Origin of the sequence: Nocardioides alkalitolerans (assembly GCA_038184435.1) — a bacterium.
Taxonomy (GTDB): Bacteria; Actinomycetota; Actinomycetes; order Propionibacteriales; family Nocardioidaceae; genus Nocardioides; species Nocardioides alkalitolerans_A.
In genome coordinates, this window is sequence record CP116227.1 from 1,573,759 (window position 1) to 1,804,444 (window position 230,686).

204 protein-coding genes, 1 tRNA gene and 1 pseudogene (2 of these 206 running past the window's edge) are annotated in these 230,686 nt (G+C 73.8%); 78 read left to right on the forward strand and 128 right to left on the reverse strand.

The genetic code is table 11. The features are described from left to right. From carB to aroC, 13 genes are all read right to left on the reverse strand, one after another. Window positions 1–251: the start of a carbamoyl-phosphate synthase large subunit gene (gene carB / locus PIR53_07595; protein WZH53848.1), read on the reverse strand. Its footprint begins 3,214 nt before the window's first position; only the first 251 of its 3,465 coding nucleotides appear in the window; it begins with the start codon at window positions 249–251; the stop codon falls past the left edge of the window. Between the two features lie 3 nt (window positions 252–254). Further along, complete coding sequence (gene carA / locus PIR53_07600; GenBank protein WZH53849.1) at window positions 255–1,391, reverse strand: glutamine-hydrolyzing carbamoyl-phosphate synthase small subunit; 1,137 nt, start codon at window positions 1,389–1,391, stop codon at window positions 255–257. Continuing rightward, window positions 1,388–2,737: a dihydroorotase gene (locus tag PIR53_07605; GenBank protein WZH53850.1), complete on the reverse strand. Its 1,350-nt coding sequence runs from the start codon at window positions 2,735–2,737 to the stop codon at window positions 1,388–1,390. Before PIR53_07605 ends, carA begins: the two co-directional genes overlap by 4 nt. Further along, on the reverse strand, window positions 2,734–3,684 hold the full coding sequence (locus tag PIR53_07610) for an aspartate carbamoyltransferase catalytic subunit (GenBank protein WZH53851.1): 951 nt from the start codon (window positions 3,682–3,684) through the stop codon (window positions 2,734–2,736). Before PIR53_07610 ends, PIR53_07605 begins: the two co-directional genes overlap by 4 nt. Next, window positions 3,681–4,280, reverse strand: a complete 600-nt coding sequence (gene pyrR / locus PIR53_07615; GenBank protein WZH53852.1) for a bifunctional pyr operon transcriptional regulator/uracil phosphoribosyltransferase PyrR — start codon at window positions 4,278–4,280, stop codon at window positions 3,681–3,683. The genes PIR53_07610 and pyrR overlap by 4 nt, the downstream gene beginning before the upstream one ends. Before the next feature lie 160 nt (window positions 4,281–4,440). Then, the gene (locus PIR53_07620; protein ID WZH53853.1) at window positions 4,441–5,451 is read right to left on the reverse strand and encodes an NADPH:quinone reductase; all 1,011 of its coding nucleotides are present in this window, start codon (window positions 5,449–5,451) and stop codon (window positions 4,441–4,443) included. A gap of 429 nt (window positions 5,452–5,880) precedes the next feature. Then, window positions 5,881–7,173 carry a hypothetical protein gene (locus tag PIR53_07625; protein ID WZH53854.1) on the reverse strand — a complete coding sequence of 431 codons (1,293 nt, stop codon included), beginning with the start codon at window positions 7,171–7,173 and terminating at the stop codon, window positions 5,881–5,883. A gap of 117 nt (window positions 7,174–7,290) precedes the next feature. Beyond that, window positions 7,291–7,692, reverse strand: a complete 402-nt coding sequence (gene nusB / locus PIR53_07630) for a transcription antitermination factor NusB (GenBank protein WZH53855.1) — start codon at window positions 7,690–7,692, stop codon at window positions 7,291–7,293. Continuing rightward, the gene (efp, locus tag PIR53_07635) at window positions 7,692–8,255 is read right to left on the reverse strand and encodes an elongation factor P (protein WZH53856.1); all 564 of its coding nucleotides are present in this window, start codon (window positions 8,253–8,255) and stop codon (window positions 7,692–7,694) included. Before efp ends, nusB begins: the two co-directional genes overlap by 1 nt. 86 nt (window positions 8,256–8,341) lie before the next feature. Beyond that, window positions 8,342–8,788 carry a 3-dehydroquinate dehydratase gene (locus tag PIR53_07640; GenBank protein WZH53857.1) on the reverse strand — a complete coding sequence of 149 codons (447 nt, stop codon included), beginning with the start codon at window positions 8,786–8,788 and terminating at the stop codon, window positions 8,342–8,344. Window positions 8,789–8,811: 23 nt separating this feature from the next. Beyond that, window positions 8,812–9,930 (reverse strand): 3-dehydroquinate synthase, encoded by a 1,119-nt coding sequence (gene aroB / locus PIR53_07645; protein WZH53858.1) that lies wholly within the window; start codon window positions 9,928–9,930, stop codon window positions 8,812–8,814. Next, complete coding sequence (locus PIR53_07650; GenBank protein ID WZH54417.1) at window positions 9,923–10,408, reverse strand: shikimate kinase; 486 nt, start codon at window positions 10,406–10,408, stop codon at window positions 9,923–9,925. Before PIR53_07650 ends, aroB begins: the two co-directional genes overlap by 8 nt. Window positions 10,409–10,443: 35 nt before the next feature. Beyond that, complete coding sequence (gene aroC / locus PIR53_07655; protein ID WZH53859.1) at window positions 10,444–11,643, reverse strand: chorismate synthase; 1,200 nt, start codon at window positions 11,641–11,643, stop codon at window positions 10,444–10,446. Window positions 11,644–11,768: 125 nt separating this feature from the next. Between aroC and PIR53_07660 the strand changes: the two genes are divergently transcribed. Beyond that, window positions 11,769–12,209 carry a hypothetical protein gene (locus PIR53_07660; protein ID WZH53860.1) on the forward strand — a complete coding sequence of 147 codons (441 nt, stop codon included), beginning with the start codon at window positions 11,769–11,771 and terminating at the stop codon, window positions 12,207–12,209. A 13-nt stretch (window positions 12,210–12,222) separates the two neighbouring features. Then, a complete protein-coding gene (locus PIR53_07665) occupies window positions 12,223–13,026 on the forward strand; it encodes a helix-turn-helix domain-containing protein (GenBank protein ID WZH53861.1) in 804 nt (267 codons plus the stop codon). A gap of 9 nt (window positions 13,027–13,035) precedes the next feature. On the opposite strand, the gene PIR53_07670 is transcribed toward PIR53_07665, so the two are convergent. The 12 genes from PIR53_07670 to dut are packed head-to-tail and all read right to left on the reverse strand — an operon-like array spanning window position 13,036 to window position 23,806. Next, window positions 13,036–13,770: an A24 family peptidase gene (locus PIR53_07670; GenBank protein ID WZH53862.1), complete on the reverse strand. Its 735-nt coding sequence runs from the start codon at window positions 13,768–13,770 to the stop codon at window positions 13,036–13,038. A gap of 1 nt (window position 13,771) precedes the next feature. Next, window positions 13,772–14,617, reverse strand: a complete 846-nt coding sequence (locus tag PIR53_07675; protein WZH53863.1) for a shikimate dehydrogenase — start codon at window positions 14,615–14,617, stop codon at window positions 13,772–13,774. Between the two features lie 4 nt (window positions 14,618–14,621). Next, window positions 14,622–15,848, reverse strand: a complete 1,227-nt coding sequence (gene mltG / locus PIR53_07680; GenBank protein WZH53864.1) for an endolytic transglycosylase MltG — start codon at window positions 15,846–15,848, stop codon at window positions 14,622–14,624. Continuing rightward, the gene (gene ruvX, locus PIR53_07685; protein WZH53865.1) at window positions 15,841–16,299 is read right to left on the reverse strand and encodes a Holliday junction resolvase RuvX; all 459 of its coding nucleotides are present in this window, start codon (window positions 16,297–16,299) and stop codon (window positions 15,841–15,843) included. Before ruvX ends, mltG begins: the two co-directional genes overlap by 8 nt. A 7-nt stretch (window positions 16,300–16,306) precedes the next feature. After that, a complete protein-coding gene (gene alaS, locus PIR53_07690; protein WZH53866.1) occupies window positions 16,307–19,003 on the reverse strand; it encodes an alanine--tRNA ligase in 2,697 nt (898 codons plus the stop codon). Then, a complete protein-coding gene (locus PIR53_07695) occupies window positions 19,003–19,425 on the reverse strand; it encodes a DUF6167 family protein (GenBank protein WZH54418.1) in 423 nt (140 codons plus the stop codon). Before PIR53_07695 ends, alaS begins: the two co-directional genes overlap by 1 nt. A gap of 8 nt (window positions 19,426–19,433) precedes the next feature. Continuing rightward, on the reverse strand, window positions 19,434–20,105 hold the full coding sequence (locus PIR53_07700) for a hypothetical protein (GenBank protein ID WZH53867.1): 672 nt from the start codon (window positions 20,103–20,105) through the stop codon (window positions 19,434–19,436). Window positions 20,106–20,116: 11 nt separating this feature from the next. Then, on the reverse strand, window positions 20,117–21,487 hold the full coding sequence (locus tag PIR53_07705) for a replication-associated recombination protein A (protein WZH53868.1): 1,371 nt from the start codon (window positions 21,485–21,487) through the stop codon (window positions 20,117–20,119). Next, complete coding sequence (locus PIR53_07710) at window positions 21,484–22,272, reverse strand: DUF3159 domain-containing protein (protein WZH53869.1); 789 nt, start codon at window positions 22,270–22,272, stop codon at window positions 21,484–21,486. The genes PIR53_07705 and PIR53_07710 overlap by 4 nt, the downstream gene beginning before the upstream one ends. Next, window positions 22,272–22,649: an OB-fold nucleic acid binding domain-containing protein gene (locus PIR53_07715; GenBank protein WZH53870.1), complete on the reverse strand. Its 378-nt coding sequence runs from the start codon at window positions 22,647–22,649 to the stop codon at window positions 22,272–22,274. Before PIR53_07715 ends, PIR53_07710 begins: the two co-directional genes overlap by 1 nt. A 30-nt stretch (window positions 22,650–22,679) precedes the next feature. Next, window positions 22,680–23,342: a DUF3710 domain-containing protein gene (locus PIR53_07720; GenBank protein WZH53871.1), complete on the reverse strand. Its 663-nt coding sequence runs from the start codon at window positions 23,340–23,342 to the stop codon at window positions 22,680–22,682. Next, window positions 23,339–23,806 (reverse strand): dUTP diphosphatase, encoded by a 468-nt coding sequence (dut, locus tag PIR53_07725; GenBank protein WZH54419.1) that lies wholly within the window; start codon window positions 23,804–23,806, stop codon window positions 23,339–23,341. Before dut ends, PIR53_07720 begins: the two co-directional genes overlap by 4 nt. 110 nt (window positions 23,807–23,916) lie before the next feature. On the opposite strand from dut, the gene PIR53_07730 reads away from it, so the two are divergent. Continuing rightward, the gene (locus PIR53_07730) at window positions 23,917–24,372 is read left to right on the forward strand and encodes a DUF3093 domain-containing protein (GenBank protein WZH53872.1); all 456 of its coding nucleotides are present in this window, start codon (window positions 23,917–23,919) and stop codon (window positions 24,370–24,372) included. Between the two features lie 106 nt (window positions 24,373–24,478). Then, entirely contained in the window at window positions 24,479–24,811 is a 333-nt protein-coding gene (locus PIR53_07735) for a DUF4235 domain-containing protein (protein WZH53873.1), read from the forward strand. A gap of 136 nt (window positions 24,812–24,947) precedes the next feature. On the opposite strand, the gene PIR53_07740 is transcribed toward PIR53_07735, so the two are convergent. The 3 genes from PIR53_07740 to PIR53_07750 all read right to left on the reverse strand — a co-directional run bounded on the left by PIR53_07740 (window position 24,948) and on the right by PIR53_07750 (window position 27,401). Continuing rightward, window positions 24,948–25,238 (reverse strand): DUF4193 domain-containing protein, encoded by a 291-nt coding sequence (locus PIR53_07740; GenBank protein WZH53874.1) that lies wholly within the window; start codon window positions 25,236–25,238, stop codon window positions 24,948–24,950. A 145-nt stretch (window positions 25,239–25,383) separates the two neighbouring features. Further along, window positions 25,384–26,250: an inositol monophosphatase family protein gene (locus tag PIR53_07745; protein ID WZH53875.1), complete on the reverse strand. Its 867-nt coding sequence runs from the start codon at window positions 26,248–26,250 to the stop codon at window positions 25,384–25,386. Beyond that, window positions 26,247–27,401, reverse strand: coding sequence for a ferrochelatase (locus PIR53_07750; protein WZH53876.1), 1,155 nt, complete (start codon window positions 27,399–27,401; stop codon window positions 26,247–26,249). Before PIR53_07750 ends, PIR53_07745 begins: the two co-directional genes overlap by 4 nt. Window positions 27,402–27,473: 72 nt before the next feature. Between PIR53_07750 and PIR53_07755 the strand changes: the two genes are divergently transcribed. Both PIR53_07755 and PIR53_07760 read left to right on the forward strand, forming a co-directional pair. Next, window positions 27,474–28,703 carry an MFS transporter gene (locus PIR53_07755; GenBank protein WZH53877.1) on the forward strand — a complete coding sequence of 410 codons (1,230 nt, stop codon included), beginning with the start codon at window positions 27,474–27,476 and terminating at the stop codon, window positions 28,701–28,703. Window positions 28,704–28,714: 11 nt separating this feature from the next. Continuing rightward, on the forward strand, window positions 28,715–30,037 hold the full coding sequence (locus PIR53_07760) for a D-arabinono-1,4-lactone oxidase (protein WZH53878.1): 1,323 nt from the start codon (window positions 28,715–28,717) through the stop codon (window positions 30,035–30,037). A 153-nt stretch (window positions 30,038–30,190) separates the two neighbouring features. On the opposite strand, the gene PIR53_07765 is transcribed toward PIR53_07760, so the two are convergent. Together PIR53_07765 and PIR53_07770 are read right to left on the reverse strand one after the other, a co-directional pair. Next, window positions 30,191–30,832, reverse strand: a complete 642-nt coding sequence (locus PIR53_07765) for a trimeric intracellular cation channel family protein (protein WZH53879.1) — start codon at window positions 30,830–30,832, stop codon at window positions 30,191–30,193. A gap of 31 nt (window positions 30,833–30,863) precedes the next feature. Next, complete coding sequence (locus PIR53_07770; protein ID WZH53880.1) at window positions 30,864–31,439, reverse strand: helix-turn-helix transcriptional regulator; 576 nt, start codon at window positions 31,437–31,439, stop codon at window positions 30,864–30,866. A gap of 97 nt (window positions 31,440–31,536) precedes the next feature. Here PIR53_07770 and PIR53_07775 point away from each other — a divergent pair, with 97 nt between their 5' ends. From PIR53_07775 to PIR53_07785, 3 genes are read left to right on the forward strand one after another with little or no spacing between them, the layout of a single operon-like run. Further along, window positions 31,537–32,949, forward strand: a complete 1,413-nt coding sequence (locus tag PIR53_07775; GenBank protein ID WZH53881.1) for an MFS transporter — start codon at window positions 31,537–31,539, stop codon at window positions 32,947–32,949. A gap of 60 nt (window positions 32,950–33,009) precedes the next feature. Beyond that, window positions 33,010–34,104 (forward strand): septation protein SepH, encoded by a 1,095-nt coding sequence (gene sepH, locus PIR53_07780; GenBank protein WZH53882.1) that lies wholly within the window; start codon window positions 33,010–33,012, stop codon window positions 34,102–34,104. Between the two features lie 40 nt (window positions 34,105–34,144). Continuing rightward, window positions 34,145–36,178 (forward strand): SDR family oxidoreductase, encoded by a 2,034-nt coding sequence (locus PIR53_07785; protein ID WZH53883.1) that lies wholly within the window; start codon window positions 34,145–34,147, stop codon window positions 36,176–36,178. A gap of 21 nt (window positions 36,179–36,199) precedes the next feature. On the opposite strand, the gene PIR53_07790 is transcribed toward PIR53_07785, so the two are convergent. The 4 genes from PIR53_07790 to PIR53_07805 all read right to left on the reverse strand — a co-directional run bounded on the left by PIR53_07790 (window position 36,200) and on the right by PIR53_07805 (window position 39,461). Further along, window positions 36,200–37,240, reverse strand: a complete 1,041-nt coding sequence (locus PIR53_07790) for an NAD(P)-binding domain-containing protein (protein ID WZH53884.1) — start codon at window positions 37,238–37,240, stop codon at window positions 36,200–36,202. Between the two features lie 100 nt (window positions 37,241–37,340). Continuing rightward, on the reverse strand, window positions 37,341–38,192 hold the full coding sequence (locus PIR53_07795; protein ID WZH53885.1) for a hypothetical protein: 852 nt from the start codon (window positions 38,190–38,192) through the stop codon (window positions 37,341–37,343). Then, complete coding sequence (locus PIR53_07800) at window positions 38,189–38,689, reverse strand: SigE family RNA polymerase sigma factor (protein ID WZH53886.1); 501 nt, start codon at window positions 38,687–38,689, stop codon at window positions 38,189–38,191. The genes PIR53_07795 and PIR53_07800 overlap by 4 nt, the downstream gene beginning before the upstream one ends. 115 nt (window positions 38,690–38,804) lie before the next feature. After that, window positions 38,805–39,461: a thymidine kinase gene (locus PIR53_07805; protein ID WZH53887.1), complete on the reverse strand. Its 657-nt coding sequence runs from the start codon at window positions 39,459–39,461 to the stop codon at window positions 38,805–38,807. A 99-nt stretch (window positions 39,462–39,560) separates the two neighbouring features. On the opposite strand from PIR53_07805, the gene PIR53_07810 reads away from it, so the two are divergent. The 3 genes from PIR53_07810 to PIR53_07820 all read left to right on the forward strand — a co-directional run bounded on the left by PIR53_07810 (window position 39,561) and on the right by PIR53_07820 (window position 42,394). After that, window positions 39,561–40,238: a response regulator transcription factor gene (locus PIR53_07810; GenBank protein WZH53888.1), complete on the forward strand. Its 678-nt coding sequence runs from the start codon at window positions 39,561–39,563 to the stop codon at window positions 40,236–40,238. 1 nt (window position 40,239) lies between these two features. Then, complete coding sequence (locus PIR53_07815; GenBank protein ID WZH53889.1) at window positions 40,240–41,625, forward strand: HAMP domain-containing sensor histidine kinase; 1,386 nt, start codon at window positions 40,240–40,242, stop codon at window positions 41,623–41,625. Window positions 41,626–41,725: 100 nt separating this feature from the next. After that, window positions 41,726–42,394: a PepSY domain-containing protein gene (locus PIR53_07820; protein ID WZH53890.1), complete on the forward strand. Its 669-nt coding sequence runs from the start codon at window positions 41,726–41,728 to the stop codon at window positions 42,392–42,394. Between the two features lie 114 nt (window positions 42,395–42,508). On the opposite strand, the gene PIR53_07825 is transcribed toward PIR53_07820, so the two are convergent. The 5 genes from PIR53_07825 to PIR53_07845 all read right to left on the reverse strand — a co-directional run bounded on the left by PIR53_07825 (window position 42,509) and on the right by PIR53_07845 (window position 48,842). Next, the gene (locus tag PIR53_07825; protein ID WZH53891.1) at window positions 42,509–43,657 is read right to left on the reverse strand and encodes an alkaline phosphatase family protein; all 1,149 of its coding nucleotides are present in this window, start codon (window positions 43,655–43,657) and stop codon (window positions 42,509–42,511) included. Then, window positions 43,657–44,241 (reverse strand): DUF5998 family protein, encoded by a 585-nt coding sequence (locus PIR53_07830; GenBank protein ID WZH53892.1) that lies wholly within the window; start codon window positions 44,239–44,241, stop codon window positions 43,657–43,659. Before PIR53_07830 ends, PIR53_07825 begins: the two co-directional genes overlap by 1 nt. 110 nt (window positions 44,242–44,351) lie before the next feature. Further along, window positions 44,352–44,972 (reverse strand): class F sortase, encoded by a 621-nt coding sequence (locus PIR53_07835; protein WZH53893.1) that lies wholly within the window; start codon window positions 44,970–44,972, stop codon window positions 44,352–44,354. A gap of 7 nt (window positions 44,973–44,979) precedes the next feature. Further along, window positions 44,980–45,984: a hypothetical protein gene (locus tag PIR53_07840; protein ID WZH53894.1), complete on the reverse strand. Its 1,005-nt coding sequence runs from the start codon at window positions 45,982–45,984 to the stop codon at window positions 44,980–44,982. A gap of 137 nt (window positions 45,985–46,121) precedes the next feature. Then, window positions 46,122–48,842, reverse strand: a complete 2,721-nt coding sequence (locus PIR53_07845; GenBank protein ID WZH53895.1) for a GNAT family N-acetyltransferase — start codon at window positions 48,840–48,842, stop codon at window positions 46,122–46,124. Window positions 48,843–48,921: 79 nt separating this feature from the next. On the opposite strand from PIR53_07845, the gene PIR53_07850 reads away from it, so the two are divergent. From PIR53_07850 to PIR53_07865, 4 genes are read left to right on the forward strand one after another with little or no spacing between them, the layout of a single operon-like run. Next, window positions 48,922–51,450 carry a DNA topoisomerase IV subunit A gene (locus PIR53_07850; GenBank protein ID WZH53896.1) on the forward strand — a complete coding sequence of 843 codons (2,529 nt, stop codon included), beginning with the start codon at window positions 48,922–48,924 and terminating at the stop codon, window positions 51,448–51,450. 6 nt (window positions 51,451–51,456) lie between these two features. After that, window positions 51,457–52,272, forward strand: coding sequence for an LppX_LprAFG lipoprotein (locus PIR53_07855; GenBank protein ID WZH53897.1), 816 nt, complete (start codon window positions 51,457–51,459; stop codon window positions 52,270–52,272). Continuing rightward, complete coding sequence (locus PIR53_07860) at window positions 52,269–54,032, forward strand: MFS transporter (GenBank protein WZH53898.1); 1,764 nt, start codon at window positions 52,269–52,271, stop codon at window positions 54,030–54,032. The genes PIR53_07855 and PIR53_07860 overlap by 4 nt, the downstream gene beginning before the upstream one ends. A gap of 11 nt (window positions 54,033–54,043) precedes the next feature. After that, window positions 54,044–54,538, forward strand: coding sequence for a carbonic anhydrase (locus PIR53_07865; protein WZH53899.1), 495 nt, complete (start codon window positions 54,044–54,046; stop codon window positions 54,536–54,538). Between the two features lie 82 nt (window positions 54,539–54,620). Here PIR53_07865 and PIR53_07870 read toward each other — a convergent pair whose 3' ends face one another. Both PIR53_07870 and PIR53_07875 read right to left on the reverse strand, forming a co-directional pair. After that, window positions 54,621–55,094 carry a hypothetical protein gene (locus PIR53_07870; GenBank protein ID WZH53900.1) on the reverse strand — a complete coding sequence of 158 codons (474 nt, stop codon included), beginning with the start codon at window positions 55,092–55,094 and terminating at the stop codon, window positions 54,621–54,623. Window positions 55,095–55,182: 88 nt separating this feature from the next. After that, the gene (locus PIR53_07875) at window positions 55,183–57,255 is read right to left on the reverse strand and encodes a DNA topoisomerase IV subunit B (GenBank protein ID WZH54420.1); all 2,073 of its coding nucleotides are present in this window, start codon (window positions 57,253–57,255) and stop codon (window positions 55,183–55,185) included. Between the two features lie 328 nt (window positions 57,256–57,583). On the opposite strand from PIR53_07875, the gene PIR53_07880 reads away from it, so the two are divergent. Beyond that, window positions 57,584–57,817 carry a hypothetical protein gene (locus PIR53_07880; protein WZH53901.1) on the forward strand — a complete coding sequence of 78 codons (234 nt, stop codon included), beginning with the start codon at window positions 57,584–57,586 and terminating at the stop codon, window positions 57,815–57,817. A gap of 102 nt (window positions 57,818–57,919) precedes the next feature. Beyond that, window positions 57,920–58,393 carry a DUF456 domain-containing protein gene (locus PIR53_07885; protein WZH53902.1) on the forward strand — a complete coding sequence of 158 codons (474 nt, stop codon included), beginning with the start codon at window positions 57,920–57,922 and terminating at the stop codon, window positions 58,391–58,393. 73 nt (window positions 58,394–58,466) lie between these two features. Here PIR53_07885 and PIR53_07890 read toward each other — a convergent pair whose 3' ends face one another. After that, on the reverse strand, window positions 58,467–59,984 hold the full coding sequence (locus PIR53_07890) for an RNA polymerase sigma factor (protein WZH53903.1): 1,518 nt from the start codon (window positions 59,982–59,984) through the stop codon (window positions 58,467–58,469). 236 nt (window positions 59,985–60,220) lie between these two features. On the opposite strand from PIR53_07890, the gene PIR53_07895 reads away from it, so the two are divergent. The 3 genes from PIR53_07895 to PIR53_07905 are packed head-to-tail and all read left to right on the forward strand — an operon-like array spanning window position 60,221 to window position 62,408. Beyond that, window positions 60,221–61,402 (forward strand): alcohol dehydrogenase catalytic domain-containing protein, encoded by a 1,182-nt coding sequence (locus PIR53_07895; GenBank protein ID WZH53904.1) that lies wholly within the window; start codon window positions 60,221–60,223, stop codon window positions 61,400–61,402. Beyond that, complete coding sequence (locus PIR53_07900; GenBank protein WZH53905.1) at window positions 61,399–61,923, forward strand: hypothetical protein; 525 nt, start codon at window positions 61,399–61,401, stop codon at window positions 61,921–61,923. Before PIR53_07895 ends, PIR53_07900 begins: the two co-directional genes overlap by 4 nt. 23 nt (window positions 61,924–61,946) lie before the next feature. Then, a complete protein-coding gene (locus PIR53_07905; GenBank protein WZH53906.1) occupies window positions 61,947–62,408 on the forward strand; it encodes a DUF421 domain-containing protein in 462 nt (153 codons plus the stop codon). Between the two features lie 12 nt (window positions 62,409–62,420). Here PIR53_07905 and PIR53_07910 read toward each other — a convergent pair whose 3' ends face one another. Continuing rightward, a complete protein-coding gene (locus PIR53_07910) occupies window positions 62,421–63,152 on the reverse strand; it encodes a GAF and ANTAR domain-containing protein (protein WZH53907.1) in 732 nt (243 codons plus the stop codon). Then, complete coding sequence (locus tag PIR53_07915; GenBank protein WZH53908.1) at window positions 63,149–63,751, reverse strand: cysteine hydrolase; 603 nt, start codon at window positions 63,749–63,751, stop codon at window positions 63,149–63,151. Before PIR53_07915 ends, PIR53_07910 begins: the two co-directional genes overlap by 4 nt. A gap of 124 nt (window positions 63,752–63,875) precedes the next feature. Here PIR53_07915 and PIR53_07920 point away from each other — a divergent pair, with 124 nt between their 5' ends. Together PIR53_07920 and PIR53_07925 are read left to right on the forward strand one after the other, a co-directional pair. Beyond that, entirely contained in the window at window positions 63,876–64,745 is an 870-nt protein-coding gene (locus tag PIR53_07920) for an SDR family oxidoreductase (GenBank protein WZH53909.1), read from the forward strand. 48 nt (window positions 64,746–64,793) lie between these two features. Next, window positions 64,794–65,507 carry a class I SAM-dependent methyltransferase gene (locus PIR53_07925; protein WZH53910.1) on the forward strand — a complete coding sequence of 238 codons (714 nt, stop codon included), beginning with the start codon at window positions 64,794–64,796 and terminating at the stop codon, window positions 65,505–65,507. Window positions 65,508–65,510: 3 nt separating this feature from the next. Here the strand turns inward: PIR53_07925 and PIR53_07930 are convergent, their stop codons facing one another. Then, complete coding sequence (locus tag PIR53_07930) at window positions 65,511–65,717, reverse strand: CDGSH iron-sulfur domain-containing protein (protein WZH53911.1); 207 nt, start codon at window positions 65,715–65,717, stop codon at window positions 65,511–65,513. After that, on the reverse strand, window positions 65,714–66,736 hold the full coding sequence (locus PIR53_07935) for an iron-containing redox enzyme family protein (protein ID WZH53912.1): 1,023 nt from the start codon (window positions 66,734–66,736) through the stop codon (window positions 65,714–65,716). The genes PIR53_07930 and PIR53_07935 overlap by 4 nt, the downstream gene beginning before the upstream one ends. A gap of 170 nt (window positions 66,737–66,906) precedes the next feature. On the opposite strand from PIR53_07935, the gene PIR53_07940 reads away from it, so the two are divergent. Next, on the forward strand, window positions 66,907–67,380 hold the full coding sequence (locus PIR53_07940; protein ID WZH53913.1) for a DUF6328 family protein: 474 nt from the start codon (window positions 66,907–66,909) through the stop codon (window positions 67,378–67,380). A gap of 166 nt (window positions 67,381–67,546) precedes the next feature. Next, a complete protein-coding gene (locus PIR53_07945; protein ID WZH53914.1) occupies window positions 67,547–68,404 on the forward strand; it encodes a sigma-70 family RNA polymerase sigma factor in 858 nt (285 codons plus the stop codon). Window positions 68,405–68,493: 89 nt separating this feature from the next. Here the strand turns inward: PIR53_07945 and PIR53_07950 are convergent, their stop codons facing one another. Continuing rightward, window positions 68,494–69,054, reverse strand: coding sequence for a Fe-S cluster assembly protein HesB (locus tag PIR53_07950; GenBank protein ID WZH53915.1), 561 nt, complete (start codon window positions 69,052–69,054; stop codon window positions 68,494–68,496). A gap of 51 nt (window positions 69,055–69,105) precedes the next feature. After that, a complete protein-coding gene (locus PIR53_07955) occupies window positions 69,106–69,483 on the reverse strand; it encodes a universal stress protein (protein ID WZH53916.1) in 378 nt (125 codons plus the stop codon). A gap of 122 nt (window positions 69,484–69,605) precedes the next feature. Between PIR53_07955 and PIR53_07960 the strand changes: the two genes are divergently transcribed. Further along, entirely contained in the window at window positions 69,606–70,034 is a 429-nt protein-coding gene (locus PIR53_07960; protein WZH53917.1) for a hypothetical protein, read from the forward strand. A gap of 6 nt (window positions 70,035–70,040) precedes the next feature. Here the strand turns inward: PIR53_07960 and PIR53_07965 are convergent, their stop codons facing one another. After that, entirely contained in the window at window positions 70,041–71,537 is a 1,497-nt protein-coding gene (locus PIR53_07965) for a glutamate-cysteine ligase family protein (GenBank protein ID WZH53918.1), read from the reverse strand. A gap of 88 nt (window positions 71,538–71,625) precedes the next feature. Next, window positions 71,626–72,663: a DUF4192 domain-containing protein gene (locus tag PIR53_07970; protein ID WZH53919.1), complete on the reverse strand. Its 1,038-nt coding sequence runs from the start codon at window positions 72,661–72,663 to the stop codon at window positions 71,626–71,628. Window positions 72,664–72,776: 113 nt separating this feature from the next. On the opposite strand from PIR53_07970, the gene PIR53_07975 reads away from it, so the two are divergent. The 3 genes from PIR53_07975 (at window position 72,777) to PIR53_07985 (ending at window position 77,724) form a co-directional block, all read left to right on the forward strand. Beyond that, window positions 72,777–74,321 carry a DNA polymerase IV gene (locus PIR53_07975; GenBank protein WZH53920.1) on the forward strand — a complete coding sequence of 515 codons (1,545 nt, stop codon included), beginning with the start codon at window positions 72,777–72,779 and terminating at the stop codon, window positions 74,319–74,321. 9 nt (window positions 74,322–74,330) lie between these two features. After that, window positions 74,331–76,553, forward strand: a complete 2,223-nt coding sequence (locus tag PIR53_07980; protein WZH53921.1) for a S9 family peptidase — start codon at window positions 74,331–74,333, stop codon at window positions 76,551–76,553. A 205-nt stretch (window positions 76,554–76,758) separates the two neighbouring features. Continuing rightward, window positions 76,759–77,724 carry a sigma-70 family RNA polymerase sigma factor gene (locus PIR53_07985; GenBank protein WZH53922.1) on the forward strand — a complete coding sequence of 322 codons (966 nt, stop codon included), beginning with the start codon at window positions 76,759–76,761 and terminating at the stop codon, window positions 77,722–77,724. Window positions 77,725–77,727: 3 nt separating this feature from the next. On the opposite strand, the gene coaE is transcribed toward PIR53_07985, so the two are convergent. Further along, window positions 77,728–78,321, reverse strand: coding sequence for a dephospho-CoA kinase (coaE, locus tag PIR53_07990; GenBank protein ID WZH53923.1), 594 nt, complete (start codon window positions 78,319–78,321; stop codon window positions 77,728–77,730). A 93-nt stretch (window positions 78,322–78,414) separates the two neighbouring features. Then, window positions 78,415–79,389: a helix-turn-helix domain-containing protein gene (locus tag PIR53_07995; protein WZH53924.1), complete on the reverse strand. Its 975-nt coding sequence runs from the start codon at window positions 79,387–79,389 to the stop codon at window positions 78,415–78,417. A 93-nt stretch (window positions 79,390–79,482) separates the two neighbouring features. Here PIR53_07995 and PIR53_08000 point away from each other — a divergent pair, with 93 nt between their 5' ends. Next, window positions 79,483–79,629 carry a hypothetical protein gene (locus PIR53_08000; protein ID WZH53925.1) on the forward strand — a complete coding sequence of 49 codons (147 nt, stop codon included), beginning with the start codon at window positions 79,483–79,485 and terminating at the stop codon, window positions 79,627–79,629. 455 nt (window positions 79,630–80,084) lie between these two features. Here the strand turns inward: PIR53_08000 and rpsA are convergent, their stop codons facing one another. Further along, complete coding sequence (gene rpsA / locus PIR53_08005) at window positions 80,085–81,551, reverse strand: 30S ribosomal protein S1 (protein ID WZH53926.1); 1,467 nt, start codon at window positions 81,549–81,551, stop codon at window positions 80,085–80,087. 220 nt (window positions 81,552–81,771) lie between these two features. Between rpsA and PIR53_08010 the strand changes: the two genes are divergently transcribed. Beyond that, window positions 81,772–82,611 carry a class I SAM-dependent methyltransferase gene (locus PIR53_08010; protein ID WZH53927.1) on the forward strand — a complete coding sequence of 280 codons (840 nt, stop codon included), beginning with the start codon at window positions 81,772–81,774 and terminating at the stop codon, window positions 82,609–82,611. Window positions 82,612–82,758: 147 nt separating this feature from the next. Beyond that, entirely contained in the window at window positions 82,759–84,075 is a 1,317-nt protein-coding gene (locus PIR53_08015; GenBank protein ID WZH53928.1) for an acyltransferase, read from the forward strand. Window positions 84,076–84,137: 62 nt separating this feature from the next. On the opposite strand, the gene PIR53_08020 is transcribed toward PIR53_08015, so the two are convergent. Continuing rightward, complete coding sequence (locus PIR53_08020) at window positions 84,138–85,043, reverse strand: DUF3068 domain-containing protein (protein ID WZH53929.1); 906 nt, start codon at window positions 85,041–85,043, stop codon at window positions 84,138–84,140. Between the two features lie 86 nt (window positions 85,044–85,129). Then, window positions 85,130–85,828 carry a class I SAM-dependent methyltransferase gene (locus tag PIR53_08025; protein ID WZH53930.1) on the reverse strand — a complete coding sequence of 233 codons (699 nt, stop codon included), beginning with the start codon at window positions 85,826–85,828 and terminating at the stop codon, window positions 85,130–85,132. Window positions 85,829–85,981: 153 nt separating this feature from the next. Here PIR53_08025 and PIR53_08030 point away from each other — a divergent pair, with 153 nt between their 5' ends. After that, on the forward strand, window positions 85,982–87,091 hold the full coding sequence (locus PIR53_08030; protein ID WZH53931.1) for a glycosyltransferase family 4 protein: 1,110 nt from the start codon (window positions 85,982–85,984) through the stop codon (window positions 87,089–87,091). Window positions 87,092–87,191: 100 nt separating this feature from the next. Here the strand turns inward: PIR53_08030 and PIR53_08035 are convergent, their stop codons facing one another. The 4 genes from PIR53_08035 to PIR53_08050 form a co-directional block, all read right to left on the reverse strand. Then, a complete protein-coding gene (locus PIR53_08035) occupies window positions 87,192–87,356 on the reverse strand; it encodes a hypothetical protein (GenBank protein ID WZH53932.1) in 165 nt (54 codons plus the stop codon). Between the two features lie 69 nt (window positions 87,357–87,425). Then, window positions 87,426–89,315: a hypothetical protein gene (locus tag PIR53_08040; protein ID WZH53933.1), complete on the reverse strand. Its 1,890-nt coding sequence runs from the start codon at window positions 89,313–89,315 to the stop codon at window positions 87,426–87,428. 2 nt (window positions 89,316–89,317) lie between these two features. Continuing rightward, window positions 89,318–91,162: a hypothetical protein gene (locus tag PIR53_08045; protein WZH53934.1), complete on the reverse strand. Its 1,845-nt coding sequence runs from the start codon at window positions 91,160–91,162 to the stop codon at window positions 89,318–89,320. Further along, complete coding sequence (locus PIR53_08050) at window positions 91,159–95,145, reverse strand: alpha-(1->3)-arabinofuranosyltransferase family protein (GenBank protein WZH54421.1); 3,987 nt, start codon at window positions 95,143–95,145, stop codon at window positions 91,159–91,161. Before PIR53_08050 ends, PIR53_08045 begins: the two co-directional genes overlap by 4 nt. Window positions 95,146–95,251: 106 nt before the next feature. Here PIR53_08050 and PIR53_08055 point away from each other — a divergent pair, with 106 nt between their 5' ends. Continuing rightward, window positions 95,252–96,001: a class I SAM-dependent methyltransferase gene (locus PIR53_08055; protein ID WZH53935.1), complete on the forward strand. Its 750-nt coding sequence runs from the start codon at window positions 95,252–95,254 to the stop codon at window positions 95,999–96,001. Here PIR53_08055 and PIR53_08060 read toward each other — a convergent pair. Then, complete coding sequence (locus tag PIR53_08060) at window positions 95,995–96,852, reverse strand: methyltransferase domain-containing protein (protein ID WZH53936.1); 858 nt, start codon at window positions 96,850–96,852, stop codon at window positions 95,995–95,997. The genes PIR53_08055 and PIR53_08060 overlap by 7 nt on opposite strands. Before the next feature lie 62 nt (window positions 96,853–96,914). Here PIR53_08060 and PIR53_08065 point away from each other — a divergent pair, with 62 nt between their 5' ends. Further along, on the forward strand, window positions 96,915–98,318 hold the full coding sequence (locus PIR53_08065; GenBank protein ID WZH53937.1) for an oligosaccharide flippase family protein: 1,404 nt from the start codon (window positions 96,915–96,917) through the stop codon (window positions 98,316–98,318). On the opposite strand, the gene polA is transcribed toward PIR53_08065, so the two are convergent. Further along, window positions 98,256–100,967, reverse strand: coding sequence for a DNA polymerase I (polA, locus tag PIR53_08070; GenBank protein ID WZH53938.1), 2,712 nt, complete (start codon window positions 100,965–100,967; stop codon window positions 98,256–98,258). The genes PIR53_08065 and polA overlap by 63 nt on opposite strands. A gap of 112 nt (window positions 100,968–101,079) precedes the next feature. On the opposite strand from polA, the gene PIR53_08075 reads away from it, so the two are divergent. After that, window positions 101,080–101,478, forward strand: coding sequence for a hotdog fold thioesterase (locus tag PIR53_08075; GenBank protein ID WZH54422.1), 399 nt, complete (start codon window positions 101,080–101,082; stop codon window positions 101,476–101,478). Window positions 101,479–101,519: 41 nt separating this feature from the next. On the opposite strand, the gene PIR53_08080 is transcribed toward PIR53_08075, so the two are convergent. Then, complete coding sequence (locus PIR53_08080) at window positions 101,520–102,086, reverse strand: GNAT family N-acetyltransferase (GenBank protein WZH53939.1); 567 nt, start codon at window positions 102,084–102,086, stop codon at window positions 101,520–101,522. Between the two features lie 185 nt (window positions 102,087–102,271). Between PIR53_08080 and PIR53_08085 the strand changes: the two genes are divergently transcribed. From PIR53_08085 to PIR53_08105, 5 genes are all read left to right on the forward strand, one after another. Further along, window positions 102,272–103,045, forward strand: coding sequence for a DUF554 domain-containing protein (locus PIR53_08085; GenBank protein ID WZH53940.1), 774 nt, complete (start codon window positions 102,272–102,274; stop codon window positions 103,043–103,045). Window positions 103,046–103,183: 138 nt separating this feature from the next. Continuing rightward, the gene (locus PIR53_08090; protein ID WZH53941.1) at window positions 103,184–104,545 is read left to right on the forward strand and encodes a branched-chain amino acid ABC transporter permease; all 1,362 of its coding nucleotides are present in this window, start codon (window positions 103,184–103,186) and stop codon (window positions 104,543–104,545) included. A 10-nt stretch (window positions 104,546–104,555) separates the two neighbouring features. Continuing rightward, a complete protein-coding gene (locus tag PIR53_08095; GenBank protein WZH53942.1) occupies window positions 104,556–105,524 on the forward strand; it encodes a branched-chain amino acid ABC transporter permease in 969 nt (322 codons plus the stop codon). Further along, a complete protein-coding gene (locus PIR53_08100) occupies window positions 105,514–106,440 on the forward strand; it encodes an ABC transporter ATP-binding protein (protein ID WZH53943.1) in 927 nt (308 codons plus the stop codon). Before PIR53_08095 ends, PIR53_08100 begins: the two co-directional genes overlap by 11 nt. Then, window positions 106,437–107,246, forward strand: a complete 810-nt coding sequence (locus tag PIR53_08105) for an ABC transporter ATP-binding protein (protein ID WZH53944.1) — start codon at window positions 106,437–106,439, stop codon at window positions 107,244–107,246. Before PIR53_08100 ends, PIR53_08105 begins: the two co-directional genes overlap by 4 nt. Window positions 107,247–107,649: 403 nt before the next feature. Here PIR53_08105 and PIR53_08110 read toward each other — a convergent pair whose 3' ends face one another. Together PIR53_08110 and PIR53_08115 are read right to left on the reverse strand one after the other, a co-directional pair. Beyond that, window positions 107,650–108,972, reverse strand: coding sequence for an ABC transporter substrate-binding protein (locus tag PIR53_08110; GenBank protein ID WZH53945.1), 1,323 nt, complete (start codon window positions 108,970–108,972; stop codon window positions 107,650–107,652). 157 nt (window positions 108,973–109,129) lie between these two features. Further along, window positions 109,130–109,732, reverse strand: a complete 603-nt coding sequence (locus PIR53_08115) for a response regulator (protein WZH53946.1) — start codon at window positions 109,730–109,732, stop codon at window positions 109,130–109,132. Between the two features lie 112 nt (window positions 109,733–109,844). Between PIR53_08115 and PIR53_08120 the strand changes: the two genes are divergently transcribed. Both PIR53_08120 and PIR53_08125 read left to right on the forward strand, forming a co-directional pair. After that, window positions 109,845–109,928, forward strand: a tRNA-Leu gene (locus PIR53_08120). Between the two features lie 47 nt (window positions 109,929–109,975). After that, a complete protein-coding gene (locus PIR53_08125; GenBank protein ID WZH53947.1) occupies window positions 109,976–110,758 on the forward strand; it encodes a transcriptional regulator in 783 nt (260 codons plus the stop codon). An 11-nt stretch (window positions 110,759–110,769) separates the two neighbouring features. Here the strand turns inward: PIR53_08125 and pyk are convergent, their stop codons facing one another. The 13 genes from pyk to PIR53_08190 all read right to left on the reverse strand — a co-directional run bounded on the left by pyk (window position 110,770) and on the right by PIR53_08190 (window position 128,150). Continuing rightward, on the reverse strand, window positions 110,770–112,215 hold the full coding sequence (pyk, locus tag PIR53_08130) for a pyruvate kinase (protein WZH53948.1): 1,446 nt from the start codon (window positions 112,213–112,215) through the stop codon (window positions 110,770–110,772). A gap of 126 nt (window positions 112,216–112,341) precedes the next feature. Beyond that, window positions 112,342–113,808: a glutamate synthase subunit beta gene (locus tag PIR53_08135; GenBank protein ID WZH53949.1), complete on the reverse strand. Its 1,467-nt coding sequence runs from the start codon at window positions 113,806–113,808 to the stop codon at window positions 112,342–112,344. Then, window positions 113,801–118,348, reverse strand: a complete 4,548-nt coding sequence (gene gltB / locus PIR53_08140; GenBank protein WZH53950.1) for a glutamate synthase large subunit — start codon at window positions 118,346–118,348, stop codon at window positions 113,801–113,803. The genes PIR53_08135 and gltB overlap by 8 nt, the downstream gene beginning before the upstream one ends. 227 nt (window positions 118,349–118,575) lie before the next feature. Then, window positions 118,576–119,562: a prolipoprotein diacylglyceryl transferase gene (lgt, locus tag PIR53_08145; GenBank protein WZH53951.1), complete on the reverse strand. Its 987-nt coding sequence runs from the start codon at window positions 119,560–119,562 to the stop codon at window positions 118,576–118,578. 18 nt (window positions 119,563–119,580) lie between these two features. Beyond that, window positions 119,581–120,264, reverse strand: a complete 684-nt coding sequence (locus PIR53_08150) for an SCO family protein (protein ID WZH53952.1) — start codon at window positions 120,262–120,264, stop codon at window positions 119,581–119,583. Continuing rightward, window positions 120,257–121,081 carry a tryptophan synthase subunit alpha gene (gene trpA, locus PIR53_08155; GenBank protein ID WZH53953.1) on the reverse strand — a complete coding sequence of 275 codons (825 nt, stop codon included), beginning with the start codon at window positions 121,079–121,081 and terminating at the stop codon, window positions 120,257–120,259. The genes PIR53_08150 and trpA overlap by 8 nt, the downstream gene beginning before the upstream one ends. After that, the gene (gene trpB / locus PIR53_08160; protein WZH53954.1) at window positions 121,078–122,322 is read right to left on the reverse strand and encodes a tryptophan synthase subunit beta; all 1,245 of its coding nucleotides are present in this window, start codon (window positions 122,320–122,322) and stop codon (window positions 121,078–121,080) included. Before trpB ends, trpA begins: the two co-directional genes overlap by 4 nt. Next, window positions 122,319–123,119, reverse strand: coding sequence for an indole-3-glycerol phosphate synthase TrpC (gene trpC, locus PIR53_08165; protein WZH53955.1), 801 nt, complete (start codon window positions 123,117–123,119; stop codon window positions 122,319–122,321). Before trpC ends, trpB begins: the two co-directional genes overlap by 4 nt. Before the next feature lie 5 nt (window positions 123,120–123,124). Continuing rightward, the gene (locus PIR53_08170) at window positions 123,125–123,325 is read right to left on the reverse strand and encodes a hypothetical protein (protein ID WZH53956.1); all 201 of its coding nucleotides are present in this window, start codon (window positions 123,323–123,325) and stop codon (window positions 123,125–123,127) included. A 106-nt stretch (window positions 123,326–123,431) separates the two neighbouring features. Continuing rightward, window positions 123,432–124,067 carry a Trp biosynthesis-associated membrane protein gene (locus PIR53_08175; protein WZH53957.1) on the reverse strand — a complete coding sequence of 212 codons (636 nt, stop codon included), beginning with the start codon at window positions 124,065–124,067 and terminating at the stop codon, window positions 123,432–123,434. Continuing rightward, a complete protein-coding gene (hisI, locus tag PIR53_08180) occupies window positions 124,064–124,408 on the reverse strand; it encodes a phosphoribosyl-AMP cyclohydrolase (GenBank protein ID WZH53958.1) in 345 nt (114 codons plus the stop codon). The genes PIR53_08175 and hisI overlap by 4 nt, the downstream gene beginning before the upstream one ends. Window positions 124,409–124,449: 41 nt before the next feature. Continuing rightward, window positions 124,450–126,276 (reverse strand): ABC transporter ATP-binding protein, encoded by a 1,827-nt coding sequence (locus PIR53_08185; protein ID WZH53959.1) that lies wholly within the window; start codon window positions 126,274–126,276, stop codon window positions 124,450–124,452. Beyond that, entirely contained in the window at window positions 126,273–128,150 is a 1,878-nt protein-coding gene (locus PIR53_08190) for an ABC transporter ATP-binding protein (protein WZH53960.1), read from the reverse strand. Before PIR53_08190 ends, PIR53_08185 begins: the two co-directional genes overlap by 4 nt. Window positions 128,151–128,262: 112 nt before the next feature. Between PIR53_08190 and PIR53_08195 the strand changes: the two genes are divergently transcribed. Then, window positions 128,263–128,874 carry a Maf family protein gene (locus tag PIR53_08195; GenBank protein WZH53961.1) on the forward strand — a complete coding sequence of 204 codons (612 nt, stop codon included), beginning with the start codon at window positions 128,263–128,265 and terminating at the stop codon, window positions 128,872–128,874. On the opposite strand, the gene PIR53_08200 is transcribed toward PIR53_08195, so the two are convergent. After that, window positions 128,819–129,325 (reverse strand): GtrA family protein, encoded by a 507-nt coding sequence (locus PIR53_08200; GenBank protein ID WZH53962.1) that lies wholly within the window; start codon window positions 129,323–129,325, stop codon window positions 128,819–128,821. The two genes, PIR53_08195 and PIR53_08200, sit on opposite strands and share 56 nt — an antisense overlap. 198 nt (window positions 129,326–129,523) lie before the next feature. Here PIR53_08200 and PIR53_08205 point away from each other — a divergent pair, with 198 nt between their 5' ends. From PIR53_08205 to PIR53_08240, 8 genes and pseudogenes are all read left to right on the forward strand, one after another. After that, window positions 129,524–131,314, forward strand: coding sequence for a biotin carboxylase N-terminal domain-containing protein (locus PIR53_08205; protein WZH53963.1), 1,791 nt, complete (start codon window positions 129,524–129,526; stop codon window positions 131,312–131,314). A gap of 365 nt (window positions 131,315–131,679) precedes the next feature. Further along, a pseudogene (locus PIR53_08210) lies at window positions 131,680–132,276 on the forward strand (TIGR03557 family F420-dependent LLM class oxidoreductase). Window positions 132,277–132,349: 73 nt separating this feature from the next. Continuing rightward, window positions 132,350–132,643 (forward strand): hypothetical protein, encoded by a 294-nt coding sequence (locus PIR53_08215; protein ID WZH54489.1) that lies wholly within the window; start codon window positions 132,350–132,352, stop codon window positions 132,641–132,643. Between the two features lie 82 nt (window positions 132,644–132,725). After that, window positions 132,726–134,108: a hypothetical protein gene (locus PIR53_08220; GenBank protein WZH53964.1), complete on the forward strand. Its 1,383-nt coding sequence runs from the start codon at window positions 132,726–132,728 to the stop codon at window positions 134,106–134,108. Next, entirely contained in the window at window positions 134,105–135,370 is a 1,266-nt protein-coding gene (locus tag PIR53_08225; protein WZH53965.1) for a hypothetical protein, read from the forward strand. Before PIR53_08220 ends, PIR53_08225 begins: the two co-directional genes overlap by 4 nt. Then, window positions 135,367–136,053, forward strand: a complete 687-nt coding sequence (locus PIR53_08230; protein ID WZH53966.1) for a hypothetical protein — start codon at window positions 135,367–135,369, stop codon at window positions 136,051–136,053. Before PIR53_08225 ends, PIR53_08230 begins: the two co-directional genes overlap by 4 nt. A 67-nt stretch (window positions 136,054–136,120) precedes the next feature. Further along, complete coding sequence (locus tag PIR53_08235; protein ID WZH53967.1) at window positions 136,121–139,540, forward strand: pyruvate carboxylase; 3,420 nt, start codon at window positions 136,121–136,123, stop codon at window positions 139,538–139,540. Window positions 139,541–139,562: 22 nt separating this feature from the next. Then, the gene (locus tag PIR53_08240; protein WZH53968.1) at window positions 139,563–140,681 is read left to right on the forward strand and encodes an FHA domain-containing protein; all 1,119 of its coding nucleotides are present in this window, start codon (window positions 139,563–139,565) and stop codon (window positions 140,679–140,681) included. Window positions 140,682–140,729: 48 nt separating this feature from the next. On the opposite strand, the gene PIR53_08245 is transcribed toward PIR53_08240, so the two are convergent. The 4 genes from PIR53_08245 to lpdA form a co-directional block, all read right to left on the reverse strand. Continuing rightward, window positions 140,730–141,962 (reverse strand): SpoIID/LytB domain-containing protein, encoded by a 1,233-nt coding sequence (locus tag PIR53_08245; GenBank protein WZH53969.1) that lies wholly within the window; start codon window positions 141,960–141,962, stop codon window positions 140,730–140,732. A 141-nt stretch (window positions 141,963–142,103) separates the two neighbouring features. Then, on the reverse strand, window positions 142,104–143,567 hold the full coding sequence (locus PIR53_08250) for an NAD(P)/FAD-dependent oxidoreductase (GenBank protein WZH53970.1): 1,464 nt from the start codon (window positions 143,565–143,567) through the stop codon (window positions 142,104–142,106). Next, the gene (locus PIR53_08255) at window positions 143,564–144,991 is read right to left on the reverse strand and encodes an NAD(P)H-quinone dehydrogenase (protein WZH54423.1); all 1,428 of its coding nucleotides are present in this window, start codon (window positions 144,989–144,991) and stop codon (window positions 143,564–143,566) included. Before PIR53_08255 ends, PIR53_08250 begins: the two co-directional genes overlap by 4 nt. An 11-nt stretch (window positions 144,992–145,002) precedes the next feature. Continuing rightward, window positions 145,003–146,400 carry a dihydrolipoyl dehydrogenase gene (gene lpdA / locus PIR53_08260; protein ID WZH53971.1) on the reverse strand — a complete coding sequence of 466 codons (1,398 nt, stop codon included), beginning with the start codon at window positions 146,398–146,400 and terminating at the stop codon, window positions 145,003–145,005. 175 nt (window positions 146,401–146,575) lie between these two features. Here lpdA and PIR53_08265 point away from each other — a divergent pair, with 175 nt between their 5' ends. Continuing rightward, entirely contained in the window at window positions 146,576–147,397 is an 822-nt protein-coding gene (locus tag PIR53_08265) for a purine-nucleoside phosphorylase (GenBank protein WZH53972.1), read from the forward strand. A gap of 18 nt (window positions 147,398–147,415) precedes the next feature. Beyond that, the gene (locus tag PIR53_08270; protein ID WZH53973.1) at window positions 147,416–147,991 is read left to right on the forward strand and encodes a TetR/AcrR family transcriptional regulator; all 576 of its coding nucleotides are present in this window, start codon (window positions 147,416–147,418) and stop codon (window positions 147,989–147,991) included. Here PIR53_08270 and PIR53_08275 read toward each other — a convergent pair. The 7 genes from PIR53_08275 to PIR53_08305 all read right to left on the reverse strand — a co-directional run bounded on the left by PIR53_08275 (window position 147,978) and on the right by PIR53_08305 (window position 156,756). After that, on the reverse strand, window positions 147,978–149,075 hold the full coding sequence (locus tag PIR53_08275; protein ID WZH53974.1) for a hypothetical protein: 1,098 nt from the start codon (window positions 149,073–149,075) through the stop codon (window positions 147,978–147,980). The genes PIR53_08270 and PIR53_08275 overlap by 14 nt on opposite strands. A gap of 246 nt (window positions 149,076–149,321) precedes the next feature. Next, window positions 149,322–151,046 carry an HtaA domain-containing protein gene (locus PIR53_08280; GenBank protein WZH53975.1) on the reverse strand — a complete coding sequence of 575 codons (1,725 nt, stop codon included), beginning with the start codon at window positions 151,044–151,046 and terminating at the stop codon, window positions 149,322–149,324. A 35-nt stretch (window positions 151,047–151,081) separates the two neighbouring features. After that, the gene (locus tag PIR53_08285) at window positions 151,082–152,557 is read right to left on the reverse strand and encodes a hypothetical protein (GenBank protein WZH53976.1); all 1,476 of its coding nucleotides are present in this window, start codon (window positions 152,555–152,557) and stop codon (window positions 151,082–151,084) included. After that, window positions 152,554–153,690, reverse strand: coding sequence for a hypothetical protein (locus PIR53_08290; GenBank protein WZH53977.1), 1,137 nt, complete (start codon window positions 153,688–153,690; stop codon window positions 152,554–152,556). The genes PIR53_08285 and PIR53_08290 overlap by 4 nt, the downstream gene beginning before the upstream one ends. Further along, window positions 153,675–154,523 (reverse strand): heme ABC transporter ATP-binding protein, encoded by an 849-nt coding sequence (locus PIR53_08295; GenBank protein ID WZH53978.1) that lies wholly within the window; start codon window positions 154,521–154,523, stop codon window positions 153,675–153,677. The genes PIR53_08290 and PIR53_08295 overlap by 16 nt, the downstream gene beginning before the upstream one ends. Further along, window positions 154,520–155,629, reverse strand: a complete 1,110-nt coding sequence (locus PIR53_08300) for an iron ABC transporter permease (GenBank protein WZH53979.1) — start codon at window positions 155,627–155,629, stop codon at window positions 154,520–154,522. The genes PIR53_08295 and PIR53_08300 overlap by 4 nt, the downstream gene beginning before the upstream one ends. Beyond that, window positions 155,626–156,756: an ABC transporter substrate-binding protein gene (locus tag PIR53_08305; protein ID WZH53980.1), complete on the reverse strand. Its 1,131-nt coding sequence runs from the start codon at window positions 156,754–156,756 to the stop codon at window positions 155,626–155,628. The genes PIR53_08300 and PIR53_08305 overlap by 4 nt, the downstream gene beginning before the upstream one ends. Window positions 156,757–156,964: 208 nt before the next feature. Between PIR53_08305 and PIR53_08310 the strand changes: the two genes are divergently transcribed. From PIR53_08310 to PIR53_08320, 3 genes are read left to right on the forward strand one after another with little or no spacing between them, the layout of a single operon-like run. After that, a complete protein-coding gene (locus PIR53_08310) occupies window positions 156,965–157,624 on the forward strand; it encodes a biliverdin-producing heme oxygenase (GenBank protein ID WZH53981.1) in 660 nt (219 codons plus the stop codon). A 52-nt stretch (window positions 157,625–157,676) separates the two neighbouring features. Then, entirely contained in the window at window positions 157,677–158,495 is an 819-nt protein-coding gene (locus tag PIR53_08315) for an NAD(P)-dependent oxidoreductase (protein ID WZH53982.1), read from the forward strand. 53 nt (window positions 158,496–158,548) lie between these two features. Then, entirely contained in the window at window positions 158,549–159,565 is a 1,017-nt protein-coding gene (locus PIR53_08320) for an aldo/keto reductase (GenBank protein ID WZH53983.1), read from the forward strand. A gap of 63 nt (window positions 159,566–159,628) precedes the next feature. On the opposite strand, the gene PIR53_08325 is transcribed toward PIR53_08320, so the two are convergent. Next, a complete protein-coding gene (locus PIR53_08325) occupies window positions 159,629–160,078 on the reverse strand; it encodes a polyketide cyclase (protein WZH53984.1) in 450 nt (149 codons plus the stop codon). 7 nt (window positions 160,079–160,085) lie between these two features. After that, a complete protein-coding gene (locus PIR53_08330; protein WZH53985.1) occupies window positions 160,086–161,060 on the reverse strand; it encodes a GNAT family N-acetyltransferase in 975 nt (324 codons plus the stop codon). A gap of 32 nt (window positions 161,061–161,092) precedes the next feature. Here PIR53_08330 and PIR53_08335 point away from each other — a divergent pair, with 32 nt between their 5' ends. From PIR53_08335 to PIR53_08345, 3 genes are read left to right on the forward strand one after another with little or no spacing between them, the layout of a single operon-like run. Continuing rightward, entirely contained in the window at window positions 161,093–162,790 is a 1,698-nt protein-coding gene (locus tag PIR53_08335; protein ID WZH53986.1) for a phospho-sugar mutase, read from the forward strand. A 52-nt stretch (window positions 162,791–162,842) separates the two neighbouring features. After that, window positions 162,843–163,550, forward strand: a complete 708-nt coding sequence (deoC, locus tag PIR53_08340) for a deoxyribose-phosphate aldolase (protein WZH53987.1) — start codon at window positions 162,843–162,845, stop codon at window positions 163,548–163,550. Between the two features lie 23 nt (window positions 163,551–163,573). Then, a complete protein-coding gene (locus tag PIR53_08345; protein WZH53988.1) occupies window positions 163,574–164,863 on the forward strand; it encodes a hypothetical protein in 1,290 nt (429 codons plus the stop codon). On the opposite strand, the gene PIR53_08350 is transcribed toward PIR53_08345, so the two are convergent. After that, entirely contained in the window at window positions 164,835–165,941 is a 1,107-nt protein-coding gene (locus PIR53_08350) for an adenosine deaminase (protein WZH53989.1), read from the reverse strand. The genes PIR53_08345 and PIR53_08350 overlap by 29 nt on opposite strands. A 74-nt stretch (window positions 165,942–166,015) precedes the next feature. Between PIR53_08350 and PIR53_08355 the strand changes: the two genes are divergently transcribed. Further along, the gene (locus PIR53_08355; protein WZH53990.1) at window positions 166,016–166,468 is read left to right on the forward strand and encodes a MaoC family dehydratase; all 453 of its coding nucleotides are present in this window, start codon (window positions 166,016–166,018) and stop codon (window positions 166,466–166,468) included. 86 nt (window positions 166,469–166,554) lie between these two features. Here the strand turns inward: PIR53_08355 and PIR53_08360 are convergent, their stop codons facing one another. The 11 genes from PIR53_08360 to PIR53_08410 all read right to left on the reverse strand — a co-directional run bounded on the left by PIR53_08360 (window position 166,555) and on the right by PIR53_08410 (window position 181,154). Beyond that, window positions 166,555–167,838 carry a thymidine phosphorylase gene (locus tag PIR53_08360; GenBank protein WZH53991.1) on the reverse strand — a complete coding sequence of 428 codons (1,284 nt, stop codon included), beginning with the start codon at window positions 167,836–167,838 and terminating at the stop codon, window positions 166,555–166,557. A gap of 28 nt (window positions 167,839–167,866) precedes the next feature. Next, window positions 167,867–169,099: a cytochrome P450 gene (locus PIR53_08365; GenBank protein ID WZH53992.1), complete on the reverse strand. Its 1,233-nt coding sequence runs from the start codon at window positions 169,097–169,099 to the stop codon at window positions 167,867–167,869. Continuing rightward, window positions 169,056–169,436: a cytidine deaminase gene (locus PIR53_08370; protein WZH54424.1), complete on the reverse strand. Its 381-nt coding sequence runs from the start codon at window positions 169,434–169,436 to the stop codon at window positions 169,056–169,058. Before PIR53_08370 ends, PIR53_08365 begins: the two co-directional genes overlap by 44 nt. A gap of 59 nt (window positions 169,437–169,495) precedes the next feature. After that, complete coding sequence (locus PIR53_08375) at window positions 169,496–170,761, reverse strand: ABC transporter permease (protein ID WZH53993.1); 1,266 nt, start codon at window positions 170,759–170,761, stop codon at window positions 169,496–169,498. After that, window positions 170,758–171,951 carry an ABC transporter permease gene (locus PIR53_08380; protein WZH53994.1) on the reverse strand — a complete coding sequence of 398 codons (1,194 nt, stop codon included), beginning with the start codon at window positions 171,949–171,951 and terminating at the stop codon, window positions 170,758–170,760. Before PIR53_08380 ends, PIR53_08375 begins: the two co-directional genes overlap by 4 nt. Continuing rightward, a complete protein-coding gene (locus tag PIR53_08385) occupies window positions 171,948–173,513 on the reverse strand; it encodes an ABC transporter ATP-binding protein (protein WZH53995.1) in 1,566 nt (521 codons plus the stop codon). Before PIR53_08385 ends, PIR53_08380 begins: the two co-directional genes overlap by 4 nt. 183 nt (window positions 173,514–173,696) lie before the next feature. Then, a complete protein-coding gene (locus PIR53_08390; protein WZH53996.1) occupies window positions 173,697–174,746 on the reverse strand; it encodes a BMP family ABC transporter substrate-binding protein in 1,050 nt (349 codons plus the stop codon). A 115-nt stretch (window positions 174,747–174,861) separates the two neighbouring features. Then, window positions 174,862–176,052 carry an amidohydrolase gene (locus tag PIR53_08395; GenBank protein ID WZH53997.1) on the reverse strand — a complete coding sequence of 397 codons (1,191 nt, stop codon included), beginning with the start codon at window positions 176,050–176,052 and terminating at the stop codon, window positions 174,862–174,864. 82 nt (window positions 176,053–176,134) lie between these two features. Continuing rightward, window positions 176,135–177,136: a methylmalonyl Co-A mutase-associated GTPase MeaB gene (gene meaB, locus PIR53_08400; GenBank protein WZH53998.1), complete on the reverse strand. Its 1,002-nt coding sequence runs from the start codon at window positions 177,134–177,136 to the stop codon at window positions 176,135–176,137. Continuing rightward, window positions 177,136–179,256, reverse strand: a complete 2,121-nt coding sequence (scpA, locus tag PIR53_08405; protein ID WZH54425.1) for a methylmalonyl-CoA mutase — start codon at window positions 179,254–179,256, stop codon at window positions 177,136–177,138. Before scpA ends, meaB begins: the two co-directional genes overlap by 1 nt. Before the next feature lie 50 nt (window positions 179,257–179,306). Then, on the reverse strand, window positions 179,307–181,154 hold the full coding sequence (locus tag PIR53_08410; protein WZH53999.1) for a methylmalonyl-CoA mutase family protein: 1,848 nt from the start codon (window positions 181,152–181,154) through the stop codon (window positions 179,307–179,309). A 174-nt stretch (window positions 181,155–181,328) separates the two neighbouring features. Here PIR53_08410 and PIR53_08415 point away from each other — a divergent pair, with 174 nt between their 5' ends. The 4 genes from PIR53_08415 (at window position 181,329) to PIR53_08430 (ending at window position 186,113) form a co-directional block, all read left to right on the forward strand. Further along, complete coding sequence (locus tag PIR53_08415; protein WZH54000.1) at window positions 181,329–182,444, forward strand: glycosyltransferase; 1,116 nt, start codon at window positions 181,329–181,331, stop codon at window positions 182,442–182,444. A 148-nt stretch (window positions 182,445–182,592) separates the two neighbouring features. After that, entirely contained in the window at window positions 182,593–183,306 is a 714-nt protein-coding gene (locus PIR53_08420) for a succinate dehydrogenase cytochrome b subunit (protein ID WZH54001.1), read from the forward strand. Between the two features lie 15 nt (window positions 183,307–183,321). Then, complete coding sequence (locus tag PIR53_08425) at window positions 183,322–185,373, forward strand: fumarate reductase/succinate dehydrogenase flavoprotein subunit (protein ID WZH54002.1); 2,052 nt, start codon at window positions 183,322–183,324, stop codon at window positions 185,371–185,373. Continuing rightward, a complete protein-coding gene (locus tag PIR53_08430; GenBank protein ID WZH54003.1) occupies window positions 185,370–186,113 on the forward strand; it encodes a succinate dehydrogenase/fumarate reductase iron-sulfur subunit in 744 nt (247 codons plus the stop codon). Before PIR53_08425 ends, PIR53_08430 begins: the two co-directional genes overlap by 4 nt. Window positions 186,114–186,249: 136 nt before the next feature. Here the strand turns inward: PIR53_08430 and PIR53_08435 are convergent, their stop codons facing one another. The 14 genes from PIR53_08435 to PIR53_08500 form a co-directional block, all read right to left on the reverse strand. Then, window positions 186,250–186,477, reverse strand: coding sequence for a hypothetical protein (locus PIR53_08435; GenBank protein WZH54004.1), 228 nt, complete (start codon window positions 186,475–186,477; stop codon window positions 186,250–186,252). A 43-nt stretch (window positions 186,478–186,520) separates the two neighbouring features. Beyond that, window positions 186,521–187,567 carry a YihY/virulence factor BrkB family protein gene (locus PIR53_08440; protein ID WZH54005.1) on the reverse strand — a complete coding sequence of 349 codons (1,047 nt, stop codon included), beginning with the start codon at window positions 187,565–187,567 and terminating at the stop codon, window positions 186,521–186,523. A gap of 23 nt (window positions 187,568–187,590) precedes the next feature. Then, window positions 187,591–188,112 (reverse strand): 2'-5' RNA ligase family protein, encoded by a 522-nt coding sequence (locus PIR53_08445; protein ID WZH54006.1) that lies wholly within the window; start codon window positions 188,110–188,112, stop codon window positions 187,591–187,593. A 10-nt stretch (window positions 188,113–188,122) separates the two neighbouring features. Beyond that, complete coding sequence (gene trpS, locus PIR53_08450) at window positions 188,123–189,163, reverse strand: tryptophan--tRNA ligase (protein WZH54007.1); 1,041 nt, start codon at window positions 189,161–189,163, stop codon at window positions 188,123–188,125. A gap of 62 nt (window positions 189,164–189,225) precedes the next feature. Continuing rightward, window positions 189,226–190,482, reverse strand: coding sequence for an MFS transporter (locus tag PIR53_08455; GenBank protein ID WZH54008.1), 1,257 nt, complete (start codon window positions 190,480–190,482; stop codon window positions 189,226–189,228). 303 nt (window positions 190,483–190,785) lie between these two features. Further along, window positions 190,786–194,361, reverse strand: coding sequence for an ABC transporter ATP-binding protein (locus PIR53_08460; protein ID WZH54009.1), 3,576 nt, complete (start codon window positions 194,359–194,361; stop codon window positions 190,786–190,788). A 95-nt stretch (window positions 194,362–194,456) separates the two neighbouring features. After that, a complete protein-coding gene (locus PIR53_08465) occupies window positions 194,457–194,891 on the reverse strand; it encodes a hypothetical protein (protein WZH54010.1) in 435 nt (144 codons plus the stop codon). 79 nt (window positions 194,892–194,970) lie between these two features. Continuing rightward, window positions 194,971–197,181 carry an NADP-dependent isocitrate dehydrogenase gene (locus tag PIR53_08470; protein WZH54011.1) on the reverse strand — a complete coding sequence of 737 codons (2,211 nt, stop codon included), beginning with the start codon at window positions 197,179–197,181 and terminating at the stop codon, window positions 194,971–194,973. A 126-nt stretch (window positions 197,182–197,307) separates the two neighbouring features. Further along, window positions 197,308–198,081 carry a hypothetical protein gene (locus PIR53_08475; GenBank protein ID WZH54012.1) on the reverse strand — a complete coding sequence of 258 codons (774 nt, stop codon included), beginning with the start codon at window positions 198,079–198,081 and terminating at the stop codon, window positions 197,308–197,310. Beyond that, window positions 198,078–198,371, reverse strand: a complete 294-nt coding sequence (locus tag PIR53_08480; protein WZH54013.1) for a DUF3017 domain-containing protein — start codon at window positions 198,369–198,371, stop codon at window positions 198,078–198,080. The genes PIR53_08475 and PIR53_08480 overlap by 4 nt, the downstream gene beginning before the upstream one ends. 1 nt (window position 198,372) lies before the next feature. Continuing rightward, window positions 198,373–199,221 (reverse strand): bifunctional methylenetetrahydrofolate dehydrogenase/methenyltetrahydrofolate cyclohydrolase, encoded by an 849-nt coding sequence (locus tag PIR53_08485; protein WZH54014.1) that lies wholly within the window; start codon window positions 199,219–199,221, stop codon window positions 198,373–198,375. A gap of 46 nt (window positions 199,222–199,267) precedes the next feature. Then, window positions 199,268–200,812, reverse strand: a complete 1,545-nt coding sequence (purH, locus tag PIR53_08490; protein WZH54015.1) for a bifunctional phosphoribosylaminoimidazolecarboxamide formyltransferase/IMP cyclohydrolase — start codon at window positions 200,810–200,812, stop codon at window positions 199,268–199,270. A 113-nt stretch (window positions 200,813–200,925) separates the two neighbouring features. Next, window positions 200,926–201,531, reverse strand: a complete 606-nt coding sequence (gene purN, locus PIR53_08495) for a phosphoribosylglycinamide formyltransferase (protein WZH54426.1) — start codon at window positions 201,529–201,531, stop codon at window positions 200,926–200,928. An 83-nt stretch (window positions 201,532–201,614) separates the two neighbouring features. Beyond that, window positions 201,615–202,844, reverse strand: a complete 1,230-nt coding sequence (locus PIR53_08500) for a DUF6350 family protein (GenBank protein ID WZH54016.1) — start codon at window positions 202,842–202,844, stop codon at window positions 201,615–201,617. A gap of 137 nt (window positions 202,845–202,981) precedes the next feature. Between PIR53_08500 and PIR53_08505 the strand changes: the two genes are divergently transcribed. The 3 genes from PIR53_08505 (at window position 202,982) to PIR53_08515 (ending at window position 206,981) form a co-directional block, all read left to right on the forward strand. After that, entirely contained in the window at window positions 202,982–204,823 is a 1,842-nt protein-coding gene (locus PIR53_08505) for a hypothetical protein (GenBank protein ID WZH54017.1), read from the forward strand. Window positions 204,824–204,949: 126 nt separating this feature from the next. Then, window positions 204,950–205,459: a SigE family RNA polymerase sigma factor gene (locus tag PIR53_08510; GenBank protein ID WZH54018.1), complete on the forward strand. Its 510-nt coding sequence runs from the start codon at window positions 204,950–204,952 to the stop codon at window positions 205,457–205,459. Then, on the forward strand, window positions 205,452–206,981 hold the full coding sequence (locus PIR53_08515) for a hypothetical protein (GenBank protein ID WZH54019.1): 1,530 nt from the start codon (window positions 205,452–205,454) through the stop codon (window positions 206,979–206,981). Before PIR53_08510 ends, PIR53_08515 begins: the two co-directional genes overlap by 8 nt. A gap of 210 nt (window positions 206,982–207,191) precedes the next feature. Here the strand turns inward: PIR53_08515 and sucD are convergent, their stop codons facing one another. Next, complete coding sequence (sucD, locus tag PIR53_08520; GenBank protein ID WZH54020.1) at window positions 207,192–208,088, reverse strand: succinate--CoA ligase subunit alpha; 897 nt, start codon at window positions 208,086–208,088, stop codon at window positions 207,192–207,194. A gap of 28 nt (window positions 208,089–208,116) precedes the next feature. Next, window positions 208,117–209,283: an ADP-forming succinate--CoA ligase subunit beta gene (sucC, locus tag PIR53_08525; protein ID WZH54021.1), complete on the reverse strand. Its 1,167-nt coding sequence runs from the start codon at window positions 209,281–209,283 to the stop codon at window positions 208,117–208,119. 331 nt (window positions 209,284–209,614) lie between these two features. On the opposite strand from sucC, the gene PIR53_08530 reads away from it, so the two are divergent. Next, window positions 209,615–210,808, forward strand: coding sequence for a M23 family metallopeptidase (locus PIR53_08530; GenBank protein WZH54022.1), 1,194 nt, complete (start codon window positions 209,615–209,617; stop codon window positions 210,806–210,808). A 108-nt stretch (window positions 210,809–210,916) separates the two neighbouring features. Here PIR53_08530 and pcrA read toward each other — a convergent pair whose 3' ends face one another. The 3 genes from pcrA to PIR53_08545 all read right to left on the reverse strand — a co-directional run bounded on the left by pcrA (window position 210,917) and on the right by PIR53_08545 (window position 215,137). Next, window positions 210,917–213,469, reverse strand: coding sequence for a DNA helicase PcrA (gene pcrA, locus PIR53_08535; GenBank protein WZH54023.1), 2,553 nt, complete (start codon window positions 213,467–213,469; stop codon window positions 210,917–210,919). Window positions 213,470–213,546: 77 nt separating this feature from the next. Further along, a complete protein-coding gene (locus PIR53_08540) occupies window positions 213,547–213,906 on the reverse strand; it encodes a hypothetical protein (GenBank protein ID WZH54024.1) in 360 nt (119 codons plus the stop codon). 10 nt (window positions 213,907–213,916) lie between these two features. Next, window positions 213,917–215,137, reverse strand: a complete 1,221-nt coding sequence (locus PIR53_08545; GenBank protein WZH54025.1) for a GAF domain-containing protein — start codon at window positions 215,135–215,137, stop codon at window positions 213,917–213,919. Between the two features lie 231 nt (window positions 215,138–215,368). On the opposite strand from PIR53_08545, the gene PIR53_08550 reads away from it, so the two are divergent. Next, window positions 215,369–217,216, forward strand: coding sequence for an NAD(P)/FAD-dependent oxidoreductase (locus tag PIR53_08550; protein WZH54026.1), 1,848 nt, complete (start codon window positions 215,369–215,371; stop codon window positions 217,214–217,216). 116 nt (window positions 217,217–217,332) lie between these two features. Here PIR53_08550 and PIR53_08555 read toward each other — a convergent pair whose 3' ends face one another. The 4 genes from PIR53_08555 to PIR53_08570 form a co-directional block, all read right to left on the reverse strand. Next, window positions 217,333–217,803, reverse strand: coding sequence for a universal stress protein (locus tag PIR53_08555; GenBank protein ID WZH54027.1), 471 nt, complete (start codon window positions 217,801–217,803; stop codon window positions 217,333–217,335). After that, complete coding sequence (locus tag PIR53_08560) at window positions 217,800–219,287, reverse strand: APC family permease (protein ID WZH54028.1); 1,488 nt, start codon at window positions 219,285–219,287, stop codon at window positions 217,800–217,802. Before PIR53_08560 ends, PIR53_08555 begins: the two co-directional genes overlap by 4 nt. Before the next feature lie 108 nt (window positions 219,288–219,395). Continuing rightward, a complete protein-coding gene (locus tag PIR53_08565; GenBank protein WZH54427.1) occupies window positions 219,396–220,037 on the reverse strand; it encodes a response regulator transcription factor in 642 nt (213 codons plus the stop codon). Window positions 220,038–220,132: 95 nt separating this feature from the next. Beyond that, complete coding sequence (locus PIR53_08570) at window positions 220,133–221,542, reverse strand: PspC domain-containing protein (GenBank protein WZH54029.1); 1,410 nt, start codon at window positions 221,540–221,542, stop codon at window positions 220,133–220,135. 179 nt (window positions 221,543–221,721) lie between these two features. Between PIR53_08570 and PIR53_08575 the strand changes: the two genes are divergently transcribed. Both PIR53_08575 and PIR53_08580 read left to right on the forward strand, forming a co-directional pair. After that, window positions 221,722–223,128, forward strand: a complete 1,407-nt coding sequence (locus PIR53_08575) for a PspC domain-containing protein (protein ID WZH54030.1) — start codon at window positions 221,722–221,724, stop codon at window positions 223,126–223,128. Next, window positions 223,125–223,502 (forward strand): hypothetical protein, encoded by a 378-nt coding sequence (locus PIR53_08580; protein WZH54031.1) that lies wholly within the window; start codon window positions 223,125–223,127, stop codon window positions 223,500–223,502. Before PIR53_08575 ends, PIR53_08580 begins: the two co-directional genes overlap by 4 nt. Before the next feature lie 3 nt (window positions 223,503–223,505). Here the strand turns inward: PIR53_08580 and PIR53_08585 are convergent, their stop codons facing one another. Then, window positions 223,506–224,726 (reverse strand): glycerophosphodiester phosphodiesterase, encoded by a 1,221-nt coding sequence (locus PIR53_08585; GenBank protein WZH54032.1) that lies wholly within the window; start codon window positions 224,724–224,726, stop codon window positions 223,506–223,508. A gap of 88 nt (window positions 224,727–224,814) precedes the next feature. Further along, window positions 224,815–225,453, reverse strand: coding sequence for a DUF4245 family protein (locus PIR53_08590; protein WZH54033.1), 639 nt, complete (start codon window positions 225,451–225,453; stop codon window positions 224,815–224,817). 99 nt (window positions 225,454–225,552) lie between these two features. Between PIR53_08590 and PIR53_08595 the strand changes: the two genes are divergently transcribed. The 6 genes from PIR53_08595 to PIR53_08620 all read left to right on the forward strand — a co-directional run. After that, on the forward strand, window positions 225,553–225,951 hold the full coding sequence (locus PIR53_08595; protein WZH54428.1) for a helix-turn-helix domain-containing protein: 399 nt from the start codon (window positions 225,553–225,555) through the stop codon (window positions 225,949–225,951). Window positions 225,952–225,989: 38 nt separating this feature from the next. Then, a complete protein-coding gene (gene modA / locus PIR53_08600; protein ID WZH54034.1) occupies window positions 225,990–226,763 on the forward strand; it encodes a molybdate ABC transporter substrate-binding protein in 774 nt (257 codons plus the stop codon). Window positions 226,764–226,779: 16 nt separating this feature from the next. Beyond that, a complete protein-coding gene (locus PIR53_08605) occupies window positions 226,780–227,586 on the forward strand; it encodes an ABC transporter permease (protein WZH54035.1) in 807 nt (268 codons plus the stop codon). Beyond that, complete coding sequence (locus PIR53_08610; GenBank protein WZH54036.1) at window positions 227,583–228,569, forward strand: ABC transporter ATP-binding protein; 987 nt, start codon at window positions 227,583–227,585, stop codon at window positions 228,567–228,569. Before PIR53_08605 ends, PIR53_08610 begins: the two co-directional genes overlap by 4 nt. Window positions 228,570–228,621: 52 nt before the next feature. Next, window positions 228,622–229,668, forward strand: a complete 1,047-nt coding sequence (gene glpX, locus PIR53_08615) for a class II fructose-bisphosphatase (protein ID WZH54037.1) — start codon at window positions 228,622–228,624, stop codon at window positions 229,666–229,668. Window positions 229,669–229,748: 80 nt separating this feature from the next. Then, window positions 229,749–230,686, forward strand: the 5' portion of a protein-coding gene (locus PIR53_08620) for an alpha/beta fold hydrolase (protein WZH54038.1). The gene runs 73 nt beyond the window's last position; the window shows 938 of its 1,011 coding nt (coding positions 1–938); the start codon lies at window positions 229,749–229,751; its stop codon lies off the right edge, out of view.

Genomic DNA, 230,686 nt, shown 5'->3' on the forward strand with positions numbered 1-230,686 from the left:
TCGGGGCGCTCCTTGGCGATGACGCGCTCGACGAACTCGGGGGTGATGGGCTCGACGTAGGTCGCGTCGGCGAACTCCGGGTCGGTCATGATCGTCGCCGGGTTGGAGTTCACCAGCACGACCCGCAGGCCCTCGGCCTTGAGCACCCGGCACGCCTGGGTGCCGGAGTAGTCGAACTCGCACGCCTGGCCGATCACGATCGGGCCGGACCCGATCACCATGACGCTCGTGATGTCGTCGCGCTTCGGCATGGTTCAGGCCCTCCGGTCGTTCATGAGGTCGAGGAAACGGTCGAACAGGTACGCCGCGTCGTGCGGCCCGGCGGCGGCCTCCGGGTGGTACTGCACCGAGAAGCTCTTGAGCGCCCCGCCCTCGCCGTCGCGCAGCTCGAGGCCCTCGACCACGTCGTCGTTGAGGCAGACGTGGCTGACGCTCGCCGCGCCGTACGGGGTCGCGGTCGTGCCCTCGAGCGGGGCGTCGACGGCGAAGCCGTGGTTGTGCGCCGTCACCTCGACCTTGCCGGTCGTGCGGTCCATGACGGGCTGGTTGATGCCGCGGTGGCCGTACTTCAGCTTGTAGGTGCCGAAGCCGAGCGCCCGCCCGAACAGCTGGTTGCCGAAGCAGATCCCGAAGTACGGCAGGTCGCGGCCGAGCGCCTCCTGCAGCAGCGCCACCTGGTCGGTGGTGGCCGCCGGGTCGCCGGGGCCGTTGGAGAAGAACAGCCCGTCGGGCCCGTCCTCACCCACCGCCAGCACGTCGTCGATGGACGCGGTCGCCGGCAGCACGTGCACCTCGATGCCGCGCTCGCTCATCATGCGCGGCGTGTTGGCCTTGATGCCGAGGTCGACCGCCGCGACGGTGAACCGCTTCTCGCCGACCGCGGGCACGACGTACGCCGCCGTGGTCGTGACCTCGTCGGAGAGCTCGGTGCCCGCCATCTCGCCCGACGCGCGGACGCGCTCGAGGAGGCGGGCCGGGTCGGTCTCCGTCGTCGAGATGCCGACGCGCATGGCGCCGCGCTCGCGCAGGTGCCGGGTGAGGGCGCGCGTGTCGACGCCGGAGATCCCGACGACGCCCTGGTCGCGCAGCTCGTCGTCGAGCGTGCGCGTGCTGCGCCAGCTCGACGACACGCGGGCGGGGTCGCGCACGACGTAGCCGGCGACCCAGATGCGGGCCGACTCCCGGTCCTCGTCGTTCATGCCCGTGTTGCCGACGTGCGGGGCGGTCATGACGACGACCTGGCGGTGGTAGGAGGGGTCGGTGAGGGTCTCCTGGTAGCCGGTCATGCCGGTGGAGAAGACCGCCTCGCCGAAGGTCTCCCCGGTCGCGCCGTAGGCCTCGCCGTGGAACGTGCGTCCGTCCTCGAGGACGAGCAGGGCGGGGGTGCTCATGTGAGGCTTCCTTCCGTGGTGGCGCCGATCTCGACGAGCTGTCCGTCCAGCACGGTGGGGGTGCCGCGCAGGAACGTCGCGCGGACCGCCGCGGAGAGCGTGCGGCCGTGCCAGGGGTTGTTGCGGGAGAGCGACGCCGAGTCGTCGCGGTCGACCACGACCGAGGCGGCCGGGTCGACGAGGGTGAGGTTGGCGGGCTCGCCCACGGCGACGGGGCGGCCGTGGCCCTGGTCGCCGCGGCCGGCGAGCCCGGCGATCTCCGCCGGACGCGTCGACATGACCCGGGCGACGTCGCCCCAGCCCATCCGACCCGACTCGACCATCACCGTGGCGACGACCCCGAGGGCGGTCTCCAGGCCGAGCATGCCGAAGGCGGCGTCGACGAATGCGTGCTCCTTGTCGTGCCGCGCGTGGGGCGCGTGGTCGGTGGCGACCGCGTCGATCGTGCCGTCGGCGAGCGCGTCGCGCAGCGCCTCGACGTCCTCCGCGGGGCGCAGCGGCGGGTTGACCTTGAAGGTCGGGTCGTAGCCTCCGAGCAGGTCGGTGGTCAGCAGCAGGTGGTGCGGCGTGACCTCGGCCGTGACCTGGATGCCCAGGCTCTTCGCCCAGCGCAGCACCTCGACGGTGCCGGCCGTCGAGGCGTGGGCGACGTGCACCCGGCTGCCCGTGTGGCGGGCGAGCATGACGTCGCGGGCGACGATGACCTCCTCCGCGACGCCCGGCCAGCCCGGCAGCCCGAGGCGGCCCGACAGCTCCCCCTCGTGGCAGCAGGCGGTCGCGCCGGCGAGCGTGGGCTCCTGGGCGTGCTGGGAGACGACGCCGCCGAAGGCCTTGACATACTCCAGCGCCCGGCGCATGACCCGCGCGTCGGCGACGCACTTCCCGTCGTCGGAGAAGACCCGGACCCCGGCGCGGCTGCGGGCCATGAGCCCCAGCTCGGCGAGCTCCTCGCCGCGCAGGCCCTTGGTGACGGCCCCGACCGGCTGCACGTCGACGATCCCGGCAGCGCGACCCAGCGAGTGGACGCGCTCGGCGGCCTCGGCCGTGTCGGTCACGGGGCTGGTGTTGGCCATGGCGAGCACGGCCGTGTAGCCGCCGCGTGCCGCGGCCGCGGAACCGGTGCGCACCGTCTCCGCGTCCTCGCGGCCCGGCTCCCGAAGGTGGGTGTGGAGGTCGACGAGGCCCGGGAGCAGCACGAGGCCGTCGGCCTCGACCACCCGCGCGTCGGAGGGGGCGTCGACGCGCGCCGTACCGAGCTCGGCGATGACGCCGTCGACCAGCAGGACGTCGGCGGTCTGCTCGCCCAGGAGCGACGCGCCCCTGACGAGGACTGGCTGGTGGGTCATGCGGTTCCCTCCCCGGCGAGCAGGTGGTAGAGCACGGACATGCGGACCGCGACGCCCGCGGAGACCTGCTCGAGGATGAGCGACTGCGCCGCGTCGGCGGCGTCGGCGGCGATCTCGAGGCCGCGGTTCATCGGGCCGGGGTGACAGATCGGCACCTCGGGCCCGAGCACGCGCAGGCGGTCGCGGGTGAGGCCGTAGCCGACCGTGTACTCCCGGCTCGTCGGGAAGAACCCGCCGCTCATCCGCTCCTTCTGGACGCGCAGCATCATCACGGCGTCGGCCGTGGGGAGCACCTCGTCGAGGTCGTACGACGTGGCGAACCCCGCGCTCGAGCTCCAGCTCGCGATGCCCGCGGGCATGAGCGTCGGCGGCGCCACCACGGTCACCCGGGCGCCGAGCCGGGTCAGCGTGATGACGTTGCTGCGAAAGACCCGGCTGTGGGTGAGGTCGCCGACGAGCACGACGTGGCGGCCCTCCAGGCTGCCGAGCCGGTCGCCCTCGCCGAAGTGGCGGGACAGCGCGTAGGCGTCGAGCAGGGCCTGCGTCGGGTGCTCGTGGGTGCCGTCCCCGGCGTTGACCACGGCGGCGTCGATCCACTGGGAGACCTGCTGGGCCGCACCGCTCGCGCCGTGGCGCATGACGACCGCGTCGACGCCCATCGAGGCGATGGTGAGGACGGTGTCGCGCAGGCTCTCGCCCTTCGAGGCGGACGAGCCCTTGCCCGTGATGTTGATGGTGTCCGCGGAGAGCCACTTGCCGGCGATCTCGAAGCTCGACCGCGTGCGGGTGGAGTCCTCGAAGAACAGGTTGATGATCGTGCGGCCGCGGAGGGCCGGCAGCTTCTTCACCTCGCGCCGCTGCACGTCGTGCATCTCGGCGGCGGTGGCGAAGAGGGTGGCCATGTCGTCGGCCGTCAGGTCGTCCGACGAGAGCAGGTGCTTCTTCACCGGGCCACCTCCTCGGCCGGGCGGGCGGCGTCCGGGCTGTCCGCGATGCGCACGACGTCGAGGCCGTCGGTCTCCTCGAGGCGCACCATGACGCGCTCGCTGCGGGCGCTCGGCAGGTTCTTGCCCACGTGGTCGGCGCGGATCGGCAGCTCGCGGTGGCCGCGGTCGACCAGCACCGCGAGGCGCACGACAGCGGGCCGGCCGATGTCGGCGAGCGCGTCGAGCGCCGCCCGCACGGTGCGACCCGAGTAGAGGACGTCGTCGACGAGCACGACGGTCTTGCCGTCGATGCCACCCGCGGGGATCGCCGTGGGCTGCGGTGCGCGGGCCGGGTGCCGGCGCAGGTCGTCGCGGTAGAGCGTGATGTCGAGGGCTCCGACGGGGATCGACACACCCTCCGTCTCGGCGATCCGGGCCGCGATGCGCTGGGCGAGGCCCACGCCGCGGGTCGGGACGCCGAGGAGGACGAGGCCCTCGTGGCCCTTGTTCCGCTCGAGGATCTCGTGGGAGATGCGGGTCAGCGCCCGGGCGATGTCACGGGCGTCGAGGACGGTGCGGCCGGGTGGGCCGACTGCGGGCTCAGTCGTCGCAGGCATGCCTGCAGAGACCTCCTTCTCCGCCTCACGGGACGGCTCGTTAAAGGATGTCGAACGGGCGGGACTCTAGCAGCAGCCCGACCCTCCTGCGACGTGTGCCGCGGGCGGTGCTCGTCACGTGGACGCCCGCCCGCGGCGTACCTTCCCGGGTCTCCCGGGCTCAGGCCGTCGTGACCTGCACGAGCACCTTGCCGACGGTCCTGTCCTCGACGGCGTCGTGGGCCGCGGCGAGCTCCTCGAGCCGGAAGTGGTGCAGCGGGAGGCCCGCGTCCTCGCCCACCCGGAGGGCGCCGGCGGCGACCGCGGCGGTGACGTCCTCCGCGCCGGCCCGCAGGAGCACCGGCGCGACCTGGTAGAGGAAGACGCCCTGCAGGCGGAGGTTCTTCGCGAACGCCTGGCGCACGGGCAGGGTGACCTCGTCGCCGCCGTCGTTGGCGTAGTAGGCCACCGTGCCGTGGTTGCGCACGACGGCGAGGTCGATGCCGATGTTGGTGGCCGGGGCGACCTCGACGACGAGGTCGACGCCGTCGGGGGCGATCGCGCGGACCGCGGCGACGACGTCCTCCGTGCGGTAGTCGACGACGTGGTGGGCGCCGGCCGCGCGCGCCAGGGCGGCCTTCGCCGGGCTGCTCACGGTCGTGACCACCGTCGCGCCCGACCAGACGGCGAGCTGGATCGCGGCGTTGCCCACCGCACCGGCGCCGCCGGCGACGAGGACCGTCGTGCCCGCGAGGGTGCCGGGGGCGAGGCGGGGAACGTCGCCGGAGGTCAGGGCACGGTGCGCGGTGAGGGCGGGGACCCCGAGGCTCGCGCCCAGGTCGAAGGACGCGCCGTCGGGCAGCGGCACGACGCGGTCCGCCGCCTGCACGGTCAGCTCGGCCGCCGCGCCGATGCCCTTCTCGTGCTGCGCCAGGTAGAGCCAGACCCGGTCGCCGACCGCCAGGTGGTCGACACCCTCCCCGACCGCGTCGACGACCCCGGCGCCGTCCTGGCCGGGGGCGACCTCGGGGTGCGTCGGCCCCATGACCGCGCGGAACTTCCAGTCGGTGGGGTTGACGCCCGCGGTCACGACGCGGACGCGCACCTCGCCCGGACCGGGCTCGGGGGCGTCGCGCTCGACGACGCGCAGGACGGAGGAGGGACCGGTCTCGGTGTAGACGACTGCTCGCATGGTGGGGCAACCCGGCGGGCGGGGGTGGTGTTCCCGGGGCGGTCGGTTCCCCGGCTGACCGGGGAACACTCCGCTTCGACCATCAACGTTGATGGTCAAAGCGGTCGGTTCGGTGCAGACGACGGACGAACTGTGCTCCGCTGGGCTGGTCGGTGGGTCCGCGAGGCTGTGGATCGAGGTGGTCTCGGTCGCCCCGGATCGCCCCTGGGCAAGGAGAACGCGGACCGGCGTGCGCGACACGCCGAGGCGCAGGAGAGTCCGGTCCGCGTTCTGTTCCTCCGGAACCGGCCTCCCCGAGCCCGAGCCCCGAGCCGAGCTCCCAGCCGAGCCCCGACGAAGCCCCGACAGAGCCCCACGACTGTGCGGCTGGGGCACCCCGGATCGCGCCCGACCCGCACCAGCTGCACCTTCCGTGGGCCGGCCTGCGCCTCAGAGCGCCTCCGCCATCCCCGCGCAGGCGCGCAGCCAGGCCCGCTGGGTCGCGACGGACAGCCGCGCGTAGGGCACCACCGACCCCGACACGAGCACCGGGTCGTAGGGCACCCGGTAGACGGCGCGGGTGCGCTGCTCGTAGACCCCCACCAGGTCGGACGCCAGCTGCTCGTCGACCTTCGGGGACGGGTCGGAGAGCACGGTGACGGTGCGGCGCTGGAGGTCGGCGTACCCCGCGTCGGCCAGCGCGTCGAGCATCCACAGGCCGCTGTAGCCCGTGTCCTCGCGGACCGTGCTCGTGACGACGAGCAGGTCCGCCGCGTGGGCCGCGGCCAGCCAGTTCTCGGCGCGCAGGTTGTTGCCGGTGTCGACGATGACGAGCCGGTAGAACCGCTGCAGCAGCGCGTGCACCGAACGGAAGTCGTCGGCGCGGATCGTGCCGCTGACGTCGGGCCGCTCGTCGGAGGCGAGCACGTCGAAGTGGGCGTCGCCCTGCGAGCGCACGAAGGCGCCGAGGTCGCCGATGCGCGACTGGTAGACGTCGTTGAACTTCTCCAGGTCCTCGAGCAGCTCCCGCGTCGTGTTGCGGTGCTCGCCTCGCACGCCGCGGATGCCGAGCGTGCCGCGGGTCTCGTTGTTGTCCCAAGCGACGACGCCGCCTCCGCGGACGGTGCCGAAGGTGTAGCCCGCCATCAGCACGCCCGTCGTCTTCGCCGCGCCGCCTTTCGGGTTGAGGAAGACGATGGTGCGCGGCCCGTCGAGGTCGCGCTGGACCGCGCGTCGCTGCAGCTCGTGCTCGTGCTCCGCGCGCCCCATCGCCACCTTCATCGCTCCCCCGCTCCAGCGGTTGAGCCGACCGCGCCAGCCCCACGACGCGGGCCCGAACGGCTCCTCGCCCACGCGGCGGTCGAGGAAGTCGGTGGCGGTCATGAACCGCGGCACGCTCGGCTCCGCAGGAGCACCGGGAGCACCGGGACCGACCGGCGCGCCGGCCGGACGCACCGCGGGCGGCCCGGTCTCCGGGCGGGGCGGGAGGGCGCCGTACGCCGCGGGCTGGGCCGGCAGCGCCACGTCGGCCCGGCGGCGGCCGCCGCCGGCGGACGGGACCGGCGGCACAGCGGGCACGGGCGGGACGACCCGCGTGTCGTCGTCGCCCGCCCATCCGGGGGCCGCGGCGCGGCGCTGGTCCTGCTGCGCCGCGTAGGCCTCGAGCTCGTCCGTCGTGTAGAGCCGCTCACTGGTCGAGTCGGGCAGCGGGCCGACACCGGGGTGGTCGGGGGGCACGTTCACCGAGAGGCCTCCGAGACGGGACGGGGACAGGACCGACCCCGACCGGGACGACCGCGGGCGGGGCACGGCCTGCGCCGTTACCCCGCCCGCGAGCGTGACAAACCCTGCTGTGACCCGTCAGGCCCGCTGTCCGCGCACGATGGCGCCGAGGACCCCGTTGACGAAGCCCGGCGAGTCGTCGGTCGACAGGTCGCCGACGAGCACGAGGGCCTCGCTGACCGCGACGGCCGCGTCGACGTCGTCCGCGTGGAGGATCTCCCAGACCGCGATGCGCAGCACGTTGCGGTCGACCGCGGGCATGCGCTCGAGGCTCCACCCGTCAGCGCTGTCGCGGAGGAGCTGGTCGATCTCGGCCTGGTGCTCGACCACGCCGCGCACGATCACGGCGGAGTAGGGGTTGGTGGGCCCCTCGCCCCCGGCGATGTCCGCCTCGAGCTGCTCGACCGCGCTCTGCCCCCGCATCTCGGAGGCGAACAGCACGTCGAGGGCCCGCTTGCGGGCCTTGGTGCGGGCTCCCATCAGGACTTGACGCGGCCCAGGTAGGACGAGTCGCGCGTGTCGACCTTGACCTTCTCGCCGGAGCTCAGGAACAGCGGCACCTGGATCTCGTGGCCGGTCTCGAGGGTGGCCGGCTTCGTGCCGCCCGTCGAGCGGTCGCCCTGCAGGCCCGGGTCGGTGTGGGTGATGAGGAGCTCGACCGAGGCGGGGAGCTCGACGAAGAGCACGCGGCCCTCGTTGGTGGCCACGATGGCCTCCTGGTTCTCCAGGAGGAAGTTCTTGGCGCTGCCGACGATCTCGGGGGCGATCTCGAGCTGGTCGTAGGTTCCCGTGTCCATGAAGACGTAGTTCGAGCCGTCGTTGTAGAGGTACTGCATCGTGCGGCGGTCGACCGTCGCGGTCTCGACCTTGGTGCCGGCGTTGAACGTCTTGTCGACGACCTTGTTGGACTCGACGTTCTTCAGCTTGGTGCGCACGAACGCCGGGCCCTTGCCGGGCTTGACGTGCTGGAACTCGACCACGGACCAGAGCTGGCCCTCCAGGTTGAGAACCATGCCGTTCTTCAGGTCGTTCGTGGATGCCATGCGCGCGTCAGCCTCACAGAGTCGTGGATGGAGCGGGATCGAGAAGGTGCGGGCGCAGCCGCTGGGGCGCGCGCCGACGGAGGAGTCTATCCAGCCAGCTGCGCGGCGACGAACTCCAGTGCCTCGCGGTAGCCGTCGACGCCCTTGCCCTTCACCACCGCCGCGGCGTGGGGCCGCACCACCGAGGTGTGCCGCCACTCCTCCGGACGGGCCTCCGGGTCGGAGAGGTGCACCTCGACCAGGGTCGCCTCGAGCTGGGCGCACGCGTCGTACACCGCGTAGGAGTAGTGGGTCCACGCCGCCGCGTTGAGCACGACCGGCACCCGCTCGTCGGCCGCGGCGTTGAGCCAGTCGACGAGCTCCCCCTCGTGGTTGGTCTGCCGCGTCTCGACGTCGAGACCCAGGTCGGCGCCCCACGACCGGCACCGCTCGACGAGGTCCGCGTAGGTCGTCGTGCCGTAGATCTCCGGCTGCCGCCGACCGAGCCGACCGAGGTTCGGCCCGTTGAGCACGAGCACCGTCGTCACCGTCATCGCTGCTCTCCTCCGCGGCGCCGTCAGGCGCCGCGCATCCTCTCGTACGCCGCGCGCAGGTGCTCCTCGGCCGGTCCGGCCAGCACGCGTGGCCGGGCGAGGCCGTCGAGCACGACGAACCGGAGCTGGTCGCCGCGCGACTTCTTGTCCACCTTCATCGCCGCGTGCAGCTCCTCGTAGGGCGCCCCGTCGTACCGGGTCGGCAGCCCGACCGCCGCGAGCGTGGACACGTGGCGGGCCGCCGTCGCGTCGTCGAGGTGGCCGGTGCGGCGGGCGAGCTCGGCGATGAAGACCATGCCGATGGCGACGGCCTCGCCGTGGCGCATCGTGTAGTCCTCCGCCCGCTCGATCGCGTGCGCCATCGTGTGGCCGTAGTTGAGCGCCTCGCGACCGGGGTGTCCCCCGCCGCCGGCGAACCCGGCCGTCTCCTTGAGGTCCCCGACGACGACGTCGACCTTCACCTGCACCGAGCGCCGCACGAGCTCGGCGAGCACCGGGCTGGCCGGGTCGGCCGCACCCGCCGGGTCCTCCTCGACGAGCCGCAGGATCTCGGGGTCGGCGATGAAGCCGCACTTGACGACCTCGCCGAGGCCGCTGACGAGCTCGTCGTGCGGCAGGGTCGCCAGGGTCGCGAGGTCGCAGACCACGCCCGCGGGCTCGTGGAACGAGCCGACGAGGTTCTTGCCGGCCGCGGTGTTCATGCCGGTCTTGCCGCCGACGGCCGCGTCGACCATCCCGAGGAGCGTGGTGGGCACGTGCACGACGGGCACGCCGCGCAGCCAGGTCGCGGCGACGAAGCCGCCCATGTCGGTGGTCGCACCGCCTCCGACGGTGACGACCGCGTCGGAGCGGGTGAAGCCCGCCTCGCCCAGGGCGTCCCAGGCGGCGACCGCCACGGCCGCGGTCTTCGCGCCCTCGCCCTCGGGCAGGGGCAGCTCCAGCACGGCGAGGCCGGCGGCCTCAAGGTCGGTGATGACGGGCTCGGCCAGGTGGCGCAGCCCGTCGGGGAAGAGCACGGCCACGCGCCGCACGGCGTCCCCCAGCATCGGGAGCACCCGGTCGCCGATCCCGTGGCCGATGACGACGTCGTACGGCGCGGCTCCCCCGACGTGGATCGCGACCGGTCCCTCGCGCTCAGGCACGGGCTTCCTCCTCGAGACGGGCCCCGATCGTGGCCGCGACCTCCGCCGGCTCGCGGCCGTCGGTCGGGACGACGAGCGTGGCGAGCTCCGTGTAGACCGGGGTGCGCTCGTCGAGCAGCGCCTTGATGCGGGCGCGCACACCGCCGAGCAGCAGCGGCCGCGACGTGCCGAGGCCGACCCGCTGCACGGCGTCCGCCAGCCCGACCTGGAGGAAGACGACCGTGTGGTCGGCCAGCAGCGCCCGCGTGCCGGGGTCCAGCACGGCGCCGCCACCGAGCGCGAGCACGCCCGCGTGCTCGGCGAGTGCGGTGCGCACGGCCTCCCGCTCGAGCGCGCGGAAGTGGGCCTCGCCGTCCTCGACGAAGATGTCGGCGATCGCGCGCCCCTCGGCCGCGACCACGTCGGCGTCCGTGTCGCGAAAGCCCACGTCCCATCGCTGGGCCAGCAGCTCGCCGACGGTCGTCTTGCCGGCCCCCATGGAGCCGATCAGGACGACCCGCGGGCGGGTGGGGGTCACCGGAACCTCAGCGCAGCCAGGTAGCTCTCGACGTTGCGGGCGGTCTCCCCCACCGAGTCGCCGCCGAACTTCTCCGTGACGGCGTCGGCGAGCACGAGGGCCACCATCGCCTCCGCGACGATGCCGGCGGCCGGCACGGCGCACACGTCGGAGCGCTGGTGGTGGGCGGCGGTGGGCTCACCGGTGGCGACGTCCACGGTGCGCAGCGCCCGCGGCACGGTCGCGATGGGCTTCATGGCGGCCCGCACGCGGAGCGCCTCACCCGTCGACATGCCGCCCTCGGTGCCACCGGCGCGGCCCGACGCGCGGCGCAGGCCGAGCGCGTCGCCGGCCGAGCCCGGCGCGTCGGCGACGATCTCGTCGTGCGCCAGCGAGCCGGGGGTGGCCGCCAGGTCGAAACCGTCGCCCACCTCGACGCCCTTGATGGCCTGGATGCCCATGAGGGCACCGGCCAGCCGTGCGTCGAGGCGACGGTCCCAGTGCACGTGCGAGCCGAGGCCCGGCGGCAGGCCGTGCACGACGACCTCGACGACGCCACCGAGGGTGTCGCCGTCCTTGTGGGCCTGGTCGATCCGCGCGACCATCTGCGCGCTGGCCTCGGGGTCGAGGCAGCGCACCGGGTCCGCGTCGAGACGCTCGACGTCGTCGGCCGACGGCACGCTGCCCTTCGGCGCGGGCACCCCGCCGAGCTCCACCACGTGGGAGACGATCCGTGCGCCGGTGGTCTGCTCGAGGAACGCCGCGGCGACGGTGCCGAGCGCGACGCGCGCGGCCGTCTCCCGGGCCGACGCCCGCTCGAGGATGGGCCGGGCCTCGTCGAAGTCGTACTTCTGCATGCCCACCAGGTCCGCGTGGCCCGGACGGGGGCGCGTGAGCGGAGCGTTGCGCGCGCTGCTCTCCAGCTCGGCCGGGTCGACCGGGTCGGCCGCCATGACCTTCTCCCACTTCGGCCACTCGGTGTTGCCCACCTCGATGGCCACGGGGCCGCCCTGCGTCTCGCCGTGACGGACGCCGCCGATGAAGCGCACCTCGTCCTGCTCGAACTTCATGCGCGCCCCGCGGCCGTAGCCGAGGCGGCGACGGGCGAGGGCGTCGGCGACGTCACCGGAGGTGACACGGACGTGGGCGGGGAGACCTTCGAGGATCGCGACCAGACTGGGGCCGTGCGACTCGCCGGCGGTGAGCCATCGGAGCATGGGGCGGATTGTTCCACGCACCGACTGCAGGTCCGTGGCCGGTCGCACCACCTGGACAGCCGTGGCCGATGACCATGACCTCGGAGGTCATGGTCATCCGGCGCCCCCGGGCCCACGCTCGGGTCATGACCACGACCCCCGCCGCCACCCCCGCTGCCACCCCCGCCGCGACCGCCACCTCGCCCCGATCCCCCGGCGTGACAGCCCCCCGGGCACGCCGCTTCCTCCTCCTCGACGCCTGGCTCACCGGCGCCAACGGGCTCCTGTACGCCGCCGGCGGCGACTGGATCGCCGGGTGGAGCGGTGCGCCTGCCGTGCTCGTCCACGGGCTCGGCGCCTTCCTGCTCCTGGTCGCCGCCGCGGTCGCGGTGCTCGCCACCCGGCGCCCCGTCCCCCGGCGGTGGCTCGTCGCGCTCGCCGGCTTCAACGGCGTGTGGGTCGTCGCGAGCCTCGACTACGCCGTCGTGGGCGGGCTCGACGCTCCGGGCGTGGCCTGGACCGTCGTCCAGGCCGCGGTCGTCGCCGCTTTCGCCGCCGAGCAGCTCCGCCTGGCGCGGCGGGGGTGACAGAGTGGCGCTCATGAGCCTCGACCCGGTCCCCCGCGACGTCGGACAGGATGCTGCTCCCGCCGTCGGGACGCTCGTGCGGCACTGGCGGCTCCGGCGGCGACTGTCCCAGCAGGCGCTCTCGGACCGGTGCGGCGTGTCCACCCGGCACCTGTCCTCCGTCGAGACCGGGCGGGCGCGCCCGAGCGCGACCATGGTCGCCCGGCTCAGCGAGGCGCTGTCCGTGCCCCTGCGGGAACGTCGCCGCCTCTTCGCCTCCGCCGGGTTCGTGCCTGACACCACGGAGCTGCCGCTCGGGACGCCCGGCCTGGACCAGGTGAACCATGCGCTCGAGCTCATCCTGGCGGGCCACGAGCCCTACCCCGCGCTCGTGATCGACGGCGGCTGGGACCTGGTGACGGCCAACGACGCGGCGTACGCCCTGCTCGAGGGGGTGCCCGCCGACCTGCTGGAGCCCCCGGTCAACCTCGTCCGGCTGAGCCTCGACCCCCGCGGCCTCGCACCACGGATCACGAACCTCGACGCCTGGCGGACCGCGATCCTCGCCCGGATCCGCCACGAGCACGACGTGTCCGCCGACCCGCGGCTCGCGGCCCTGCTCGCCGAGCTCGACGCACCCGTCGTGTCGGCGACGTCCGCGTCGGCGGACATCGTCCTCACGCTGCGCCTGCAGGTCGGTGCGGACGAGCTCGCGTTCGTCACGACCACGACCGTGTTCGGCACGCCCGGCGACGTCACCGTGGCCGAACTGGCGATCGAGGCGCTCTATCCCGCCGACGCCGCCACTCGCGCGGCGCTCACGTCACGCGTGCCGTGAAGCACAGGCTCACCCCGCCAGGCCGGGCAGCAGCAGCGGGCCGGCCCACAGCCCCACCAGCGTGCCGACGAACATGAACGGCCCCAGCGGGTAGGCGCCGCGCGCGACCAGCCGCAGCAGCATGAGGAGGCCGGCCACCACGCCGCCGAGCAGGAACGGCAGGTAGAGCCCGAGCGCCACCTCGGCCCACCCGGCCCAACCGAGCACGCCGGCGAGCAGGCCCGAGAGCCGCACGTCGCCGAACCCCATCCAGCTCGCACTGATGCGCCATGGCAGCCAGTAGCAGACGAGGCCGACGAGCGCCGCGATCCCCGCGCGGCGCAGGTCGTCGGTCGCCCCCGTGGCCAGCGCCGCCGTCACCATGAGGGCCGCCACCGCGGCGTACGCCGGGTAGATCACCCGCGTCGGCAGCAGGAGCGTGCGCCAGTCCACGTAGCTCAGCAGCACCCCCACCGGCACGAGCACGAGCAGCCACGCCAGCGGCCAGCTCCAGCCGGCGTAGGCGCCGACCAGCGCACCGACGACTGCGCCCGCGACGCTGAACCCGAGCGGCAGACCGGGCCGGCGGGCGAGCTCGCCGAAGGTGGGGTACGTCGGTCGGCCCGGGTCCGGCTCCGACGCGGGTCCGTCATCGTCCTCGTACGTCGGGGGGTCGGGCACGCGCGCCAGCACCGCCGGCATCACCGCGCTCGCGGCTGCACCGAGGGTGGCGGCGACGAGGACGGCGCCGAGCTCGACGGCCACGTCAGGCCCCGGTTCCAGCGCCCGCCGTGCGGGCGGCGAGGGCGGCGCGACCGGCGTCGCGCATGACGGCCACACCGACGGTCTCCCCCGTGAACTGCTCGAGCTGCAGCAGCGCCTGGTGGGCGAGGAGGTCGAGGCCGTCGACGACGGTCGCGCCCGCCACGGCGGCCGCGGCGGCGAGCGGGGTGGGCCAGGGGTCGTAGACCACCTCGAACACCACCGGGGCGGGGGCCAGGAGCTCCACGAGGTCCGGCGTCTGGCCCGCGACCGGCACGGTCGCGACGACCACGTCACCGACGACCAGCCCGGCCGGGACGTCGCCGGTCGCGACGACCTCCACGTGCGGGGCCGTCGGGTGCGCCCGCACCGCGGCGACGGCCTCGGCGGCCCGCTCCGGCGAGCGGACCAGCACCGTGAGGTGGCGCGCGCCCAGCTCGGTGAGGGCGAGCGCCGTGGAGGCGGCCGTGGCCCCGCCGCCGAGCACCGTCGCACGGTCCACGGCGGTGACGCCACGCTCGCGCAGCGCCGCGACGGCGCCGGGCACGTCGGTGTTGTCGGCCTGCACCCCGTCGGGGCCGAGCACGAGCGTGTTCGCTCCCCCGGCCGCCACCGCGAGGGGCGTACGTCGGTCGGCGAGCGCCAGGGCCTCGCGCTTGTGCGGCATCGTCACCGACAGCCCGCGCCACGCCGGCCCGAGGGCCGCCACGTGGGCGGTCAGGCCGCCGGCGGGGACGCGCACGGCGTCGTACGTGACGTCGGTGAGGCCGAGGGCCGCGTACGCCGCGCGGTGCAGCACCGGCGAGAGCGAGTGCTCGACCGGGTCGCCGACGACGGCGCAGCGGCGCACCGGCTCAGCCGTTGCGGTTGCTGTTGGCGCGGTCGACATTCTCGAGGTGGTCGGCGTACTCCGACGCGAAGTAGGACGAGTTCGAGCCGTCGCCGGCCGCGACGAAGTAGCAGTAGCCCTCGGAGCTGGGGTTGACCGCCGCCTCCATGGTGGCCTCGCTCGGCGCGCCGATGGGGCCGGGCGGGAGGCCGGGGTACTTGTAGGTGTTGTAGGGGTCGTCGATCTGCCGATCCTCCTCGGTGGTGAACGGCGTCCCCGTGTTCGCGCCCTTGATGAAGTTCACCGTCGAGTCCATCTGCAGCATCCCGGCGGGCACGCCGGCGCACTCCCCGGCCAGGCGGTCGTAGATGACCTCGGCGACCTGGGGACGCTCCTCCGGCAGCAGCACCTCCTTCTGGATGATGCTCGCCAGCGTCAGCAGCTCGTGCTGCGTGAAGCCCGGCACGGCGTCGTCGACGAGGCCCGCCCCGGTGGCCGCCTCGCTCCAGCGCTCGACCATCTGGGTGAGGATCGAGACCGCCGTCGGGTCGGAGCCGAAGTCGTAGCTGTCGGGGTAGAGGTAGCCCTCCACGTCGCCGCCGGCCTCCGCGGGGAGCGGCAGCGACGGGTCCTCGGCCGCGGCCTCGAAGTCGGCGACGGGGATGCCCGTCGCGCCCGCCAGCAGGTCGAAGGTCTGGCCCTTCGTGTAGCCCGCGGTGATGGTGATGCCGCCACCGCCGATGTAGTCGGCGTTGGTCATCAGCTCGGCTGCCTGGGCACCCGTCATGCCCTCGCACATCGAGCGCGTGCCGTCGCGGACGCTGTCGTTGGCGACGGCGGCGGTGAAGGCGCCCGAGGAGGCCACGACGCCCTTCTCGGCGAGGAGGCTGCCGATCTGGCCGGCGCTGTAGCCCGCCGGCACGGTGATCTCCACGTCGCCGCCGGTGGCGCACTCCTCGACGGACGCGACGCCCTCGAAGTCGTCGGGCTCGCCGCTGCCGTTGATGCGGTCGGCGACCCAGCTGACCCCGGCGTAGAGACCACCCACGACGCCTGCGATCAGCACGAGGGCGACCAGCAGGCACCCGAGGCCCTTGCCGCGCTTCTTCTTCGGGGCCCGGCGCGAGCCGCCCGCCGCCCGCCGCCCGTCGACGGCGGGCTGCTCACCCGTCACGTAGGGATCGGGATCCCCCGGCAGGAGCGAGTCGTCGTCGTGGCCCGCAGGGCCGGACGATGGGTGGAGGTCAGACATCGGTCTCCTCGAGGAGTTGGCCAGGCGCAGCCCCCGTACGGCGCTCGGTGTCCAGGACGTGCTGCAGGATGAGCACGGCGGCCGCCTGATCGACGACCGACCGCTGGTTCTTCGCCGTGCGACCGCTCGCGCGGAGCATCGACTCCGCCGACACGGTGGTGAGCCGCTCGTCGACGAGCCGCACGGGCACGTCGCCGAGCCGGCGGGCCAGCTTGCGGGCGAAGGTGCGCACCTTCGCCGCCGCCGGCCCCTCCTTGCCGGAGAGCGAGCGCGGCAGACCGACGACGACCTCGACGGCCTCGTGTTCCGCGCGGAGCTCCGCGATCCGGTCGAGGTCACCCCGACCCCGGCGGACCGTCTCCACCGGTGTCGCGAGGATCCCGGCGGCGTCGCAGCGCGCGACCCCGATCCGGGCGTCGCCCGGGTCGATGCCGAGCCGCACTCCAGTCATCGGGGGATCAGGCCCCCACCACGCGGGCGACCTCGGCGCTGACCGCAGCCAGCGCCGCGTCGACGCCGGCGACGTCGGTGCCGCCGCCCTGCGCGACGTCGGCCTTGCCGCCGCCCTTGCCGCCCACGAGCGGGCCGACGGCCTTCACGAGCGCACCGGCCGAGAGGCCGGCGGCCTGGCCGGCCTCGTTGACCGCCGCGACGACCGCCACCTTGCCGTCGGCGACGCCGAGCACGACGACGACGCCCGGGTCGGCCGCCGCGAGCCGCGCGCGGACGTCGAGGGCGAGCGTGCGCACGTCCCCGCCGCCGGCCCCGTCGACCCGGTGGGCCACGACGTTGGCCGAGCCGACCCGCGTCGCGGCCGCGGCGACCTCGCCGGCCGCGGCGAGGAGCTGCGCCACGCGGGCGCGCTCGATCTCCTTCTCGGCCGCACGCAGCCGCTCGACCAGGTCGCTCACCCGGCCGACCAGGTCGTCCGGCTTGGTCTTGAGGAGCCCGGTGAGCTGCCCGACCACGTCGCGCTCGCGCGCCAGGTAGGCGAAGCCCTCGACGCCCGTGTACGCCTCGATCCGGCGGTTGCCGGAGCCGATGGAGGCCTCGCCGGTGACGACGATGGTGCCGATCTGCGACGAGTGGTCGACGTGGGTGCCACCGCACAGCTCGCGCGACCAGGGGCCGCCGATCTCCACGACGCGCACCTTCGTCTCGTCGTACGTCTCCCCGAAGAGCGCGACCGCGCCCCAGGCGCGGGCCTCCTCGAGCGTCATGTACTGCCAGCCGACGGGCAGGTCCGCACGCAGCGCCTGGTTGGAGACCTGCTCGACGTCGTGCACCTGGGCCGGGGTCAGTCCCTGCGTCCAGCCGAAGTCGAGGCGCAGGTAGCCCGGGCGGTTGTAGGAGCCCGACTGCAGCGCGGAGGGACCGAGCACCTCGCGGAGCGCGGCGTGCACGACGTGGGTGCCCGAGTGGGCCTGCCGGGCGCCGATCCGCCACTCGGGGTCGACCCGCGCCTGCAGCGCGCGCGAGGCGGCGGCGTCCAGGGCGAACTCGCCGTCGACGACCCGCACCTGGTGCACGACGAGACCCTTGACCGGGCGCTGCACGTCGAGCACCTCGAGGCGTCCGCCGTCGAACTCGATGGTGCCGGCGTCGGCGGCCTGGCCACCGGACTCGGCGTAGAACGGTGTGCGGTCGAGGACCAGCTCGCCCACCTCGCCGGCGCCGAGCACCGCGGCCGGAGCGCCCCCGCTCAGCAGGGCGACGGGCCGCGACTCGGTCTCCAGCGTCTCGTAGGCCAGCCACTCCGTGGGGCCGTTGGCGTCGAGGATGCCGCGGTACGCCGTGGTGTCGGCGTGCTGCCCCTTCTTGCGGCGGGCGTCCTCCTTCGACTTCTCGCGGGCCTCGGCCATCAGGCCGCGGAAACCCTGCTCGTCGACGTCGATGCCGGCCTCGGAGGCCATCTCGAGCGTGAGGTCGATCGGGAACCCGTAGGTGTCGTGCAGCGCGAACGCCTTGGCGCCGGACAGCTGCGTGCCCCCCGACTGCTTCACCTCGCCAGCGGCGAGGTCGAAGATCTGCGTGCCCGCCTGGAGCGTCTTGCGGAACGCCTCCTCCTCGGCGAAGGCGACGCGGCTGATGCGGTCCCAGCTGGTGCGGAGCTCCGGGTAGCCCTCCGCCATCTTGTCGCGGCTCACCGGCAGCAGCTCCGGCAGCGCCGGGTCGCCGTAGCCCAGCAGGCGCATGGACCGCACGGCGCGGCGCAGCAGGCGGCGCAGCACGTAGCCGCGGCCCTCGTTGCCCGGCGTGACGCCGTCGTTGATGAGCATCATCGAGGAGCGCACGTGGTCGGCGACCACGCGGAAGCGCACGTCGTCGACCGGGTCCGCGCCGTACCGGCGGCCCGTGAGCTCCTGGGCCCGCTCGATGACGGGGAAGACCACGTCGATCTCGTACATGTTGTCCTTGCCCTGGAGCAGGTAGGCCACCCGCTCCAGGCCGAGGCCCGTGTCGATGTTCTTGTTCGGCAGCGAGCCCGCGATGTCGAAGTCCGACTTGCTGCGCACGGCGGACAGCTCGTCCTGCATGAAGACCAGGTTCCAGAACTCGAGGTAGCGGTCGCCCGCGTCCCAGTCGCGGTCGGCGCCGAACTCCGGGCCGCGGTCGATGAGGATCTCCGAGCACGGACCGCCGGGGCCGGGAACGCCCATCGACCAGTAGTTCTCGGACTTGCCGAGACGGACGATGCGGTCGTCGGGCAGGCCGGTGATGCGCTTCCAGAGCGCCACCGCCTCCGGGTCGTCCTCGTAGACGCTCGGGTAGAGCAGCGACTCGTCGAAGCCGAAGCCGCCGTCGGCGACCGACTTCGTGACCAGCTCCCAGGCGAGCGTGATCGCGCCCTCCTTGAAGTAGTCGCCGAAGGAGAAGTTGCCGCACATCTCGAAGAACGTGCCGTGGCGGGTCGTCTTGCCGACCTCCTCGATGTCGAGGGTGCGCACGCACTTCTGGATGCTCGTCGCCCGCGGGAAGCCCGCGGTCTCCTGGCCGAGGAAGTAGGGCTTGAACGGCACCATGCCCGCGTTGACGAACAGCAGGTTGGGGTCGTCGAGCAGCAGCGACGCCGAGGGGACGACGGTGTGCTCGCCCACCGTGGTGTTCTGGGCGAAGTGGTTCGTGAACCGGCGGCGGATCTCCGCGGTGTCCATCAGCTCGTGCCTTCCTCGGTGGCGCGGTCGTCCGCACCGGGGCTTCGGTGGTGGGAATGCTGATCAGGGTGCTCAGGAGCGGCGATCGTGCCAGGCACCCCGGCGCCGGTGACATCCGGGGTGACATCCGGGGTGACATCCGGGGTGACATCCGGGGTGACATCCGGGGTGACATCCGGGGTGACATCCGGGGTCGCACCGGGGGCCAGCTCGGGGACGCCGTGGGGCACGAGCCCGAGCCGGTCCCGGAGCTCGGCGTCGCGTTCCGCCGCGCCCGACGTGAACTCCTCCGCCATGAGGCGCGCGCCGAGACGCAGGCCGGCCAGGCGGTCACGGACGCCGTCGGGCGTGAAGGCCTCGGCGACCCGACGGGCGCGGACGACGGCGTACACGCCGACCCCGGTGCCGGCCGCGAACCACACCGCCCGGTTCACGCGGCGCCCTTCGCGACGTCGCCGGCGCCCTCGCCGACCCCCTGGGCCTCACGCCGCTGACGTGCGTGCAGCTCGCGGCGTGCCTGACGCACCTCGGCGCGGCGCTCCTTGCGGGAGCGCTTCACCTCGCGGCGCATCTCGAAGCGGATGCGGTTGCGGGTCTCGGGGGCCAGCGCGCGGCGAGCGCCGTGGGCGACCGCGCCCACCCGCACCAGGGTCTCCCGGAGCAGGAGGTCGGCGAAGAGCTTGCCGTCGACGCGCCCCGCGACCTCGACCGTGCGGCGCGGCCCGGTCGCCGTCGCGTCGTCGCCCTGCGCGCCCGCCGTCTCGGGGAGGCCGCCCCCGAGGCGGGTGATGACGTAGCTCGGTGGCGCCGGGGCGTGCCGCGACCGGGCCGCGCGAGCCGCGTCGCGCGGCTCGTCGGCGCCCGTGGGTCCGCCCTGCTCGCCTGCCTCGCCGGAGCCGGGCGCGACGCCGGCGGCGACCGTGCGACGGACGGCCTCGATCTCGGTGCGCAACGCCGCGGCCTCCGCGTGGGCCCGGTCGAGCGCGGCAGAGGTGCGCCGCTGCCGGCGCAGTGCCAGCAGACCGACGACGAGCGCGACGGCGACGAGCGCTGCGAGCACGACGCCCAGCAGCACGACGGGCGTCGTCAGTTCGTCGGTCATGGGCCCCGACCCTATCGCGGCTCGCCGCGCACGATCCGGCGGATGCGGGCCCACCGCTCCCCCACCCCGGCCTCCGCGCCGTTGGCCGTCGGCACGTAGTAGGCGCGGTCCGCCACCACCTCGGGTGCGTACACCTGCGTCGCGATCCCGTACGGCGCGTCGTGCGCGTAGACGTAGGTCTCGCCGTGCCCGATCTTCGACGCCCCCGCGTAGTGGGCGTCGCGCAGGTGCGGCGGCACCGTGCCGATCTTCCCGGCGCGCACGTCGGCCTGGGCCGCGTTGATCGCGGCGTACACGGCGTTGGACTTCGGCGCGACCGCGAGGGCGACCGTCGCCTGGGCCAGGTTGAGCCGGGCCTCGGGCATGCCGATCAGCTGCACGGCCTGGGCCGCGGCCACCGCGGTCGTGAGCGCGGTCGGGTCGGCGAGCCCGATGTCCTCGCTCGCGAGGATGACGAGACGGCGGGCGATGAAGCGGGGGTCCTCCCCCGCCTCGACCATGCGCGCGAGGTAGTGCAGCGCGGCGTCGGCGTCGGAGCCGCGCACCGACTTGATGAAGGCGCTGATGACGTCGTAGTGCTGGTCGCCCTGCCGGTCGTAGCGCACCGCGGCCTGGTCGACTGCCGTCTCCGTCGTCGACAGGTCGATGACCGTGGCCTCGCGGGCGAGCGCGGCGCCGGCCGCGGCCTCCAGGTAGGTCAGCGACCGCCGGGCGTCGCCCCCCGCCATCCGGACCAGGTGGGCCCTCGCGTCGTCGTCGATCGTGAGCGCGCCAGCGAGTCCGCGCTCGTCCGCCAGCGCGCGGTCGATGACGCCGGCGACGTCGGCGTCGGTCAGCGACTCGAGCCGCAGCAGCAGCGAGCGCGACAGCAGCGGCGAGATCACCGAGAAGTAGGGGTTCTCCGTCGTCGCGGCCACCAGGGTCACCCAGCGGTTCTCGACGCCGGGGAGCAGCGCGTCCTGCTGGGCCTTGGAGAAGCGGTGGACCTCGTCGACGAACAGCACCGTCTCCGTGCCCGTGCGCACCAGGTCGGAGCGGGCGGCCTCGATCGCGGCCCGCACCTCCTTCACGCCCGCCGACACGGCCGACACCTCGACGAACCGGCGCTGCGTCTGCTGGGACACGATCGAGGCGATGGTCGTCTTCCCGGTGCCCGGAGGGCCCCACAGCAGGAGGCTGAGGGACTTGTCGCCCTCGATCAGCTGCCGCAACGGCGAGCCCGGGGCACGGAGCTGGTCCTGGCCCGCCAGCTCGTCGAGGGTGCGGGGCCGCATCCGCACGGCGAGGGGCGCGGCCGCGTGCTGGGCGGCGCTGAGCGAGCCACCGCCGCCGGTGGCCGGCGCGCCGGGGCCGCCCGGGAGGTCGAAGAGCCCGTCGCTCACGTCGCGGTCGGGGTGCTCGGGGCGGCCGAGGACGCCGGCGGCTCACCGTCGGCGGCCAGCGGCGTGCGGTCGCGGGAGAGGAGCCAGATCATGGCGGCGAAGGAGGCGATGCGCAACGGCCAGCCCAGCCCGAGCCGGAGGCCGGCGAGCAGCGCCACGGCCGTGCCCGCGCCCATCGCCCCGGAGTGCCCGGCGAGCCACACCGGCCCCTGCAGCAGGACGCCGATCGCGCCCGGCAGCACCAGCAGCCACGTCAGGCGGGTGCAGAGGCGCACCACCTGGTCGTTGTCCCGCCAGCCCGTGAGGTCGCCGGTCACCGTGCCGATGAGGAAGCCCATGAGGGGCCACCGGACGAGGCAGCTCAGGCCGACCACGACCGTGTAGCCCGCGCTGTAGAGGATGCCCGGCAGGAAGTAGGCCAGCGCCTGGTCGTCGACGGAGCCGCCCGAGCGGGCGGACAGGTGCACGAACAGCCAGCCGACGCCGATGCCGACGAGGGCGTTCATGACGTACTGCACCGTCGACCGCTGCACGATGCGGGCCACCAGGAGCACGACCGTCGCGGCCACGCTCACGACCAGGCCGAGCTGCAGGTCGCGCGTGGACAGCCAGAGGATGGTGAAGAGGAGGGTCGGGACGGCGGCCTCCGCGAAGCCGCGCACCCCGCCGAACGCGTCCGAGAGCTGCTGGCGCACCAGCGCCTCGACGGTGTCGACGCTGACCGGCGGCCGCGACGGCTTCCCCGGCTCCCCCTGCTCGACGGGCTCGGGCTGGGCGGACGACATCAGGGCCTCAGCTCGTAGCGCGGGTTGAACATGACCCGCACGCCGTCCTGCAGTCCCGTGCGTCCCGACACGGAGATGCTGCGTCCGGCCGCGATCCCGCGGATGGACCGGCGGCCCAGCCAGATGAGGGTCAGCACGCCGGTGCCGTCGCTGAGCTCCGCCTCGAGGGCGGGCACGCCGCCGCGCGGCGCGAGCGTCACCGCACGCAGGGTGCCGAACAGCTCGACGGGCTCCCGGTCGGGCGCCTCGGCGATCGTCACCCGCCCGATCGCGCCGTGGTCGCGCCGCAGGTCGGAGGTGTGCTGGTCCACCAGCTGTCCCTCGCGCCCGCGGCCCCGGAAGAGCGAGCGTCGCCGCTCGCCGTGCCCCGTGCTCATCGTGCGTCCGCCCCGGTGGTCATCCGCGGGTCACTGCACCCGGCGGGCGGTCTCGGGCACCGTGATGGGGAGCGCGTCCCCGACCGCCATGGCGGCGTCGCCGCGGCGTACGACGACCTGCTCGAGCACCGCCGCCCAGGCAGCACCGGCGGCCTCGTCCACGACGGGCGTGCCGAGGAACGTCGCCCGCAGGAGCCACCGGGGTCCGTTGACGCCGACGACGCGCGAGTGCTGGACGGCCGTGGTGCCGTCGGGCTTCTTGACGGTCGTCTGCACGCGCAGCTCCGTGCCGAACGGCCCCTCCTGCTCCTCGGCCGTGCCACCGCGACGGGTCGTCTCCGCCGCGATCCGCGGCCGCGTCTCGCCCCAGAGGTCGCCGTTGCGGGGGGCGGCGAAGGCACGCAGCTCGATCGCGCCCTCGGGGCTCGCGATGAGCACCGCCTGCACGCGGTTGGTCTTCTGGTCCACCTGGAGCCGCACGTCCCGACCCGCGCCGGGGGTGATGAGCAGGGAGCCGAGGTCGACCCGCTCGACGCCGTCCTCCAGGTCGACGTCCTTGACGTCGAACGGACCGGTCGTCACCTGCTCGACGCGCTCGGGGTCACCGAACGACGGGGTCAGCGCGGTCGGACCGGCCACTCCCTGGTCGGCGCTCGCCGGGCCGCCCGCAGGGCGCTTGCGACGGAACTTCAACTCAACTTCTCCTCTTCCGGCCGGTCGGCCCCGGAGGCCCCGGCGAATCCACCCGTAGAACCGTAGCCCCCGACGCCCCGCGCCGACGGCGCCAGGTCGTCGACGGCCACGAACCGCACCCGCTCGACGCGCTGCACCACCAGCTGCGCGATCCGGTCGCCACGCTGCAGACGCACCGGGGTCGCCGGGTCGAGGTTCACCAGGAGCACCTTGATCTCGCCACGGTAGCCCGCGTCGACCGTCCCCGGCGTGTTGACGATGGAGAGCCCGTGCCGGTGGGCGAGCCCGGAGCGGGGGTGGACGAGCGCGACGTACCCCTCCGGGAGCGCGATCGCCACGCCGGTGGGCACGAGGCGCCGCTCGCCGGGGGCGAGCTCGACGTCCTCCGTGGTGCGCAGGTCCGCGCCGGCGTCGCCGGGGTGCGCGTAGGCGGGCGGCTCGAGGCCGCGGTCGAGGAGGTGGATCTCGACGTCGACGGTCGACGGGACGGGTGGGGTGGTCACGTCCGCGCAATCTACGCGGCCCCGGTGGGGCGGTGGCCGTCCACGTCGCGCCGGATGGGAAACTCGTCCGCGTGTACGCCGAACGTCTCACCGTCCCCCTGCGGTGGTGGGCCCAGGGCACGATGCTGGTCGCGACGTTCTGGCTGGCGGCGATCGTCGCCTTCCCCGCCCACCTCTGGTGGGTCCCCACCCTCGTGACCGCCGTGGTGCTGGCCCTGCTGGCCCTCGCGCTCACCTCGTACGGCCGGGTGCAGGTGGCCGTGACGGAGCGACGCACGCTGGTGGCCGGTCCCGCCGAGGTCGGGCTCGAGCACGTCGGCGACGTCGTGGCGCTCGACGCGGAGCAGACCCGCCTGGTCGCCGGACGCGACGCGGACGCCCGCGCGTTCCTCCTGCTGCGCCCCTACCTGCGGCGCAGCGTGAAGGTGAGCATCACCGACCCGGCCGACCCCACGCCGTACTGGCTCGTCAGCTGCCGGCACCCCGAGAAGGTCGCCGCGGCGCTCGCCGCCGCCCGCCAGCACTGATCGACCGATCCGCGTCGTGGCCCGGCGCCCCGGAGAACGGCGCGCTGGGGCCACGACTCTAAGGTGGGGCGGACCACCGGACGAACCACCGCCGAGGAGGCGCACGATGTCCAAGAAGAAGAAGGCCAAGAACCCGAAGGTCTTCTCCGCCGGCACCGCGGTCGCGACGATCGTGGCGGGCATGGCCGCCAAGACCGCGCTCACCACCGCGTGGCGTGCCTCGACCGGGAAGAACCCTCCTGCCAACCCCGCCGACCCCGACGTGGAGCTGTGGGAGGCCGTGGCGTGGGCCGTGGCGTCCGGCACCGTCATGGCCCTGGCCCGCATGCTGGCGGCGCGGAAGACGGCGGAGTACTACGCGCGCTCGACCGGCCACCTGCCGCCCGAGCTGCAGAAGGACGGCCAGGACGCGAGCAAGGCGTCCGCCCCGGCCCACTGAGGGCCACCGTCGACCCACCACCGGGTACGACCCCAGGACCACACCGAGAACGACACAGGCGCCGGTCACCCGCGGGTGATCGGCGCCTGTCGTGTCCGCCGCCCCGGACGGGGCGGCGGTGCTGCTGCTGCTGCGCTCAGACGCAGTCGCGGCAGATGAGCCGCGTGGAGTCGGCGAGCTGGCTGCGGTGGTGGACCAGGAAGCAGCTCATGCAGGTGAACTCGTCCTCCTGGCGCGGCTTCACCTCCACCGCGAGCTCCTCGTGCGAGAGGTCGGCGCCGGGGAGCTCGAACGACTCCGCGGCCTCCGTCTCGTCCTCGTCGACCTTGCCCGAGTTCTTGTCGTGCCGACGCGCCTTGAGCTCCTCGATGCTCTCCTCGCTCTGGTCCTCTTCGTTCTTGCGAGGTGCGTCGTAGTCGGTTGCCATCAGTCCCCATCCCCGGAAAAGTCGCTGCGTGCGGTGTTGCTGGCCCGTGCCGGGCGCGGCAGATTGTGCACCATCGCTCCCGTCCGCCGAACACCGGTGTCCCCTCGGAGGGCCACCGGCCGCGAGAACAGCGCGGGAGGTCGGGCTATTCCGTCGCCGGCTCGCTCGCCGTGAAGCCCGCGCCGACGACGGCCCGGTGCAGCTCGTCCCAGCCGCCGGCCGGGGCGCACAGCAGCAGCGGGCGGCCGCCGACCCCCGGCAGCAGCTCCCAACGGGCGCCGGCCTCGCTGGCGACGAGCACGCCGGCGGCGTGGTCCCACAGCCGCGTGCCCTCCTCGAGGTAGGCGTCGGCCCGGCCCGCAGCGACGGCACAGAGGTCGAGCGCCGCGGATCCCATGCGCCGCACGTCGCGCACCTGGGGCAGCAGCCCGACGAGGGCCTCGGCCTGCCGGCGGCGCTGCTCCGCGTCGTACGAGAAGCCGGTGAGCACCAGGCGCTGCGCGAGCGGGACCGTGCGGCGCACCTGCAGCGGCACCCCGCCCCGGCGGGCGCCGCCGCCCTCGACGGCCTCGAACAGGTCGCCGGTGGCGACGTTGACGACGACGCCGGCCACGGTGCGCCAGCCGTCGCCGAGCGGGCTGTCGGCGTCGGGCACCTGCGCGGCCAGGGAGACCGCGTACTCCGGGATGCCGTAGAGGAAGTTGACCGTGCCGTCGATGGGGTCGACGACCCAGCGCACGCCGCTCGTGCCCTCCCGCGGGTCGTCCTCCTCCCCCACGACGCCGTCGTCGGGTCGGAGGCGGGCGAGGAGGTCGCGCACGAGGGCCTCGCTGGCCGCGTCGGTCGCGGTGACGATGTCGATGGAGCTCGTCTTGGTGGAGGTCACCTCGACGCCCACCGCGCGCTCGCGGCGCACGAGCCCGGCCGCCTGCAGGGCGATGCCCGAGGCCAGGTCGCGCAGGTCGGCGAAGGACGTGCCGTCGGGCGCCAGCCCGGGACGCGGGGCGCTCACTTGTCGAACCCCGGACGCGGGGCGGCCGAGCCGACGACCGGCAGGTCGCGGCGCGCGTTGGCGCAGCAGTCCGGCTGGCAGCGGTCCCAGCGCGGGCCCAGCGACCCGCACACCGCGCGCTCCGGCGAGCCGCCCCGCTCCACCGCGGCGCGCTCGAGCAGGAGGTCCCGCACGAGGGCGACGAAGTCGGGGTGGACGCCCGCCGTGCCGGCCCGCGTCGCGGGCAGGCCCAGCTCGCGGGCCGTCTCCATGGCCTCGGTGTCGAGGTCGTAGATGACCTCCATGTGGTCGGAGACGAAGCCGATGGGGGCCATGACGACGCCCGGCACCCCGTCGGCGTGGAGGGCCTCGAGGTGGTCGTTGACGTCAGGCTCCAGCCACGGCACCTGCGGCGGGCCGGAGCGCGAGCAGTAGACGAGGTCCCAGCCGTGCTCGACGCCCGTGCGGGCGGCGACCTCGGCCACGATCACCTCGGCGAGGTCGAGGTGCTGCGTGCGGTAGGCGTCGCCGTCGGGGCCGCTGCTGTCGTTCATCGTGGTCGGGATGGAGTGGGTGACGAAGACCAGCCGCGCCGCGTCGCGCACCTCGGCGGGCAGTCCCTCGAGCGCGGTCAGCACGGCCTCGACGTTGGGGCCGACGAAGCCGGGGTGGTTGAAGTAGACCCGGAAGCGGTCCAGCACGGGCGCCTCGAGCCCCGCCTCCTCCGCGGCGATCCGGGCGCCGGCGAGGTTCTCGCGGTACTGCCGGCAGGAGGAGTACGACGAGTACGCGGACGTCACGAAGGCCGCCGCCCGGCGCACCCCGTCACGCGCCATCTGGGTGACCACGTCGTCGAGGTAGGGGTCCCAGTTCCGGTTGCCCCAGTAGACCGGCAGGTCGATGCCCGCCGCGGCGAGGTCCTCGCGGATGGCCGCGAGCAGCGCGCGGTTCTGGTCGTTGATCGGGGAGCGACCGCCGAAGAGCTGGTAGTGCTGGCCCACCTCGACGAGACGCTCCCGCGGGATGCCGCGGCCTCGTGTGACGTTCTCCAGGAACGGGACCACGTCGTCCGGGCCCTCCGGACCGCCGAAGCCGACGAGCAGCAGCGCGTCGTAGGGCGAGACGTCGGGGGCGGCTCCGGGAGCCAGATCGGGGGTCACGTCAGCGGGCATGCGCCCATCGTAGGGACGCCCCGATGGGCGGCGGATGCGGCCCGGACGGCCCCCGCGTCCTAGGCTCCTGCGGTGCTGTCCTCCGCGCTCTCGCCCTACGCGCGGATCCTGGCCACCCCCGGCGCGCTGGCGTTCTCCGCGACCGGGCTCGTGGCCCGGATCCCGATCTCCACCATGTCCCTCGGCATCGTGCTCCTCGTCTCCCAGCAGACCGGCTCCTACGGCCTGGCCGGAGCGATCTCGGCCGTGTACGTGCTCGCCAACGCCCTGCTCGCGGTCGTCCACGGCCGCCTGGCCGACCGCCTCGGCCAGGCCCGCGCCCTCGGCCCCGCCATCGTCGTCTTCGGCGTCGCCGGCATCGCCGTCGTCCTGACGGTGACCTCCGGTGCGCCGACGTGGACGACGTACGCCGCGGCCGCGGTCGCCGGCGGCGCGCTGCCGCAGGTCGGGTCCTGCGTCCGGGCGCGCTGGGCCCACGTGCTGCGGGGCGACGCACCCGGCGTGCAGACGGCCTTCGCGCTGGAGGCCGTGGTCGACGAGGCGGTCTTCATCACCGGGCCGATCATCGTCACGTTCCTCGCGACGCTGTGGCACCCCGCGGCCGGCATCCTCGCCGCCGTCGTCACCGGCCTCGTCGGCACGCTGGCGCTGACCGCCCAGCGCCGCACCCAGCCGCCGGCGGCCCCGCACGACGCCAGCGCGGGCGCGCGTCCGCCGCTGCCCGTGGCCACCATGGTGGCGCTGACCGCGCTCTGCTTCGGCCTCGGCAGCATCTTCGGCTCGGCCGAGGTCGCGACCGTCGCCTTCGCGGAGGAGCAGGACGCCAAGGCCTGGGCCGGCGTGCTGCTCGCCCTCTGGGCACTGGGCAGCCTCGCGGCGGGCGTCGTCGTCGGCGCCGTGGCGTGGCGGGTCGGCCCCGCCGTGCGCATGCGGTGGTCCGCGGCCGCCCTGACGCTCGCCATGGCGCCCCTCATCGTGGCCCCGTCCGTCTGGGTGCTCGGCCTGGTCCTCCTCGTCGCGGGCGCGGCCATCTCCCCCACCCTCATCAGCACGATGAGCCTCATCGAGCAGGCGGCGCCCCGCGAGCGGGTCACCGAGGCGATGGCCGTGCTGCACACCGGCATGGCGGCGGGCATCGCCCCGGGCGCGGCCCTCGCGGGCCTGTGCATCGACACCTGGGGTGCGCACGCGGCGTACGTCGTGCCGGTGGTCTCGGGCGTCATCGCGGTCACCGCGGCCTGGCTCGCGCCGGCCGGCGACACCCGCTCCGAGCCGGTGCCGGTGGACGTCCCGGCACCGTAGGCTCCCCCGCCATGGGACGCACGCAGGCCGACACCACCTGGCGCAACTGGGCGGGCACGGCGACGGCGCGGCCGCGGCGCACGAGCACCCCGGCCTCGGTCGCCGACGTCGTCGCGGCCGTCGAGCGCGCCCGTGCCGAGCGGTCGACCACCCGCATGGTCGGCACCGGCCACAGCTTCACCGACATCGCGGTCACCGACGGCGAGCTGCTCCTGCCGCACGGCCTGACCGGTGTCGTGGACGTCGACCACGACGCCCTCACGGTGACCGCGCTGGCGGGCACCCCGCTCAAGGAGCTCAACGCCACGCTGGAGCGGTTCGGCCTGAGCCTCCACAACATGGGCGACATCGCCGAGCAGACCCTGGCGGGCGCGACCGCGACGGGCACCCACGGCAGCGGCGGCACGTTCGCGGGGCTGGCCCCGCAGGTCGTCGGCATCGAGCTCGTCACCGGCACCGGGGAGGTCCTGCGGGCCACCGCCGAGGAGAACCCTGACGTGCTCGCGCTCGGTCGCGTCGGTCTCGGCGCCCTCGGCGTCGTCACGGCGCTGACCTTCGCCGTCGAGCCGCTGTTCCTCCTCGAGGCGGTCGAGCAGCCGATGACGTGGGACGAGGCCATCGGGTCGCTCGACGCGCTGCTCGACGAGAACCACCACGTCGACCTGCACTGGTTCCCCCACACCGACCGACTGCTCACCAAGCGCAACAACCGGCTCGACGCGCCGCTCGCCGACGCCCGCCCGCTCGGCCGGGTGCGTGGCTTCGTGGACGACGAGCTGTTGGCCAACGGCGCCTTCGGGGCGCTGGTGGCCGCCAGCAACCGGCGACCGGCCGTCGTCCCGCGGATGAACCAGCTCACCTCGCGCGTGCTCTCGGCCCGCACGTTCTCCGACGTCGCGCACCGCGTGCTCACCTCCCCGCGGCGGGTGCGGTTCCGCGAGATGGAGTACGCCGTGCCCCGCGAGGTCGGCGTGCAGGTGCTCACCGAGGTACGCCGCGTGATCGACGCGTCCGGCTGGAACCTCAGCTTCCCCGTGGAGATCCGCTCGGCCCGCGCGGACGACGTGGCGCTGTCGACGGGCTACGGTCGCGACTCGCTCTACCTGGCCTTCCACGTGCCGGCGGCGGTCGACCACACGGCGTACTTCGCCGGCGTCGAGCCGATCCTCCGCGCCCACGACGGGCGGCCGCACTGGGGCAAGCTGCACACGCGGACGGCGGCCGACCTCGCCCCGGCGTACCCCCGGTTCGAGGATTTCCTCGCCCTGCGCGACCGGCTCGACCCCGAGCGGGTGCTGACCAACGACTACCTGCGGCGGGTGCTGGGGAGCTGAGGGGCGGCGTCGGAGGGCGCTGAGCCGGGGCCCGGCGGGCTCGCCGGGCACCGGCGAAATGTGCGGACGGGACCGGTCCCACGCACTCGAGGCAGCACCAACCGCACAGTTCCGCGCGCCCCGCACGGCCCGGCGAACGCGGTGCTCGAGGCCTCAGACGCTGGCCGGGCCGGTGGGCATGGGCGCCTGCCAGCCGCGCCACAGCGCGAGCAGGCGCCACACGAGGCACACGGCCGCACCGGCGACCGCGACCGGCAGGAGGGGTGCGCCCAGCTCGAGGCCCACGACGGCCACGCCCCCGCCCGCGAGGGCCGGGGTCGCGTAGAGCTCCCCGCGGAAGACGACGGGGACGCGGCCGGCGAGCACGTCCCGGAGCATGCCGCCACCGATGCCGGTGACCATGCCGAGCAGGGCGGCCGGGACCGGTCCGAGGCCGTACTCCAGGGCCTTGACCGCCCCCGCCACGCAGAAGACGGCGAGGCCGAACGCGTCGAACACCGTGACGCGGCGCTCGAGTCGGCCGAGGGTGGGGTGGAAGAAGAACGTGAGGAGCCCGGCGCCGATGGGCGCGAGGAGGTAGCGCCAGTCCGCGAGCGCCGCCGGCGGTGTGGCGCCGATGAGCACGTCTCGGAGGAAGCCGCCACCGAGGCCGGTCGTGCCCGCGAGCACGAGGACGGCGAAGAGGTCCAGCTCCTTGCGCACCGCGACGAGCGCGCCGGAGATCGCGAAGACGAAGATGCCGACGAGGTCGAGGACGACCAGCAGGGTCGTCGCTTCCAGGTCCCAGTGCGGCACCGCGGGAGCCTAACCGCCCCGCCCGGCCCGGTCAGTCCCGGTCCACCCCGGGCAGCCGTGGCCGGTCGCCGTGCGGACCGAAGAGGTGGAGCAGCTCGACGGGTTCGTCGGCGGCCGGCCCGAACCAGTGCGGCCGCGTGGCCTCGAAGGCGGCCACGTCCCCCGGGCGCAGGAGGCTCTCGTCGTCGTCCACCACCAGCCGCACGGTGCCGGCGAGGACGCAGAACCAGGCCCGCCCGTCGTGGGTCGTGAGGCGCTGGGGGCGGGGGTGCAGCACCTGCTTGAACACGTGCAGGCGGCCCGGGTAGTCGGTCAGCGGCACCAGCACCGAGCCTGTGCGGTGGCGGAACGGGCGGAGGTGCACCCGCGGGTCACCGGTCGCCGGAGCCCCGACGAGGTCGTCGAGCGCGACCCGGAAGGTGCGGGCGAGCGGCAGCAGCAGGTCGAGCGACGGGCTGCGCTTGCCCGTCTCGAGGCGCGACAGCGTGCTCACGGAGATGCCGGACGCATCCGCGACGTGCTCGAGGGTCCAGGCGCGGGCACGCCTCAGCGCGCGCAGCCGCGGGCCGACGGCCTCGATCAGCGCGGCGTCGTCGGCGGTGGTCACAGGGCATCTTTGCAGTTCCCGCAAGTTCGCTGGGGCGTACGTCGCCGGCACACGCACCCTCGTCACCGATCCGCCCACCCCATCGGAAGGCCTCCGCGTGACCGAGCAGCTCGCCCCCACCCGACCCGACGACCGGCGGCTCGAACCGCACCGCTGGGCAACGCTGGCCACGTGCACCCTCGCGCTCTTCCTCGTCGGGCTCGACACGACCGTCGTCAACGTCGCCCTGCCGACGATCGGGGACGACCTCGGGGTGACGCCGGCCGCCCTGCCGTGGGTGGTCGACGCCTACACCCTCGTGCTCGCGAGCCTCCTCATCTCCTCCGGCGCGCTCGCCGACCGGTTCGGGCGGCGCCGCCTGCTCCGCACCGGGCTCGTCGTGTTCGCGGCAGCGTCCGCGCTCTGTGCCCTCGCCCCGACGCCGGAGCTGCTCGTCGCCGCCCGCGCCGCCCAGGGCGCCGGCGCCTCCATGCTCAGCCCGGTGGGCCTCGCGATCGTCGTCGGCGCGTTCCCGGACCCCCGCGAGCGCGCGCAGGCGATCGGCGTGTGGGCCGGCGTGTTCGGGGCGAGCATGGCGGTCGGTCCGCTGGTCGGCGGGCTGGTCGTCGACCTCGCCGGCTGGCGCTGGGTGTTCGGCCTCGTCGTCCCGGTCGCCCTCCTCACGCTCGGCCTGACCGCGCGCTACGTGCCGGAGTCCCGGGCGGCGCGGCCCCGACGGCTGGACCTCCCGGGGCAGGCGCTGCTCACCGCGGCGGTCGGCGGTGCGGTGGGCCTGCTCATCGAGGCCCCCCACCGGGGATGGACGTCCCCTGCGGCCCTGCTCGGTGCCGGTGCGCTGCTCGTGGTGGTGCTGCTGCTCGTCGGGGTGGAGCTGCGGCGTGCCGACCCGCTCGTCGACCCGCGTCTCTTCCGGGTGCCCGCGTTCGCCGGGGCGGTGGTGGCGGCCGTCGCGGTGTTCGTGGCGCTGAACGCCGCCCTCCTGGCCACCAGCCTGCACCTGCAGGACGGGCGCGGCCTGTCGCCGACCGCCGTGGGCTGGGCGACACTGCCGCTGGCCCTGGCGGCGACGCTCGTCGCGCCCCTCTCCGGCGGGCTGGTCGGACGGCTCGGGCCCCGCGTGCCGCTCCTCGCCGCCGGCGGGCTGCTCGGCGTGGCCGGGGCGTTCCTCCGGCTCGGTCCGGACGACGTCACCCCCGGGCGCCTGGCGGTCGGGCTCCTCGTGCTGGGCATCGGCTTCGGGCTGGCCAACGCCCCGATCACGACGACCTCGGTGAGCAGCCTCGCGCCGGAGCGCGCCGGCGTGGCCGGCGGCATCACCTTCGCCGCGCGCCAGGTCGGCGCGGCGCTCGGCATCGCGGTGGCGGGGTCGGTGCTGGCCCGGGCGGGGACCGGGAGCAGCGTCACCACCGCCGACGTCGTCCCGGGTGCCTGGACGCTCGTTCTGGGCTGCGGCGTGGTCGTCGCCGGGCTCGCGTCGGTCCTCCCCCGGACCCGACGCCGGGGAGCGTAGGCTCGGTCCTCACGGGAACCCCGTCCCGCGAACGACGACCAGGCAGGAGCCGACCGCTCGATGGTGCACCTGACGCTCGCCGGTGTGAGCCAGGACAAGCGCCGCCTCCTGCTGGTCAGCGACGCCGGTGTCGAGTTCACGCTCGACATCGACCGACGGCTCCAGGCCGCCCTGCGCGGCGACACAGATCGACTCGGTCAGTTGGAGATCACCATGGAATCGACCCTCCGTCCCCGCGACATCCAGGCGAGGATCCGGGCGGGGGCGAGCCCCGACGAGGTCGCCGACGCCGCGCAGACCACCCTCGACCGCATCATGTCGTTCGTCGCTCCCGTGCTCGCCGAGCGCGCGCACGTCGCCGAGCGCGCGCAGGGCGCGTCGCTGCGGCGCGAGAGCGGCGGTGCCGGCGCCCGCACCCTGGGCGAGGCGGTGGCCGCCCATCTCTCGACCGGTCCCCTGCGGGCCGACACGGTCGAGTGGGACTCGTGGCGACGCGACGACGGGCGCTGGACCCTCGCCGCGTCGTTCGTCAGCGACGCCCGCACGGGCCGGGGTCACTTCACCTACGACATGCGTGGCAGCTACGTGGTGGCGGACGACGACGACGCCCGGTGGCTGGTGGGCGACGCCCCGGCCCCCGCCGCCGTGCGCGACGACCTCCAGCAGGCGCGCCGGCGCCGGGCGGGGGCCGCCCGCGAGCGCATCGCCGACGTGCTGCTCGACCTGCCCTTCGAGACCGACACGGGGGCCGGTCCGGACGGCACGGCCGACGCGATCGACCAGGCGATCGACCTCGTCTCCGCGCCGACCCCGACGGGCGACGAGCCGACGGCCGACCTCGGCGAGGTGCACGAGGCCCTGCGGGCGACGGACGTCCCCGAGAGCACCGACGGCCGGGACGACCCCGCGAGCTCCCCGACCGCGGAGGGAGCGCCCACCCCTGACGGCCCCGACGCCCCTGACGCCCCCGACGCCCCTGGTGGCCCGGCGGACGACGCTCCCGCGGCCGAGGTGGCGAGCGATGCCCCTGACGAGACGCCCGAGCCCGCCCCGGCCCCCACCCGCACGCCGCGGCGCCCGGCCCGCAAGGGCAGGGGCCGTGCCTCGGTGCCGAGCTGGGACGAGATCATGTTCGGCGGCGGCAAGGCGGAGTGACCCCTCCCCGGACGTGACCCAGACCACTACGCTGCCGCGCATGGCCTACTTCGTCACCGGCGCGACCGGGTTCATCGGGCGGTTCCTCGTCGCCGAGCTCCTCCGCAAGCGCGAGGGCGAGATCCACGTGCTGGTGCGCGGCTCGTCGCTGCCCCGGCTCGAGCAGCTCATCGAGGAGTGGAGCACCGACCGCGTGCGGCCCGTGATCGGTGCCCTGGACGCCGAGGGCCTGGGCGTCGAGGCCGGGTGGATCGCGGAGCACGCGAGCACCATCGACCACTTCTTCCACCTCGCCGCGAGCTACGACATGGCCGCGGACGACGCCACCAACCAGCGGCTCAACCTGGGCGGCACCCGCCACGCGCTCCAGCTCGCGGCCGCGCTCGACGCCGGGTGCTTCCACCAGGTGTCGTCGGTCGCGGCGGCCGGCGACCACCACGGCACGTTCGCCGAGACCGACGCCGACGTCGGGCAGCGCTTCACCTCGCCGTACCACCGCACGAAGTTCGAGTCCGAGCAGATCGTGCGCACGGAGGCGGCCGTGCCGTGGCGCATCTACCGGCCGGCGATCGTCGTCGGCGACTCGGTGACCGGCGAGATGGACAAGGTCGACGGGCCCTACTACTTCTTCCCGCTCATCAAGAAGGTGCGCGACACCCTGCCGGCGTGGACGCCGCTGGTGGGCGTCGACCTCGGGGACACCAACGTCGTGCCGGTCGACTTCGTGGCCGGCGCCCTCGACCACCTCGCGCACCTGCCGGGGCGGGACGGCGAGACGTTCCACCTCGTCGACCCCGAGCCGCAGCCCGTGCTGGAGATGATCAACGCCTTCTGCGGGGCGGCGGGCGCGCCGCAGCTCGTCGGCTCCGGTGCCCACGGTCGGCTGCCGCTCGAGCGCCGCCTGCTCCCCCGAGGTCTGCGCCCGGCCGACCTCACCGCGACGGTCCTCGGCTCCGCCCCGGCCCAGGCGCTGCTCGACCTGACCGTGGGCCGGCTCGGCATACCGGCCTCGGTGCTCGCCCACACGTCCTTCCCCACCGTCTTCGACGCCCGCCGCACGACGAAGGCGCTCGCGGGGTCGGGCATCACCGTTCCGCGCCTGGAGTCCTACGCGGCGACGCTGTGGAGCTACTGGGAGGAGCACCTCGACACCAGCACGGGCCGCAACCCGGCCAACCGCGCGGCCCTCGAGGGCAAGCACGTCGTCATCACCGGCGCGTCCTCGGGCATCGGCCGCGTGACCGCCCTCAAGGTGGCGCAGGCGGGTGGCATCCCCGTGCTCGTGGCCCGCGGCAAGGAGAAGCTCGACGCCCTGCGCCGCGACATCGAGCGCGCCGGCGGACAGGCCCACGTCTTCCCCTGCGACCTCTCCGACCTGTCGGCCATCGACGACCTCTGCGGGGCACTCATCCGGGAGCTGCCGAGCGTGGACGGGGTCGTCAACAACGCCGGACGGTCCATCCGACGCTCGCTGCGGCTCTCGCAGGAGCGCTTCCACGACTTCGAGCGCACGATGCAGCTCAACTACTTCGGCGCGATCCGCCTCGTCATCGGGCTCATCCCCATCATGCGGACGGGGTCCGGGGGCCACGTGGTCAACGTGTCCTCGATCGGCGTGCAGACCAACCCGCCGCGCTTCTCGGCGTACGTCGCGTCCAAGGCCGCGCTGGACTCCTGGAGCAACGTCGTGGCCTCCGAGCTCGTGGGCGAGGGCATCACGTTCACCAGCATCCACATGCCGCTCGTGCGCACGCCGATGATCGCGCCGACGAAGCTCTACGACCGCTTCCCCACCATCTCGCCGGCGCAGGCCGCGGACCTCGTGGTGAAGGCCCTCGTGGAGCGGCCGCACGAGATCAACACGCCGCTCGGCAACGCAGGCGCCATCGCCCACACCGTGGCGCCGAAGCTGGCCTTCCGCGTGCTCAACATGGCCTACCACGTGTTCCCGGACTCGGCCGCGGCCAAGGGCACGGCCGCGCCCGGCGCCCCGGCGCCCGCGGGGGTCGAGGCGGGCGGGACGCAGAGCGAGCAGCTCATGCTTGCGCGCCTCTTCCGCGGCGTGCACTGGTGAGGCGAGGGTGAGCAGCCGACGTCAGGCCGCGGCGCTCCGCAGGAGGTCGCGCACCGCCACGGCGGCCGTGCGACCGGCGCGGTTCGCGCCGATGGTGCTCGCGGACGGGCCGTAGCCCACGAGCTGCACCCGCGGGTCGGCGACGGCGGTCGTGCCGGCCAGCTCGATCCCGCCGCCGCGGCCGCGGAGGTGGAGCGGTGCCAGGTGCGCGACGTCGGGGCGGAACCCGGTGGCCCACAGCACGACGTCGAACGCGCGGTGGGTGCCGTCGGGCCAGGTCGCGCCGTCCGCGTCGAAGCGCTCCGGCACGGGCAGCCGCTCATAGGCGCCGAGCCGCGCCGCCTCGCGCTCCTGGGGCCGCAGCTGCAGCCCGGTGACGCTGACGACGCTCGCGGGGGGCAGCCCGCGGCGTACCCGCTCCTCCACGAGCGCGACCGCCGCCCGGCCGTCGAACGGCTCGGTCTCGGGATCGCGCCACAGCGGCTCGCGGCGGGTCGCCCACAGCGTGCGGGCGGTGGGCGCGATCTCCCCGAGCACCTGGACGGCGGAGTGCCCGCCCCCGACGACCAGCACGGTCCGGCCGGCGAACGGTTCCGGACCGTCGTACGCCGCCGAGTGCAGCTGCTCGCCGGCGAACTCCTCGATCCCGGCGACGTGCGGCACGAAGGGGCGACGCCAGGTGCCGGTCGCGTTGACGAGCGTCCGCCCGCGCCAGGTGCGGCCGTCGGCCGCCTCGACGACGAGAACCCCGTCGTCGTCCCGGACGGCGACCACCTCGACGGGCCGCACGACGGGGAGCCGGTGGCGCCTCTCGTAGTCCGCGAAGTAGGCCGCCACCACGTCGCGGGCCGGGGCCGCGGGATCGACGTCGGGGAGGGGCTCCTCGGGCAGCGCGGCGACGCCGTGGACGTCGGTCATCGTCAGCGAGTGGGCCCGGTGCTGCCAGGCTCCCCCGGGCGTGGGGTTCGCGTCGAGCACGACGTGGTCGATGCCGAGACGACGCAGGTGGTGGGAGGCCGACAGCCCGGCCCGGCCCGCTCCCACGACGATCGCGTCGCGCACACCGCTCCTCATGCCGGACTCAACCCGGACCACGGTCCGGATATGCCCGTCATCGACGATCGAGTCGATGATCGGGTCGATGATCGGGTCGATGATGGGGTCAGGGACGGCGCAGCACGGCGAGGACGCGGCCGTCCTCGTCGAGGAGGGTACGGGCGCCGTCGTCCCCGCCCACCGCCCGCACCGACCGCAGGTCGTCGGCGAGCAGGGCGAGCAGGCCGGTGTCGTCGTCGCACAGCGGTACGCCGCGGCTCAGCTCGACGCTGACCGTGCCGCCCGCGATGGACCAGGTGCCGGCGCCGGCCTCGCAGCCGGTCCAGGCCGTCACGGTGCCGCCGTCGCCGAAGTAGAGCGTGGCGGCGGTGGGGGTGGTGGAGAGGCGGTCCGCCAGCCCCTCGGCATCGGCGGTCGCGGGGATCGGGCCGGAGGACAGGAAGTCGCTGGCGGACATCTCCGTGAGCGGAACGATCGCCCACGTGCCGCCGAGGGCCTCCGTCAGGGTGGCCTCGTCGGAGAGCGACGCCGATCGGGGGATGACGCCGCCGCGACCAGAGAAGCTGTTCGTCGCGGATTCGCCCACGCTGTCGGCAGCCTCGTCCAGGTCGTACTCCGTGCCGGAGTCGTCGAGGGGGACCGCCGACTCCTGCTGCCGGAGCTCGTCGGGGTCCTCCGATGCCTCCGATGCCGCCGTCACCCCGGGGCCGGGATCGCCACCGAACGGCACCGACGTCGCCAGCCCCACCCCGGCGCCCGCCACGACGACGGCGGCGGCGACGAGCAGGCGCGACCGGCGACGTACGCGGTGGTGCCGCAGCATCGTCGCCACCGGCGGCGGCCCGACGGGCGTGGTGTCGGCGGCCGTCGCGAGGAGCCGTCGGAGGTGGTCCTCGTCGTGGACGTCCCCCGGGAGCAGGGGACGGTCGGGGCGGTCGGGACGGTCGGGGTGGGTCATGGTGCACCTCGCAGCTCGACGAGATCGGGATCGCCGGCCAGGGCCCGCAACGCGCGGGACAGGCGGCTCTTGACGGTGCCGGGAGCGACGCCGAGGGCCTCGGCGGTCTGCTTCTCGGAGAGGTGGGCGTAGTAGCGCAGCACGACGACCGCCCGTTGCTCGGTGGACAGGGTGCGCAGCGCGCGCAGCACGGCGTCGGCGAGGTCGACCTCGTCGGCGCGGTCGGGACCGTGCTCCTCGGGCAGCACGGCGGTGGGTCGCTCCCCCACCCAGCGGCGGCGCCGGGAGGAGGTGAAGGTGTTGATGAGCACGCGGTGGACGTAGGCGTCGCGGTCGTCGGCCCCGCGCACGAGCGACCACTTGCGCAGGCAGAGCTCGAGCGCCGTCTGCACGACGTCCTCCGCCTCCGCGGGCGAGCAGCCGAGCAGCACGGCCGACCGCACCAGGCGGGCCCAGCGGGACGCGACGAAGTCGCTGAACTCGTCGTACCGCTCCATCCCACCCCCCCGTGTGCTGCCCTGCCCCTCGGCAGCCGCTCGATCGCTCTCGCGAGGAGACGCGGCGGGGGTGCCCCGAGGTTCCCACGACGGTGGACCCGTCGCAGGGGAACGCTCACTCGCCGAAGGGCAGCGGCTCCGGGACGAGCGAGACGGCCTGGGCGCGGGCGGCGGTGAGACGGCGCCGGTGGTGCTGGCGGCAGAGCACCTCGTAGGCCACCTCGGCCGGGGGCTGACCGGTCTGCTCGACGTCCCCGACGACGACCTGGTCGCCCTCGGTGACCATGACGCCGTCCTCCGTGCGGGCGTTGTGGGTGGCGCGCTGGCCGCACCAGCAGAGGGCCTCGACCTGGAGCACCTGCATGCGGTCCGCCAGCTCGACGAGCCGGGCGGCACCCGGGAACAGGCGGGTGCGGAAGTCGGTGAGGATGCCGAAGCAGAAGACATCGATCTGCAGCTCGTCCACGATCTTGGCGAGCTGCTCGACCTGCTCGGAGGTGTAGAACTGGGCCTCGTCGCAGATCAGGTAGTCGATCCGCGCGCCCTGCGTGAGCGCGCTGACGACGGTCTGCCAGAAGTCGAGCTCGTCGGTCACCTCGGTCGCGCCGTGGGAGAGCCCGAGCCGCGAGGAGATCGTCGCCGAGCCGGCGCGGTCGTGGCTGGTGTAGATCCGCCCGATCCGCCCGCGGGACGCGTGGTTGTGGTTGGTCTGCAGGGCGAGGGTGCTCTTGCCCGAGTCCATGGTGCCGGTGAAGAAGTGCAGTTCAGCCACGAGGAGGCATCCTCCCACGCCTGACGACCGACCACCGACCACCCGCCGACCGCGCGGCGTTCAGCGTGCGTTCAGCGGGCCTGCGGCACGATGGCGCCCATGCGCGTGCTGGTGGTCGACGACGAGGTGCGCCTGGCGCGCTCGCTCAAGCTGGGGCTCGAGGCGGAGGGGTTTGCCGTCGACGTCGCCCACGACGGCACCGACGGGCTCTGGCTCGCGCGGGAGAACACCTACGACGCGATCGTGCTCGACCTCATGCTGCCGGGCATCAACGGCTACCGGGTCTGCTCGACCCTGCGCGAGGAGCGCAACTGGACCCCCATCCTCATGCTGACCGCGAAGGACGGCGAGTGGGATCAGGTCGAGGGGCTCGACACGGGCGCGGACGACTACCTCACCAAGCCGTTCTCCTTCCCCGTGCTCGTGGCCCGGCTGCGCGCCGTCGCGCGCCGCGGCACCCGGGAGCGGCCCACGGTGCTCGAGGCCGGCGACCTGCGTCTCGATCCGGCCGCGCGCCGTGCCTGGCGCGGCGACGACGAGCTGTCGCTGACCTCGCGGGAGCTGTCGCTGCTCGGGTTCCTGATGCGCCACGCCGGGGACGTCGTCTCCAAGCGCCAGGTGCTCGACTCCGTGTGGGACGACGACTTCGACGGCGACCCGAATATCGTCGAGGTCTACGTGCGCCACCTCCGCAACAAGATCGACCGGCCCTACGACCGGGCCGCGATCCAGACGGTGCGGGGCGCCGGCTACCGCCTCGCGAGCGACGGGGGCTGACGTGGCGTCCACTCCCCCCGTACGGCGCGGGCGCGCCGGCGTCCGGGTCCGCACCACCGTCGCGGCGACGGTCGTGGTCGCCGTCGCGTTCGCACTCGGCGGCCTGCTGCTCGCACTCGCGCTCGGGCGGTCCCTGACCGACCAGGCCACGTCCACGGCGGAGCAACGCGCGGAGGAGATCGCCGCCCAGGTCGAGCGCTCCGGCCCGGAGGGCCTCGAACCGGGCACCGCCCCCTCCGGCGGGTCCGCCGCCGAGGACGAGGGGGAGGACGACGACGTCGGGGACGTGGCCTGGCAGGTCACGACGGGCGACAGCCTGGTGGCGTCCGCCGGGACCGGGGGCCGGTCCCTGCCCCGCAGCGACGGCACGACCCGCCTCGACGGTGACCGCTACACCGTGGCCGTCGAGGACGTGGAGCACGAGGACACGACGTACGACGTCGCGGTCGCCGTCTCCCTCGACGAGGCCGGCGACTCGGTGACCGCCCTCGTGCCGCTCCTGGCGGTGGGGCTGCCCGTCGCGGTGCTGCTCGTCGGGGCCACGACGTGGGTCGTGACCGGGCGGGCGCTGCGTCCCGTCGAGGCCATCCGCGCGCAGGTGGCCTCCATCGGCGGCGACGACCTCTGCGCCCGCGTGCCCGTGCCGCCGTCGCGGGACGAGGTCGCGCGCCTCGCCACGACGATGAACGGGATGCTCGAGCGCCTCGAGCGCTCCGCCGACCAGCAACGCCGGTTCGTCTCCGACACCTCCCACGAGCTCCGCTCCCCCCTCGCCGGGCTGCGGCAGACCGCCGAGGTGGCGCGCTCCCACCCCGACGCGATCGACCAGGCCGAGCTGACGGAGGCCGTGCTCGAGGAGACGGCGCGCATGCAGCACCTCGTCGAGCAGATGCTCGTGCTGACCCGCACCGCCGAGGGCGGCGGAGGGCGTCGCCGCACCGACGTCGATCTCGACGACCTGCTCCTCGCCGAGGCCACGCGACTGCGCCGGCTGCGACCGGACCTCGCGGTGGACTCCTCCCGCGTCGTACCGGCCCGGGCGCACGGCGACGGCCCCGCGCTCGCGCAGGTGGTGCGGAACCTCGCGGACAACGCGGCGCGGCACGCGACGGGGGCGGTACGCCTCTCCCTGGAGGCCGTCGCGCCGGGCCACGTCGACGTCGTGGTGGAGGACGACGGGTCCGGCGTGCCCGACGACGACCGCGAACGGGTCTTCGAGCGCTTCGTGCGGCTCGACGAGGCGCGGGCCCGCGACGACGGCGGCAGCGGGCTCGGTCTCGCGATCGTGCGCGAGGTGGCCCGCGCCCACGGGGGCGACGCGCGGGTCGACGCGGCTGGGCTCGGGGGCGCGCGCTTCGTCGTGCGGCTCCCGGTCACCGCTTCCTGAACGCGCTTTCAGACGGCTTCAGGCTGGGTTCAGCGACGATCCGGCACGGTGGTGCCACCGCCGGGCGAGGAGCCCGGAACCCGACACCGAGGAGCACCCCATGAGCATCCGTGACCGCGTCCGCAGCAAGCGCATCATCATCCCCACCGTCGCCGCGATCGCCCTCGTCGGCGTCGGAGGCACCGCGTGGGCCGTCATGGACGACCGCGACGAGCGCCTCAGCGGCGACCAGCGCTCCAGCGCCGAGGAGGCCGCTCTCGACGAGGTCGGCGGCGGCCGCGTGCTCGAGGTGGACGTCGACGACGACACCGACGAGGGCGGGCAGCGGGTCTACGAGGTCGAGGTCGTCGACGGCGAGGGCCAGCGCTGGGACGTGACGCTCGACGACGGCTACGCCGTCCTGGTGAGCGAGCGCGACGGCAGCGACGACCGGGACGACCGGGACGACCGGGACGACCGCGCGGTGCCGAGCGCCGACGGCTCCGACGCCGCTGGTGCCCCGGAGGGCTCCGCGGCGACGGGCCGCGACACCACGACGGACGTCTACGGCCAGACCGTCGACGAGGACGCGCCGCTGACCGAGGACGAGCGTGCGCAGGTCGTGACGGCCGCGGAGGCGGCGGTCGAGGGCGGCGGCACCGCGGCCGACGTCGACCGCAGCGACGACTCGGGCGAGGGCTACGAGGTCGAGGTGCGCGGGGCCGACGGCGTCGAGTGGGACGTCACCCTCGCCCCCGACCTGACCGTCATCAGCGCCGTCCGCGACTGACGGACGGGGCGACACTTTCCCCGGTCAGCCGGGGAAAGTGTCGCTTTGACCATCAAATTTGATGGTCAAAGCGGTCGGTTCCCCGGTCAGCCGGGGAACCGACCGCTTGAAGCCTCAACCAACGAGGATCGGGATGTCCATCTCGTCGGGGGTGAGCGACCCGTGCAGGCCGATCAGGCCCGTCTCGTAGGAGAACCTGCTCCGCGACACCACCGCCGTGCTCCCCGTCGCCGCGACCACCACGTCGCCGAGGCGGGGACGCACGGCGTCCGTCGTCTCGCCGAACCAGCCGCGCTCCAGGGCCTCCTCGCGGGTGAGCACCACGCCACGGTCGCCGAGCGTCTCGCGCCAGGTGGCGACGACGTCGGGCACGGCGCGCGTCGCGCAGTAGAGGTGCCGCAGGCGGGCCTCCCCGCCGAGCAGCCACACGCCGTCGGTGAGCTCGGGGTGGTCGTCGACGTCGATCCGGTGCGCCGGTCCCGTGTCGACCATCCCGTGGTCCGCGACCACGACCAGCCGGGCGCCCGGCGTCAACGCGTCGCGCAGCTGCTCGGCCTCCGCGTCGATCATCGCCAGCTGCTGCACCCACGCCGCCGAGGCGACGCCGTGGCGGTGCCCGGTCCAGTCGAGGTCGGCGTCGTACACGTAGGTCAGCGACGGCCGCCGCGACGTCGCCGCCTGCACGGCCGCGATCCGCTCGCCGGCGCGGTCCGCGCCCACGTACGCCGCCCCCCGGTGCGCGGCGAGCGTGAGCCCCGACCCGGCGTACTCCCGCTTGTTCACGCTCGTCACGTGCACCCCGCTGGTCGCGAGGCGCTCGAAGAGCGTCGGGTGGGGCTGCCACTCCACCGGGTCGATCCGCTTGTCCCACTGCAGGGCCTGCAGGAGCCGGTCGGTGCCGGGGATGCGGCTGGTGAACCCGACGAGCCCGTGGGTGCCGGGCGACAGGCCGGTGCCGAGCGAGGTCAGGCTGGTGGCCGTCGTGGACGGCACCCCGGCCGTGCCGTGGGCCGCCCCGGCGGCCAGCGCGGACAGGAAGGGCGCCGCCTCGGCGTGCCGCTCGAGCAGGCGGGCGCCGAGGCCGTCGACGAGGAAGACGACGTACGCCGGCGCGTCCGGCAGCACCAGGTCGCTGGGCCCGTCGTCGTGGAGCGCGTGGCCGTGGCCGAGCGCGCGGGCGACCGCGGGCACGACGTCGCCGAGCGAGCGGGCGCCGTACGCGGGTGCGACGAACTCCCCGGCCCCACCCGGCAGGGCGGGCATCAGGGGCGGGTGCGGGCGGAGAGGGCGTCGGCGAAGGCCAGCAGGTCGACGACGGCCTCCTTGCCGTCGGCCGCGGCCGAGACGCGGAGCGAGAAGTCCTCGCTGAGGAGGTCCCCCGTGTAGCCGTGGTCGGCGTCGCACTCGGGGTCGTCGCAGCTCGCGGGCATCAGCTCGATGCGGCTCACGCCGCCCCAGCCGATGGTGAGGACGGCCTCCGCGGGGAAGCTGGCGCCCTTCGTGGGGTTGGTGGTCATGCGGGTGACGACGACCGACTTCACGGCCGACAGCGCCACCGCCTCCGAGGACGTCGACGTGTAGGGCTGCGGCAGCATCTGGTCACCGGCGTGCTCGTCGGTGTGCACCTGGATGAGGCGGCTGGTCGTCAGCACGGCCACGGTGATGTGGCGCCGCACCTCGTCGCGCTCGATCGTCGGCTCGTGGTGCACGTAGAACGCGACGACCTCCTCGCCGCCGATCGCGCCCTCGACGCCGTCGACGACGACCTCGGGGTAGTAACCGGTCCGCTCGATGGCGGTGCGGAGGGCAGCGGCAGGATCTGCCGGACGTGTGAAGCGGCTGTGCATGCCTCGAAGTGTGGCACGAGAAGCGCGCGGCACGGGTGTCGAGGGAACCGGCCGGCGGGCGGCGTCCCCGCCGTCGCCGCCGTCGCCGCCGTCCCGGTCGTGCCGGTGGCTCACGCCCCGACCGGCGCCGCGTGCACGATGACGGTCGACTCGAAGCTGTTGCCGTTCCAGTCCCCGCAGGTCATGAGCACCAGGCCGCTGTCGCCCTCGCTGCGGTAGACGTCGGCGGCGACGTCGCCGAAGTCGGCGACCGGCACGGTCTCGGTGCGCTCGACGGTGAACGCGATGGTGCCCTCGCTGCCGGTCACGAGGACCTCGTCGCCGACCTCCGCCTCGACCAGCGGGTCGAAGACGGCGTCGTCGACCGAGGCCGTGTGGCCGACGATGACGGCGTTGCCCGGGGCGCCGGGGACGGAGCCGTCGCGCCACCACCCGGTCTCGTCGAGCGAGGAGGGCACCTCCTGCGCGTTCTCGGGCGTGGTGCCGACGGCCGTCACCGGCGCGTCGACGTCCAGGTCCGCGATCTCGATGCGCGTGGGTACGCCGACGGGGCCGTCCACGAGGACCCGGGGGGCCGTCGTGGACGACGTCGGCGACGAGGGCGCCGAGGAGGTGGGTGCCGGCGCAGCCGCGGGGCCCTGCCCCCGCTCCGGGAGGAGCAGGAACAGGGCCCCGGCGCCCAGCACGAGCGCGACGACCGCGGCGACGGCCCCGAGAAGCCTCTTGCTCACCGCAGGATCAGCGACCGGCGGCGGGCGCGACCGTCGGGTGCGTCGGACGCGTGCCCGTGCCCGCGACGGTGCAGTCCTGGTCGACCTCGAGCCCGTCGAACTGGATGTCGAGGAAGTCGAGGAGGTCCCCGTCCTCGAGGTCGGCGAAGGAGATGTCGTCACCGGCCACGACGTAGACGAACTCCTCGTCGGTGCCGATCTCGGCCGACTCGCCCGGCGCGAGGGTGACCTCGCCGGCCGGCTCGTCGTCGTCCTCGCCGCCGTAGAACGCGGTGACGTCCACGTCGACGACGTTGGTCAGCGTGAAGGCCTGGCAGCTCGACTCGATCGCCACGAAGACGGGCGTCGTGACGCACTCCTCGTCGACCGTCACGAAGAAGACGTCCGCGGCACCGGCCGGGAAGGCGTAGCCCTCGTCGGGGGTGGCGGCGACGACCAGGTCCTCGCCCTCGCTCAGCAGGAGGAGCGGGTAGGTGTCGGGCTCCAGCGGCTCGAGCTCGCCGGTCCAGCCGCCCGCGCCGTCCTCCGCGTAGTCGTAGACGAGGTCGTAGAGCACGCCCGGGACGTCGGGGATCTCGAGGACGCAGTCGACCGCGGCGACCGGCACCGGGGTGACCTCGACGGGCTCCTCCACGACGGACACGGTGATGGTGTCGGACACGGCCGGCACGTTGTTCTCGGTGACGACGAGCTGGAAGGTGTAGTCGTCACCCTCCTCGGCCGCCGCCGGGATGGTGACGTCGACGGTGGAGCCGGTGGCCGCGGCGACCGTGGGGGCGTCCCAGCCGGTCACGACGCCGACGGCGGAGCCGGCCGGGGCCACGACGACCGCAGCGGCCGGGTCCTGCGGGGTGACGTCCCAGGCGACCGTGAGCGTCGCGCCCGGGTTCGCCTCGAGGTCGTCGCTGGAGCCGCCGATGGTGAAGTCGTCGACGGTGGCGGCGCTCGCGGGCGAGGCGACCAGGAGGGGCGCCGCCAGCGCGAGGGCGGAGAAGAGCAGGGTACGACGCAAGGATTTCTCGTTTCTTCGTCACGACGGGCTACCGCGCCACGTCAGGGCGCCGCGACCGTAACAGCGCGGAAGGCGTCGCCGCAGGCGAACGGCGGGATCCGCTGAGCCGATATGTGACGAAAATGCGGAGACCGTCGTCACTCCGGGAGCGTGTCCCCCACCATCGCGGTGAGCCGGCGCACGAACCAGTCCGACCGGGCGTCGGCGACGGGCTCCACCTTGGCCGAGGCGTTGAGCACGGTGGCCCCGCCCGGGCCGGCGAGCACGAGCGCGAGGTCGAGGGTGCGCACCTGCGGGATGTCGTTCTGCAGCTGGGCGACGCGGCGGACGAGCCGCTCGATGTCCTCGACGTCGGCGACATCGCCGCCGCGGTAGCCGAACAGCAGGGGCGCGGCCTTGATCTCCCGCACCATCTCGGCGGCGTCGACCCGGCTCAGCGGCGGGATGCGGTAGACCCGGTCGCCGAGCAGCTCCGTGAGCGGTCCCGAGATTCCGAACGAGATCACGGGTCCGAACAGCGGGTCCTCCACCGAGCCGATGGAGACGGGCACCCCGGGGGGCGCGACGCGCTGCACCACGAAGCCGGCCGACTCGGGGTCGGAGATGACGCCGGTGAGGAAGTCCCAGGCGTCCTCCATCTCGCGGGCGTCGTCGATGTTGCGCCAGACGTGGGCCTGGTCGGGCCGCTCCCGCAGCCGCTCCGCCGTCGCCTTGAGCACGACCTGCCAGCCGAGGCGCTCGCCGGCCGCGACCGCCTCCTCGCGGGACGTCACGGGCACCGCCGCCCACAGGTCGATCCCGTAGCAGCGGAGCAGCTCGACGAGCTCCTCGGTCGCCAGCACCTTGCCGTCCGGGTGGCGCAGCAGCACCTCGTTGACGAACCGCTTGGCCGGCGTCGGGTCGATCTCGTCGTCGTCCTCGTCGGCGCCCTGCTTGCCCACCCACACGGCGTACGAGACCACCCGCGCGAGCGCGCGCACGGCCGCCTCGACGGCGGGGTACGACGGCACGGAGCCCCGGCCGGCGGTCGAGCCGGCGACGTCGGGGACGCGCAGCAGCTCGGGGACGCCCTCGGCGCCGAGGAAGGTGGAGACGAGCGGCTTGTCGGACTGCTCCCCCACCGCGGCCAGCACGTTCGCGACGTCCTCGCCCGAGACGTCGAGCGGCGGGATGTAGACCGCGACGACGGCGTCGACGTCGGGGTCGTCAATGGCGGCGTCGAGGGCGTCCTCGAAGTCCTCCGCGCCTGCGTCGGCGCCGAGCTGCACCGACTTGTTGACGACGAGGCCCACCGACACCGCGGCGTCGGTGGCGAGCAGGCCCAGCGCGTCGGAGTTGCCGACGACCGCGACGCGACGGCCGCGCGGCAGCGGCTGGTGGGCGAGCAGCTGGGCGACGTCGAACATCTCGTCGAGGGTGTCCACCTGGATCACGCCGGACTGCGCGAACATCGCGTCGACCGCCTCCGGCGGCGCCCCGATCGTGCGCACCGCGTGGCCCATGGGCACGCCCTGGGTGTTCCGCCCCGAGCGCACGGCGACGATCGGCTTGCGGCGCGAGACACGGCGGGTGATCCGGGAGAACTTGCGCGGGTTGCCGATGGACTCCAGGTAGAGCAGGACGACCTCGGTCGAGGCGTCCTCCTCCCAGTACTGCAGCAGGTCGTTGCCCGACACGTCCGCGCGGTTGCCCGCCGAGACGAAGGTCGAGAGCCCGAGGCCGCGGTTGTTGACCTTCTCGAGGATCGCCGAGCCGAGCGCACCCGACTGGCAGAAGAACCCGGCGCGGCCGCGGGGCGGCATGACCGTCGACAGCGAGGCGTTCAGCTGGTGCGACGGGTCGGTGTTGATGATGCCCAGGCAGTTGGGCCCGATGAGGCGCAGCCCGTAGCTGCGGGCTAGCCCCACGAGACGCCGCTGCCGCTGCCGCCCCTCCTCGCCCGTCTCCGCGAAGCCGGAGGAGATGACGATGAGGCCGTGCACCCCCTTGGCGGCGCAGTCGAGCACCACGTCCTGCACCGACTCGGCCGGCACCGCGACCACCGCGACGTCCACGTCACCTGGGATGTCGCCGACGGACGCGTACGACGGGAGCCCGGCCACCGCCTCCGTCGACGGGTTCACGACGTAGACCCGCCCGGTGTAGTCGCCGGTGACGAGGTTGCGCACCAGGGTGCGCCCGACGGTGTCCTGGCGCCGGCTGGCGCCGATGATGGCGACCGACCGTGCGTTGAAGAACGCCTCGATCGACGCCGACTCCGCCCGGTGCTCGCGCTGCTGCATGACGCCGATGGCGGTCTCGGTGGGGTCGATCTCGAACTCCAGCGTCACGACGCCGTCCTCGAAGCCCGAGGCGACCTTGTAGCCCGCGTCGCGGAAGGTCTGGATCATCCGCTGGTTGTCGGGGAGCACGTCGGCGGAGAAGACCTCGATCCCGCGCTCGCGGCCGGCCTGCGCGAGGTGCTCGAGCAGCACCTGGGCGATCCCGCGGCCCTGGTGCTCGTCCTCCACGAGGAAGGCCACCTCGGCGCGGCGGTCGTCGTACGCGTCGTACCGGCCCACCGCGATCATGTCCTCGCCGACGGTCAGCACGAACGCCACCCGGCGGTCGTGGTCGACGTTGGTGAAGCGCAGCACGTCCCGCGGCGAGAGCCGCGGCATGGGGGTGAAGAACCGGTAGTACTTCGACTGGTCGGAGACCCGGGCGTAGAAGTCGACGAGCAGCTCGGCGTCCTCCGGACCGATCGGCCGGATGTGCGCGGTGCGCCCGTCGCGCAGCAGCACGTCCGCCTCCCAGTGCCGGGGCGCCTCGGGCACCTCGGGATCCTCGGAGGCGGGGGTCTCGGGGGCGGAGCTCACGGGCCCCAACCTATCGCGCGGGGGTCGCTCACGGCGTGCCCCGTCCGACGCGGCAGGGCGGCAGGAAAGAATGCGCCCCATGGCCCGTCGCACCACCACCCCGCCGCCCGACGACATCGAGGAGCACATCCTCGACATCGACGTCTCGGACGAGATGCGCACCTCGTTCCTGGAGTACGCCTACTCGGTCATCTACTCCCGCGCCCTGCCGGACGCCCGCGACGGTCTCAAGCCGGTGCAGCGCCGCATCCTGCACACGATGAACGACATGGGCCTGCGGCCCGACCGCGGCCACGTGAAGTCGGCCCGCGTCGTCGGCGAGGTGATGGGTCGCCTGCACCCGCACGGCGACGGGGCGATCTACGACGCCCTCGTCCGCCAGGCGCAGTCCTGGTCGATGCGGCTGCCGATGATCGACGGTCACGGCAACTTCGGATCCCCCGACGACCCGCCGGCCGCGATGCGCTACACCGAGTGCCGGATGGCGCCCGGCGCCATCGCCATGACGGCGTCCATCGACGAGGACACGGTCGACTTCCGACCCAACTACGACTCCCGCGAGCTCGAGCCGAGCGTGCTCCCCGCGGCGATCCCGAGCCTCGTCGTCAACGGCGCGACCGGCATCGCGGTCGGCATGGCGACGAACTGCGCGCCCCACAACCTCGGCGAGACCGTCGCCGCGCTGCGGCACCTCATCAGCGACCCGTCGGCCGACCTCGAGGCGCTCATGCGCTTCGTCCCCGGCCCCGACCTGCCGACCGGCGGCCGCATCATCGGCCTCGACGGCATCCGCGACGCCTACGAGACGGGACGCGGCTCCTTCAAGATGCGCGCCACGACGCGCATCGAGACGATGGGGCGCCGCAAGGGCATCGTCGTCACCGAGCTGCCCTACGGCGTGGGTACCGAGAAGGTGATGACCCGCATCAAGGACCTGGTGCAGGCGAAGAAGCTGCTGGGCATCGCCGACATCAAGGACCTGACCGACCGCGAGAAGGGCCTGCACCTCGTCATCGAGGTCAAGAACGGCTTCCACCCCGAAGCGCTGCTCGAGCAGCTCTTCAAGCTGACGCCCCTCGAGGACTCCTTCAGCATCAACGCCGTCGCCCTCGTGGACGGCCAGCCCCGCACGCTGGGCCTCAAGGAGATGCTGGAGGTCTTCCTCGCCCACCGCTACGACGTCGTGCGGCGCCGCTCGGCCTTCCGCCGCGGCAAGGCCGCCGACCGGCTCCACCTGGTCGACGGCCTCCTCCTGGCGCTGCTCGACATCGACGAGGTCATCCAGGTCATCCGCACGAGCGACGACTCGGCCGCCGCCCGCGACCGCCTCATGACGGTCTTCGACCTGTCCGAGGTGCAGACGCAGTACATCCTCGACATGCCCCTGCGCCGCCTGACGCGCTTCAGCCGTCTCGAGCTGGAGAAGGAGCAGGAGGACCTCCGCCGCACCATCGAGGACCTCGACGCGATCCTCGGCGACGACGCCCGGCTGCGCGCCGTGGTCTCCGACGAGCTGGCCGAGGTGGCCCGTGAGCACGGCACCCCGCGCCGTACGGTCCTGCTGGAGTCGGCCAACCTCCCGGCCACCGCCGCGGTGCCGCTCGAGGTCGCGGACGACCCGTGCTGGGTGCTGCTCTCCTCGACCGGGCTCCTGGCACGCACCCGCACGGCCGAGCTGGCCGGCACGAGTGAGGCGGACGACGCGGCGCGGGTGCAGCACGACGTCGTCGTCTCCGCGGTCCGCACCACGGCGCGGGACGAGGTCGGCGTCGTGACGACCGCGGGACGCGTGCTGCGGCTCAGCGTGCTCGACCTGCCCGCGCTGCCCGACACGGCCGCCGACCCCCACCTGGCGGGCGGGCACCCCGTGGCGGAGTTCGTGGCGCTGGAGGGAACGGAGCGCGTGCTGTGCCTGACGTCGCTGCGCACCGACGGCCCCGGGCTGGCCCTCGGCACCCGGGAGGGCGTGGTGAAGCGCGTCAATCCGGAGGTGCCCAACCGCGACGACTGGGAGGTCGTGCGTCTCGGCGACGGCGACGAGGTCGTCGGCGCGGTGGAGCTGCGCACCGGGGAGGAGGAGCTCTGCTTCATCACGTCCGACGCCCAGCTCCTGCGGTTCCCCGCGAGCGGCGTGCGGCCGCAGGGACGCGCCGGCGGCGGCGTCGCGGGCATCAAGCTCGCGCCCGGTGCCCGCGTCGTGCACTTCTCGGCCTTCGACCCGGACGGCCCGTCGGGCGGTGCGGCCGATCCCCACGCCCCCGTGGTCGTGACCGTCGGCGGCTCCTCGACCGCCCTGCCCGGCACCGAGACGGGCACGGCGAAGGTGACGCTCTTCTCCGAGTACCCGGGCAAGGGCCGCGCCACCGGCGGCGTCCGCTGCCACCGCTTCCTCAAGGGCGAGGACGCCCTGCTCCTCGCCTGGGCCGGCCCGGGCCCCGCCCGCGCGTCCGCCGCGTCCGGCAGCCCCGTGCCGCTGCCGGCGGCCCAGGGCCGCCGCGACGGCTCCGGTACGCCGCTGGCCCAGCCCGTCGCGGGCATCGGCTCCCCCGTGCTCGCGCTGCAGCCCGGCTCGAACGGGCCACGTCCGACCTCCGATGTGGAAGGCTGACCGCCCATGGACGCCCCCCTCCCCAGCGACCAGCCCGGCGACGAGCCCGGTCAGAAGCCCGGCGACGAGCCCGGCGGTGACGACGCCACCCGCCGGCCGAGCCGACGCGGCTGGGTGATCGGCGCGATCATCGTGGTGGCGCTCATCGCCGCCGCACTGGTCCCCACGTTCTTCCTGAACAACAAGGAGCCCGGCCTCGACCGCCCCGACGCGGCGCCCGAGGACGTGCTCAAGGAGGTCAAGGAGAACTTCGACGCGGCCGAGGGCGTGCGGATCGCGGTGACGAGCGAGGACCTGGCCGACGCCGACGCGGCGCTGGTGAGCCTCGACGGCACCGCCGTGCGCCCCGACGGGTTCTCCGGCGAGATGATCGTGCGCGTGCTGGGGCGCGACGCCTCGGGCGACATCCTCTCGGTCGACGGCCAGTCCTACGCGCAGGGCTTCGTCATCTTCCCGAGCTGGGCGGAGGTCGACCCCGAGGACTTCAACGCCCCCGACCCCGGTGCCCTCATCGACCCCGATGACGGCGTCTCCGGCCTGCTGACGGCGACGCAGGACCTCGAGCAGGGCGACACCGAGCGCGTCGGACCCAACAACGAGGGCACCGCCACCACCTACACGGGCACGCTCGACGCGTCCGTCGTGCGCCGGATCATCCCCGGCGCGGACGACGGCGACTTCGACGTGACCTACCAGGTGGACGACGAGGAGAACCTGCTCTCCGCGCGCCTGACCGGCGTCTTCTACCCGGGCAGCGACGCCATGACCTACGTCATCTCCTTCTCCGACTACGGCGAGACGATCGAGATCACCGCGCCGTGACGCTCCGCCCGGCCGACCGCACCCTCCTCGCGCTCGCCGCGGTCGCCATCGCCATCGCAGCCGCCGACACGTACGTCGTCGTGCTCGCCCTGCCCGACATGAGCGCGGCCGCGGGTCTGGACGCGCTCGAGCTGCAGCGCTCCGCGCCCATCATCTCGGGCTTCCTCCTGGGGTACGTCGCGATGCTCCCCCTGATCGGCCGCGTCGCCGACCTCGAGGGCCGGGTGCCCGTGCTGCTCCTCGCCCTGGCGGTGTTCGCCGCCGGGTCCGCGGTCACGATGCTCGCCTACGACCTCCCCGGGATGGTCGTCGGCCGCTTCCTGCAGGGCGTCGGCGGCGGGGGGCTCGTGCCCGCGACCATGGCGCTCGTCGCCGACCTCTACCCGAAGGAGCGGCGGGGGCTGCCGCTCGGCCTGGTCTCGGCGGTGCAGGAGTTCGGCAGCGTGCTCGGACCGGTCGCCGGCGCGCTCGTGCTCGCCGTCGCGACGTGGCGCGGCATCTTCGCCCTCAACCTGGCGGCCGCGGCGGTCCTCCTCGTCGCCGTGGGGCGTGCGGCCCGGCGGTCCGAGGTGGTGGACGCGACGGCCTCGGCCCGACGGGCAGCCGGACGCGACGTGGTGTCGTGGCTGCTCCTGGTCGTGCTCGTCGTGGCGGGCGCGCTCAACGCGCTCCGCCCGCCGGGCATCGTGCGCGACCTGTTCTGGGGCCAGTTCTTCGTGTCCTACGTCGGCACCCACCGCTGGCTGACCCCCGTCGGCCTCGTCGCCGTGCTGGCGCTCGTCGCCCTCCTGGTGTGGTCGCTCGTCACCCCGCACCCGCTGCTCGACCTCCGTCGCTGGTGGCGCGCCTTCTCGGCCGCCGACCTGCCGGGCGCCCTGCTGCTGGCGGCGGCGCTCGGCGGCATCGTCCTCGCGTTCGGCACCGGTGACCCCGCCATCCAGGTGTTCTCCCCCGCCGGCCCCTGGTACCTCCTCGGCTCCGCCGTCGCCGCCGTGCTCTTCGTCGTGCACCTGCGGCGAGCGGCGAACCCCGTCGTGCCCCGCGGGGCCCTGGCGCACCGGAACGCCTGGGGCGGGCTGCTGGTGAGCTTCTTCGTCGGCTCCGCGCTCATCGCGGCCGTGGTGTCGATCCCGATCTTCGCGGCCCTCACCGTGCACAAGGACTCCCAGGTGGCGGCGTCCCTCGTGCTGGTGCGGCTGCTCGTCGCGCTGCCGGTCGGCGCCGTGCTCGGCGGCTGGCTGCTGCGGCGCCTGCCCGCGGGCGTCATCGCGGGCGGCGGCATGCTGCTGGCGGCGGGGGGCTTCGTCTGGATGGCGAGCTGGGACGCCGAGAGCCTGGAGCACCTGGTCTCCACCGTGCCGCTGCTCGTCACCGGACTGGGCTTCGGCCTGGCGCTCGCCCCCGTCAACGCGGCCGTGCTGGCCGCGACCGGCGACGACGTGCACGGGCTGGCGTCGGCGATGACCGTCGTGGCCCGCATGGTCGGGATGCTCGTCGGCATCTCGGCCCTCACCGCCCTGGGCCTCCGGGCGTTCTACGCCGCGCAGCGCGACATCCCCGCTCCCGCCGAGGTCTGCGGGGACGAGGGCTCCCGCTGCTCGGCGTACATCCGGCTGCAGCTCGACGCCGCCCTCACCCAGGAGCAGTTCATCTTCGCGGGAGCCGCGGTGTGCGCGCTCGTGGCCGCCGTCCTCGCGCTGGTGCTGCTGCGGGGGTCCGAAACCCGGGAGGTCGGCAACCGCGGGCTGCTCATCGGCTAAGTTGCGAGGTTGTGAGCGATTTCGACGACCTCCTCGACGCCAACCGTGTATTCGCCGATGACTTCAGCCTGAGCGGGTTCGACGGCATCGCCCACGCGGGCGTCGCCATCGTGACCTGCATGGACAGCCGGATCGACCCCCTCGCCATGCTCGGCCTCAAGGCGGGTGACGCGAAGATCTTCCGCAACCCGGGCGGCCGGGTCACGCCCCAGGCCCTCGAGGCCCTCGTGCTGGCCGTGCACCTGCTCAACGTCGACCGCGTGCTGGTCGTCCCCCACACCCGCTGCGCCGTGGCCTCCAACACCGAGGCCGAGCTGCGCGCGAAGGTGACCGAGTCCGCCGGGGTCGACGCCGCGTGGCAGGGCTTCCCCGTCGTCACCGACCAGCGGGCGACGCTGACCGAGGACGTCCACAAGGTCACGTCGCACCCGCTCGTGCCGGCCTCGGTCAAGGTCGGCGGCTTCGTCTACGACGTCGACACCGGCCTGCTCGAGCAGGTCGTCTGATCGTGCACGCCGGTCGGGGGCGCCGACCCCCCGGCCGGTGGCGCGCGTTGCCGACCTCAGGCCGGGCTCGGGCCGAGTCGGATCAGTAGGACCCGTCCACCAGCGCCCGGTCGCCCAGCGGGGCGTCGAGCTCGACGGTCTCCTCGGCGACGTCGCCCGGCGACGAGCACAGCGTCGGACGGGGCACCTCGCGCACGGTCACGACCACCTCGTCGGCGTTCTCCTCGACCGTGGTCTCCCCCGTGCGGGCGCAGGGGCTGCGGTCGAACGTCACGGTGACGGTGCTGCCCTCCACGACGGGGTCGCGCCACGGCACGGCGTTGCCCTCGTCGTCCCCGGCGAAGGCGTTGCGCACGAGCAGCAGAGCGGCGATCACGCAGACGAGGAAGACCACGAAACCGCCGAGGAGCACCAACCACTGACGCCGCGACGCACCGAAGCGGTGGTCGTGGCCGTCGTCGAGGTCGTCGCCGTCATCGAGGTCGCCGGGGTTCCTGGGGTCGCGGTCGTCGTCGAGGATGTCCTCGAACAACGACGTGTCGTCTCGCTCCACCATTGCTCCAGCATCACACAACGCCGCGGTCGGGCCACGCCCGCGACACGGCGACGGATGCCACACGATCCGTGCGGCCCCCGTCGGGCGCCTACGCGTCGATGGCCTCGCGGTCGATGCTGTAGCTGCCCGCCACGATGAACTCCTTGCGGGGCGCGACGTCGGAGCCCATGAGCAGCTCGAACACCTCACCGGCCATCGCGGCGTCGTCGACGGTGAGCCGCCGGAGCGTACGGCGCCGGGGATCCATCGTCGTCTCCGCCAGTTGGTCGGCATCCATCTCGCCGAGGCCCTTGTAGCGCTGCACGGGGTCGCGCCACTTCTGGTTGCGCTTCTTCAGCTCGGCGAGCCTCCGCTGCAGCTCGGCGTCGGAGTACGTGTAGACGTACTTGTCCTGGCCCTTGCGGGGGTTGGAGAGCTCGATGCGGTGCAGCGGCGGCACGGCGGAGAACACCCGGCCGGACTCGATGAGCCCCGGCATGTACCGGAAGAACAGCGTCGCGAGCAGGCACCGGATGTGCGCACCGTCGGAGTCGGCGTCGGCCATGAAGATGATCCGGCCGTACCGCACCGCGTCGAGGTCGAACGTGCGTCCGCTGCCGGCGCCGACGACCTGGATGATCGAGGCGCACTCGGCGTTCTTCAGCATGTCGGCCACCGAGGCCTTCTGCACGTTGAGGATCTTGCCCCGGATGGGCAGCAGCGCCTGGAACTCCGAGTTGCGGGCGAGCTTGGCCGTGCCGAGCGCGGAGTCACCCTCCACGATGAACAGCTCGCTGCGCTCGGTGTCGCCCGAGCGGCAGTCGGCCAGCTTGGCGGGCAGCGCGGACGACTCGAGGGCGTTCTTGCGGCGCTGGGTCTCCTTGTGCTGGCGGGCCGCGAGCCGCGTCTTCGTCGCCCCGGCCACCTTCTCCATGACCAGGCGGGCCTGTGCCTTCTCCTCGCGCTTGGTGCTCGTGAGGAACGCGCGGAGCTCGCCGGCCACGACCTTGTTGACCACCGAACGGGCCGCCGGCGTGCCGAGGATCTCCTTCGTCTGCCCCTCGAACTGGGGCTCGGCGAGACCGACCGTCACGACGGCGGTCAGGCCCTCCAGCACGTCGTCCTTGATCGGGTCGTCGTCGTTGTTCTTCAGCACCTTGCTGGAGCGCATGACGTCCTTGAAGACGTCGACCGCGGCGCGCTCGAAGCCCTGCACGTGGGTGCCGCCCTTGGGCGTGGCGATGACGTTGACGTAGGACCGCAGCTCGGTCTCGTAGCCGTGACCCCACCGGGCGGCGACGTCGACGACGAGCTCGCGCTCGACCTCCTGGGGCGTCATGTGCCCCCGCTCGTCCAGCACCGGCACCGTCTCCGTGAACCGGCCCGACCCCTGGAGGCGCAGCACGTCGGTCACCGGCTCGTCGTGGGCGAGGAACGCGACGTACTCCGCGATGCCCCCGTCGTAGCGGAAGACCTCCTCGCGCGGCTCCTCCCCCCGGAGGTCGCGGACGCTGATCTCGAGGCCCGGCACGATGTAGGCCGTCTGCCGGGCCCGCGTGACGAGGTCGTCGAAGACGAAGGTGGCGTCGCTGGTGAAGATCTGCCGGTCGGGCCAGAACCGCACGCGGGTGCCCGTGCCCGACGTGGCCGTGACGCGGGGGCCCTTGCGGGTCAGTCCGGAGCGCGGCTCGAACTCGACACCCGGACCGTCGCCGTCGAAGACGCCGGGGACACCGCGGCGGAACGACATCCCCTGGCGGGCCGGGGGGCGGTCGATGTCGACGTCGAGCCGGGTCGACAGCGCGTTGACGACGGAGGCGCCGACCCCGTGGAGGCCGCCCGACGCCGCGTAGGAACCGCCGCCGAACTTCCCGCCCGCGTGGAGCTTGGTGTAGACGACCTCGACGCCCGGCAGGCCGGTGCGCGGCTCGACGTCGACCGGGATGCCGCGGCCGTCGTCGTGGACCTCGACGGACCCGTCGGGGTGCAGCACCACCTCGATGGCGCTCGCGTGGCCACCGAGGGCCTCGTCCACGCCGTTGTCGATGATCTCCCACAGGCAGTGCATGAGGCCGCGCGTGTCGGTCGACCCGATGTACATCCCCGGCCGTTTGCGCACGGCCTCGAGGCCCTCGAGGACCAGGAGGTTCGCGGCGTTGTAGGTCGTGTCGATGGTGGCGATCTCCTCGTGCGACGCGGCGCATCGGTCGACGGCGCCGTGGCCCGCAATCTACCGGCGGGCACGGACGGTTCCGGGGATCGGGCGCGCGTGGGGCCGGGTGATCTCGACCCACGGGCGGAACTTCTCCCGAAATGCACCGTTGGAGCGGGTGGGAGGACAAGGATGGCAGTGCAGCCGGTCCACCCCCGACCAATCCAGGAGTGGGGCCGGTCGCGAACGGGTACAGCAGCACATGATGGGATTCGACATGTCATCCCCGCCACAGCACCACGGGAATGTTTTCCCCGACGGCTAGGTTGGGCCAGGCACCGAGAGAAAAGAGGCCGATGTGACCACTGCAGTTGCCCCCAACACCCCGGCACTGACGGCGTCGGACCGCTGCGACCGTTGCGGCGCCCAGGCCTACCTGCGTGTCGAGCTCGCCAGCGGCGGCGAGCTCCTGTTCTGCGCCCACCACGCTCGTCAGCACGGCGACGCGCTGCGTTCGGTGGCCGCGAACGTCCAGGACGAGACGCACAAGCTGGCGTCGACCCCTGGCAACGCGCCGGCAGACGAGCGCTGACCAGCCCCCGCAGCTGCCCGAGCCGCAGCTGACCCCGACGACCACCACGGCGACCCCGGACCCACAGGTCCGGGGTCGTCGTGCGTCCGGGAGGATGGATCCGTGACCTCGACCGACGCCATCGTGGCCCTGCTGCTCCTCGTCGGGATCTTCGGCATCGTCGTGCCGATCCTGCCCGGCACCCTCCTCATCGGCAGCACGCTCCTGGTGTGGGCGATCCTGACCGGTGGTGCCGCCTGGTGGTGGTTCGCGGCCATCGTGGTGGTGCTGCTCGTCGGCACGGTGGTGCAGTACGCCGTGCCCGGCAAGCGCCTCAAGGCCGCCGGCATCCCCACCCGCACGCTGCTCCTCGGCGGCGTGCTGGGCGTGGTCGGCTTCTTCGTGGTGCCGGTGGTCGGTCTCGTGATCGGCTTCGTGCTCGGCGTCTACCTCGCGGAGACCGCCCGGGTCGGTCGCGAGGAGGCCTGGCCCTCCACGGTCCACGCCCTCAAGGCCGTCGGCCTCAGCATGGCCATCGAGGCCACCGCCGCCGTCGTCGCGAGCAGCATCTGGGTCGTCGCCGCCTTCCGGCTCTGACCTCCTGCCCCCGCACGCACCGCGGCGCCGCTCCCCCGAGGGGGAACGGCGCCGCGGCGTACGACGGGGTGCGTCAGTCCAAGTAGTCCCGCAGCACCTGCGAGCGCGACGGGTGCCGCAGCTTGCTCATCGTCTTCGACTCGATCTGGCGGATGCGCTCACGCGTCACGCCGTAGACCTTGCCGATCTCGTCGAGCGTCTTCGGCTGGCCGTCGGTGAGGCCGAACCGCATCGACACGACGCCGGCCTCGCGCTCCGACAGGGTGTCGAGCACTGCGTGGAGCTGCTCCTGCAGGAGCGTGAACGACACCGCGTCGGCCGGGACGATCGCCTCGGAGTCCTCGATGAGGTCACCGAACTCGGAGTCGCCGTCCTCGCCGAGGGGCGTGTGCAGCGAGATGGGCTCGCGGCCGTACTTCTGCACCTCGACGACCTTCTCGGGCGTCATGTCGAGCTCCTTGGCGAGCTCCTCGGGCGTCGGCTCCCGGCCGAGGTCCTGCAGCATCTGGCGCTGGACGCGGGCGAGCTTGTTGATGACCTCGACCATGTGGACCGGGATGCGGATGGTGCGCGCCTGGTCGGCCATCGCGCGGGTGATGGCCTGGCGGATCCACCACGTCGCGTACGTCGAGAACTTGTAGCCCTTCGTGTAGTCGAACTTCTCGACCGCACGGATCAGACCGAGGTTGCCCTCCTGGATGAGGTCGAGGAAGAGCATGCCGCGACCCGTGTAGCGCTTCGCGAGCGAGACGACGAGGCGCAGGTTGGCCTCCAGCAGGTGGTTCTTCGCGCGACGACCGTCGTCGGAGATCCACTCGAGCTCCTCGAGCACCTTGGGCGTGATCTTGCCGCCCTTGGCGAGCTTCTCCTCCGCGAAGAGGCCGGCCTCGATGCGCTTGGCGAGCTCGACCTCCATCTCCGCGTTGAGGAGGGGGACCTTGCCGATCTGCTTCAGGTAGTCCTTGACCGGGTCCGCCGTGGCGCCCGCGACCATGACCTGCTGCTCGGGCTCGTCGGTGTCGTCGGCCGCGGAGACGACGAACGACGCCTCCTTCTCGTCCTGCTTGATCGTGGGGTCCGCCGCGACGTCCTTCTCGAACTGGTCGTCCGGGATGTCGGGCAGGACCTTCTTGCCGTCGGGGCCGATCTCCACCGGCGCCTGCGCCGCGTCGTCGCCCGTGTCGAGGTCGCCGAGGTCGACCTCCTCGAGCTCCGCCTCGTCCACGGCGTCCTCGGGCTCGTCGGCGGCGGGTGCCGCCTTCGCGGCCGTCTTCGCCGGCGCGGCCTTCGTGGCGGCCGGCTTCTTGGCCGCCGCCTTCTTCGCCGCGGCGCTCGTGGTCTTGCGGGCGGTCGACGCCGCGACGGCACGGGTGCCGGCGGCCGAGAGCTCCACGGTGATCCCGTGGCTGCTCAGGTGGGCCAGCAGCGCCTTGAGGTGCGCCGGCTCGATCGCCGCGTCCTCGCTCGCCTGTCGGACGGCCTCGGGGGAGACCACCCCCGCGGCGGACCCCTGCTCGACCAGTGCGGTCACGGCGGGGTGGGCGAGCACCTCTGCGGGGAGCTTCTTGCGCGTGATCGAAGCCACGAACACCTCTCGTCAACTACTTCCGGGCGCGGCAGAGCCAGGATCTTGTCAAGCGCCGCTCCGGCAATGATGCCACGCCGCCGAAGCGTCCCCACCCCCGGCAGGGTGCGACGGGACTCCGCGGCCCCCTGCGCGCCGACGTCCCGGGGCCGAGCCGGGGCCGAGCCGGGGTCGGGACGGGTCCGCGCGGGTCCGCGCGGGTACCGGTCCGCGTCCCTGCTTCCCTCCCCGAGGAGACCACGATGAAGGCAGTCACCTGGCACGGCCCGCAGGACATGCGCTACGAGGAGGTCCCCGACGCGCGCATCGAGGAACCCACCGACGTGCTCGTGCGGATCACCTCTACCGGCCTGTGCGGTTCCGACCTCCACCTCTACGGCCCGCTGTCCCCGTTCATGACCGCGGGCGACATCGTGGGCCACGAGCCCATGGGGGTGGTCGAGGAGGTCGGCTCCGCGGTGTCGTCGCTCGCCGTCGGCGACCGCGTCGTCGTGCCGTTCAACGTCAGCTGCCAGGAGTGCTGGACCTGCCGCCAGGGCCTGAACAGCCAGTGCGAGACGACGCAGAACCGCGACCAGGGCACCGGGGCGAGCCTCTTCGGCTACAGCCAGCTCTACGGCAGTGTGCCCGGCGGGCAGGCCGAGCTGCTCCGCGTGCCCTTCGGCGACACGCTGCCGGTGAAGGTCCCGCACGGCCCGTCCGACGACCGCTTCCTCTTCCTCAGCGACGTGCTCCCCACGGCCTGGCAGGGCGTGGAGTACGCCGGCGTCGGCGAGGGCGACTCCCTCGTCGTCCTGGGCGCCGGACCCATCGGCGCCATGGCCGCCCGGATCGCGCACCACCGCGGCGTACGCGTCATCGTCGTCGACCCCGAGCAGGACCGTCGGGACCGCGTCGCGGCGCGCGGCATCGAGGTGCTGTCCTCCGAGCCGCGCGACGAGCTCGGCGACCTCGTGCGCGACCTAACGGGCGGGCGCGGGCCCGACGCCGTCCTCGACGCCGTCGGCATGGAGTCGCACGACACCCCGGCCGCCGGACTGGCCCAGAAGGCCGCCGGTCTCCTGCCCGACGTCCTCGCCCAGCCCCTCATGAAGAAGGCGGGCGTCGACCGGCTGGGGGCGCTGACCTCGGCGATCGACCTGGTACGCCGCGGCGGCACCATCTCGATCTCGGGGGTGTACGGCGGCGCCGCCGACCCGCTGCCGATGGTCACCCTGTTCGACAAGCAGCTCCAGCTGCGGATGGGCCAGGCCAACGTGCGCTCCTGGACCGACGAGATCCTGCCGCTGCTCGAGCAGGACGACGACCCGCTCGGCACCGACGAGTTCGCCACGCACCACCTGCCGCTGTCGGAGGCCCCGGAGGCCTACCGGGCGTTCCGCGACAAGGCGCCCGGGATGGTGAAGGTGGTCTTCCAGCCGTGAGCACGGCCCGCGCCCGCACGTGGGACGGGATCGACCCGCGCCGTACGGGGCGGGCGGGCGCCCGGGTGCGCCGCGTGGGCATGGGCGTGCTCGCCGCGGTCGTCGTGGCCGGCGCGTGCGGCACGTGGGGGGTCCGCACCGCGACGGCCACGGCGACGACGGACGGCCTCCGGCTCGAGGTCGACTTCCCCCGCGTGGCCCGGCCGGGCCTCGACGTCACGTTCGCCGTGACGGTCGAGGACCCGGCCGGCCTGCCCGCCACGGTGGACGTGGGGATCGACGCGGCGTACCTGCACCTCTTCGAGGCGCAGGCGATCCAGCCGGAGCCCGCGTCGCAGGTGCGCCGCGGGGACCAGGTGGTGCTCACCTTCGAGACCGTGCCGGGCACCACGACGCTGGTCGTCGAGCTCGACCACTACGTGCAGCCCAGCGCCCTGCGCGGCACGGACGCCCGGGTCACGGCCACGGTGCCGGACGGGCGGACCGTGGTCGTGGACGCGCCGCTGCTCATCGCCCCGTGACCCCTCGCCCCCGGGAGTGACCCATGGACATCGTGCTGCGCGCCGCCGTCGTCTTCGTGTTCCTCTGGCTCGTCACCCGCGCCGTCGGGCGCACCACGCTGGGCGAGCTCTCCACCTTCCAGCTCGTGCTGTTCGTGACCATGGGCGACCTCGCCCAGCAGGGCGTCACACAGCAGGACTACTCGATGACCGGCGTGGTGCTGGCCATCGGCACGTTCGCGTCGCTGACGGTGCTGCTCTCCTGGCTCACCTACCGCTGGCCGCAGCGCCTCGTCTGGTTCCGCGGCGCGCCGGTCGTCGTCGTGCGCGACGGCGAGCCCGTCGCCGCCGCGCTGCGGCACCACCGGCTCTCCGTGCCCGACCTCGTCGCCGCCGCCCGGCAGAACGGTGTCCGCCACCTCGCCGACGTCGAGGTCGCCGTGCTCGAGGCGGACGGCAGGATCTCGTTCTTCACCCAGGAGCCCGCGACGCCGACCGATCCCTGACCGGCAAGAGCGTCAGGGGCCGTCGGGCAGGTCCACGTCGTGGGGCACTCCCCCGGCGGCCACGATCCGCTCGGCCAGGTCGCGCACCCGCACGTTGCCCCCGCGCGCCCAGCGCTGGAGCAGCGCGAACGACGCATCCAGCGGCACGCGTCCCGACGCGGCGAGCATCCCCTGCGCCACCCCGATCAGGTGGCGCGACTCCGCAGCCTCGGCGAGCGTGACCGTGCGGCGCAGCGCGGCCCACGCCGCCGACACGTGCACGGCGAGGAGGAGCAGGACCTCCAGGTCCTCGCGCCCGAACGCGCCCGGCCGCAGGGCGTGGACCGCCAGCACCCCGAGCGGTTCGTGCCGGTCGTGGAGGCCCGTCGGCATCAGCTGGACGCACACCAGCGACCGCGGTCCGCCCGCCTCGGGACGCCCGCCCCAGCCGGGCCAACGCCGGTCGTGGGCGGCGTCCTCGACGAGGAGGCCGTCGGGGTCCTGCACGGCCGTCAGCGTGGGACCGGCGCCCAGCTCGCGCTGGAGCGCCTCGTCGCGGCGGGCGACCCCGTCGGTGGCGGCGATCGTCTCGAGCCGGCCCCGACGACGACGCGCGACGACGGCCGAGCCGTCGCCGTGCACGAGCTCGGTCGCGCGGCGCGCGGCGCACCGCGTCAGCTCGACCTCGTCGGGGGCGGCCGCCAGCTCGGCGGCGACCCGGGCGAGGAAGTCCGCGATCTCGAGCGGACCGTCCGCCGCTCTCACGGCGACCCGTCTCCGCCGCGCGGGGCGCCGAAGGTGATCGCCGACAACGGCAGCGCGGGCTGCCGGTAGAGGTCCTCGAGGTGCTCGAGGCTGGTGCGGTGGCGGTCCTCGTCCGGGGTCAGCACGGCATCCTCCACGAGCACCACCCGGAGGTCGTGCGCGTAGGCGTCCGCCGCGGTCGCCGCCACGCACGACTCGGTCGAGATGCCCACCAGCGCGACGCGCTCGACGCCCCGGGACCGGAGCAGGTCGAGCAGGTCCGTGCCGTGGAAGGCGCTGTCCCGCGTCTTCTCGACGACGACCCAGTCGCCGTCGGGAGCGTCGGGACGCACCGTGGCGAGCTCGCCGACCGGGTGCACGTCGTCGGTGCCGCGGATCATGAACGGGCACTCGTCCTCACGCATGTTGAGCGCCCACGTGGTGGGGTCCTCGGAGTGCACGGTGCGGACCTCGACCACGAGCGCCCCGGCCGCGCGGGCGGCGGTCACCGCCGCGAGGCTGCCCGCGACCACGCGGTCGCGGATGGCGGCGAGCTCGGGAGCGGAGAAGTAGCCCTCCTGCAGGTCGATGACCAGGAGGGCCGTCGTGGTGTCGGCCATGCCCGTCCGGTACCCGCCGCCGTCGCGGCGCATGATCCGCGGCGTACGTCGCGGGGCGGGTGTCACCCGGAGGGACGGGGGTACCGGCCGCCGTCCGCACGAACCCCGAGCAGAGGAGACGACGATGGCCGACGCCCTACCCGAGACCTTCCCGGCGCAGCGCCAGGACCCGCCCGGGCTGACCGCCGCGATGGACCCGGTCCCCGACCACGGCGAGGACACCTACGTGGGCCACGGACGGTTGGAGGGGCGCGTCGCCCTCATCACCGGCGGCGACTCCGGCATCGGCCGCGCGGTCGCGCTGGCCTACGCCCGGGAGGGGGCCGACGTCGCCTTCACCCACCTCCCCGAGGAGCAGCCCGACGCCGACGAGACCGCGCGGCTGGTGGAGGAGGCAGGCCGGCGGGTGCTGCCCCTGGCGGTGGACCTGCGCGACTCGGAGACCTGCCGGGCCGTCGTCGAGCGGACGGTCGAGGAGCTCGCCCGTCTCGACGTGCTGGTCAACAACGCCGGCTACCAGATGGCCCGGGGCGGCGGCATCGCCGAGCTCGACGACGAGCACCTCGACCGCACCCTGAAGACCAACCTCTACGCCCTCTTCTGGACGGTGCGGGCGGCCGTGCCGCACCTCAGGGCGAGCCGCGGTTGCGTCATCAACAACGCGTCCATCCAGGCCTACGAGCCGTCGACCAGCCTGGTGGACTACGCAGCGACCAAGGCGGCCATCAACAACGCGACCGTCAACCTGGCGGCCGAGCTCGGTCCCGACGGGATCCGCGTCAACGCGGTCGCGCCGGGGCCGATCTGGACGCCGCTGCAGCCCGCCACCCAGCCGGCCGAGAAGATCGAGCAGCTCGGCTCCGACACGCCCCTGGGACGCGCGGGCCAGCCCGCCGAGGTCGCACCGGCCTTCGTCTTCCTCGCCTCGCCCCGCGACGCGTCGTACGTGTCCGGGACGGTGCTGGGCGTGACCGGGGGCAAGCCGGTCTTCTGAGCGACGGGAAGTGCGGCTGCCGTGGGGCGGTCGGGGTACCGGCGGCACGTGACCGACGACCTCGGCCGCCCTGTCGGCCTGCCCACCACCCGCCCCGGCGGCAGCGTGCCGCTGCTCCCCCAGGTCCCCCGTGAGGAGCCCGACGCGGACGGCGTCCGGACGACGGACTTCGAGGGCCTGGCCATCCGGTGGGACCCCCGCGTGCTGGAGCCGCGCCCGTGGACGGCGGCGCAGTCGACGTGGGCGGCGAAGATCGCCGGCCAGGCGCCGCTCGGTCCGCTGCTCGAGCTGTGCGCCGGCGCCGGTCACATCGGGCTCCTCGCCGCACGGCTGGCGCGACGGGACCTGGTGCAGGTGGACGCCGACCCGGTCGCCTGCGACTACGCGCGGCACAACGCCGCGGCGGCCGGCATCACCACCGAGGTGCGCTGCGGCGACCTGCGGGAGGCGGTGCGCGGGGAGCGGTACCCCGTCGTCGTCGCCGACCCGCCGTGGGTGCCCAGCCACGACGTCGGCACCTTCCCGCTCGACCCCGTCACCGCCATCGACGGCGGCCCCGAGGGCATCGACCTCGCGCTGGCCTGCCTCGACGTCGCGGCCGACGTGCTCCTCCCGGGCGGCAGCGTCGTGATCCAGGTCGGCGGCGTCCACCACCTGCCGGGCCTGAACCAGCACCCGGCGGTGCTCGACGGCCGGCTCGTCTTCGCGGAGGCCCGCGAGTTCGAGCGAGGGCTCCTCGCCCATCTCACCGCGGCGGACTGAGCCTCATCCCCGCGGCTTGATCCGGGCGTGGGTGCCGTCGCACCACGGCGCCCGCCCGGTCGCACCGCACGCGCAGACCGCCACCACGGGACGCTCCACGGGGTGCGCGACGCCGTCCGCGTCGAGCACCTCCTGGGCGCCACGGACGAGCAGCGGACCGCCCGGGCACAGGCGCACCCGCACCGGGTCCGTCGAGCGCGGGCCGGTCACGACGCTGCCCGCTCGGTGTCGACGACGCAGAGCACGGGCGCCGGACGTTGCTCGGTCACCAGCCGGTCGTGGAGTGCCTGCGCCGCCTCGGCGTCGACGAGGAGGCAGGTCGCGGCGCCGAGGAGCACGTCGTCCTCGATGGCCGGGTCCGCCGCCACCGCCGTGCCGCAGATGTCCCCCAGCACGACCTGCTCGTGGACGGCGTCGGCCTCCACGTGCTCATGGAAGTAGGCCGCCACGGCCTCGGGGAACCCGACCCGCTCGGCCCCTGCCGCGATGCGTCGGCACGGGTCGGTGCTCGTCGCCTCGAAGGCCGCCAGGTGCCCGAGCGCCGCCCCGCGCAGGCGTCGCTGCGACCCGAAGAGCGCCATCACGTTGTTGGACAGCAGGGTGGGGGCGTCGACGGTGTCGACGTGGGCGCCGTACGTCGCGTCCAGCCCGGCCGCGCGCATCGCCTCGGCGAAGAGGTGGGAGTGCAGCCGCTCGGGCCGACCCCCGCCGTACTCGTCGTAGAGCAGCTCGGCGTGCGCGACCTTCGCCGGCCCGTCGATCCAGCCGAGCACCCGCACCTGGGGGTCGGTCTCCTTCAGGTGGTAGATGCTGCGGTCGGCCAGGTAGGTCTGGAACTGCTCCCGTGTCGCGTGCTTCTGGAGGTGGCGGGTCAGGGGCGCGCCCGGGGCCTCGCGCACGAGGGCGGCGATGCGGTCCGGGACCGAGCGGCCCGCTGCGCGTGCCTCGTCGACCATCGGGGCGGTGCGGGCGCGGAGGTCCTGCTCGAGGAGGTCCTCGGCGGCCTTGCGCCACGTCAGCACCCGCAGGTCGCGCTCGGCGTCGGGATCGGCGTCGTCGAAGCCGCGGTAGCCCACCTCGTACGCCGTCCACAGCGCCAGCTGGACGTCCGCCTCCCGGAGGTTCGCGGCGGTCGTCGCGGCGACGGCGGCCGTCGCGTCGAACGGGCCGCCGCGGAGGGCGCCGACCACGGCGGCGCTCACGGGTCCACGGGGACGAGGCAGCTGCATGCGCACTCCTGGTGTCGGACGGGCTCGCCGGGCGCGGCGCCGGTACCCCCCAACCGTCGGTCCAGACCTCCCTCCGGCCGCGGTCGCGTCGTACGGTGCGAGACGGTGGGCGACCACGGGGTCGACCACGGGGCCGGGTACCGGTCCGCAGCGGGTCGAGGAGGTCGCACGTGGTGCAGCAGGAGGACGCCGGGCACCCGGTGACGGACGCGATGCTCGACCGCAACTGGAGCGAGCTCATGCAGGAGCTGCGGGTCGTGCAGACCGGCGTGCAGCTCCTCACCGGCTTCCTCGTGACGATCCCGTTCACGCAGCGGTTCACGGAGCTCGACGCCTACCAGCGCGGGCTCTACGTCGTGCTCCTCGTCGGATCGGTGCTGACGACGGGCCTGCTCGTGGCGCCCGTCGCCTACCACCGCATCCTGTTCCGGCAGCGCCGTCGGCCCTGGCTCGTCGCCGCCGCCAACACCCTCGCCCGCGCCGGGCTGCTCCTGCTGGCGCTGGTCTGCGCCGGCGTCGTCCACTTCGTCGGGGACCTGGTGCTCGGTCGCGGACCGGGGCTGGCGCTGGCGCTCGCCGTGCTCGCCGTGCTGGTCGGCACCTGGACGCTGGCACCGCTGCTGGCGGGCCGAAAGGCGCGCTGACGGACCGGCCCAGGCGGCCATCCTCAACACGGCGAAAATTGTTTGTTGATATTCCTGGTCTGGACCACCGGGGACCGCTACGTTCAGATGAGCGGCGCCTCGGCTCCGTCACACACACCAGCTCAAGCCAGCGGCTGGACAGCACCCGAGTGAACCGGGACTCAGGATGCTCTCGCAGGACAGCTCGACCGTTTCGTTCCTTCCGTCCATCGGCACCGGCAGCACCCCGGCGTCGACCGTCCCCCGTCCCGCCACCCCCCGGCGCGACGAACGAGAAGCGCGACGGGCCGCCACCACCACCCACCTCCACGCCGCCGAGGTCGCCCCTGACGAGGCGGCCCGCGACGAGGCGCTGCGTGAGGTGGTCGTGGCCAACATGGGCGTCGCCCGCGCCCTCGCCGCCCGCCAACGCAACCGCGGCATCCCGCTCGAGGACCTCGAGCAGGTGGCCTACCTCGCGCTCGTGCGGGCCGCCAGCCACTTCGACCCCGGACAGGGCAAGGACTTCCTGACCTATGCCGTGCCCTGCATCCGCGGGGAGCTGCGGCGCCACTTCCGCGACCTGGGCTGGATGGTGCGCCCGCCGCGGGACGTGCAGGAGAACCAGTCCGCCGTCATCCGGGCCCGTGACCGGCTCGCGGGCGACCACGGCGACCGGGTGCCCGACGAGGCGATCGCCCGGGAGCTCGACATCCCGGTCGCGGTCGTGCAGCAGGCGCTGCGGGCCGAGGGCTGCTTCCGGCCCGTGTCCCTCGACGCTCCCCTGCCCATCGGGCAGGCCGGGCCCGCGGAGACCGCGATCGACCACGAGCGCGACCACGAGGTGGTCGAGATGCGTACGACGCTGCAGCCCGCCCTGCGGCGTCTGGACGCCCGGGAGCGTCGCATCCTCGTGATGCGGTTCTTCCAGGACCGCACCCAGCAGGAGATCGCCGACGAGCTCGGCGTGACCCAGACGCAGGTGTCGCGGCTGCTCTCCGGCATCCTGCAGCAGCTGCGGGAGGCCGTCGGCGTGGCCGCCTGACGTTGCCGCGCCGTCCGCACGGACCGCCACCGCCCACCTCTGCTCCCGCAGGGGTGGGCGGTGTCGCGTGGCGGTCGCGCGGCGCAGGGTCAGGCCTTGGCCGCCGCCTTCTTCGACTTCTTGTAGTCCCGCACCTTCTGCAGCGAGTCGGCGTCGACGACGTCGGCGACGGAGCGGTGCCCGTCGAGCGCGTAGTCCCCCACGGCCGTCTCCCAGCCGTCCGGGCGCACGCCGCGCTGCTTGGCCAGCAGCGCGACGAAGATCTGCGCCTTCTGCTTGCCGAAGCCGGGCAGGGCCATGACGCGCTTGAGCAGGTCCTTGCCGGAGGTCGCCTCGGTCCAGATGCGGGACGCGTCCCCGCCGTGCTCGTCCTCGACGATGCGGGCGAGCTCCTGGAGCCGTGCGGCCATCGAGCCGGGGAACCGGTGGATCGCCGGGGTCGTCGCGCACAGGGCGGCGAACTCGTCGGGATCGGCCGCCGCGATCCGCGCCGGTTCGAGGGTGCCGAACCGGTCGAGCACCTTCGCGGGGCCGCGGAAGGCGTGCTCCATCGGGTACTGCTGGTCGAGCATCATCCCGACGAGCAGGGCGAACGGGTCGGAGTCGAGGACCTGGTCGGCCTCGGCGTCACCGGTGATCTGGATGGCCATGGGGGCATGCTGCCACGTCGCGCGGCGCACCCCCTCGACCCTGCCCAGGGCTCAGGAACCGACCTTGACCGCGAGCACGGGCGCGTGGGCGTCGAGCAGGATGCGCTGGGCGTTGCTGCCCAGCAGCAGCTTGCCCACCGGCGTGCGGCGGCGCAGCCCGATGACGATGAGGTCGGCACCGACCTCCTCGGCGATGGCGAGCAGGTCCTCGGCCGGGTCGAACGCGCTCGTGCTGACCCGCACCTCGTGGTCGACCCCGGCGGCCTCCAGGCGCGCGCGGGCGGCGTCGACGTCGGTCTCGACGTGGTCGCCCCGGGTCGAGCTGACGAGCACGATGCGGGCGTCGCGCAGGGCGGCCTCCTCCAGCGCCCGGCCGAGCGCGGCCTCCCCCTCCGGCTTGGGGACGTACCCCACCACGATCGTCGTCACGGCGACCTCCTCGGTTCGACGGCGGCGAGCGCGGATCGCCGCGCACCTGCTCGCACGCTAGCCGATCGCACCGCTGTGGAGAACGGCTCGCGCCGGGCGCGGCGCGAAGGCAGGCTGGGCGGGTGGGAACCGCGACGGGGGCCGGAGCCGCGGAGGTGCCGCCGGGCACCTCCTCCGACGAGCTGCGCCGCCTGGTGCTGGACCTCATCGCGCAGGGCCGCCACCGCACCTTCCCCGCGTTGGTGCACGTGGGGCGTCCGGGCCGGCACCGGTCGCTCGTGGTCGCGGACATCGACGACCACGCGCTCCGCACCGACGTGCTCGCGGCGCTCATCGGGTCGGCGGACGAGGCGCCGCTGGTGTGGCTGACCCGGCCGGGCGAGCCCGCGGTCGAGGACGACGACCAGGCCTGGTCGCGCGCCGTGCGGGCGGCGGCCGCCGAGGTCGGGCGGTCGACCCCCTTCGTCGTCGTCACGCGACGCGGCTGGGTCGACCCGGCGCACGGTCACGGACGCACCTGGCGACGCCTGCGCGACCGTCGGCCGCGTTGAGGCTGCTCAGCGCGTGGCCGGCACGTCCCACGTGTGGACGGGCTCGTTCGAGTGCATGTGTTCGCGGTAGTCCCGCAGGGCGCGGCGCAACGCCTCGGGGCGCTCGACCGAGCCCTCGGCGTGCACGCGGCGCACGAACCACTCCGCGCCGTTGGTGCCCTGGAGGCACCGCTGCTCGATGACACCGAGCAGCCGGTCGGCCTCGGCGGACTCGGCGCCCCAGGCCAGCAGGCCGTCGTGGGCGAGGGGCAGCAGTCGACGCAGCACGAGCTCCGTCGCGGCGGCCTGGCCCACGCCCGGCCAGTAGACCTCGGCCTCGATCCCGTGGCGCGCACCGAGGTGGAAGTTCTCCTCGGCGGCGCTGAAGGACATGCGCGACCAGACGGGCCGGTCCTCCTCGACGAGGGCGCGCACCAGCCCGAAGTAGAAGGCGGCGTTCGCCATGGTGTCGACCACCGTCGGACCGGCGGGCAGCACCCGGTTCTCGACGCGCAGGTGCGGCACCCCGTCGGCGATGTCGTAGACGGGCCGGTTCCAGCGGTAGATCGTGCCGTTGTGGAGCCGCAGCTCGGCGAGCGACGGCACACCGCCGTCGGCGAGCACGGCCGCGGGGTCCTCGTCCTCGACGACGGGCAGCAGCGCCGGGAAGTAGCGGACGTTCTCCTCGAACAGGTCGAAGACCGAGGTCACCCAGCGCTCGCCGAACCACACCCGAGGGCGCACGCCCTGCGCCTTCAGCTCCTCGCTGCGCGTGTCGGTCGCCTGCTCGAAGAGCGGGATCCGGGTCTCCCGCCACAGCTCGCGCCCGAGCAGGAACGGCGAGTTCGCCCCGAGCGCCAGCTGGATGCCCGAGATGGCCTGGGACGCGTTCCAGTAGGCCGCGAAGTCCTCCGGGGAGGTCTGCACGTGGAGCTGCGTGCTCGTGCACGCCGCCTCGGGGACGATCGAGTCGGTGGCGGTCTCCAACCGCTCGACGCCCTTGACGTCGATGACGATGTCCTCGCCCCGCGCCGCGAGGATCTGCTCGCTCAGCAGCGCGTAGCGCGGGTTGGGGCTCAGCGACGCGGGGGTCATGTGGCCGTGGCCCAGCGTCGGGAGGACGCCGATCATGACGAGGTGCGCGCCCAGCGGCGCGCTGGCGGTCTCGGCGTCGTTGAGGCTGCGCCGCAGCGACTCCTCGAACACGGTGAGCCCGCCGGGGGCACCGGGACCGGCGGGACGGAGCCGGGCCGGCGCCACGTTGATCTCGACGTTGAACTGCCCCAGCTCGGTCTGGAAGTCGGGGTCGGCGACCGCGTCGAGCACCTCCGCGCTCGACAGCGACGGCTCCTCGTGCGCGTCGACGAGGTTGAGCTCGACCTCGAGACCCGTCATCGGGTCCTCCGCCGCGAACGCCGGCTCGCGCAGCATGGTGGCGAGCACGTCCAGCGAACGACGGACCTTCTCGCGGTGCCGCGTGCGATCGGCCCGCGAGAACTCCTGGTGATCGACCTCCTCGCCCATGTCGGCAGCGTAGTGGTCCGGTCCGCACGGCGGCCCCGCACGCGACGGCGTCTCATCCCGGGTCTCGCTCCGGCCCTCGTCCCGGGGCTCACGCCGGGTCGCCGAGCGCTGCGGTCACCTCCGCCCACCACGACGGCGGTGCCGCCGCCTCCAGGAAGTCCCGCACCAGCCGGCCGAGGGGGTGCTCCGGCTCCTCCGCGAGGCACGCGTCGACGGCACACCACGCGAGGGCGCCCGACCCGTCCAGCCACGCGGTCAGGCCCGCGAGCGCGGCGGGCCCCGAGCGCCACCCGTCGGGCGCGCGGCGGACGAGGTCCAGCCAGACCTCGACGTGGCGCGCGGCCTCCGGACGGCCGACGCCGGCCCACGCCGCGTCGCGGTGCCGGCCGAGCCGCAGCGCGACGAGGAGCCGCGCGGCGTCCTCCACGTCCAGCGGGCTCCCCGAGCGCGCCGCCCGGGCGACGGTCTCCCCCACCCACCGGGACTCGGCTGGACCGGGCCGTGGCGCGCCACGGCGCTCGACGGCGGCGGCGAGCGGACCTCGCACGTCTTCCCCCGCCGGGGCCAGGAGCTCGGCCAGCTCCTCGCGGCTGCCGAGGACGACCCGGCCGTGCAGCACCGCCGCGGCCCGCACCGGATGGCTCTCGTTCCGGTACGGCGCGGACCCGTCGGCAGCGCCGTTGGCGTCACCCGCGGCGTACCAGCGCTCCCCGTCGGCCCGCAGCAGCGCGATGACGGTGATCCCCGCCGCGGCGCACGACGCCTCGAGCCGGTCGGCCGTGGCCGCGCCGAGGCGGGCGTCCCGCGTGTAGACCACGGCCGCGACGGACGCGACCCCGTGACGCCGGCACGGCGCGACCGCGGCGTCGACGACCTCGGCGAGCGCCGTCGGCGGGTCGTCGGGACCGGGCAGCCCGATCCTCAGGTGGGGTCCGGTCGCGCCCCGACCCCCGGAGGCGTCGGGCCGCGAACGTCCCCCCGCCCCGAAGCTCAGCAGCACGAGGGAGTGCTGCGGCTCGAAGCCGAGCACCACGGGGACGGTGGCGAGCAGGTCGTCGGGCGTCCGCAGGCGCAGGGTCAGCGGTGCCGAGGAGTCGGGGCCGGGCGTGGGGTCGTCGGTGGTCATGCACGGTGCTCTCCCCCGGCGGCGACGCCCGCTCCCGGCGGATCCGCCGCCTGGGGACGACCGCGTCGTACCGGTGTCCTGTGGACGACCAGGGGGCCGACTACCGTGGTCGGGTGCCACCCCCGACGCCCGCGATCCCCCCGTCCTCCGGGGCGGGCGCGGCGGGTCGTCGGGCGCACGCGTCGATCCTCCACCTCGACCTCGACGCCTTCTTCGCGGCCGTGGAGCAGCGCGACAAACCGTCGCTGCGCGGCAAGCCGGTCGTGGTCGGCGGCACCAGCGGGCGGGGCGTGGTGGCGACGGCCTCCTACGAGGCGCGCGCCTTCGGCGTGCGCTCCGCCATGTCGACCCGCGAGGCGCGGGCGCGGTGTCCCCACGCGGCCTACCTGCGGGGCCGGTTCGACGCCTACCGCGAGGCGAGCGGCGTCGTCATGGGGATCCTGCGCTCCGTCTCCCCGCTGGTGGAGCCCCTCTCGCTCGACGAGGCCTTCGTGGACCTCGCCGCGGCCGACGACCCGCTGCTGCCCGACCTCGAGCCGCCGACGGTGCGGGCGTTCGCCGAGACGCTCCGCGCCCGCGTGCACGAGGCCACGGGCGGGCTGACCGCGTCGGTCGGGATCGGCACGTCGAAGCTCGTCGCCAAGATCGCCAGCGACCTCGACAAGCCGGACGGTCTGGTCCTCGTGCCGCCCGGCGGCGAGCAGGAGCTGCTGCGTCCGATGACGGTCACGGTCATCCCCGGCGTCGGACCCGCCACGGCCGAGCGCCTGCGTCGGGCCGGGGTGCGGACGGTCGCCGACCTCGAGTCGCTGAGCGTGGACGAGCTCGTCCGGCAGCTCGGCACCGCCCACGGGCGGTCGCTGCACGAGCTGGCCCGCGCCCACGACCTGCGCCCCGTGGTGGCGGAGCGCGAGGCCAAGTCAGTGAGCGTCGAGAGCACGTACGAGCACGACATCACCGACCCGGCCGTCATGGCAGACGTGCTGATCCGGCAGGCGACCGGTGTCGCCACCCGGCTGGCCGCGGCGGGGCTGTCCGGACGCACCGTCACCATCAAGGTGCGCTTCTCGGACTTCACCACCCTCAACCGGTCGGCCACCCTCCCGGCTCCCGTCGACGCGGCCGGCCCCATCGCGCGCGTCGCCCGCGCGCTCCTGGGTGACCTCGTCGGCGCCGCGGAGCGTGACGTGCGCAGCGGCGTACGCCTCCTCGGCGTCGGCGTCTCCGGCCTCGCCGACTGGGTGCAGGACGACCTCTTCAGCGTGCTGGAGCCCGAGGCACCCGCCGCTACGGGGACGGACGTCGGCGACACGCCCGTGGAGGAGCCAGCAGCGGCACCGCCCGGCGCGTCTCCCCCGGAGCCCCCGCGGGAGTGGGCCGCCGGCGCCGACGTCGAGCACGACGAGCACGGGCGCGGCTGGGTCTGGGGCGCCGGTCGCGGTGTCGTGACCGTCCGCTTCGAGACGGCGACGACACCGCCCGGCCCCGTGCGGTCCTTCCGCGCCGACGACCCGGCCCTCCACGCCTGGGTGCGGCCGGCGCCCGTCGTGGACCCGCTCGAGGACGCCGGAGCCGTCGGGGCCGTCGGGACCGTCGGGGCCGTCGGGGCCGTGCTGCCTGTGGAGGAGCCCGGAGAACTGTCGGGGGGCATGGCCTAGCCTCGCGGCATGGTCGAGAACGAAGGCGCTCCCGCTCAGCCCCCCGTCGCCGCAGCCCGCCCCGTGACGACGGTCCACCACGGCCACGAGCGCACGGACGAGTACGACTGGCTGCGCGACAAGGACGACCCCGAGGTGATCGCCTACCTCGAGGCGGAGAACGCGTGGACCGAGGCGCGCACCGCCCACCTCGCCGACCTGCGCTCCGCCATCTTCGACGAGATCCGGGCCCGCACGCAGGAGACCGACCTCTCCGTGCCCACCCGCAACCGGGGGTACTGGTACTACTCGCGCTCCTTCGAGGGCCGGGAGTACGGCGCGTCCTGCCGCGTCCCGGTGACCGACCCGTCCGACTGGACGCCGCCGCGGCCTGCCGCGGACTGCTCCCCCGACGAGCCGGCCCTCCCCGGGGAGGAGCTGCTCCTCGACCTCAACGCCCTCGCCGAGGGCCACGACTTCTTCTCCCTCGGGGGGTCGTCCATCAGCCCGACGACCACGCTGCTGGCCTACGCGACCGACACCGTCGGCGACGAGCGCTACACGGTGCGGTTCAAGGACCTCACGACCGGCGGCCTGCTCGACGACGAGCTGACCGGCGTGCTCGGGGGCGTGACGTGGAGCCGCGACTCGGCGAGCTGCTACTACACGACCGTCGACGACACGTGGCGCCCCGACAAGGTGTGGCGCCACGTGCTCGGCACCCCCCAGGCCGACGACGAGCTGGTCTACCACGAGTCCGACGCGCGCTACTGGACCGGCATCGGCCGCTCGCGCAGCGACCGCTTCCTCATGGTCGTGAGCGGCTCGAAGACCACCACCGAGTGCCGCTTCCTCGACTTCGACGACCCGGACGCCGGCTTCCGCGTCTTCGCCGAGCGCGTCGACGGGGTGGAGTACGGGATCGAGCACGCCCGCATCGCCGGGCGCGACGTGTTCCTGGTCCTGCACAACGTCACCGGCCCGGACTTCGAGATCGGGGTGGCGCCCGTCGCGCCCACCGGCTCCGACGACTGGGAACCGCTGGTCCCGCACGACCCGGCCGTGCGGCTCGAGGCCGTCGACGCCTTCGCCGGCCACCTCGTCGTCCACCAGCGGAGCGAGGGCCTCACCCAGCTGCGGATCATCGAACTGCCGGCCGAGCCCACCTCGGCCACCGGGCTCGGTGACGACTACCTGGTCTCGTTCGACGACGAGCTCTACACGATCGAGTCCGGGGGCAACCCGGCGTTCGACCAGCCGACCGTCCGCGTCGGCTACACCACGCTCGCGGTCCCCTCGTCGGTCTACGACTACGACGTGCGCGACCGCTCGCTGCACCTCCTCCGCCGCACGCCGGTGCTCGGCGGCTACGAGCCGTCGGACTACGTCGAGCAGCGCCTGTGGGCGGAGGCGGAGGACGGCGAGCGGGTGCCGATCTCGTTGGTCGCGCGTCGTGAGGTCGCCGACGCCGTCGCGGCCGGCACGCCCGCGCCGCTCCACCTCTACGGCTACGGCTCCTACGAGGCGTCGATGGACCCGTACTTCTCGATCGCCCGCCTCTCCGAGCTCGACCGCGGCGCCGTCTTCGCGATCGCCCACGTGCGCGGCGGCGGCGAGATGGGCCGGCGGTGGTACGACCAGGGGAAGATGGAGCACAAGCAGAACACCTTCTCCGACTTCATAGCGTGCGGCCGCCACCTCGTCGCCACCGGGTGGACCACCCCGGAGCGCATGATCGCGGAGGGCGGCAGCGCGGGCGGGCTGCTCGTCGGGGCCGTGCTCAACCAGGCGCCCGAGCTCTGGGGCGGGGTCGTCGCCAACGTGCCGTTCGTCGACGCGCTCACCTCGATGCTGGACTCCTCCCTCCCGCTCACCGTGGGCGAGTACGAGGAGTGGGGCAACCCCGAGGCCGACCCCACGGCGTACGAGCGGATGGCCGCGTACGCGCCGTACGACAACGTCGCGGCGATCGACTACCCGCCGGTGCTCGCCGAGACGTCGCTCAACGACACCCGGGTGCTCTACGTCGAGCCCGCCAAGTGGGTGGCCCGCCTCCGGGCCCGCGCGGTGGGTCGGCGCGACGTGCTCCTGCGCACCGAGATGGCCGCCGGACACGGCGGTGTGTCGGGTCGCTACCAGGCGTGGAAGGACCGGGCGTTCAGCCTCGCGTGGATCCTCGACCGCATGGGTCTGGCCGAGGTCGAGCCGCGGCGTACCGGGGTCGGAGACACCCCGGCGGAAGCCCGCTCCTGAGACCTGTCCCCGGGGACTGAGAAGTCCCTGAGATTCGCCTCCGGCGGCAACTCTGGGGAGCTCCCGCACGTCAGGGTCTGACGAGAGGCACCACGGGGAACCGGTCGTGACCGGGACCCATCGGGAATCCCCGCGGTGCCGAAGCAGTTACATCACACGTGCGGCGCGCCACCCCGGCGCTGCACCGACGAGGAGGGCGGGTCACATGTCCACACGCACCATGACCGCACGAGCCACCGGCGACCGCGACATCGAGGGTCGCGACAGCGTCGGTCTCTACCTGGACGAGATCGCCCGCACGCCGCTGCTGGACGCGGTGACCGAGGTGGAGCTGGCGAAGACGATCGAGGCCGGTCTCTACGCGCAGCACCTGCTGGAGACGGGCCGCATCGGCCGTCGCAAGGGCGGCGCCCCGAAGTCGGCCACCCGCGAGGAGCTCGAGTGGCTGGTGGAGGAGGGTGAGCGCGCGGTCGACACCTTCATCCAGGCCAACCTGCGCCTCGTCGTCTCGATCGCCCGCAAGTACGGCCGGTCGCAGATGCCGATGCTCGACCTCATCCAGGAGGGCAACACCGGGCTGATCCGCGCGGTCGAGAAGTTCGACTACGCCAAGGGGTTCAAGTTCTCGACGTACGCCACCTGGTGGGTGCGCCAGGCCATCACCCGCGGCATCGCGCAGCAGGCGCGGGTCGTCCGGCTCCCCGTCCACGTGGTGGAGGAGCTCAACCAGGTCAGCGGCGCCCGGCGCACGCTCGAGCGTCAGCTCGGCCGCGACCCGGAGCCGGAGGAGATCGCCGTGGAGCTCGGCATGACCGTCGAGCGCGTCGCCGACCTCATGTCGTGGGGTCGTGAGCACGTCAGCCTCGACTCCCCCGTCGACGAGGACGGTGACACCTCGCTGGGCGACCTCATGGCGCAGGAGACGGCCCCGGGCCCCGACCTCACGGTCCTCGACTCCGAGTCGCGCGACCGCCTCAACAGCCTGGTCAGCCTGCTCGACACCCGTTCGGCCGACATCATCCGCTCCCGCTACGGCCTCTCCGACGGCCGACAGCACAAGCTCGCCGACATCGGCACCAAGCACGGCATCTCGGCCGAGCGCGTGCGGCAGCTGGAGCGGGAGGCCCTCCAGAAGCTCCGCGGCTTCGCCGACCCGGACCTCGCTGCCTGACCCTCAGCGAGCGCCCGCCCGCAGTTCCGCGACGACCTCCGTCACCCGGTGACGGAGGTCGTCGCGCGTCCCGGTGTTCTCGACGACGTACGTCGCGGCCGCCCGCCGCTCGTCCCGCGTGGCCTGGGCGGCGATGCGGGACCGGGCGTCCTCCTCGGTCCAGCCGCGGTCGGTGACCATGCGCCGCACCTGCTCGTCCTCGGGCACGTCGACGACCACGACCGCGTCGAAGCGGTCCTGCTGACCGGTCTCGACCAGCAGCGGGATGTCGTGCACGACCATCGCGTCCGGACCGGCGGCGGCCTCGAGCTCCGCGCTCCGGGCCCGGATGAGGGGGTGCAGGATCCGCTCCAGCGCGGCACGACGGGCAGGGTCCGCGAAGACGATGGCGCCGAGCGCCGGACGGTCGAGCGCGCCGTCCTCGCCCAGCACCTCCGGGCCGAACTCCTCCACGACGCCGGCCAGGCCGGGCGTGCCCGGCTCGACGACCTCGCGGGCCAGCTGGTCGGCGTCGATGACGACAGCGCCGAGGTCACGCAGGATGGCCGCCACGGTGCTCTTGCCCGAGGCGATGCCTCCGGTCAGGCCGATGCGCATGTCAGGACTCCTCCGGCTGGGGGTGCGGTGGGGGACGCGGGCGGACCGCCCGTCTGCCGCCGTGACCCTACCGTCGCTCCCGGCGCCGAGGGCTCAGCCCGCGAACTGCTGCGGCTCGGGCGCGAGGGTGAAGGTGCGGCGGTACTGCTGCGGGCTGACGCCGCGGGCCCGGCTGAAGTGCAGGCGCAGGGTGGCGGCGTTGACGAAGCCCACCTCGGCCGCGATGCGGTCGACGGACAGGTCGGTGCGCTCCAGCAGCTCCTCCGCGGCGCGGACCCGGTGGGCGGTGACCCAGGCGTGGGGCGTCGTGCCCGTCTCGTCGCGGAAGCGCCGCGCGAATGTGCGCGGCGACATCACCGCGCGCCGCGCCAGCTGCTCGACGGAGTGGTCGGCCGCCAGGTTCTCCAGCACCCACGCCAGCAGGGGGCCCAGCGTCTCCCCCGTGCACTCGGGCACCGCCCGGGAGATGAACTGCGCCTGGCCACCCTCGCGCTGCGGCGGCACCACCATGCGTCGTGCGATGAGGCCCGCGATCGCGGCACCGTGCTCCTGTCGCCAGAGGTGGAGGCAGGCGTCGATGCCGGCGGCCGTGCCTGCGCTCGTCACGATCTGTCCGGTGTCGACGTAGAGCACCTCCGGCACGACCCGGGCCGTGGGGAACCGCTGCGCCAGCTCGTCGGTGTGCATCCAGTGGGTCGTGCACTCCCGCCCGTCGAGCAGGCCCGCCTCGCCGAGGGCGAACGCCCCGGTGCAGACCGACAGGATGCGCGCGCCGCGCTCGTGGGCCGCGCGCAGGGCATCGACCACGGCCGGCTCCGTCACCGTTCCGCGCGGGACCGACGGGACCACGACGAGGTCCGCCTCCTCCATCCGCTCGAGGCCGGCGTCGACAGCGATGGTGAAGCCGGGGATCGACGTGCGCATCGGTCCGGGCCGCGGCGTGCAGATGGCGAACTCGAGCGGGGGCACCCCGTCGTCGGTGCGGTCGAGTGCGAAGGCCTCGCACACGACACCCAGCTCGAACGGCGCCAGCCCGTCGACGGCCAGGCACACCACGTTGGTCAGCACCCGGACAGCGTGCCACAAGAGTGGCAGGAAATCGATGCACCCCGGCATCCGCGCCACTCGTGGCAGGAATACGGCGACGGCAGGATTACTGCCATGACCTACCTCCTCTTGCTCCTGCCCCTGGCCCTCCTCGGCGTCGCCTGGTTCGCCGCGACGTACCGCACCCTCCTCGACGACCGCGGCACCCCGCCCCGGTCCCACCCCGACGACTCCTTCGCCCCCCGTCGCGAGCTGCGCTGAGGTCGCCCCCTTCCGCGGGGGCGCCCGCCTCCGTAGGAAGAAAACGCGGACCGGTCCCGGGCTGAGCGAGGAAAACGCGGACCCCTCGAGCCCCCCGGTCCGCGTTTTCTTTGTTCGGGGCGGGGGGCTGGGGCGGGCGGGGCGGGCTCGGGTACGCCGCGGCCGACCCTGCGCCGTACCGGGACGTCCTGCGGTCCGGCGCCCCCGGCCACCGCAGCGCCTGACGTCCGGCACGTCGGGCGCGCGATGCGCGATGCGCGATGCGCGATGCGCCGGGACTGTGCGCCTGGTCCAGCCCCGACCGTGCCGAGCCCGTCGCGGCCGCACACTTCGGCACCACCCCCGACCCGACCTGGTCCCGAACCGTGTCGGGCCGGGGACGACGAAGGGCGCCCACCCCCTCGCGGGGATGGGCGCCCTTCGTGCGTTCAGCCGGAGCGGCCGACCTCAGCGGCTCACGCGCCGCCGGTCAGCTTCTCGCGGAGCGCCTGCAGCGCCTCGTCGGAGGCGAGCGAGCCGCCCTCCTCCTCGCCGGCGACCTCGTCGCCACCGCTGGAGTACGACGTGGCCTCGCCGGCCTCGGCGTCGGCCTGCTTGGCCTCGGCCTGCTGCTTGACGTGCGCCTCCCAGCGAGCGTGCGCCTTGGCGTACTGCTCCTCCCAGGCCGCGCGCTGCTCGTCGAAGCCCTCGAGCCACTCACCCGTCTCGGGGTCGAAGCCCTCGGGGTAGATGTAGTTGCCCTCGGCGTCGTACGACGCGGTCATGCCGTACAGGGTCGGGTCGAAGTCGTCGGCGTCGGCCGCGGCAGCCGTCTCGTTCGCCTGCTTCAGCGAGAGCGAGATGCGGCGACGCTCGAGGTCGATGTCGATGATCTTGACCATGACGTCGTCGTTGACCTGGACGACCTGCTCCGGGATCTCGACGTGACGCTCGGCGAGCTCGGAGATGTGCACCAGGCCCTCGATGCCCTCCTCGACCCGGACGAACGAGCCGAAGGGCACCAGCTTGGTGACCTTGCCCGGCACGATCTGGCCGATCTGGTGGGTGCGGGCGAAGTGCTGCCACGGGTCCTCCTGCGTCGCCTTCAGCGACAGGGAGACACGCTCGCGGTCCATGTCCACGTCGAGCACCTCGACGGTGACCTCGTCGCCGACGGTGACGACCTCGGACGGGTGGTCGATGTGCTTCCACGACAGCTCGGAGACGTGGACGAGACCGTCGACGCCGCCGAGGTCCACGAACGCACCGAAGTTGACGATGGAGGACACGACACCCTTGCGGATCTGGCCCTTCTGCAGCTGCGTGAGGAAGCCCTGTCGGACCTCCGACTGCGTCTGCTCGAGCCAGGCGCGGCGCGACAGGACCACGTTGTTGCGGTTCTTGTCGAGCTCGATGATCTTCGCCTCGAGCGTCTGGCCCACGTAGGGCTGCAGGTCGCGCACGCGGCGCATCTCCACCAGCGAGGCGGGCAGGAAGCCACGGAGGCCGATGTCGAGGATGAGGCCGCCCTTGACGACCTCGATGACCGTGCCCTCGACGACGCCGTCCTCGTCCTTGACCTTCTCGATCGTGCCCCACGCGCGCTCGTACTGCGCGCGCTTCTTGGACAGGATCAGACGGCCTTCCTTGTCCTCCTTCTGGAGGACGAGGGCCTCGACCTTGTCGCCGACCTCGACGACCTCGGAGGGGTCGATGTCGTGCTTGATCGACAGCTCGCGCGAGGGGATGACGCCCTCGGTCTTGTAGCCGATGTCGAGGAGGACCTCGTCGCGGTCGACCTTGACGATCGTGCCCTCGACGATGTCACCGTCGTTGAAGTACTTGATGGTCGCGTCGATAGCGGCGAGGAAGTCCTCCTCGGAGCCGATGTCGTTGATGGCGACCTGGGGCGCGTCGTACATGGTGGGGATGGTGCTCGTCATGTGGAAGGAGGAACCTTTGCGGTGGGCAGAAGTCGTGCGGGCACGCCAGGGTCCTGGTTCACTACCGAGGGTGGAGCCCCTCACCGCGGACGAGCCGCTGGAGGGCGGATAGCGAGCACGGGTCCACTCCGTCCGGGACGCAGGCAGACCTCTGGCGCTCCGAGTACCCTACGCCGCTGCCCCGCGGGCGTCCAACACCGGGGCCACTAGGGTCCGCGGCATGGAGCAGGACGTCGAGAGCACCGAGCCCGCGCGCCGCCACGTCGACGACGCGGTCGTGCGGGCCGCGAACCGCGCCGACTGGGACGAGCACGCCGACGACTACCAGTCCGAGCACGGCGCCTTCCTCGGCGACGCGGACCTCGTGTGGGGCCCCGAGGGCCTGCGCGAGGAGGACGCCCGGCTGCTCGGCGACGCCGCCTCCCTGGCCGGCCGGCGGTTCCTCGAGCTCGGGGCGGGGGCCGCGCAGTGCTCCCGCTGGCTCACCCGGCAGGGCGCCTGGGCGGTCGCGCTCGAGCTCTCGGGCCGACAGCTGCAGCACGCGCGCCGGATCGACGACGACTCCGGCACCCCGGTCCCCCTCCTGCAGGCCACCGCCACGGCACTGCCCGTCGCCGACGGGACCTTCGACGTGGTCTTCGCGTCGTACGGGGCCTTCCAGTTCGTCGCGGACGCGGGTGCCGTGCTCGCCGAGAGCGCCCGGGTGCTGCGCCGCCCCGGTCGCCTCGTCTTCTCGGTGACCCACCCCGTGCGCTGGTGCTTCCCCGACGACCCCGGGCCGGAGGGCCTCGTCGCGTCGTCGAGCTACTGGGACACCCGCCCGTACGTCGAGGTCGACCCCGACGCGGACGACCCGTCCGCCGACGCGGCCGTCCGCTACGTCGAGCACCACCGCACGCTCGGCGAGTGGGTGCGCCTGCTGCACGCCCACGGCTTCCGGCTGACGGACCTGGTGGAGCCGGAGTGGCCCGCCGACGCCGAGCACGCATGGGCCGGCTGGTCCCCCACCCGCGGACGCATCCTGCCGGGCACGGCGATCTTCGTCGCCGACCTGGGCTGAGCCCGGCCGCGCCGCGCGGCGGATCCCGACCGAAGTCCCCCGATCGGGGAGCCCGTCACCACCCCTTCCGTACATTCGATGGCCGGGTCGTTGCCGGCCTCGACCGGGGGGTCGGCACACAGCGGTCCCCGGACGGAGGTCGAGCGAGTGAACGAGGAGTCCCTGACCGGCGTCGCCACGGCGACGCCCGCGCCCGCGGCGGTGCGCACGACGACGCCGGCGGCGTCCGCGTCGACCACGTCGACCACGTCGCCCACGTCGCCCACGCCGTCGGCCGCACGTGCTTCCCGCGCCCCGTGGTTCCCCGTGCTCGACACCCTGCGCGGCGTCGGCGCCGTCGCCATCGTCACCACCCACTGCGCCTACTGGGCCGGCGCGTACGAGGACACTCGCACGGGTTGGCTGCTGGCCCGCCTCGACGTGGGCGTCGCCCTCTTCTTCGTGCTCTCGGGCTTCCTCCTCGCCCGCCCCCACTTCGCCGCGGCACGGACCGGCGCGCCGGCGCCCGCGCTCGGGACCTACGTGCGCCACCGGATCTGGCGCATCGCTCCCCTCGCCGTGGTGACCGTGCTCCTCGCGTTCGTGCTGCTCGAGGGCAACCGCGACCTGACCGTCGTCGAGCGGGTGGCAGCCCTCACCCTGACCAGCACGTACGTCGTGGAGACCGGTTTCCCCGGCGGCCTCACCCACCTGTGGAGCCTGACCACGGAGGTCGCCTTCTACGCGCTGCTGCCCGCCGTGATGGTGCTGGCGGTGGGGCGCGGCGGCCGCGCGGGCCTGCGCCCGGCCCGCATCGCCGCGCTGGTGGCGGGCATGGTCGCCGTCAGCGTCGTCTGGTTCTTCGCGCTGCCGAGCCAGGACTCCCCCGGCGGCGGCGTGATCCCCGTCGGCGACACGATCACGTCGGTGCTCGCCCACGGCGAGCCCGAGCTGTGGCTCCCCGGCTACCTGGCGTGGTTCGCGGGCGGCGTGGCGCTCGCCGCGGCGTACGAGCTGGCCCGCGCGGGCAGCCGCAGCCGCGCGCTCGCCTGGACGCAGGCCCTCGCCCTGCGGCCCGCCGTCTGCCTGGCCGCGGCGGCCGCGCTCATGTGGTGGAGCGCCTCACCGGTCCTCGGCCTGCCCACGCTGTCGCGCGTGACCCCGGACGAGCACGCGCTGAAGACGGTCGTCTACGTCGTGGCGGCGACGCTCGTCGTGCTCACCGGCGTCTTCACCCGGCCCGGCCTCTACACCCGAGTGCTCGCGCACCCCGCGCTGCGGCGGCTCGGCACCCTGTCGTACGGCGTGTTCTGCCTCCACCTCATGGTGCTCCACCTCGTCCTGCAGGCCGCCGGCTGGGAGCACGGGGAGGCCCCGCTGCACGTGCTCCTGCCCGTGGTGCTGGCGATCACGCTGGTCGCGGCGGAGGCGGCGTACCGCCTGGTCGAGGCACCCGCGATGCGCCTGGCCCGTCGGGCCCGCTGACCCCGGAAACGGCTGACCCGCCGCACCCACGGGGTGCGACGGGTCAGGCGGAGGTCGTGGCGTCAGGCCGTGTCGGCCCGGCGGCGCCCGCCGCCACCGACGAGCAGCAGCACCCCGGCCAGGAGCGCCACCACGCCGAGGATGCCGCCGACGAGCGGCACCCAGGTGCCCAGCAGCGCGAGCGTGCGGCCGTTCGACTTCGCGGCGTCCACGTTGGCCTGCACGGTCTCGTCCGTGTAGGCGACGTCCAGGTCGAGCGCGACGGTGCCGTCCTCGGTGGCGCGCTGCTCGTCCTGCGTCTGCTTGATGATCGCGCCCGTGGTGGGGTCGATCCAGTAGACCTTCGACGTCGAGTACGTGCCCTGGACGCCGGAGGCGATCTCGGCGGGCTGGTCGGTGACCGTGTACGCGAACTTGTAGGTGGAGAGGCCGTCGATGCTCTCGCGACCCTCGTAGGTGGCCGTGACGGTGTCACCGAGCACGCCGTCCCAGACCTCGTAGTCCTTCTGCTCCACGCCGAAGGGCCACTTGTTGACGAGGCCGACCTTCTGGTCGGAGCCGGCCGGCACGTAGTCGCCGTTCTCGACGGCCTCCGCGGTGTGCCGGTCCGTCGCGAACACGTCGGGCTCGGAGATCGTCACGATCCGCTCGTCGTCGCCCTCGAGGCAGTACTCGTCCGGCGCGAGGTCCTCGTCGACCGCGACACAGGTGTAGGCGACGAAGACGATCACGTCGTCGTCGGAGCGCTCCGAGTCGGCCTTGGTGATGTTCTGCACCTTCACCGGCTGGGGCGTGTCCGAGCCACCGGCCACGACGAGCCCGCTGGCCTCACCGGAGAGACGCGTGTCCGAGTCGGTGTCCAGCGGCGTCTTCTCCGCGTTCGGCAGACCCCACAGCCGGGCGACCAACGCCGCCACCACCAAGAACGACCCGACGAACAACAACGCCCACGTTGCCACCCTGCGCACGACCAACTCCCTCGATCCCTCCGACGCGACGCTCCCCGTCGCGGCGGCTCAACGTAGCAGCACACAGCCCCTTGCTGTGCGCCAACTCACAGCTTGTCGGCGCGTCGCCGCAGCACGATCACCAGGTTCCACGTGACGACCTCCCGCAGCACCGGGACCCGCAGCACCCACCACGCCCAGCGCGGCAGGTAGCGCGGGAAGACCGCGACCACCTCCCCGCCCTGCTGGCGCTCCAGCCAGCGCAGCCCGTCGGCCACCGTCACCGCGTAGAGCGACTCCCCGAAGCGGTTCTTGGGCTCCCGCCCCTGACGCCGGGCGTAGCGCCGTCGGGCGTACGCGCCGCCCAGGTAGTGCCACGGCGCGGTCTCGTGTCCTCCCCACGGCCCCCACCACACCGTCCAGGACAGGAACACGGTCCCGCCCGGCCGCGTCGCCCGCAGCATCTCCTCGGCCATCACCCACGGCCGGTCGACGTGCTCGAGCACGTTGGACGAGTAGCAGACGTCCAGCACGCCGTCGGCGACCGGCAGCGCCGTACCGCTCCCGATGATCGTGCGCGCGTCGGGGTCGCCGCGCCCGGCGAGCTCGCCGACGTCCGCGTCCAGCGCGACGTAGGTCGCGCCCCGTGCCTCGAAGGCCTCGCGGAAGTAGCCCGGGCCGCCGCCGACGTCGAGGAGCAGCGCCCCGTCGAGGTCGGTCATCGTGCGCAGCTGCTCCGCGGAGTCCGCGGCGAGCGCGCCGTAGAAGACGTCGGGCTCGGTCTGCTCCTTGCGGAACGCCCTCACCAGGCGCACGGAACGGCGGAGCCCGGGACGGTAGCCGGAAGGCGCGGTCGGTCGGTGCACCTGCGCAGGCTAGTCGACAGGTGACTCTGCGGTAACCTCGCGCCGCAGCGGCATCGGGAGGGATGTCGCCGCAGGGTGGGCGGGAGGGTCCGGGTGCACGGCACGAAGGTCGTCTTCCTGAGCTGGCGCGACGCGACGCACCCCGAGGCGGGGGGCGCCGAGCGCTACCTCAGGCAGGTCGCGGCGGGCCTCGCCGAGCGCGGCGCGGACGTGACGGTCTTCAGCGCCGCGACGGAGGGGCGGCCGACGTCGGAGACCGTCGACGGCGTGCGCCTCGTGCGCGCCGGGAGCCGCACGACCGTCTACCTCCACGGCCTCTGGGCCCTGCTGCGCGGGCGTCTCGGTCGCCCGGACGTCGTCGTCGACGTGCAGAACGGGATCCCGTTCCTCGCGCGCCTCGTCACCCGCCGCCCCGTCGTCGTGCTCGTCCACCACGTGCACCGCGAGCAGTGGCCGGTCATCTTCCCGGGGCTCGCCTGGCGCCTGGGCTGGTGGATCGAGAGCCGGCTCTCCCCGTGGATCTACCGACGGGACCGCTACGTCACCGTCTCCCGCGCGACGCGCGACGAGCTGGTGCGCCTGGGCGTCGATGCCTCCCGGGTCAGCATCGTCCGCAACGGCTGCGAGCCGCCGCTGGCCGTCGCCACCCCCCGGTCGCCCACGCCGCTGGTCTGCGTCGTGGGCCGTCTCGTGCCGCACAAGCAGGTGGAGCACGCCATCGAGGCGGTCGCCGCCCTGCGTCCCGACCTCCCGGACCTCCGGCTCGTCGTCGTCGGCGACGGCTGGTGGAGCGACGAGCTCGTGGACCTCGCCGAGCAGCGGGGCATCAGCGACGCCGTGGACTTCCTGGGGTACGTCGACGAGCGGACCAAGCACGAGGTCTACGCCGCCAGCTGGGTGATGGCCCTGCCGTCGCTCAAGGAGGGCTGGGGCATCGTGGTCAGCGAGGCGGGCGCCCACGGGGTGCCCACCGTCGCCTACGCCGACGCCGGCGGCACCACCGAGTCGGTGCACGACGGCGAGTCCGGGATCCTCGCCGACGACCGTGCGGCCTTCGTGGAGGCCCTGCGTCGGGTGCTCACCGACCCGGTCGAGCGGCGCCGCCTCTCCGACGGGGCCCGGGCGGTCAGCGCCGAGCTCGACTGGATCGCGACCGAGAAGGCCTTCGCCGACGTGCTCCGCGAGACCATCGAGGGTCGCTGACCCCGAGCCGCCCGCACCCGGGCAGACGAACGCCCCGCCGGACCGGAGGTCCGACGGGGCGTGCCGGGGAGCTGTCTGCGGCGGGCGAGCCCGCCGAGGATCAGTTCGACCCGTAGTCGATGACGGACGCCGCCGGCGCCTGCGAGTCGCCGGGGGAGGTCGACGGTGCGCTCGTCTGCGAGCTCACCACACCCACCACCGACACGGCAGCGACAGTGCCACCCACGACCAGCGAGACCAGCGTTCCGATGAGACCGGTGCCCATGACCACCCCTTTCCGGGGGCGACTGTAGCAGCGCGGACGACGTTTCGTGACGTGGATCTCCACGACACGTCAGGGACGTGTCCGCGGGCTGCGCCGCCGGGCGCCGACCACTGCCGCGTGGAGCGCTCCGCCGCACCCCGCGGCCACGAGCAGGGCGAACGCCGCCCACGCACCGGCGAGCACCACCACGCGCCCGGTCGACGCCGGCGGTGCGGCGGCCGCGGTGCCGTCGAGGCGCCGTACCTCCCAGCCGTCGGTCGTGAGCAGCGCCTCGGAGCGGAGGTCGGGGACGAGCTCGGCCGGGGCGTCGGCGACGTCCGGCCCGCGGTCGAGGACGACGTAGCCGACCCCCAGGCGCAGCAGCGTGTCGGTGCGGGCGTCGGCGTCCGGGAGGGCCAGGGCCGCGAGCACCGCGCGGCCCCGCACGTCCTCCCCCGGCAGCCGGCGGCCGTCGACGTAGAGGTCGTCGGCGGCCACGACCTCCCGGCCGGAGGCACCGAGGGCACGCGGTGTCGGGTCGAGGACGGGCCGGCCCCCGTTCCAGTCGGGCGCCCGGTAGGTCGCGAACGGCAGCACGACGACCGAGCCGGGCGCGTCGTCGTCGGCGAGCGCCGCGGCCACGCGGGCCAGGTCGCCCGGCACCGCGACCGCCTCGAGCCGCTGCTGGACGCCCAGGGCGGCGTCGGGCAGGGCGGCCACGGGCAGCAGCGGCAGCACCCACACGAGGGCCGGCGCCAGCACCACGCCCCGGGCGCCGCTCGACCGGGACGAACGACGCGACCGGGCCGCCGCGGTGGCCCGCGCCGCCGCGGTCCCGAGGCCCAGGAGCAGCGCCGGCAGCGCCAGACCGGCGAGGCGGGAGCCGTCGCGCAGCAGTCCCCCGCCAGGCACGGCGACGGCGACCGCCGCGGAGGCCGCAGGCCAGCACCACGTCACCAGCCCGAGCCCGAGGCCCGCCGCCGCGAGCCCGAGCACGGCGGCCCGCTCGCGGACCGCCGGACGCCCCGCCGCCCCGAGCGCGGCGACGCCGAGCAGCCCGACGACGGCCGCGGCCCATCCCCATGCCCACGGACCCGCCAACGAGGCGGGGACGACGTCGGTGTTCCAGATCCCGCCGAGCCCGAGGACGGCGACGGGCGCGGGCACGCCGTCGGGGCCGCGCGCGGCGAAGACCTCGGCCGCGGTGCGCGCCGCGGCGGCCGTGGGCGGTTCGCTCCCCGGCGCCGCGAGCCCGGCGACGACCCACGGGGCGTTCGCCGCCGCGAGCGCCCCCACGAGGAGGACCCAGCGACGGGGTCCGGCGCGGCCCACGACCCCGACGAGCAGCACGACGGCGAGGGCGGTCGCGACACCCGCCGAACCGCTGAGCGAGCCGAGCGGGAGCAGCAGGAGCCAGGCCCCGGAGGCGCGACGTCCCCGGGCGGCGTCCCGTCCGACGACGTACAGCCACGGGAGCACCGCGTAGGCCAGCAGCATGGTCCAGTGCCCGAGCAGGAGGCGCTCGACGACGTACGGGTTCCAGACCGCCAGCACGACCGCCCCCGCCCGCACCCCGGCCGGCGCGGCGCGCACGACCCGGTGGGCGCCGGTCGCGACGCCGACGAGGGAGCCGAGCAGCACGATCTTCTGGAGCAGGACGCCGCCGACGAGCACGTCGAGCAGCGCGACCACCTGGTCGGAGGGCACCGCCCGCGGCGCCCCCTGCACGAGACCCCAGCCCGCCTGCGTCACCGCGAGGTCGGGCAGCCAGACCATGTCGTAGGACAGCACGAGGCCCGGCAGCAGGGCCGGCCCCAGGAGGAGCACGGAAACCGCGACGGCCAGCGCGTCGAGGAGCAGGGCGGTACGGCGCGGGTGGGCCTCCGTCGCCGCGCCGCGCGACTCCTCCGGTGCTGCAGCGGGGCCGGTGGACCCGGTGGACCCGGTGGACCCGGTGGACCCGGTGGACCCGGTGGACATGGTCACGACAGCGGTTCGCCGGTCAGGTCGGGCGAGCCCAGCGCGGCGTCGGTGACGCAGACGGGCGCGGCGTCCGGCCCCGGTTGCACGAGCACCGAGCCCTCGTCGCGGACGACGAACCAGACGTACCCGACGCCCTCCGGCACCGTGACGACCTGGCCCAGGGCGCTGCCGACCCGCACCACGAGCGACGACTCCGCTCCCGCGACGACGCCGAGACGCAGGATGATGCCGTCGTCCGGGCCGCGGTCGAGGACGTGGACACGGGGCCCGGAGACCGCCCAGCCACAGCCGGGCTCGGGACCCGTCGCCTGGTCGGTCACGGCCGTCAGCCCCACGGGGCGGAGACGGGCGAGTCCGTCGAGCGCGAGCAGCTCCGTCCCCGGCCGGTCGAGGGCCTGCGCGCGACCGACGGCGGTGAGGATCCCCTCCAGGTCGGTGCTGACCGCGATGTCCTGCGGCGGCGACAGGTTCAGCAACGGGGCGGCGGGGTCCTCGTCGAGCGCCCGGAGGGCACCGGCGACGTAGTTCTCGGAGTACTCCCGCTGCACCACCGGGACGAGGAGCAGGGTCGTCAGCACGCAGCTCGCCGCCACCACCGTCGTCACGAGCAGGGCGGGGCTCGACCAGGCGAACGGCGCGCGTGCCCCCGGGCTCTGCGGGACGGGCTCCGCGGGCGGCCCGGGTCGGGGCTCGTCGGCGCCCGCCGACCGCACGGGCGCGAAGGCCGCGCACACGGCGACGACGAGCACCGGCAGGGCGTCGGTGATGTAGCGGGGGTCGCGCGCGACCAGGCCCAGCGCGTCCGCGCGGCCGACGACGAGCAGGAGCACGTCGGCCGCGACGTACCCCACGGCCACCAGCCACGCCTGCCAGGCGCCCCGGCGGCGGCGCAGGCTCAGCACGACGAGCGCGAGCAGCCCGGCGCCGACCACCACGGCGAGCGGGACGGGGACCACGGCGTACACCGTGTTGATCGCGCCGTCGCTGCTCCACGGCGCGCCGACGACGCCGGGCAGGAGCACCTGGAAGAGCACCCGGGCCGCCGCCAGCCACCGGTTCTGGTCGTCCGCCTCCGCGCCGAGGGCGTCGCCGTCGGTGAGGGTGAGGTAGGCCGCGACGTAGGCGACCCACACGAGCCCGTGCGCGAGCCACAGCCACCGCACCCGCAGCACCGCGGCGACCCGGGCCCGCCAGCCGAGCCGAGCGCCGAGCACGAGCACGTGCACCGCCAGGAGCAGCGGCAGCACGAGCGCCGCCTTCTCCCAGAAGACCAGGCCGACCACCTGGGCGAGCACCGAGAGCACGGCCCAGCGGCGTCGGCCGGTGCGCACGTGGAGCACCAGGCCGAGGAGGGCGGCGAGCATCGCGACCTGCAGCGGGAGGGCCTGCAGCCCGGCCGCCCACCACAGGGACGTGGCCAGGCCGAGGGGCGTGAACAGGTAGGCAGCGAACGGCACCAGCAGCCAGGGACTGGGCGGGAACAACGCGCGCAGCACCGCCAGCAGGAGGAGCGAGGCGAGCAGCTGCAGCACCACCAGCGAGATCGCGGCGGGCAGGAACGACGTCTCGGCGAGGTGGCTGACGAGCCAGTAGACGGCGTACTGCCCCGGCTCCAGGTGCCCGTTGTAGTCCCGCACCAGGAACTCGCGGCTGAGACCGAGGGTGCGGGCCAGCTCGAGGTGGCGGAAGTCGTCCTGCCAGAAGTAGGACCCCGGCACGGTCAGGGCGCGGAGGAGGGTCTGCAGGCCCACCAGCACGAGCCCGACGTGCCAGACGGTCACCTGCGGCAGGCGGGCACCGAGCGCGGCGGCCAGCTCCCGGACGCGGTCGATCGGTCTGCTCATCGCGCACCTCCCCGCCCGCGCACCAGCACGATGCCGACGAGCCAGCCCACGCCGAGCGCGGCCAGCCCGTCGGCCACGAGACCCGGGTACGCCGCGCGCTCGGCCAGCGCCGACGCGACGCCCGACGCCGCGACCAGGGCCACGGCGGCCCCGCGCCAACGCTCCGCCGACCACCGGTAGCCGAGGACGAGACCCGCGGCGGCGACGAGGCCGCCGGCGACGGCCACCGCCAGCACCACGACCGCCGCGAGCGGCGGAGGCGTCCGCCGGGCGCGCAGGTGGGCGGGGGCGGACACGGGGGTCGGCGGGGTCGGGCCGTCGGCGGCCAGGAGGAGGTCCCGGCCCGAGCCCGGCCAGCGTCGTCCGACCGCGGCCACGGCCGCCAGCAGGAGCACGACCGCGGCGAGGCCACCGCCGACGAGGAACAGGCGGTAGGCGCGGTCCGGCGCGAACTCCACGAGCACGCGGCCCTCGACGCCCGCCGGCACGACGAAGCCCTGGCGCCACCCGTCGACCGCGACCCGCTCGAGGTCGCGTCCGTCCAGCGTGGCGGTCCAGCCGGGGTTGGCGTTCATGGGCAGCGCGAGCACGGCCTCGTCGCCGGCACCGACCGCGAGGTCCCACGAGGTGCGGTCGCGGGCGTCGACCGTGACGGGTCGCTCGGCGTCCCCCGCGCCGGCGGCCCGTGGCGCCTCGGCCGGTGTCCACGCGAGGGTGGTGGCCAGGAACTGCGCGGTGGGTGCGACGACCACCCGGTGGGTGCCGGGCGCGAGGTCGACGGCGTCGCCGCACGCCTCCCAGGTCAGGGGGGTGCCGGCGAGGACGTCGCCGACCGTGCCGTCGACGCGCGTCGGCACCCGCACCCCGTCGACGACCACGTCGGGCCCGAGGCCGCAGGTCGCGCCGGTCGCCGCCTCGACGTCCGGGGCGTGGCGCAGGTCGCCCACGCCGCCGAGGCCGAGCTCGGCCAGGGTCATCGGACCGAGTCCGCCGCTCCGCTCGAGCTCGACGACGACCCCGCCGTCGGCGACGAGCGGCTCGATGTCGGTGGCGCCGAGCCCCAGGGGGACGCGGCGCTCCTCCTCCGCGGTGCGCAGGGTGATCACGTCCGGCAGCCCGCCGGTGGCCGTGCCCAGCGCGGTCACGCTGGTGAGCGTGCGACGGCCCGGCCAGGTGAACGTCAGCGTCGCCTCCTCCGCGCCGGGCTCGCTCCGCCAGGCCGTGTCGGGGTCGCCGTCGTGGGCGAAGACCCCCGCGGCGAGCGGGTCGTCGGCGTACACCGAGTCGGCGACGACCGTCGCGGCGCCGCCGACGGGGTCGAGCAGCCGCGCGGCCGCTGCCCCGGGGCGGGTGGACACCGTGCCCCGCAGGTCCCACGCCCCGGGCTCCGTGGTCGTGAAGGTGCGGTCCATGGTCTCGGACTCCGGGAGCACGACGGCGTCCTCGTCGCAGGTCAGTCCCCAGTCGAGCCGGACGCAGGCCCGGGTGACCGGCGGTTGCTGGAGCAGCACGGTGGTGTCGGCGCCGACCGGGGTCGGGAGCACGCGGGTGCGCCCCCGCTCGATCCCCGGCAGCGACACCTCGCGCACGCCGACGCTGCCCGTCTCCGCGGTGCTGGCGCTCGCCTGCACGACCTCGACCCGCAACGTCCGGAAGGCGGGCAGGACCACCTCCAGCCGGCCGTCGGCGGGCACGCCGTAGACCTCGGCGCTGCCGTCGACGACGAGACGGGCCCGCTCCACCTCGCGCAGCCCGTCGCCCGGCCCGGTCAGGAAGGCGACGTCGACGACCCCGCCGCGGGACGGCTCGTCGAGGGCGACGTCGAGCCACTGCCCCTCGGCCGGACGCAGGGGGTCGGACTCCCACCACGTCGACTCGTCGGCGTCGACGGCGGCCGCCGGTCCGCGCCGCGGGTCGACGGGCCCCAGCACGTCGACGTACCCCCGCGAGCTCGAGGCGGTGACCGCGGCGCCCCCGACGTACTCCGTGGTCGCCTGCGGGACCCCGGGCGCGCCCGCGTAGTCCGTCTCGCGGCGTCCGTCGCGCTCGGCCTCGTCGGCGGCCATCGTCTGGCCCACGGCGCGGTGCACGCGTCCGAACTGGCGCTCGCGACGCACGTAGCCGTCGGTGACGATGCCGGGCTCCCCCGGGTCGCCGGTCAGCGCGAGCGGGTCGTCCGTGCCGACGAGGCCCGCGTCGACGAGGCCGAGCGCGTCCTCGGGCGCCCCGCTCAGGTCCGTCGTCCCGCCCTCGGTCAGGTGCACGGCGGTCGCAGCCCCCGCGGCACCCTCCACCTCCCAGACGTCCACGAGCGCGCGGCCCGGCACGCCGCTGTCCCCGAACCGCGCCACCCGCTCGATGCCGTCGCTCGTGGCGAGCGTGTGCTCGGTGCGGTCGGGGTCCGCACCCCCCGCGAGGGCCGGGTCGAGGTCGCGGCGCAGGACCACGTGGGTGACGCCGATGCGCGCGAGGTAGTCGCCGAGCCCGGGCAGCCCGATGCCGGAGGCGAAGCGCTGCTCCAGCCCGTCGAGCACCCGGGCGGTCGGCCCGGGGGTGAGCGGCACCTGGCTGCGCGAGACCCACGAGGCGCCCTCCCCCTGGAGCGGCTCGTCGATCGTCCAGCCCCAGGTCTGCAGGCCGAAGCCCGCGCCGGGCACGACGAGCGCGCGGGAGCCGGGCCGCTCCTGCAGGTACGCCGCGGTCTCGGTCCACGCCGCCGGCTTCGCCTCCCAGCCCGGGGTGCGCATGCCGGCCCCCACCGCCGGCGAGGCACCGACGAGAACGAAGGTGGCGGCCAGCACGACGATGCCGCGGGCGACCGGGCCGGCGACGTCCGGGCGGTCGGCGAAGCGCCGACGGAACGCCGCGGCCAGGGACACGGCCCCGTGCCCGACGCCGAGGGCCAGGGGCAGCCGGACGAGCGGGTCGACCTTGTGCACGTTGCGCAGCGGCGCGAGCGGGCCGTCGAGCAGCTCCCGCACGAACGGGTCGACGAGCGACCCCGCCCGCGCGGCGCTGCCGGCGACGAGGCAGAGCAGGCCGACGAGGGCGATCGCACCGAGCAGCCGGCCGGCCGGCATGTCGCGTCGCGTCAGTCCGTAGCAGCCGAGCGCGGCCACCACGCCGGCGAAGACGACGAGCGGGCCGGTCGTCACGAGGGTGTGGGCGGCGGGCCACCAGGGCTGGCCGTCGACGGAGTAGTAGGCGACCCAGTGGTCGGCGCCGCGGACGCTGTTGGCCCACGACGTCGTCGACGTCGTGGCGGCCGCGGTCTCGATGTAGTCGAGGAACGGCGGGCTGTAGCGGCCCAGCAGCAGGAGCGGGCCGAGCCACCACAGGCTCGCGGCGAGACAGCCGACCGCCCACCACCCGGCGAGCAGCCGACCCGTGCGGTGCCGCAGCCCGGAGGCCAGGAGCACGAGGGCCGCCGGGAGCACCGCGATCGTGCCGGTGGCGTTCACGCCGCTCATGCAGAGCACGGCGACGCCCGACAGCAGGCCCGCCGTGACCGGGGGGACCCGGCCGCGCAGGCACGCCACGAGCGGCCAGCACATCCACGGCAGGAAGGCGGACGGCAGGAGCTCGCCCGTCAGCACCCCGACGGCACCGAACAGCCGCGGGGCCAGCGCGTAGGAGAGCCCCGCCAGCACGGCTGCCGTCGACGAGAGGGAGAGGGCGCGCGCCAGACCGCGGGCGCCCTCGTAGGCGAGCACGAGGAGCAGCGCCGTCCACAGGCGCTGCGCGACCCAGTCGGGTACGCCGAGGACGTCCGCGGCCGCGAACCACGCGCCCTGCGGGAAGAGGTAGCCGTAGGCCTGGTTCTGCAGCTCGCCGAAGGAGCCGTCCGGGTTCCACAGGTGGAGCGCCCGGCCGAGGAAGGCCAGGGGGTCGTCGGTGAGGTCGAGCTTCGTGTCGAAGGTGGTGCGCCCGGGGAGCTGGACGAAGGAGAGCACCCCGAAGAAGGCCCACGTCGCGGCTCGCACGGTCAACGCGCGAGCGCCCAAGGAACACCTCCCGTCCGCCGCGTGCCGCACCTCACGTCGAGTAATGTGCCACGAGTCCCCGACCGACCGTGAGAGGTGCCCCCGCTTGTCGTCATCGCGACCCGACCAGCCCGCCGACGCGGAGACGCACGCCGACGCGTCCTTCGACGACGTCTGGGCCACGGCCCAGGAGTTCACCGGCTGGCTCACCGAGGCGCAGGCGCGTCTCCTCCACGCCGAGGCGCTCGCCGCGCCCGGCACCGCGGACGCCCTCGAGATCGGTTCCCACCAGGGCCGGTCCACCGCGGTGCTGGCCCACGCCCGTCGGGCCCGCGGGGGCCGGCTGGTCGCCCTCGACCCGTTCGTGGACGGGCGGCTGTTCGGCGGGGCGGCGACGCGCGCCGTCTTCGAGCGCAACATGGCCACCGCCGGCGTGCGCGACGTCATCGACCTGAAGGTGGCCTACTCCACGAAGGAGCGGGGCTCGTGGACGACGCCGCTGAGCCTGCTCTACGTCGATGGCAAGCACGACTACTGGACGGCCGGCGACGACCTCAAGTGGGCCGTCCACCTGCCCGAGGGCGGCGCCGTGCTGGTCCACGACTGCTACTCCTCGATCGGCGTGACGCTCGCGATCCTGCGCCACGTGCTGTTCTCCCGCACGCTCCGCTACGAGCGGCGTGCCGGGTCGCTCGCCCTCTTCCGGGTCGGCCGGCCCGGCCTCGCCGACCGCGCCCGGATCCTGGCGGAGATGCCGTGGTGGATCCGCAACGTCGGCATCAAGGTGCTGCTGCGCCTGCGGCTGCGCCCCGTGGCCCGGCTCGTCGGGCACGACTCGCCGTACGACCCCTACTGAGCCGGGGCCGCCGGGGCCGCCGGCCCGTCGTCCAGGCGGTAGACCCGCTTCTCGAGCAGCGCCCCGTCGCCGCGGCGCAGCTCGGGCTTCACGATGTCGTCGAAGCGGATCGGTCGACGCGCCATCCGGCGCTGCCGCCGCCACGTGACGACGTCGGTCGCGGCGGCGATCGCCCCGGCGACCGCCGTGCGCGGGTGCCCGGGCTGCTCGAGGGCCCAGGCCATGAGGGCGGGATCGACCTCGCCCTCGACCCGGTAGTCCAGCCGGTCGCGCCAGTGCAGCATCAGCACGCGCGACTCGAACTGCGCGTCCAGCACCTTCTCGACGTCGCGCCGCAGTCCCGTGCGGTCCAGGTACGCCGCCACCTCCGGGTCGGCGTGCGGCGTCGTCTTGGCGGTCAGCACGAGGGTGCCGGGGCTGCCCTCGCCGGCACCGTCGACGGGTGGCTCCAGGCGGCACCACCACACGTGGCTCGGGAAGTCGACGATCTTGGCGCTCGGGGCGTCGGGCACCTCGACGTACCCCGCCCGCGAGACCCGCACCAGCTCGTCGATCACGCCGCCCGGGTCCGGGACGTGCTCCAGCAGGTTGGAGCAGATCGTGTAGTCGAACGCGCCGTCGGCGAACGGCATGTCCGCGGCGTCCGCCTCGAAGAGCGGCCGGGTCACCCGTGCCTCCTCCCGACCCGAGCGCTGCCCGCCGAAGCGGGCGTCGACGTACCGGTCGAGCAGCACGTCCGCACGCCACGACGGCTTGTCGCCGCTCCCGACGTCGAGCACGAGGGCGTCGTCGTCGACGGGGAAGGAGAGCCGCCGCTCGGCGAAGAGACGCAGCTGGGTGAGCACCGACATGCCGGGATTGTGTCAGGGCGCTCGATGCGGTTCCTGCCGAGGCGTCCTCTAGGCTCCCGCGGGTGAGTGGATCGAAGGGCACGCTGCGGGAGATGCTCCGCGGAGGAGCAGGCGTGGCGATCGCCATGGCGGTGATGAACGTCGGCACCTACGGCTTCACGCTGGTGGCGGCGCGCATGCTCGGCCCGAAGGAGTACGGCGCGGTCGCCGCGCTCATGGGCCTGCTGCTGGTCGTCAACGTGCTGTCGCTCGGCCTCCAGGCCACCGGCGCGCGCCAGGTCGCGGCCGACCCGAGCCACCGCGAGCGCATCGAGAACCGCATCCTCGTGACCGCCCGGCGCTCCGCCTGGGCGCTCGGCCTGCTCTGCCTCGTGCTCAGCCCCCTCGTGACCATCGCGCTCGACCTGGGCTCCTTCGTGCCCGCCCTCCTCGTCGCCGCGATCGCCGTGCCCCTCACCGTCATGGGCGGCCAGGCCGGCATCTTCCAGGGCGAGAAGAAGTGGACACCGCTCGCCGCGGTCTACCTGGGCATGGGCCTCGGGCGGCTCGGGTTCGGCGCGCTCGGTGTCTACCTGCGGCCCGACGCGACGGGCGCCATGGCCGGCGTGCTGCTCGGCGCCGTCGTGCCCGTGCTCATCGGCGGCTGGGCGCTGCGGCGCCGGCGCGGCGGCGAGGGCCCCGGGCCCGCCCCCATGCGCACGGTGCTGCGGGAGGTCGCCCACAACTCCCACGCGCTGCTGGCGTTCTTCGCGCTCACCAACGCCGACGTCGTGCTCGCGCGCATCACGCTCGACGCCCACGACGCCGGTCTCTACGCGGGCGGCCTGATCCTCGCGAAGGCCGTGCTCTTCCTGCCCCAGTTCGTCGTCGTCATCGCCTTCCCGGCCATGGCCTCGGAGGGCGCGCAGCGGATGTACCTCAAGGGCGTCGCCCTCGTGGGCGGCATCGGCGTCGTCGCGACCGCCGGCGCCTGGGCCGTCGGCGAGCTCGTGGTGGTCGGCTCCGGCGACGCCCGCCGCTCCCTCGTCGTCGAGTTCGTCGGCGGCGCCGAGTACGCCGAGATCGAGCACCAGCTGTGGCTCTTCGCGCTGCTCGGGACGCTGTTCGCGATGACCCAGGTGATGGTCTACGAGGTCGTCGCCCGCCAGCACCGCGGCGCCGTGTACGCCGTGTGGGCGGGCCTCGCCGTGCTCGGCGTCGTCGTGCCCGTCGCGGCGACCGCGACCGGCCTCATCTCCGTCGTCATCACCGTCAACGCCGCCGTGCTGGTCGCGCTGCTGCTCGTCGCCGTCCTCCAGGGCCGCGGCCACCGACCGCCGGCCGTGCCCGGGGTCGGCACGCCCGGCGAGCCGGGTGCGTCCGCCGCGACGGCGCCCGGCCCGGAGGCCGGGCCCGCCCCGACCTCAGTGCGCGGCGGCGTGCCAGCTGACGCCCGTGCCGACGGAGACGTCGAGCGGCACCCGTAGGTCGGCCGCGGAGGCCATCTGCTCCCGCACCAGCGCCTCCAGCCGGTCGCTCTCCCCCGGCGCCACCTCGAGCACGAGCTCGTCGTGCACCTGCAGCAGCAGCCGCGACGTCAGGCCCTGCTCCTCGATGGCGCGCTGCACGTTGAGCATGGCGACCTTGATGAGGTCCGCGGCCGAGCCCTGGATGGGCGCGTTGAGCGCCATCCGCTCGGCGGACTCGCGCCGCATCCGGTTGTCGCTGGTGAGGTCGGGCAGCTGGCGCCGACGCCCCATGATCGTCTCCGTGAACCCGGACTTGCGGGCCTCCACGACGACACCGGCGAGGTAGTCCCGGATGCCGCCGAACGTCTCGAAGTACTCGTCCATCAGCCCGCGGGCCTCGGAGGGCTCGATGCCGAGCTGCTGCCCCAGGCCGAACGCGGACAGCCCGTAGGCCAGCCCGTAGTTCATCGCCTTGATCTTGGCGCGCATCTCGACGGTCACCGCGTCGGGCGCCACGTCGAAGACGCGCGCCGCGGTGATGGAGTGGAAGTCGCGGCCCGAGCGGAACGCCTCGATGAGGAGGGCGTCCTCCGAGAGGTGCGCCATGATCCGCATCTCGATCTGGCTGTAGTCGGCCGTCATCAACGACTCGAAGGACGGGCCGACCACGAACGCCTCGCGGATCCGGCGCCCCTCCTCGGTGCGGATCGGGATGTTCTGCAGGTTGGGGTCGGTGCTGGAGAGCCGGCCCGTCGCCGCGATCATCTGGTTGAACGTCGTGTGGATGCGGCCGTCGGGCTGGACCGTCTTGAGCAGGCCCTCGATCGTCTGCCGGAGGCGGGCGACGTCGCGGTGGCGCAGCAGGTGCAGCAGGAACGGGTGCTCGGTCTTCACGTAGAGCGACTGCAGCGCGTCGGCGTCGGTGGTGTAGCCGGTCTTCGTGCGCTTCGTCTTCGGCATGCCGAGCTCGTCGAAGAGCACCACCTGCAGCTGCTTGGGCGAGCCCAGGTTGATCTCCTTGCCGATCACCGCGAACGCGTCCTCGGCGGCCCGGCGGACCTCCTCGGCGAAGTGGGCCTCGAGGTCCTCGAGCCGTCCCGTGTCCACCGCGACGCCCGTGCGCTCGAGCCGGCCGAGCAGCTGGATGAGCGGCAGCTCCACCTCGGCGAGCAGACGGGCACCGCCCACGGCCTCCACCTCGCCGTCGAGCGTCTCCGCCAGGTCGATGACGGCGCGGGCGTGGAGCATCGCCGTGTCCGCCACCTCGTCGCCGTGGTCGAACAGGGCCTCCTGCTCGCCGCTGGTCTCGGTGCGCAGCTCGCGGCGCAGGTAGCGCAGGGTCAGGTCGGCCAGCGCGTACGACCGCTGGTCCGGCTGCACCAGGTACGCCGCCAGCGCCGTGTCGCTCACCAGCCCCGCCAGCGTCCAGCCGTGGGCACTGAGCGCGTGCTGCGGACCCTTCGCGTCGTGGAGCACCTTCGGCCGCGCGGGGTCGGCCAGCCACCCGGCCAGCGCGGCCTCGTCCTCCGGCGTCAGGGTCGCGACGTCGACGTACGCCGCCAGCCCGGTCGCGTCGGCGAGGGCGACGCCCTCGACCGTCCCGGTGCCCGAGCCCCACGTGCCGCGCACGTGGACCCCGACGTGCTGCCCGCCGAGACCGTCGAGGAACGCGGCCACCTCGCCGGGCTCCAGCTGGCGGCCGGCGAGCTCGAACCCGCCCTCCTCGACGACCTGCTCCTCCTCGGCGCTGAGGGTGTCGATCGTGCGCTGCCGCAGCTCGCCGCGGAACTCGAGCTCGTCGAAGAGCGTCAGCGCCGTCGCCCGGTCCCAGGGCGCCAGGACGAGGTCCTCGGGCAGCGTCTCGAGCTCGAGGTCCCGCACGAGGGCGTTGAGCTGCCGGTTGCGGATCACGTCGCCGAGGTGCTCGCGCAGCGCCTCGCCCTTCTTGCCGGTGATCTTGTCGGCGTGGGTGATGACGTTGTCGAGCCCGTCGTACTGGTTGATCCACTTCGCCGCGAAGCCCTGGCCCACGCCCGGCACGCCCGGCAGGTTGTCGGAGGTCTCCCCCACGATGGCCGCCAGCTCGGGGTAGCGGTGCGGCGGCACGCCGTACTTCGCCTCGACCGCCGCCGGTGTCATCCGCGCCAGGTCGGAGACGCCCCGCATCGGGTAGAGCACCGTCGAGTGCTCGGTCACGAGCTGGAGCGAGTCGCGGTCACCCGTGAGGATCAGCACCTCCATGCCGTCCGCGAGCGCCTGCGTCGTCAGCGTCGCGATGATGTCGTCGGCCTCGAAGCCCTCCTTCTTGAGGAAGGTGATCCCGAAGGCGGAGAGGACCTGCTCGATGATCGGCAGCTGGCTGCCGAACTCGCCGGGCGTCTTGTTGCGCTTCGCCTTGTACTCCGCGTACTGCTCCAGCCGGAACGTCTGGCGGGAGACGTCGAAGGCGACGCCCACGTGGGTCGGCTGCTCGTCGCGGAGCACGTTGACGAGCATCGACGTGAAGCCGTAGACGGCGTTGGTGTGCTGCCCCGTCGTCGTCGAGAAGTTCTCGACCGGGAGCGCGAAGAACGCCCGGTAGGCCAGCGAGTGGCCGTCGAGCAGCAGCAGGCGCCGCCGCCCCTCGGCGGCGGGCGTGACGGTGGCGGAGGTCGTCGACTGAGGCACGTGCCGACCCTAACCGTGACCACCGACGACACCGGGCGCGGCCGGGAGCAGAATGACCGTCATGGATGACGACACCACCACCGTGCCCGGTCTCGACGAGCTCGTCGCGCACATGTCGGCGAACCCCGGTGCGCTCAACGAGAAGATGGGCATCGAGATCGTCGAGGTCTCCCGCGAGCGGATCGTGGCCACGATGCCGGTCGAGGGCAACACGCAGCCCTACGGCCTGCTCCACGGGGGCGCCTCCGTCGTGCTCGCCGAGACCCTCGGCTCCGTCGGGTCGGCGCTGCACGCGCACCCCGACCGCGCGGCGGTCGGGGTGGACATCAACGCCACCCACCACCGCTCGGCCACGTCCGGCACCGTCACCGGCGTCGCCACGCCGGTGCACCTGGGCCGCAGCTCGACCAGCTTCGAGGTCGTCATCACGAACGAGGCCGGCAAGCGGGTCTGCACCGCCCGGATCACCTGCTCGCTGATCCCGGTCGACCGGGTCCCGTCCGCCGGCTGACCCGGGAGCGGGCGCGCGCGGGCCTCGTGGGTCGCGCGGGCTCAGCCGGCGCGCTGCGTCGTCGTCCGCCGCATGGAGCGGCGGGCGGCGAGCACGCTGGTGAGCTGCTGACGCTGCGGCCGCGCCATCGTCGGGCGCATCGCCGTGATGCGTGCCCGCACCGTCGCCGTCGGCGCGACCCGGAAGGACGCGCGCGTCGCGAGACCGAGGCGGGCCATGAAGCGGTTGGCGTCGCGCGAGGTGCTCGCGGAGGCCGTCGACAGGTGCGGCACGTCGTGCTCCTCGGCGTAGGCCACGCCGGCCTCGACCAGCGCCCGCCCCACCCCGCGGCGGCGGAAGTCCGGCAGCACGGTCGGCGAGGCCAGGTGCACCATCGGCGTCGGGTCCAGCGGCGACACCGTGATCATCCGCAGGAGCACGGCACCGGCGAACGCGCCGCCGTACTCGGCGACCACGATCTGGTGGGCCTCCCCCGTCAGCGAGGCCTCGACGAGGCGGGCGACGTCGGACGCGCCCTCCTCGGGGGACCGCAGCGACTCGGCCCACAGCGCGGTGAGCGCCGGGATGTCGGAGAGCGCCGCCGCGCGCAGGGTGAGAGGGGCTCCCATCAGGAGGACACCGCCCGCGTCATTGCCGTCGCCATGTGTCCTCCGCCTCGGGCCACGCGCGGACCAGGGGGCCCACGCACTTCGATCACCGTTGCGGCACCCGCCCCCACGGTGCGCCGGTCGTCACCCTACGCTCGCCGCAGCCGCGCTGGCACGGGAGCCGGGCAAAAGTTGAGGGAGCGCTGATGTTCGTCGGGTCCGGCACCCTCCTCAACGTCGTCACCGTGCTGATGGGCTCCGGAGTGGGAGTGGCGCTGGGGGGCCGGCTCCCCGAGCGGGTACGGCGCGTGGTCACCGACGGCCTGGGGCTCGTCACGCTGCTCGTGGCGGCGGTCGCCGCGGCCGACGTGCTCGACCCCGCGCTGGCCGCGGCCACCGGCACCGGGGCGCCGATGCTCATCGTGCTGGGGGCCGTGCTGCTGGGCGGGATCGTCGGCGCCGCGCTCGACCTCGACGGGCGCCTCGTCGCGCTCGGCGGGTGGGCGGAGCGACGCCTGACGCGCCGACCGCGGGGAAGAGGCGCCGACGGCGCGGTCGACCAGGCGCGCACCGACCGCTTCACCGCCGGTTTCGTCGCCGCGTCCCTGGTCTTCTGCACCGGGCCGCTCACCGTCCTCGGCTCCCTCAACGACGGGCTGGGCAACGGCGCCGAGCAGCTCTACCTCAAGGCCACGCTCGACGGGTTCGCCGCGATCGCCTTCGCCGCGACGTTCGGCTGGGGCGTCGCCGCGTCCGCGCTCACCGTCGTCGTGGTGCAGGGCGGGCTCACCCTCGTCGGGCTCGTCGTGGGCGACGTGCTGCCGGCGGCCCACGTCGCCGCCCTGAGCGCGGTGGGCGGCGTGCTGCTGGTCGGCGTCGCGCTGCGGCTCCTCGACGTCGCCCAGGTGGCCGTCGCCTCGCTCCTGCCCGCACTGGTGGTCGCGCCGCTCCTCGTCGAGGCGGTCGTGCGGCTGCGCTGAGCCGCCTCAGCGCGCTGCCACCGAACACCGATTGTTCCCGCTTCGTTACCTCAAGCGGCGACGCGACCGCCCCGGGCGTCATAGCGTTCCACCCCACATGCGTCATGCCCTGACGCGCCGAGCTCGAACAGGAGCCCCATGCAGATCGGCACCCGAGCCGCGGACACCCCGCCGCGGCCACAGACCCGGGGACGCGGAGGCATCCCGAGCCACCGCTCGGTGCTCCGGTTCCTCGCCCCCCTGCTGCTCGCGCTGGTCATCCTCGGCGTCGCGCCGTCCGCCCAGGCCGCCTCCGCGGCCGAGGACGGTTTCCGCGTCACCGTGAACCTCCGCGACACCAGCAACGACAACGCCCCGGTCGAGGGCGTCGACATCACCGCGACCCCGACGGGCGGTGAGGCCGTCCAGGCCACCACCGACGCCGAGGGACGCGCGGTGCTCGAGATCCCCGCGGAGTTCCAAGGCGCCACGGTCCTCGTCGAGCTCGACGAGGACACGCTCCCGGACGGCGCCGCGATGCGCGAGGGCGCTCCGGCCGAGCAGACCGTCACCCTCAACATCTCGACGGTCGGCGTCACGTTCCTCATCGGCGAGGACAACCGCAACGTCATGACGAAGTGGGACCGCGTCCCCGCCAGCATCTACAACGGCCTGCTCTTCGGCCTGATCATGGCGATGGCGGCGCTGGGACTCTCCATGGTGTTCGGCACCACGGGCCTCACGAACTTCTCGCACGGCGAGCTCGTCACCTTCGGCGCGGTCTGCACGATGCTGCTCAACACCTCCCTGGGGGTGCCGTTCCTGCTGGCCGTCCCCATCACGGTGGTGGCGGCCGTCGGCGTCGGATGGCTCCAGGACCGGTTCCTGTGGGGCCCGCTCCGCCACCGCGGCATCGGACTGATCGCGATGATGATCGTCTCCATCGGTCTGCAGTTCTTCCTGCGCAACTTCTTCGCCTACATCACCGGCTCGCGCACGGAGGTGTACGACGAGTACGCGACCGGCGCCGGCTCGGACTTCGCCGGGCTCTTCACCTACACGACGCGCGACATCGTCATCGCCGGCATCTGCATCGTGGTGCTCGGCCTGGTCATCGCGGGCCTGTCCTACACGCGTCTCGGTCGGGCCACCCGCGCCGTCGCCGACAACCCGGCGCTGGCCGCGGCCACCGGCATCAACGTCGACCGGGTCGTCTCCACCGTGTGGATGGTGGGCACCGCCCTCGCCGCGCTCGCGGGCACGTTCCTCGCGTTCCAGCTCGGTGTGACCTACCAGATCGGCCAGCTCATGCTGCTGCTGCTCTTCGCGGCCTGCTGCGTCGGCGGGCTCGGGTCGGTCTGGGGCGCGCTCGTCGGCAGCCTCATCATCGGTGTCCTCATCGAGCTGTCCGCGCTGGTGATCCCGCCGGACCTCAAGAACGCCGGTGCGCTGCTGCTCCTCGTCATCATCCTTCTCGTCCGACCGCAGGGCCTCCTGGGCCGCCGCGAGCGGATCGGCTGAAAGGGATCTCATGGACATCCTCACCAACGCGCTCCACGACGCGTTCGCGCCCATCGCGATCTCGTACGTGCTGGCCGCCATCGGCCTCAACATCCACTTCGGCTACACGGGCCTGCTGAACTTCGGCCAGGCCGCGTTCGCCGCGGTCGGCGCCTACGGCATGGCCGTGCTCATCGTGTCGTTCGACGTGCCCCTCGTGCCGGCGCTGCTGCTGGCCCTGGTCGGCGCCGTCCTGCTCGCCCTGGTCATGGGTCTGCCGACACTGCGGCTCCGTGCCGACTACCTCGCGATCGTCACGATCGCCGTCGCGGAGATCGCCCGCCTGATCTTCTCGACGTCGTTCAAGCAGTACTTCAACGCCCGTGACGGCGTGCAGGGCTTCACCGCCGACTTCCGCGAGCTCAACCCGTACGGCGACGGCGCCCTCGGCTTCAGCCGCAACGACCTCTGGGTCATCACCGTCGGCTGGGTCCTCGTCGCGCTCGTGCTCGTCTTCGTGTTCCTGCTCATGCGCAGCCCCTGGGGTCGCGTGCTGAAGAGCATCCGCGAGGACGAGGACGCCGTGCGGTCGCTCGGCAAGAACGTCTACAGCTACAAGCTGCAGGCCCTCATCCTCGGTGGCGTCATCGGCGCCCTCGGTGGCTTCGTGGGCGCGCTCGGCAAGGGCTCCGTGCAGCCGGACAGCTTCAACACGGACTTCACGTTCATCGCCTTCACCATGCTGATCCTCGGCGGTGCGGCGCGCGTGATGTCGCCGGTCGTGGGTGCCGTGCTCTTCTGGTTCCTGCTGACCTTCATGGACGTGCTGCTCAAGCGCATCACCGGCGACGGCGGCTTCGTGCCCGGGTGGCTGCTCAACCCGGACCAGACCGGCAACGTGCGCTTCATGATCGTGGGCCTCGTGCTGATGCTGCTCATGATCTTCCGCCCGCAAGGGATCTTCGGCGACAAGAAGGAGCTCGCGATCGATGCCCGCTGACCTCGAGAAGTCCCGCGGCGCGGCCGCGGCCGCCCTGGCCGACGTCGCCCACGAGCCGGGCGCGGCGAAGCCCGACCCCATCGTCGTCGTCGACAACATCACGCGGCAGTTCGGCGGCCTCAAGGCCGTCGACGTGGGCCACCTGGAGATCCAGCGTGGCGTCATCACCGCGCTGATCGGCCCCAACGGCGCCGGCAAGACGACGTTCTTCAACCTGCTGACCGGGTTCGACACCCCGGACACGGGCGAGCGGTACCTCAACGGCAAGTCGCTGAAGCGCGTCGCGGCGTACAAGGTCGCGAAGCTCGGCATGGTCCGCACCTTCCAGCTGACCAAGGTGCTGTCCAAGCTCACCGTGCTGGAGAACATGCGCCTCGGCGCGACGGGCCAGCGCGGCGAGCGGTTCTGGGCGGGTCCCCTGGCGTTCCTGTGGAGCAGCCAGGAGAAGGCCAACACCGAGCGCGCCCGCGAGCTGCTCCGGCGGTTCAAGCTGGACGCCAAGGAGAACGACTTCGCCGGCTCCCTCTCGGGTGGTCAGCGGAAGCTGCTCGAGATGGCCCGGGCGCTCATGGTGGAGCCGGAGCTCGTCATGCTCGACGAGCCGATGGCCGGCGTGAACCCGGCCCTCAAGCAGTCGCTGCTGGGGCACGTGAAGTCGCTGCGCGACGAGGGCATGACCGTCCTCTTCGTCGAGCACGACATGGACATGGTCCGCGACATCTCGGACTGGGTCGTCGTCATGGCGGCGGGCGCGGTCATCGCGGAGGGCCCGCCCCACAGCATCATGAGCGACCAGCGCGTGATCGACGCCTACCTGGGCGCCCACCACGACACCGACATCAGCGACCTCGACCCCGAGGAGATCCTCGCCGAGGCGGAGGCCGAGATCGCGGCCGAGAAGGAGGGCAACGCGTGAACGCCGACCTGAGCAAGGCCGCCGCGGGCGCCGACGAGCGTGCCGAGGCCGCCCGTCGGGCGCACCTCGCCGCGGCCGACGGAGCCGTCCTGCGGGCGGACAACCTGATCGCGGGCTACCTGCCCGGGGTCAACATCCTCAACGGCGCCGACCTCTACTGCCAGCCGGGCGAGCTCGTGGGCATCATCGGCCCGAACGGTGCCGGCAAGTCCACGCTGCTCAAGGCCCTGTTCGGCCTGGTGAAGATCCACACCGGCTCCGTCACCCTGCGTGGTGAGGAGGTCACCAACCAGCGGGCGGACAGCCTGGTCACCAAGGGCATCGGTTTCGTGCCGCAGACCAACAACGTGTTCCCGAGCCTGTCCATCGCGGAGAACCTCCAGATGGGCTGCTACCAGGCCCCCAAGAAGTTCGCCGAGCGGTTCGACTTCGTCACGGGGATCTTCCCGGCCCTCGGCACCCGCCGGAACCAGCGTGCGGGCTCGCTGTCCGGCGGCGAGCGGCAGATGGTCGCCATGGGCCGCGCGCTCATGATGGAGCCGTCGGTCCTGCTGCTCGACGAGCCCTCGGCGGGCCTCTCCCCCGCCATGCAGGACGAGGTGTTCGTGCAGACCCGCAACATCAACAAGGCGGGCGTCTCGGTCGTCATGGTGGAGCAGAACGCGGCCCGCTGCCTGCAGATCTGCGACCGCGGCTACGTGCTCGACCACGGCCGCAACGCCTACACGGCCACCGGCCGCGAGCTCGCCAACGACCCCAAGGTCATCGAGCTCTACCTCGGCACCCTGGCCAAGCAGAACACCTGAGCCACCCGCTCGACCGCTCCACCCAGCACGAGGGGCCCGCCGGCTGACAGCCGGCGGGCCCTTCGTCGTTCGCCCTCCTCGCCCCCCCACCCCCACCCGGGTCGTGGTGCCCGGCCACTGTTTCCCGCGGGCCTCCCACCACGACCGCGGGGCGTACGGAGCGGTCCCGAGCGCCGCGGCCCCGTACGTCGCGGGCGCGCGTCGCGCCGTACCCGCTGGTGAGCCCACCGGGTCGTGGTGGTGGTGCCACGCCACCACGTTCCGCAGGCCTCCCACGCACGACCGGGAGGCGGGAGCGGGCGGGGAGGGTGACGGGCATGGAAAAGCCCCAGGCCCCCGGAGCGCAGCTCTCCGGGGGCCTGGGGGACGTGCGACCGGGCGGGTGCCCGGCGGTGTCACGGCATCAGTTGTTGCCGTTGAGCCCCGCCTCGACGAGCTCGGGGACGATCTTCTTCGTCTCGTCGAACGCGATCAGGACGATCGCGTCGGGGTCCTCGGCCTTGATGGCCTCGACCTCGGCGGTGTACGTCGCCGCCTCCGGCGAGTAGAGCTGGTAGGAGACGACGGAGCCGCCCGACTGCTCGAAGAAGTCCCGCACGTTCTCCGCGAGAGCCTCACCGTAGGAGTCCTGGCGCGCCAGGATGGCGATGTTCTGCTTGCCGTCACCGCTCAGCGTCGACGCCATGACCTGGCCCTGCAGCACGTCCGAGGGAGCCGTGCGGAAGTACAGGCCCTGGTCGGCGTAGGTGTCGAACGCGGTCGACGTGTTGGCCGGCGAGATCTGCGCGACACCGGCGCTGGTGATCTTGTCGATGACGCTGAGCGACACCGACGAGGAGGCCGCACCGACGATGACGTCGACGTTGCCCGCGAGGAGCTGGTCGACGGACGCACCGGCGATGTCCGGCGTGCCGTCACCGGAGTCGGCGGTCGGCAGGGCGACGGCGTCGGCACCGTTCACGCCGCCGGCCTCGTTGATCTCCTGCACGGCGAGCGCGACGCCCGCGATCTCCGGGGGGCCGAGGAACGCGAGGTCACCGGAGGTCGGCAGCAGGCCGCCCACGGTGAAGACGCCGTCGCCGTCCTCGATGGCCGGGAGCTCCTGGCCCTCGACCGGGTCGGAGTCGGGGATCTCACCGGTGATGAACTCGTCCGGCGTGTAGGTGTTGTCCGCGCCGTACTCGAAGATGCCGATCGTCGCGGACGTCGGGCTGCCGGTCGAGCTGAAGTCGATCGGGCCAGAGACACCGTCGTAGTCGATGTCGGTGCCGGCGGCGAGCAGCTCGGCGCACGCGGCGAAGTCGGTGCACTTCTCGCCCTCGGCGGACACCTCCTGCAGCTTGCTGGCGATCGCCGTGCCGGAGTCGTTGCCGGCCGCGATCGCGGCAAGGGCCGCGACGACGACGGCGTCGTAGGACTCCGCGCCGTAGGTGAAGTCGGCGAGGTCCGGGTTCACGCCGAGGAGGCGCTCACGGAACTCGTCGCCGAGCTCGGAGCCGGGGTACGTCGCGCGGACGCCCTCGAGGGTGCCCTCGTCGAAGTCGGCGCTGTAGTCGGCGGTGTTGCCGTCGACGAAGTACCACGACGGGGCCGACGACGCGTTGTCGTTGTTGCCACCGTCGCCATCGTTGTCGCCGTCACCGTCTCCGCCGCCACAACCAGCGGCGACGAGGGACGTCGCGAGCATCGCGACCCCCAGTCGGACCAGGGTGCTGGAACGCTTCATCAAGCCTCCGTCAATCGGATTCCCACGTCGGCACCTCGCCGACGTTTGCGTCAACGTAGTCCTCGACGGAGCCCCGCGAGACCGGCTTGGGCGGCCGTTGCCAACTTGTGACCTGGGCCGCCGCTCCCGTGATCCGGATGCCCTGCGAGCCGGGCGCTCAGGCGCCGCTGCCGCCCGGGCCGTGCGTGATGACCCCCTCCGCGACCTGCTTCATCGACAGGCGCAGGTCCATGGCGGTCTTCTGGATCCAGCGGAAGGCGTCCGGCTCCGTGAGCCCGAGGTCCTTCTGCAGCACGCCCTTGGCGCGGTCGACCAGCTTGCGCGTCTCGAGCCGCTCCGTGAGGTCGCCGACCTCGGCCTCGAGCTGGCTCAGCTCCGCGAAGCGGCTGACGGCCATCTCGATCGCCGGCACGAGGTCGCTCGCCGAGAACGGCTTCACCAGGTAGGCCATCGCGCCCGCGTCGCGGGCCCGCTCGACCAGCTCCCGCTGGGAGAAGGCCGTCAGGATGACGACGGGGGCGATGCGCTGGGCGGCGATCCGCTCCGCGGCCGCGATGCCGTCGAGCACCGGCATCTTCACGTCGAGCACGACGAGGTCGGGACGCAGCTCCTCGGCGAGCTCGATGGCACGCTGCCCGTCGCCGGCCTCCCCCACGACGTCGTACCCCTCGTCGGCCAGCATCTCGGCCAAGTCCATGCGGATCAGCGCCTCGTCCTCGGCGATGACGACACGTCGGGGGGCCTGCGCGCGCTCGTTCACAGGGGGAAGGCTAGCCCGCGCGCCCCGTCGGCGCGGCCCCGGCGTGCGGCCCCGGCGCCGGGCGGTGCGTCACGTTCGTCACGGGATCGGCTACGGTGGCGGCCGCACCCTCGCCGGGTTGGCGGAATCGGCATACGCGGTGGTCTCAAACACCACTGTCCGAGAGGACTTGTGGGTTCGAATCCCACACCCGGCACCCCTGTCTCGTCAGAACCGTCGGTGCCGGCAGCGACGATCCCACTCATGCACGTCCGCCCATGGAGCACCGTCGAGTCGGCGCTGCGCGCGTCCGACGACGGCGTTCCCGACGCGGAGAACGCTCGACGCCACGGGGTCGCGGTCAAGACCGTGCGACGCTGGCGCCGCGACTACGGGAGGCGCGGGCTGCCGCGCGGCCAGACCCACACCAGCGCGCCGTGTCCCCGTTGTGACGGCAGCGAGCTGGACGCTCGCGCCTACGCCGAGCTGCTCGGCTGGTACCTCGGCGACGGACATCTCGTGGAAGCCCGGCGTGAGGTCATGCTGCTCAGCATCGTGAACGACCGGAGGTACGCCGAGGCCAATGCTCGGCTGCTCCTCCTCCTGCGGGCCGTGAAACCCGGGGGGCGACCCCACGTCCGCGAGCGCCCCGGCGCGGTCGTTACCGCGATGGGCTGGAAGCACTGGACCTGCCTCTTCCCCCAGCACGGCCCGGGGCGCAAGCACGACCGCCGGATCGTGCTCGAGCCCTGGCAGCGGTCGCTGGTGGAGCAGCACCCGGCCGACTTCCTGCGCGGCCTCTTCCACTCGGACGGAGCGCGGGTGCGCAACTGGGCCAGCCGTCGCGTGGCCGCCACCGGCGAGGTACGTCGCCACGACTACGCCCGGTGGCAGTTCACCAACCGCTCGGAGGACATCCTCGGCCTCTGCGGCTGGGCGCTCGACCTGGTCGAGGTGCCCTGGCGGCGGTCGTCCCGGACGACGATGAGCGTGTCGCGACGGGCCGCGGTGGCTCGTCTCGACACGCTCATCGGCGTGAAGCGGTGACGTGGGTGGGCTCAGCCGCGCCGGTAGGCGGGCGCCACCTCGTTGATCGCGTCGCCCATCTTGTGCACGCGCAGGGCGTTGGTGGAGCCCGGGATGCCCGGGGGCGCGCCCGCGATGATGACGACGAGGTCGCCCTCCTTCACGCGCTGGATGCGCAGCAGGGCCTCGTCGACCTGGCGCACCATCTCGTCGGTGTGCTCGACCGGCGCGGTCTTGAAGGTCTCGACGCCCCACACCGCCGCCAGCTGCGACCGGGTCGACGCGAGCGGCGTGAAGGCGAGGATCGGGATGGGGCCGCGGTAGCGCGCCACGCGCCGCGCGGAGTCGCCGCTCTGGGTGAAGGCGACGAGGTACTTCGCCCCGACGCGCTCGGCGACCTGAGCCGCGGCGAGCGCGATGATGCCGCCCTTGGTGTGCGGGTCCCACTCGAGGGTGCGGATGTCGTTCGCGGCGTGGCGGTCGGCGCTCTCGATGATGCGCGCCATCGTCTCGACGGCCGTCACGGGGTAGTCGCCGACGCTCGTCTCCCCCGACAGCATGACGGCGTCGGCGCCGTCGAGCACGGCGTTCGCGACGTCGGACGTCTCCGCGCGCGTCGGTGCGGGTGCCGTGATCATCGACTCCAGCATCTGGGTCGCGACGATCACCGGCTTCGCGTTGGTGCGGGCCAGGTCGACGATGCGCTTCTGGTGGAAGGGCACGTCCTCGAGCGGGCATTCCACGCCGAGGTCGCCGCGGGCGACCATGAACGCGTCGAACGCCTGGACGATGTCCTCGAGGTTCTCGAGCGCCTGCGGCTTCTCGATCTTCGCGATGATCGGGACGGTGCGCCCCTCCTCCGCCATGATCGCCCGCACGTCGTCGGCGTCGGCGGCGTTGCGCACGAAGCTCAGCGCCACGAAGTCGACGCCGATGCGGAGCGCCCAGCGGAGGTCCTCGATGTCCTTCTCGGACAGGGCGGGCACGGAGACCGCGACGCCCGGCAGGTTGATCCCCTTGTGGTCGGAGACCTTGCCGCCGACGAGCACCTCGACCTCGACGTCGGTGTCCGTCTTCGACACGACGCGCAGCTTGATCTTGCCGTCGTCGATGAGGAGCGGGTCGCCGGGCTTCACGTCGCCGGGCAGGCCCTTGTAGGTGGTGCCGCAGATGGACGCGTCGCCGTCGACGTCGCGCGTGGTGATGCACCAGCTCTGCCCGCGACGCAGCACGACCGGACCCTCCGAGAAGGTCTCCAGCCGGATCTTGGGCCCCTGGAGGTCGGCCAGGATGCCCACGCCGCGACCGCTGGAGTCGGAGGCCTGCCGGACGAGCCGGTAGTTCTCCTCGTGGTCGGCGTGGGTGCCGTGGCTCATGTTCAACCGCGCGACATCCATGCCGGCGTACACCAGCTCCTGGATGCGGCGGGCTCCGGCCGTTGCCGGCCCCAACGTACAGACGATCTTCGCTCGGCGCACAGGACGACCCTACTGCTCCCGGCTCGCCGCCGTGCCACTGGACCTTGAACGTTCCAACAATCTTTCCCGAGGACGCCGACGGGCCGGCACCCCGAGGGGTGCCGGCCCGTCGTGACGGAGCTGTGCTCAGACGACCAGGGGACGCTCGGTCGACTTGATGGGTGCCGGCAGGGAGGTCGAGCCCGTGAGGTACTCGTCCACCGCGGCGGCCGCCGCGCGGCCCTCGGCGATCGCCCAGACGATGAGCGACTGACCGCGACCCGCGTCACCCGCGGCGAACACGCCGGGCACCGACGTCTGGTACGTCGGGGTGCGGCGCACGTTGCCCCGCTCGTCCAGCTCGAGCTCGAGCTGCTGGACGACCGTGTTCGTCTCCGGGCCCGTGAAGCCCATCGCGAACAGGACCAGGTCGGCCGGGATCTCCCGCTCGGTGCCCTCGATCTCCGTGAGCCTGCCGCCCTCGAACGCCACGTCCACGAGGCGCAGCGCGCGCACGTTCCCGTCCTCGTCGCCGATGAACTCCTGGGTGGAGACGCCGTAGACGCGGTCGCCGCCCTCCTCGTGGGCCGAGGAGACGCGGAACAGCATCGGGTACGTCGGCCAGGGCTGGCCGGCCGGACGGCTCTCGCCGGGCTGCGGCATGATCTCGAGCTGCGTGATCGACGCCGCGCCCTGGCGGATCGACGTACCGAGGCAGTCGGCGCCGGTGTCACCGCCACCGATGATGACGACGTGCTTGTCGTCGGCCCGGATCTGGCCCTCGACGGTCTCCCCCAGCGCCACGCGGTTCGCCTGCGGCAGGAACTCCATGGCCTGGTGGATGCCGGCGAGCTCGCGGCCGGGCACCTGCAGGTCGCGGGCGACCGTCGCGCCGGTGGCGACGACGACCGCGTCGTACCGCGCCTTGAGCTGCTCGCCCGTGACGTCCACGCCCACCTCGACGCCCGCCCGGAAGATGGTGCCCTCGCGACGCATCTGGTCGAGGCGGCGGTCGATGTGCCGCTTCTCCATCTTGAACTCGGGGATGCCGTAGCGGAGCAGGCCGCCGATCTTGTCGGCCCGCTCGTAGACGGCGACCGTGTGACCGGCGCGGGTGAGCTGCTGGGCGGCGGCGAGACCCGCCGGGCCCGAGCCGATGACGGCGACGGTCTTGCCCGAGAGCCACTCCGGCGGCTGGGGCGTCACCGTGCCGGACTCCCACGCGCGGTCGATGATCGAGACCTCGACGTTCTTGATGGTCACCGGGTCCTGGTTGATGCCCAGCACGCAGGCGGTCTCGCAGGGCGCCGGGCAGAGCCGGCCGGTGAACTCGGGGAAGTTGTTCGTCGCGTGGAGCCGCTCGATGGCGTTGCTCCAGTCGTCGCGCCAGACCAGGTCGTTCCACTCCGGGATGATGTTGCCCAGCGGACAACCCTGGTGGCAGAACGGGATGCCGCAGTCCATGCAGCGACCCGCCTGGGGCGTGATGATCGGCAGGAGCGCGCGGCCGATGCCGTCGGGGTAGACCTCGTTCCAGTCGTTCACCCGCTCCTCGACCGGCCGACGCGTCGCGACCTTGCGGCCCTCCTTGAGGAAGCCCTTCGGGTCAGCCATGCAGCACCTCCATGATCCGGGCGGCCGTCTGGTCCTCGTCGAGTCCCTCGGCCTCAGCCTCTGCGCGGGCGTCCAGCACCCGCTTGTAGTCACGCGGCATCACCTCGGTGAAGCGAGCCACGGCGGCCGGCCAGTCGGCGAGCAGCTGCTCGGCGACCTCCGACCCGGTCTCCTCGAAGAAGGCGCGGACGTAGCCGTGCAGCTCCTCGACGGCGTCGCCCTCGACGGCGCGCAGGTCGACGAGCTCGCCGTTGACCCGCTGCTGCTTGAGGTCGAGCACCCACGCGATGCCGCCCGACATGCCCGCCGCGAGGTTGCGGCCGGTCTTGCCGAGCACGACGACGCGACCGCCGGTCATGTACTCCAGCGCGTGGTCGCCCACGCCCTCGGTCACGACCAGGGCGCCCGAGTTGCGCACGCAGCACCGCTCGCCGACGCCGCCGCGGATGAAGATCTCGCCGGACGTCGCGCCGTACGCGATCGTGTTGCCCGCGATGATCTGCTCCTCGGAGCGGAACGTCGCCGAGCGGTCCGGCCGGATCACGATGCGACCGCCCGAGAGGCCCTTGCCGACGTAGTCGTTGCCGTCGCCCTCGAGGCGCAGGGTGATGCCCCGCGGCACGAACGCACCGAACGACTGCCCGGCGGAACCGGTGAGCGTGATGTCGATCGTGCCCTCGGGCAGGCCCTCGCCGCGGTAGCGCTTCGTCACCTCGTGGCCGAGCATCGTGCCGACCGTGCGGTTGACGTTGCGCACCTCGAGCTGGGCACGCACGGGCTCGCCGCTCTCCAGCGCGGGAGCGGCGATGGCGATGAGCTCGTTGTCGAGCGCCTTCTCCAGGCCGTGGTCCTGCGTCTTCGTGCGGCGCAGGTCCTGGTCGGGGAACATCGCGTTGTCCGGCACGTGCAGGATCGGCGCCAGGTCGAGCCCGGCGGCCTTCCAGTGGTCGACGGCACGCTCGACGTCGAGCGCCCCGACCTGGCCGACGGCCTCGTCGATGCTGCGGAAGCCCAGCTCGGCGAGCAGCTCCCGCACCTCCTCGGCGATGTAGGTGAAGAAGTTGACGACGTACTCGGCCTTGCCGCTGTAGCGCTCGCGGAGCACCGGGTTCTGCGTCGCGACGCCCACGGGGCAGGTGTCGAGGTGGCAGACCCGCATCATGATGCAGCCCGAGACGACCAGCGGGGCGGTGGCGAAGCCGAACTCCTCGGCGCCGAGGAGCGCGGCGATGACGACGTCACGACCGGTCTTGAGCTGGCCGTCGGCCTGCACGACGATCCGGTCGCGCAGCCCGTTGAGGAGCAGCGTCTGCTGGGCCTCGGCGAGGCCGAGCTCCCAGGGACCGCCGGCGTGCTTGAGCGACGTCAGCGGGGACGCACCGGTGCCGCCGTCGTTGCCGGAGATGAGCACGACGTCCGCGTGCGCCTTCGACACACCCGTCGCGACCGTGCCGACGCCGACCTCGGAGACGAGCTTGACGTGCACGCGCGCGCTCGGGTTGGCGTTCTTGAGGTCGTGGATCAGCTGCGCCAGGTCCTCGATGGAGTAGATGTCGTGGTGCGGCGGGGGGCTGATGAGGCCCACGCCGGGCGTCGAGTGCCGGGTCTTCGCCACCCACGGGTACACCTTGTGACCGGGCAGCTGACCACCCTCGCCGGGCTTCGCGCCCTGCGCCATCTTGATCTGGATGTCGTCGGCGTTGGTCAGGTACTCGCTCGTGACGCCGAAGCGCCCCGAGGCGACCTGCTTGATCGAGCTGCGGCGCTCGGGGTCGTAGAGCCGGTCCGGGTCCTCGCCGCCCTCGCCCGTGTTCGACTTCGCGCCGAGCCGGTTCATGGCGATCGCGAGGGTCTCGTGCGCCTCCTGCGAGATCGAGCCGTACGACATCGCGCCCGTGGAGAAGCGCTTGACGATCGCCTCGACCGGCTCCACCTCCTCGAGGGGGACGGGCGCACGACCGCCCTGCTCGGCGCTCTTGAAGCGGAACAGGCCGCGCAGCGTCATGAGGCGCTCGGACTGCTCGTCGACGCGCGACGTGTACTGCTTGAACACGTCGTAGCGCCCCGCCCGCGTGGCGTGCTGCAGGCGGAACACCGTCTCGGGGTCGAACAGGTGGGGCTCGCCCTCGCGACGCCACTGGTACTCGCCACCGATCGCCAGCTCGCGGTGCGAGGGGGCGACACCGGTGCGCGGGTACGCCGCGGCGTGACGCAGCGCGACCTCCTGGGCGATCGTGTCGATGCCGACGCCGCCCAGCTTCGAGGTGGTCCCGGCGAAGTACTGCTCCACGAACTCCTGGGACAGGCCCACGGCCTCGAAGATCTGCGCACCCGTGTAGGACGCGACCGTCGAGACGCCGATCTTGCTCATGACCTTGAGGACGCCCTTGCCGAGCGCCTTGACGAGGTTCTTCACCGCGACCTGCGGGTCGGCGGTGACGTAGTAGCCCGCCCGGGCCAGGTCCTCGACCGACTCCATGGCGAGGTACGGGTTGACCGCCGCCGCGCCGTACCCGACGAGCAGCGCGACGTGGTGCACCTCGCGGACGTCGCCGGCCTCGACGAGGAGACCCACCTGGGTGCGCGTCTTCTCGCGCACCAGGTGGTGGTGGACCGCACCGGTCAGCAGCAGCGACGGGATCGGCGCGAGCTCGCTGGTGGAGTGCCGGTCGGAGAGCACGATGATGCGGGCGCCCTCGGCGATGGCGGTGCTGACCTCGGCGCAGATCTCCGCGATGCGGGCCGCCATGGCCGCGCCGCCCCCCTCGACCTCGTAGAGGCCGCGGGCGACGTGGGTGACGAAGCCCGGCTGGTCGCCGTCACGGTTGATGTGGCGGATCTTGGCGAGCTCGTCGTTGTCGATCACCGGGAACGGCAGCACGATCTGGCGGCACGACTCCGGGCCGGGCGCGAGCAGGTTCGCCTCGGGGCCGATCGAGCCGTTCAGCGAGGTGACGAGCTCCTCGCGGATGGCGTCGAGCGGCGGGTTCGTGACCTGCGCGAACAGCTGCGAGAAGTAGTCGAACAGCATCCGCGGCTTCTCGCTGAGCGCGGCGATCGGCGTGTCGGTGCCCATCGAGCCGATCGGCTCGGCGCCGGTGTTCGCCATGGGGGTGAGGAGGACGCGGAGCTCCTCCTCGGTGTAGCCGAAGACCTGCTGGCGACGCGTCACGGAGGCGTGCGTGTGCACGACGTGCTCGCGCTCGGGCACGTCCTTCAGGTGGAGGAGGCCGTCGGCGAGCCACTCGGCGTAGGGCTGCTCCGCCGCGAGGGTGGACTTGATCTCCTCGTCCTCGACGATGCGGTGCTCGGCGGTGTCGACGAGGAACATCTTGCCGGGCTGGAGCCGGCCCTTGCGCACGATCGTGGCGGGGTCGATGTCGAGCACGCCGACCTCGGAGGCCAGCACGACGAGACCGTCGTCGGTGACCCAGAAGCGGGACGGGCGCAGGCCGTTGCGGTCGAGCGTGGCACCGATCTGGGTGCCGTCGGTGAAGACCACGCAGGCGGGGCCGTCCCACGGCTCCATCATCGACGCGTGGAACTCGTAGAACGCGCGCTTGGCGTCGTCCATCTCGCCGTGGTTCTCCCACGCCTCGGGGATCATCATCAGCACGGAGTGCGGCAGGCTGCGGCCACCCAGGTGGAGCAGCTCGAGCACCTCGTCGAACGACGCGGAGTCCGACGCACCCGGGGTGCAGATCGGGAACAGCCGGTCGAGGTCGCCGTCGATGACGTCGGAGGCCAGGAGCGCCTCGCGGGCCCGCATCCAGTTGCGGTTGCCCATCACGGTGTTGATCTCGCCGTTGTGGGCGATGAACCGGAACGGGTGGGCCAGCGGCCAGCTCGGGAAGGTGTTCGTCGAGAAGCGCGAGTGCACGACACCGATCGCCGACGCCATGCGCTCGTCGCGCAGGTCGGGGAAGAAGTGGTCGAGCTGGTCCGTGGTGAGCATGCCCTTGTAGACCGTGGTGCGGCTCGACAGCGACGCGAAGTACGCCTCGGTCTGGCGCTCCGCGCGCTTGCGGACGCAGAAGGCGAGGCGCTCGAGGGCCAGGCCCGTCACGGACGGGTCGGCCGCCTCGATGAACAGCTGGCTGAACGTCGGCATGACGCCGAGCGCCATCGAGCCCAGCACGCTCGGCTCCACCGGGACGTCGCGCCAGCCGAGAACGCGGGCGCCCTCGGCGGCCGCGATCTCCTCGATCGTCGTGCGCGTCTTCGCCAGGTCGTCGGCGTCGGTCGGCAGGAAGCCCATGCCCACGGCGTAGGAACCCACGGCCGGCAGCTCGAAGTCGGTCACGGCGCGCAGGAACGCGTCGGGCACCTGCAGGAGGATGCCGGCGCCGTCGCCGGAGTTGACCTCGGCGCCCGCGGCGCCGCGGTGGTCGAGGTTGCGGAGCGCCTGGAGAGCCTTCGCCACGATGTCGTGGCTGGCCTCACCGGTCATCGTGGCCACGAAGGCGACGCCGCAGGCGTCGTGCTCGAACCTGGGGTCGTAGAGCCCTTGGGCCTCGGGGATCGCGTGCGAGATGGGCACGGATGCGTCTCCCGTCGTCGGGGTCCGACACGCGAGGAGAGCGGGCCGGACGATCAGTGGAGCTGGAGCGGGCCGCGGGGGAAGGCTCGGCGAACGACCTCGTTCGCGCGGAGCTGCATGACCTCCGGGGTCCGCGGGAGGGACGACGTTGGCCCTGCGCGCGCTGAGGTTACCACCGTGAAACAGTTCGGTCGCGTTCCGGGCACGCGACGGGGGTAGGGCGCGGGTCACTCCCGCTCGGTCGGGGCCTCCCCCTCGACGTCGGCCTTCGTGTCGGCCTTCGTGTCGGCCTTCGTGTCGGCCTTCGCGTCGGCCCTCGCGGAACCGCTCTGCTCCTCGACGACGGGCCGCTCGAACCCCTCGACGTACACCTCCTCCTCGCGTCCCTCGCCGCGGGTGAGCACGAGGTAGGCCACGGCGCCGACGAAGAGGATGATCGAGGTCCAGACGTTCCAGCGCAGGCCGAGCACGTTCTCGAGCTGCACGTCGTCGATGCGGAGCATCTCGTTCCACACCCGACCCGTCGTGTAGGCGACGACGTAGAGGGCGAGCACCCGTCCGTGCCCCAGACGGAGACGCCGGTCGAGGACCACGAGCACCGCGAACGCGGCGAGGTTCCACAGGCACTCGTAGAGGAACGTGGGGTGGAACGTCGTGCCGGGCGCGAACCCGGCCGCGCGGGCGACGGAGTCACTCACCTCGAGGCCCCACGGCAGGTCGGTCGGCTTGCCGAAGAGCTCCTGGTTGAACCAGTTGCCCCAGCGTCCGATGGCCTGGGCGACGAGCAGGCCGGGGGCGAGCGCGTCGGCCATCGGGAGGAACCGGATGCCGCGGCTGCGGGCGCCGATCCAGGCGCCGACGCCGCCGAGGGCGATCGCGCCCCAGATGCCGAGGCCGCCGTTCCAGACGTAGAGCGCCTCGATCGGGCGTCGGCCCTCGCCGAAGTAGAGCTCCCAGTCGGTGGCCACGTGGTAGAGCCGGCCGCCGACGATGCCGAACGGCACCGCCCAGATCGCGATGTCCATGACCTCGCCGGCCGTGCCGCCGCGCGCGACCCACCGCTTCTCGCCGATCCAGATGGCGGCGGCGACGCCGAGGATGATGCACAGCGCGTACCCGCGCAGCGGCACCGGCCCGAGGTGCCAGACCCCTTCGGACGGGCTGGGGATCGACAGCGGCACGGCCAGGAGCGAGCCGAGGGCGGCGTTCAGCATGGCGCCCATCATGGCGGGTCAGGAGGCCGGACGGCTCAGCAGGGTGGCGAGGTCCACGGCGAGGTCGTGCGGCGACGTGTCGCGCATCCACAGCATCGGCACGGTGTCGTCGGCGTCGACGGCGTTGACCTGGTCGTTGTGGGTGACGTCGTAGCCGCCGCTGGCGAGCCGGACGCCCTCCTCGAAGTAGACGTGGAAGCTCTGCGCCGCCGTCTGCAGGGAGGCCAGGTCGCCGGTGATGCCGACGAAGCCGGGGTCGAAGCGCTCGAGGTAGGTGCGCAGGGTCGCCACGTCGTCCCGCGCGGGGTCGGTCGTCACGAACAGCACCTGCACCCGCTCGCGGTCCGCCTCGTCGAGCCGCGCCAGCGCGTTGGCGATGTTGGCGAGCACCATCTGGCAGATGTCCGGGCAGTTGCTGTAGCCGAAGAACACCAGCGTGAGGTCGGCGTCGGTGTCCTCGGTCAGCGAGTACGGCGTGCCCTCCGGCGCGCTCCCCTGGGTCGAGACCAGCGGGGGCCCGGCGACGGTGTACGGCTGGTCGAGCACGACGCCGTACATGGAGTCGTCGGTGAGGTCGGCGCCCACCATCGGGTTGAGCGGCTCCGACTGGCCCCCGCACGCGGCGAGCACGGCGAGCACGAGCGATCCCGCCACCGCGGCACAGCGGCGGCGCAGTCGCACGGAGGTGCGCAGGTCAGGCACCGCCGGCGTCCCCCCGACGCACGCCGGCGGCGAGGTCCTCCGTGAGCGTGCGCAGCGCGGCGAGCCCGGCGGCGCGGTCCGTGCCCGCGTCGAGCAGCGTGCGCACGAAGGCGGAGCCCACGATGACGCCGTCGGCGTAGGCCGCCACGACCGCCGCCTGGTCGCCGTTCGAGACACCGAGGCCGACACCCACGGGGAGGTGGGCGTCCTTCGGCTGCAGCGCCCGGGCCCGGGTGACGAGCGGACCCGCGAGGTCGCTCGTGGTGGTGCGCGCCCCGGTGACGCCCATGACCGCCGTCGCGTAGACGAACCCGCGCGAGGCGGCGGTCGTCATCGCGACCCGCTCGTCGGTGGACGACGGGGCCACGAGGAAGACCTTGTCGAGGTCGTGGGCGTCGGCCGCCGCGATCCACGCGTCACCCGCGTCGGGCGTGATGTCGGGCGTGATGAGACCGGCGCCGCCCGCCGAGGCCAGGTCGGCGGCGAACCGCTCGACCCCGTAGCGCTCCACCGGGTTCCAGTAGGTCATGACGAGCGTCGGCGTGCCGGTCGCCGCCACCGCCTCGACGGTGCGGAGCACGTCGGTGGTGCGGCAGCCGGCGTCGAGGGCCTGCTGCGCGGCGGCCTGGATGGTGGGGCCGTCCATCACGGGGTCGCTGTAGGGCAGGCCGATCTCGATGACGTCGCAGCCGGCGTCGACCATGACCTGCAGGGCGTCGACGGCGCCGGGCACGTCGGGGAAGCCGGCGGGCAGGTAGCCGATGAGGGCGGCGCGGCCCTCCGAGCGTCCGCGTTCGAAGGCGGGGGTGGTGCTCACGCCTCCACGTCCTTCTGCGCGTCGCCGAGGCCGAACCACTCGATGGCCGTGCCCATGTCCTTGTCGCCGCGCCCCGAGAGGTTGATGAGCACGATCGCCTCCGGGCCCTTGGTCGCGGCCAGCTCGCGGGCCACGTCGAGGGCGCCCGAGACGGCGTGGGCCGACTCGATCGCGCAGATGATGCCCTCGGTGCGGGCCAGGAGGGCCATGGCCTCCATCGCGGCGGCGTCGGTCACCGGCACGTACTGCGCCCGGCCGATGTGCGCCAGGTGCGAGTGCTGCGGCCCGACGCCCGGGTAGTCGAGACCCGCGGAGATCGAGTGGGACTCGACGGTCTGGCCGTCCTCGTCCTGGAGCAGGTAGGTGCGCGCCCCGTGGAGCACGCCCGAGCCGCCGGCCGTGATGGTCGCCGCGTGGCGCCCCGTCTCGACGCCGTCGCCGCCGGGCTCGAAGCCCCAGATGGCGACCTCCTCGTCGTCGAGGAAGCCCGCGAAGAGGCCGATGGCGTTGGAACCGCCGCCGACGCAGGCCGCGACCGCGTCGGGCAGGCGGCCGTAGCGCTCGAGCACCTGCGCGCGCGCCTCGTCGCCGATGCCGCGGCAGAACTCGCGCACCATCGTCGGGAACGGGTGCGGGCCCGCGGCCGTGCCGAAGAGGTACGCCGTGTGGTCGACGCTCGAGACCCAGTCGCGGAACGCCTCGTTGATCGCGTCCTTCAGCGTTCCGCTGCCCGTGTCGACCGCGACGACCTCTGCGCCGAGCAGCTGCATGCGGGCCACGTTGAGCGCCTGGCGCTGCGTGTCGACCGCACCCATGTAGACGGTGCAGTCGAGCCCCAGGTACGCCGCGGCCGTCGCGCTGGCCACGCCGTGCTGGCCGGCGCCGGTCTCGGCGATGACGCGCTTCTTGCCCATGCGCTTCGTGAGCAGCGCCTGGCCGAGCACGTTGCGGATCTTGTGGGCGCCCGTGTGGTTGAGGTCCTCCCGCTTGAGGAGCACGCGGCAGCCGACCTGCTCGCTCAGGCGCGTCGCCTCGTAGAGGGCGCTCGGCACGTTCGCGTAGTCGCGCAGGATGGCCTCGAACTCGCCGATGAATGACGGGTCGGCCATCGCCTCGGTCCACGCGTCCGTCAGCTCGTCGAGGGCGGCAACGAGGGCCTCCGGCATGAACCGGCCACCCCACTGCCCGCCCTCGCCGAAGTAGCCGCGCTCGTCCGCGTCGTACCGGCTCGTCGAGGTCATCGGGCTGCTCCTCCGGCGGCCACGAGGCCGCTCATCGCGCGGACGGCGGCCGTGGGGTCGCCGTCCTTCACCAGGGTCTCGCCGACGAGCACCGCACGGGCGCCCTCGGCGACGTAGCGCTCCACGTCCGCCACCCCGCCCACACCGGACTCGGCGACGAGCACGCGGTCGGAGGGGACGAGCGGAGCGAGGCGACCGAAGACGTCGGGGTCGACGGCCAGGGTCTTGAGGTTGCGGGCGTTGACGCCGACGAGCGGCGCCCCCAGGCCGACGGCCCGCTCCGTCTCGGCGGCGTCGTGCACCTCGACGAGCACCGTCATCCCGAGCTCGCGCGCCAGGTCGTGCAGACGGCGCAGCGTGTCGTCGTCGAGAGCGGCGACGATGAGCAGCACCAGGTCGGCACCCCACGCCCGGGCCTCGACGACCTGGTAGTCGGTGACGGTGAAGTCCTTGCGCAGCAGGGGCACGTCGACCGCCGCGCGGACGGCCGCCAGGTCGGCCAGGGAGCCGCCGAACCGGCGCTCCTCCGTCAGCACGCTGATCGCGGCGGCGCCTCCGGCGGCGTACGCCGAGGCGAGGACGACGGGGTCGGGGATGTCCGCCAGGTGGCCCTTGCTGGGGCTGCGCCGCTTGACCTCGGCGATGACGCTGGAGCCGGGCGCGGCCAGGGCCGGCATCGGGTCGAGCGCCGGGGCCACGTCCGCCAGACGGGCGCGCAGCTCCGGCAGCGGCAGTGCGGCCTCGCGCCGGGCGAGGTCCTCGCGGACCCCCGCGACGATGTCGTCGAGGACGGTCACGAGGGTCAGTGCTTCTCCTCGTGCAGGCCCATCTTGGCCATCACGAGGAAGAGGAAGAACGAGCCGACGGCGAGCGCGAGGCCCACGTAGAAGACCGGCAGGCTGATCGGGTCGAGCATGAGGCCCACGGCGCCCACGACGAAGCCGACCATCGCCACCGACACCCCGGTCCAGGCCGCGGGGGTGTTGCCGTGGTTGTTGGCCATCGTGTGCTCCTCGGGTTGGTCGGGGTCGATCCGGGTCGATCCGGGTCGATCGGGTTCGTGCGGGCCGTGCGGCCCTGCCGGCCATTCTAGGGCGGCGGCGGGCGGCTCAGCGCGTGGGGTCGTGCCCCTCGTCGAGCGCCTTCCAGAGGTCGAGCGACGTGCGGGGCTGCTCGACGGCGGCCGCCTCGGTGGCGTCGGCGGGCGCGTCGTAGCGCGCCCCCATCTCCGGCCACGACGGGGCGAGGCGCACCGCCGCGACCGCGGCCAGCAGGGCGACGACGGCGGCGGCCCCCGTCACGAACAGCCAGGGCGCCAGCGTCGGCTCGACCGACTGGCCCGTGCCGGCCAGCTCGGCGGCGACGTCGTCGGGGAGGGTGCGCGCCCCCGTCACGACGGTGGCCACGACCCCGAGGGCCGTGACGGCCGCCAGGACGGCGACGCCGCGCCGGAACCAGCGACGGGTCACCAGCACGACGCCCCAGCACGCGAGCAGCACGAGACCGAGCGCACCGGCCAGCGGCGACGTGCCGAGGTCGGCGGTGGTGGCCATGCCGCTCTGGCCGAGGCCGTTCACCCCGCCGGTCGCCCCGCCCGTGTCGACCCAGGCCCGGGTGCCGCCGAAGGCGACCACGCCGCTCGCCGCGAGGCCGAGCAGCACGACCGGGCCGAAGGTGCGTCGCGCGCTGTGCGGCCCGGCACCGGGCTCGCCGGTCACGCCGGTCACGCCGGGCTCGCCGGTCACGCCGGCCCCAGGCGCACGGCGTCGAAGCAGGTGCGGTCGCCGGTGTGGCAGGCCGCCCCCTCCTGGTCGACCTTGACGAGCAGGGTGTCGCCGTCGCAGTCGAGCCGCACGTCCTTCACCCACTGGCGGTGGCCGGAGGTCTCGCCCTTCACCCAGTACTCCTGGCGCGAGCGCGACCAGTACGTCGCGCGGCCGGTGCCGAGGGTGCGGGCGAGGGCCTCGTCGTCCATCCAGCCGAGCATGAGCACCTCGCCGGTGTCGTGCTGCTGCACGACGGCGGGGACGAGCCCGTCGGGGGTGCGCTTGAGGCGGGCGGCGATCTCGGGGGCCAGGCTGCTCACCGGTCCAGTATCCCCGCTGCCGGTCGCGCTACCGACCCCGCTCACGTGGCCACCGCCCGCTGCGCCACCCACGACGCGTGGAGCCGGGCGTAGACCGACCCCTCCGCGGCCACGAGCTCCGCGTGGGGCCCGTGCTGGACGATCCGGCCCGCGTCGACCACGACGACCTCGTCGGCCTTCTCCGCGGTGGAGAGCCGGTGGGCGATGGTGATCGCGGTGCGCCCCGCCATCAGCCGCTCGAGCGCGCGGTTGATGCGCATCTCGAGAGCCGGGTCGACCGCGCTCGTCGCCTCGTCGAGCACGAGGAGGTCGGGGTCGGCCAGGTGGGCGCGGAGCAGCGCGACGAGCTGACGCTCCCCCGCGGACAGCGACTCGCCCCGCTGGCCCACCCGGGTGTGGACGCCCTCGGGCAGGCCGGCGATCCAGTCGTCGAGCCCGATCTCGGCGGCGGCCGCGAGCACCCGGGCCTCGTCGGCGTCGAGGTCGCCGTAGCGCGCGTTGGCGAGCACCGTGTCGTCGAACAGGAACCCCTCCTGCGGCACGAGCACGACCCGCCGGCGCAGCGACGCGCCGCGCACCTCGCGCAGGTCGAGGCCGTCGAGGCGCACGGCGCCCGAGGTCGGGTCGACGAGCCGGGTGAGCAGCTTGGCGATCGTGGACTTGCCGGAGCCGGTCTCCCCCACGACGGCCACGCGGCGCCCGGCGGCGATCCGCAGCGACACGTCCCGCAGCACCGGCTCACCGCCCGGGTACGCGAACCAGACGTCGTCGAGCTCGACGTCGACGGCCTGGTCGGGCAGGTCCGCCCCGTCCGGCCCGGGGTCGACGAGCTCGGCCGGGGTGTCGAGGAGGCCGATGACGCGGCGCCAGCCCGCGATCGCGTTCTGGGCGTCGGTGAGGATCTGCGTGCCCATCTGCACGGGCCCGACGAACAGGGTGACGAGGAACGCGAACGCGAGGATCTCACCGGCGGTCATCCGGCCGGCGATGCCGAGCAGCACCCCGATGACGATGACGCCGGCGTTGGCCAGGCCGGCCGAGATGCCGCCCAGGGAGAACGACACGGCGGTGAAGCCCTGCGCCCGCACGGCGGCCGCCCGGTAGGTGTCGATGGCGGTGTCGATCCGCGCCTGGGTGCGGCCCTCCACCGCGTAGGACCGCACGACGGCCGCGCCGACCACCGGCTCGGCGATCGCGGAGAGCATGAGGCCCACCTGGCGGCGGACCACGCCGTACGCCTCCGAGAGCCGACGCTGGAAGTAGCGCAACGACAGGAAGAGCGGCGCGAAGCACACCCAGACCACCAGGGTGAGCTCCCAGCTGTAGATCGCCATGACGACCGTCGCGACGAGCACCTGCCCGACGCTCACCACGAGGAGCACACCGCCGAACACGATGAACTGGCTGACCTGGTCGATGTCGCTCGTCACGCGCGACACGAGCGACCCGCGCCGCTCGGTGTCCTGCGTGCCCAGCGGCAGGTCGTGCACGTGGCGGAACGCCTTGACGCGCAGCGACGACAGGCCGGTCTCGGCGGCGCGGAAGAGGCGGTAGGTCATCAGGTACGACGCGACCCCCGTCGCGATCACCGCGACGGCGGCGAGGAGGGCCATCACGACCGTGAACCGGACGTCGGTGCCGCCGGGGGCGTTGATGCCGCGGTCGAGCGTCTGCTGCACGGCCACGGGCACGACGACCTGCCCGGCCGTGGACAGGACGGCCAGCAGGAGCGTCCCGCGGATGCCGTGGGCGAGCTCCGGCGAGTGCCGCACCCCGCGCCGGATCGTCTCGATCGCCCCGATCTCGTCGCCGGAGACGACGGCGGTCGCGGCCCGGGCGCGGCCCGGTTCGGTGGTCGGCGTGCTCATCGGAGCGCCTCCTCGGTGGGGCTCGACGCGAGCCGGTCGGGCCCGCCCGGCCCGTCCGCCCCGTCCGGGTCGTGGTCGTAGGCGGTCACGATCCGCGCGTAGGCGGCGTTGCGCCGCAGGAGCTCGTCGTGCGGGCCCTGGTCGACGACGCGTCCCTCGTCGAGGAACACGACCTCGTCGGCGAGGCCGATGGTCGCCTTGCGGTAGGCCACCACGACGAGCGTGGTGCCGGCGCCGTCCCCCTCCTCGTCGGGGCTCGGCCCGCGGTCCGCGTCGTCGCGGCGGAGGGCCGCGAGGATCCGCGCCTCCACCTCCGGGTCGACGGCCGACGTCGCGTCGTCGAGCACGAGCAGCCGAGGGCGCCGCACGAGCGCCCTGGCGAGGGAGAGACGCTGGCGCTGACCACCGGACAGGGTGGTGCCCCGCTCCCCCAGCTCGGTGTCGAGACCCGCGGGCAGGCGGCGCACGAAGTCGGCGGCCTGCGCGGTCTCGAGCGCCGCCCACACCTCGGCGTCGTCGACGTCGAGACCGAGCGCGACGTTGCCGCGCACGGTGTCGTCGAAGAGGAAGGCCGTCTGCGGCACGACCGCGACGGCATCGGCCAGCGCGCCGTAGGCCAGGTCGCGCAGGTCGGTCCCGTCGACCCGCAGCGCCCCCGCCTGCGGGTCCACCAGCCGGGTCAGCAACGACGTCAGCGTGCTCTTGCCCGCGGCCGTCGGCCCGACGACCGCGACGGTGCGGCCCGGCTCGACCGTGAAGCTGACGTCGCGGAGCACGGGCGCGTCCGCGACGTACCCGAAGCGGACGCCCTCGACCTCCAGCCGCGCACCGGGACCGGGGCTGGCGAGACGGTCGTCGCCGAAGTCCAGGCCCCCCTCGGCGTGGAGCACGCTGCGCACCCGGTCGTAGCCGACGACGCTGCGCGGCAGGTCGCCCAGGAGCCAGCCGATGGAGCGGATCGGGAACGCCACGACGGTCAGCAGGTAGGCCACCGTGACCACCGCACCCGGCTCGCTGGATCCGTCGAGCACCCGCGCCACGCCCACCACGAGCACGAGGAGCACCCCGATGTTGGGGATCGCGTTGAGGATCGGGTCGAACGCCGCCCGGAGCCGGCCGGCGCGGATCGCGACGTCGCGCAGCTCCTCGCTGCGCTGCCGGAAGCGCTCGGTCTCCTCCGACTCGCGCCCGAGGGTCTTCACCACGAGGGCGCCGTCGAACGACTCGTGGGCGATCTCGCTGACCACGCCCCGCAGCTCCTGCACCCGCGTCATCAGCGGGGAGGTGACGCGCTGGAACCAGAGGTTGACGACGATGACCGCCGGGAACACGAGCAGGCCGACGAGGGCCAGCACCAGGTCGGTGGCCACCATCTGCACGACGGCGATCACCATCATCGCCACGGTGCCCACGGCCATCGGCAGCGGCGCGACCGGACCCCAGGCGGCCTGCACGTCGGCGTTCGCGTTGGAGAGCAGCACCCCGGTGGGGTGGCGGTGGTGCCACGACATGGGGAGCGCCAGGTACTGCCGCGTCACGGCGCGCCGGTCGTGCGCCTCCATGCGGTACTGCATGATGCCCGCGCCGAGGCGCCGGGCGACGATGCCGACCGCGCGGAGGATGGCGACGCCGACGAACAGGGCGACCACCACGACGAGCACGCCGGCGCCGATCTCACCGTCACGGAAGGCAGGCAGCACGACGTGGTCCGTCGACCACCCGAGCACCCAGGCGTCGGCCACCGTCAGCGCACCGAACAGCACGCTGCCCAGGGTCGCGAGGGTGAAGACCCACGGCTCGCGCCGGATCGCCACCCCGAGGACCCGCAGGCCCGCCCGTGTCGCCGACGGTCGTCCGGTGCCACCTGATCGCACGCGCGCGACTCCTCCTGGTCCGTGCACGGGTGGAGGCGGCCGCGACACGGACCCGAGACCGCGGCGACTGACCAACCTAGGCGGGCCCTCCGACATTCCTGGCATCCCTGCCATGCTGGCGCCCGTGCCCGTCCTCGTGCTCGGATCCGCGTCCCCCGCCCGCCTGCGCACGCTCCGCACGGCGGGCGTCGAACCCGTCGTGATCGTCTCGGGCGTCGACGAGTCGGGGCTCGAGCACCTGGCGCCGACGGACCTGGCCGGCCGGCTCGCCGAGCTGAAGCGGGACGCGGTCGCCGCGCGCGACGACGTGCCCCCGGACGCCCTCGTGCTGGGCTGCGACTCGGTGCTCGAGCTCGACGGTGTCGCGCACGGCAAGCCCCGGGACGCCGAGGACGCGATCGCGCGCTGGGCGCGCATGAGCGGACGCACCGGTCTCCTCCGCACGGGCCACGCGCTCGTCGACACGGCCACCGGCCGGCGCCGTACCGTCGTCGCCACCACCGCCGTGCACTTCGCGGAGGTGGACGAGGCGGAGGTGCGGGCCTACGTCGCGACCGGGGAGCCGCTGCACGTGGCGGGGGCGTTCACCCTCGAGGGTCTCGGCGCGGCGTTCGTGCGCGGTGTCGACGGCGACCCCCACAACGTGGTGGGCGTGAGCGTGCCGCTGCTCAGGGAGCTGCTCGCCGACCTGGGGCACCGCTGGACGGACCTGTGGTCGCGGTGACCGCCAGCGGCTGCGCCGGGGTGCTGAACACGAACCGGCGGAACAGGTAGAACCGCGCCACGAAGCCGGCCGTCAGGCCGATGACGTTCGCGGAGACGTTGTCGGCGACCGGGTCCGTCAGGCCGAGCACGTTGCGGCTGAACCAGAGGCACGCGACGGGGAGGCTCATCGTCGCGACGTTGATGACGACGTACGCCGTGAACCCGCCGTCCGCCGTCGCCGCGGCGCGGTGCTTGAACACCCAGCGGCGCGTGCCGCCGTAGCTGATGAGCATGCCGATGGTGTTGGCGAGCACGTACGCCGACAGGGGGCGGTCCTCCAGCAGCGCCTCGCCCTGGAGGAAGCCGTGGAGCAGCCAGTTGAAGATGACGACGGCGACCGACGTGGCGAGGAGACCGACGAGGCTGAACTTGCCCACCTCGGCAGCCAGGCGGCGCCAGCGTCTCCCCATGGGCAGGAGGTTATCCGCGTGCCGCCCCGCACTCGCAGGTCGCCCACCGTGTCGCCGCCGCCGACGCAGGTGGTACGCCGTACCGGAGAGTAGGTACCACGGACCGGATCCGGTGGCGATCGTTCGCTCGGTTGCCCCTAGACTCCCCTCCGGCGGTGCCCGGGTGGGCACCGCGACCGAGACCCTCGAGGAGTGACCGTGCCCGAGATCAAGCCCTTGCGTCGCGTGCTCATCGCCAACCGCGGTGAGATCGCGGTGCGCGTCATCCGCGCCTGCAAGGACGCCGGCATCGGCAGCGTGGCCGTCTACGCCGAGCCCGACCGCGACGCCCTCTTCGTGCGACTGGCCGACGAGGCCCACTCCCTCGAGGGCGCGACGCCGGCCGACTCCTACCTCGACATCGCGAAGATCCTCGCCGTGGCCGAGAAGTCGGGCGCCGACTCCGTGCACCCCGGCTACGGCTTCCTCGCCGAGAACGCCGACTTCGCGCAGGCCGTCATCGACGCGGGCCTGACCTGGATCGGCCCGCCGCCGGCGGCCATCGAGGCCCTGGGCGACAAGGCGAAGGCGAAGCACATCGCCGCCCGCGCGAACGCCCCCCTCGCCCCCGGCACGAAGGACCCCGTCGCGGACGCCGACGAGGTCGTGGAGTTCGCCAAGGCCAACGGCCTCCCGGTCGCCATCAAGGCGGTCTTCGGCGGCGGCGGCCGCGGCCTCAAGGTCGCCCGCACGCTCGAGGAGATCCCCGACGCCTACGACTCCGCGGTGCGCGAGGCGGTCACCGCCTTCGGCCGCGGCGAGTGCCTCGTCGAGAAGTTCCTCGACAAGCCGCGCCACGTCGAGACGCAGTGCCTCGCCGACCAGCACGGCAACGTGGTCGTCGTCTCGACCCGCGACTGCTCGCTCCAGCGCCGCAACCAGAAGCTCGTCGAGGAGGCCCCCGCGCCGTTCCTCACCGACGCCCAGCTCACGGAGCTCTACGAGTCGTCGAAGCGCATCCTCAAGGAGGCCGGCTACTACGGCGCGGGCACCTGCGAGTTCCTCGTCGCGCAGGACGGCACGATCTCGTTCCTCGAGGTCAACACCCGTCTCCAGGTCGAGCACTGCGTCTCCGAGGAGGTCACGGGCATCGACCTCGTGCGCGAGATGTTCCGCATCGCGGCGGGCGAGGAGCTCGGCTACGGCGACCCCGAGATCCGCGGGCACTCCATCGAGTTCCGCATCAACGCGGAGGACGGCGGCCGCAACTTCATGCCGGCCCCCGGCACCCTCACGGCGTGGAACCCGCCGCAGGGCCCCGGCGTCCGCGTCGACGGCGGCTACGAGAACGGCGAGACCATCCCGGGCTCGTTCGACTCCCTCATCGCTAAGCTCATCGTCACGGGTCGCGACCGCACGCAGGCGATCGAGCGCTCGCGCCGCGCGCTCGACGAGTTCCTCGTCGACGGCATGCCCACGGTCATCCCCTTCCACCGCGCGGTGCTCAACGACCCGGCGTACGTCGGCGCGTCGACCCCGTCCGGCGAGGGCGAGTTCACCGTGTTCACGCAGTGGATCGAGACCGAGTTCGACAACCAGATCGAGCCGTTCGGCGGCACGCCGGGCGAGGCCGACGACGAGGGTGAGCGCCAGAAGGTCGTCGTCGAGGTCGGCGGCCGTCGTCTCGAGGTCGTCATCCCGGCCGGCCTGGGCGGCATCGCCGCCGGTCCCGCCGCGGGGGGCGCCAAGAAGCCGAAGCGGTCGGGCGGCAAGAAGGCCGGTGCCGCGGCGTCCGGCGACGCGGTCGCCTCGCCGATGCAGGGCACCATCGTCAAGGTCGTCGTCGAGGAGGGCCAGACGGTCGCCGAGGGCGACACCATCGTCGTCCTCGAGGCGATGAAGATGGAGCAGCCGCTCAAGGCCCACAAGGCCGGCACCGTCACCGGGCTCGCCGCCGAGGTCGGCGCGACGGTCGCCAACGGCGCCGTCGTCTGCGAGCTCAAGGACTGAACCCAGCAGCACGCTCGACGCGAGGCCGGATCCCGACGGGGGTCCGGCCTCGTGGCTTTCGGGGGCGGCGGCGCCCGGGGACTGAACTGGGACGTTGGTACAGGCCCCAGCGCCCGCAGCCCGTCCCAGCCGCACATTTCGCAACCGGGACCAGGCTCCGCCCGGACGCACCCCGGCGTGCTCCTCCCCCGGACGCGCAAGCCCGGGACGCGCGGCAGGCACCGAACGGGGACGCTGGTACGGGCCCCGGCGCCCGCAGCACGCCCCAACCGCACCGTTCGCAGCCCGGCCGAGGACCCCACGCACCCTCGCCCTTTGGGGCGAGGTGGTCGGCTGACGGCATGACGCGATTCGGCTACACCCTCATGACCGAGCAGTCCGGCCCTAAGGACCTCGTGCGGCACGCCGTCGCCGCCGAGCGGGTCGGGTTCGACTTCGAGGTCGCCAGCGACCACTACTTCCCCTGGCTCGCGGCGCAGGGGCACGCGCCGTACGCCTGGTCCGTGCTCGGCGCCGTCGCCCACGCGACCGAGCGGGTCGACCTCATGACCTACGTGACGTGTCCGACGATCCGGTACCACCCCGCGGTCGTCGCGCAGAAGGCCGCGACGCTCGGGGTGCTGTCGGACGGGCGCTTCACGCTCGGCCTGGGCGCGGGCGAGAACCTCAACGAGCACGTCGTCGGCGAGGGCTGGCCGAGCGTGGACGCGCGGCAGGACATGCTCGTCGAGGCGATCGAGATCATCCGCGCCCTGCACACGGGCGAGCTGACGACGTGGGAGGGCGACTACTTCCGCGTCGACTCCGCCCGTGTGTGGGACCTCCCCGACGAGCCCGTCGAGATCGGTGTGGCCGTGGGCGGGGAGAAGGCGGTACGCCGCTTCGGACCCCTCGCCGACCACCTCGTCGCCACCGAGCCGGACGCCGACCTGCTGTCCGCGTGGGGCTCGACCGACGGGGCGCCCAGCATCGGCTCCTCCGCCCGCGCCATCGGCCAGATCCCCATCTGCTGGGACCCCCGACCGCGACGCCGCGGTGGAGCGGGCGCACGACCAGTTCCGGTGGTTCGCCGGCGGCTGGGCGGTCAACGCCGACCTGCCGACGACGGCTGGGTTCGCGGGCGCCACGCAGTTCGTGCGCCCGGAGGACGTCGCCGAGAACATCCCGTGCGGCCCCGACCTCGACGCCATCGTCGAGGCCGTGAAGCCGTTCTGGGAGGCGGGCTTCACCGACGTCGCGCTCGTGCAGGTCGGCGGCGACTCCGTCGACCGGTTCCTCGCGGAGGCCGCCGAGCCGCTGCTCGAGAAGCTGCGGGCCGCGTCGGCCTGAGCGCACGGCACCGTCCCTCCGGGTCCGGTCTCCTTCGGGGGGCCGGACCCGGTCGCGTCCTGGTCCAGACCGGTGGTCGAGAATGGGTGTCGCGCGCGCCTGGCCCGGGCAGGAGGGTGCGCGGTCCGGGGCGGCGGGTACGCCGGGGGTGACGGCGGCGGGAGAGATGCAGGTGGCGGAGGAGCAGGCGGAAGCGATCGCGCAGGCGCTCGAGAACAGTCCGGTCTACTTCGGCCCCAACACCGAGAGCTGGATGACCGCGTCCGACGTCGAGGCCCTGACGGCGGCCATCGAGGCGAACGACCTCGCCTTGTACGTCGTCCTCGTCCGCCCGCCCGACGGCACGAGCAACAGCGGGGGCGACCTCGTGAGCCGGGTGAAGCAGGCTCGCGAGGAGGCCGATCTACCGGCAGAGGGCCTCTACATCGGCATCGACTACGCGTCCGCCCTCGGTGGCGAGGACCCGCAAGCGGTGTTCGCAGCAGACACCGAGCTCCGCGTGATCGCCCTGCAGTTCGGCGACATCTCACCCGACCTGGTCGGCGTCGCGCGGCCGGACAGCCTGGAGTTCGGCGTGAGCACCTTCCTCGACTACGGCGCTGGTGACGGCGCGCCGTACGAGCTGGGGCCTGGCCTCGTCGAGCTGGCCGAGCGCCTCACCCCGGGCGACGTCGACTCCATCCGCGCCGACGGGTCGGCCGGTCTCGACGCCAGGATCGGGGATCGCGCCGAGTCGGGGACGGGCTCCTCCTCCGGTTCGGGTGAGTCGGGAACGTCGGGCCTCCCCGGGGACGACGGCTTCCCGACCGTTCCCGTCGTCAGCGGGGTGGTCGCGCTGGTCGTGCTGGTGGTGGCGGTGGTGACCGCGAGCCGCCGTCGCACGTCGGCGTCCCGCGACCGCCGTACCTTCGCGCTCCCGGACTCCGTCCTGGCCCGCGTGCGGGAGGCCGAGGCCGACGAGCTCCGCCGGCGGGCCCGCGCCGCCCTCGTGACCCTCGGCGAGAAGATCGAGGGCGCCCAGCTCGGCCCACGGGATGACACCGCGACCTGGCAGGCGGCCCTCGACCACTACGAGGCCGCCGGACGGCTGCTTCCTGACGACGGCAGCGAGCCGTCCGTGCTCGACGCCGTCGGCGCGATCGTGCTCGCGGACCGTGGCGAGCAGGCCCTGGCGGCGACGCGACGCCGGAGGAAGCTCGCCTTCACGACCCCCTGCTTCCTCAACCCGCTCCACGGCACCGGCCGCCGCGGGGAGAGCCTCGCCCACGGCGACTTCCGCGTCGATGCACCGGTCTGCGACCGCTGCCGCGCCGACCTCAACGCGGGCCGACGCCCGGACATCCTCGACGTGATCGAGAACGGCAGGCCGGAGCACTACTTCGAGACACGCCACGAGCCGTGGGCGTCGACGGGGTACGGCGCGCTCGAGCCCGACCTGCTGCGCCGCCTGAGGACCCGCCGGTGACGGCGGAGGACGGTGGCATCCCCGGGACCGGGCTCATGTATCCGACGAGCCCCGAGGCCGTCGCCGCTGCCCTGAAGTCCGACCCGATCCTCGTGGACCCGATGTTCGGCAACGGCGCGACCGAGGCGGTCCGCGACGGCTTCGCCGACCTCGCGGCGCAGACCGACCATGCCGTCTACGTCGTGCTCGTGCCGATGGAGGGCGGCGACGCCGAGGGCAGTGATCCCGAGCGCGACCTGGCGCTCTACCTGTCCGGTACGGGTGGTCTGGGACCCGGCTACTACGTCATCGACACCGACGCGGGCCACAGCGCGGGCGACGTCGAGGCGATCGGCGTACCCGACGACGTGTCGCCCTCGGCCGTCACGGACGGGATGGCCCCCGACACCTACGCCAGCGGCACCTACGACGGGAGCGTCCTTCCCTCGGACACCGGCCGACTCGCCATGGATCTCGACATCATGCTCCGCCAGGGCGAGGGCTTCGGCCAGGACGACTACGACCACTACGCCCAGAGCAGTCCCTGGGCGTCGCCCCCGAACTGGGAGAGCAGCTACGACCACCAGGCGCCCGATCCCGGCGCCTACTGGGCGTTCGGCACGACGGCGCTCGTCGTCGGCGCCGGTGCCGCCTGGATCCTGCTCCGGCACCTGGCGACGTGGGGACCGGCGCCGCAGCAGGTGGGGGGCCGCTCCTCGGCTCGCCAGAAGAAAGCCTGGCCCGAGCTCCGGACGGATCCCGCCGCGGTGTCCGCGACCCTCACCCCCCGCGAGCTCCGCGCCCGTGTGGAGTCCGAGCTGACCGAGGTCGCCGAGGCCCGCGCCGCGCGCGACCGCGCTTCGCTCGACGCAGCACGGTGGACGCGGATCGACACCGCCGTCGAGGCCGCGCGGCTGGTCCTCGCCCGCGCCGGGGAGCGGGAGCGCGACGTGCCGGACCTCGTGGGCGCCCTCGTGCTCGCCCGCACCGCCGCGTTCGCGCTCGAGGACGGGCGGGGTCGACAGGCGCCGTACCGGCCCTGCTTCTTCGACCCGCGCCACGGCCGCGGGGTCAAGCGGCGGGACGTTCCCGTTGGTGACGTGTCCCTCGACGTCGCCTGCTGCTCGCTGTGCGCTCGACGGCGACCCGCCGAGCTACAGCCGTTGCGCGACCGACGGCGCCCCTACTACGAACGCGACACCGTGTGGGCGCGGACGGGGTACGGCGCCTTCGTCGACGACCTGCCCTTCCAGGTGCTCGACGAGCTGAGGGAGACGCGATGAGGCTCCTGCGCTCCCGCGTCACCCACGCCGTCGCCGCCCTCGCCGTGGGCGCCGGGGCTGCAGCCGTGACGGTCAGCCGGATGGGCGACGACGACTGGACGGTGCCCGAGCCGGGCGACCGGGTCGCGGCCGCCATCGCCTCGCTCGAGGACGACCCCGTCTACGTCAGCGCCGACGGCCGCGCGTGGCTGGACCGGGACGACGAGACCGCCCTCGAGGCGCTCATCGCCGAGCGCGACCTGCCCGTACGGGTGGTGGTGTGGCAGCCGTCGAGGAAGGCGGGCTACTACAACGCGGCTCTCGCGCCTGCCCAGCAGATCGTCACCTACCTCGACGAGCCGGTCCTCCTCGTGCTGTGGCAGGGCCCGGACGACAGCCTCGTCGACACTCCCGACGGCTGGAAGACCCGTTACCCCGACTACGAGGAGACGTGGGAGCAGGAGCCGACCTTCCTCGGCGACACCCGGGCCGACCTGCAGAACTGGCTCTCGTCGATCCCCTCCGACGTCCTCGAGGAGAGCACCGGGTCGGACTACTACGGCGGCACGGGGGGCGGCATCGCGTTCGGCCTGCTCGTGGGTCTCCCCATCGTGGGGGGCATCGCGCTGGTCGCCGGGCTCGTGCGCCTGTGGGCCGGTCGCGGGTTCCGGGCGCGTCCGGCGACGGTGACCAAGCGCCGTTGACGTGATTCTCCGTCCACACCTCACGCCCTCCCCGCCACGCACCCCGATCGATCGCTAGGGTCTGGCCATGTTCTCCAAGGTGCTGGTGGCCAACCGGGGCGAGATCGCGATCCGGGCGTTCCGTGCGGCGTACGAGCTGGGTGTGAAGACCGTCGCCGTGTTCCCCCACGAGGACCGGGGCTCGGAGCACCGGCTGAAGGCGGACGAGGCCTACGAGATCGGCGAGCCGGGGCACCCGGTGCGGAACTACCTCGATGCGCAGCTGGTCGTGGACACGGCGGTGCGGGCGGGTGCGGACGCGATCTACCCGGGTTACGGGTTCCTGAGCGAGAACCCGGCGTTGGCCGAGGCGTGCGCGGCGGCGGGGATCACGTTCATCGGTCCCTCGTCCGACATCTTGGAGCTGACGGGCAACAAGGCCCGGGCCATCGCGGCGGCGAAGGCCGCGGGCGTCCCCACGCTGGCCTCGGTCGATCCCTCGACCGACGTCGACGCGATCGTCGAGGCCGCCGCGGCGTTGCCGTTCCCCTTGTTCGTGAAGGCCGTGGCCGGCGGCGGCGGGCGCGGCATGCGCCGTGTGGATGACCCGGCTCACCTGCGCGAGGCGGTCGAGACCTGCATGCGCGAGGGCGAGGCGGCCTTCGGTGACCCGACGGTGTTCGTCGAGCAGGCGGTGGTCGAGCCGCGGCACATCGAGGTGCAGATCCTGGCCGACGGCGCGGGGAACGTGATCCACCTGTTCGAGCGGGACTGCTCGGTGCAGCGGCGCCACCAGAAGGTCGTCGAGATCGCGCCGGCGCCGCACCTCGATCCCGAGCTGCGGGACCGGATCTGCGCGGACGCGGTGAAGTTCGCGCGCGCGATCGGCTACCGCAACGCGGGCACGGTGGAGTTCCTCCTGAACCCCGACGGTGAGTACGTCTTCATCGAGATGAACCCCCGCATCCAGGTCGAGCACACGGTGACCGAGGAGGTCACCGACGTCGACCTCGTGCAGTCGCAGCTGCGGATCGCGGCCGGGGAGACCCTGGAGGACCTGGGGCTGTCGCAGGACTCGATCCGGCTGCGGGGCGCGGCGCTGCAGTGCCGGATCACGACCGAGGACCCCGCCAACGGGTTCCGTCCCGACACGGGCAAGATCACGACCTACCGCTCCCCCGGCGGCCCGGGCGTGCGCGTCGACGGCGGCACGACCTACGCCGGCGCCGAGATCAGCCCGCACTTCGACTCGATGCTCTCCAAGCTCACCTGCCGCGGCCGCACCTTCGAGCTCGCGGTGGAGAAGGCCCGTCGCGCGGTCGCCGAGTTCCGCATCCGCGGTGTGCAGACCAACATCGGGTTCCTGCAGGCCGTGCTCGCCGACCCCGACTTCGCGGGCGGCGCCATCACGACCAGCTTCATCGAGACCCACCCGGAGCTGCTGACCGCGAAGTCGTCCAGCGACCGTGGCACCAAGCTGCTCAACTTCCTCGCCGACGTCACGGTCAACAAGCCGCACGGCTCCCCCGGGGGTACGACGGGGGCCGTGCTCGACCCGGCGATCAAGCTCCCCGAGGTCGACCTCGACGCCCCGGTGCCCGACGGGAGCCGGCAGCTGCTGGCCGATCTCGGCCCCGAGGGGTTCGCCCGGCAGGTGCGTGCCCAGACGCAGGTCGCGGTCACCGACACCACGTTCCGCGACGCCCACCAGTCCCTGCTCGCCACCCGGGTCCGCACCCGGGACCTCGTGGCCGCCGCCGCCCCGACCGCCCGGCTCCTGCCGCAGCTGTGGTCGATCGAGGCCTGGGGCGGCGCGACCTACGACGTCGCGCTCCGCTTCCTCTCCGAGGACCCCTGGGACCGCCTCGCCCAGCTCCGCGACGCCGTCCCCAACATCAACCTCCAGATGCTGCTGCGCGGCCGCAACACCGTCGGCTACACGCCGTACCCCACGGCCGTGACCGACGCGTTCGTCGCCGAGGCCGCCGCGGCCGGCATCGACGTCTTCCGCATCTTCGACGCCCTCAACGACGTCTCCCAGATGCGCCCCGCGATCGACGCCGTCCGCGCGACCGGCTCGACCGTCGCCGAGGTGGCGCTGTGCTACACCGGCGACCTCTCGAACCCCGCCGAGCGGCTCTACACCCTCGACTACTACCTGCGACTGGCCGAGGAGATCGTCACCGCCGGCGCCCACGTGCTCGCGATCAAGGACATGGCCGGGCTCCTCCGCGCCCCCGCCGCCCGCACCCTCGTCACCGCGCTCCGCGAGCGCTTCGACCTCCCCGTCCACCTCCACACCCACGACACCGCCGGCGGCCAGCTCGCCACCCTCCTCGCCGCGATCGACGCCGGCGTCGACGCCGTCGACGCTGCGACGGCGACGATGGCCGGCACCACCAGCCAGCCCTCGCTGACCGCCCTCGTCGCGGCCACCGACCACAGCACCCGGGAGACCGGCCTGTCGCTCGCCGCAGTGTCCTCGCTCGAGCCCTACTGGGAGGCCGTACGCCGCGTCTACGCCCCCTTCGAGTCGGGCCTGGCCTCCCCCACCGGACGCGTCTACCGCCACGAGATCCCCGGCGGACAGCTCTCCAACCTGCGCCAGCAGGCCATCGCCCTCGGCCTCGCCGACCGGTTCGAGGCCGTCGAGGACGCCTACGCCGCCGCCAACGACATCCTCGGCAACGTCCCGAAGGTCACGCCGTCGAGCAAGGTCATCGGCGACCTCGCCCTCTCGCTGGTGGGCCAGGGCATCGACACCCCCACCAAGATGCAGGAGTTCGCCGACGACCCCGCGTCCTACGACCTGCCCGCCTCCGTCATCGGCTTCCTCCACGGCGAGCTCGGCGACCCGCCCGGCGGCTGGCCCGAGCCCTTCCGCACCAAGGCGCTCTCCTCCCCCGCCGGCCGCGCCTGGACCGCACCCGACGCCGACCTCTCCCCCGCCGACGCCGCCCTCCTCACCGAGGCCGGACCCACCCGCCGCACTGCGCTCAACCGGCTCCTCTTCCCCGGCCCGACCCGCGATTACGAGGCCGCCCGCGAGCAGTACGGCGACGTCTCGCGCCTCGCGACCAGCGACTACCTCCACGGCCTGCGCCAGGGTGAGGAGCACCTGGTCGACCTCGCCGAGGGCAAGACGCTCATCCTCGGGCTCGAGGCCGTCAGCGACGCCGACGAGCGCGGCTACCGCACCGTGATGGCGACCATCAACGGCCAGCTCCGCCCCATCGCCGTCCGCGACCGCTCGATCGAGGCCGACGAGCAGGCCGGTGAGAAGGCCGACCCCACCGACTCCGGCCACGTCGCCGCGCCCTTCCAGGGCGTCCTCACCGTCGTCGTCGCCGAGGGCGACACCGTCGAGGCCGGCGCCACCCTCGCCACCATCGAGGCCATGAAGATGGAAGCCTCCATCACCGCCCCCCGCGCCGGCACCGTGCAGCGCCTGGCCGTCACCGGGACCCGCGCCGTCGAGGGCGGGGACCTCGTGGTCGTGATCGGCTGAGGACCGAGGAGCGGAGGCTGCGGTGCGTGGGACGAACGGCTCCGACGGGCGCGGGCTCGCGCCGTACGTCTGCGTGCCGGGTGCCGGTCTCGGCCTCGCCTGGCCGCGGGGACTCGCGCTCCTCGACGCCGACGTCGACCCGGACCTCGCCGTGCGCCTGTGGCACCTCATGGCGGAGGGCGCCGACGTGACGACGTTCGCGCAGCACCTCGGGGCCGGTCGTCCGGCGGACCGCCTGCCGGGGTTCGCCCTCGCTCTCGCGGCGGACGACCCCGCCGCCGGTGCCGCGGTGGACGTGCACCTCGCTGCGCGCGGCCGGTACGTCGCGAGCGCCAGCGCCGCGACCGACCAGTCCGTCGCGGGTGCCGGGGCGGCCCGCTGGAACGAGCGCGCCGTCGTCGCCGCCACGCGCTTCACGGTGCGGGCCGTCGGTGACCCGGCGCCGGACCGCGCCGTCGACCCTGCCCCGCCCACGGCCGCCCTGCCCCTCGTCGGAGGCGTGCTGCCCGCCCAGCGGCTGCAGACGGCCGGGTGGCTGCGGGCACGGCCCGAGGCGCACCGCCCCGAGCCGCACGTCGTCGACGCCCCCGACCTCGCCGTGACCGACACGCTGCTGCGTCCCGCCGGCCCCGTGGGCAGCCTCGCGCAGCCGCGCGCGGTGACCGCCCGAGCCGTCGCGCGCGGGCCGCGGCCGGTGGTGTCCGGCCTCGTGTGCGACGCCGGGCACGCGAACCCACCGGGCTCCCCGCGCTGCGCGCGGTGCGGCGCGCCGCTGGCCGGTCCCCTCACCGCCGTGGCCCGGCCGGCGCTCGGTCAGCTCGTCGTCAGCACCGGAGAGGTGGTCGACCTGACGGAGGACACGGTCGTCGGTCGCGCCCCGCGCGCGGAACGACCCGACGCCGGTCCGGCCGGGCGTCTCGTCGTGCTGCCCGAGGCGCACGTCTCCGCGGTGCACCTCGAGCTCCGTCTCCGCGACTGGTCCGTGCTGGCCGTGGACCGGCGGTCCACGAACGGCACCTACCTGCACCGCCCGGGACGTCCGCCCGAGCGGCTCACGGAGACCCCGCGCGAGCTGGCGCCGGGCGACGTGCTCGACCTCGGCCACGGCGCGCACCTCGCGTTCCGCGCGCTGCCGGCCTGACGGAGCGCCCGCACCGGGCCGCGCGCGGCGAGCCGCCCGTCCCGGGGATCAGCGAGCCGCGACGCGGAAATTGAACCAGCTCGACTTGAGACCGAGCTTCGAGCGCACCGTCGCCCCCGTCACCGTCACGCTGCCCTTGGAGCCGCGGAAGGTGACGCTGTTGACGCGCCCGCTCCACTCCCCGTTGCCGGTGCGATCGGTGACGGCGATCGAGGTCAGGTTGCCGATCTGCGGCCAGGCGGCCTCGATGGTGCGGTCGGTGATCGCGACGCTCCACGTGTGGTTGCGGTTCGAGGAGTTCCCGTCGTACGGGTCCTGCTTGGCCACGAGGTAGGGCTTGCTGCCCGCGTTGGTCCACCCGCCGTTGGAGGAGGAGAACTGCGTGAACGCGATCTCCTGGCCCCGGTTGGTGAGGATCTGGCCCTTGGTGCGGTCGATCGCGGCGTTGGAGCCGCTCTCCTCGGCGGAGAAGCCGCCGTAGACCTGGCAGCTGGTCGTGTCGCAGATGTCGTAGGTGCGCGCCTGCGGGGTGGTGCGGGCCTGCGCGGCGTAGGTGCGCGCCGCGACGGACTGGGCCTGCACGGCGGCCGGGCTCCAGCTCGACGGCATCTCCTTCGGCACCACACCCCGGAGGTAGTGCTCGAGCGTCACGGCGTTGACGGTGTCGCGGCGCGTCGACCCCGGCGTCGGGATGGTGGCGCGGAGCGTGCCGCGGTACTTCGCGGTGCCGCCCTTGCGGTGCAGCGTCATCTCGCCGCCGTTGGCGTAGAAGACCGCCTCCCCCTGCGTGCGGGTCCAGTAGTTCCACTTCTTGTTCGCGTAGTAGCTCACGATCGTCGTGTCGCTGCCGCCGTAGCTCAGCCGCCACCCGCCGGTGCCCAGGTCCTGCGGGATCGGGGTCTTCTTGCCCGTGCCCCGGTCGATGAGCGTCAGGCCTCCGCGCCGCTGCACGATCACGTCGCCGTCGTCGTCGGCCGTGATGCGCACGGAGATGGTGCCGGTGGCCGTGCCGGCCCACACGCCGGGGTAGTAGAAGCGCAGGATCTCGCTGTAGGTGAGGCCCTGGCGGGCGGCACCGAGCGCGCCGTACTGCGACATGCCGGTGCCGTGGCCGAAACCCCGGCCGTCGACGGTGATCGCCGCGTTGGCGGGCACGGTCCACGTCTGGTTCACCTGCACGGCGGTCGCCGGGGTGCTCGTGACGACCGACGTCACCCCGAGTCCGGTGACGACGGCGGCGAGCACGGCGAGGAGACGGGCGCGGGTGGAGCGGGGGGACATGGGGGAACTCCTGGGCCGAGAGGGGTGTGACGGTTGGTGCTGCTGGTCACGCGAGGTGGTGCGGGGACGCGTGGGGTTCGTGTGATCGGAACACACGGCCGTTGCGGGTGCAATCGGTTCTCGCGAACTACAGATGAGTAGTTATCCTCGGCCGCCCGCGAGGTCCGCCAGCGCGCGCCGGGCGGCGCCGTACCCCGTGAGGCCGTGGGCACCCGGCCCCGGCGCGGTGGCTGCCGAGCAGAGGTAGACCCCCGGGACGCCGGTCGGGTACGGCGAGCGGCCCGGTCGCGGACCGAGGAGCAGCTGCCGCGCGTCGACCGCACCCGTCGAGATGTCACCGTCGACGAAGTTGATGCCGTCGCGCTCGGTCTCCGCCGGGGTGCGGGTCACGACCGCCCGGACGCGGTCGCGCAGCCCCGGCGCGTGCGCCTCCAGCTCGGCCAGCACGAGCGCCGTCAGGTCGCCCTCGAAGCCCGCCGGCACGTGGGCGTAGGCGTCCACGGGCACGACGCCGTCCCGGCCCCGGGCGGGGTCCGCGACGGCCTGCTGCCCCACCAGCACGAACGGGTGCGCGGGCACCCGCCCGGCCCGTACGGCGCGCGCCGACGCCGCCAGGACGTCGGGCGCGCCACCGACGTGGACCACCGCGGCGCGTCGGCTGGGCTCGTGCGCCCAGGGGATGCCGCCCTCGACGGCGAGGCTGACGCCGAACGCCCCGACGAGGTGGCGCCACCCGGCGTAGCGCCGGCGCAGCCGGTCGGGCTGCGCGTCGCCGAGGATGCGTGCCGCGTCGCGCGGCGAGGTGTCGAGCATGACGACGTCCGCCCCGGTCGCGGCGCGGAGCTCCGCGAGCGAGGTGACCCGGTGCCCGGTCTCGAGGCGTCCGCCGTGGGCGCGCAGCACCCCGACGAGGGCGTCGGCGTAGCGCTGCGACCCACCGACCGCCACCGGCCACCCCGTGACGTGGGCGGCCGTGCCCAGTGCCAGCCCGGCCGCGGACGTGAAGGGCTCCGAGGGCGGCCGGAACCCGTGCGCGGCGATGCCGAGCCAGAGGGCGGCGACCCGGGGATCCTCGAAGGCACGCGCCACGACGGCGGCCGGTGCCGCCGCGCGGGCGCCGAAGCTCGCGAGCGCCAGCGGGTGGCGCGGGAGGTGGACGACGGGTCGACCGATCTCGGCGCGCACCGCGTCCCAGCGCGCCGCGGCCGGGCCGAAGAGACGTCGCCACGTGCGGGCGTCCCGCGGCGACAGCGCCGCGAGGCCCGCGACGGTGGTCTCCAGGTCCCGCTCGACGACGGCGCCCGTCCCGTCGGTGAGGGGGTGCGCCATCTCGATCGGCGCCCGAGCCCAGGCAAGGCCGTGGCCCGCGAGGTCGTGGCGTCCGGTGAAGGCGTTGTCCACCGCCAGCGGGTGGAACCCCGCGCAGTGGTCGTGGACGAGGCCGGGCAGCGTCAACTCCGCGGAGCGGAGCCCACCCCCGGTCGTCGCGGCCGCCTCGACGACCGTGACGTCGCAGCCCGCCGTCGCGAGAGTGAGCGCGGCGGCGAGCCCGCCCGGCCCGCTGCCGACGACGACCGCGGTCGTGCCGGCAGCGGGGCGGGTCACGGGAGCCGTCGGGCGGCCGGGTCGGACCGGTGGAGGCGACGGGCGGCCTCCGCGATCGACCCCGACATCGACGGGTAGACGGTGAAGACGCTCGCCAGCTGGTCCGCCGTCAGCGACTCCCCCACCGCGACCGCGACGGGGTGGATGAGCTCCGAGGCCCGGGGCCCGACGACGACGCCACCGACGACGATGCCCGTGCCCGGCCGGCACAGGAGCTTCACGAAGCCGTCGCGCACGCCCTGCATCTTCGCCCGCGGGTTGCCCGAAAGGGGCAGGAGCACGGTCTCGGCCTGGATCTCCCCGGCGTCGACCGCCTTCTGGGTCCAGCCCACCGTCGCGATCTCGGGGGACGTGAAGACGTTGGACGACACCTTTTTGAGGTCCAGCGGCGCCACGGCGTCACCGAGGTGGTGGGACATGGCGATCCGGCCCTGCATCGCGGCGACCGAGGCCAGCATCAGAACGCCGGTGCAGTCGCCCGCGGCGTACACGCCCCGCGCGGTCGTGCGCGAGACGCGGTCGACCCGCACGAAGCCGCCGTCGTCGACCAGCACGCCGGCCTCCTGGAGACCCAGGTCGGCCGTGTTGGGCACGGAGCCCAGCGCGAGCACGCAGTGCGAGCACTCGACCTCGGTGCCGTCGGTGAGCCGCACCGTCACCACGTCGCCGTCGCGGGTCACCGACTCCATGCGGGAGCGGCTCAGCACGTTCATGCCCCGCCGCGTCAGCACCTCCTCGAGCACGGCCGCCGCGTCGGCGTCCTCGCCGGGGAGCACCCGGTCGCGCGAGGAGACGAGGGTGACGTCAATGCCGAGGGACAGGTACGCCGAGGCGAACTCCGCACCGGTGACACCGGAGCCCACCACGACGACCTTCTCGGGCACGTCCGTGATGTCGTAGACCTGCTCCCAGGTCAGGATGCGCTCGCCGTCGGGCAGCGCGCTGTCGAGCACGCGCGGTGCCGCGCCGGTCGCGATGAGCACGGCGTCGGCGTCGAGCCTCTCCGTGCCACCGTCACCGAGCTCGGCCACGACGCGCTGGGGACCGTCGAGGCGGCCCCGGCCGCGCACGATGCGCACACCGTCCCGCTCCAGGCGGCGCTCGATGTCGGCCGACTGGTCGGCCGCGAGCTGCTTCACCCGGGCGTTGACGCGCCCGAGGTCGACGCGGATGGCCGTGGCGGCGTCGCCCTCGTGGTCGCGGAAGCTGACGCCGAGCTCGGCCGACCCGGCCAGCTCGCTCATCAGCTCGCTCGTCGCGATCAGCGTCTTGCTGGGCACGCAGTCGGTGAGCACCGCGGAGCCACCCGGGCCGTCCGTGTCGACGATCGTGACGTCGGCCCCGGCGTTGGCGGCCACGTGGGCCGCCTCGTAGCCGCCGGGACCGCCGCCGACGATGACGACGCGGTCGGAGCGATCGGCCATGGTGGCGGGGCTCACAGGTTGATCATGTGGCCGGAGATGCCGTGGATGGCCTCCTTGACCGACTCGGTGAGCGTCGGGTGCGCGAAGACGTTGCGCCCGACCTCGTCCGCGGTCAGGTCCCACTTCTGCGCGAGCGTCAGCACCGGCAGGAGCTCGGTGACGTCGGGCCCGATCATGTGGGCGCCGAGGATCTCGTTGTGCTCCGCGTCGGCGACGACCTTGACGAAGCCGACGGCCTCGCCGAGGCCCTGGGCCTTGCCGTTGGCGCTGAAGGGGAAGGTGGCCGTCTTGACGTCGTACCCCTTGTCCTTCGCCTGCTGCTCGGAGTAGCCGAACGAGCCGATCTGCGGGTGGCAGTACGTCGCGCGCGGGACGAAGTCGAACTCGACCGGCATGGTCTCCTCGCCGGCGATGACCTCGGCCGCCACGATGCCCATGGCCTCCGCGACGTGCGCGAGCATGAACTTGCCGGTGACGTCGCCGATCGCGTAGACGCCGTCGACGTTGGTGCGGCCGTACTCGTCGATCGCGATCGCGCCGCGCTCCGTCAGCTCGACGCCCGTGGCCTCGAGGCCGTAGCCCTCGGTGCGGGGGGCGAAGCCGAACGCCGCGAGCATCTTGTCCGCCTCGAGCACCTGCTCGTCGCCGCCGGCCGCCGGGGCGACCGTGACCTTGACGCCGGAGCCCGTGTCCTCGACGCCCTTGACGGCCGTCGAGGTCAGGATCTTCACGCCGAGCTTCTTGTAGTGCTTCAGCAGCTCCTTGGACACGTCCGCGTCCTCGGTCGGCACGATCCGGTCGAGGTACTCGACGATGGTGACGTCCACACCGAAGTTCTTCATCACGTAGGCGAACTCGACGCCGATCGCGCCCGAGCCGCCGATGATGATCGAGGAGGGCAGGTTCTCGTCGAGGATCTGCTCCTCGTAGGTCACCACGTTCTCGCTGATCTCGACGCCCGGCACGGTGCGGACCTGGGCACCCGCGGCGATGATGATGTTGTCGGCCGTGTGGGTGGCGACCTCGCCGTCCTTGCCCTTCACGTCGATCGTCTTCGGGCCCGTGAAGGTGCCCCAGCCGTCGATCTCGGTGATCTTGTTCTTCTTCATCAGGTAGTGGACGCCCTTGACGATGCCGGCGCTCACCTGGCGCGAGCGCTTGTGCGTCGGGCCGTAGGACATCGTGGCGTCGCCCTCGATGCCGAACTTCGCCTTCTCGTGGGTCAGCGTGTGCGCGAGCTCCGCGTTCTTCAGCAGCGCCTTCGAGGGGATGCACCCGACGTTGAGGCAGACACCTCCCCAGTACTTCTCCTCCACGACGGCGACGGACTTGCCGAGCTGAGCAGCTCGGATCGCCGCGACGTAACCACCGGGGCCGGCACCAAGGACAAGGACATCGAAGTGGGTCACGGACCCAGCCTAGCCACTCGGACGGGCGCTTCCGACCGCCCGGGTCGTACCCGGTGGTAGGAGCCGGGTGACGTCGCCGACACCGGCGTGCCGGAGGTCACGAATGGGCTACGACCGGCCGGCCAGGCCACTTTTCCCGCGCTCCCGCGCGGGTCGCTGCCCTAGAGTCCGCCGGGTGAACGCCGCCCAGCACGCCGCCCCCGCCTCCACCGCCGCCGAGGACGCCCAGGCCGCCGCCGCGCGCCTCGCCGAGCTGACGGGCGTCGAGCAGCACGACGTCGCCGTCGTCCTGGGATCGGGCTGGCTGCCGGCCGTCGACATGCTCGGCGAGACGGTCGCGGAGATCGCCACCACGGACCTCCCCGGCTTCAGCGCGGCCGCCGTGGCCGGCCACTCCGGGAAGATCCGCTCCGTGCGCGCCGGCGACCGACGCGTGCTCGTCTTCCTCAGCCGCACGCACTTCTACGAGGGCAAGGGCGTCCGGGCGGTCGTGCACGGCGTGCGCACCGCCGCGGCCGCGGGCTGCCGCACCATCGTCCTCACCAACGGGTGCGGCGGTCTCAAGGAGACGTGGTCCCCCGGCACGCCCGTGCTCATCAGCGACCACATCAACCTGACGGCGCGCTCCCCCATCGAGGGTGCCGAGTTCGTCGACCTCACCGACCTCTACTCCTCGCGCCTGCGGGCGCTGTGCCGCGAGGTCGAGCCCCACCTCGACGAGGGCGTCTACGTGCAGTTCCCCGGGCCCCACTACGAGACGCCGGCCGAGATCGGCATGGTGCGGGCCATCGGCGGCCACCTCGTCGGCATGAGCACCACCCTCGAGGCGATCGCCGCCCGCCAGGCGGGCATGGAGATCCTCGGCATCTCGCTCGTCACCAACCTCGCCGCCGGCATCAGCGGTGAGCCGCTCGACCACGCCGAGGTGCTGGAGGCGGGTCGCTCCGCAGCCACCCGGATGGGATCCTTGCTGGGCGCGGTCGTCCCGCGCCTCTGAGCCTCGAGGAGCCGGGCCTTGCCGAAGATCACCGGGGAGTCCCTGTCGGCCCATCGCGAGCACATCCGCGAGCGGGTCTTCGCGGCCTTCGTCGAGCTGATCGGCGAGCGCAGCTTCGACGCCGTGACCATGGCGCAGCTGGCGTCGCGCGCCGGGGTCGGCCGCACGACGATCTACCACCACTTCCCCGACAAGGACGCGGTGGTCGTGGCGTTCGCGTCCCACGAGACCAACCGCTACCTCGAGAACCTGCACGAGGTCCTCGACGACGCCGGCTCCGCCACCGAGCGGCTGCGTCGCTACGTGCGTCACCACCTGGCCGAGGGCGAGCAGTTCCACCTCGGCCTCGGCCCCCAGGTCTACGGCCTGCTCTCCGACGCCTCCCTCCGCGAGATCAGGGAGCACGTCGTCGCCGTCGAGGCGGTGCTCCGCGGGATCCTGGAGGACGGTGTGGCCGACGGCGAGTTCGCCGTCACCGACGTGGACGCGGTGCTGCCGCTGGTCCACGCCTGCCTCAACCCCCGCCAGGTCCCCGCGGAGTCGGTCGTCGCCTTCGTGCTCGGCGGCGTCGGCGTTCCGCTCAGCGCACCGTGAGGGTGCGCGTGAGGCTGGAGGCGTGGAACAGCGGCGACCCGCTGTAGCGCACGTCGACCCGGTAGCTGCCCCGCGGCAGCGCCGGCAGCCCGGTGACCCGGGTGCCGTCGGCGGCGAGCTGCACCTGGCCGGAGTACCAGACCCCCCGGCCGGCCGACGTGTAGATGCTCACCGTCGCCCGACCCTGCGGCGGCGCGACGGCGGAGCTGTTCGTCCACGCGCCGATCTTGATCCGGCCCGCGCGCGTGGGCGTGGGGGTCAGCTGCACCGAGGCACCCGTCTGCGTGAGCCCCTGCGTCACCTGGAAGTCCCAGGAGGCCACGAGACCGTCACCGGGGCCCTCGGCGCTGACGGAGAGCTCGGCGACGTAGCGCCCCACCGGCACCCCCGGCGGCACGTCGAAGCGGGCCAGCTCGTCCACGACGCGCTTCGTCTGGGGCGCGCCGAGCCCGGAGAGCGTCACGGACGCGCCCTCGCTGCCGCGGACCGCGACCCAGATGCGCGACGTCGTCGCGTAGCGCTGCGTCGTCGACCCCTCGACGCCGATCGAGGCCCCCGGCTCGAGGGCGTCGAAGTCGAGCTCGAGCGGCGACTCGAGCACGGAGCCGTCGGCCGTCCAGGCGAAGACGGCGTACGCCGTGCCCCGCCGCAGGCTCGCCGCCTCGGCCCGCACGGTGTCGGTCGCCACGCCGGTCTCGCTGGCGCCGTCGGGCGCGACGTCCTCGGCGGGGACGACGGTGTGGCCCGGCAGGGTCGCCGGGTCGACCGTGAGCACGTCCGTGCCCGCCGGTGCGACCGCGAGCTGGACGGACGTCTCCGCGGGGAGGGTGATCCCGCGGACGGTGGCGAGCACCTCGAGGCCCTCGGCGTTGCTCTGCCGCAGGATGCGGTGGTCCAGCGACCCGAGCTCCGTGGCCGACGCCTCGACCGCCGTCACCACCGGTGCGCTCGCCAGGGCGGCGTGCGCCGCGACCGGTGCGACGAGCGCCGGGCCGCCGAGCGCGAGGGCGAGCACCGGTGCGAGCGCGAGACGCCTCCGGGTCGGGCGGACGGGACGCGCAGGGGTGACGGGAGCGTCGGTCATGGCTGAACCTTTCCGAGAATCAGGTCGGTGAACCGCGTCCGCCGACCCTAAGCCCGCTCGGGACGGCAGCGACACCACGAGACGGTCACGATGCGGGCGACCCCGGGACGGGGACGTTGGTACGGCGCCAGCCCGGCCCGCGCCGTACCCACCGCACATTTCGACGCCCCCGGCACGCGAAGCGCCCCGCCGCCCGGCACCGAGGCCGGGCGACGGGGCGCTGCAGGCGCGCGGGGCGGACCCGCGTCAGCGCACCGTGAAGGTGCGCTGCTGGGAGGCGCCGAGGGTGAGGCTGCTGCCGCCGTAGGAGATGTCGAGGCGGTAGCTGCCCTTCGCGAGCTTCGGCAGCTGCAGGCGAACGGTGCCGTTGGACAGCACCTTGACGCCGGAGTACCAGACACCGCGGCCGGCGGAGGTGTAGAGCCGGACGACGGCCTGACCGGCCGGACGGGCAACCTGGCCGGCGCCGTTGCCCGCGTGGGCCACGCCGACGAGCAGGTTGCCGGTGCGCGAGGGGGTCGGGGTGGTGCTCAGCGAGTGACCGAGGACCGGCTGGCCCTTGTAGACGGTGAAGGCCTGCGTGAGGACCACCGGGTCGGCGCCGTCGCTGGCGAGGGAGAACCGTGCCGTGTACGCGCCGGGCTTGAGGCCGGCGGGCACGCGGAACGCGGCACGGCCGAACTCGATGGTCGCGGTCTGCGCGGCGCCCACGCCGGTGAGCGTGACGGTGCCGGCACCGTCCTCGACGCCGTCCACCGACACGCCGACCCAGCTGGTGGTGGCGTACCGCTGGGCGACCGCACCGGCGAAGGTGAGGGTCGCGGGGGCCGGGGCCTCGAGCTGCGACCAGTCGATCTCGACCGCGGTCTCGGTGTCCTGGCTCTCGTTCGAGTGCGTGTGGGCCTGCCACGTGTAGATCGCGTACTGCTTCGTCGGGTCGAGCTCGTCCGTCGGCGCGTTCAGCACCGACGAGAACGCACCCTCGGTGATGCGGCTGGGGGTGATCCAGTCGACGGCGGCGAAGGCGTCCTGGCCCTCACGGTCCTCGACGGGCGGCAACCCGCCCGCCTCGGCGAGACCGACGTAGACGCCGTTGTCCCCCGGCTGCGTGACGGCGCGGAAGCCCTGGCCCTTCACCGAGAGCGTGAGCCCCTCGGTGGGGTTCGCGCCGATGGTCGAGTAGGTCACCGTCGGCGGGGCGACCGGGGCCGCCTGCGCGACGAACGACGAGGGGTCCTTCTGGCTGTCGCTGCCGGCGCCCGAGGCGTAGAAGTGGGCCCGGACGCCCGGGGTCAGCGCGCCGAGGAAGTCCGGGCTGAACGACTGACCGTCGACCGGCTGCCCGGACGGGATGCCGAGCGCGGTGGCCTCCGCGGACCCGGCGGGCAGGACGCCGGCCCAGTCGGGCGTGGCCGTGAGCGTGCCCACGCCGTCGCCGTCCGTCCAGCCGTCGCCGGCGTCGAACGTGGTGACGACGACCCGGGTCGGGTCCGTGCTGGCCTCGGGGCTGCTGGGGCCGGTGCTGGCGTTCCACGCGGAGACCACCGCGCTGATCTCGCCCGTGCCGTCCGCAGCGACGGTGACGACCGGGTCGGCGAGGGTGACGGTGTAGTACGTCGTCCCACCGAACGCGAACGACCCCGCGACGGACCCGTCGTAGGCCACCGACGCCTCGTCGGTGAACGGGTCGTAGGTGCCGACGCCGCCCGGGAAGGTGATGACGCCCGTGCTGGCGTCCTCGGTCGCGCCGTCGCCCAGCACGTGGGTGGACAGGTGGCTGTCGAACCGCTCCGAGATCTCCCACTGCAGGGAGAGCGGCACGGCCGACTCGGCGGCCGCGGCGGGAGCCGCGGGAGCCGCCTGCGCGGGTGCGGCGGCCAGGGCGAGCGGAGCGGTCACGAGCGCGGCGATCGTCACGGCCGCGCTCGTGCGGACGCCGCGGCGGGCACCCGAACGGGTCAGGGTGGACATGGTGGTTCCTTTCTCGGGGACGGACGCCGGGTGCGTCAGACCAGGGGGTCGGCACCCGCGGGTGCCGTGGGAGCGCCGCCCGAGCGGCGGAGGAGCAGGCGGTCCTGCGGGACGGAGAGCAGGGCGGCGGCCGCGAGCAGCAGCCCGCCGCCGAGCCACCACAGGGCGTCACCCGGACCGGCCGGGGCGTCGCCACCGGACGACGCGGACACGGCCGTGAGGTCGTGGCTGGTCGGTAGCGGCTGGGCCGCGACGGCCGCCTCCGCCACCGGTACGCCGAGGGCGGCGGGCGCGACGGACCTCGGCGTCGAGCGGGCCGGGACCGGGGAGCCACCGCGGGGGGCGGACGACCGGGCCGGCGGTGCGAGCGCCGTGTTCTCGGGGACCGTCGGCACGGCGCCGGGCACGGGCGCGGGCGTCGGCACCGGGGCGGGGACGGACGCGTCGTACGCCACGGTGAGCGGCAGGGCCACCTTGAAGGGGTCGGTGGAGGCACCGCTGGAGTACCAGAACGGACCGGTCCCGAGCTCCTCCATCATCGTGACGAAGCTCTGCGGGAAGGACCCGGCATCGGGCACGTCCGTGCGCTGGCTCGTGCCGGTCACCCGCACGCCCCGGTAGGCCGGGGTCGCGGTGAACCCGCTCGGGTCGTCCAGGTCGACGGACGGGAGGTTCGCGAGCACGACCTCCCGGGCCGGCACCTCGGTGCGCTGCGTCGGGTCGTCCCGTGACGAGGCGTAGCCGCTGACCGAGCCCGCGAGCGTGCCGGTGCCGTCGGCGGCGACGTCCAAGCGGGGGTCGGTCACGTGGAAGAAGGACCGGCCGGAGTAGTAGAGGACCGTGAAGGTGCCGGACCAGGTGATGCGGGCCGTGCCCGCCGCCCGGTCGACGGTGCCCGTGCCGCCGCGGACGACGACCTGGTGGTTGCTGAACGTCCCGGCACCGGGGTTGGTGATGGGGGTGCCGTCGCTGGTCGTGCGCCAGCCGTTCCAGACCGTCGTGCGCCAGGCCGAGCCGTCCCACTTCTCCACGCTCACGTCGCCGGCGGAGGCCCGCCACTGGTCCTGGCGGAGCAGCGCCCCGAGCCCGGGGAGCACCTTGCCGGCGGAGAAGAAGTTGAAGGAGCCGGGCTCGTGGGCCGCGTTGTTGGACTCGTTCGAGAGCCCCCAGCGCAGCACCGCGTCGTCGACCGCGACGGCGCCGTCGGTCGGCTCGGCGGTGGGCTCGCTCGTCGGCCCGCTCGTCGGCCCGCTCGTCGGCTCGGTCGTTGGCTCGGTCGTCGGCTCGGTGGTCGGCTCGGCCGTCGTCGGTGCGCTCGGCGGGTCGGAGGGAGCCGGCGTCGGGTCGGTCGACGTCGCCGCCGAGGTGGTCGCGGTGGCGCCGGTCGTCACCACCTCGGCCGCTCCGGCCGATCGCGCGCCGGGCACGCCGAGCACCGTGGAGACGGCGAGCAGGCACACGACGCTGACGCCGAGCACCGCGAGCAGCGCGGCGCGGGACGCGCGCGTCACCGGACGACCGCCCGTCGGCGCGCCAGCAGCAGCCGCGCCACCGCGGCGAGGAGCACCAGGCCGGCCGCGACGACGAACGCGACGGCGTACCGGCTCGGCTCCCCCGCGGAGGCGGCGACCGTCTCGGTCGCGTCCGTTTCGCCGGACGCGCCGGACCCGTCGACCTGCACCGCGAACCGCACGGCGAGCTCCTCCTCGAGCCCGAAGACGCGCAGCTCGTGGGTGCCGGCGCTCGTGTCGGCCGGGAGGGTGACGACGCCCGCCATGGTGCCGTCGGCGGCCACCTGGAACGGCCCCGCCGCCGCCGCGCCGTCGTCGAAGGTGACGCTCAGCTGCTGCCCGGCCGGCAGCCCGGTCGCGCGGAACGGGAGCGCCCGACCGGCGACCGCTCCCGCCCGGTCGACCTCGAGCGTCGCCGGGCCGGCCGCGACGGGTGCCGCCGCGGTCGGTGCCGTGGCGGTGGCGCCGGGAGCGGCGGCGGACGGCGCGGCACCGCCCCCGGTGCCGGCCGCCGGCTCGGCGGGGGCGTCGCCCTCGTCGTACAGGTCGGCGACGCGCACCGGGGTGAAGGTCTCGTTGCTGCTGTTGGCGACGCCGTGGGCCCCGACGGTGATGATCCCGCAGGTCACCTCGCGGCAGTCGACGGTGCGCTCGTTGCTGGAGCGGTCGTAGGCGGTGAACACGGCGCCGGGCACCGTGACCGTCGTCGACCACGAGCCGTCGGCCCCCATGAGGCCGCCGTTGGCCGAGGAGGCGGTGTCGGATCCGGGGAACGCGACGTACTTCTGGAAGCCCTGGTTGTCGGCCGCCTCGGAGTCGGGGACGTAGAAGTAGTCGACCCCCGTGCGCCCGCCGCTGCTGGGCTGCCAGCCCGACGACACGGTCCCGAAGAACACGTAGACCCCGCCGTGACCGCCCTGGACGGACTGGAAGCCGGAGCCGCGGACGGTGAGCGTCGTGGCGTAGGTCGGGTCGACGACGGCGTCCCCGTCGGGGTTGGCCACGCTGACCCGCGCGGCGGCCTGGGCGGCCGGGGCCGTGGCGACGAGGCCGACGGGCACGAGCAGGCCCGCGAGGAGGGCGAGCAGCGCGGCGCGGGGTACGGCGCGGGATGCGTTCAGGCGGCCGGGCACGGGTCCTCCTCGGGACGGGGGCGGGGCGTGGGATCGAGCGGGAGGGCGCGCGGCGCGCGCACGGGGACGACGACGAGGTGGCCGGCGTGCTCGATCACGTCGACGGCGTGCTCGTAGACCTCGGTGAGCAGGGCGGCGGTCAGCACCTCGCGCGGCGCCCCGACGGCGCGCACGCGACCGCCGCTGAGCACGCAGACGCGGTCGGCGTACGCCGCGGCCAGCGACAGGTCGTGGAGCACGACCACGACGGCGGCGCCGGCAGCGGCCTCGTCGCGGGCGACCCGGAGCACGGCCTCCTGGTGCTGGAGGTCGAGGGCCGCGGTGGGCTCGTCGAGCAGCAGGACGGGCGTGGCCTGGGCGAGCACGCGGGCGAAGGAGACCCGGGCCTGCTCGCCGCCCGAGAGGGTCGGGAAGAGCCGCGTCGCGAGGTGGGTGACGTCGGCCCGCTCCTCGGCCGCCGCGATGACCGCGAGGTCGTCGGCCGCGGCCGGGGTGCGGTGCCACGGCGCACGGCCCATCTCGACGACCTCGCGGGCCCGGAAGCCGAACGCGAGGCGCTGCTGCTGCTGGAGCACGGCCCGCGCCCGGGCCAGCTCGCGCGCCCGGACGGCCGCGACCGGGCGGCCATCGATCTCGACCGCGCCGGAGGACGGCTCGAGGTCCCCGGTGAGCACCCCGAGCAGGGTGGACTTCCCGGCGCCGTTGGGGCCGACGAGCACGAGCACCTCGCCGGGGCGGACGTCGAGGTCGACGCCGTCGAGGATGGCGCGGCCCTCGATCGTGACGCCGACGGCACGGGCGACGAGTGCCGGCGCGACGTGTCGGGCGCTCATGCCCAGCCTCCCGCGGTGCGCCGCGCGCGCCGCAGCAGCCAGAAGAAGAACGGTCCGCCGACGAGCGAGGTGAGCATGCCGATCGGCAGGTCGGCGTTGGCGATGGCCGTGCGCGCCCAGAGGTCGGCGAGCACGAGGAGGACGGCACCGCCGAGGGCGCTCGCCGGCACGAGCAGCCGGTGACCGGGACCGGCGACGAGCCGCACGAGGTGGGGAACGACGAGACCGACGAAGGCGATGACCCCGCAGAAGGCGACACCGGCGGCGGTGAGCAGTGCGACCAGGACGATGCAGACGAGGCGGAGCCGCTCGACGTCCACGCCCACGTGCCGCGCGGCGCGGTCGCCGAGGGCGAGGAGGTCGAGCTGACGCGCGAGCACGAGCGCGGCGACGATCCCGACCACGACGAGCGGGAGCACGACCTGCACCTCGGGCCAGCGGCTGCCGTTGAAGCTGCCGAGGGTCCAGAAGACGATCTCCTCGCGGGACGACGTGGTGGCGAGGAACAGCAGGAACGACAGGCCGGCGCTGGCGACCGCGTTGACCGCGATGCCCGTGAGCACGAGCGTGACCACCTCGGTGCGCCCGTTGTCGCGGGACATGACGTAGACGAGCATCGTCGTCAGGAGCCCGCCGACGAAGGCGCAGACCGCGATGGTCCACGAGCCTGCGAAGTCGAGCGAGAAGACGATGACGGCCGCCGCGGCGACGGCGGCGCCCGACGAGACGCCGACGACCCCCGGCTCCGCGAGCGGGTTGCCGAAGACCCCCTGCATGAGGGCACCCGCGGTCGCCAGTGCCGCCCCGACGAGGAGCGTCATGGTGGCCCGGGGGAACCGGACGTTCCACAGGCTGTCCTCGGCCCGCGGGTGCGACGGCAGCGGCCCGATGTCGAGGCCCGTGCGATGGAGCACCGAGCCGAGCACCTCGCTCGGCGGGATGGGGAACTGGCCGGTGGCCGCGGAGGCCACGAGGGCGACGACCAGCGCGAGCGTGAGCAGGAGGAGCAGGCCGGGGCCGACCGCCCACGCGGCGAACCGGCGCCGCGGCGGGGCTGGCGCGGTCGGGGCGGTCGCGGCGGTCGGGGCGTCCGCGGCGGCGCTCACGCGACGGATCCCGGGGCGTAGACGGCGACCGCGAGTGCGTTGAGCACCGAGGCGGTGAGGGGGCCGTAGCCGAGGATCTGGGCGTCGGCCATGTCGACGAACCGGCGGTTCTCCCCCGCCGGGGTGGCCGCGAGGGCGGGCAGGCGCTCGAGCAGGCCGTCGACCCCGCCGGCGGAGGCGAGGCCGTCGGTCATCATCAGCACCAGCTCCGGCTGGGCCGCGATGAGGCCCTCGTCGGTCACGGGGCGCATGCCGGACCAGCCGATCTCGCCGGCCACGTCGTAGCCGCCGATGGCCCGCACCAGGGCGTCGGCGCCCGAGCCCTCGCCGAACATGTAGTAGATGCCCGACGTGCCCCGCACGTAGAGGAACACCGTGCGCAGCCGCTCCCCCTCATCCGCCGGCGCGACCTCGGCGATGGCGTCGGCCACCTCGGCGACCTCGGCCTCGGTGCGCTCCGCCAGCGCCTCACCGGCGTCGGGGACGCCGAGGGCCGCGGCGACCTCGGCGGTCAGGGACGACAGGTTGTCGAGCCCGCGGTGGGAGTCGACGACGACGACGGGGATGCCGGAGTCGCGCATCTGGAGCATGACGTCCCACGGACCGAGCGAGGTGTCGGTGAGGATGAGCGTCGGGTCGAGCTCGAGGATGGCCTCGGCGTTGAGGTCGTGGCCGTTCTGCGTGACGAGCGGCAGGTCCTCGGCCTCGGCGAGCTGCGTGCTGACGTCGCGGCCGATGAGGGTGTCACCGAGACCGAGCTCGAAGACGGTGCGCGACAGCGTGCCGTAGACGTCGAGCGCGAGCACCCGGTCGACGTCCGTGATCGTGACCTCGGTGCCCTGGGCGTCGGTCACGGTGACGGGCAGGTCCGGCGTCGGGTCGGCGACGGGCTCCACCGGCGTGGGGGGCAGCACGGCGGAGACCTCGCCCTGCCAGTCGCGCACGTCCTCGAGGGTCGTCACGTCCGCCAGGGGCGGCGCCACCTCGCCGTCGCTCCCCCCGTGGCCCCCCTGGGCCGACCCTCCGACGCCGTCGAGGCCGCAGCCGGCGAGCACGAGGGCAAGGGCGCCGGCGGCGAGCACGGAGGCGCGCCGCCGCAGCGGACGTCGGGGAGCAGAGCGGAACATGCGCGGGTTCTCTCGTTCTCGTCGGGGGCCGCACCGGTTCGGGGACCGGCGGTGCGTGCTTAGGTTAGCCTAATCAAACTCAGGCTAGGCTTACCTGGGTCGGACCGCATCTTGACAGACTGTCGAGAAGATGTCGACACTTTGTCGAGAAGCCGCACCGCCCGCCACGACCGCCCGCACCACCCGACCCCACCCCGGGAGCCCCGCCATGACCGTCCTCGCCCACGATCTCGACGCTCCGCTCTCCACCGTCATGCGCGAGGGCTCCCAGGCCGAGCACACCGCCGCCGAGGGCTCCTCCTTCATGACGGAGCTGCTGGCCGGGCGGATCAGCGAAGCCGGCTACGCGGCGTACCTGCTGCGCCTGCGGCAGGTGTACGCCGCGCTGGAGGCCACCGCGCGGGCCCTCAGCGCCGAGCCGGCCGTGGCCGCCGTGTCGGACCCCGCCCTGGAGCGCCTCGACGCGATCGACGCCGACCTCGCGCACTGGGCCCCGGGGGCGACGAGCGTCGAGAGCCCCGCGGCCGCGGCGTACGCCGAGCGCATCGCCTCCGCGACCGTCTGGGCGCCGCTGTTCGTCGCCCACCACTACACGCGCTACCTGGGCGACCTCTCGGGCGGCCAGGCCATCGGCCGCATCCTCGGCCGCGAGTTCGGCCTCGTCGACGGCGTCGGCGTGGCGTTCTACGACTTCGCCGAGATCCCCAAGCCGAAGCCCTACAAGGACGGCTACCGCGCACGCCTCGACGCTCTCGACCTGACCGCCGCCGAGAAGGCGCGGGTCGTCGACGAGGTGAAGGTGGCCTTCACCCTCAACCAGGCGCTGTTCGCCGAGCTGAGCGCCGACCTGGACCGGTACCGCCGCTGACGCCCGGCGGCGTGCCCCGCCCCCGGGGTCGGCGCCGCACTAGGGTCGGGGCATGCGCGTACTCGTCACCGGCGCCGCCGGTTCCCTCGGGCAGGTCGTCGTCGCGGGGCTGCTCGACGCGGGCCACGAGGTCGTGGGCCTCGACCGGGCCCCTGCCCCCACCGGCTGGACCGTGCCGTGGCACACCGCGGACTGCGCCGACCCCGACGACGTGGCCGCCGTCTTCGCCGAGCAGACCGCCGGCAGCGCGCCGCTCGAGGCCGTCGTGCACCTGGCCGGCAACCCCGGCGAGGGCAGCCTGTCGGACTCCCTGACGTCCCACACGGTCACCACGGCCGCCCTGCTCGAGGCGATGCTCGTCCACCGCGTGGACCGCATCGTCTACGCCTCGTCCAACCACGCGGTCGGGGGCACGCCGCACGGCTCGTGCTCGCCCGCCGCGCCGCTGCCGGTGACCACGCCGCCGCGGCCCGACACCTACTACGGCGTCGCGAAGGTCGCCGCCGAGGCGCTCCTGCAGCTCTTCGCCGACCGCCACGGGGTGCACGCCGTCGCCTGCCGGATCGGGTCGTTCCTCGACGAGCCGACGACCGAGCGCCACCTCGCCACGTGGCTCTCCCCCGGCGACTGCGTGCGGATGGTGCTGGCGGCGCTCACCGTGCCCGCCCCCGGTTTCGCGACCCTCTACGGCGTCTCCGCCAACACCCGCGGCTGGTGGGACCTCGCCCCCGGCCGGGCCCTCGGCTACGAGCCGGTCGACGACGCGGAGGCGTACGCCGCGGGCATCGCCCCGCGTGCGGAGGACGAGGTCGAGGCCGCGCGGGTGGGCGGGCCGTTCGCGGCCGAGGAGTTCTGGCGCCCGGCGTTCTGAGCCGCCGGCGCTCGATCGTGCGGCGGTTCGGGTCGCCGCGCTTCACTGGGGACATGACGATCCCCCGCACCACCCTCGGCACCGCCGCGCCCCTGACCGTCTCCGCCCAGGGCCTGGGCTGCATGGGCATGAGCGAGTTCTACGGCACCGGCGACGAGGCCGAGGCGACGCGCGTCATCCACCGCGCGCTCGACCTCGGCGTCACGTTCCTCGACACGGCCGACATGTACGGCCCCTTCACCAACGAGCGTCTCGTCGGCGCCGCCATCGCCTCGAGCGCCCAGGGGCGCGACGGCGTGCAGCTCGCCACGAAATTCGGCAACGAGCGGCTGCCCGACGGCACCCGCGTCGGCATCAACGGCCGTCCCGACTACGTGCACCGTGCCTGCGATGCCTCGCTGGAGCGGCTCGGCGTCGACGTCATCGACCTCTACTACCAGCACCGGGTCGACCCCGACGTCCCCATCGAGGAGACCGTGGGGGCCATGGCGGAGCTCGTTGCCGCGGGCAAGGTGCGGTACCTCGGCCTGTCCGAGGCCGCTGCCGAGACCGTGCGGCGCGCGCACGCGGTGCACCCGATCACGGCGCTGCAGACCGAGTACTCCCTCTTCAGCCGCGACCTCGAGGACGAGATCTGGCCGGTCCTCGCGGAGCTGGGGATCGGGCTCGTGCCCTACTCCCCGCTGGGCCGCGGCCTGCTCACCGGCGCCATCACGACCGAGTCCGACCTCGCCGAGGGCGACTCGCGCCGCACGGCCTACTTCCCCCGCTTCCAGGGCGACGCCCTCGACGCCAACCTCGCCCTCGTGGCCCGGGTGCGCGCGATCGCCGACCGGCTCGGGGCCACGCCCGGCCAGCTGGCCCTCGCCTGGGTGCTCGCCCGGTCGGGCCGCGACGGCGTCGGGGTCGCCCCCATCCCCGGCACGAAGCGCATCCCCTACCTCGAGGAGAACGTCGGCGCGGGCGCCCTCACCCTCGACGACGACGTGCTGGCCGAGCTCGAGGCGGCGGTCCCGCGGGACGCGGTCGTCGGCAGCCGGTACGGCGACATGTCGAGCATCGACGCCTGACACCCCCTCGCGGACGTCATGCGCTGCGGCGCCCCCGACCGCCGGGGCGCATGACGTCCGGCGTCAGTCGGACAGCTCGACCAGGCGCGCCCGCAGACCGGCGACGCAGCCGGCCATCATGCGCGCGTGGTTCCACCGCAGGAGCGGGTCGAGGAGCCGCAGGAGCACGCCGGGCACCCGGCCGAACCAGCCGCCCAGGTCGACCTCCTGCCGGTAGTCGAGCCGGGACCCGCCGTCGGTCGCGACCACGGTGAAGCGCGCCGTACCCACCAGGTCGCCGTCGATCGCCACCTCCAGCGTCGGGAGGTCGCGCCCGGCGGCGCGCAGGTGGAGCTCGAGGTCGTAGGGCAGCGTCGAGCGGCAGAGCACCACGGCGTCGTCGTCGCCCAGCCGGCCGACGGCGACGACCTGGGGCCACCAGTCGACGTACGCCGCGAGATCGAGCAGCACCGCCGCGACGGCGTCGGGCGGGTGGGGCAGCGCCCAGCGCTCGGTGAAGACGTACGCCGCCACGCGGGCCTCAGCCGGCCGCGGCGCGGAACGCCGGGCGGCGCATCCACGAGGTGACGAGCGGGCGGTACCCCATCGAGGCCCAGAACGGCGTCGACCAGCCGCTCGCCCCGGCGTGGTGGAGCAGCATCGCCGCCCAGCCCTCCTCGGCGGCGCGCGCGTGCGCCGCGGCGGCGAGGACGCGACCGAGCCCGCTGGAGCGCAGGGCCGGCTCGACGAAGGCCTGCACGAGGTAGCCGGTGGGCGCCAGCCACGTGGCCCCGTTGACCCAGGCGGCGGCCTCCGGCGGGTTCACCTGCACGAACGCGACGGGCGCGCCGTCGACCTCGGCGATCCAGGTCCATCCCTCGTCACGCGCCAGTGCCTCCCCCAGCTCACCCGCGAGGGAGGTGCGGGCGTCGGGCCGCGGGGGCACGTAGCCGAACCGGCTCTCCCAGGCGTGGAGGTCGACGGACCGGTCGAGCAGCCACGGCAGGTCCGCCGGCGCGGCCGGGCGGATGCGTACGCCGGGGGGCGGGCGCCGCCAGTCGTCGGGGTCCTCCCGGTCGAGGCCGCGGATCGCCAGGACCGACGCCGGCCCGAAGTGGCGGGCGACCAGGGGCGCGACGAGGTCGACGTCACGACTGGCGACCACCACCGTCGCGGAGGTCTCGGCGTCGGTCGCCGCGGGGTCGGCCGCGACCTGCGCGAGCCAGCGGTCGAGCACCGCCGCCCAGGCGTCGGCGTCGGGTTCGGCGGCCCGCACCGTGAGCACGTGCGCCCGTCGGGCGACCCAGAGGAGGTCGCTCGCGCGGACGGACGCCAGTGCCCCCACGGCGCCGCTGACGAGGAGACGGTCGCCCTCCCCCGCGCTCGGCGGCGCGGGCCGCACCAGCGGGTCCACGGCGGCGAGGCGCGCAGCGTGGGCGTCGTGGAGCCGGGCCAGCCGGTCGGCGGTGTCCAGGGAGTCGCCCGCGCGGTCGTCGACAGGGGTCGGGGAGGGCACGGTCCCATCCTGCACCCACTACCGTGAGCGCCATGAGCACCGCGGACACCAGCGCCCTGATCGCGTCGGCACGGGACTGGATGGCCGAGGACCCCGATCCGCGCACGCGTGCGGAGCTCGCCGACGTCCTCACCGCCGTCGAGGCCGGCGACGCCGCCGCGCTGGCCGACCTGGCCGACCGCTTCGACGGCACGCTGGAGTTCGGCACGGCGGGCCTCCGCGGCGCACTCGGGCCCGGCCCGAACCGCATGAACCGGGTCGTCGTCTCCCGCGCGGCGGCCGGGCTCGCGGCGTACCTGCGGGACAACGGCGCCGGGGCGGGCGACGCGGTCGTGGTCGGGTACGACGCGCGCCGCGACTCCGACGTGTTCGCGCGGGACACCGCCGAGATCGTGACGGGCGCGGGGCTGCGGGCCTACGTGCTCCCCCGGCCGCTGCCGACGCCGCTGCTGGCCTACGCCGTGCGCGAGCTCGGGGCCGTCGCCGGCGTGATGGTGACGGCCAGCCACAACCCGCCGGAGGACAACGGCTACAAGGTCTACCTCGGCGACGGCTGCCAGATCGTGCCGCCGGCGGACGCCGAGATCTCGGCCCGGATCGCGGCCGTCGGCGCGTTCGCCGACGTGCCGCGCGGCGACGGCGGCACCGTCCTCGACGACGAGATCGTCGACCGCTACCTCGACACGGTCGCCGGGCTCGCCGGTGACGGCCCGCGCGACCTGCGGATCGTCTACACGCCGCTCCACGGCGTCGGTGGTGTGCCGGTGCGCCAGGTGCTGGAGACGGCCGGCTTCGACGAGCCCTCGGTCGTGCCGGAGCAGGAGGAGCCCGACGGCACGTTCCCGACCGTCGCGTTCCCCAACCCGGAGGAGCCGGGCGCCATGGACGCGGCGATCGCGCTCGCGGCCCGCACCGGCGCGGACCTCGTCGTGGCCAACGACCCGGACGCGGACCGGTGCGCGGCCGCCGTGCCCGTGCCGGGCGCCGACGCGGGCGACCCGAGCGGGTGGCGGATGCTGCGCGGCGACGAGGTCGGTGCGCTGCTCGCGACCCACCTCCTCGAGCGCGGCGCCCAGGGGATCTTCGCCTGCTCGATCGTCTCGTCGTCCCTGCTCGGCCGGATCGCCCGGGCCGCGGGGCAGCCGCACCTCGAGACCCTGACCGGCTTCAAGTGGATCGGGCGCGTGGAGGGCCTGGCGTTCGGCTACGAGGAGGCGCTGGGCTACTGCGTCGACCCGGGGTCGGTGCGCGACAAGGACGGCGTCTCGGCGCTGTTGATGCTCTGCGAGCAGGCCGCGGCCCTCAAGGCCGAGGGCCGCACGCTCCTCGACGCGCTCGACGACATCGCGCGCACGCACGGGCTCCACGCCACCGACCAGCTGTCGGTGCGGGTCGAGGACCTGCAGGTCATCCGCGACGCGATGGCCCGCCTGCGGGCGACGCCGCCGACCGAGCTCGGCGGTCTCGAGGTGCTCAGCGCCGAGGACCTCACGCAGGGCACCGCGGACCTGCCGCCCACCGACGGGCTGCGCTACCGCCTCGCCGACGGCGCGCGCGTGATCGTGCGACCGAGCGGCACGGAGCCGAAGATCAAGTGCTATCTCGAGGTCGTCGTGCCGGTCGAGGACGGGGACTCCGGGGAGGCCGGGGGCGTCGCCGCCGCACGCATCGTCGCCGCCCAGCGCCTCGACGCCCTCAAGCTCGGGGTGAAGGCCGCGGCCGGCCTCTGAGGCGCAAGAGCCTGGGCGCCCCGTCCCGGCCGACGCCTCCTATGCTGGCGCGGTGACCGACGCGCAGACCCCCGAGCCCACGCCCGCCGACGAGCCGACGGCGGCCGAGGTCGCCCGTCTCATCGACCACACCCTGCTCAAGCCCGAGGCGACGCGGGCCGACGTCGAGGCGCTCGTCGCCGAGGCCGCCGAGCTGGGCGTCTACTCCGTGTGCGTCTCGCCGAACATGCTGCCGCTGACCGTGCCCGCGGGCCTGAAGGTCGCCGTCGTCTGCGGCTTCCCGAGCGGCAAGCACACCTCGACCGTCAAGGCGGCCGAGGCCGCGGAGGCCGTCGCGAACGGCGCCGACGAGATCGACATGGTCATCGACGTGGGCGCGGCCGTCGAGGGCCGGTACGCCGACGTGCAGGCCGACGTCGCCGCCGTCCGGGCCGCGGTCCCGGCGCCCACCGTGCTCAAGGTGATCATCGAGTCCGCGGCCCTGTCCGACGAGGCGATCGTGGCCGTGAGCCGCGCCTCCGCCGCGGCCGGAGCGGACTTCGTCAAGACCTCCACCGGCTTCCACCCGGCCGGGGGCGCCTCCGAGCACGCCGTCCGCCTCATGGCGGAGACCGTGGCGCCCGCGCTGGGCGTCAAGGCCTCGGGCGGCGTCCGCACCCTCGAGCAGGCGCGCACGATGATCGCGGCCGGCGCCACCCGGCTCGGCGTCTCGGGCTCGCGCGCCCTGCTGGGCGGCGGTCCGGCCGCGGGCGGCTACTGAGCCCCACGCCCGCTGCCGGTCCCATGACGACCCCGCTCGCCGCTCGCGTCATCGTCCTCGCCGGTCCGTCCGGTTCGGGCAAGTCCCGCCTCGCGCAGCGCCTCGGCCTGCCCGTGCTGCGGCTCGACGACTTCTACCGCGACGGTGACGACCCGGCGCTGCCGCGCATCACCTCCGGTCCCAACGCCGGGATCGTGGACTGGGACCACCCGGGCTCGTGGCTGCGCGACGAGGCCCTGGCGGCGCTCGAGGAGGTCTGCCGCTCCGGACGGGTCGAGGTGCCGACCTACGAGATCGCCGCCAACGGCCGCACCGGCACCCAGGTGCTCGATCTCGGCGGGTCGCCGCTCGTCGTCACCGAGGGCATCTTCGCCACCGACGTCGTCGAGGAGCTCGCCGCGCGGGGGCTGCTGGCCGCGGCGTACTGCCTCACCCAGCCCGCGGGCGTCACCTTCTGGCGGCGCCTGACCCGCGACCTGCGGGAGCACCGCAAGCCTCCGCTCGTGCTCGTGCGCCGCGGTGCGGCGCTCGCCCGCGCCCAGCGGGGCATCGTCGAGCGGGCGGTCGCGGTGGGCTGCGTGCCCGCGTCGACGCACGACGCGTTCGCCGCGCTGCGCGACCTCGCCGCCGAGGTCGAGTCCCGGCCCCGCAGGACGCCCTCGTCGCTGGCCGCCGCGATCGAGGGCTTCCGCCAGCCCGACCCCACGACCTGCGGCTCGTGCTGCCTCGTGGTGGCGCACCTGCACCACTCCGCGTCGTACGCCGCCGCCGTGCTCGGCGACCCCGACGTGCCCGCGCGCCTGCGTCACGAGGCCCTCGCGGTGCACACCGCCACCAACGGCCTGCGCCTCGCGGGCGAGACGCAGGCGCCGTGGCCGAAGCGGCTGGGGACGGCGCCCTGGGCGCTGGCCCGCCACCTGCGGCTGGTCTCGGGGCGGCCTGGCACCGGGTACGTCTGGGTGCGCCGCCGCGACGACTTCTGGGAGCAGCTCGTGGCGGCGGTCGCGGGGGGCCACCCGGTGCCGCTGTACGTCGGCACGCGGCTCCTCCCCCGCCACGTCGTGCTGGTGCTGGAGGCGGGCGACGACCACCTCGTCGCCTACCAGCCGGGCCGCGGCGGCACGGTGCGCGTCACCCGCGGCGAGGTCACGCGCCACGAGGCCCGCGCGCTCGGCTGGCCCCGCGTCTGGGGCGGGGTGCTGCCGGCCGAAACCGCCGTGCCGACGCGCTGCACGCCACGGCGCGAGCGCGCGCCCCGCGGTCGGCGGGCGCTCGCGCCGGGGCTCAGCGCAACGCCGCGTAACCGGGCTTGATGACCTCGGTGATGAGCGCGTAACGCTTGTCGTAGTGGGTGAAGGCCGACTTCATCGCGTTCGTCGTCAGCCACTCGAGGCGGTCGAGGCCGAAGCCCAGCTCCGTGTGGAGCAGCCACATCTCCTGCGACATCGACGTGCGGCTCATCAGCCGGTTGTCGGTGTTGACCGTGACCCGGAACCGGAGGTCGGCCAGCAGACCGATGGGGTGCTCCGCGATCGACGGCGCCGCGCCGGTCTGCACGTTCGAGCTGGGGCACATCTCCAGGGGGATGCGCTTGTCGCGCACGTAGTTCGCCAGCCGGCCGAGCCGGACCTGGCCGTCGGGACCGACCTCGACGTCGTCGATGATCCGCACGCCGTGACCGAGCCGGTCGGCGCCGCACCACTGGAGGGCCTCCCAGATCGACGGCAGCCCGAACGCCTCGCCGGCGTGGATGGTGAAGTGCGCGTTCTCGCGACGCAGGTACTCGAACGCGTCGAGGTGGCGGGTGGGCGGGAACCCGGCCTCGGCGCCCGCGATGTCGAAGCCGGTGACGCCGCGGTCGCGCCAGGAGACGGCGAGCTCGGCGATCTCGCGCGACATCGCCTGGTGCCGCATGGCGGTGAGCAGCTGACGGGCGACGATCGGGGTGCCGGCCTCGCGGGCCAGCGCCATGCCCTCCTCGAAGCCGGCCTGCACCGCGGCCACCACGGCGTCGGGCGTGAGGCCCTGGTCGGTCATGAGCTCGGGCGCGTACCGCACCTCGGCGTAGACCACGCCGTCGGCGGCGAGGTCCTCGATGCACTCCCGGGCGATCCGCGTGATCGCCGGGACGGTCTGCATCACCGCGACGGTGTGGGAGAACGTCTCCAGGTAGCGCACCAGGGAGCCCGAGTCTGCCGACGCGGCGAACCAGTCGGCGAGACCGGCGGCGTCGTCCGCGGGCAGCGGGTGCCCGATCTCGGCGGCGAGCTCGACGATCGTCTGCGGGCGCAGCCCGCCGTCGAGGTGGTCGTGGAGCAGCACCTTGGGCACGCGGCGGATGAGCTCGCGGGAGAGGTCTGCGGGAGCGGCGGAAGGGGTGGTCTCGGCCATGGTCCATCTTCGCAGTCGGTAGGGTCCGCAGCGGTAATCGACGCACCGGCTCCGCGCCGGGAGAAGGAGCAGCCATGCGCACGTTCACGTCCCTCGACGAGGTCGCCGCAGCCGCCGGCGAGGACCTGGGGGTCTCGGACTGGGTGGAGATCGACCAGGACCGGGTCAACACGTTCGCCGACGCCACCGGCGACCACCAGTGGATCCACGTCGACGTCGAGCGCGCGGCGGAGGGTCCGTTCGGCGGCACGATCGCGCACGGCTACCTGACCCTGTCCCTCGTCCCGTGGCTCGGCAGCCTGGTCTTCGGCTTCGACACCCCTGGCGCCAAGCTGAACTACGGCGTCAACAAGGTCCGCTTCCCGCAGCCGCTGCTCGTGGGACGTCGCGTGCGCGCCCACGTGGCGCTGGGCGACGTCGCCGACCTGCCGGCCGGCAAGCAGGTGCACATCCGCTACACGATCGAGATCGAGGACGAGGCGAAGCCCGCCTGCGTCGCGGAGACGGTCGTCCTGCTGCTGCCCTGAGCCCGGCTCGCCCGCTCCCCGGGTCGTGGTGCGAGGCCCCCGGTTTCCGCAGGGCTCCCACCACGACCCGGGCGGGGTCGGGACTCTCAGGCGATCCGGTCGATGATGAGCGGCGCCGGGGTGTACGCCGCGCCGTCGCCCACGTCGTACCCGCCCTCGAGCGCCGCGAGGGCCCGGTCGAAGCGCTCCGGCGTGTCGGTGAGCAGCGTGAACAGCGGCGCCCCGGCCTCGACCCGGTCGCCCGGGCGGGCGTGCCAGACGACGCCCGCGCCGGCCTGCACCGGGTCCTCCTTGCGGGCCCGACCGGCGCCGAGGCGCCAGGCCGCGAGTCCGACGGCCATGGCGTCGAGGCGCGTCAGCACGCCCGAGGTCGACGCGGTCACCACGTGGCGCTCGCGAGCCACGGGCAGCGCCGCGTCGGGGTCACCGTCCTGCGCGGAGATCATGGCGCGCCACACGTCCATCGCGGAGCCGTCGGCCAGCTTGTCGGCCGGGTCGACGTCGTCGCGGCCGGCCGCCTGCAGCATCTCGCGGGCCAGGGCCAGGGTCAGCTCCACGACGTCGGCCGGGCCACCGCCGGCCAGCACGTCGACGGACTCCTGCACCTCGATGGCGTTGCCCGCGGTCAGGCCCAGCGGCGTCGCCATGTCGGTGAGCAGCGCCACCGTCCGCACGCCGGCGTCGGTGCCGAGGGCCACCATGGTCTCGGCGAGCTCGCGGGCCCGCTCGGCGGTCTTCATGAACGCGCCGGAGCCGACCTTCACGTCGAGCACGAGCGCGCCCGTGCCCTCGGCGATCTTCTTGCTCATGATCGAGCTCGCGATGAGCGGGATCGCCTCCACCGTGCCGGTGACGTCGCGCAGCGCGTAGAGCTTCTTGTCCGCCGGCGCCAGCCCGTCGCCTGCGGCGCAGATGACCGCGCCGACCGACTCCAGCTGCGCGAGCATCTCCGCGTTGCTCAGCGCGGCGCGCCACCCCGGGATCGACTCCAGCTTGTCCAGCGTGCCGCCGGTGTGGCCGAGACCCCGGCCCGACAGCTGCGGTACGGCGACGCCGCAGGCGGCCACGAGCGGCGCGAGCGGCAACGTGATCTTGTCCCCGACCCCGCCGGTCGAGTGCTTGTCGCTCGTGGGCCGCGAGAGGGACGAGAAGTCCATCCGCTCCCCCGAGGCGATCATGGCGGCGGTCCACCGCGCGATCTCCGCGCGCTCCATCCCGTTGAGCAGGATGGCCATGGCGAGCGCCGACATCTGCTCGTCGGCCACCTGCCCCTGCGTGTAGGCGTCGACCACCCAGTCGATCTGGCTGTCGCTCAGGGTGCCCCAGTCCCGCTTGGTGGTGATGACCTCGATGACGTCGTGTGCGCTCACCGGAGCAGCGTACGCACGGCGGTGGCCCTCAGGGGGTCGGGACGCCCGCTCCGGCGGCGACCGTGACCGACTCGTAGCCTCGCAGCACGAAGGTGCCGCGCGACACGGGCTGCGCGGCGAGCTCGAGCCCGGGCATCCGGGTCAGCAGGAGCCCGAGCGACTCCGTGAGCTCCATGCGCGCGAGCGGCGCCCCGAGGCAGAAGTGGAGGCCCGCGCCGAAGGCGACGTGGGCGTTGGGGTCACGGGTCGGCACGAACGTGTCGGCGTCGGCGAACACCGCGGGGTCGCGGTTCGCGGCGCCCAGCAGGGCGGCGATGCGCTCGCCCTCCCGCACCACGACGGTCCCGTCGCCGGACGGGAGCTCCACGTCGGCCGTCGCCGTCCGCTCGAACAGGTGCAGCGCCGAGTCGAAGCGCAGCATCTCCTCGACGAGCGTCGGCACCACGCTCACGTCACCGGAGGCCGCGGCGCGCCGCACGTCGTCGGCCGCGGGCGAGCGCAGGAGCGCCACCAGGCCGTTGCCGAAGACGTTGACGGAGGCCTCGTGGCCCGCGTTGAGGAGCAGCACCGCCGAGGCCACGACCTCGTCCTCGCTCAGCCGCTGGTCACCCTCGCGGGCCGCGACCAGGTCGCTCAGCAGGTCGTCGGCCGGGCGCGCGGCGCGGTCGCGCGCCAGCTCGCGCACGGTGCCGGCGAACGCCTCGGCGGCCCGCACGGCGGCCTCCACGACCTCGGCGGACGGCGACGGCTCGTACATCCGGACGATCGCCTGCGACCAGTCCCGCAGCTCGGGCGCCAGGCTCGTGGGCGCGCCCAGCAGCTCGGCGATGACGAGCACGGGCAGGGGCTCGGCATAGGCGCCGATGACGTCGAACCCGTCCGGGTCCGCCTCGCCCAGCAGGTCGGCCGCGAGCTCCTGCACCCGCGGCCGCAGCCGCTCGACGTGACCGCGGGCGAACGCACCCGCCACCAGCCGCCGCAGCCGCGTGTGGTCGGGCGGCTCGTTCTCCATCATCTGGTTGCGGTGGAGCAGGTTGAACGGCTCCAGGTAGTCCGCCGGCTCGCGGTCGCGCCAGATCCGGCCCAGGCGACGGTTGCGCAGCACGGCGCTCGTCGCGGCGTGGTCGAACGTCAACCACGTCTCCCGGCCGGGGTGCCAGGCGACCGCGTGCCGCTCCCGCTCCGCCGCGAGCAGCGGGTACGGGTCGGCGACGAGCTCAGGCGCCGTGAGGTCGAGCGAGGTCGTCGGGACCGAACGCATCAGGGAGCACCTCGTCCATCCGTCGCACACCGGCGACCGTCATCAGCAGCAGGTCCCTGCCGCCGTTCTCGAAGAGCAGCTGTCGGCACCGGCCGCACGGCATGATCACCTCGCCCGCGCCGTCGACGCAGACGAAGTGGGTCAGCCGGCCGCCGCCGGTCAGGTGGAGCTGGGAGACCAGGCCGCACTCGGCGCAGAGCCCGACGCCGTACGACGCGTTCTCCACGTTGCAGCCCGTCACCAGGCGACCGTCGTCGACGATCGCCGCGGCACCGACGGCGTACCCGGAGTACGGCGCGTACGCCCGCCCCGCCGCCGTCGCCGCGGCGGCCTGCAGGTCCGCCCAGCCCTCCCAGGGCTCCCGGGGCTCCCGTGCCTCGGGGGACGACGTCGCCGTCACCCTGCTGAGCCCTTGCGGTAGATCAGGCCCACCGCCGCGGGGGCCCGCAACCGTTGTGCCGCGGCGGTCAGCACCACGAGGGTGATGACGTACGGCGTCATGCGGGTGAAGTCCCCGGGCACCTCGTCGATCGAGAAGTACAGCGCGCCGACGAGCAGACCGGCCACGACGAGCCCGCCGACCAGCTGCCACGAGGCGCCCCGACGGGCCTGCCAGACCGCGAAGGCGATCGCCGCCACCGCGACGAGGAGCAGGAGCGCGTGGACGGACGAGCCGCCCTGGCGCAGGCCGAGCGTCTCGGTGTAGCCGAAGAGGCCGGAGCCGGCGAGCAGGCCGCCCGGGCGCCAGTTGCCGAAGATCATGGCGGCGAGGCCGATGTAGCCGCGCCCACCGGTCTGGCCGTCGCGGTAGTTGCTCGAGGCGACGATGGCGAGGAAGCCACCGGCGAGGCCGGCGAGGCCGCCGGACACGAGGACGGCGACGAACTTGTAGCGCAGCACGGCGACGCCGAGCGTCTCCGCTGCCGCCGGGCTCTCGCCGCAGGAGCGCAGACGCAGGCCGAAGGACGTGCGCCACAGCAGCCACCACGTGAGCAGCACGAGCAGGAACCCGACGATCACGAGCACCGAGAGGTTCGTCGTGAGCGCACGCAGCAGGGCCGCGACCTGGGAGACGAAGAAGATGTCCTTGCCCTCCACCGTGCCGAAGGCGTCGCTCAACGGACCGATGGTGATGGACGGGACGTCCGCGATCTTGGGCGACTGGGTCTGGCCGCCGCCGGGGAGGCCGACGAAGGTCAGCGACGCCAGGTACTGCACCGCACCGAGGGCGATGATGTTGATCGCGACGCCCGAGATGATGTGGTCCACGCCGAACACCACGGTGGCGACGGCGTGGATGAGGCCGCCGATCATGCCCATGAGGATCGCGCCGAGGATGCCGGCGAGCGCTCCGTAGTGGTAGCCGAAGAAACCGGCGCCGTAGGTGCCGAGGATCATCATGCCCTCGAGACCGATGTTGACGATGCCGGCGCGCTCCGACCACAGACCGCCGAGACCGGCGAGCAGGATCGGCATGATCGCGACGAGCGTCGCGGCGAGCGCACCCGACGAGGTCAGGTCGCTGGCCCCCGTGACCAGCTGCAGCAGCGAGAGCGCGAGCATGACGAGCAGGAAGCCGATGAGGATCCAGCGCCAGCGGCGCGTCCTCGACGACGCCGGGGCACGACCGGTCTTGGCCGTACCGAGCGAGGGCATGGTCATCGCGTCGTCTCCTTCGAGAGGTCGATGTCACCGTCGCCGGGCCGGTCGGACCCGCCGGGTGCGGAGGAGTCGGGGTCGGGGTCCCGCCGGTCGCCGTCGGACGCCACGGTCACCCCGGCCGCGAGCTCGGCGGCCACGCGCCGCTGCTCGAGGCGCGCGCCGTAGCGGCGGACCAGCTCGTAGGACACCACCACGGTCAGCACGATGACGCCCTGCGTGATCGCCACGATGTCGGGCGAGACGCCGACGAGGATCTGCAACGGGTTGGACTGCTCGTCGAGGAACGCGAAGAGCAGCGCGCCCAGCGCGATGCCGATCGGGTGGTTGCGGCCGAGCAGGGCGATCGCGATGCCCGCGAAGCCGAGACCGGACTGGAAGGTCGAGCCGTAGGAGTGGGAGTCACCGAAGAGGATCGGGAGACCCACGAGACCGGCGACGGCGCCCGACAGCATCATGGTCGCCACCGTCATGCGCTTGGCGGACACGCCGCTCGCCACGGCGGCCGACGACGACTGCCCGGTCGCGCGCAGCTCGAAGCCGAAGCGGGTCTTGTTGAGCACGAACCAGTAGCCGACGCCGGCCAGCACGGTGATGACGATGAAGCCGTAGAGCTCGGTCGCCACGTCGCTCCACACCTGGATGCCCGGGATCCACGAGGACTCCGGGATCACCTTCGTGCCGATGACGTTGCTGCCCTCCTCGCGGACCGCCGCCTTGGCCAGCAGGTACGCCACGAGCGAGGTCGCGATGAAGTTGAGCATGATCGTCGCGATGACCTCGCTGACGCCGCGGGTCGCCTTGAGCACGCCGGCGATGCCGGCCCAGAGGGCGCCGGCGAGCATGGCGCAGACGATCGCGAGAGCCGTGTTGGCGTAGCCCGGGAGCCACGCCTCGCCCGCGACGACCGCGGCCACGAACACCGCGACGCGGTACTGGCCGTCGACGCCGATGTTGAAGAGGTTCATCCGGAACCCGATGGAGACCGCGAGCCCGGAGAGGAACAGCACCATCGCGTTGTTGAGGATGTTGATCTGGTTGCGGGGCTCGGGCCACTGCAGCAGCTGGCTCCAGACCGCCCCGACCGGGTCGCCGGCCAGCACGAGCACGAGGCTCGTGATGAGGAACGCCAGCCCCAGGGCGAGCAGCGGAGCGGCGAGCCCCAGGAGCAGCTTGGTCACTCGGACGTTCACGCGTCCGTCTCCTTCCCGGCGGAGTCCTGGCCCGCGCCCGTCATCGCCGAGCCGAGCTGCTGCGGCGTCACGGCCGCAGGATCGAACTCACCGACGAGCCGGCCCCGCAGGATCACCTCGATGCGGTCGGACAGCCCGATGAGCTCGTCGAGGTCGGCGGAGATCAGCAGCACGGCGAGCCCGGCCCGTCGTGCGGTCTTGATGTGGTCCCAGATGGCACCCTGCGCGCCCACGTCGACACCGCGGGTGGGGTGGGAGGCGATGAGCAGCACCGGGTCGCCGCTCATCTCGCGACCGACGATCAGCTTCTGCTGGTTGCCGCCGGAGAGGGCGCGCGCGTGCACCTCGATGCCCGGGGTGCGCACGTCGTAGTTCTCGACGATCCGCCGCGTGTCGGCACGCGCGGCACGGGCGTCGATGAGGCCGCCGCGCGCGCTCGGTCGGCGGGTCTGGTGGCCGAGCACGCGGTTCTCCCACAGCGGGGCGTCGAGCAGCAGGCCGTGGCGGTGGCGGTCCTCGGGGATGTAGCCGATCCCCGCCTCGCGACGCGCACGGGTGCTGAGGCGGCCGATCGGCTGCCCGTCGAGCAGGATGCGGCCCGTGAGGCCCGGGCGCATGCCCATGACGGCCTCGACGAGCTCGGACTGGCCGTTGCCCTCGACACCCGCGATGCCGAGCACCTCGCCGCGGTGGATGCGGAAGCTGACGTCGGAGAGCACGGCGCGGCCACCGGCCGGGTCGGCCAGGTGCAGGTCGCGGACCTCCAGCAGCACGTGGTCGGTCACCGTCGAGGCCTCGGTCTGCGGCGTCGGCAGCTCGCTACCCACCATGAGCTCGGCCAGCTGGCGCGAGGTCACCGACGCGGGATCGACGGTCGCCACCGTCGTGCCGCGGCGGATGACGGTGATGTCGTCGGCGACGGAGAGCACCTCGTCGAGCTTGTGCGAGATGAAGATGACGCTGAGGCCCTCGCGCTTGAGCTCACGGAGGTTGTCGAAGAGCTCCTCGACCTCCTGCGGCACCAGCACGGCCGTCGGCTCGTCGAGGATGATCGTGCGCGCACCGCGGTAGAGCACCTTGAGGATCTCGACGCGCTGACGCGCACCCACGCCCAGGTCCTCCACGCGCCGGTCGGGGTCGATGCCCAGCCCGTAGGCGTCGGAGATCTCGCGGATCTTGGCGCGCGCCCCGCCGCCGATGCCGTGCAGCTTCTCGGCGCCGAGCACGACGTTCTCCAGCACCGTCAGGTTGTCGGCCAGCATGAAGTGCTGGAAGACCATGCCGATGCCGGCCTGGATGGCGTCCGCGGGCGACGAGAGCCGCAGCTGGCGGCCGTCGACCTCGATGGTGCCCGAGTCGGGCGGCTGCACGCCGTACAGGATCTTCATCAGCGTCGACTTGCCGGCGCCGTTCTCGCCCACGAGCGCGTGGATGGTGCCGCGGCGGACGTCGATGTTGATGTCGTCGTTGGCGATGACGCCGGGGAAGCGCTTGCCGATGCCGCGGAGGCGGACGGCCAGGGGCCCGCCCTCGGCGGGGGCCTCCTGGGGGTGCGTGGTCACGAGCGGGGACCTCCCGAACGGGCGACGGACCCGGGGACGACGACGCGTCGTCCTCGGGCCCGCTGCACTGGATGGTGTGTCACTGGCGTCACTGTAGGAGACGCCCGAGCTGCCCGGTCCTGACCGGGCACACGACCTGGCCCGAGCGGGCGGGGTCACCCCCGCCCGCTCGGTCCCGGGACGTCACGGGGTCGTGGGGACCGTGATGTCGCCGTCGATGATCTGCTGCTTGTACTCGTCCAGCTGGTCGACGATGTCGTCGACGAAGCCGCCGCTGGTCGAGTAGCCCACGCCGTCGGCCGCGAGGTCGTAGGTGACCGTGCCACCCACGTCCTCACCGTTGACGATGTCGGACAGGTACTCGTAGACCGCCACGTCGACGTTCTTCAGCATCGACGTCATGATCGCGTCCTGCACCGACGGGTCGGCGGTGTTGTACTGGTCGGAGTCGACACCGATCGCGCGGTTGTCGGACTCGGCCGCCGCCTCGAAGACGCCGCCACCCGAGCCGCCGGCCGCGTGGTAGACGATGTCGGCACCCGCGTCGTACATGCCCTGGGCGGCGGTCTTGCCGCGCGCCGGGTCGGCGAAGCCGGAGAAGTCCGGCGGCTGCGTCAGGTAGGTGACGTCGATCCGGATGTCCGGGTTGACCGCCTCGGCGCCCGCCTCGTAGCCCGCCTGGAACTTCTGGATCAGCGGGGTCTCGACACCACCGATGAAGCCGATGTGGTCGGTCTCCGTCTTGAGCGCCGCCGCGGCGCCAACCAGGAACGAGCCCTGCTCCTCGGCGAACACGAGGTTGGTGACGTTGTCGAGGTCGTTGCTCGCGTCGTCGATGATCGCGAACTCGACGTCGGGGTACTCCGCCGACACCTTCGCGACGGCCTGGCCGTAGGCGAAGCCGACCGCGACGATCGGGTTGTAACCGGCGTCGGCGAAGGTGCGCAGGCGCTCCTCGCGGGCCGACTCGGCCTCGCCGTCCTCGGCCTCCGACTCCTGCGACTCGACGCCGAACTCGTCGATCGCCTTGTCGAGGCCCGCGGCCGCCGAGTCGTTGAAGGACTGGTCGCCACGGCCGCCGACGTCGTACGCCAGGCCGACCTTCACGTCGGAGCCGGCGCCGTCGCCGCCACCGCCGTTCGAGCTGTCGTCGTTGTTGCTACCGCTGTCACCGCAGCCGGCCAGGGCCAGGACACCCGCGGCAAGGACCGCGGCGAACTTCGTGCGCCTCACGAAGCCTCCTCAAAGAAATATCGTGCTCGGGAGCGCCGCTGGTCGGGCGCAACGCGCTCACACTAACGGCGCGGATCGGGGCGTCACGTCGATCCGGTCGTTCTCCATCGAACTGTTACCTAGCGTTGACGGCGGGCCCCGCGAGGGCCTCGAGCGCGGTCTCCACGAGCAGCGCGGCGCCGATGGTGACGGCGCGCTCGTCGACCACCAGGTCGCCTTGGTGGAGGTCGTAGGTGCGCCCGCCCGGGGTGCGCGTGCCGAGCCGGGCGAGGGCCCCGGGCACCTGCTGCAGGTACCACCCGAAGTCCTCGCCACCGAGGCTCTGCCGCGTGGTCGCGACCCCCGTCGGGCCGAGCACCGTCAGGGCGGCCCGCCGCAGCGCGGCGGTCGCGGCGGCGGCGTTGACGACGGGCGGTACGCCGCGCGTGTAGTGCACGAGGGCCTCGACGCCGTAGGGCTCGGCGAGCAGCTGGACGGCGCGGCGCACGACGTCCTCCGCGACGGCCCAGGCGTCGGCGTCGAGCATGCGGACCGTGCCGGACATGCGGCCCTCGGCGGGGATGACGTTGGGCGCGACGCCCGCCTCGACCTGGCCCCAGACGACGCTGACCCCGGCGCGCGGATCGATGCGGCGCGAGAGCACCGCGGGCAGCTCGGTGAGCAGCTTGCCGAGCGCGAAGGTCAGGTCCTCGGTCAGGTGCGGTCGCGACGTGTGGCCGCCACGGCCCGAGAGGTGGATGACGAGGTGGTCGGCGGCACCGGTGATCGGACCCTCGAGGAGCCCGACCTCGCCGACGTCGAGCGAGGGGTCGCAGTGGAGGGCGAACACGGACGAGACGTCGGCCAGCGCACCGGCGGCGACCAGCTCGAGCGCCCCGCCGGGCATGACCTCCTCGGCCGGTTGGAAGAGCAGGCGCACGCGGCCCGGCAGCGCCCCCCGCTCGTGCAGCTGCTGCAGGGTGAGCGCGGCTCCCAGCAGCGCACTGGCGTGCACGTCGTGCCCGCAGGCGTGGGCGACCCCCGGCACGGTGCTCGCCCAGGCGAGCCCGGTGCGGTCGTCGAGCGGGAGCGCGTCGATGTCGCCGCGCAGCGCCACGACCGGGCCCTCGCCCTCGGTGCCGACCTCGGCCACGAGCCCCGTGGTCGTCAGCGTGCGCACCCGGATGCCCGCCGCACCCAGCCGGTCCGCGAGCAGCCGGGTGGTGCGGGTCTCCGTCCAGGCCAGCTCGGGGTGGGCGTGGAGGTCGCGGCGCACGGCCACCAGCTCGTCGGCGAGCGCGGTGAGGATCTCGGAGGTGGCGTGCACGAAGGCTGACCCTAGCGAAGGGGTGACCGGGTGCTGCGGCCCGGTGACCCCGGCCACCACCTCACGAGCGGTACGGCGCGGCTCAGCCCGCGTCGTACGCCTCGAGCACGCGGTCGGCGGCCACGGTGGCGGGCAGGTCGCCCGCGAGCACCGAGGCGCGGATCTCGTCGCGGACGGCGCGCACGCCGGCGGAGTGCCGCAGGCGCTGCTCCAGCTCGTCGCGCACGAGCGCCCAGGTGAACTCCAGCTGCTGCTCGGCGCGCTTCGCGCCGAGGCCCTCGGGCCCGAGGTGGTCCCGGTGGCCGAGGATGCGCTCCCACAGGTCGTCGACGCCGACGTCGGTGAGCGCCGAGCAGGTCACGACCGGCGGGGCCCACTCCCCCGACGCGGCGCTCCCCCGCACCAGGCGCAACGCCCCGGCGAGCTCGCGCGCGGCGGAGCGGGCCTCCAGCTCGCGGTCGCCGTCGGCCTTGTTGACCGCGACGACGTCCGCGATCTCGAGGATGCCCTTCTTGATGCCCTGGAGCTGGTCGCCCGTGCGGGCCAGCGTGAGGAACAGGAAGGTGTCGACCATGCCCGCGACGGTGATCTCCGACTGGCCGACGCCGACGGTCTCGACGAGCACGACGTCGTACCCGGCCGCCTCGAGCACGGCCATCGCCTGCACGGTCGCGCGGGCGACACCACCGAGCGTGCCGGCCGACGGCGACGGCCGGATGTAGGCACCCGGGTCGGCCGAGAGCCGCCCCATGCGGGTCTTGTCGCCCAGCACGGACCCGCCCGTGCGCACCGACGACGGGTCGACGGCGAGCACACCGACGCGGTGGCCCGCGGCGGTGAGCCGCGAGCCGAGCGCCTCGATGAAGGTCGACTTGCCGACGCCGGGCACGCCCGAGATGCCGACGCGCACGGCACGGGACTGCACGCCTGCGTCGGGCAGCCCCGCGAGCACGGTGAGCAGCTCGCGGGCCTGCGCCCGGTGCTGCGGACGCGAGGACTCGACGAGGGTGATCGCCCGGGCCACGGCGGCGCGCCGCCCGGCCCGGACGCCCTCGACGAGGTCCTCGACGGAGGGAGCCGCCATCAGTGACCCAGCTGCTCCCGCAGCTTGGCCAGCAGGTCGAGCGCGGACTCCGCGATCACGGTGCCCGGCAGGAACACCGAGGCGGCACCCATCTCGAGGAGCGTGGGGACGTCGTCCGGCGGGATGACGCCTCCGATGACGACCATGATGTCGTCACGCCCCTGCTCCGCGAGCGCCCGCTTGAGCGCCGGGAGCAGGGTGAGGTGGCCGGCCGCGAGCGAGCTGACACCCACGAGGTGGACGTCGGCGTCGACCGCCTGCTGGGCGACCTCCTCCGGGGTGGAGAACAGCGGCCCCACGTCGACGTCGAAGCCCATGTCGGCGAACGCCGAGACGATCACCTTCTGGCCGCGGTCGTGACCGTCCTGGCCCATCTTCGCGACGAGGATGCGGGGCCGCCGACCCTCCGCCTCCTCGAACTCCGCGGTCGCGTCGACGACCTGCTGCACGAGGGACCCCCCGTCGCCGCTCTGGCCGGACTCGTCGCGGTACACGCCGGAGATGGTACGGATGACGGCCTGGTGCCGCCCGTACACCTTCTCCAGCGCGTCGGAGATCTCGCCGACCGTCGCCTTCGCCCGGGCGGCGTCCACGGCGAGCGCGAGGAGGTTGCCGTCGAGCGAGCCCTTCGCGGGACCACGCTCGGCCGAGTTGGTCAGCGCCTCCAGCGCGCGCCGTACGGCGTCGTCGTCGCGCTCGGCGCGCAGGCGCTCGAGCTTGGCGACCTGGCGGCGGTAGACGTCGTCGTTGTCGACCTTGAGCACGTCGAGCTTGTCCTCCGCCGCGAGGCGGAAGGTGTTGACGCCGATGACCTTCTGCGCGCCGGAGTCGATGCGGGCCTGCGTGCGGGCCGCCGCCTCCTCGATGCGCATCTTGGGGATGCCCTGCTCGATCGCCGCCGCCATGCCGCCGGCCTGCTCGGCCTCGGTGATGTGGGCCCACGCCCGCTCGGCGAGGTCGTGGGTGAGGCGCTCGATGTAGTACGAGCCCGCCCAGGGGTCGATCGTGCCGGTCGTGCCCGACTCCTGCTGCAGCAGCAGCTGCGTGTTGCGGGCGATGCGCGCCGAGAAGTCGGTCGGCAGCGCGATCGCCTCGTCGAGCGCGTTGGTGTGGAGCGACTGCGTGTGGCCCTGGGTCGCGGCCATGGCCTCGATCGCCGTGCGCCCGACGTTGTTGAAGACGTCCTGCGCCGTCAGCGACCAGCCCGAGGTCTGCGAGTGCGTGCGCAGCGAAAGTGACTTGGGGTTCGTCGGGTCGAACTGCCGCACCAGTCGCGCCCACAGGGCGCGGGCCGCGCGCATCTTCGCGACCTCCATCGAGAAGTTCATGCCGATCGCCCAGAAGAACGACAGGCGCGGCGCGAACTTGTCGATGTCGATGCCGGCCTCGAGGCCGGCCCGGATGTACTCGACGCCGTCGGCCAGCGTGTAGGCCAGCTCGAGGTCCTGCGTCGCCCCGGCCTCCTGGATGTGGTAGCCGGAGATCGAGATGGAGTTGAACCGCGGCATCCGCGCCGACGTGTAGCTGAAGATGTCGGAGATGATCCGCATCGACGGCGACGGCGGGTAGATGTAGGTGTTGCGGACCATGAACTCCTTGAGGATGTCGTTCTGGATCGTCCCCGCGAGCTGCTCCGGCTTCACCCCCTGCTCCTCCGCCGCGACGATGTAGAGCGCGAGCACGGGCAGCACGGCGCCGTTCATCGTCATCGACACCGACATCTCGTCGAGCGGGATGCCGTCGAACAGGGTGCGCGTGTCGTAGATGGAGTCGATGGCCACGCCCGCCATGCCGACGTCGCCGCGCACGCGCGGGTGGTCGGAGTCGTAGCCGCGGTGCGTCGCCAGGTCGAAGGCCACCGAGAGGCCCTTCTGGCCGGCCGCCAGGTTGCGCCGGTAGAACGCGTTCGACTCCTCGGCGGTCGAGAACCCGGCGTACTGCCGGATCGTCCACGGCTGGGTCGTGTACATCGTCGGGTAGGGCCCGCGCAGGAACGGGCTCAGCCCCGGCCACGTGCCCAACGCGTCGAGGCCCGCGACGTCGGACTCGTCGTAGCGCGGCTTGATCGGGATGCCCTCGGGCGACTGCCACGGCTCCGGGGCGTCGTCGTCCCAGCCCATGGTCCAGTCCGGACCCCGCAGCTCCGCCCCGCGGAAGCTCTTCGGAACGCTCATGCCTGGCTCTCCTGTCCCAGCGCCGCCCGCGTGCGACCGAGGAACGCGAGCGCGTCGACCCCCATCGCGCACGCGTCGTCGGCGTAGTCCGTCTGCTTCCCCGCGATCACCACGTGCCGCGCACCGGCCGCACGCAGCGCCGCCGCCGCCTCGGCTCCCCACGCGCCGTACGTCGCGTCCGCGCCCGCGAGGACCACGACGGGCAGCGGCCCGTGCGTCCCGACGGCCGCCTCGTACGCCGCGGTCACGGCCTCCGCGTCCGCGGTGGCGCCGGCGGGCTCGACCGCCACGCCGCCCGCCGCGAGGAGGTTGGTCGCGAACGTCGCCCGCGCCGTGTGGGTGGCCACCGTGCCCAGCGTCGCGAGGAACACGGGCCGCTCGGCGGGTGCGTCCCGCAGCGCCTCGAAGCTCGCGCCGTAGGGCCGTACCGCGTCCCACTCGGCGTGCCAGTCGGCGTCGCGCACCCGCTCGGGCAGCTCCTCGGCGAGGTTCGGGAACTCCGACAGCCCGGTCAGCGGGCGCTTGCGCGTCGCCACCTGCTTCTCGCGCGCGGCCACGGTCGCGTCGACGAGCGGCGCGACGGCGGCGTCGAGGTCGTCGGCTCCGTCGAGGTCGGGGAACACCGCCCACGCCGCGACGGCGAGGTCGTCGGTGAGGCGCTCGACGGCGTAGGCACCGCCGGCGATGTCGCCGACCTTGCCCAGGTGGGCCTCGTCGATGAGGAGGTGCGAGATGTTGCGGGCCACGCGGCGACCGAGCGTCTCCGGACGCCCCAGGGGCGCGTCGAAGGGCAGGACGGTGACGGCGTCGGCCCCGCCCACCCCGGCCGCGAACGCGGCGACCGTCGTGCGCAGCATGTTGACGTAGGGGTCGAACCGGCTCGTCATCGGGCGGCTCGTCACGGCGTGCTGGCGCTGCTCCACGCCAGCCGCACCATCGACGCCGGCCTGGTCGAGGCCGCTCAGCTCGAGCACCCGCGCCCAGAGCCGGCGCGCGGCCCGGAGCTTGGCGATCGAGGCGAACTGCTCGTCGGTCACGGCGATGCGGAACTCCATCAGCCCCGCGGCCGTCGCCACGTCGAGCCCGGCCCCGCCCTCCGCCTCGGCGGCGGTGAGCACGCGGAGCGCGCGCACGCCGACGGCCAGGGCGTAGGCGAGGTCCTGCGCGTCCGAGGCACCCCGGTCGTGCACCGTGGTGGCGTCGACGACGAGGCCGAGCACGCCGGCGTCGACCGCCAGGCGGGCCACGGCGACGAGGTCCTCGGCTGGCGCCAGCGCGTCGACGCCCAGGTTGGTGCCGGGAGCGGGCGTGGTCGCCTCGAGGTGCGCCAGGAACGCCCGCGCGACGGCGACTCCGGCGCCGGGCTCCCGCGGGGCCTCGAGCACGACGGGGGCGAGGTCGAGGTAGACGCCCTTCAGGAGGGCGTCGAGGTCGGTGTCGGCGTCGACGCGCAGCCACAGCGAGGTGACGCCGCCCTCGAGGTCGAGGAGCAGCGTCTCGTTCGCGTCCTTCGCCGGCACGGACCGGGCGCCCAGGTGGGCCCGGATGTCCCAGCCGCCGGTGCGCGACGGGCGCAGGACGCCCGCCCGCAGGTGCTCGACGTCCTCGGGGCGACCGATCGGCGGCACCGCGATCCCGTCGAGGGTGGTCCGGGTCAGCTTGTCCCAGACCGCCGCGTCGGGGTCCTCGTCGGTCAGCCGACGGCTCTTGCGCAGCACGCGCGCCGTCTCGGCCTCCCAGTCCGCCTGGCCCCAGGCGTCGGTCTCCGGGTCGGCGAGGGCCAGCGCACCCTGGTCGGGTTGCAGCTCGGTCGGCTCGTCGAGCCCGCCTTCGACTTCGCTCATGGGCCGCAATATAGGGGAGGGTTCCTGCGCAGGGACCCCGACCCCCGCCGAGAACCGAACGATCGGTCGGCGACATATCTCACACCGGCGTCCGCGACCGTCGCCCCGCGCCCTTCACGCACCGGCCACCTCGTGGCCACGCCGCGGACGACCGGTCGGCGCACCGTGGCGTCCGTGCGCATCGCAGTCGTGACCGAGTCCTTCTACCCCGCGACCGACGGCACCACCACGACGGTCCGCAACCTCGTCGACCGTCTCGTCGACCGCGGGCACACCGTCCGCCTCGTGGCGCCAGCGCCGGGGCTGACGTCCTACCGGGGCGTCGAGATCGTGCGGGTGCGGGCGCTGGACAAGCCGGGCCGCCAGGTGCGCGCCGCGCTCGAGGGCTTCGCGCCCGACCTGGTGCACGTGACCTCCTCGGTCGAGCTCGGCCCGACGATCGGCCGCAAGGCGCTCAAGCACGCGCGGCGCCTCGGCGTGCCGACGCTCGTCGTGCAGCAGACCCCGGTGAGCGACCTGGCCGCTCCCCTGTGGCAGGCGAAGGTGGCCGAGCGTGCGGACCGCGTGCTCGTCACCGCCCGGTGGATGCAGGACCGTCTCGCGGCCCTCGGCGTCGAGGCCGGCCTCTGGTCACCGGGCGTCGACACCGCCGCCTTCTCCCCCGCCCTCCGCGACACGTGGCTGCACTCCTCGTGGGCGCGCGCCCGCGCGCGAGGCGGTCCGCGGGTGGTCGTCGGCTACGTCGGCGCGCTGGAGAAGGACCACGGCGTACGCCGCCTGCCCGCGCTGGCCGCGCTCCCGGGCGTGCGCCTCGTGGTCGTCGGCCAGGGATCGCAGCACGACTGGCTGGCGCACCGCACCACCGGCGTCGCCGGGTCCGCGAAGCTGGCCGGCCCCCTGGCGGCCGGGGACCTCGCCACGGCGATGGCCTCGCTCGACGTGCTCGTCCACCCCGGCGGACAGCTCACCTGCGCCCACGCCCTGCGCGAGGCCGGGGCGTCCGGCGTCCCGGTCGTGGCGGCCCGCACCGGCGGCGCCCGGGACGTCGTCCACCACCTCGAGTCGGGACTGCTCGTCGACGTGACCGACCCGCGCGCCCTGGCCGACGCCGTGGGCGCCGTCGTCGCCGACCGCCAGCGCGGCCTGCTCGGTGCGCACGGTCGCCGGCTCGCCGAGCAGCGGACGTGGCGGGACGCCGTCGACGAGCTGCTCGCGGTGCACTACGGCGGCCTCGTGGCGACCGCCGCTTCCGCCACCCCGCTCGTCACCCCCTACGCGGCCGCGGGCTGAGGGGGCGCTGAAACCGCGCTGAGACCCCCAGCGCCCGTGCAGCCGGATTCCTGAGGACCTGTAACCCGCCGGTAACCGGGGATATGTCACACGGGCTGAGGTTCACCTTCATTACGACCTGGACAGTCGGAGGGGTACCGTGCCGCCCGTGGCAACCCCGACTCTCGTCAAGACGCCCCGGTCGACACGCTCGACCATTGCACTGAAGCTGGTCATGGCCGTCAGCGGCCTGCTGTTCATCGCCTTCACGCTCGTGCACATGTACGGGAACCTGAAGGCGTTCTCAGGCCAGGAGAAGTTCAACGACTACGCGCACCACCTGCGCGAGCTCGGTGAGCCGATCCTCCCCTACGAGGGCTTCCTCTGGATCACGCGCGTGGGCCTGCTGGTCGCGCTCGTGGCCCACGTGACCGCCGCGGTGATCCTCGCGCGGCGTGCCGGTGCAGCCCGCCGGGACAAGTACCAGGTGAAGCGCAACGTCGCCTCGTCGCTCTCCTCGCGCACGATGCGCTGGGGCGGCGCCACGCTGCTGATCTTCATCATCTGGCACCTGATCAACTTCACGGCCGGCAAGGTCAACCCGCAGACCGGTGAGACGGGCGACGCCGCCGGCGACCCGTACTCGCTCCTGGTGGACACGTTCAGCGTCTGGTGGATGACGATCATCTACCTCGTGGCGATGCTCGCCCTCGCCTTCCACCTCCACCACGGCACCTGGAGCTCCATCCAGACGCTCGGGTACACGAACACCGCCTCGTCGCGGGCCCGTGCGAAGCAGGCCGGCTGGCTGCTCGCCATCGTGATCGCGGGCGGCTACTCGCTCGTGCCCCTGGCCGTGCTCACCGGAATCATCGAGAAGTAAGGGAGCCACGACACCATGGCTGGCAGCACCCTCCACGACGGTCTCACCCCGCTGAACGCCGCGCCCGAGCAGCGCTCGGACGACGCGGCCGGCTACTACACGCTCGGCGAGAAGCTCGTCGACGCCAAGGCCCCCACCGGTCCGATCAAGGACCGCTGGACGACCCGCAAGTTCGAGAACCGGCTCGTCAACCCGGCCAACCGCCGCAAGCTCGACATCATCATCGTGGGCACCGGCCTCGCCGGCGGCGCCGCGGCCGCGACGCTGGGCGAGGCGGGCTACAACGTCAAGTCGTTCTGCTACCAGGACTCCCCGCGCCGCGCCCACTCGATCGCGGCCCAGGGCGGCATCAACGCGGCCAAGAACTACAAGGAGGACGGCGACTCGACGTTCCGCCTCTTCTACGACACGGTCAAGGGCGGCGACTACCGCGCCCGCGAGTCGAACGTCTACCGCCTCGCCGAGGTCAGCGCGAACATCATCGACCAGTGCGTCGCGCAGGGCGTCCCGTTCGCCCGCGAGTACGGCGGTCTGCTCGACAACCGCTCCTTCGGCGGCGTGCAGGTGTCCCGCACGTTCTACGCCCGTGGCCAGACGGGCCAGCAGCTGCTGCTCGGCGCCTACCAGGCCATGGAGCGCCAGGTCGCGGCCGGCACGGTGGAGCAGTTCACCCGCCACGAGATGCTCGAGGTCGTCGTCGCCGACGGTCGCGCCCGCGGCATCATCGCGCGCGACATGGTGACCGGTGCGATCGAGACGCACCTCGCCGACGTCGTCGTGCTGGCGACCGGTGGCTACGGCAACGTCTTCTACCTGTCGACGAACGCCATGGGCTCGAACGTCACGGCCGCGTGGCGCGCGCACCGCAAGGGCGCCTACATAGCCAACCCCTGCTACACGCAGATCCACCCGACGTGCATCCCCGTGACGGGGAGCCACCAGTCCAAGCTGACCCTCATGTCGGAGTCGCTCCGCAACGACGGCCGGATCTGGGTGCCCAAGAACGCCGCCGACTGCGAGAAGGACCCGCGGGACATCCCGGAGGAGGACCGCGACTACTTCCTCGAGCGGATCTACCCGGCCTTCGGCAACCTGGTCCCCCGCGACATCGCCTCCCGCGCCGCGAAGTACATGTGCGACGAGGGCCGCGGCGTCGGACCCAAGGTCAAGGAGATCGGCCCCGACGGCGAGGAGCGTCTCGTGAGCCGCGGCGTGTACCTCGACCTGGGCGACGCCATCCAGCGCCTCGGCCGCGACAAGATCGAGGAGAAGTACGACAACCTCCTCGACATGTACGCGCGGATCACCGGCGAGGACCCGTACGAGACGCCGATGCGGATCTACCCCGCGGTCCACTACGTGATGGGCGGCCTCTGGGTCGACTACGAGCTGCAGACGTCGATCCCCGGCCTGTTCTGTACGGGCGAGGCCAACTTCTCGGACCACGGCGCGAACCGCCTCGGCGCCTCCGCCCTCATGCAGGGTCTCGCCGACGGCTACTTCGTCCTTCCGAACACCATCCGCGACTACCTGGCGGACGGGCCGTTCGAGAAGATCGCCGAGGACCACCCGGCCGTGCTCGAGGCGCGCGCCGAGGTCGAGGCCCGGATCCAGCAGTTCATGTCGGTGAACGGCACCCGCTCCGTCGAGTCCTTCCACCGCGAGCTCGGCCACATCATGTGGGAGTACTGCGGGATGGAGCGCTCGAAGGAGGGCCTCATCAAGGCCATCGGCCTCATCCGGGACCTCAAGAAGGAGTTCTGGAGCAACGTCAAGGTGCTCGGCTCCGCCGAGTCCCTCAACCAGGACCTCGAGAAGGCCGGCCGCGTCGCCGACTTCATCGAGCTGGGCGAGCTCATGTGCATCGACGCCCTCAACCGGCGCGAGTCGTGCGGTGGACACTTCCGCGCCGAGTCGCAGACCGAGGACGGCGAGGCGCTGCGCCACGACGACGAGTTCGCGTACGTCGCGGCCTGGGAGTGGGGCGGCGAGGACGGCTCCCCCGTGCTCCACAAGGAGGACCTGATCTACACCGCCATCGAGATGAAGCAGAGGTCGTACAAGTGAAGCTCACCCTCAAGATCTGGCGCCAGGCCAACGCCTCGGCCGAGGGCGCGGTGCACACCTACGAGCTCGACGGCGTCTCGCAGGACATGTCGTTCCTCGAGATGCTCGACCTGCTCAACGAGCAGCTGCTCACCTCGGGCGAGGAGCCGGTCGCGTTCGACTCCGACTGTCGTGAGGGCATCTGCGGCACCTGCTCGCTGATGATCAACGGCCAGGCGCACGGCCCGGAGGTCACCACGACCTGCCAGCTGCACATGCGCTCGTTCAAGGACGGCGACACGATCACGATCGAGCCCTGGCGCGCGGACTCGTTCCCCGTGGTCAAGGACCTCATCGTCGACCGCTCGGCCTTCGACCGCATCATCCAGTCCGGCGGCTTCATCTCCGCCAACACGGGCTCGGCGCCCGAGGCCAACTCGGTGCCGGCTCCCCGCGACAAGGCACAGCGGGCCTTCAACGTGGCCACCTGCATCGGTTGCGGTGCCTGCGTGGCGGCGTGCCCCAACGGGTCCGCCTCGCTGTTCCTCGGCGCGAAGATCACGCACCTCGGCGAGCTGCCGCAGGGGCAGCCGGAGCGCTACGGCCGGGTGACCTCGATGGTGGCCCAGCACGACCACGAGGGCTTCGGCGGGTGCACCAACATCGGCGAGTGCGCCGCCGCGTGCCCCAAGGAGATCCCGCTCGACGTGATCAGCCAGCTCAACAAGGACCTGCGGACCGCGATGTTCAAGGGCTTCTGAGCAGGTTCATGAGCGGCACCTGCCGCTGACGCCACCGGCCGCCACCCCCTCGGGGTGGCGGCCGGTGGCACATGGTCACGGTGGATCACGACGAGGTCACGAAACGGTCACGGTGCCGGGTGGCCTCCGAAGGGCGTCACTCCGGACGCGTCGCGCGGAACGCCTTCCAGCCCAGCCGGCCGAGCACGCCGGCGATGACGAAGTTGACGACGATCAGCACGACGTGGGCCACCCAGTAGCCCGTCGCACGCTCCTCCCCCGCCTCGTACGTCTGGTAGAGGTTCTTCGCGAAGTTGCCGAAGGTCACCACGTTCCAGACCGCCACCGCGAGCAGGAGGACGGCGTGCTTGCGCTCGAGCTTCACGGGCGCCATGCTCCCACGGCGCGGCCCCGCGGCGTACGGCGGGTCAGCCCCGCCGGAAGAGCCAGCCGAAGCCCACGACGGTGGCCGCGCCGAGCGCGAACGACCGCGCCGCCGCCTGGTTCACCGAGATGTCCTGCTCCTCGGGCTTGTCGAGGTCGACCCGCAGTGCAGCGAGACGCGCCTCCTCCTCGGCGGCCGCCTGCTCGCGCCGCAGACGGGCCGAGGTGGACGTGTGGGCCCAGGCCGCGGCGTACATGACGACGCGCGAGAAGTAGTTGATCCAGACCAGCAGGATCAGCGCGATGCCGAACGCCTGGAACGCCGGCTGGCCCTTCGTCGAGGCCAGCAGCAGCCCGGCCACCTGCTTGAGCACCTCGAAGCCGACCGCACCGAGCAGCGCGCCCTTCCACAGGTCGACACGGGGGATGTCGGGCGCGGCGAGCAGGCGGAACATGACGGTGAACAGCACCGAGCTGGCCAGGATGCCCACGACGATCGTCAGGATCCGCAGCAGCCAGGCGAGCTCGTCGCCGAGACCCACCAGTCCCAGCACGTCCGCCGAGAAGGCGTTGAGCACGGCGGAGATGCCGACGCTCGTGAACAGCACGGCACCGATCGCGACGAGCGCGGTGAGGTCGCGGAGCTTGCCCTTGACGAAGCTCGGCTGCTCGCTGGCGGGCTCGTCGAAGACGACGAGGAGCGACTCCCGCATGCCCGACAGCCACCCGAGCCCGGAGTAGAGCACGCCGACGAGACCGATGATCCCGGCGGTGCTCGCGGCGCCCTCGAGGTCGTCGATCGAGATCTCGCCCTCCCCGGAGCCGATCATGCCGGGGAAGATGCTGGTGATGGCATCCACCAGCTGCTGCTGGGCGTCGGGGTAGACCCGCGCGATCCAGCCGATCGCGAAGAACGCGAGCGCCAGCAGGGGGAAGAAGGACAAGAAGCCGAAGAACGTCACCGCCCCGGCCTGCGTGTTGCCCTTCACCGCGCCGTAGTGCTGCTGCATGCGCACCGTGTGGTCGAGCCAGGGCCGTGCCGTCCGCTGCTCCGCGAACCAGACCTTCGCGCGTTCCGCCACACCAGCCACGTCGTGCCCTCCTCGTGCTCGGGTCAGCCGGCAGCGGGCTGCAGGGGGAAGTCGTCGGTACGGCGCCAGCCCGCGACCTCGTCGTGGACGTAGAGGTGGAACCGGTCGACCTCGAAGGCGCAGTCGAACTCGGCGAGCTCCGCGAAGGCACGGTCGAGCAGGTCGTCGCCGAGGTGGTGCGCCACGGTCACGTGCGGGTGGTACGGGAAGTCGAGCTCCACCTCGAGCGGCCCCTTGCGGAGGTCCTCGGCCAGCTGCTCCGACTCCCCGATGCCCTGCGCGACGGTCACGAACACCACCGGCGAGATCGGGCGGAACGTGCCCGTGCCGCGCAGGTGCATGCGGAAGGACGTGTGCTTGCCCGCCACGAGGTCGAGGTGCTCGCGCACGGCGTGCAGCTCGGGCTCCGGGACCTCCGTCGGCGGGATCAACGTGATGTGCGTCGGGATCAGGTCGGCCGTGGCGTCGCCGAGCGAGCGCCGGTAGCTCTGCAGCTGCTCCGCCCAGGGCTCGGGGAGGGCCAGGGCGACTCCGATCGTGGGCACGCGCTCGACCCTAGCGGAGCGGTCGAACGAAGCCGACCCGGTCGTAGACGTCCGCGAGGGTGCGGTCGGCGACGGCCCGCGCGCGGTCGGCACCGGAGGCGAGCACCTCGTCGAGGGCCGCGCGGTCCTCGAGCAGCGCCAGGGCGCGGTCCCGCAGCGGCGTCACGAACTCCACCACGACCTCGGCGAGGTCGCCCTTGAGGTCGCCGTAGCCGCGCCCCGCGTAGTCCGCCGCGATGTCCTCGGCCGGACGACCGGTCAGCGCGGCGTAGATGGACAGCAGGTTGGACACGCCCGGCTTGCCCACGGGGTCGAACGCCACGACGGCCTCGGAGTCCGTGACCGCGGAGCGGATCTTCTTCGCGCTGGCCCGGGGGTCGTCGAGGAGGTCGATGATCCCGGCGGGCGAGGACGCCGACTTCGACATCTTCGCCGTCGGGTTCTGCAGGTCGTAGATCTTCGCCGTCTCCTTGAGGATGTAGGGCTCCGGGAGGCGGAAGGTCTTCTTGTAGCGCGTGTTGAAGCGGTGCGCCAGGTCGCGGGTCAGCTCGAGGTGCTGGCGCTGGTCCTCGCCCACCGGCACGTAGGCGGGGCGGTAGAGCAGGATGTCCGCCGCCTGGAGGATCGGGTAGGTGAAGAGGCCGACGCTCGCCGCGCCCTCGCCGCCCTTGGCCGACTTGTCCTTGAACTGCGTCATGCGGCGCGCCTCGCCGAACGCGGTGATGCAGTTCAGCACCCAGGCCAGCTGCGCGTGGGCGGGCACGTGGGACTGCACGAAGATCGCCGAGCGCTCGGGGTCGACGCCCATCGCCAGGAGCTGGGCCGCCGAGCGGTAGGTGCGCTCCCGGAGCAGCTTGGGGTCGTGCTCCAGGGTGATCGCGTGCTGGTCGACGACCATGTAGAACGGCTCGTGCTCGTCCTGGAGGCTCACCCACTGCCGCAGCGCACCGAGGTAGTTGCCGAAGTGGAACGAGTCGGCCGTGGGTTGGATCCCGGAGAGGACCCGCTGCCGCGGCGCACCCGTCGGTGCGGAGGAAGCCTGCTCGGACATGTCCCGGATTGTTCCAGGCTCCCCACCCGTCCCGGCCGACGGGTCCGGCCTGCGGGTGGAGGTCAGAGCGTGGCGGGGCCGGCGGCCGCGGCGCGGCGCTGGGCGACCAGCGAGACGAGGAACAGCACGAGGCCCGCGGTGGCCAGGCCGGCGCCGACGACGCTCGGTGCCCGGTAGCCGTAGCCCGCGTCGATGACGATCGCCCCGAGGAACGCCCCGAGGCCGTTCGCGATGTTGAGCGCCGAGTGGTTGAGCGCGGCACCCAGCATCTGCGCGTCGCCGGCCGACTGCATGAGCCGCACCTGCAGCGTGATGGCCAGGACCGAGCCGAGCATCCCGACCGTGAAGACGATGGCGCCGACCGCCACCGGGCTCCCCGCCAGCGGCACCACGAGGGCGAGGGCCGCCATCGACACCAGGAAGCCGCCCACCACGGAGCGCTCGATGTTCCAGTCGGCCAGCATCCCCGCCAGCCACGAGCCCAGCACCGAGCCCACCCCGAACACGAAGAGGAACCACGGCACGACGCTCTTCGCCAGGCCCGTCTCGTCGGTGAGCAGCGGGGCCACGTAGCTGTACATCGCGAAGATGCCGCCGAACCCGATCATGCCGGTGCCGAACGCGAACAGCACCGGAGGGCGACGCAGGGCGGCGAGCTCGCGCCGTACCGTCGCCGTGCGGTCGCCCGGGGTGTGGGGCACGGCGAGCAGGACCAGGAGGGCGGCGAGCACGCCCACGCCGACGACCATCCAGTACGCCGAGCGCCAGCCCACCTCCTGCCCCAGCCACGTGGAGGCGGGGACGCCGGCGACGGTGCCCACCGACAGGCCCACCATCACGCCGCTGATCGCGCGGCCCTGGGCCTCCGGGCGCACGAGCGAGGCGGCGATGAGCGACGCGACGCCGAAGTACGCGCCGTGGGGCAGACCGGCGACGAAGCGGGCGAGCATCACGGGCAGGTAGCCGCTCGCGAGCGCCGTGGCCGCGCTGCCGAGGGCGACCGCGAGCATGAGCGCCACCGCCAGCTCGCGCCGCGGCAGGCGCGCTCCCAGCGACACGATGAGCGGGGCGCCGACGACGACGCCGACGGCGTACGCCGTGATGATGTGCCCCGTCGTCGGGATCGACTCGTCGATGCCGCGCGCGATGTCGGGCAGCAGACCCATCGTCACGAACTCGGTGGTGCCGATCGCGAAGCTGCCGAGCGCGAGCGCGACGATCGCCAGCGCCACCCGCGCACCCGACACGTGCGGGCCGGTCGGGTCGACGGGGGGCGGCACGGCGCCGTCGGTCGGGGGTACGGAGGTCGAGGTCGTCATCGCCACTCATCCTGCAACGGCGCTCCGCGTCGGACGCATTCCTCGCGCCCGGCGTGACCCGGGCAACACGGCGCGGCCTCGCGGGCCGGTCGGGACGGGGCCGGTCGGGACGGGGCCGGTCGGGACGGGGCCGGTCGGGACGGGGCCGGTCGGGACGTCATGCGAGGCGCGGGCCCCGGCCGCCGGGGCGCATGACGTCCGGAGGAGGGACCCGGCCCCGGGCCCGGAACCGTGCGCCTGGTGCGCCGCCGACGCGCTCGGACCGGCCGCAGCCGCACAGTCGCGGGTCGAGCCTCGAACGGGTCAGCCCGCGAGGTGCCCCCACGACGGCGCGAGGTCGCTCCACGGCCCCGCGGCGGCGACGCGGCCGTCGACGAGCACGACCACCTGGTCGGCCCGGGCGAGGGCCGCCCGCTTCGAGGTGGCGCCCAGCACCGTGGTGCCGCGCTCGCGCAGCGCCTGCCACAGCTCCAGCTCCGTCGTCGCGTCGAGCGCGCTGGACACGTCGTCGGCCACGAGCAGGTCGGCCTCGGTGGCCAGCGCCCGGGCGAGGGCGACGCGCTGCACCTGTCCCCCGGACAGGCGCACGCCCCGGTGCCCGACGAGCGCGTCGAGGCCACCGGCGGCCGCGAGGTCGCGCTCGAGGCGGGCCGTGCGCGCCGCGACCTCGATCTCCCGCGGATGGTCGAGGCGCAGGTTGTCGGCGAAGGTTCCGGACAGCACCCGGGGCACCTGCGCCACGTAGGCCACCCGCGACGGCCGCAGGAAGGTCTCCGCGTCGTCGACGGGCCGCTCGTTCCACCGGAGCTCGCCCCGGTGGGACACCAGGCCGGCGACGGCGCCGAGCAGGCTCGACTTGCCCGACCCGACCTGCCCGAGGAGCAGCACGAGCTCACCGCGGCGTACGTCGAGGTCCACGCCCTCGACGCCGATGGTGCCGTCGTCGTGGACGGCGGTGAGGCCGCGCAGGTGCAGTGCCTCGAGCGGCTCGGCCCGCTCCGGGAGCACCGGGGTCGGAGCGGTACCCGCGACCAGGTCGACGCCGCGCGGCAGCCGCGTCAGGTCGCGCCCGCCGGCGAAGGTGGCCGTGGCCCGCTGCCACGCACGGGTGCCGGGCGCCTCGGTGATGACCCAGCCGACCACGAGACCGAAGTAGTCGAACCCCGTGACGGCGGCAGCGACGAGCAGCGCCGTCGCGAGGTCCCAGCCCCCGGCCAGGTAGACGCCCCACGCCGTCACGACGCCGAGCTGCACGATCACGAGCGGCACGCCGTCGAGCGCGGCCTGCACCCGGTGCTCGCGCACCGCCGCGTCCACCCGCCCCGCGTCGACGCGGCGCAGGTGGGCGCGGACGTCGTCGGTCGCGGCGGCCAGCTTGACCGTGCGGGCCGCGTCGAGCACCGACACCAGCGCGCGGCCGAAGCCGGCGCGCGCCGTGGCGGCGGTGGCCGCCGAACGACCGGCGACGGGACGGCCGAGCGCGGACGCCGCGGCGGCGCCCAGCATCACCGCGAGCAGCACACCACCGGCCAGCAGGCTCCCCCCGAGCACGGTCGTCACGACCACGATGAGGGCCGCGTTGGTGAAGTCGACCCAACGATCGGCGTACCGCGCGAAGCGGTCGGCGTCCATGGCACGCGCCGCGATCTCCCCGGCCGGGTCGCGCGGCAGCCGACGCTGGTCGGTCTGGGCGATCAGCACGTTGGTGCGCACCCGCAGGAGGATCTCGATCCACCACCGCGGATAGCGCCGCATCGCCTCGTTGAGGAGCACCGGACCGAGCAGGAGGCTGACGACGAGACCGACGAGCAGCGCCACGGTGACGTCACCGGCGGCGACCTCCTGCACGATGCGCCCCCACAGGAACGCGGAGACCGCACCGAAGGCGCCCGCCAGGGCGGACACGAGGAACAGCACCGTCGCGAACAGGCCCCACCACGGGCGCACCAGCAGCGCGTTCCAGATCCCGCGGGCGAGGCTCGGACCCTGGCCCGGGTCGCGGCTCTCGGGCGGTTCGCCCCGTCGTCGGACCGCGCCGATCCCGGTCGGACCCGTCGGCGGCGCGGCGCGGTCCGCGGCGGCGTCGGGCTCCACCGCGGCGTCGGGCACCGCGGCGGCCTCGACCTCCTCCGCAGCGTCGAGCAGGTCGCGGAACGGACCGGGGCGCCGGGCGAGGACGGCCCGGGGCCCCTGCTGCACCACGCGACCGTCGGAGAGCACGGCGACCCGCGAGGCCCGCTCCGTCGTGGAGAGCCGGTGGGCGACGAGCAGCCCCGTGCGCCCGCGCAGGAGCCGGTCGGCCGCCCGCACGACGAGCATCTCGGTGCGCGGGTCCATGCGCGCGGTGGCCTCGTCGAGCACGACCACCTGCACGTCGCGGACCAGCAGGCGGGCGAACGCCACGAGCTGCTCCTCCCCCGCCGAGAGCGTCGTGCCGCCCGGGCCGAGGCGCGTCTCCAACCCGTGCTCGAGGCCCGCTACCCAGGGCCCCAGCCCGAGGTCGGCGACGGCGGCCTCGACGGCCCCCGGTGGCACGTCCCCGAACAGGGTGATGTTCTCGGCCAGGGTGCCGGCGACGATCTCCGTGCGCTGGGTGACGACGCCGACGGTGCGCCGCAGCGCCTGCAGGTCGAGCTCGCCCACGTCCGCGTCGCCCAGGAGCACGCTCCCCCGCGGTGGCTCCTGGGCGCGGGAGACGAGGGCGGCCAGCGTCGACTTGCCCGACCCGGAGCGACCGACGAGGGCCAACGTCTCCCCGGCCGGCACGACCAGGTCGTCGACGACGAGCCGGAAGGTGCCCTCGGCGTAGGTGAAGTCCAGGTCGCGGAAGCGCACCTCCACGGCTCCGCCGGAGACGGGGAGGCCGTCGGTCGGCTCACGCTCGGCCTCGTGGAGCTGGCGCAGGCGCACGAGGGCGCCGAGCCCGGCCTGCAGGTCGGGCAGGTGCCGCGCCATCTCCTCGACCTGGCCCACGAAGAGGGTCGTGACGAGGAAGAGAGTGACGAGCCGCGCGACCGTGAGGTCGTCGTGCAGCACGAGCGCCACGCCGACGACCCCGACCGCCGCGAGCAGCCCGTGGAGGAGCAGGCCCGTGCGGTAGGTCACCTGGATCTGGCGCTGCACCACCGAGCGCAGGCGCGCGTGCACGACGGCGGCGAGCTCGCTCACCCGGCGCAGCACGTAGGCCTGGCCCAGCGAGGTGCGCAGGTCGTCCCGCGCCGCGATGCCCTCCTCGAAGGCGGTGGCGTGGTCGGTCCAGGCGACCTCCTCGACGATCTTGCGTCGCGTGAGGTCGGGCAGGAGGGGGCGGACGGCGAACCAGACCACCGCGGCCATGGCCGGGAACAGCACCCACGCGGGCCACCAGGTGACCCCCGCGACGATCCACATCGGCAGCGCCGCGAACACGGTGCGCAACGCGCTCCACACCTGGCGGCGGGCGAGCGTGCCGACGTCGTGGGTGTCGTCGTCGACCCGGTCGAGGATCTCCCCCACGCCCTGCTCGCCGAGCGCGGCGAGCGGCTGGTCGAGCGCGGCGTCGAGGAGGTCGTCGCGCAGGCGCCCCTCGGCCCGGTCGACGACCCCGGCCCAGACGACCCGTCCGACCGCGTCGACGACGGCGCCGCCGACCACGCAGGCCGCCAGCACCGTGACGAGCACGCCGGACGGGTCAGCGGCCAGGCGTCCGGCCACCACCGTGCCCAGGGTCTCGCCGAGCGCGCCGAGGAACGACAGCACCAGCGCGACGGTCGCCGCAGGCCCCCGCAGGCGGCGCCAGTCGATGCGCTGCCGGCCCGTCGCGGCGGCGCGGGACGTGCGCTCCGCCGCCTCGCGGTCGAGGTGGGTGGAGGTGTCCGAGATGGTCTTCGTTCCGCTCATGGCGAGGCACCACGCTAGGCGCACCCACCGACGATGCGCGCCCCATTTTCCACCGGCCCGCCCGACGCCCCCTCACCCGGCGCGGACCGGTGGTCTCAGCAGACCTGCGTCAGCTCGTCCACGGCGGTGTCGAGCTCGCCCTGCGCCGACTCCACGGCGGCCTCGTCGACCTGGGTGCCGTCGGCCGCGGCCTCCGCCTGGGCCACGAGGTCGTCGAGCGCGGCCTCGGCCTCCTCCAGGTGGGTCCCGACCTCGCCCGACAGCCCGTCGGCGGCGGTGGCGACCGCGTCGCGGAGGTTGCGGAGCTCCTGCTCGGCGGCGGCCGGGTCGGCGCCGAGGTCCTCGACGGCCTGGCGGGCCTCGCCCGTCACTCCGTCGACGGCCTCCTGCGCGACCTGGCAGCCCGCCTCCGCGGCGGTGTCGCGCACGGCGTCCTCCACCTCGGAGCACCCGACGAGCGCGCCGAGGGACAGCGCCGTCGCGGCCACGGCCAGGAAGGAGCGGGAAGCGGGGGTACGTCGCGAGTTCACCGCTCCATGATGCCGGAACGCACACCGGGTGCGGCCCGTCGCGACGACGGACCGCACCCGGCGGGGGTGAGCAGGTGGCTCAGAGCGACGCGAGCGCCTCGTTGAGCGTCGTGCTCGGACGCATCACGGCGTCGGCCTTGGCGCCGTCGGGGCGGTAGTAGCCACCGATGTCGACCGGCTTGCCCTGCACGGCGACGAGCTCGTCGACGATCTTCTGCTCGTTCTCGCGCAGCGTGCCCGCCAGCGCGGCGAACGCGGCCGCCAGGTCGGCGTCCTCCGTCTGCTGCGCGAGCTCCTCGGCCCAGTAGAGCGCGAGGTAGAAGTGCGAGCCGCGGTTGTCGATGCCGCCCACGCGACGGGTCGGGGACTTGTCCTCGTTGAGGAAGGTGCCCGTGGCCCGGTCGAGGGTGTCGGCGAGGATCTGCGCCCGCGCGTTGCCCGTCGTGGTCGCGAGGTGCTCGAACGACGCGGCCAGCGCGAAGAACTCGCCCAGGCTGTCCCAGCGCAGGTAGTTCTCCTCGACGAGCTGCTGCACGTGCTTCGGCGCCGAACCGCCGGCGCCCGTCTCGAAGAGGCCGCCGCCGTTGATCAGCGGGACGACCGACAGCATCTTCGCGCTCGTGCCGAGCTCGAGGATCGGGAACAGGTCGGTGTTGTAGTCGCGCAGCACGTTGCCCGTCACGGAGATCGTGTCCTCGCCGCGGCGCATGCGCTCCAGCGAGTACGCCGTCGCCTCGTCGGGCGCGAGGATCTCGATGGTGAGGCCCTCGGTGTCGTGCTCCGGGAGGTACTCCTTCACCTTCGCGATGAGGTTGGCGTCGTGGGCGCGGTTCTCGTCGAGCCAGAACACCGCCGGCGCACCCGTCGCACGGGCGCGGGTGACGGCCAGCTTCACCCAGTCGCGGATCGGGACGTCCTTGGTCTGGGTCGCGCGCCAGATGTCGCCCTCGCGCACCGCGTGCTCGAGCAGCACGGCGCCGGAGGAGTCGCGCACCGCGATGGTGCCGTCGGCCGGGGCCTCGAAGGTCTTGTCGTGCGAGCCGTACTCCTCGGCCGCCTGGGCCATCAGGCCGACGTTGGGCACGCTGCCGATCGTGGCGGGGTCGAGCGCGCCGTTCTTCTTGTTCTCCTCGATGACCGTGGCGTAGACGCCCGCGTAGGAGGAGTCGGGGATGACGACGAGGGTGTCGTCCTCGCCGCCGTCGGCGCCCCACAGCTTGCCGCCGTTGCGGATGAGCGCGGGGACGGAGGCGTCGATGATGACGTCGGACGGGACGTGCAGGTTGGTGATGCCCTTGTCCGAGTTCACGTAGGACAGGCGCGGGCCCTCCGCGAGGGCGGCCTCGAACGCCGCCTGGATCTCGTCGCCGTTGGGCAGCGCGGACAGACCGGAGAGGATCGACCCGAGACCGTCGTTGGGGTTGAGCCCGGCGGCGGCGAGGTCGTCGCCGTACTGCGCGAACACGTCCGCGAAGTATGCCTTCACCACGTGGCCGAAGATGATCGGGTCGGAGACCTTCATCATCGTGGCCTTGAGGTGGACGGAGAAGAGCACGTCGTCGGCCTTCGCCTTCGCGAGCGCGTCGGCGAGGAACGTGTGGAGGTCGGCGACGGAGAGGAACGTGCTGTCCACGACCTCGCCCGCCTGCACGGCCAGCCCGTCCTTCAGCACGGTCTCGGTGCCGTCGGCGGCGGTGTGCACGATCGTGAGCGTGTCGGCGTCGCCCATGACGACGGACTTCTCGTTGCTCTTGAAGTCGTCGTGGCCGAGGGTCGCGACCGACGTCTTGGAGTCGGCCGACCACGCCTTGTTCCGGTGCGGGTGCACCTTCGCGTAGTTCTTCACCGACGCGGGCGCGCGGCGGTCGGAGTTGCCCTCGCGCAGCACCGGGTTGACGGCGGAGCCCTTGACCTTGTCGTACTGGGCGCGGGTCGCCTTCTCCTCCTCGGTCTGCGGGTTCTCCGGGTAGTCCGGGATCGCGTAGCCCTGGCTCTGCAGCTCCTTGATCGCGGCCTTGAGCTGCGGGATGGAGGCGGAGATGTTGGGGAGCTTGATGATGTTGGCCTCGGGCTGCTTCGCGAGCTCACCGAGCTCGGCGAGCGCGTCGTCGAGGCGCTGCTCCTCGGTGAGGAGGTCGGGGAAGAGCGCGATGATGCGGCCCGCGAGGGAGATGTCCCGGGTCTCCACGTCCACGCCCGCCGTGGAGGCGTAGGCCTCGATGATCGGGAGGAAGGAGTACGTCGCGAGCAGCGGCGCCTCGTCGGTGTGGGTGTAGATGATCTTGGCCATGGGTGAGGTCGACTCCTGGGCTCTTCGAGGCGTTCGGGCGGAAATCTCGACGTCAAGATACCTGATCCGCGGTGGCCGTTGACGCCTGGGACAGCCTGGCAGGTCGACCCTCGGGTGTCACGGGGGTCAGGGGGCGACGAGCACCCAGTCGCCCTGCGGGCCGGTGAGGGTCACGGGCCCGACGCCTCGCGCCAGCACCTCCTCGCCGACCTGCGTGGCACGCGTGCGCCCCGCGCTCGGCCGGCCGCCCTCGGCCGCCTCCGCCTCCGCCGCCGCCTCGCTCGCGCCCACGGTGGTCACCTCGAGGCGCGCGACCTCGACCTCGTCACCGCCGACCGTGGTCGTCTCCCCCACCGCCAGCACGCGCACGCGCACGTCCGCCAGTCCGGGCGCCGCGCGGCGCACGTAGCCGTCGCCGGTGCGCGGCGTGCCGGTCACCACCAGGCCGGCCGCGGCGCCGTCGACGCCCGCCTCCCAGCGCGAGCCGTCGGCGAGGGTGCCGCCGACGATCCAGACGTTGCGGCGCCGGTCCTGGGCGAACCACTCGGTGACCGGCACCGGCAGCGCGTCCGCGCCCCACGTGGCGGCGACCGCCTCCGTGCGCACCGCGACGGCCTGCACCCCGCCGACGCGCTCCGGCGCCGTCGCGACGGTACGGCGCAGGAGGCGACCGGTCCCGTCGTCGTACGTCGCGCTGGAGCCGCCGACGAGCGGCCACCACGCGTTGTCGACGTCGGCGACGAAGTCCGCCGGGTCGGGGCTCGGGGAGGGCACGACGAGCTCGTCGACGCCCGTCGGCCCGATGGTCTCCGGACCGGTGCCGCACCCGGCGAGGAGCGCGACCCCGAGGGCGGCCGCCCCCACGACGGAGGCGGCCCGCGCCCCGCGCCGGCGCGTCATGCGCCCGGCTGCTCGGGGATGTCGGTGGCGAGCGCGAACAGCGTCACCCCGAGGGCGACGAGCACGCCCGCGTCGAGGAAGCGGTTGCGGACGGCGAGCATCCCGGCCTGGCTCTCCGGCAGCACGAGCCGCGCGGCCCCGCCGGCGACGAGCGCGAGGGAGAACCAGCGGATGCCGGCACGCCAGTCGTCCTGCACCGCGACCCACAGCGCGACGGCGCAGACCGCGGCGACCACGAGGTAGACGTAGCCCCCCACGTGGGCGGGGAGGAGCCGCCGCCGTCCGCTCACGTCAGGCCCGCGACTCGGCGAGCGTGACGACGTTCGCCAGCAGCATGGCCCGCGTCATCGGGCCCACGCCGCCGGGGTTGGGCGAGACCCAGCCCGCGACGTCCCAGACGTCGTCGGCCACGTCGCCGGCGATCTTGCCGTCGACGCGCGAGACGCCCACGTCGAGCACGGCCGCGCCCGGCTTGACCATCGCGGCGGAGATGATGCCGGGCACGCCCGCCGCCGCGACCACGATGTCCGCGTTGCGCACGTGGGCCGCGAGGTCGCGCGTGCCGGTGTGGCAGAGCGTGACGGTCGCGTTCTCGCTGCGCCGCGTCAGCAGCAGGCCCATCGGCCGCCCCACGGTGACGCCACGACCGACCACGACGACCTCGGCGCCCGCGATCGGGACGTCGTGGCGGCGCAGCAGCTCGACGATGCCGAAGGGCGTGCACGGCAGCGGCGCGTCCTCGCCCAGCACCAGCCAGCCCAGGTTGGTCGGGTGGAGGCCGTCGGCGTCCTTCGCCGGGTCGATGAGGCCCAGCACACGGTTCTCGTCGATGCCCTTCGGCAGCGGCAGCTGCACGATGTAGCCCGTGCAGGCCGGGTCGGCGTTGAGGTCGCGGACCGCGGCCTCGATCTCCTCCTGCGTGGCCGTCTCCGGCAGCTCGACCCGCAGCGAGGCGATGCCCACCTCGGCGCAGTCCTTGTGCTTGCCGTTGACGTACCACCGGCTGCCCGGGTCGTCGCCCACGAGCACGGTGCCGAGGCCGGGCACGACGCCCTGAGCGGCCAGCGCGGCCACGCGGGCCGCCACCTCGCCCTTGATGGCCTTCGCGGTGGCGGAGCCGTCGAGCTTCTGCGCGGTCATGTTCGTCCTCTCGTGACCAGGTCGTCGGTGATCGTCGGGAGCGCGGTCAGTGCGCGAAGTGGCGGGTGCCGGTGAAGTACATCGTCACGCCCGCCGCCTTCGCGGCCTCGATCGTGAGCTCGTCGCGCACGGAGCCGCCCGGCTGCACGATCGCCGTGACGCCCGCGTCGATGAGGATCTGGGGGCCGTCCTCGAAGGGGAAGAACGCGTCGGACGCGGCCACGGAGCCACGGGCGCGGTCACCGGCCCGCTCGACCGCGAGCTTGCAGGAGTCGACGCGGTTGACCTGGCCCATGCCGACGCCGACCGAGGCGCCGTCCTTCGCCAGGAGGATCGCGTTGGACTTCACGCCGCGCACGGCCCGCCACGCGAAGGCGAGGTCGGCCAGCACCTCGGCGGAGGCCGCCTCGCCGGTGGCCAGGGTCCAGGCCGACGGGTCGTCGCCCTCCGCGTCGATGGCGTCGCGCTGCTGCACGAGCTCGCCGCCGGAGATGGGCCGGTACTCGTACGCCGTCGCCGGCGCGTCGGGGCAGCGGAGGATGCGGATGTTCTTCTTGCGGGCGAGCACCTCGACGGCGCCGTCCTCGTAGTCCGGGGCCACGATGACCTCGGTGAAGACCTCGGCGACCTGCTCGGCCATGGCGACCGAGACCGGGCGGTTGGTGGCGATGACGCCACCGAAGGCCGAGACGGGGTCGCACTCGTGGGCGCGGCGGTGGGCGTCGGCGACGTCGGTGCCGACCGCGATGCCGCAGGGGTTGGCGTGCTTGATGATCGCGACGGCCGGGGCGTCGAAGTCGTGGGCGGCGCGGCGCGCGGCGTCCGTGTCGACGTAGTTGTTGTAGGACATCTCCTTGCCGTGCAGCTGCTCGGCGTCCGCGAGACCACCGGTGCCGTCGACGTACAGCGCCGCGTGCTGGTGCGGGTTCTCGCCGTAGCGCAGGGGGGTCTTGAGGCGCTGCGTGCCACCGACGAACGCCGGCCACGCCTCGGGCGCGACCTGCTGCGCGAACCACTCGGCGACGGCGACGTCGTACGCCGCGGTGTGCGCGAACGCCTCGGCCGCGAGCGCGCGGCGCGCCTCGAGCGTGAAGCCGCCGGCGGCGACGGCGGCGAGGGCCGCGTCGTACGCCGCGGGGGACGTGAGCACCGCGACCGAGGGGTGGTTCTTGGCGGCGGCGCGCACCATCGACGGTCCGCCGATGTCGATCTGCTCGACGCACTCGTCGGGCGTGGCGCCGGAGGCGACCGTCGCGGTGAACGGGTAGAGGTTGACGACCACCAGGTCGAAGGGCTCGACGCCGAGGTCGGCGAGCTGCGCGACGTGGGAGTCGAGGCGGCGGTCGGCGAGGATGCCGGCGTGCACGCGCGGGTGCAGCGTCTTCACGCGGCCGTCGAGGCACTCGGGGAACCCGGTGAGGTCCTCGACCTTGGTGACGGGCAGGCCGAGGCCGGCGATGAGGGCGGCCGAGCCGCCGGTCGAGACGAGCTCGACGCCGGCGTCGGCGAGGCCGCGGACGAGGTCCTCGAGCCCGGTCTTGTCGTAGACCGAGACGAGGGCGCGACGGACGGGGATCTGGTCGGTGCTCACGGGTGACTCCTCGCGGGGGGTGCTGCAGCGGACTCGAGGCGCACCCAGGCGGTCGATGCGCTCGTTTCACTCCCTGGTGGTTTCCCACCTGCGCCAGTCGTGTGGCCCCGAGGCTAGTGCACGTCGGCGGTGCGACCGAACCGCGCCGTGCGGCCCTCGACCACGAGGCCGTCGCGCGCGAGCCGGCCGACGGCGTCGACGAGCATGCGGCGCTCGGCCACCTTGATCCGCTCGTGGAGCGCAGCGACGTCGTCGTCCTCGAGCACCGGCACCGGCACCTGCGCGACGATGACGCCCGTGTCGACGCCGGCGTCGACCACGAAGAGCGTCGCGCCGCTGACCTTGACGCCGTGCGCGAGCGCGTCGGCGGGCCCGTGCATGCCGGGGAACGCGGGGCTCAGCGCGGGGTGGGTGTTGACCACCCGTTGGTCGAAGGTCGTCAGGAAGGTCGGCCCGACGAGCTTCATGAAGCCGGCCAGCACGACCCAGTCCGGCCGGTGGGCGGCCACCGCAGCGGTCAGCGACGCGTCCCACGCTGCCCGGTCGGGCGCGTCGCCGAGGCGCTCCACGAAGGTCGGTACGCCGGCGCGCTCGGCGCGCTCGAGGCCCTCGATGCCGTCCCGGTCGGCGCCCACCGCGACCACGCGTGCGCCGTAGGCCGGGTCGTCGTGGGCGTCGAGCAGCGCCTGCAGGTTGGTGCCGGAGCCGGACACCAGCACGACCAGCCGGGCGGGCGGCCGCGCGGGCTCGGTCGCGGACGACGGACGGGCGGCGGGTGGGGAGTCGGGCACGGGCCGGGAGTCTAGGCCGCGAGCGTGCGGCGCTGGTGCCACGTCGTCAGCAGGGCACCGGCGACGCCGCCCGTCGTGAACGCGAGCAGGGCGCGCATCGCGACGTCGCCCACGAACGGCCCGACGTCCGCCATCAGCCCCGGGCCGATCGCGCCACCGGCCAGGGCCGCGACGACCGCCACCGCGAGGGCGGCGCCCGCGCCGGCCCCGGCACCCTGCGCGGCCGCGGTCCCCCAGGCCAGCACGGGACGACGACGCTGCACGAGCGCCACCACCACCGCGGCGACGACGAACGGCACGACGGCGAGGGCGGAGACGGCCCAGGAGGGCAGGGCGGCGTCGGGCACCGCGGCGACGAGCGGAAAGAGCGGCACCTGGCCGAGGAGCACCGCGCCCGGCGCGACGACGGTGCCGGTGCCGAGCGCGAAGCCGCCGCCCAGGCCGTAGGACGAGGCGAGCACCAGCGCGTTGGGCACCAGGAGGAGCGCGACGCCTGCGAGCAGGACCGCCCCGCCGGGCGAGGTCTGGAAGCGCGAGAGCACCGACGCCGCCTCGGAGAAGTGGAGGCCCAGGCCCACGGCCAGCAGCACGCCGGACACGGCGGTCCAGGCCAGGACGATGCCGCCGGCGGCGACGAGCCCGTCGCGCACCTCCTGCGGCACCTGCGCCGTCCAGACGGCTGCCCGTCCGGACCCCACCGCGATCCCGGCGCCGCCCACCCCGCCGGCGAGGAGCAGGCAGGCGAGGAGCACGCGGACGAGGGAGACGCCCTCGTCCGGAGCGGGCACCAGCACGGCGGTGAGGACCGCCACGACGACGTACCCCGCCGTGAAGAGCGCCACCGCGGTCGGCACCACGAGGTCGCGCTCGCCGCGGCCGAGGCCGGCGGCGTCGGGACCGTGGCCGGCGAGCCGCTCCCCCACGCGCTGGCCCCAGCGCCAGCAGACGGCGGCGCAGACGAGCGTCACGCCGAGCGGCACGAGGGTCACGGACGTGCCCTCGACCCGGAACCCCGAGCCGTGGCCGACGAGCCATCCGAGGGCACCGATCCGCATCGCACCGACGGGGCGGCCGTGGGCGCCGGCGTCGGTGGCGAACCAGCCCACGACGGCGACGCCGAGGCACACGACGAGGGTCGCGAGGGCCGCGACCGCCCCTCCGGCGGACGCGAGCAGCACGAGACCCCGCTGGCCCCCCGGAGGGGGCGCGGTGGGGCGGAACGAGGGCAGCACGGAGGTCATCGCCGCCCATCCTCGCCGCGGCGGAGGGCCGTTCCCCGGAGCCTCCCGCCGACACGCCGAGCCCCCGGTGGGCGTGACCTGCGCCTCCGCCGGCGAGGCGACCGGGTCCGCGGAGGTCCGCTACCGTGGTCGCCGCCATGGCCGACCCCGATGAGTTCGACGCGTTCTACAAGGACGCGCGCGACCGCTTGCTCGCGCAGACCTACCTGCTGACGGGCGACCTGCCGGCCGCCCGCAGCGCGGTGCGCGAGGCCTTCGTCGTCGGCTGGCACCACTGGGCGAAGGTCAACGCACGGGGCGAGCCCGAGTCCGAGGTGCGGCCCCGCGCCTGGGCGAACGCCTCCCGGCGCGCCACCACCCGTCCGTGGCACCGCGAGAAGGACATCGACCCGGAGGTCGCCCGCACCCTCGAGGTGCTCGGCGGCCTCGACTGGGCGCCGCGCCGCATGCTGGTCGCCTGCGAGGTCGCCCGGCTGCCGCTGGCCGAGGCCTCCCGCGAGGTCGGCGTCACCGTCGAGGACGGCGCCCAGCACCTCGCCGTCGGGCGCGCGGAGCTCGCCGAGCACCGCGGCCTGGCGACCCCCGAGGACGTGGAGGCCGCCCTGTCGGCCGTCACGGCGACGCTCGGCGACGTCCGCTGGCCGCGGCCGTCGATCCTGCGGCGCGCCGGACGGCGCCGCCGCCGCGTCCACACGGTCGGCGGGGTCGCCCTCGCGTGCGTCGCCCTCGTGGTGTCGGGCGCGGTCGTCCACGACGCCGACGGCACCGCCACGTCGTTGGCACGTTCGGTCGACCGCGAGGCGCCCGCCGAGACGCCGGCCCTCGGCCCGGTCCCCGAGCTGGCCGCGAGCTTCACGACCGCGCAGCTGCTCCCCAGCAGCGAGATCGAGCTCCTGTCCCCCGACAGCGCCTGGACGAGCACGACGAGCGACAACACGAGCGGCGACGGCCTCGTGCTCCCGTGCCAGCAGGCGCGGTACGCCGACGCCGAGGGCCTGGCCGGGTTCGTGAGCGCCCACCGGGCGACGACCCCGGAGGGCACCTCGCTGCGCGCCTTCCAGGCGAGCGAGCTCTCCCGGGACCCCGAGGCGGCGACCGCCACGATGGAGTCCTGGGCCTCCTGGTTCGGCGGCTGCGACGAGCCCCGCGCCCAGGTGCTCGGCACCTACGACGTGACCGGCGTGGGCGACGTCGCCCTGGCGTTCACCGTGCAGGTCGCCGGGCCCCCGCAGTCGATGGTGACCGCCGCGATCGCCCGCACCGGCGACATCACCACCGTCGTGGTCGCCGACGCCGCCTCGACGGAGTCCGACGCGCGGGAGCCGGTCGTCGACCTGCTCGCCAGCGCGGTCGACCGCGTGTGCGACACCGAGGCCGGCGGGGCCTGCTCCTCCTCCCCCGCGCTCGAGCCCCGCCTCCCGGTGGCGACGGGCGACGCGCCCACCCTGCTCGAGACCGTCGACCTCCCGCCCGTGCCGGGCATCGACCTGCCGTGGTCGGGCACACGACCGACGGTCCCCGAGGTCAACCCTGCGGCGACCGTGTGCGACCGCGCCGGGTTCACCGACGGCTTCGCCGACCCGACCACCCGCACCTTCGTCATCCCCGACGCCGGCCTGCCCGCCACCTTCGGCCTCGCCCAGACCAGCGGCCGCCTCAGCGACCAGCAGGTCGCCGACGGCTTCGTCGGCACCATCGCGGACCGCCTGGCCGACTGCGTCGGGGCGGACCTCGTCACGTCGGCGGAGGTCATCGGCAGCGGTGAGTACGACTCCGGCCGCATGATCGTCTGGGACCTCGAGGTGCGGGTCGACGAGGACGACACGGTCCGCGTGCTCATGGGCGTGGCCCGGGCCGGCAACCTCGTCACCCAGGTCGGCTTCGTGCCGGCCGGCGACGCCGACCTCGACGACGACACCTTCGTGGCCCTCGTGCAGCGCGCCCGCGAGCGCCTCCTCATCGCGGGCCCGACGGGCTGACCCCCTCCCGTCCGCAACCGGCCGCGAGAATGTCGGCCGCGGGTGCAACCGGACCCGCACGCCGGGCGTCATCACCCCGACGGACCGGCCGGGGACATCCCGGCCGGACGATCTCGGGGAGGTGAGATGGACGAGGCCGACTTCGACGCGTTCTACCAGGCGTCGTTCCAACGTGTCGTCAACCAGCTGTCGGCCATGATCGGCGACCGCGACGAGGCGCACGAGTGCGTGCAGGAGGCCTTCGTGCGGGCCTGGGCCCACCGGCGCAAGCTCGCGAAGGTCGAGCACCCGGAGGCCTGGGTGCGCACGGTGGCGCACCGGTTCGCGGTGAGCCGCTGGCGGCGTACGTCGCGGTCCCGCCGCGACCCGGACCGGGCGCTCGGTGCCTCGGCGACCGCCGGTGGTCCCTCCGAGGACCACGTCGCGGTGGTTGCCGCCCTCCGGCGGCTGCCCGCGGCCCAGCGCGAGGCGCTTGTGCTCCACCACGTCTGCGACCTCCCCGTCGCCCAGGTCGCCCGCGAGACCGGGGCACCCGAGGGCACCGTCAAGGCCCGACTGTCCCGGGGGCGCTCCGCCCTCGCGACCCTCCTCTCCGACGAGACCCCCGACCTCCGGGAGGGACCCACCCATGCCTGACCACATCCCCGACCCCGCCGGCGACCCCGTCGACCGGCTCCGCTCGCTCTCCCGCACAGGACGTCCCATGCCCGCACTGCCCGCCGAGGAGGTCCGCCGTCGCGGCGACCGCCGGCGCCGACGCACGCAGGCGATGGCCGCCGCGGCCACGCTCGTCGTCGTCGGTGTCATCGGCACCGGTGGCGTGGCGCTGGGCGGCATGCTGGCCGACCGGGGCGGTCCGGGACCGGCCGACACCCCGACCCCGGCGCCCGTGGAGGCGCCCCTGCGCACCGACGTGCCCGACGACTTCCCGCTCGAGGCGGGCCTCGAGGTCATCGAGGGCGGTGCGTCCGACACCGCGCTCTCCGCGAGCTCCATCACCGTCTGCGACGAGGAGGTCGGTCTCGCGACGGACGACGACGTGGTCGCCTCGGCGTCCACCGGCGCCGGCGGCATGGGCGAGTCCGCCGTGTACGCCCGCTCCGTGGCGACGTTCCCCGACGTCGACGCGGCGGCGGCCTTCGTCGACGACGTCCGCACCGCGGTCGACGGGTGCACCTTCAGCGCGGGCGAGTCCCGCACCACGGCCACCCTCGACGACGTCCTCACGCGCAACGCCGAGGCCTCCGCTCCGCTCGACGAGACCCTCGAGGTGCGCGCGTGGGGCGCCGAGGCCACGCCGGGGGGCGACGCCCCGGGAGCCACCAGCCTGCGCGTCTACCGGGTCGCCAACGCGGTGCTCGTCAGCCGCACCATCGACCCGACCGCCGGCGAGGCCGACCTCGACGCCCTCACGCTCGACGGCTTCGAGCTCGAGCAGTCAGCCGTGCTGGCGATGCGCTACTACGCGGGACAGGACCTGCCGTCGTACTCCGGCGCCGACCCGGTCGACCCCGACCAGGGCGAGCCCTCCAGCCCGGCCGCGTCGGTGGCGTCCGGTCAGGTGCTCACGGTCGACGACCTGCCGGCGCCGCCGGAGCGGAGCGAGGAGTGGGTGGCGATCGAGCCGTCCGACGAGCCGACGCTCGCGTGCGAGCCACAGCGTCTCCAGGTGCTGGGGTTCGCGGACGCGCGCTACGCCGAGTTCACCGCACCGATCGCGGAGGAACCGGGGACGACGCCTGACCCGAACGCCCCGGTGCTGCGCGACTCGGCGATCAACACCGCCGTGCTGGCCTTCGACTCGCGGGCGGAGGCCGATGCCGCCTACGGCACGGTCACGTCGTGGATCTCCACCTGCGACGCGCCCGTCGGCGGCCAGGACCTCACCGTCGAGGACCGCGAGCCCACGGTCGTCGTGCCGGACGGCTCCGAGGGCTACTGGTGGGCCACGTCGTACACCGCCCCCGAGGCCTGCCCGGACAGCGACTGCGACGCGATCTGGTTCGACCACCAGGGCGCGGCGCTGGTGGGGACCTACGTCGTGCTGGTCTCCTACCGCGACCTCGCCGGTCCCGTCGAGCTCGAGGGGATGGACGACCGCATGAACGCGATCTTCACCGCGGCGGTCGCGAACGCGGCGTACGGGTTGGAGGGCTGAGCCTCCCTCCCCGGCCCCCTCCCCCACCTCGTGTAACGCGGTGTTCGTGCTACGTGTGCGGTGGTCGACCACTGCTCCAGTAGCCCGGACACCGCGTTACACGTCGGTGATGGCGGGCGGGTCCGGGCCCCGGCACCCCCGGGAACGACGACGGCGCCGGCCCCGCTGAGCGGGACCGGCGCCGTCGTGCGTTCGTGCGTGAGCCGAGGCTCAGCGGCTCTGCAGGATCTCCCGCGCGAGCGCCGCCGTCTCGGACGGCGTCTTGCCGACCTTGACGCCGACGGCCTCGAGCGCGTCCTTCTTCGCCTGCGCCGTGCCGGCCGAGCCGGACACGATCGCGCCGGCGTGACCCATAGTCTTGCCCTCCGGCGCGGTGAAGCCCGCCACGTAGCCGACGACCGGCTTCGTGATGTTCTCCTTGATGTACGCCGCGGCCCGCTCCTCGGCGTCGCCCCCGATCTCACCGATCATGACGATCACCTCGGTCTCCGGGTCCTCCTCGAAGGCCTGGAGCGCGTCGATGTGCGTCGTGCCGACGATCGGGTCGCCGCCGATGCCGATGGCCGTCGAGAAGCCGAAGTCCTTCAGCTCGAACATCATCTGGTAGGTCAGCGTGCCCGACTTCGACACGAGACCGACCGGGCCCTTGCCCGTGATGGTGTGGGGCGTGATGCCGGCCAGGGACTCGCCCGGCGTGATGATGCCGGGGCAGTTCGGGCCGATCATCCGGGTGGACTTGCCCTGCAGGTAGGACCAGACCTCGGCCGTGTCCTGCACCGGGACGCCCTCGGTGATGACCACGATGAGCGGCATCCCGGCGTCGATGGCCTCGATGGCCGCGTCCTTGGTGAACGGCGGCGGGACGAAGAGGACGGACACGTTGGCGCCCGTCTCCTTCATGGCGTCGGCGACGCTGCCGAAGACCGGCAGCTCGACGTCGTTACCGTCGGCGTCCTTGTGGGTCACCGTCGTGCCGGCCTTGCGCGCGTTCACGCCACCCACGATCGAGGCGCCCGAGTCGAGCATGAGGGCCGTGTGCTTCGCACCCATGCCACCCGTGATGCCCTGGACGATGATCTTGGAGTCGGAGTTCAGGTAGATCGACATTGCTCTCTCGTCTCTTCTCTAACCGGGCTCAGGCGTTGGCGAGCTCGGCGGCCTTGTCGGCCGCGCCGTCCATCGTGTCGACCTGCGTGACGAGCGGGTGGGCCAGCTCGTCCAGGATCGCCCGGCCCTGCTCGACGTTGTTGCCGTCGAGACGCACGACGAGCGGCTTCGTCGCGGCGTCGCCGAGGAGCTCGAGCGCGCCCTTGATGCCGTTGGCGACCTCGTCGCACGCGGTGATGCCGCCGAAGACGTTGACGAACACGCTCTTGACCTGCGGGTCGTTGAGGATGACGTCGAGGCCGTTCGCCATCACCTGGGCGTTGGCGCCGCCACCGATGTCGAGGAAGTTGGCGGGCTTGACGCCGCCGTGCGCCTCACCGGCGTAGGCGACGACGTCGAGCGTGCTCATCACGAGGCCCGCGCCGTTGCCGATGATGCCGACCTGGCCGTCGAGCTTCACGTAGTTGAGACCGAGGTCCTTGGCCTTCGCCTCGAGCGGGTCGGCCTCCTCGCGGATCTCGAAGTCGGCGTGCTCGGGGTGGCGGAACTCCGACGCGTTCTCGTCGAGCGAGACCTTGCCGTCGAGCGCCTCGAGCTTGTCGCCGGCCAGGCGCGCGAGGGGGTTGACCTCGACGAGCGTGGCGTCCTCCTCGACGAAGACCGTGTAGAGCGCCTGGATCATCTCCACGGCCTGCTCGAAGACGGCCTCGGGGAACTTGGCGTCGGTCGCGATCTCGCGGGCCTTGGCCTCGTCGACACCGGTGCCCGGGTCGACGGGGATCTGGCGGACGGCCTCGGGGTTGGTCTTCGCGACCTCCTCGATCTCGACACCACCCTCGACGGACGCGATGCAGAGGTACTGACGGTTCGACCGGTCCAGCAGGAACGAGAAGTAGTACTCCTCCTCCGGCGGGGTCGCGGGCGTCACCAGCACGCGGTTGACCGTGAGGCCCTTGATCTCCATGCCGAGGATGTTCGAGGCGTGCTCGAACGCCTCGTCCGCGGTCTTGGCGATCTTCACGCCGCCGGCCTTGCCGCGACCGCCGGCCTTGACCTGCGCCTTGATGACGGTGACGCCACCGATCTCCTCGGCTGCCGCCTTCGCCGCCTCGGCCGTCTCGACGACGGTGCCGAGCGTGGTCGCCACGCCGTGCTTGGCGAAGAGCTGCTTCGCCTGGTACTCCATCAGGTCCACGATCCGACCATTCCTTTGGTAGTGAGGGTGAGAGTCCGGATTCCTCGGCGCACGATAGACCCGTGCTCCCGGTGGCAGCACAGGGGTCCACTACCTCGGAGTACGCTTGTGACCGCGGTCACAAGCGTCAATGGTTGCTCCGCGGCGGCCCCGTCGCAGCGGGTGGACGGGCGGCGGCGCGCCTGTCCGAACGGAGGGGGCTTTTCCACAGAAACAGCCGTGCCGCGATTTCCAGGGGGCTCCGACGTCCGTTACAGTCGGGCGCTGACTTCCCGAGGACCGATTGCAGGGTGCCCCCGCGCCCCGCAGAAGAACGAGGATCAAGAGGTACATGGGCAACCACCGAGCAGATCACCGCGGCTCCCGCCGCCTCGGTGGATCGACCTCTGGTGACGCAGCCCGCCCCGTCGGAGGCAAGCGCGCGGCCCGCCCCGAGCCGCGCCGCCGTGCCACCACGGTCGAGCGGAGCGCCACCACCGAGATCAGCACCCCCGCGATCGAGCGCGACGTCACCACGACGCGCCCCGTGACGGCCACCCCGGTGCGTGCGGCGCACGAGGGCACCCGGTTCGAGGACACGACGCTGACGCTCCCGGCCGTGACCGCGAGCGTCCCCGCCCCCACGACGTACGACGTGCGTGGCTACGCGGCGCAGGCCCGCGCGGAGGCGAAGGCCGAGGCCCGCGCCCAGACCGCCGCCGCGCGCTCCGCCGAGCCGGGTCGTCGCCGCGCGGTGAAGGAGGCGAAGCCGGCGTCCACCGGCACCGGCTTCCGCATCCCCGTCCGCCCCTCCGGCCCCGTCCTCGCGGGCGTGGCCGTGCTCGCCATCTCGACCGGCGGTGCGCTCACGGCCGGCGGCGCAGGCACCACCACCGACGTCGACCAGCCCACGACCCAGGTCGCGGCCAGCGGTGCGATGTCGGGCACGACGGTGGCCTCGAGCGGCGACCTGCTCACGGAGCGGAACCGCGCCGTCAGCCGCGACTCGCAGCGCGACGCCCTCGCGGACGCGACGGTCGACGAGGCCACCCTCCAGCAGACGGAGGAGATGGCGGAGGAGCGCGCCACCGCGATCAGCGCCCTCGGCCAGGCGGCCGAGCAGGAGGCCCAGCGGGTCGCCGCGAACGCGTGGGTGCTGCCCGTGGCGAGCTACCGCCTCACCAACCGGTTCGGCCAGGCCGAGTCCTACTACGCGTCGGGCTACCACACGGGTCTCGACTTCGCCGCCCCGTCGGGCACGACGATCAAGGCCGTCGCCGGCGGTCGCGTGACCCAGGCCGGCTACAACGGCAGCTACGGCAACAAGACCGTCATCACGCTCGAGGACGGCACGGAGATGTGGTACGCCCACCAGTCGTCCATCGCCGTCTCCGTCGGCGACACGGTCGCCGCGGGCGACGTGATCGGCTACGTCGGTTCGACCGGCAACAGCACCGGCCCCCACCTCCACCTCGAGGTGCGACCCGGCGCCGGTGACCCCGTCGACCCGTACGCGGCGCTCCAGCAGAACGGCGTCACCCCCTGATCCGTCGCTCGTCGTCGGGATAGTCCCTGACGTTTTCGACCACCTGGATCGATCCAGTGGTCGGAAACGTCAGGGACTATCGCGTTCGGGGGCGACGCCGCCCCGCGGTCAGAGCTTCTCGACCGGGGCGTAGCGCAGCAGCAGGCGCTTGACGCCGCTGCTGCCGAAGTCGATCGAGGCGATGGCCTTGTCGGCCACGCCGTCGACCGTGACGACGGTGCCCATCCCGAAGGTGTCGTGGACGACGCGGTCGCCGGGCGCCAGGTTGGGCACCTCGCGGGCCTTCTTCGCCTTCGCGGCCGCGTCGGCACGGGCGGCGGCCGCCGAAAAGTTGCGGCGCCCGGCCGCGGTGGGCGCGCCGAGGGGCGTGGAACCGGACCGCGACGAGCCGCCCCAGGACGACCCCAGGTCGGGACGGTTCCACGTCGTCATCGCGGCGGCGGTGCGTCGCCAGTCGACCAGGGTGGCCGGCAGCTCGTCGAGGAACCGCGACGCGGGGTTGTGCGAGGGGGCGCCCCAGGCGGACCGCACGACGGCGCGCGACAGGTAGAGCCGCTCCCGGGCGCGGGTGAGCCCCACGTACGCCAACCGGCGCTCCTCCTCCAGCTCCTTGCGGTCCCCCAGGGCGCGCATGTGGGGGAAGACCCCGTCCTCCATGCCGCTGAGGAAGACCACCGGGAACTCCAGGCCCTTGGCGGTGTGGAGCGTCATGAGCGTGACGACGCCGTCACCGCCGTCGTCGTCGGGGATCTGGTCGGCATCGGCCACCAGGGCGACCCGCTCGAGGAAGTCGCGCAGGCCCGGCTGCACCGTGCCCGCCTCGACGTCCTCGGGGTCGGCCGACGGGCCTGCCTGCGGGTCGTCGGCGAACTCCCGCGCCACGGCGACGAGCTCCGCCAGGTTCTCGACACGCGTGTGGTCCTGCGGGTCGTCGGACTCCTCCAGCTCCGCCAGGTAGCCCGACCGGTCGAGCGCCGCCTCGAGGATCACGTCGGGACGCTCGTCGGCCGCCACCATCTGCTGCAGCTCCTCGACCACGTCGACGAAGCCGCGGATGGCCTTCACCGACCGCGACGCGATGCCGTCGGCCCGGTGCGCGACCCGCAGGGCCTCCCAGTACGTCGTGCCCTCGCGCGCCGCCAGCGCCGCCACGCACGCCTGGGCCCGGTCGCCGATCCCCCGCTTCGGGGTGTTGACCACCCGGCGCAGCGAGATCTCGTCGGCCGGGTTGGCGAGCATGCGCAGGTAGGCCAGCGCGTCGCGGACCTCCTTGCGCTCGTAGAACCGGACGCCCCCGACCACCTTGTAGGGCAGCCCGACGCGCACGAAGATCTCCTCGAACACGCGCGACTGGGCGTTGGTGCGGTAGAACACCGCGACGTCGCCGGCCCGCACTCCGTGGTCGTCGGTCAGCTTGTCGATCTCGTCGGCGACGAAGCGGGCCTCGTCGTGCTCGTCGTCCGCGACGTAGCCGACGATCGGCTCCCCGTCCCCCGCGTCGGACCAGAGCCGCTTCGGCTTGCGGCCCTCGTTGTTGCCGATGACCGCGTTGGCGGCGGTGAGGATCGTCTGGGTCGAGCGGTAGTTCTGCTCGAGCAGCACGGTCGACGCGTTGGGGAAGTCCTGCTCGAAGTCGAGGATGTTGCGGATGTTGGCGCCGCGGAACGCGTAGATCGACTGGTCGGCGTCACCCACCACCATGAGCTCGCTCGGCGGCACGCGCTCCCCGCCGGAGCCACCCGCGTCGCCGGGGGCCTCGGCGCCCGCGAGCACGGAGTCGCGCGCCGCCTCGGGGTCGTCGGCGCACAGCTGGTGGATCAACGCGTACTGCGCGTGGTTGGTGTCCTGGTACTCGTCCACGAGCACGTGCCGGAACCGCCGCCGGTAGACCTCGCGCACCTCCGGGTACGCCGCGAAGAGGTGCACCGTCGTCATGATGAGGTCGTCGAAGTCGAGCGCGTTGGCCGCCTGCAGGCGCTTCTGGTACTCCGCGTACGCCGAGGCATAGGCCTGCTCGACGCCGTTGTCCGCCTCGGCGGCCGCCTGCTCGGCGTCCTTCAGCTCGTTCTTCGCGTTGGACACCCACGCCAGCACCGCCCGCGGCTGGTAGCGCTTCGGGTCGAGGTCGAGGTCGCCCAGCACCAGGGTCATCAGCCGCTGGGAGTCGGCCGCGTCGTAGATGGAGAAGCTCGACGAGAACCCCAGCCGCTCGATCTCCTTGCGGAGGATGCGGACGCAGGCCGAGTGGAACGTCGAGACCCACATGACGCGGGCCCGGCGACCGACGAGCGCCTCGACGCGCTCCTTCATCTCGGCGGCGGCCTTGTTGGTGAAGGTGATGGCCAGGATCGACCCCGGGTGCGCCTTGCGCTGGCTCACCAGCCACGCGATCCGGCGGGTCAGCACGCGGGTCTTGCCCGACCCCGCGCCCGCGACCACCAGCAGCGGGGCGCCCGCGTGGACGACCGCCTCGCGCTGCGGGTCGTTCAGTCCCTCCAGGAGGGCCTCGGCACCCGATCCGCTCGGGCGGTCCGACGCGCCCGGGGCGTCGCCCGACGCAGCCGGGGTGCGCCCCTCCGCAGACGTCGCGGAGGACGTCGACGGCGACGCCGCGGGCGGCAGGAGGTGCTCGAGGCCGGGGATCATGGAGGAGCTGCTCATCGTCGGGCCAGCCTACGTCCGGGCGCCGACGTTCCTGGCCCCGGCGACCCCGACGGACGGGGGCGCCGGGCATCTGCTCAGAAGGTGTGCACGGGCGAGACGAAGATCGCGACGACGACCTCGACGATGCTGAGCGTCAGCAGCCCGAAGAACAGGCCGTCGGGGATCCGCGGCTTCCGCACGTTGGCCATGACCAGCACGAGCAGCACGAGGCCGATCGTGAACTTCACGGCGATCTTCACGTGGTCGACGTCGGCGTCGCCGGCCTCCAGCACGCCGACGAGCAGGAGCCCGGCCACGAAGGCCGTGCCGATGCCGTCGCGCACCGGGGGCGTGATCCGCTTCTCCTCGTCGCGCACCTGCGCGAGGAGACCGCCGATGAGGGCGGCGAAGCCGAGCACGTGCAGGAGCAGGAGGACGAGGCGCAGGATCTCCACGGACGGGACCCTACGGCGTCCCGGGCACGACCGGGGGCACGACCTCGAGCTCGATCTCGGGGGCGAGGCGGTACGGCGCTGTGCCGAGCACCGCCCCGAGCACGCGCCGCATGCGCGAGACCTCGGCCCGGACGGTCACCTCGTGGGTGTCGTCCCCGAACAGGTCGCGGCTCAGCGCCGCGGGCGTGAGGCCGGCGGGGCCGGCGGCCGCGACGCGCACGAGGATGTCGGCGTGGCGTCGGCTCAGGGCCCGGCGCCACTGCTCGCCGCCCGAGGTCGCCTCCAGGAGCGGCTCCCCGCGCAGGTCGAGCCGCATGCGGAGCCGCCGTTCGGCCGCCGCGGGGCGCACGAGCCACCCACCGTCGAGCCGCTCCGGCAGGCAGACCCCCAGGCCCGGCACCGCGACGGTGGTCTCGGCCCGCGGTGCGGCGATGCGGTCGCGCACGGCGATGCCGGAGCGGTGGGCCACCCAGCCGTCGTCGTCGACGACGAGGAGGGGACCCGTCGACGTACCGATGACGTGGTCGCAGGAGCGGCGCAGCCGGTCGAGGCGCTCCGCGTGCAGCTGCGCCAGGCGGGCCTCGGCGAGCCGGACCGCCGTCTCGACCAGGGCGGTGATGGCGGGGTGCATGGTCAGCGCCGGCCCGCTGACGTCGACGACGCCGAGCAGGTCGCCCGTGCGGGGGTCGTGCAGCGGCATGGCGGTGCAGTACCAGGGGTGCTGCTGGGCCTCGAAGTGCTCCGCCGAGAAGAGCTGCACGGGCGCCTGCTCGGCGAGGGCCGTGCCGATCGCGTTGGTGCCGACCTGCGACTCCGACCAGAGCGCACCCTCGCCGAACCCGAGCGTGTCGGCGCGGCGGCGCACGGCGCTCGCCCCCTCGCGCCACAGGATGATCCCGTCCGCGTCGGTGACGACGAGCAGGAAGCGGGAGGCGTCGGCGACGCTGGCGAGCGCCCGGCGCAGGTCGTCGATGACGTCGGACAGGGGCGACCTCCTGCGTCGCGCCTCCACCTCCGCGAGGGGCAGCGGGTCGCGGGCGCCGGCGCCGTCGGGGTCCAGGCCGAGCTCCAGCATGCGCCGCCAGGACCGCGCCACGACCGCCCGCGGACGCGCGCCCGGAGCGAGCCGCGTGCCGCCGAGCACGGCGTCGTGCACGCGCCGCAGCTCGCGGGCGTGGACCGTCAGGTCGGTGCCGGGTGCGACCGCGCTGAACCCCGCGCTGAACGCCATGCCACCTCCCGCTGCCGCGTGGCCCGCACCGCGTCGTACGGACCTCGGCAGCATAGGCCGCGCCGTGACGGGGGTCACGGTGCAACCCGGTGCAACGTGGTGCGCCAGTGCGCGACGCCGTCGGCAGCCCCCGACGCCCCCGACGCCCCCGACGCCCGCAACGCGTCGCAACGCTTCCGCGGCCGAACCTGGGAGGCGTGTCCTGGGTCACACCCGATCGGAAGGAACACCATGACCCAGATCGCCGAACGGCCCACCGACACGGCCCCGACCGACCACCCGACCGACCCCACGGCCCGCGCCGCCGCCTGGTTCGACCGGTTCGAGGCCGCGCTCCGCGCCCGGGACGTCGCCGGCGCCGCCGAGCAGTTCGCGACCACCAGCTTCTGGCGCGACCTCGTCGCCTTCAGCTGGAACCTGACCACCGTCGAGGACCGCGCCGGGGTCGCCGACCTCCTCACCGCGACGCTCGAGGGCACCGACCCGCACGACTTCCGCCTCAGCGAGGACGCGACCGAGGACGACGGCGTCGTCACGGCGTGGTTCGAGTTCGCGACCGCCACCGGCCGCGGCCGCGGCCTGGCCCGCCTGCGGGACGAGGACGGTCGCCTCGTCGTGTGGACGTTCCTGACGACGCTGTTCGAGCTCACGGGGCACGAGGAGCCGCGCGGCACCCGCCGCCCGATGGGCGCCGAGCACGGCGCGCGGCGCGACCGCCGCACGTGGAGCGAGCAGCGCCAGGAGGAGGCGGCGTCGCTGGGATCGACGACGCAGCCCTACGTGCTGGTCATCGGCGGCGGCCAGGGCGGCATCGCGCTCGGCGCCCGCCTCCGTCAGCTCGGCGTGCCCAGCCTCGTCATCGACAAGCACCCGCGGCCGGGCGACCAGTGGCGCAGCCGCTACAAGTCGCTGTGCCTGCACGACCCGGTCTGGTACGACCACCTGCCCTACCTGAAGTTCCCCGACAACTGGCCGGTCTTCGCACCCAAGGACAAGGTCGGGGACTGGCTCGAGTTCTACACGAAGGTGATGGAGGTGCCGTACTGGTCCTCGACCACCGCCACGTCCGCGTCCTACTCGGAGGAGACCGGGACCTGGACCGTCGAGGTCGAGCGGGAGGGGCAGCCGCTCACGCTGCGGCCGACCCAGCTGGTGCTCGCCACCGGCATGTCGGGCAAGCCCAACTGGCCCACCTTCGACGGCCAGGACGTCTTCCGCGGCGAGCAGCAGCACTCCTCGCAGCACCCCGGCCCCGACGCCTACCGCGGCAAGAAGGTCGTCGTCATCGGCTCCAACAACTCCGCCTTCGACATCTGCGGGGCCCTCTGGGAGAACGACGCCGACGTGACGATGGTGCAGCGGTCCTCGACCCACATCGTCAAGAGCGCCTCGCTGATGGAGATCGGGCTGGGCGCCCTCTACTCGGAGCGGGCGCTCGCAGCGGGCATGACCACCGAGAAGGCCGACCTCGTCTTCGCCTCGCTCCCCTACCGGATCATGCACGAGTTCCAGATCCCGCTCTACGACCGGATCCGCGAGCAGGACGCCGACTTCTACGCCCGCATGGAGGCTGCCGGCTTCGACCTCGACTTCGGGGCCGACGACTCGGGCCTGTTCATAAAGTACCTCCGTCGCGGCTCCGGCTACTACATCGACGTGGGCGCCGCCGAGCTCGTCGCCGACGGCGAGGTGAAGCTGGCGAAGGGCGAGGTCTCCCACCTCACCGAGGACGCCGTCGTGCTCGAGGACGGGACGACGCTGCCGGCGGACCTCGTCGTCTACGCGACGGGCTACGGGTCGATGAACGGCTGGGCCGCGGACCTCATCAGCCCGGAGGTCGCCGACCGGGTCGGCAAGGTGTGGGGCCTCGGCTCCGACACGCCGAAGGACCCCGGTCCGTGGGAGGGCGAGCAGCGCAACATGTGGAAGCCCACCCAGCAGCCCGGGCTCTGGTTCCACGGCGGCAACCTCCACCAGTCGCGGCACTACTCGCTCTACCTCGCGCTGCAGCTCAAGGCGCGCTTCGAGGGCATCGCGACGCCGGTGTTCGCCCAGGCGGAGGTGCACCACCGGTCCTGAGGACCGGACCACCGGACGACCAGCCGGGGGTACGACGCGGGAGCGACCCGCGTCGTACCCCCGGCTCCGTCGGGTCCGGCGGGACGGGTCCGGCGGGACGGGTCAGGCGGGACGGGTTAGGCGCGGCGGCGCTTCGGGGCCGGGCGCACGACGAGCACCGGGCACGGCGCGTACTGCTGCACGCGCTGTGCGGTGCTGCCCAGCAGCACCCGGTCGCTGAGCCCGCGGCCGCCGCTGGCCACGACGACGAGCCCCGCGTCGACCTGCTCGGCGACCTTGATGATCTCGTTGGCCGGCGATCCGGAGCGCACCTTGCGGTGCACCTTCGGCCCCCAGCCGTCGAAGACGGCCGCGATGACGTCGATCGAGGCCTTCGCCGCGTCGCGGAAGCCGGCGACGGACGACGCCGCGTCGACGCGACCCGCGTCGGACAGCTCGTCGACGAACGAGACGGCCGCCAGCGGACGCACGACCGCGAGCACCGTGATGGCGCTCAGCGCCTCCGGCGCGGCGAGGGCCCGCAGGTGCCGGGCTGCGGCGAGGGACTGCTTCGAGCCGTCCGTGGCGACGACGACGTGCATGCTCATCGGTGCTCCTCCCCCGTGGGTCGCTCGTCGTCCCTGCTCGTGCGCGCCGCCGCACCCGGCGGCGGCCGGGTCTCGCCCCGCCGACCGAAGGCCCGCTCCGCGACGTACAGGAGCAGGCCGAGCGCGAGGAGCCCGGCGCACCAGAGCAGGGACGTGGGGTCGTCGACCACGACGTAGACCAACAGGCCCGCGTTGCCGACGATCCCGATCCCGAGCAGGGCGGTCGGCGCACGGAAGGTGTCGGCCGGGCGCTCGTCGCGCCGCAGCACGAACGCGGCGACGATGACGAGCGCGTAGATGAACAGGGTGAACACCACCGTGACCGTGGCGAGGCGCTCCACCACCCCGCTCGACCCGCCGATCCCGGCCGCGTCGAGGGTGTGGCCGACGACGAGCAACGTCGTCACGACGAGCGCCGAGAAGATCAGCGCCACCCACGGGCTGCGGCGCGCGGCGTGCACCTTCGCGAAGACGCCGGGCACGACGTCCTCCCGGGCCATGCCGTAGAGGATGCGCGACTGGGTCACCAGCGCGACCAGCGTCGTGTTGGTGATCGCGACCATGGCGACGATGGCGAAGATCGTCGTCATCACGCCCACGGGCACGGGGATGATGTCGGCCTTGACGACCTCGAGCAGCGCCGCGTCGGACTCGGCCAACGTGTCGATCGGCACCGTCAGCGCCGCCGTCATCGCGACGACCACGTAGATGATCCCCGCCCCGACCATGCCGCCGATGAGGGCGCGGGGGAAGGTGCGGGACGGGTCGACGGTCTCCTCGGCCACGTTGGCCGCGTTCTCGAAGCCCGTCATGGCGAAGAAGGCGAGGGCGACACCGGCGACCACGGCGAAGACCGGGCTGCCGTCGGTGTCGAACTGCACCAGCACGGAGAAGTCCGCCTCGCCCCGGCTCACGTAGACGATGCCGATGAGCACCACGACCGCGAGGCCGGCGACCTCGACGAACGTCATCACCATGTTGGCGACCACCGACTCGGTGATGCCGATGAAGTTCACGACCGCGAGCGACGCCACGAAGATCACGGCGATGAGCAGCGGCGGGGGCAGCTCCCAGACCTGCGCGAAGTACGACGAGAAGCCGGTCGCCAGCGACCCCGCCGCCGCGAAGGTCGCCGACAGCATGCAGATCGTGATGATGAAGGTGAGGAACGGCTTGCCGAACGCCTTGCTCACGTAGAGCGCCGCACCGGCCGCCTGGGGGTGCTTCGTGACCAGCTCGGCGTAGGCCAGCCCGGTCAGCGTCGCGACCGTGACACCCGCGAGGAAGGCGAGCCAGAAGGCACCGCCCACCGCGGCGGCGACGGCGCCGATGAGCACGTAGATGCCCGAGCCGAGCACGTCGCCCAGCACGTAGAAGAAGAGCAACCGGCCGGAGATCGACCGTTGGAGGTTGTCGTCGTCGTCGAGCTCCGTCGAGGCCGCGTGCGCGGCCTTCGTCAGCGGGTCGTGCGCGGGGTCGGCCATGTCCTGCCTTCCGAGAGGCTGCTGGCGGGGAGGTACCCACCACGGGTGCACGCACCCGTCCGCAGACCGGCCACTGAACCCACCGACGGAGTCGGTGTCAACCGTCGCTCAGAGCAGGCGGCGGTCCGAGGCCCAGCGGGTCAGCTCGTGGCGCGAGGACAGCTGGAGCTTGCGGAGCACGCTCGACATGTGGGTCTCGACGGTCTTCACCGAGATGAAGAGCTCCTTCGCGACCTCCTTGTAGGCGTACCCCCGCGCGATGAGCCGCATCACCTCGCGCTCGCGCTCGGAGAGCCGGTCGAGGTCGCTGTCGACCTCCGCCACCTGGATCGCCCCGGCGAACGCGTCGAGCACGAACCCGGCGAGCCGCGGCGAGAACACGGCGTCCCCGTCCGCGACGCGGCCGATGGCGTCGACGAGCTCCGCACCGCTGATCGTCTTCGTGACGTAGCCCCGCGCGCCCCCGCGGATCGTGCCGATGACGTCCTCGGCGGCGTCGCTGACGCTCAGCGCGAGGAAGCGCGTGCCGGGCACGGTCGTCTGCGTGCGCCGGATGACCTCGACCCCGCCGCCGCCCGGCAGGTGCACGTCGAGCAGCACGACCGCGGGACGCTCCCGCTCCACCGCGGCGACCGCCGTGTCCACGTCGGCCGCCTCCGCGACCACGGTCACGGCCGCCGGCGCGGCCGCGAGCTCGCTCCGCACCCCCGTGCGGAACATGTGGTGGTCGTCGACCACCACGACCCGCACCGGCCGCGGCGCTGCGCCCGGCTGACCCGGCTGACCCGGCTGACCCGGCTGACCCGGCTGACCCGGCTGACCCGGTACGTCGCGTCCTGCGTCGCTCACCGCACTCCCCTCCCTGCTGCGTCGGTGCTCCCGACGCCCTGCTCCGACCGGCCCGGCTGGCCCGGGTGGCCCGGCTGGCCCGGCTGCTGCGCCTGCTCGTCGGGCGCGGGCAGGTGCACCCGCACCTCGGTGCCCTCGCCCGGCGCGGACCGGATCCGCGCCGTACCGCCGTGGCGGACCATGCGGTCCACGATGCTGCCGCGCACGCCGTGCCGGTCGGCGGGCAGGTCGTCGGGGTCGAAGCCGGCGCCACGGTCGCGGACGAAGACGTCGACCGCTCCGGCGAGCACCTCGACGTAGACGTCGACGCGTCCCGTGCCGGCGTGCTTCGCGGCGTTGACGACCGCCTCGCGGACCGCGGCCACCACGGGCTGCACCCGTTCCGACCACGGTGCGTCGCCCACGGCGACGACCTCGACCTCGATGCCGTGGTCGTCCTCGACGGCCGCGGCGACCGCGCGGACGGCGGCCGCCAGGGTCTCGGGAGCGGCCCCCCGGCCGGCGCCGGGCGACCCCGGACGCTCCTCCGCGAACAGCCACGCCCGCAGGTCGCGCTCCTGGGCGCGGGCGAGCCGGGCCACGGTCGCGGCGTCGGCGGCGTTCTTCTGGATGAGCGCGAGCGTCTGGAGCACCGAGTCGTGGAGGTGCGCGGCGACGTCGGCCCGCTCCTGGCTGCGGATCCGCTCCGTGCGCTCCTCGCCGAGGTCCCGCACGAGTCGCGCCACCCACGGCCCGACGACCACCGCGAGGCCGCCGATGCCCAGGAGCACGGCCAGCACCACCTCGCGCGCGGCCCCGATCCCTCCGTCGCGGAAGCCCAGCAGCACCAGGCCGGCGCCCAGCAGCGCGGTGCCCAGCGCGATCCGTGTCCAGGCGGCCCAGCCGCCCGAGCCGAGCACCATGCCGACCGGGTCCATCCGCTCGGTGCGCTCGACCCAGCGCTCGCGCTGCACCTCGTCGGCCTGGCGCCACAGGAGTGCCACGCCGCCCGCGACGAGGGCGACGGCCCAGACGAGGGCGCCGCGGCCGACGACGGCCTCGACGGCCAGCACGATGCCCACCGAGAGCACCCCGACGACGATCGCGTCGCCGGTGCGTCCCGCGGGCCGACCCAGCAGGCCGCGGGGGCGTCGGCCGTCCCGCGCGGCGCCGGCCAGCCCCGGGGCGGCGCCGGCGCGGTCGACGAGGGGCGCCGCCGGCAGGAACAACCAGTACGCGCCGTACAGCACCGCGCCGAGCCCTCCGAGCACCGTGGCGACGACGAAGCCGATCCGGAGCGCCAGGACCGGGAGCCCGAGGTGGTCCGCCAGCCCCGCGGCCACGCCGCCGACGAGGCCGTGCTCGAGGTCGCGGCCCGCGCGCCGCGGCACGGGGGGCGGAGCGGTCGGCGGAGCAGTGGTCGTCATGGTGCCGCCATCGTCACACGCCCGCAGGTGTGCGCACATCGGGACGAACCCCGAGCCGACCCCGAGACGGCGACGCCCCCGCCCCGACCGCACCCCGCGCACCGACCGGGCCGGGACCGGGGCAGGATCAGGGGCGTCCCCGATGGTGGGGAGCCGCCCCTGCGACCACGCTGGATCCCATGATGACGACACAGGACGGGCCCGGCGCGGGGCCCGACAGCAGCCACTCCCCCGGCAGCTCCACCGGTAGCTCTTCCGGCAGCTCCAGCGGCCCCCGCGTGGGCGGCGAGGAGATGCGCGACCTGAAGCGGCTGCGCCGCACGCGCGGCGACCGGTACGTCGCGGGCGTCGCCGGCGGCCTGGCCCGGCACTTCGACGTCGACCCCGTGGTCCCCCGCGTGGCGCTCGCCGTGCTGGTGCTCTTTGGGGGCAGCGGGCTGCTGCTCTACGGCGCGCTCTGGCTCCTGGTCCCGGTGGACGACACCGACGAGGCGGTCGTCTCGCTCGACGACCGCAGCCGCAACGTCGCCCTCCTCATCGCGGCCGCGCTGGCCGGCCTCGCGCTCCTCGGCGACCTCGTCAGCGGCTGGGTGCCGTGGCCGCTGCTGTTCCTCGGTCTCGTCGTCGCCCTCGTCGTGGGGCAGCACCAGCGCCGGTCCGAGGAGCGGGCGCGGAACTGGGCGTCCTACGCGATGCCGCACGTGCCGACCGCCGCACCGACCGCACCGGACGCACCGACCGCGGCAGGGGCCGCGCATCCGGCCGCGCACCCGGGCTCGCCGTACGCCCCCGGGTCGCCCTACGCCCCCGGCTGGCCCTCCGCCTCGTACGGGCCCACCTCGCCGTACGCCGCGCCGCCGGCCGTGCCGCTGACCAAGGAGCAGGACGACGCCACGGTGCCGCCGGTGCCGCCGGTGCCGCCGTTCCCCCCGGCCCGCCCGGTGCCCCCGGTCCCGCCGGTCCGGCGTCCCCGCAAGCCGGGCCCGATCCTGTTCTGGTTCACCCTGGCGCTCGCGTCGCTCGGCGTCGGCGTGCTCGCGGTCGTCGACCTCGCGGGAGCGGACGTCGCCGCCTCGGCGTACCCGGCGCTCGCCCTGGCCGTCGTCGGCGCCGTGCTCGTCGTCGGCTCCTTCTTCGGTCGCCCCGGCGGCCTGATCCTGCTCGGGCTCGTGCTCGTGCCCGCCGTGGCGATCGCCCTCGTCGCGGAGAACGTCACCGGCGCGCGCCTCGAGGTGCGGCCCACCGCGGCGTCGACCCTCGACGACCGCTACACGCTCGGGGCCGGGGAGACGGTGATCGACCTCGGCGACGTCCAGGACGTCGCGGCGCTCGAGGGGCGCCACCTGACGGTGGAGAGCGGGGTCGGCCGGATCGAGGTCGTGCTGCCCGAGGGCCTCGACGCGGCGGTGCGCACCGACGTGGGCTTCGGCTCCGTGCGGCTGCTCGACCGCTCCGGCGACGGTCCGGGGCTGTCGCTCAACCAGGCGTACGACGCGCCGGGCACGACCCCCGGCGTCGACGAGCTGACGGCGCTCAGCCTCGACGTCCGGCTCGGGCTGGGCGAGGTCGTGGTGGTGACCCGATGAGCGCGCACGAGCCGACCGCACCGATCACGCGCCGCACCCCCGAGGAGAACGCCATGCCCGACGACCACCGCGACCACCGCGACACCGCTCCCCTCACGGACCTGCTCGAGGAGCCGGCCACGACCGCCGCGACGTCCCACCCCGGGCCGGCGGCACGATCGGGGTGGGCCGCCGGGCTGCACCCGGTCAACGTCGGCCACCTCGTGATGGGCATCGCCTTCCTCGGGCTCGCCGGGGTGTGGGCGCTGCTGGCGTCGGGCGCCGCGGACGCGAGCGACACCCGCTGGCTCCTGCCGATCCCGTGGCTCGCGGCCGGCGCCGCGGGCTTGGCCGCCACCGTGTGGCGCCGCCCGGTCGCCGACCGCGGCCGCTGACCGTCAGCGGCCGTGGCCGTGGCCCGGACGTCGGTCGACCCACGCGTCGCGGGCCGCGACGACGACGTCCGGGTGATCGGCGAAGAGCACGTCCACGCCCGCGTCGAGGAACGCCGTGGCCTCGGCCGCCAGGTCGCCGTGGGCGTTCGGGTCGGTCCCGGTGCGGAAGTTCGTCGCCATGAACTGGTTCTCCGCCCGCAGGGTCCACACGACGACCTCCAGCCCCGCGCGGTGGGCGTCGCGCACGACGCCGCTCGGACGGCCGGTGGCACCGGTGGCCGGGTCCCGCGGCAGCACCCGGTCCTTGTGCGGGGCGAGCTGGTCGGCGTACCGCGCGACCCAGCGCAACCCGCTCCGCGTCAGCAGGTCGTCGTAGGTGACGTCGCTGCCCGCGGCCACGAGGTCGTAGGGCGCGCCCGCGGCGTCCACGAGCTGCACGAGGCGCACGTCGGTCAGCTCGTCGAGCTCCTGGAGGTTGCCGACCTCGAAGGACTGCACGACCACCGGGTCCCGCTCGTCGTCGAGCCCGTGCGCGTCGAGCAGCTCCACGAGGGGCTCCTCGAGGCTGAGCCCGATGGAGTCGAAGTAGGTGGGGTGCTTCGTCTCCGGCGCGACGCCGATCTCGCGGCCGGTCTCCTCCGACAGCTCGGCGGCGAGGTCCAGCACCTCCTCCAACGTCGGCACCGGGTGGAGCCCGTCGTAGGCCGTGTTCCCTGGCCGCACCGCCGGCAGCCGCTCGACGGCGCGCAGCGTGCGCAGCTCGGCGAGGGTGAGGTCCTCGGTGAACCAGCCGGTGACGGGGCGTCCGTCGATCACCTTCGTCGTGCGGCGGTCGGCGAGCTCGGGGTGGTCGGCGACGTCCGTGGTGCCGGAGAGCTCGTTCTCGTGGCGGGCGACCAGCACGCCGTCCTTCGTCGCCACCACGTCGGGCTCGATCATGTCGGCACCCTGCGCGACCGCGAGCTCGTACGCCGCGAGCGTGTGCTCCGGGCGGTACCCCGACGCGCCACGGTGGGCGATCACCTCGGGCTGCGCGTGACGCCCGTGACCCTGACCGTGACCCTGACCGTGACCGTGACCGTGGCCCCGCTCGCGGTGGTCGGCGGCCGGGCCGGCCGCCGTGGCGGTCGCGGGAGCGAGGAGACCTGCGCCGAGGCAGGTGGCGAGGGCGACGGTCAGCGCGGCCGAGCGGGCACGGGGGAACAGCAGGGTCCGAGAGGTCATGCGGGCCACCGAAACCGACGCCGGCGACGCCTCGTGGTCCCGCGCGTGGCGTGGCGGTGACACGCGGCCCAGCGGCCGGTGAACCGCGTCAGCGCGCCGGCAGCGCCTCGGAGGTCAGGGTGCGGGCAAAGTCGACGAGCCGGTCCTCGCCGATGGTCCCGTAGACCACGACCACGGCGGTGTCGGTCGCGGGCTCGGCGCCGGGCGCGGCCGTCTCCCCGTCCGGCACGGGCACGGCGACCTCGGCCTGGGTGTAGAGCGCCTCGTCCTTGCCCTCGCTCGCCGCCGACCAGTCACCGGAGAGGAGGGGGTCGTCGTTGGGCACGTCGATGGCGCCGTCGACCTCGTACGGGTCGCCCAGCACCCGGTCGAGGACCGCGCCGGAGTCGCCGCGCACGACCTTGACGCCGACGAACTCGTCGCCGTCCACGAGGATTCCCAGCGTCCACTCGGGGTTGGGGCCGAGCGGGAAGAGGGCCGACGTGGCGACCCAGCCGTCCGGGAGCGACGGCGGGTAGACGACCGGGAAGCCGGCCTCCTGGCCGGCCCGCACGGCCTCGACGTAGTCGACCTCCGTGACGGGCATGTCGGGGTCGGAGCGCGCGAAGTCGCGCACGACCACGAAGGCGACGACGGCGAGGACCAGCACGACCATGGAGACGACCAGGCCACCGAAGCTGCGGTTGTAGCGACCGGGGCGACCGGCGGGCGGGGACGTCTGCGACACGCCCCCAGTGTCTCAACCCGGTCGCGACCGACCGACGGGCGGGTTCATCACCCCGCAGATGCGGCACTGTTGGAACGAATGTGCCGCAAATGAGGCATGATGGCCGGCGTGGACACCTACCGCGTGAGCGAGGCCGCCGAGCTCCTGGGCGTCAGCGACGACACCGTGCGCCGCTGGATCGACGCCGGGCGCCTGCCCGCGCGCCGGGACGGCGGGCGGACGGTGGTCGACGGCGCCGAGCTCGCGGCGTACCTCGCCGCCGAGGCGGACGCGCCCACCGACCCCCGGGCGCGCTCGGTCAGCGCCCGGAACCGGCTGCCCGGCATCGTGACGCGCGTCGTCGCCGACACGGTGATGGCGCAGGTCGAGATCCAGTGCGGCCCCTACCGCGTCGTCTCGCTCATGAGCGCCGAGGCCGCCACCGAGCTCGGCCTCGCGCCCGGTTCCCGCGCCGTCGCGTCCGTGAAGTCGACGAGCGTCGTCGTCGAACGTCCCTGAACCCGCTTCCCCCGATCACCTCGTCCACCAGGAGCACCGTGAACCGCCCGACCCTGCGCACCGCCACCCCCGCCCTCCTCCTCGCCCTGCTGCCCCTCGCCGCGTGCGGCGACGACGACGCCGACGCGGGGAGCGAGGGCGGCGAGCTGACCGGCTCCATCACGGTCGCGGCCGCCGCGTCGCTCACGGGGACGTTCGAAGACCTCGCCGCGCAGTTCGAGGCCGAGCACGACGGCGTCGAGGTCGACCTGGTCTTCGACTCCTCCGGCACGCTGGCCGACCAGGCGGCCGAGGGTGCGCCGGGCGACGTGCTCGCGACGGCCGACCTCCGCTCGATGGAGCGCGCCGCCGACGCGCAGGCCGAGGAGCCGGTCGTCTTCGCGACCAACGACCTCGTGCTCGTCGCCCCGGCGGACAACCCGGCCGACGTGACGGGCATCGAGTCCCTGGACGACGCGGACGTCACCTACGTGATCTGCGTCGAGACGGCGCCCTGCGGCGGCCTCGCGGCCGACGCCCTCGCCGACGCCGGGGTCGAGCGGGAGCCTGCGAGCCTCGAGCCCGACGTGAAGGCGACGCTGTCGCGCGTGGTCGAGGACGAGGCCGACGCCGGGCTCGTCTACCGCACCGACGCCCTCGCCGCCGGCGAGGACGTGCAGACGTTCGACCTGCCCGAGCGGCTGACCACCGAGTACCCCATCACCCTCCTCGACCAGAGCCGGAACACCGCGGTGGCCCAGGCGTTCATCGACTTCGTGCTCTCCACCGCCGGCACCGACGTGCTCACGGCGGCGGGGTTCGGCACGCCCTGACCTGCAGACTCTCCCCATGACCGCGCGGTCCCCCCTCGGACGAGCGCCGGCCCTCCTCTGGGTGCCGGCGCTCGTCGCCGTGGTGTTCCTCGTCGTCCCGCTCGTCGCCCTCGTGCTCGCCACGCCGTGGGGGTCGTTCGTCGACGACCTGCGGACACCCGAGGTGCGCGCGGCGCTGTGGTTGAGCCTGCGCACGTCGCTGGCCACCGTCGTCGCCTGCGCGCTCGTGGGCACCCCGCTGGCGTGGGTGCTCGCCCGCGTCGAGTTCCGCGGACGCGGCCTGGTGCGGGCGCTCGTGACCGTCCCGCTGGTCCTGCCGCCCGTCGTGGCCGGCGTCGCGCTCCTCGCCGCGCTCGGCCGCAGCGGCCTCCTCGGCGCTCCCCTGCGGGACGCCACCGGGCTGACGCTGCCCTACACGACGGCGGCCGTCGTGCTGGCCCACACCTTCGTGGCCCTGCCGTTCTTCGTCATCAGCGTCGAGGGCGCGCTGCGCAGCGCGGGCGAGGCCTACGACGAGGCCGCCGCGGTGCTCGGCGCGACCCGGTGGCACACCTTCCGACGCGTCACGCTCCCGCTCGCCCTGCCGGGCGTCGTCGCCGGCGGCGTGCTGGCCTGGGCCCGGTCGCTCGGGGAGTTCGGCGCCACGGTGACCTTCGCCGGCAACTACCCGGGCACCACGCAGACGATGCCGTCGCGCATCTACGCCGTCTACCTCGACGACCCCGCCGCGGCCCGCACGCTCGCCGTGATCCTGCTGCTCGCCTCGGTCGGTGTGCTGCTCCTGCTGCGCAACCGGTGGCTCACGCCGGGGGCCGCGGCATGACGGCGCTGCTGCACGCCCGGTTCGACGTGCCAGGTCGCCTCCAGGCCACCCTCACGGCGGACGCGGGGGACGTCGTCGCCGTCGTCGGACCGAACGGCGCCGGCAAGACGACCCTCGTGCGCTGCCTCGCCGGGCTCCTGCCCGACGCCGGCGAGCTCACCGTCGACGGCCGGTCGTGGTCCTCGCCGCACGTGCTCCCCCGCGACCGGCGCGTGGGCCACGTCGTGCAGGGCCGCGACCTCTTCCCCCACCTCAGCGCCCGCGAGAACGTCGCGTTCGGCCTGCGGGCCCGGGGCGTCGACCGCCGTACGGCGCGCGCCCGCGCCAACACGGAGCTGGAGCGTCTCGGGGTCGGCGCCCTCGCCGACCGCCGCCCCCACCAGCTCTCCGGCGGGCAGGCGCAGCGCGTGGCCATCGCCCGCGCGCTCGTCACCGAACCGCGGCTGCTCCTCCTCGACGAGCCCTTCACCGGGCTCGACGTCGGCGTCGCGGCCACGCTCCGCGTCGAGCTGGCGCGCCACCTGGCGTCGTACGACGGCGTCGCCGTGCTCGTCACCCACGACGCCGTCGACGCCCTCACGCTCGGCACCCGCATGGTGGTGCTCGAGGACGGCCGGGTCGCGCAGACGGGCACGCCCGCCGAGGTGGCCTCCCGGCCGCGCACCGACCACGTCGCACGGCTCGTCGGCCTCAACCTCGTCGCCGCCGTGGACGGCGGCAGCCTGCTGGCGTTCCGGCCGAGCGCGGTGACGCTGTCGCCCACGGAGCCCAGCGGGTCGGCCCGCCTGCGCTGGGCGGGGCAGGTGAGCCAGCTGACGCCGTACGGCGACGGGGTGCGCGTCGGGGTGCGCACGGCCACCGGGCAGGACCTCATCGCCGACGTCACCGCGGCGGCCGTCGCCGAGCTGCTGCTGCGGCCCGGGACGCACCTCTGGGCGAGCACCAAGGAGACGGCGGTCGTGCGCTACCCGGTCGAGGCGTGAGGCGCGCCGGTCTGGTCCACCACCGGCGGTCGCCTCCCGCTACGATCCGGCCATGGCGACTGACCCCTCCGTGGTGACCGACCTCCCCGCCGGACTGCGCGTCGAGCCGGAGGCGCCCGACCGCAACCTCGCGCTCGAGCTGGTCCGGGTCACCGAGGCGGCGGCCATGGCCGCCGGCCGCTGGGTCGGGCGGGGCGACAAGAACGGCGCCGACGGCGTCGCGGTCAACGCGATGCGCGTCATGATCTCCAGCGTCGGGATGAACGGCGTCGTCGTCATCGGCGAGGGCGAGAAGGACGACGCCCCCATGCTGTTCAACGGCGAGCAGGTCGGCAACGGCACCGGTCCCGAGTGCGACGTGGCCGTCGACCCGATCGACGGCACCACCCTCACCGCCAAGGGCATGTCCAACGCCATCGCCGTGCTCGCGGTCGCGCCGCGCGGCTCGATGTACGACCCGTCCGCCGTCTTCTACATGGAGAAGCTGGTCGCCGGCCCCGACGCCGCGGACTCGGTCGACATCCGCCTCCCCGTCGCCGAGAACATCGCCCGCGTGGCCAAGTCGAAGAAGTCGGCGGCCGAGGACGTCACCGTCGTGCTGCTCGACCGGCCGCGCCACGCGCAGCTCGCCGAGGAGATCCGGAAGACCGGTGCGCGCATCAAGTTCATCTCCGACGGCGACGTGGCCGGCGCCATCGCCGCCGCGCGTGCCGGCTCGGGCGTCGACCTCCTCCTCGGCATCGGCGGCACGCCGGAGGGCATCATCGCGGCCTGCGCGATGAAGAGCCTCGGCGGCATCATCCAGGGCCGCCTGTGGCCCACCGACGACGACGAGCGCCAGCGCGCCCTCGACGCCGGCCACAACCTCGACCGCGACTTCGTGCTCGGCACGGACGACCTGGTGCAGGGCGACGACTGCTTCTTCGTGGCCACGGGCATCACCGACGGCGACCTCATGAAGGGCGTGCGCTACTCCGGCGGCGGCGCGATCACCGACTCGCTCGTGATGCGCTCGCGCAGCGGCACCATCCGCCAGGTCACCTCCGAGCACCGGCTCAGCAAGCTGCGGGCCTACTCGGCCATCGACTTCGAGCGCTGAGCCCCCGGGGGCGTCGCCGCGGGGAGCCCCCTCGGGCCGTCCCCATAATGGGACTCATGGTGAGCAGCGACAGTCCCCGCGTGACGGACCCGGAAGCCCTGCTGGACGGGGGCCTCGACGCCGGGCTGGCTCCCGCGCAGGAGGAGCGCGTCGGCGAGGGCGAGCTGCCCCCGGACCTCCCGCCCGAGCTCGCCGCCGTGCCGCGCTCCGAGGAGCTGTTCGCCCCGGTGCGGGCGGACGTCGAGCTCTGTTACCAGACCTACGGCGACCCCGGTGACCCCACCGTGCTCCTCGTCATGGGCCTCGGCGGGCACCTCACCTGGTGGCCCGACCGGATGTGCCGGATGCTCGCGCTCGAGGGCTTCCACGTCGTGCGCTACGACAACCGCGACGTCGGTCGCTCCACCCGCGTCCGCGCCCGCGTGGGGAAGGCCAGCGTCGTGCAGGCCTTCCTCGGCCGGCCGGTCGCCGCGCCGTACACGATGGCCGACCTCGCCGAGGACGGCGGGCTCCTCCTCGACCACCTCGGCGTCGACCGCGCGCACGTGGCGGGCGTGTCGATGGGCGGGATGATCGCGCAGACCATCGCCGTCGACCACCCCGATCGAGTGCTGTCGCTGACCTCGATCATGTCGACGACCGGCAACCGTCGCGTGGGCTGGCAGCACCCGCGCCTGATCCCCTCCCTGCTGTCGCCGCGGCGTCCCGACCTGGAGTCGTACGTCGCGAGCACGGCCCTCATGGCACGCCTGATCGGCTCGCCGGCCTACACGGACACCCCCGAGGGGATCCGTGCCCGCGCGGTCGAGACCCACGGTCGCGGCGTGAGCGGGAGCGGCATCCTGCGGCAGATGCTGGCGATCCTCACCCAGCCGGACCGCACGCGTGCCCTCGGCGGGCTGCGCATCCCGGTCTCCGTCGTGCACGGCAAGCAGGACCGGATGGTGCACGTCTCCGGCGGCCGCGCCACCGCCGCCGCCGTCCCCGGCGCACGGCTCACGCTCGTCGAGGGCATGGG

Coding starts and splice junctions, on each gene's coding strand:
- pyrR (WZH53852.1), bottom strand. CDS start 4,280: ATGCCTGCGACGACTGAGCCCGCAGTCGGCCCACCCGGCCGCACCGTC.
- ruvX (WZH53865.1), bottom strand. CDS start 16,299: ATGACTGGAGTGCGGCTCGGCATCGACCCGGGCGACGCCCGGATCGGG.
- PIR53_08335 (WZH53986.1), top strand. CDS start 161,093: ATGAGCACCGCGGACACCAGCGCCCTGATCGCGTCGGCACGGGACTGG.
- PIR53_07710 (WZH53869.1), bottom strand. CDS start 22,272: ATGTCGTCCGCCCAGCCCGAGCCCGTCGAGCAGGGGGAGCCGGGGAAG.
- PIR53_08505 (WZH54017.1), top strand. CDS start 202,982: ATGGCCGACCCCGATGAGTTCGACGCGTTCTACAAGGACGCGCGCGAC.
- aroC (WZH53859.1), bottom strand. CDS start 11,643: ATGCTCCGATGGCTCACCGCCGGCGAGTCGCACGGCCCCAGTCTGGTC.
- PIR53_08100 (WZH53943.1), top strand. CDS start 105,514: ATGCCCGCTGACCTCGAGAAGTCCCGCGGCGCGGCCGCGGCCGCCCTG.
- PIR53_08530 (WZH54022.1), top strand. CDS start 209,615: ATGGGCAACCACCGAGCAGATCACCGCGGCTCCCGCCGCCTCGGTGGA.
- PIR53_08195 (WZH53961.1), top strand. CDS start 128,263: ATGCTGGCGCCCGTGCCCGTCCTCGTGCTCGGATCCGCGTCCCCCGCC.
- PIR53_07950 (WZH53915.1), bottom strand. CDS start 69,054: ATGGCCATCCAGATCACCGGTGACGCCGAGGCCGACCAGGTCCTCGAC.
- PIR53_08425 (WZH54002.1), top strand. CDS start 183,322: ATGGCTGGCAGCACCCTCCACGACGGTCTCACCCCGCTGAACGCCGCG.
- PIR53_08255 (WZH54423.1), bottom strand. CDS start 144,991: ATGGCCGATCGCTCCGACCGCGTCGTCATCGTCGGCGGCGGTCCCGGC.
- PIR53_08610 (WZH54036.1), top strand. CDS start 227,583: ATGACGGCGCTGCTGCACGCCCGGTTCGACGTGCCAGGTCGCCTCCAG.
- PIR53_07830 (WZH53892.1), bottom strand. CDS start 44,241: ATGCACAGCCGCTTCACACGTCCGGCAGATCCTGCCGCTGCCCTCCGC.
- coaE (WZH53923.1), bottom strand. CDS start 78,321: ATGCGCATCGGCCTGACCGGAGGCATCGCCTCGGGCAAGAGCACCGTG.
- PIR53_08295 (WZH53978.1), bottom strand. CDS start 154,523: ATGAGCGCCCGACACGTCGCGCCGGCACTCGTCGCCCGTGCCGTCGGC.
- PIR53_08345 (WZH53988.1), top strand. CDS start 163,574: ATGACGACCCCGCTCGCCGCTCGCGTCATCGTCCTCGCCGGTCCGTCC.
- PIR53_08200 (WZH53962.1), bottom strand. CDS start 129,325: ATGGGGAGACGCTGGCGCCGCCTGGCTGCCGAGGTGGGCAAGTTCAGC.
- PIR53_08275 (WZH53974.1), bottom strand. CDS start 149,075: ATGACCGACGCTCCCGTCACCCCTGCGCGTCCCGTCCGCCCGACCCGG.
- mltG (WZH53864.1), bottom strand. CDS start 15,848: ATGTCTGACCTCCACCCATCGTCCGGCCCTGCGGGCCACGACGACGAC.
- scpA (WZH54425.1), bottom strand. CDS start 179,256: ATGGGCTGGGACGACGACGCCCCGGAGCCGTGGCAGTCGCCCGAGGGC.
- PIR53_08560 (WZH54028.1), bottom strand. CDS start 219,287: ATGGCCGACCCCGCGCACGACCCGCTGACGAAGGCCGCGCACGCGGCC.
- PIR53_08110 (WZH53945.1), bottom strand. CDS start 108,972: ATGAAGCGTTCCAGCACCCTGGTCCGACTGGGGGTCGCGATGCTCGCG.
- PIR53_07665 (WZH53861.1), top strand. CDS start 12,223: ATGAGCCTCGACCCGGTCCCCCGCGACGTCGGACAGGATGCTGCTCCC.
- PIR53_08410 (WZH53999.1), bottom strand. CDS start 181,154: ATGAGCGAAGTCGAAGGCGGGCTCGACGAGCCGACCGAGCTGCAACCC.
- PIR53_08355 (WZH53990.1), top strand. CDS start 166,016: ATGCGCACGTTCACGTCCCTCGACGAGGTCGCCGCAGCCGCCGGCGAG.
- PIR53_07760 (WZH53878.1), top strand. CDS start 28,715: ATGGGACGCACGCAGGCCGACACCACCTGGCGCAACTGGGCGGGCACG.
- PIR53_07715 (WZH53870.1), bottom strand. CDS start 22,649: ATGAGCACGGGGCACGGCGAGCGGCGACGCTCGCTCTTCCGGGGCCGC.
- PIR53_08515 (WZH54019.1), top strand. CDS start 205,452: ATGCCTGACCACATCCCCGACCCCGCCGGCGACCCCGTCGACCGGCTC.
- PIR53_07785 (WZH53883.1), top strand. CDS start 34,145: ATGGCCTACTTCGTCACCGGCGCGACCGGGTTCATCGGGCGGTTCCTC.
- PIR53_07735 (WZH53873.1), top strand. CDS start 24,479: ATGTCCAAGAAGAAGAAGGCCAAGAACCCGAAGGTCTTCTCCGCCGGC.
- PIR53_08550 (WZH54026.1), top strand. CDS start 215,369: ATGACCCAGATCGCCGAACGGCCCACCGACACGGCCCCGACCGACCAC.
- PIR53_08475 (WZH54012.1), bottom strand. CDS start 198,081: ATGACGCGCCGGCGCGGGGCGCGGGCCGCCTCCGTCGTGGGGGCGGCC.
- PIR53_08500 (WZH54016.1), bottom strand. CDS start 202,844: ATGACCTCCGTGCTGCCCTCGTTCCGCCCCACCGCGCCCCCTCCGGGG.
- PIR53_08280 (WZH53975.1), bottom strand. CDS start 151,046: ATGTCCACCCTGACCCGTTCGGGTGCCCGCCGCGGCGTCCGCACGAGC.
- PIR53_08095 (WZH53942.1), top strand. CDS start 104,556: ATGGACATCCTCACCAACGCGCTCCACGACGCGTTCGCGCCCATCGCG.
- PIR53_08310 (WZH53981.1), top strand. CDS start 156,965: ATGACCGTCCTCGCCCACGATCTCGACGCTCCGCTCTCCACCGTCATG.
- PIR53_08575 (WZH54030.1), top strand. CDS start 221,722: ATGATGACGACACAGGACGGGCCCGGCGCGGGGCCCGACAGCAGCCAC.
- PIR53_07870 (WZH53900.1), bottom strand. CDS start 55,094: ATGGTGGAGCGAGACGACACGTCGTTGTTCGAGGACATCCTCGACGAC.
- PIR53_07800 (WZH53886.1), bottom strand. CDS start 38,689: ATGGAGCGGTACGACGAGTTCAGCGACTTCGTCGCGTCCCGCTGGGCC.
- alaS (WZH53866.1), bottom strand. CDS start 19,003: ATGGACACCGCGGAGATCCGCCGCCGGTTCACGAACCACTTCGCCCAG.
- sucD (WZH54020.1), bottom strand. CDS start 208,088: ATGTCGATCTACCTGAACTCCGACTCCAAGATCATCGTCCAGGGCATC.
- PIR53_07905 (WZH53906.1), top strand. CDS start 61,947: ATGGACATCGTGCTGCGCGCCGCCGTCGTCTTCGTGTTCCTCTGGCTC.
- PIR53_07605 (WZH53850.1), bottom strand. CDS start 2,737: ATGACCCACCAGCCAGTCCTCGTCAGGGGCGCGTCGCTCCTGGGCGAG.
- PIR53_08485 (WZH54014.1), bottom strand. CDS start 199,221: ATGACCGCGCAGAAGCTCGACGGCTCCGCCACCGCGAAGGCCATCAAG.
- PIR53_08125 (WZH53947.1), top strand. CDS start 109,976: ATGCACGTCCGCCCATGGAGCACCGTCGAGTCGGCGCTGCGCGCGTCC.
- PIR53_08035 (WZH53932.1), bottom strand. CDS start 87,356: ATGGGCACCGGTCTCATCGGAACGCTGGTCTCGCTGGTCGTGGGTGGC.
- PIR53_07920 (WZH53909.1), top strand. CDS start 63,876: ATGGCCGACGCCCTACCCGAGACCTTCCCGGCGCAGCGCCAGGACCCG.
- sepH (WZH53882.1), top strand. CDS start 33,010: ATGGTGCACCTGACGCTCGCCGGTGTGAGCCAGGACAAGCGCCGCCTC.
- PIR53_07970 (WZH53919.1), bottom strand. CDS start 72,663: ATGACCACCGACGACCCCACGCCCGGCCCCGACTCCTCGGCACCGCTG.
- PIR53_08040 (WZH53933.1), bottom strand. CDS start 89,315: ATGTCCACCGGGTCCACCGGGTCCACCGGGTCCACCGGGTCCACCGGG.
- PIR53_08080 (WZH53939.1), bottom strand. CDS start 102,086: ATGGGAGCCCCTCTCACCCTGCGCGCGGCGGCGCTCTCCGACATCCCG.
- PIR53_07660 (WZH53860.1), top strand. CDS start 11,769: ATGACCACGACCCCCGCCGCCACCCCCGCTGCCACCCCCGCCGCGACC.
- PIR53_08230 (WZH53966.1), top strand. CDS start 135,367: ATGAGGCTCCTGCGCTCCCGCGTCACCCACGCCGTCGCCGCCCTCGCC.
- lgt (WZH53951.1), bottom strand. CDS start 119,562: ATGCTGAACGCCGCCCTCGGCTCGCTCCTGGCCGTGCCGCTGTCGATC.
- efp (WZH53856.1), bottom strand. CDS start 8,255: ATGGCATCCACGAACGACCTGAAGAACGGCATGGTTCTCAACCTGGAG.
- trpS (WZH54007.1), bottom strand. CDS start 189,163: ATGTCCGAGCAGGCTTCCTCCGCACCGACGGGTGCGCCGCGGCAGCGG.
- PIR53_07620 (WZH53853.1), bottom strand. CDS start 5,451: ATGCGAGCAGTCGTCTACACCGAGACCGGTCCCTCCTCCGTCCTGCGC.
- rpsA (WZH53926.1), bottom strand. CDS start 81,551: ATGACGAGCACCATCCCCACCATGTACGACGCGCCCCAGGTCGCCATC.
- PIR53_07650 (WZH54417.1), bottom strand. CDS start 10,408: ATGGGGGCCGGCAAGACGACCGTCGGCGAGCTGCTGGCCCAGCGATGG.
- carA (WZH53849.1), bottom strand. CDS start 1,391: ATGAGCACCCCCGCCCTGCTCGTCCTCGAGGACGGACGCACGTTCCAC.
- pcrA (WZH54023.1), bottom strand. CDS start 213,469: ATGAGCAGCTCCTCCATGATCCCCGGCCTCGAGCACCTCCTGCCGCCC.
- PIR53_08135 (WZH53949.1), bottom strand. CDS start 113,808: ATGGCTGACCCGAAGGGCTTCCTCAAGGAGGGCCGCAAGGTCGCGACG.
- PIR53_08455 (WZH54008.1), bottom strand. CDS start 190,482: ATGACGACCTCGACCTCCGTACCCCCGACCGACGGCGCCGTGCCGCCC.
- PIR53_07810 (WZH53888.1), top strand. CDS start 39,561: ATGCGCGTGCTGGTGGTCGACGACGAGGTGCGCCTGGCGCGCTCGCTC.
- PIR53_08090 (WZH53941.1), top strand. CDS start 103,184: ATGCAGATCGGCACCCGAGCCGCGGACACCCCGCCGCGGCCACAGACC.
- PIR53_07935 (WZH53912.1), bottom strand. CDS start 66,736: ATGCAGCTGCCTCGTCCCCGTGGACCCGTGAGCGCCGCCGTGGTCGGC.
- PIR53_08555 (WZH54027.1), bottom strand. CDS start 217,803: ATGAGCATGCACGTCGTCGTCGCCACGGACGGCTCGAAGCAGTCCCTC.
- PIR53_07820 (WZH53890.1), top strand. CDS start 41,726: ATGAGCATCCGTGACCGCGTCCGCAGCAAGCGCATCATCATCCCCACC.
- PIR53_08085 (WZH53940.1), top strand. CDS start 102,272: ATGTTCGTCGGGTCCGGCACCCTCCTCAACGTCGTCACCGTGCTGATG.
- PIR53_08570 (WZH54029.1), bottom strand. CDS start 221,542: ATGACGACCACTGCTCCGCCGACCGCTCCGCCCCCCGTGCCGCGGCGC.
- PIR53_08580 (WZH54031.1), top strand. CDS start 223,125: ATGAGCGCGCACGAGCCGACCGCACCGATCACGCGCCGCACCCCCGAG.
- PIR53_08075 (WZH54422.1), top strand. CDS start 101,080: ATGTCGGCGAACCCCGGTGCGCTCAACGAGAAGATGGGCATCGAGATC.
- PIR53_08305 (WZH53980.1), bottom strand. CDS start 156,756: ATGTTCCGCTCTGCTCCCCGACGTCCGCTGCGGCGGCGCGCCTCCGTG.
- PIR53_08585 (WZH54032.1), bottom strand. CDS start 224,726: ATGACCTCTCGGACCCTGCTGTTCCCCCGTGCCCGCTCGGCCGCGCTG.
- PIR53_07980 (WZH53921.1), top strand. CDS start 74,331: ATGGTCGAGAACGAAGGCGCTCCCGCTCAGCCCCCCGTCGCCGCAGCC.
- PIR53_07850 (WZH53896.1), top strand. CDS start 48,922: ATGGCCCGTCGCACCACCACCCCGCCGCCCGACGACATCGAGGAGCAC.
- PIR53_08000 (WZH53925.1), top strand. CDS start 79,483: ATGACCTACCTCCTCTTGCTCCTGCCCCTGGCCCTCCTCGGCGTCGCC.
- PIR53_07915 (WZH53908.1), bottom strand. CDS start 63,751: ATGGCCGACACCACGACGGCCCTCCTGGTCATCGACCTGCAGGAGGGC.
- PIR53_08470 (WZH54011.1), bottom strand. CDS start 197,181: ATGGCCAAGATCATCTACACCCACACCGACGAGGCGCCGCTGCTCGCG.
- nusB (WZH53855.1), bottom strand. CDS start 7,692: ATGGGAGCCCGCACCAAGGCCCGCAAGCGGGCCCTCGACGTGCTGTTC.
- PIR53_08605 (WZH54035.1), top strand. CDS start 226,780: ATGACCGCGCGGTCCCCCCTCGGACGAGCGCCGGCCCTCCTCTGGGTG.
- PIR53_07855 (WZH53897.1), top strand. CDS start 51,457: ATGGACGCCCCCCTCCCCAGCGACCAGCCCGGCGACGAGCCCGGTCAG.
- PIR53_08245 (WZH53969.1), bottom strand. CDS start 141,962: ATGTCCCCCCGCTCCACCCGCGCCCGTCTCCTCGCCGTGCTCGCCGCC.
- PIR53_07795 (WZH53885.1), bottom strand. CDS start 38,192: ATGACCCACCCCGACCGTCCCGACCGCCCCGACCGTCCCCTGCTCCCG.
- PIR53_08595 (WZH54428.1), top strand. CDS start 225,553: ATGGCCGGCGTGGACACCTACCGCGTGAGCGAGGCCGCCGAGCTCCTG.
- PIR53_07965 (WZH53918.1), bottom strand. CDS start 71,537: ATGGGCGAGGAGGTCGATCACCAGGAGTTCTCGCGGGCCGATCGCACG.
- meaB (WZH53998.1), bottom strand. CDS start 177,136: ATGGCGGCTCCCTCCGTCGAGGACCTCGTCGAGGGCGTCCGGGCCGGG.
- PIR53_08510 (WZH54018.1), top strand. CDS start 204,950: ATGGACGAGGCCGACTTCGACGCGTTCTACCAGGCGTCGTTCCAACGT.
- trpB (WZH53954.1), bottom strand. CDS start 122,322: ATGACCTCGACGAGCCGGTACGACGCGGACGAGCGCGGCTACTTCGGC.
- PIR53_08365 (WZH53992.1), bottom strand. CDS start 169,099: ATGCGTTCGGTCCCGACGACCTCGCTCGACCTCACGGCGCCTGAGCTC.
- PIR53_08460 (WZH54009.1), bottom strand. CDS start 194,361: ATGAGCGGAACGAAGACCATCTCGGACACCTCCACCCACCTCGACCGC.
- PIR53_07750 (WZH53876.1), bottom strand. CDS start 27,401: ATGCCCGCTGACGTGACCCCCGATCTGGCTCCCGGAGCCGCCCCCGAC.
- PIR53_07985 (WZH53922.1), top strand. CDS start 76,759: ATGTCCACACGCACCATGACCGCACGAGCCACCGGCGACCGCGACATC.
- PIR53_08235 (WZH53967.1), top strand. CDS start 136,121: ATGTTCTCCAAGGTGCTGGTGGCCAACCGGGGCGAGATCGCGATCCGG.
- PIR53_07825 (WZH53891.1), bottom strand. CDS start 43,657: ATGCCCGCCCTGCCGGGTGGGGCCGGGGAGTTCGTCGCACCCGCGTAC.
- PIR53_08220 (WZH53964.1), top strand. CDS start 132,726: ATGGGTGTCGCGCGCGCCTGGCCCGGGCAGGAGGGTGCGCGGTCCGGG.
- PIR53_08545 (WZH54025.1), bottom strand. CDS start 215,137: ATGGCGTTCAGCGCGGGGTTCAGCGCGGTCGCACCCGGCACCGACCTG.
- PIR53_08185 (WZH53959.1), bottom strand. CDS start 126,276: ATGAGCACGCCGACCACCGAACCGGGCCGCGCCCGGGCCGCGACCGCC.
- PIR53_08350 (WZH53989.1), bottom strand. CDS start 165,941: ATGGCCGAGACCACCCCTTCCGCCGCTCCCGCAGACCTCTCCCGCGAG.
- PIR53_08010 (WZH53927.1), top strand. CDS start 81,772: ATGGAGCAGGACGTCGAGAGCACCGAGCCCGCGCGCCGCCACGTCGAC.
- PIR53_08375 (WZH53993.1), bottom strand. CDS start 170,761: ATGACCATGCCCTCGCTCGGTACGGCCAAGACCGGTCGTGCCCCGGCG.
- PIR53_08170 (WZH53956.1), bottom strand. CDS start 123,325: ATGGCCAACAACCACGGCAACACCCCCGCGGCCTGGACCGGGGTGTCG.
- PIR53_07640 (WZH53857.1), bottom strand. CDS start 8,788: ATGACGGTGACGACGGTGCTCGTGCTCAACGGGCCGAACCTCGGTCGG.
- PIR53_07945 (WZH53914.1), top strand. CDS start 67,547: ATGCTCTCGCAGGACAGCTCGACCGTTTCGTTCCTTCCGTCCATCGGC.
- PIR53_07740 (WZH53874.1), bottom strand. CDS start 25,238: ATGGCAACCGACTACGACGCACCTCGCAAGAACGAAGAGGACCAGAGC.
- PIR53_07700 (WZH53867.1), bottom strand. CDS start 20,105: ATGACCGACGAACTGACGACGCCCGTCGTGCTGCTGGGCGTCGTGCTC.
- PIR53_07895 (WZH53904.1), top strand. CDS start 60,221: ATGAAGGCAGTCACCTGGCACGGCCCGCAGGACATGCGCTACGAGGAG.
- PIR53_08320 (WZH53983.1), top strand. CDS start 158,549: ATGACGATCCCCCGCACCACCCTCGGCACCGCCGCGCCCCTGACCGTC.
- PIR53_08060 (WZH53936.1), bottom strand. CDS start 96,852: ATGTCGGTGCTCACCCAGCTGCGTCTCTTCGCCGAGCGGCGGCTCTCC.
- PIR53_08315 (WZH53982.1), top strand. CDS start 157,677: ATGCGCGTACTCGTCACCGGCGCCGCCGGTTCCCTCGGGCAGGTCGTC.
- PIR53_08045 (WZH53934.1), bottom strand. CDS start 91,162: ATGAGCAGACCGATCGACCGCGTCCGGGAGCTGGCCGCCGCGCTCGGT.
- glpX (WZH54037.1), top strand. CDS start 228,622: ATGGCGACTGACCCCTCCGTGGTGACCGACCTCCCCGCCGGACTGCGC.